The 220,479-nt window shown below is 68.5% G+C and carries 215 protein-coding genes and 1 pseudogene (2 of these 216 running past the window's edge); 83 read left to right on the forward strand and 133 right to left on the reverse strand.

Translation table 11 applies throughout. The annotated features are described in order from the left end of the window. A protein-coding gene (locus ACI2KI_RS11940; RefSeq protein WP_292085139.1) for an aspartate kinase crosses the window boundary here: on the reverse strand, positions 1-333 show its 5' portion. The gene continues 942 nt to the left of window position 1, outside the view; the window shows 333 of its 1,275 coding nt (coding positions 1-333); the start codon lies at positions 331-333; the stop codon falls past the left edge of the window. On the opposite strand from ACI2KI_RS11940, the gene ACI2KI_RS11945 reads away from it, so the two are divergent. From ACI2KI_RS11945 to ACI2KI_RS11955, 3 genes are read left to right on the forward strand one after another with little or no spacing between them, the layout of a single operon-like run. Continuing rightward, positions 281-403 (forward strand): hypothetical protein, encoded by a 123-nt coding sequence (locus ACI2KI_RS11945; protein ID WP_404620873.1) that lies wholly within the window; start codon positions 281-283, stop codon positions 401-403. The two genes, ACI2KI_RS11940 and ACI2KI_RS11945, sit on opposite strands and share 53 nt — an antisense overlap. Continuing rightward, the gene (ubiG, locus tag ACI2KI_RS11950; RefSeq protein ID WP_404620351.1) at positions 390-1,208 is read left to right on the forward strand and encodes a bifunctional 2-polyprenyl-6-hydroxyphenol methylase/3-demethylubiquinol 3-O-methyltransferase UbiG; all 819 of its coding nucleotides are present in this window, start codon (positions 390-392) and stop codon (positions 1,206-1,208) included. The genes ACI2KI_RS11945 and ubiG overlap by 14 nt, the downstream gene beginning before the upstream one ends. Continuing rightward, entirely contained in the window at positions 1,205-1,744 is a 540-nt protein-coding gene (locus tag ACI2KI_RS11955) for an AAA family ATPase (RefSeq protein WP_404620353.1), read from the forward strand. Before ubiG ends, ACI2KI_RS11955 begins: the two co-directional genes overlap by 4 nt. On the opposite strand, the gene ACI2KI_RS11960 is transcribed toward ACI2KI_RS11955, so the two are convergent. The 8 genes from ACI2KI_RS11960 to ACI2KI_RS11995 are packed head-to-tail and all read right to left on the reverse strand — an operon-like array spanning position 1,741 to position 6,510. Then, complete coding sequence (locus tag ACI2KI_RS11960; RefSeq protein ID WP_404620355.1) at positions 1,741-2,301, reverse strand: lipocalin family protein; 561 nt, start codon at positions 2,299-2,301, stop codon at positions 1,741-1,743. The genes ACI2KI_RS11955 and ACI2KI_RS11960 overlap by 4 nt on opposite strands. 37 nt (positions 2,302-2,338) lie before the next feature. Then, positions 2,339-2,872, reverse strand: coding sequence for a GNAT family N-acetyltransferase (locus ACI2KI_RS11965; protein ID WP_404620357.1), 534 nt, complete (start codon positions 2,870-2,872; stop codon positions 2,339-2,341). Continuing rightward, the gene (locus ACI2KI_RS11970) at positions 2,827-3,288 is read right to left on the reverse strand and encodes a DUF6265 family protein (protein ID WP_404620359.1); all 462 of its coding nucleotides are present in this window, start codon (positions 3,286-3,288) and stop codon (positions 2,827-2,829) included. Before ACI2KI_RS11970 ends, ACI2KI_RS11965 begins: the two co-directional genes overlap by 46 nt. Before the next feature lie 42 nt (positions 3,289-3,330). Then, positions 3,331-4,140 (reverse strand): DUF6597 domain-containing transcriptional factor, encoded by an 810-nt coding sequence (locus tag ACI2KI_RS11975; RefSeq protein ID WP_404620361.1) that lies wholly within the window; start codon positions 4,138-4,140, stop codon positions 3,331-3,333. Between the two features lie 3 nt (positions 4,141-4,143). Beyond that, positions 4,144-4,578: a DUF1178 family protein gene (locus tag ACI2KI_RS11980; RefSeq protein ID WP_404620363.1), complete on the reverse strand. Its 435-nt coding sequence runs from the start codon at positions 4,576-4,578 to the stop codon at positions 4,144-4,146. Continuing rightward, a complete protein-coding gene (locus ACI2KI_RS11985; protein ID WP_404620365.1) occupies positions 4,575-5,414 on the reverse strand; it encodes a carbon-nitrogen hydrolase family protein in 840 nt (279 codons plus the stop codon). Before ACI2KI_RS11985 ends, ACI2KI_RS11980 begins: the two co-directional genes overlap by 4 nt. Beyond that, a complete protein-coding gene (gene grxC / locus ACI2KI_RS11990) occupies positions 5,414-5,671 on the reverse strand; it encodes a glutaredoxin 3 (RefSeq protein WP_207823671.1) in 258 nt (85 codons plus the stop codon). The genes ACI2KI_RS11985 and grxC overlap by 1 nt, the downstream gene beginning before the upstream one ends. Positions 5,672-5,703: 32 nt before the next feature. Then, a complete protein-coding gene (locus tag ACI2KI_RS11995; protein ID WP_404620368.1) occupies positions 5,704-6,510 on the reverse strand; it encodes a ComF family protein in 807 nt (268 codons plus the stop codon). Between ACI2KI_RS11995 and ACI2KI_RS12000 the strand changes: the two genes are divergently transcribed. Continuing rightward, positions 6,509-7,396, forward strand: coding sequence for a methyltransferase domain-containing protein (locus tag ACI2KI_RS12000; protein ID WP_404620370.1), 888 nt, complete (start codon positions 6,509-6,511; stop codon positions 7,394-7,396). The two genes, ACI2KI_RS11995 and ACI2KI_RS12000, sit on opposite strands and share 2 nt — an antisense overlap. An 8-nt stretch (positions 7,397-7,404) precedes the next feature. On the opposite strand, the gene ACI2KI_RS12005 is transcribed toward ACI2KI_RS12000, so the two are convergent. Genes ACI2KI_RS12005 through ACI2KI_RS12020 form a run of 4 tightly spaced genes read right to left on the reverse strand, consistent with a single transcriptional unit; the run spans position 7,405 to position 10,333 of the window. Further along, positions 7,405-7,587 carry a Flp family type IVb pilin gene (locus ACI2KI_RS12005; RefSeq protein ID WP_292085127.1) on the reverse strand — a complete coding sequence of 61 codons (183 nt, stop codon included), beginning with the start codon at positions 7,585-7,587 and terminating at the stop codon, positions 7,405-7,407. Between the two features lie 24 nt (positions 7,588-7,611). Then, positions 7,612-8,028, reverse strand: coding sequence for a (deoxy)nucleoside triphosphate pyrophosphohydrolase (locus ACI2KI_RS12010; RefSeq protein WP_312065256.1), 417 nt, complete (start codon positions 8,026-8,028; stop codon positions 7,612-7,614). Beyond that, the gene (gene argJ / locus ACI2KI_RS12015; protein ID WP_404620372.1) at positions 8,025-9,398 is read right to left on the reverse strand and encodes a bifunctional glutamate N-acetyltransferase/amino-acid acetyltransferase ArgJ; all 1,374 of its coding nucleotides are present in this window, start codon (positions 9,396-9,398) and stop codon (positions 8,025-8,027) included. Before argJ ends, ACI2KI_RS12010 begins: the two co-directional genes overlap by 4 nt. Beyond that, the gene (locus ACI2KI_RS12020; RefSeq protein ID WP_404620374.1) at positions 9,395-10,333 is read right to left on the reverse strand and encodes a peptidyl-prolyl cis-trans isomerase; all 939 of its coding nucleotides are present in this window, start codon (positions 10,331-10,333) and stop codon (positions 9,395-9,397) included. The genes argJ and ACI2KI_RS12020 overlap by 4 nt, the downstream gene beginning before the upstream one ends. A gap of 260 nt (positions 10,334-10,593) precedes the next feature. On the opposite strand from ACI2KI_RS12020, the gene secA reads away from it, so the two are divergent. Both secA and ACI2KI_RS12030 read left to right on the forward strand, forming a co-directional pair. Further along, positions 10,594-13,446, forward strand: coding sequence for a preprotein translocase subunit SecA (gene secA / locus ACI2KI_RS12025; protein ID WP_404620376.1), 2,853 nt, complete (start codon positions 10,594-10,596; stop codon positions 13,444-13,446). Between the two features lie 143 nt (positions 13,447-13,589). Continuing rightward, the gene (locus tag ACI2KI_RS12030; RefSeq protein ID WP_404620378.1) at positions 13,590-14,753 is read left to right on the forward strand and encodes an aminotransferase class V-fold PLP-dependent enzyme; all 1,164 of its coding nucleotides are present in this window, start codon (positions 13,590-13,592) and stop codon (positions 14,751-14,753) included. Between the two features lie 4 nt (positions 14,754-14,757). Here the strand turns inward: ACI2KI_RS12030 and ACI2KI_RS12035 are convergent, their stop codons facing one another. The 3 genes from ACI2KI_RS12035 to ACI2KI_RS12045 are packed head-to-tail and all read right to left on the reverse strand — an operon-like array spanning position 14,758 to position 16,701. Continuing rightward, a complete protein-coding gene (locus ACI2KI_RS12035) occupies positions 14,758-15,255 on the reverse strand; it encodes a hypothetical protein (protein ID WP_404620380.1) in 498 nt (165 codons plus the stop codon). 55 nt (positions 15,256-15,310) lie between these two features. Next, positions 15,311-16,201 carry an alpha/beta fold hydrolase gene (locus ACI2KI_RS12040; RefSeq protein ID WP_404620857.1) on the reverse strand — a complete coding sequence of 297 codons (891 nt, stop codon included), beginning with the start codon at positions 16,199-16,201 and terminating at the stop codon, positions 15,311-15,313. A 5-nt stretch (positions 16,202-16,206) separates the two neighbouring features. Then, on the reverse strand, positions 16,207-16,701 hold the full coding sequence (locus ACI2KI_RS12045) for a Fur family transcriptional regulator (protein WP_292085119.1): 495 nt from the start codon (positions 16,699-16,701) through the stop codon (positions 16,207-16,209). Positions 16,702-16,860: 159 nt separating this feature from the next. Between ACI2KI_RS12045 and ACI2KI_RS12050 the strand changes: the two genes are divergently transcribed. Beyond that, positions 16,861-17,652 carry a SapC family protein gene (locus ACI2KI_RS12050; RefSeq protein WP_404620382.1) on the forward strand — a complete coding sequence of 264 codons (792 nt, stop codon included), beginning with the start codon at positions 16,861-16,863 and terminating at the stop codon, positions 17,650-17,652. 135 nt (positions 17,653-17,787) lie between these two features. Here ACI2KI_RS12050 and ACI2KI_RS12055 read toward each other — a convergent pair whose 3' ends face one another. Together ACI2KI_RS12055 and ACI2KI_RS12060 are read right to left on the reverse strand one after the other, a co-directional pair. After that, positions 17,788-18,195 (reverse strand): acyl dehydratase, encoded by a 408-nt coding sequence (locus ACI2KI_RS12055; protein ID WP_312065330.1) that lies wholly within the window; start codon positions 18,193-18,195, stop codon positions 17,788-17,790. 14 nt (positions 18,196-18,209) lie between these two features. Further along, complete coding sequence (locus ACI2KI_RS12060) at positions 18,210-19,232, reverse strand: NADP-dependent oxidoreductase (RefSeq protein ID WP_404620384.1); 1,023 nt, start codon at positions 19,230-19,232, stop codon at positions 18,210-18,212. Between the two features lie 334 nt (positions 19,233-19,566). Here ACI2KI_RS12060 and ACI2KI_RS12065 point away from each other — a divergent pair, with 334 nt between their 5' ends. Next, positions 19,567-19,821, forward strand: a complete 255-nt coding sequence (locus tag ACI2KI_RS12065; RefSeq protein WP_292085114.1) for a hypothetical protein — start codon at positions 19,567-19,569, stop codon at positions 19,819-19,821. 63 nt (positions 19,822-19,884) lie between these two features. On the opposite strand, the gene ACI2KI_RS12070 is transcribed toward ACI2KI_RS12065, so the two are convergent. After that, complete coding sequence (locus tag ACI2KI_RS12070) at positions 19,885-20,682, reverse strand: response regulator (RefSeq protein WP_404620387.1); 798 nt, start codon at positions 20,680-20,682, stop codon at positions 19,885-19,887. A 196-nt stretch (positions 20,683-20,878) separates the two neighbouring features. Between ACI2KI_RS12070 and ACI2KI_RS12075 the strand changes: the two genes are divergently transcribed. The 5 genes from ACI2KI_RS12075 (at position 20,879) to ald (ending at position 25,156) form a co-directional block, all read left to right on the forward strand. Then, entirely contained in the window at positions 20,879-21,085 is a 207-nt protein-coding gene (locus ACI2KI_RS12075; RefSeq protein ID WP_292085110.1) for a NepR family anti-sigma factor, read from the forward strand. Further along, positions 21,082-21,690, forward strand: a complete 609-nt coding sequence (locus tag ACI2KI_RS12080; protein ID WP_292085109.1) for a sigma-70 family RNA polymerase sigma factor — start codon at positions 21,082-21,084, stop codon at positions 21,688-21,690. The genes ACI2KI_RS12075 and ACI2KI_RS12080 overlap by 4 nt, the downstream gene beginning before the upstream one ends. 6 nt (positions 21,691-21,696) lie before the next feature. Next, entirely contained in the window at positions 21,697-23,418 is a 1,722-nt protein-coding gene (locus tag ACI2KI_RS12085) for a sensor histidine kinase (RefSeq protein WP_404620389.1), read from the forward strand. 91 nt (positions 23,419-23,509) lie between these two features. Continuing rightward, positions 23,510-23,647, forward strand: a complete 138-nt coding sequence (locus tag ACI2KI_RS12090) for an entericidin A/B family lipoprotein (RefSeq protein ID WP_105564547.1) — start codon at positions 23,510-23,512, stop codon at positions 23,645-23,647. A gap of 390 nt (positions 23,648-24,037) precedes the next feature. Then, positions 24,038-25,156 (forward strand): alanine dehydrogenase, encoded by a 1,119-nt coding sequence (gene ald / locus ACI2KI_RS12095; protein ID WP_404620392.1) that lies wholly within the window; start codon positions 24,038-24,040, stop codon positions 25,154-25,156. Here ald and ACI2KI_RS12100 read toward each other — a convergent pair. Next, positions 25,153-25,896 (reverse strand): hypothetical protein, encoded by a 744-nt coding sequence (locus tag ACI2KI_RS12100; RefSeq protein ID WP_404620394.1) that lies wholly within the window; start codon positions 25,894-25,896, stop codon positions 25,153-25,155. The genes ald and ACI2KI_RS12100 overlap by 4 nt on opposite strands. A gap of 96 nt (positions 25,897-25,992) precedes the next feature. On the opposite strand from ACI2KI_RS12100, the gene obgE reads away from it, so the two are divergent. From obgE to ACI2KI_RS12125, 5 genes are all read left to right on the forward strand, one after another. Then, the gene (gene obgE / locus ACI2KI_RS12105; RefSeq protein ID WP_404620396.1) at positions 25,993-27,048 is read left to right on the forward strand and encodes a GTPase ObgE; all 1,056 of its coding nucleotides are present in this window, start codon (positions 25,993-25,995) and stop codon (positions 27,046-27,048) included. Positions 27,049-27,230: 182 nt separating this feature from the next. Then, positions 27,231-30,134: a DNA polymerase I gene (gene polA, locus ACI2KI_RS12110; protein WP_404620398.1), complete on the forward strand. Its 2,904-nt coding sequence runs from the start codon at positions 27,231-27,233 to the stop codon at positions 30,132-30,134. 20 nt (positions 30,135-30,154) lie between these two features. Beyond that, positions 30,155-30,463 (forward strand): GNAT family N-acetyltransferase, encoded by a 309-nt coding sequence (locus ACI2KI_RS12115; protein WP_404620400.1) that lies wholly within the window; start codon positions 30,155-30,157, stop codon positions 30,461-30,463. A 50-nt stretch (positions 30,464-30,513) separates the two neighbouring features. Beyond that, positions 30,514-31,734 (forward strand): NAD(P)/FAD-dependent oxidoreductase, encoded by a 1,221-nt coding sequence (locus tag ACI2KI_RS12120; protein WP_404620402.1) that lies wholly within the window; start codon positions 30,514-30,516, stop codon positions 31,732-31,734. Positions 31,735-31,877: 143 nt separating this feature from the next. Beyond that, the gene (locus ACI2KI_RS12125; RefSeq protein WP_404620404.1) at positions 31,878-32,237 is read left to right on the forward strand and encodes a zf-TFIIB domain-containing protein; all 360 of its coding nucleotides are present in this window, start codon (positions 31,878-31,880) and stop codon (positions 32,235-32,237) included. Positions 32,238-32,243: 6 nt separating this feature from the next. On the opposite strand, the gene ACI2KI_RS12130 is transcribed toward ACI2KI_RS12125, so the two are convergent. Continuing rightward, positions 32,244-33,956: a hypothetical protein gene (locus tag ACI2KI_RS12130; RefSeq protein WP_404620406.1), complete on the reverse strand. Its 1,713-nt coding sequence runs from the start codon at positions 33,954-33,956 to the stop codon at positions 32,244-32,246. A 222-nt stretch (positions 33,957-34,178) separates the two neighbouring features. Between ACI2KI_RS12130 and ACI2KI_RS12135 the strand changes: the two genes are divergently transcribed. The 5 genes from ACI2KI_RS12135 (at position 34,179) to ACI2KI_RS12155 (ending at position 37,693) form a co-directional block, all read left to right on the forward strand. Next, on the forward strand, positions 34,179-34,883 hold the full coding sequence (locus ACI2KI_RS12135; protein WP_404620408.1) for a response regulator transcription factor: 705 nt from the start codon (positions 34,179-34,181) through the stop codon (positions 34,881-34,883). Further along, entirely contained in the window at positions 34,852-36,462 is a 1,611-nt protein-coding gene (locus tag ACI2KI_RS12140) for an ATP-binding protein (RefSeq protein ID WP_292085096.1), read from the forward strand. Before ACI2KI_RS12135 ends, ACI2KI_RS12140 begins: the two co-directional genes overlap by 32 nt. Next, a complete protein-coding gene (locus ACI2KI_RS12145; RefSeq protein ID WP_312065935.1) occupies positions 36,459-36,890 on the forward strand; it encodes a serine kinase in 432 nt (143 codons plus the stop codon). Before ACI2KI_RS12140 ends, ACI2KI_RS12145 begins: the two co-directional genes overlap by 4 nt. A gap of 108 nt (positions 36,891-36,998) precedes the next feature. Next, the gene (locus ACI2KI_RS12150; protein WP_292085094.1) at positions 36,999-37,403 is read left to right on the forward strand and encodes a PTS sugar transporter subunit IIA; all 405 of its coding nucleotides are present in this window, start codon (positions 36,999-37,001) and stop codon (positions 37,401-37,403) included. Then, on the forward strand, positions 37,400-37,693 hold the full coding sequence (locus ACI2KI_RS12155) for an HPr family phosphocarrier protein (RefSeq protein WP_292085092.1): 294 nt from the start codon (positions 37,400-37,402) through the stop codon (positions 37,691-37,693). The genes ACI2KI_RS12150 and ACI2KI_RS12155 overlap by 4 nt, the downstream gene beginning before the upstream one ends. 26 nt (positions 37,694-37,719) lie before the next feature. Here the strand turns inward: ACI2KI_RS12155 and ACI2KI_RS12160 are convergent, their stop codons facing one another. From ACI2KI_RS12160 to mutM, 13 genes are all read right to left on the reverse strand, one after another. Then, complete coding sequence (locus ACI2KI_RS12160; RefSeq protein WP_404620411.1) at positions 37,720-38,190, reverse strand: peptidase S1; 471 nt, start codon at positions 38,188-38,190, stop codon at positions 37,720-37,722. A 279-nt stretch (positions 38,191-38,469) separates the two neighbouring features. Beyond that, positions 38,470-38,715, reverse strand: a complete 246-nt coding sequence (locus ACI2KI_RS12165; RefSeq protein ID WP_404620413.1) for a hypothetical protein — start codon at positions 38,713-38,715, stop codon at positions 38,470-38,472. 252 nt (positions 38,716-38,967) lie between these two features. Next, positions 38,968-41,397 (reverse strand): DNA topoisomerase (ATP-hydrolyzing) subunit B, encoded by a 2,430-nt coding sequence (gene gyrB, locus ACI2KI_RS12170; protein WP_404620415.1) that lies wholly within the window; start codon positions 41,395-41,397, stop codon positions 38,968-38,970. Between the two features lie 292 nt (positions 41,398-41,689). Then, the gene (recF, locus tag ACI2KI_RS12175; protein WP_404620417.1) at positions 41,690-42,835 is read right to left on the reverse strand and encodes a DNA replication/repair protein RecF; all 1,146 of its coding nucleotides are present in this window, start codon (positions 42,833-42,835) and stop codon (positions 41,690-41,692) included. Between the two features lie 30 nt (positions 42,836-42,865). Beyond that, the gene (locus tag ACI2KI_RS12180) at positions 42,866-43,492 is read right to left on the reverse strand and encodes a DUF4145 domain-containing protein (RefSeq protein ID WP_404620859.1); all 627 of its coding nucleotides are present in this window, start codon (positions 43,490-43,492) and stop codon (positions 42,866-42,868) included. 116 nt (positions 43,493-43,608) lie between these two features. Next, positions 43,609-44,727, reverse strand: coding sequence for a DNA polymerase III subunit beta (gene dnaN, locus ACI2KI_RS12185; RefSeq protein WP_292085086.1), 1,119 nt, complete (start codon positions 44,725-44,727; stop codon positions 43,609-43,611). Between the two features lie 307 nt (positions 44,728-45,034). Next, a complete protein-coding gene (dnaA, locus tag ACI2KI_RS12190) occupies positions 45,035-46,501 on the reverse strand; it encodes a chromosomal replication initiator protein DnaA (protein ID WP_404620419.1) in 1,467 nt (488 codons plus the stop codon). A 502-nt stretch (positions 46,502-47,003) separates the two neighbouring features. Beyond that, entirely contained in the window at positions 47,004-47,273 is a 270-nt protein-coding gene (rpsT, locus tag ACI2KI_RS12195; RefSeq protein WP_292085084.1) for a 30S ribosomal protein S20, read from the reverse strand. Between the two features lie 144 nt (positions 47,274-47,417). Continuing rightward, on the reverse strand, positions 47,418-48,203 hold the full coding sequence (locus tag ACI2KI_RS12200; protein WP_404620421.1) for an enoyl-CoA hydratase: 786 nt from the start codon (positions 48,201-48,203) through the stop codon (positions 47,418-47,420). Positions 48,204-48,246: 43 nt separating this feature from the next. Continuing rightward, complete coding sequence (locus ACI2KI_RS12205) at positions 48,247-48,465, reverse strand: helix-turn-helix transcriptional regulator (RefSeq protein ID WP_292085082.1); 219 nt, start codon at positions 48,463-48,465, stop codon at positions 48,247-48,249. Further along, complete coding sequence (locus ACI2KI_RS12210) at positions 48,465-48,953, reverse strand: hypothetical protein (protein ID WP_404620423.1); 489 nt, start codon at positions 48,951-48,953, stop codon at positions 48,465-48,467. Before ACI2KI_RS12210 ends, ACI2KI_RS12205 begins: the two co-directional genes overlap by 1 nt. 25 nt (positions 48,954-48,978) lie before the next feature. Further along, entirely contained in the window at positions 48,979-49,443 is a 465-nt protein-coding gene (locus ACI2KI_RS12215) for a hypothetical protein (RefSeq protein WP_404620425.1), read from the reverse strand. 96 nt (positions 49,444-49,539) lie between these two features. After that, positions 49,540-50,403, reverse strand: coding sequence for a bifunctional DNA-formamidopyrimidine glycosylase/DNA-(apurinic or apyrimidinic site) lyase (mutM, locus tag ACI2KI_RS12220; RefSeq protein ID WP_404620427.1), 864 nt, complete (start codon positions 50,401-50,403; stop codon positions 49,540-49,542). Positions 50,404-50,522: 119 nt separating this feature from the next. Here mutM and ACI2KI_RS12225 point away from each other — a divergent pair, with 119 nt between their 5' ends. Next, positions 50,523-52,571: an OPT family oligopeptide transporter gene (locus ACI2KI_RS12225; RefSeq protein WP_404620429.1), complete on the forward strand. Its 2,049-nt coding sequence runs from the start codon at positions 50,523-50,525 to the stop codon at positions 52,569-52,571. Positions 52,572-52,576: 5 nt separating this feature from the next. On the opposite strand, the gene ACI2KI_RS12230 is transcribed toward ACI2KI_RS12225, so the two are convergent. After that, positions 52,577-53,446, reverse strand: a complete 870-nt coding sequence (locus ACI2KI_RS12230) for a LysR substrate-binding domain-containing protein (RefSeq protein WP_404620861.1) — start codon at positions 53,444-53,446, stop codon at positions 52,577-52,579. An 83-nt stretch (positions 53,447-53,529) separates the two neighbouring features. On the opposite strand from ACI2KI_RS12230, the gene ACI2KI_RS12235 reads away from it, so the two are divergent. Continuing rightward, complete coding sequence (locus ACI2KI_RS12235) at positions 53,530-54,588, forward strand: YeiH family protein (RefSeq protein WP_404620431.1); 1,059 nt, start codon at positions 53,530-53,532, stop codon at positions 54,586-54,588. Positions 54,589-54,716: 128 nt separating this feature from the next. Next, on the forward strand, positions 54,717-56,549 hold the full coding sequence (typA, locus tag ACI2KI_RS12240) for a translational GTPase TypA (protein ID WP_292085072.1): 1,833 nt from the start codon (positions 54,717-54,719) through the stop codon (positions 56,547-56,549). An 81-nt stretch (positions 56,550-56,630) separates the two neighbouring features. On the opposite strand, the gene ACI2KI_RS12245 is transcribed toward typA, so the two are convergent. After that, positions 56,631-58,295 (reverse strand): phosphatidylglycerol lysyltransferase domain-containing protein, encoded by a 1,665-nt coding sequence (locus tag ACI2KI_RS12245; protein WP_404620433.1) that lies wholly within the window; start codon positions 58,293-58,295, stop codon positions 56,631-56,633. 148 nt (positions 58,296-58,443) lie between these two features. Here ACI2KI_RS12245 and ACI2KI_RS12250 point away from each other — a divergent pair, with 148 nt between their 5' ends. Continuing rightward, on the forward strand, positions 58,444-58,896 hold the full coding sequence (locus ACI2KI_RS12250; protein WP_404620435.1) for a superoxide dismutase: 453 nt from the start codon (positions 58,444-58,446) through the stop codon (positions 58,894-58,896). Between the two features lie 66 nt (positions 58,897-58,962). Here the strand turns inward: ACI2KI_RS12250 and ACI2KI_RS12255 are convergent, their stop codons facing one another. Next, the gene (locus ACI2KI_RS12255; protein ID WP_292085068.1) at positions 58,963-59,220 is read right to left on the reverse strand and encodes a GlsB/YeaQ/YmgE family stress response membrane protein; all 258 of its coding nucleotides are present in this window, start codon (positions 59,218-59,220) and stop codon (positions 58,963-58,965) included. 180 nt (positions 59,221-59,400) lie between these two features. On the opposite strand from ACI2KI_RS12255, the pseudogene ACI2KI_RS12260 reads away from it, so the two are divergent. Both ACI2KI_RS12260 and hisN read left to right on the forward strand, forming a co-directional pair. Continuing rightward, positions 59,401-59,673: pseudogene (locus ACI2KI_RS12260) on the forward strand (helix-turn-helix domain-containing protein); the annotation flags it as partial. Positions 59,674-59,737: 64 nt separating this feature from the next. Continuing rightward, complete coding sequence (hisN, locus tag ACI2KI_RS12265) at positions 59,738-60,526, forward strand: histidinol-phosphatase (RefSeq protein ID WP_404620437.1); 789 nt, start codon at positions 59,738-59,740, stop codon at positions 60,524-60,526. Here hisN and ACI2KI_RS12270 read toward each other — a convergent pair. From ACI2KI_RS12270 to ACI2KI_RS12280, 3 genes are all read right to left on the reverse strand, one after another. After that, positions 60,523-61,548 (reverse strand): alpha/beta hydrolase, encoded by a 1,026-nt coding sequence (locus ACI2KI_RS12270; protein ID WP_313471876.1) that lies wholly within the window; start codon positions 61,546-61,548, stop codon positions 60,523-60,525. The two genes, hisN and ACI2KI_RS12270, sit on opposite strands and share 4 nt — an antisense overlap. After that, the gene (locus ACI2KI_RS12275; RefSeq protein WP_404620439.1) at positions 61,545-62,444 is read right to left on the reverse strand and encodes a class I SAM-dependent methyltransferase; all 900 of its coding nucleotides are present in this window, start codon (positions 62,442-62,444) and stop codon (positions 61,545-61,547) included. The genes ACI2KI_RS12270 and ACI2KI_RS12275 overlap by 4 nt, the downstream gene beginning before the upstream one ends. A gap of 78 nt (positions 62,445-62,522) precedes the next feature. After that, complete coding sequence (locus tag ACI2KI_RS12280; RefSeq protein WP_404620441.1) at positions 62,523-63,323, reverse strand: class I SAM-dependent methyltransferase; 801 nt, start codon at positions 63,321-63,323, stop codon at positions 62,523-62,525. A gap of 267 nt (positions 63,324-63,590) precedes the next feature. Here ACI2KI_RS12280 and ACI2KI_RS12285 point away from each other — a divergent pair, with 267 nt between their 5' ends. Beyond that, entirely contained in the window at positions 63,591-64,058 is a 468-nt protein-coding gene (locus tag ACI2KI_RS12285) for an Hsp20 family protein (RefSeq protein ID WP_404620443.1), read from the forward strand. A gap of 190 nt (positions 64,059-64,248) precedes the next feature. Here ACI2KI_RS12285 and ACI2KI_RS12290 read toward each other — a convergent pair whose 3' ends face one another. The 3 genes from ACI2KI_RS12290 to gpmA are packed head-to-tail and all read right to left on the reverse strand — an operon-like array spanning position 64,249 to position 66,941. Further along, positions 64,249-65,526, reverse strand: a complete 1,278-nt coding sequence (locus tag ACI2KI_RS12290; protein ID WP_292085059.1) for a pentapeptide repeat-containing protein — start codon at positions 65,524-65,526, stop codon at positions 64,249-64,251. A 60-nt stretch (positions 65,527-65,586) separates the two neighbouring features. Beyond that, entirely contained in the window at positions 65,587-66,219 is a 633-nt protein-coding gene (locus ACI2KI_RS12295) for a bifunctional diaminohydroxyphosphoribosylaminopyrimidine deaminase/5-amino-6-(5-phosphoribosylamino)uracil reductase RibD (protein WP_404620446.1), read from the reverse strand. Next, entirely contained in the window at positions 66,216-66,941 is a 726-nt protein-coding gene (gpmA, locus tag ACI2KI_RS12300; RefSeq protein WP_404620448.1) for a 2,3-diphosphoglycerate-dependent phosphoglycerate mutase, read from the reverse strand. Before gpmA ends, ACI2KI_RS12295 begins: the two co-directional genes overlap by 4 nt. 191 nt (positions 66,942-67,132) lie before the next feature. Between gpmA and ACI2KI_RS12305 the strand changes: the two genes are divergently transcribed. From ACI2KI_RS12305 to ACI2KI_RS12315, 3 genes are all read left to right on the forward strand, one after another. Continuing rightward, on the forward strand, positions 67,133-68,632 hold the full coding sequence (locus ACI2KI_RS12305) for a phosphomannomutase/phosphoglucomutase (protein ID WP_404620450.1): 1,500 nt from the start codon (positions 67,133-67,135) through the stop codon (positions 68,630-68,632). Between the two features lie 41 nt (positions 68,633-68,673). Further along, a complete protein-coding gene (locus ACI2KI_RS12310; protein WP_404620452.1) occupies positions 68,674-69,984 on the forward strand; it encodes an FAD/NAD(P)-binding protein in 1,311 nt (436 codons plus the stop codon). 120 nt (positions 69,985-70,104) lie between these two features. Continuing rightward, positions 70,105-71,391 carry a cystathionine gamma-synthase family protein gene (locus ACI2KI_RS12315; protein WP_404620454.1) on the forward strand — a complete coding sequence of 429 codons (1,287 nt, stop codon included), beginning with the start codon at positions 70,105-70,107 and terminating at the stop codon, positions 71,389-71,391. Between the two features lie 39 nt (positions 71,392-71,430). On the opposite strand, the gene glmM is transcribed toward ACI2KI_RS12315, so the two are convergent. Continuing rightward, positions 71,431-72,783 (reverse strand): phosphoglucosamine mutase, encoded by a 1,353-nt coding sequence (gene glmM / locus ACI2KI_RS12320; protein WP_404620456.1) that lies wholly within the window; start codon positions 72,781-72,783, stop codon positions 71,431-71,433. 191 nt (positions 72,784-72,974) lie between these two features. On the opposite strand from glmM, the gene glmS reads away from it, so the two are divergent. The 5 genes from glmS (at position 72,975) to ACI2KI_RS12345 (ending at position 78,557) form a co-directional block, all read left to right on the forward strand. Further along, on the forward strand, positions 72,975-74,789 hold the full coding sequence (gene glmS, locus ACI2KI_RS12325) for a glutamine--fructose-6-phosphate transaminase (isomerizing) (protein ID WP_404620458.1): 1,815 nt from the start codon (positions 72,975-72,977) through the stop codon (positions 74,787-74,789). Positions 74,790-74,874: 85 nt separating this feature from the next. Next, on the forward strand, positions 74,875-75,753 hold the full coding sequence (galU, locus tag ACI2KI_RS12330; RefSeq protein WP_404620460.1) for a UTP--glucose-1-phosphate uridylyltransferase GalU: 879 nt from the start codon (positions 74,875-74,877) through the stop codon (positions 75,751-75,753). A gap of 158 nt (positions 75,754-75,911) precedes the next feature. After that, positions 75,912-76,265, forward strand: a complete 354-nt coding sequence (locus ACI2KI_RS12335; RefSeq protein ID WP_404620462.1) for a UrcA family protein — start codon at positions 75,912-75,914, stop codon at positions 76,263-76,265. 138 nt (positions 76,266-76,403) lie between these two features. After that, entirely contained in the window at positions 76,404-77,639 is a 1,236-nt protein-coding gene (locus ACI2KI_RS12340; protein WP_404620464.1) for an NAD-dependent epimerase/dehydratase family protein, read from the forward strand. Between the two features lie 18 nt (positions 77,640-77,657). Next, on the forward strand, positions 77,658-78,557 hold the full coding sequence (locus ACI2KI_RS12345; protein WP_404620466.1) for an SDR family NAD(P)-dependent oxidoreductase: 900 nt from the start codon (positions 77,658-77,660) through the stop codon (positions 78,555-78,557). Positions 78,558-78,609: 52 nt separating this feature from the next. Here the strand turns inward: ACI2KI_RS12345 and ACI2KI_RS12350 are convergent, their stop codons facing one another. The 12 genes from ACI2KI_RS12350 to ACI2KI_RS12405 form a co-directional block, all read right to left on the reverse strand. Next, positions 78,610-79,233, reverse strand: a complete 624-nt coding sequence (locus tag ACI2KI_RS12350; protein ID WP_292085041.1) for an EipA family protein — start codon at positions 79,231-79,233, stop codon at positions 78,610-78,612. 242 nt (positions 79,234-79,475) lie between these two features. Next, positions 79,476-80,027: a TIGR00645 family protein gene (locus ACI2KI_RS12355; RefSeq protein WP_292085040.1), complete on the reverse strand. Its 552-nt coding sequence runs from the start codon at positions 80,025-80,027 to the stop codon at positions 79,476-79,478. Positions 80,028-80,029: 2 nt separating this feature from the next. Continuing rightward, positions 80,030-82,453 (reverse strand): phenylalanine--tRNA ligase subunit beta, encoded by a 2,424-nt coding sequence (gene pheT / locus ACI2KI_RS12360; RefSeq protein WP_404620468.1) that lies wholly within the window; start codon positions 82,451-82,453, stop codon positions 80,030-80,032. Continuing rightward, on the reverse strand, positions 82,450-82,848 hold the full coding sequence (locus tag ACI2KI_RS12365; protein ID WP_404620470.1) for a hypothetical protein: 399 nt from the start codon (positions 82,846-82,848) through the stop codon (positions 82,450-82,452). The genes pheT and ACI2KI_RS12365 overlap by 4 nt, the downstream gene beginning before the upstream one ends. Further along, complete coding sequence (locus ACI2KI_RS12370; protein WP_312064730.1) at positions 82,845-83,264, reverse strand: hypothetical protein; 420 nt, start codon at positions 83,262-83,264, stop codon at positions 82,845-82,847. Before ACI2KI_RS12370 ends, ACI2KI_RS12365 begins: the two co-directional genes overlap by 4 nt. A gap of 12 nt (positions 83,265-83,276) precedes the next feature. After that, positions 83,277-83,666, reverse strand: coding sequence for a hypothetical protein (locus ACI2KI_RS12375; RefSeq protein WP_292085034.1), 390 nt, complete (start codon positions 83,664-83,666; stop codon positions 83,277-83,279). Position 83,667: 1 nt separating this feature from the next. Next, positions 83,668-84,744, reverse strand: a complete 1,077-nt coding sequence (gene pheS / locus ACI2KI_RS12380) for a phenylalanine--tRNA ligase subunit alpha (RefSeq protein WP_312064733.1) — start codon at positions 84,742-84,744, stop codon at positions 83,668-83,670. A 58-nt stretch (positions 84,745-84,802) separates the two neighbouring features. Then, the gene (locus tag ACI2KI_RS12385; protein ID WP_292085032.1) at positions 84,803-85,006 is read right to left on the reverse strand and encodes a dodecin family protein; all 204 of its coding nucleotides are present in this window, start codon (positions 85,004-85,006) and stop codon (positions 84,803-84,805) included. A 147-nt stretch (positions 85,007-85,153) separates the two neighbouring features. After that, complete coding sequence (rplT, locus tag ACI2KI_RS12390; RefSeq protein WP_292085030.1) at positions 85,154-85,510, reverse strand: 50S ribosomal protein L20; 357 nt, start codon at positions 85,508-85,510, stop codon at positions 85,154-85,156. A 111-nt stretch (positions 85,511-85,621) separates the two neighbouring features. Then, on the reverse strand, positions 85,622-85,819 hold the full coding sequence (gene rpmI / locus ACI2KI_RS12395) for a 50S ribosomal protein L35 (protein ID WP_003166435.1): 198 nt from the start codon (positions 85,817-85,819) through the stop codon (positions 85,622-85,624). 279 nt (positions 85,820-86,098) lie between these two features. Continuing rightward, positions 86,099-86,620, reverse strand: a complete 522-nt coding sequence (gene infC, locus ACI2KI_RS12400) for a translation initiation factor IF-3 (RefSeq protein ID WP_292085029.1) — start codon at positions 86,618-86,620, stop codon at positions 86,099-86,101. A gap of 126 nt (positions 86,621-86,746) precedes the next feature. Further along, the gene (locus tag ACI2KI_RS12405) at positions 86,747-87,709 is read right to left on the reverse strand and encodes a glycosyltransferase family 9 protein (protein ID WP_404620473.1); all 963 of its coding nucleotides are present in this window, start codon (positions 87,707-87,709) and stop codon (positions 86,747-86,749) included. Positions 87,710-87,788: 79 nt separating this feature from the next. On the opposite strand from ACI2KI_RS12405, the gene ACI2KI_RS12410 reads away from it, so the two are divergent. Next, positions 87,789-88,529: an alpha/beta fold hydrolase gene (locus ACI2KI_RS12410; RefSeq protein WP_404620475.1), complete on the forward strand. Its 741-nt coding sequence runs from the start codon at positions 87,789-87,791 to the stop codon at positions 88,527-88,529. Positions 88,530-88,674: 145 nt separating this feature from the next. Here ACI2KI_RS12410 and hslU read toward each other — a convergent pair whose 3' ends face one another. Beyond that, on the reverse strand, positions 88,675-89,979 hold the full coding sequence (gene hslU, locus ACI2KI_RS12415; RefSeq protein WP_404620477.1) for an ATP-dependent protease ATPase subunit HslU: 1,305 nt from the start codon (positions 89,977-89,979) through the stop codon (positions 88,675-88,677). Between the two features lie 70 nt (positions 89,980-90,049). Then, positions 90,050-90,604 (reverse strand): ATP-dependent protease subunit HslV, encoded by a 555-nt coding sequence (hslV, locus tag ACI2KI_RS12420; RefSeq protein WP_292085021.1) that lies wholly within the window; start codon positions 90,602-90,604, stop codon positions 90,050-90,052. A gap of 130 nt (positions 90,605-90,734) precedes the next feature. Here hslV and ACI2KI_RS12425 point away from each other — a divergent pair, with 130 nt between their 5' ends. Together ACI2KI_RS12425 and ACI2KI_RS12430 are read left to right on the forward strand one after the other, a co-directional pair. Beyond that, positions 90,735-91,145 carry a BLUF domain-containing protein gene (locus ACI2KI_RS12425; RefSeq protein WP_404620480.1) on the forward strand — a complete coding sequence of 137 codons (411 nt, stop codon included), beginning with the start codon at positions 90,735-90,737 and terminating at the stop codon, positions 91,143-91,145. Between the two features lie 31 nt (positions 91,146-91,176). Next, a complete protein-coding gene (locus ACI2KI_RS12430; protein ID WP_404620482.1) occupies positions 91,177-91,950 on the forward strand; it encodes a HesA/MoeB/ThiF family protein in 774 nt (257 codons plus the stop codon). Here the strand turns inward: ACI2KI_RS12430 and ACI2KI_RS12435 are convergent. Continuing rightward, a complete protein-coding gene (locus ACI2KI_RS12435) occupies positions 91,947-92,933 on the reverse strand; it encodes a 2-hydroxyacid dehydrogenase (protein ID WP_404620484.1) in 987 nt (328 codons plus the stop codon). The two genes, ACI2KI_RS12430 and ACI2KI_RS12435, sit on opposite strands and share 4 nt — an antisense overlap. A gap of 53 nt (positions 92,934-92,986) precedes the next feature. Here ACI2KI_RS12435 and ACI2KI_RS12440 point away from each other — a divergent pair, with 53 nt between their 5' ends. From ACI2KI_RS12440 to fabB, 3 genes are all read left to right on the forward strand, one after another. Beyond that, the gene (locus tag ACI2KI_RS12440; RefSeq protein WP_404620486.1) at positions 92,987-93,556 is read left to right on the forward strand and encodes an SH3 domain-containing protein; all 570 of its coding nucleotides are present in this window, start codon (positions 92,987-92,989) and stop codon (positions 93,554-93,556) included. A 68-nt stretch (positions 93,557-93,624) separates the two neighbouring features. After that, positions 93,625-94,164 (forward strand): 3-hydroxyacyl-[acyl-carrier-protein] dehydratase FabA, encoded by a 540-nt coding sequence (gene fabA, locus ACI2KI_RS12445; protein WP_207824497.1) that lies wholly within the window; start codon positions 93,625-93,627, stop codon positions 94,162-94,164. Positions 94,165-94,224: 60 nt separating this feature from the next. After that, complete coding sequence (gene fabB / locus ACI2KI_RS12450; protein WP_404620488.1) at positions 94,225-95,454, forward strand: beta-ketoacyl-ACP synthase I; 1,230 nt, start codon at positions 94,225-94,227, stop codon at positions 95,452-95,454. A 272-nt stretch (positions 95,455-95,726) separates the two neighbouring features. Here fabB and ACI2KI_RS12455 read toward each other — a convergent pair whose 3' ends face one another. Further along, positions 95,727-97,070 carry a S1C family serine protease gene (locus ACI2KI_RS12455; RefSeq protein WP_404620490.1) on the reverse strand — a complete coding sequence of 448 codons (1,344 nt, stop codon included), beginning with the start codon at positions 97,068-97,070 and terminating at the stop codon, positions 95,727-95,729. A gap of 124 nt (positions 97,071-97,194) precedes the next feature. On the opposite strand from ACI2KI_RS12455, the gene ACI2KI_RS12460 reads away from it, so the two are divergent. Next, positions 97,195-98,001 (forward strand): DUF3313 domain-containing protein, encoded by an 807-nt coding sequence (locus tag ACI2KI_RS12460; protein WP_404620492.1) that lies wholly within the window; start codon positions 97,195-97,197, stop codon positions 97,999-98,001. Here the strand turns inward: ACI2KI_RS12460 and ACI2KI_RS12465 are convergent. After that, on the reverse strand, positions 97,998-99,188 hold the full coding sequence (locus ACI2KI_RS12465; RefSeq protein WP_404620494.1) for an acyl-CoA dehydrogenase: 1,191 nt from the start codon (positions 99,186-99,188) through the stop codon (positions 97,998-98,000). The genes ACI2KI_RS12460 and ACI2KI_RS12465 overlap by 4 nt on opposite strands. A gap of 155 nt (positions 99,189-99,343) precedes the next feature. Between ACI2KI_RS12465 and ACI2KI_RS12470 the strand changes: the two genes are divergently transcribed. After that, complete coding sequence (locus ACI2KI_RS12470) at positions 99,344-99,610, forward strand: DUF6356 family protein (protein ID WP_313101490.1); 267 nt, start codon at positions 99,344-99,346, stop codon at positions 99,608-99,610. A gap of 166 nt (positions 99,611-99,776) precedes the next feature. Next, positions 99,777-100,970: a CaiB/BaiF CoA transferase family protein gene (locus ACI2KI_RS12475; RefSeq protein WP_404620496.1), complete on the forward strand. Its 1,194-nt coding sequence runs from the start codon at positions 99,777-99,779 to the stop codon at positions 100,968-100,970. Between the two features lie 15 nt (positions 100,971-100,985). Here ACI2KI_RS12475 and ACI2KI_RS12480 read toward each other — a convergent pair whose 3' ends face one another. The 8 genes from ACI2KI_RS12480 to ACI2KI_RS12515 form a co-directional block, all read right to left on the reverse strand. Further along, complete coding sequence (locus ACI2KI_RS12480) at positions 100,986-101,393, reverse strand: hypothetical protein (RefSeq protein ID WP_404620498.1); 408 nt, start codon at positions 101,391-101,393, stop codon at positions 100,986-100,988. A 108-nt stretch (positions 101,394-101,501) separates the two neighbouring features. Then, on the reverse strand, positions 101,502-102,986 hold the full coding sequence (odhB, locus tag ACI2KI_RS12485) for a 2-oxoglutarate dehydrogenase complex dihydrolipoyllysine-residue succinyltransferase (RefSeq protein ID WP_404620500.1): 1,485 nt from the start codon (positions 102,984-102,986) through the stop codon (positions 101,502-101,504). Positions 102,987-103,042: 56 nt separating this feature from the next. After that, complete coding sequence (locus tag ACI2KI_RS12490) at positions 103,043-106,063, reverse strand: 2-oxoglutarate dehydrogenase E1 component (protein WP_404620502.1); 3,021 nt, start codon at positions 106,061-106,063, stop codon at positions 103,043-103,045. Between the two features lie 324 nt (positions 106,064-106,387). Beyond that, on the reverse strand, positions 106,388-107,290 hold the full coding sequence (gene sucD / locus ACI2KI_RS12495; protein WP_292085003.1) for a succinate--CoA ligase subunit alpha: 903 nt from the start codon (positions 107,288-107,290) through the stop codon (positions 106,388-106,390). A gap of 6 nt (positions 107,291-107,296) precedes the next feature. Next, on the reverse strand, positions 107,297-107,698 hold the full coding sequence (locus tag ACI2KI_RS12500) for a hypothetical protein (protein WP_404620504.1): 402 nt from the start codon (positions 107,696-107,698) through the stop codon (positions 107,297-107,299). A 140-nt stretch (positions 107,699-107,838) separates the two neighbouring features. Continuing rightward, positions 107,839-109,029 carry an ADP-forming succinate--CoA ligase subunit beta gene (gene sucC, locus ACI2KI_RS12505; protein WP_404620506.1) on the reverse strand — a complete coding sequence of 397 codons (1,191 nt, stop codon included), beginning with the start codon at positions 109,027-109,029 and terminating at the stop codon, positions 107,839-107,841. Between the two features lie 133 nt (positions 109,030-109,162). Beyond that, positions 109,163-110,530 carry a spinster family MFS transporter gene (locus ACI2KI_RS12510; RefSeq protein ID WP_404620508.1) on the reverse strand — a complete coding sequence of 456 codons (1,368 nt, stop codon included), beginning with the start codon at positions 110,528-110,530 and terminating at the stop codon, positions 109,163-109,165. A gap of 140 nt (positions 110,531-110,670) precedes the next feature. Continuing rightward, positions 110,671-112,878: a TonB-dependent receptor gene (locus ACI2KI_RS12515; RefSeq protein WP_404620510.1), complete on the reverse strand. Its 2,208-nt coding sequence runs from the start codon at positions 112,876-112,878 to the stop codon at positions 110,671-110,673. Positions 112,879-113,055: 177 nt separating this feature from the next. On the opposite strand from ACI2KI_RS12515, the gene ACI2KI_RS12520 reads away from it, so the two are divergent. After that, entirely contained in the window at positions 113,056-113,787 is a 732-nt protein-coding gene (locus ACI2KI_RS12520; RefSeq protein ID WP_404620512.1) for a TetR/AcrR family transcriptional regulator, read from the forward strand. Next, the gene (locus ACI2KI_RS12525; RefSeq protein WP_404620514.1) at positions 113,787-114,545 is read left to right on the forward strand and encodes a LytTR family DNA-binding domain-containing protein; all 759 of its coding nucleotides are present in this window, start codon (positions 113,787-113,789) and stop codon (positions 114,543-114,545) included. Before ACI2KI_RS12520 ends, ACI2KI_RS12525 begins: the two co-directional genes overlap by 1 nt. A gap of 43 nt (positions 114,546-114,588) precedes the next feature. On the opposite strand, the gene ACI2KI_RS12530 is transcribed toward ACI2KI_RS12525, so the two are convergent. The 3 genes from ACI2KI_RS12530 to ACI2KI_RS12540 all read right to left on the reverse strand — a co-directional run bounded on the left by ACI2KI_RS12530 (position 114,589) and on the right by ACI2KI_RS12540 (position 116,928). Further along, positions 114,589-114,945: a hypothetical protein gene (locus ACI2KI_RS12530; protein ID WP_404620516.1), complete on the reverse strand. Its 357-nt coding sequence runs from the start codon at positions 114,943-114,945 to the stop codon at positions 114,589-114,591. A gap of 78 nt (positions 114,946-115,023) precedes the next feature. Further along, entirely contained in the window at positions 115,024-116,487 is a 1,464-nt protein-coding gene (locus tag ACI2KI_RS12535; protein WP_404620518.1) for a carotenoid oxygenase family protein, read from the reverse strand. 24 nt (positions 116,488-116,511) lie between these two features. Further along, on the reverse strand, positions 116,512-116,928 hold the full coding sequence (locus tag ACI2KI_RS12540) for a DUF2141 domain-containing protein (protein ID WP_404620520.1): 417 nt from the start codon (positions 116,926-116,928) through the stop codon (positions 116,512-116,514). 221 nt (positions 116,929-117,149) lie between these two features. Between ACI2KI_RS12540 and rpe the strand changes: the two genes are divergently transcribed. After that, complete coding sequence (gene rpe, locus ACI2KI_RS12545) at positions 117,150-117,833, forward strand: ribulose-phosphate 3-epimerase (RefSeq protein WP_404620522.1); 684 nt, start codon at positions 117,150-117,152, stop codon at positions 117,831-117,833. Beyond that, positions 117,830-119,644 carry a heparinase II/III family protein gene (locus ACI2KI_RS12550; protein WP_404620524.1) on the forward strand — a complete coding sequence of 605 codons (1,815 nt, stop codon included), beginning with the start codon at positions 117,830-117,832 and terminating at the stop codon, positions 119,642-119,644. Before rpe ends, ACI2KI_RS12550 begins: the two co-directional genes overlap by 4 nt. Here ACI2KI_RS12550 and ACI2KI_RS12555 read toward each other — a convergent pair. Then, positions 119,641-119,928: a hypothetical protein gene (locus tag ACI2KI_RS12555; RefSeq protein WP_404620863.1), complete on the reverse strand. Its 288-nt coding sequence runs from the start codon at positions 119,926-119,928 to the stop codon at positions 119,641-119,643. The genes ACI2KI_RS12550 and ACI2KI_RS12555 overlap by 4 nt on opposite strands. 247 nt (positions 119,929-120,175) lie before the next feature. Here ACI2KI_RS12555 and purH point away from each other — a divergent pair, with 247 nt between their 5' ends. After that, on the forward strand, positions 120,176-121,780 hold the full coding sequence (purH, locus tag ACI2KI_RS12560; protein WP_404620526.1) for a bifunctional phosphoribosylaminoimidazolecarboxamide formyltransferase/IMP cyclohydrolase: 1,605 nt from the start codon (positions 120,176-120,178) through the stop codon (positions 121,778-121,780). Between the two features lie 111 nt (positions 121,781-121,891). Here the strand turns inward: purH and ACI2KI_RS12565 are convergent, their stop codons facing one another. Continuing rightward, positions 121,892-122,707: a siderophore-interacting protein gene (locus tag ACI2KI_RS12565; RefSeq protein ID WP_404620528.1), complete on the reverse strand. Its 816-nt coding sequence runs from the start codon at positions 122,705-122,707 to the stop codon at positions 121,892-121,894. Next, on the reverse strand, positions 122,704-123,354 hold the full coding sequence (locus ACI2KI_RS12570) for a PadR family transcriptional regulator (protein ID WP_404620530.1): 651 nt from the start codon (positions 123,352-123,354) through the stop codon (positions 122,704-122,706). The genes ACI2KI_RS12565 and ACI2KI_RS12570 overlap by 4 nt, the downstream gene beginning before the upstream one ends. Positions 123,355-123,464: 110 nt before the next feature. On the opposite strand from ACI2KI_RS12570, the gene ACI2KI_RS12575 reads away from it, so the two are divergent. The 3 genes from ACI2KI_RS12575 to ACI2KI_RS12585 are packed head-to-tail and all read left to right on the forward strand — an operon-like array spanning position 123,465 to position 125,652. Continuing rightward, the gene (locus ACI2KI_RS12575; RefSeq protein ID WP_404620532.1) at positions 123,465-124,214 is read left to right on the forward strand and encodes a dienelactone hydrolase family protein; all 750 of its coding nucleotides are present in this window, start codon (positions 123,465-123,467) and stop codon (positions 124,212-124,214) included. Positions 124,215-124,271: 57 nt separating this feature from the next. Continuing rightward, positions 124,272-124,760: an Rrf2 family transcriptional regulator gene (locus tag ACI2KI_RS12580; protein ID WP_404620534.1), complete on the forward strand. Its 489-nt coding sequence runs from the start codon at positions 124,272-124,274 to the stop codon at positions 124,758-124,760. Continuing rightward, on the forward strand, positions 124,729-125,652 hold the full coding sequence (locus ACI2KI_RS12585; RefSeq protein WP_404620536.1) for an NAD(P)/FAD-dependent oxidoreductase: 924 nt from the start codon (positions 124,729-124,731) through the stop codon (positions 125,650-125,652). Before ACI2KI_RS12580 ends, ACI2KI_RS12585 begins: the two co-directional genes overlap by 32 nt. Positions 125,653-125,656: 4 nt before the next feature. Here ACI2KI_RS12585 and ACI2KI_RS12590 read toward each other — a convergent pair whose 3' ends face one another. The 9 genes from ACI2KI_RS12590 to ACI2KI_RS12630 form a co-directional block, all read right to left on the reverse strand. After that, positions 125,657-126,121: an OsmC family protein gene (locus tag ACI2KI_RS12590; protein ID WP_404620538.1), complete on the reverse strand. Its 465-nt coding sequence runs from the start codon at positions 126,119-126,121 to the stop codon at positions 125,657-125,659. Between the two features lie 11 nt (positions 126,122-126,132). Then, the gene (locus tag ACI2KI_RS12595; RefSeq protein ID WP_404620540.1) at positions 126,133-126,840 is read right to left on the reverse strand and encodes a GNAT family N-acetyltransferase; all 708 of its coding nucleotides are present in this window, start codon (positions 126,838-126,840) and stop codon (positions 126,133-126,135) included. Between the two features lie 71 nt (positions 126,841-126,911). Then, positions 126,912-127,949 (reverse strand): tryptophan--tRNA ligase, encoded by a 1,038-nt coding sequence (trpS, locus tag ACI2KI_RS12600; RefSeq protein WP_404620542.1) that lies wholly within the window; start codon positions 127,947-127,949, stop codon positions 126,912-126,914. 962 nt (positions 127,950-128,911) lie between these two features. Next, positions 128,912-130,603: a murein biosynthesis integral membrane protein MurJ gene (gene murJ / locus ACI2KI_RS12605; protein WP_404620544.1), complete on the reverse strand. Its 1,692-nt coding sequence runs from the start codon at positions 130,601-130,603 to the stop codon at positions 128,912-128,914. A 31-nt stretch (positions 130,604-130,634) separates the two neighbouring features. Continuing rightward, the gene (glnD, locus tag ACI2KI_RS12610) at positions 130,635-133,325 is read right to left on the reverse strand and encodes a [protein-PII] uridylyltransferase (protein WP_404620546.1); all 2,691 of its coding nucleotides are present in this window, start codon (positions 133,323-133,325) and stop codon (positions 130,635-130,637) included. Further along, entirely contained in the window at positions 133,322-136,018 is a 2,697-nt protein-coding gene (mutS, locus tag ACI2KI_RS12615; protein WP_404620548.1) for a DNA mismatch repair protein MutS, read from the reverse strand. Before mutS ends, glnD begins: the two co-directional genes overlap by 4 nt. A 94-nt stretch (positions 136,019-136,112) precedes the next feature. Beyond that, positions 136,113-137,012, reverse strand: a complete 900-nt coding sequence (locus tag ACI2KI_RS12620; protein WP_292084974.1) for an aldo/keto reductase — start codon at positions 137,010-137,012, stop codon at positions 136,113-136,115. A gap of 70 nt (positions 137,013-137,082) precedes the next feature. Beyond that, entirely contained in the window at positions 137,083-137,715 is a 633-nt protein-coding gene (gene maiA / locus ACI2KI_RS12625; RefSeq protein WP_404620550.1) for a maleylacetoacetate isomerase, read from the reverse strand. Continuing rightward, positions 137,712-138,368 carry a fumarylacetoacetate hydrolase family protein gene (locus ACI2KI_RS12630; protein WP_404620552.1) on the reverse strand — a complete coding sequence of 219 codons (657 nt, stop codon included), beginning with the start codon at positions 138,366-138,368 and terminating at the stop codon, positions 137,712-137,714. Before ACI2KI_RS12630 ends, maiA begins: the two co-directional genes overlap by 4 nt. A gap of 159 nt (positions 138,369-138,527) precedes the next feature. On the opposite strand from ACI2KI_RS12630, the gene ACI2KI_RS12635 reads away from it, so the two are divergent. From ACI2KI_RS12635 to ACI2KI_RS12645, 3 genes are all read left to right on the forward strand, one after another. Further along, on the forward strand, positions 138,528-138,872 hold the full coding sequence (locus ACI2KI_RS12635) for a YqjD family protein (protein WP_292084970.1): 345 nt from the start codon (positions 138,528-138,530) through the stop codon (positions 138,870-138,872). Beyond that, complete coding sequence (locus ACI2KI_RS12640; protein WP_404620554.1) at positions 138,872-139,264, forward strand: phage holin family protein; 393 nt, start codon at positions 138,872-138,874, stop codon at positions 139,262-139,264. The genes ACI2KI_RS12635 and ACI2KI_RS12640 overlap by 1 nt, the downstream gene beginning before the upstream one ends. Positions 139,265-139,370: 106 nt before the next feature. After that, positions 139,371-139,547, forward strand: coding sequence for a DUF1328 domain-containing protein (locus ACI2KI_RS12645; RefSeq protein WP_200165181.1), 177 nt, complete (start codon positions 139,371-139,373; stop codon positions 139,545-139,547). Positions 139,548-139,612: 65 nt separating this feature from the next. Here the strand turns inward: ACI2KI_RS12645 and ACI2KI_RS12650 are convergent, their stop codons facing one another. Further along, the gene (locus ACI2KI_RS12650) at positions 139,613-140,464 is read right to left on the reverse strand and encodes a metallophosphoesterase family protein (protein WP_404620557.1); all 852 of its coding nucleotides are present in this window, start codon (positions 140,462-140,464) and stop codon (positions 139,613-139,615) included. After that, the gene (locus ACI2KI_RS12655; RefSeq protein ID WP_404620559.1) at positions 140,464-141,408 is read right to left on the reverse strand and encodes a diacylglycerol/lipid kinase family protein; all 945 of its coding nucleotides are present in this window, start codon (positions 141,406-141,408) and stop codon (positions 140,464-140,466) included. Before ACI2KI_RS12655 ends, ACI2KI_RS12650 begins: the two co-directional genes overlap by 1 nt. 154 nt (positions 141,409-141,562) lie before the next feature. Between ACI2KI_RS12655 and ACI2KI_RS12660 the strand changes: the two genes are divergently transcribed. The 4 genes from ACI2KI_RS12660 (at position 141,563) to ACI2KI_RS12675 (ending at position 145,495) form a co-directional block, all read left to right on the forward strand. Beyond that, on the forward strand, positions 141,563-141,916 hold the full coding sequence (locus ACI2KI_RS12660) for a YMGG-like glycine zipper-containing protein (protein WP_404620561.1): 354 nt from the start codon (positions 141,563-141,565) through the stop codon (positions 141,914-141,916). 126 nt (positions 141,917-142,042) lie between these two features. Beyond that, a complete protein-coding gene (locus ACI2KI_RS12665; protein ID WP_404620563.1) occupies positions 142,043-142,501 on the forward strand; it encodes an OmpA family protein in 459 nt (152 codons plus the stop codon). Between the two features lie 121 nt (positions 142,502-142,622). Next, the gene (locus tag ACI2KI_RS12670) at positions 142,623-144,803 is read left to right on the forward strand and encodes a protein-disulfide reductase DsbD family protein (protein WP_404620565.1); all 2,181 of its coding nucleotides are present in this window, start codon (positions 142,623-142,625) and stop codon (positions 144,801-144,803) included. A 23-nt stretch (positions 144,804-144,826) separates the two neighbouring features. Next, entirely contained in the window at positions 144,827-145,495 is a 669-nt protein-coding gene (locus tag ACI2KI_RS12675; protein WP_404620567.1) for a thioredoxin family protein, read from the forward strand. 85 nt (positions 145,496-145,580) lie between these two features. On the opposite strand, the gene ACI2KI_RS12680 is transcribed toward ACI2KI_RS12675, so the two are convergent. Continuing rightward, the gene (locus ACI2KI_RS12680; protein WP_404620569.1) at positions 145,581-146,057 is read right to left on the reverse strand and encodes a hypothetical protein; all 477 of its coding nucleotides are present in this window, start codon (positions 146,055-146,057) and stop codon (positions 145,581-145,583) included. Positions 146,058-146,211: 154 nt separating this feature from the next. On the opposite strand from ACI2KI_RS12680, the gene pgi reads away from it, so the two are divergent. The 3 genes from pgi to ACI2KI_RS12695 are packed head-to-tail and all read left to right on the forward strand — an operon-like array spanning position 146,212 to position 148,645. Further along, positions 146,212-147,816, forward strand: a complete 1,605-nt coding sequence (gene pgi, locus ACI2KI_RS12685) for a glucose-6-phosphate isomerase (RefSeq protein ID WP_404620571.1) — start codon at positions 146,212-146,214, stop codon at positions 147,814-147,816. Beyond that, positions 147,813-148,190 carry a DUF4260 domain-containing protein gene (locus ACI2KI_RS12690; RefSeq protein WP_404620573.1) on the forward strand — a complete coding sequence of 126 codons (378 nt, stop codon included), beginning with the start codon at positions 147,813-147,815 and terminating at the stop codon, positions 148,188-148,190. The genes pgi and ACI2KI_RS12690 overlap by 4 nt, the downstream gene beginning before the upstream one ends. A 56-nt stretch (positions 148,191-148,246) precedes the next feature. Beyond that, positions 148,247-148,645, forward strand: a complete 399-nt coding sequence (locus ACI2KI_RS12695) for a hypothetical protein (protein ID WP_404620575.1) — start codon at positions 148,247-148,249, stop codon at positions 148,643-148,645. A gap of 61 nt (positions 148,646-148,706) precedes the next feature. Here ACI2KI_RS12695 and ACI2KI_RS12700 read toward each other — a convergent pair whose 3' ends face one another. Continuing rightward, positions 148,707-149,165 (reverse strand): hypothetical protein, encoded by a 459-nt coding sequence (locus ACI2KI_RS12700; RefSeq protein WP_404620577.1) that lies wholly within the window; start codon positions 149,163-149,165, stop codon positions 148,707-148,709. Positions 149,166-149,320: 155 nt separating this feature from the next. Then, positions 149,321-149,767: a DUF2141 domain-containing protein gene (locus tag ACI2KI_RS12705; RefSeq protein WP_404620579.1), complete on the reverse strand. Its 447-nt coding sequence runs from the start codon at positions 149,765-149,767 to the stop codon at positions 149,321-149,323. Between the two features lie 265 nt (positions 149,768-150,032). On the opposite strand from ACI2KI_RS12705, the gene groES reads away from it, so the two are divergent. Together groES and groL are read left to right on the forward strand one after the other, a co-directional pair. After that, complete coding sequence (gene groES / locus ACI2KI_RS12710; protein ID WP_003167913.1) at positions 150,033-150,320, forward strand: co-chaperone GroES; 288 nt, start codon at positions 150,033-150,035, stop codon at positions 150,318-150,320. A gap of 55 nt (positions 150,321-150,375) precedes the next feature. Further along, positions 150,376-152,022, forward strand: coding sequence for a chaperonin GroEL (gene groL, locus ACI2KI_RS12715; protein WP_404620581.1), 1,647 nt, complete (start codon positions 150,376-150,378; stop codon positions 152,020-152,022). Positions 152,023-152,095: 73 nt separating this feature from the next. Here groL and ACI2KI_RS12720 read toward each other — a convergent pair whose 3' ends face one another. The 8 genes from ACI2KI_RS12720 to ACI2KI_RS12755 form a co-directional block, all read right to left on the reverse strand. After that, positions 152,096-152,887, reverse strand: a complete 792-nt coding sequence (locus tag ACI2KI_RS12720) for a kinase (protein ID WP_404620583.1) — start codon at positions 152,885-152,887, stop codon at positions 152,096-152,098. Between the two features lies 1 nt (position 152,888). Continuing rightward, the gene (locus ACI2KI_RS12725) at positions 152,889-153,209 is read right to left on the reverse strand and encodes a 2Fe-2S iron-sulfur cluster-binding protein (protein WP_300197569.1); all 321 of its coding nucleotides are present in this window, start codon (positions 153,207-153,209) and stop codon (positions 152,889-152,891) included. Between the two features lie 271 nt (positions 153,210-153,480). After that, positions 153,481-154,278: a succinate dehydrogenase iron-sulfur subunit gene (locus ACI2KI_RS12730; protein ID WP_292084944.1), complete on the reverse strand. Its 798-nt coding sequence runs from the start codon at positions 154,276-154,278 to the stop codon at positions 153,481-153,483. 14 nt (positions 154,279-154,292) lie between these two features. After that, complete coding sequence (sdhA, locus tag ACI2KI_RS12735) at positions 154,293-156,077, reverse strand: succinate dehydrogenase flavoprotein subunit (RefSeq protein ID WP_404620586.1); 1,785 nt, start codon at positions 156,075-156,077, stop codon at positions 154,293-154,295. Between the two features lie 7 nt (positions 156,078-156,084). Continuing rightward, on the reverse strand, positions 156,085-156,483 hold the full coding sequence (locus ACI2KI_RS12740) for a succinate dehydrogenase, hydrophobic membrane anchor protein (protein ID WP_404620588.1): 399 nt from the start codon (positions 156,481-156,483) through the stop codon (positions 156,085-156,087). Further along, entirely contained in the window at positions 156,480-156,857 is a 378-nt protein-coding gene (sdhC, locus tag ACI2KI_RS12745) for a succinate dehydrogenase, cytochrome b556 subunit (protein ID WP_404620865.1), read from the reverse strand. Before sdhC ends, ACI2KI_RS12740 begins: the two co-directional genes overlap by 4 nt. Before the next feature lie 200 nt (positions 156,858-157,057). Further along, a complete protein-coding gene (locus ACI2KI_RS12750) occupies positions 157,058-157,474 on the reverse strand; it encodes an HIT domain-containing protein (protein WP_404620590.1) in 417 nt (138 codons plus the stop codon). Further along, a complete protein-coding gene (locus ACI2KI_RS12755) occupies positions 157,471-158,217 on the reverse strand; it encodes an EcsC family protein (protein WP_404620592.1) in 747 nt (248 codons plus the stop codon). Before ACI2KI_RS12755 ends, ACI2KI_RS12750 begins: the two co-directional genes overlap by 4 nt. A 142-nt stretch (positions 158,218-158,359) precedes the next feature. On the opposite strand from ACI2KI_RS12755, the gene mdh reads away from it, so the two are divergent. Then, complete coding sequence (mdh, locus tag ACI2KI_RS12760) at positions 158,360-159,322, forward strand: malate dehydrogenase (protein ID WP_404620594.1); 963 nt, start codon at positions 158,360-158,362, stop codon at positions 159,320-159,322. A gap of 254 nt (positions 159,323-159,576) precedes the next feature. Here mdh and zapE read toward each other — a convergent pair whose 3' ends face one another. Then, the gene (gene zapE / locus ACI2KI_RS12765) at positions 159,577-160,710 is read right to left on the reverse strand and encodes a cell division protein ZapE (RefSeq protein ID WP_404620596.1); all 1,134 of its coding nucleotides are present in this window, start codon (positions 160,708-160,710) and stop codon (positions 159,577-159,579) included. 158 nt (positions 160,711-160,868) lie between these two features. Here zapE and ACI2KI_RS12770 point away from each other — a divergent pair, with 158 nt between their 5' ends. The 3 genes from ACI2KI_RS12770 to ACI2KI_RS12780 all read left to right on the forward strand — a co-directional run bounded on the left by ACI2KI_RS12770 (position 160,869) and on the right by ACI2KI_RS12780 (position 163,613). Beyond that, positions 160,869-161,915, forward strand: a complete 1,047-nt coding sequence (locus ACI2KI_RS12770) for an aspartate-semialdehyde dehydrogenase (protein ID WP_312064880.1) — start codon at positions 160,869-160,871, stop codon at positions 161,913-161,915. Between the two features lie 110 nt (positions 161,916-162,025). Next, the gene (rarD, locus tag ACI2KI_RS12775; protein ID WP_404620598.1) at positions 162,026-163,030 is read left to right on the forward strand and encodes an EamA family transporter RarD; all 1,005 of its coding nucleotides are present in this window, start codon (positions 162,026-162,028) and stop codon (positions 163,028-163,030) included. Between the two features lie 31 nt (positions 163,031-163,061). After that, positions 163,062-163,613: a YybH family protein gene (locus tag ACI2KI_RS12780; protein WP_404620600.1), complete on the forward strand. Its 552-nt coding sequence runs from the start codon at positions 163,062-163,064 to the stop codon at positions 163,611-163,613. Positions 163,614-163,615: 2 nt separating this feature from the next. On the opposite strand, the gene ACI2KI_RS12785 is transcribed toward ACI2KI_RS12780, so the two are convergent. The 3 genes from ACI2KI_RS12785 to ACI2KI_RS12795 form a co-directional block, all read right to left on the reverse strand. Continuing rightward, positions 163,616-164,761, reverse strand: coding sequence for a serine hydrolase domain-containing protein (locus ACI2KI_RS12785; RefSeq protein WP_404620602.1), 1,146 nt, complete (start codon positions 164,759-164,761; stop codon positions 163,616-163,618). A gap of 31 nt (positions 164,762-164,792) precedes the next feature. Then, positions 164,793-166,445, reverse strand: coding sequence for a M28 family metallopeptidase (locus tag ACI2KI_RS12790; protein ID WP_404620604.1), 1,653 nt, complete (start codon positions 166,443-166,445; stop codon positions 164,793-164,795). Positions 166,446-166,528: 83 nt separating this feature from the next. Continuing rightward, complete coding sequence (locus ACI2KI_RS12795) at positions 166,529-167,755, reverse strand: NAD(P)/FAD-dependent oxidoreductase (RefSeq protein WP_404620606.1); 1,227 nt, start codon at positions 167,753-167,755, stop codon at positions 166,529-166,531. Positions 167,756-167,804: 49 nt separating this feature from the next. Between ACI2KI_RS12795 and greA the strand changes: the two genes are divergently transcribed. Further along, the gene (gene greA / locus ACI2KI_RS12800) at positions 167,805-168,281 is read left to right on the forward strand and encodes a transcription elongation factor GreA (protein WP_404620608.1); all 477 of its coding nucleotides are present in this window, start codon (positions 167,805-167,807) and stop codon (positions 168,279-168,281) included. 10 nt (positions 168,282-168,291) lie between these two features. Here greA and ACI2KI_RS12805 read toward each other — a convergent pair whose 3' ends face one another. Both ACI2KI_RS12805 and ACI2KI_RS12810 read right to left on the reverse strand, forming a co-directional pair. Then, complete coding sequence (locus ACI2KI_RS12805; RefSeq protein WP_404620610.1) at positions 168,292-169,935, reverse strand: leucyl aminopeptidase; 1,644 nt, start codon at positions 169,933-169,935, stop codon at positions 168,292-168,294. Between the two features lie 121 nt (positions 169,936-170,056). Further along, the gene (locus ACI2KI_RS12810) at positions 170,057-170,194 is read right to left on the reverse strand and encodes a hypothetical protein (RefSeq protein WP_404620612.1); all 138 of its coding nucleotides are present in this window, start codon (positions 170,192-170,194) and stop codon (positions 170,057-170,059) included. Positions 170,195-170,283: 89 nt separating this feature from the next. Between ACI2KI_RS12810 and ACI2KI_RS12815 the strand changes: the two genes are divergently transcribed. Next, a complete protein-coding gene (locus tag ACI2KI_RS12815; RefSeq protein WP_404620614.1) occupies positions 170,284-171,228 on the forward strand; it encodes a LysR substrate-binding domain-containing protein in 945 nt (314 codons plus the stop codon). A 4-nt stretch (positions 171,229-171,232) separates the two neighbouring features. On the opposite strand, the gene ACI2KI_RS12820 is transcribed toward ACI2KI_RS12815, so the two are convergent. Together ACI2KI_RS12820 and ACI2KI_RS12825 are read right to left on the reverse strand one after the other, a co-directional pair. Beyond that, positions 171,233-172,087 (reverse strand): HAD family hydrolase, encoded by an 855-nt coding sequence (locus ACI2KI_RS12820; RefSeq protein ID WP_292084924.1) that lies wholly within the window; start codon positions 172,085-172,087, stop codon positions 171,233-171,235. Between the two features lie 53 nt (positions 172,088-172,140). Next, positions 172,141-174,453: an ATP-binding protein gene (locus tag ACI2KI_RS12825; protein WP_404620616.1), complete on the reverse strand. Its 2,313-nt coding sequence runs from the start codon at positions 174,451-174,453 to the stop codon at positions 172,141-172,143. Positions 174,454-174,598: 145 nt separating this feature from the next. On the opposite strand from ACI2KI_RS12825, the gene ACI2KI_RS12830 reads away from it, so the two are divergent. Further along, complete coding sequence (locus tag ACI2KI_RS12830) at positions 174,599-175,018, forward strand: metallopeptidase family protein (protein WP_404620618.1); 420 nt, start codon at positions 174,599-174,601, stop codon at positions 175,016-175,018. A 3-nt stretch (positions 175,019-175,021) separates the two neighbouring features. Here the strand turns inward: ACI2KI_RS12830 and ACI2KI_RS12835 are convergent, their stop codons facing one another. From ACI2KI_RS12835 to ACI2KI_RS12860, 6 genes are all read right to left on the reverse strand, one after another. Next, positions 175,022-176,365 (reverse strand): RsmB/NOP family class I SAM-dependent RNA methyltransferase, encoded by a 1,344-nt coding sequence (locus tag ACI2KI_RS12835; protein WP_404620620.1) that lies wholly within the window; start codon positions 176,363-176,365, stop codon positions 175,022-175,024. A gap of 47 nt (positions 176,366-176,412) precedes the next feature. Next, the gene (locus ACI2KI_RS12840; RefSeq protein ID WP_292084919.1) at positions 176,413-178,368 is read right to left on the reverse strand and encodes a potassium transporter Kup; all 1,956 of its coding nucleotides are present in this window, start codon (positions 178,366-178,368) and stop codon (positions 176,413-176,415) included. Between the two features lie 73 nt (positions 178,369-178,441). Further along, complete coding sequence (locus ACI2KI_RS12845) at positions 178,442-179,158, reverse strand: DUF1223 domain-containing protein (RefSeq protein WP_404620622.1); 717 nt, start codon at positions 179,156-179,158, stop codon at positions 178,442-178,444. A 256-nt stretch (positions 179,159-179,414) separates the two neighbouring features. Then, positions 179,415-181,613: a prolyl oligopeptidase family protein gene (locus ACI2KI_RS12850; protein WP_404620624.1), complete on the reverse strand. Its 2,199-nt coding sequence runs from the start codon at positions 181,611-181,613 to the stop codon at positions 179,415-179,417. Positions 181,614-181,780: 167 nt separating this feature from the next. Continuing rightward, positions 181,781-183,955, reverse strand: coding sequence for a prolyl oligopeptidase family protein (locus ACI2KI_RS12855; protein ID WP_404620626.1), 2,175 nt, complete (start codon positions 183,953-183,955; stop codon positions 181,781-181,783). A 115-nt stretch (positions 183,956-184,070) separates the two neighbouring features. Next, positions 184,071-184,874, reverse strand: coding sequence for an ion channel (locus ACI2KI_RS12860; protein WP_331033495.1), 804 nt, complete (start codon positions 184,872-184,874; stop codon positions 184,071-184,073). 49 nt (positions 184,875-184,923) lie between these two features. Between ACI2KI_RS12860 and dapF the strand changes: the two genes are divergently transcribed. Together dapF and ACI2KI_RS12870 are read left to right on the forward strand one after the other, a co-directional pair. After that, positions 184,924-185,763, forward strand: coding sequence for a diaminopimelate epimerase (gene dapF / locus ACI2KI_RS12865; protein WP_404620628.1), 840 nt, complete (start codon positions 184,924-184,926; stop codon positions 185,761-185,763). Positions 185,764-185,858: 95 nt separating this feature from the next. Beyond that, a complete protein-coding gene (locus tag ACI2KI_RS12870) occupies positions 185,859-188,138 on the forward strand; it encodes an NADP-dependent malic enzyme (RefSeq protein ID WP_404620630.1) in 2,280 nt (759 codons plus the stop codon). Positions 188,139-188,199: 61 nt separating this feature from the next. Here ACI2KI_RS12870 and ACI2KI_RS12875 read toward each other — a convergent pair whose 3' ends face one another. The 10 genes from ACI2KI_RS12875 to rdgB all read right to left on the reverse strand — a co-directional run bounded on the left by ACI2KI_RS12875 (position 188,200) and on the right by rdgB (position 198,948). Then, entirely contained in the window at positions 188,200-189,879 is a 1,680-nt protein-coding gene (locus ACI2KI_RS12875; protein WP_404620632.1) for an AmpG family muropeptide MFS transporter, read from the reverse strand. A gap of 41 nt (positions 189,880-189,920) precedes the next feature. Next, a complete protein-coding gene (locus tag ACI2KI_RS12880) occupies positions 189,921-191,471 on the reverse strand; it encodes a response regulator (protein ID WP_404620634.1) in 1,551 nt (516 codons plus the stop codon). Between the two features lie 54 nt (positions 191,472-191,525). Then, the gene (locus ACI2KI_RS12885; protein ID WP_404620636.1) at positions 191,526-193,112 is read right to left on the reverse strand and encodes a YifB family Mg chelatase-like AAA ATPase; all 1,587 of its coding nucleotides are present in this window, start codon (positions 193,110-193,112) and stop codon (positions 191,526-191,528) included. 76 nt (positions 193,113-193,188) lie between these two features. Further along, positions 193,189-193,899, reverse strand: a complete 711-nt coding sequence (locus tag ACI2KI_RS12890) for a hypothetical protein (protein ID WP_404620638.1) — start codon at positions 193,897-193,899, stop codon at positions 193,189-193,191. 26 nt (positions 193,900-193,925) lie between these two features. Then, a complete protein-coding gene (gene gshB, locus ACI2KI_RS12895) occupies positions 193,926-194,876 on the reverse strand; it encodes a glutathione synthase (protein WP_404620640.1) in 951 nt (316 codons plus the stop codon). Positions 194,877-195,043: 167 nt separating this feature from the next. Next, positions 195,044-195,856 (reverse strand): SirB1 family protein, encoded by an 813-nt coding sequence (locus tag ACI2KI_RS12900; protein WP_404620642.1) that lies wholly within the window; start codon positions 195,854-195,856, stop codon positions 195,044-195,046. After that, complete coding sequence (locus ACI2KI_RS12905; RefSeq protein ID WP_404620644.1) at positions 195,853-196,281, reverse strand: YraN family protein; 429 nt, start codon at positions 196,279-196,281, stop codon at positions 195,853-195,855. Before ACI2KI_RS12905 ends, ACI2KI_RS12900 begins: the two co-directional genes overlap by 4 nt. Continuing rightward, complete coding sequence (gene rsmI, locus ACI2KI_RS12910) at positions 196,278-197,153, reverse strand: 16S rRNA (cytidine(1402)-2'-O)-methyltransferase (RefSeq protein WP_404620646.1); 876 nt, start codon at positions 197,151-197,153, stop codon at positions 196,278-196,280. Before rsmI ends, ACI2KI_RS12905 begins: the two co-directional genes overlap by 4 nt. 45 nt (positions 197,154-197,198) lie before the next feature. Continuing rightward, complete coding sequence (gene hemW / locus ACI2KI_RS12915; protein WP_404620648.1) at positions 197,199-198,353, reverse strand: radical SAM family heme chaperone HemW; 1,155 nt, start codon at positions 198,351-198,353, stop codon at positions 197,199-197,201. Continuing rightward, on the reverse strand, positions 198,346-198,948 hold the full coding sequence (rdgB, locus tag ACI2KI_RS12920; protein ID WP_404620650.1) for an RdgB/HAM1 family non-canonical purine NTP pyrophosphatase: 603 nt from the start codon (positions 198,946-198,948) through the stop codon (positions 198,346-198,348). Before rdgB ends, hemW begins: the two co-directional genes overlap by 8 nt. Before the next feature lie 522 nt (positions 198,949-199,470). On the opposite strand from rdgB, the gene ACI2KI_RS12925 reads away from it, so the two are divergent. The 3 genes from ACI2KI_RS12925 to ACI2KI_RS12935 are packed head-to-tail and all read left to right on the forward strand — an operon-like array spanning position 199,471 to position 200,856. Next, the gene (locus ACI2KI_RS12925) at positions 199,471-200,004 is read left to right on the forward strand and encodes a DUF2975 domain-containing protein (RefSeq protein WP_404620652.1); all 534 of its coding nucleotides are present in this window, start codon (positions 199,471-199,473) and stop codon (positions 200,002-200,004) included. Between the two features lie 23 nt (positions 200,005-200,027). Then, positions 200,028-200,261 (forward strand): helix-turn-helix transcriptional regulator, encoded by a 234-nt coding sequence (locus ACI2KI_RS12930; RefSeq protein WP_292084896.1) that lies wholly within the window; start codon positions 200,028-200,030, stop codon positions 200,259-200,261. 1 nt (position 200,262) lies between these two features. Then, a complete protein-coding gene (locus tag ACI2KI_RS12935) occupies positions 200,263-200,856 on the forward strand; it encodes a Smr/MutS family protein (RefSeq protein ID WP_404620654.1) in 594 nt (197 codons plus the stop codon). Positions 200,857-201,017: 161 nt separating this feature from the next. Here ACI2KI_RS12935 and ccmB read toward each other — a convergent pair whose 3' ends face one another. Together ccmB and ccmA are read right to left on the reverse strand one after the other, a co-directional pair. Continuing rightward, positions 201,018-201,683, reverse strand: a complete 666-nt coding sequence (gene ccmB / locus ACI2KI_RS12940) for a heme exporter protein CcmB (RefSeq protein WP_404620656.1) — start codon at positions 201,681-201,683, stop codon at positions 201,018-201,020. Then, positions 201,680-202,303, reverse strand: coding sequence for a heme ABC exporter ATP-binding protein CcmA (gene ccmA, locus ACI2KI_RS12945; RefSeq protein ID WP_404620867.1), 624 nt, complete (start codon positions 202,301-202,303; stop codon positions 201,680-201,682). Before ccmA ends, ccmB begins: the two co-directional genes overlap by 4 nt. Before the next feature lie 196 nt (positions 202,304-202,499). Between ccmA and acnA the strand changes: the two genes are divergently transcribed. Then, positions 202,500-205,226, forward strand: a complete 2,727-nt coding sequence (gene acnA / locus ACI2KI_RS12950) for an aconitate hydratase AcnA (protein WP_404620658.1) — start codon at positions 202,500-202,502, stop codon at positions 205,224-205,226. Positions 205,227-205,345: 119 nt separating this feature from the next. Next, positions 205,346-206,959 (forward strand): NAD(P)/FAD-dependent oxidoreductase, encoded by a 1,614-nt coding sequence (locus tag ACI2KI_RS12955; RefSeq protein WP_404620660.1) that lies wholly within the window; start codon positions 205,346-205,348, stop codon positions 206,957-206,959. 69 nt (positions 206,960-207,028) lie between these two features. Here ACI2KI_RS12955 and acnB read toward each other — a convergent pair whose 3' ends face one another. From acnB to katG, 3 genes are all read right to left on the reverse strand, one after another. Beyond that, positions 207,029-209,611, reverse strand: a complete 2,583-nt coding sequence (gene acnB, locus ACI2KI_RS12960) for a bifunctional aconitate hydratase 2/2-methylisocitrate dehydratase (protein ID WP_404620662.1) — start codon at positions 209,609-209,611, stop codon at positions 207,029-207,031. A 316-nt stretch (positions 209,612-209,927) separates the two neighbouring features. Next, entirely contained in the window at positions 209,928-210,815 is an 888-nt protein-coding gene (locus ACI2KI_RS12965; protein WP_404620664.1) for a hydrogen peroxide-inducible genes activator, read from the reverse strand. 99 nt (positions 210,816-210,914) lie between these two features. Next, positions 210,915-213,128 (reverse strand): catalase/peroxidase HPI, encoded by a 2,214-nt coding sequence (katG, locus tag ACI2KI_RS12970; RefSeq protein ID WP_404620666.1) that lies wholly within the window; start codon positions 213,126-213,128, stop codon positions 210,915-210,917. Positions 213,129-213,400: 272 nt separating this feature from the next. On the opposite strand from katG, the gene ACI2KI_RS12975 reads away from it, so the two are divergent. Together ACI2KI_RS12975 and ACI2KI_RS12980 are read left to right on the forward strand one after the other, a co-directional pair. Further along, on the forward strand, positions 213,401-213,955 hold the full coding sequence (locus ACI2KI_RS12975) for a peroxiredoxin (protein ID WP_404620668.1): 555 nt from the start codon (positions 213,401-213,403) through the stop codon (positions 213,953-213,955). A gap of 189 nt (positions 213,956-214,144) precedes the next feature. Beyond that, complete coding sequence (locus ACI2KI_RS12980) at positions 214,145-214,678, forward strand: carboxymuconolactone decarboxylase family protein (protein WP_312063852.1); 534 nt, start codon at positions 214,145-214,147, stop codon at positions 214,676-214,678. Between the two features lie 74 nt (positions 214,679-214,752). Here ACI2KI_RS12980 and ACI2KI_RS12985 read toward each other — a convergent pair whose 3' ends face one another. The 7 genes from ACI2KI_RS12985 to ACI2KI_RS13015 form a co-directional block, all read right to left on the reverse strand. After that, entirely contained in the window at positions 214,753-215,172 is a 420-nt protein-coding gene (locus tag ACI2KI_RS12985) for a helix-turn-helix domain-containing protein (RefSeq protein WP_292084881.1), read from the reverse strand. 112 nt (positions 215,173-215,284) lie between these two features. Continuing rightward, positions 215,285-215,752, reverse strand: coding sequence for a helix-turn-helix domain-containing protein (locus tag ACI2KI_RS12990; protein ID WP_404620670.1), 468 nt, complete (start codon positions 215,750-215,752; stop codon positions 215,285-215,287). Further along, a complete protein-coding gene (lnt, locus tag ACI2KI_RS12995; protein WP_404620672.1) occupies positions 215,749-217,335 on the reverse strand; it encodes an apolipoprotein N-acyltransferase in 1,587 nt (528 codons plus the stop codon). Before lnt ends, ACI2KI_RS12990 begins: the two co-directional genes overlap by 4 nt. Then, entirely contained in the window at positions 217,332-217,787 is a 456-nt protein-coding gene (ybeY, locus tag ACI2KI_RS13000) for an rRNA maturation RNase YbeY (RefSeq protein ID WP_292084875.1), read from the reverse strand. The genes lnt and ybeY overlap by 4 nt, the downstream gene beginning before the upstream one ends. Continuing rightward, on the reverse strand, positions 217,788-218,780 hold the full coding sequence (locus ACI2KI_RS13005) for a PhoH family protein (RefSeq protein WP_292084874.1): 993 nt from the start codon (positions 218,778-218,780) through the stop codon (positions 217,788-217,790). Between the two features lie 179 nt (positions 218,781-218,959). Further along, the gene (gene miaB, locus ACI2KI_RS13010) at positions 218,960-220,378 is read right to left on the reverse strand and encodes a tRNA (N6-isopentenyl adenosine(37)-C2)-methylthiotransferase MiaB (RefSeq protein ID WP_404620675.1); all 1,419 of its coding nucleotides are present in this window, start codon (positions 220,376-220,378) and stop codon (positions 218,960-218,962) included. A gap of 52 nt (positions 220,379-220,430) precedes the next feature. Further along, a protein-coding gene (locus ACI2KI_RS13015) for a Fur family transcriptional regulator (RefSeq protein ID WP_404620677.1) crosses the window boundary here: on the reverse strand, positions 220,431-220,479 show its 3' portion. The gene runs 428 nt beyond the window's last position; the window shows 49 of its 477 coding nt (coding positions 429-477); its start codon lies off the right edge, out of view; the stop codon is at positions 220,431-220,433.

A 220,479-nucleotide genomic window follows, 5' to 3' on the forward strand; every position in this document is an offset into this window, starting at 1 on the left:
CGGAATCTGCCAGCCCATCCAACTGCGCGCGTTAAGGCCCATGTTGCGCAGGGTCAGGGCCAGAAGGCCTGACGTCACCTGCTCGCCCGAGGCGACCACCACATCGTATTCGTCGTCCGACAGGGGCAGGCCCGCAGCGGCCGGTCCCGCGCCGTCGGTCCAGGCCACCAGCTCATTGGTCTTGCCGGCCATGGCGGACACCACCACGGCGATCTGTTTGCCCTTGGCGGCCTCGGCGGCGATAATTCGCGCCGCACGACGAATACGCTCGAGGTCCCCCATGGAGGTCCCCCCGAACTTCATCACCAGTCGTGTCGTTTCGGGCCGCGTCATCGTGGCGTTTCGTCCCCTGCTTGCATGGGCGGCCGAGGCGGTTCATGCCTGCGGCCATGTCCGCTTCTAACGACAGCCTTGAGCCGCGCAAACCCCAAAGCGAAGAGGGTTTTTCACCCTTTGCAACCGATCGTGCCGAGGGGCCGAGCATCGATCCCGCCGATGTGGCGCGCTTTTCGGCCCAGGCGGCCGAGTGGTGGGACCCGAAAGGCCCGTTCGCGCCCCTGCACCGCTTCAACCCGGCGCGGCTGAAATTCGTCCGCGACCGGGCCGCCGAACACTATGGCCGCGACGTTCGGACGCGCGCGCCCTTCCACGGTCTCAGCCTGATCGACATCGGCTGCGGCGGCGGCCTGATCGCCGAACCGATGCGGCGCATGGGCTTCGAGGTCACGGCGCTGGACGCCTCGTCCGAGAACATCGGCACGGCCCGCGCCCACGCCGAACAGATGGGCCTCGACATCGCCTACCGCGCCGCCACCGTCGAGCAGATGGTGGAAGCGGGCGCCGGCCCCTTCGACGTGGTCCTGACCATGGAGGTGATCGAGCACGTCGCCGATCCCGAAGCCTTCGTCCGCGCCTGTTCCAAGCTGATCAAGCCGGGCGGGATGATGGTCGTCGCCACCTTGAACCGTACCCTGAAGGGCCTGCTGCTAGGCAAGGTCGCGGCTGAATATGTGTTGCGCTGGGTCCCCGCCGGAACCCACGACTGGCGCCAATTCCTCAGGCCCGAGGAGTTGCGCGCCATGCTGGACGGCGAGCCCCTGACCGTCACCGGCCCTTACGGGCTGGCCTATGACCCGCTCAACGACCGCTGGAGCGAGGGCGACGACGTCGGCATCAACTACATGATGATGGCGACGCGGGACGCATGACAGCGCGCCGGCGCATCGTCGTCACGGGCGGCCCGGGCTCGGGCAAGACCAGTCTGATCGAGGCTTTGGCGGCGGCGGGTCACGCCACCTCGCCCGAGGTCGGACGAGCCGTCATCCGGCGCCAGCAGGCCATCGACGGACAGGCCCTGCCATGGCGCGACCGCGCCCTGTTCGCCGAGCTGATGCTGGACTGCGAACTGGAGGCCCACGCCCGCGCCGAGGATGCAATCGGCCCGATCTTCTTTGACCGCGGAGCGCCCGACGTGGTCGGCTACCTGACCCTGTGCGGCCTGCCGGTTCCGTCCCATGTCGAACGGGCGGCACGCGAAGTCCGCTATGACCGGCGCGTCTTCATCGCCCCCGTCTGGCCAGAGATTTTCGCTCAGGACGCCGAACGCAGACAGGATCTGGACGAGGCGCAGCGCACCTTCGACGCCATGGCCAAGGTCTATCCGCGATTCGGCTACGACCTGATCGAACTGCCGAAGGCGCCCGTCGCCGAGCGGGTCGCCTTCGTCCTGTCGAGGCTCGCCTAGCCCGGCTGCTGCGTCTCGCGCAGCAGCGACAGGTCGTAACCCAGGGCCTGGACCCGGTTGCGCAAGGCCTGACGGGTTTCCGCCGCGGGGCGGGCCTCGCGGCTGAGGATCCAGAGATAGCGGCCCGAGGGCTCGCCGACGATCGACCAGCTGTAGTCGTCGGCGTGGTCCAGCACCCAGTAGTCGCCGACATAGAAGGGACCGAAGAAGGAGACCTTCAGCTTGGCGTTGTCGCTGCCCTCGACGACCTTGGCGCGGGCTTCGGCCTGCTTCACCGGGCCGTCGACCGCGCCCTGGCGGCAGCGGTTCAGCACGCCGATCAGACCGTCGTCGCGTAGGCTATAGTCGGCCGTCACCGCCTCGCAGTCCTTCTGGAAACCGGCCTCATAGCGGGCCAGCTCGTACCAGCGTCCGAGATAGCGGTTCAGGTCCACCGGCTTGGCCGGTTGCGGCACTGCGGCGTTGCCGACCGGCCCGCGTTGCAGGGTGGCGCAGGCGCCGAGGGCCAGGGCGGCGCCGGCCAGCAGGACGAGGGGAAGAGTGCGTTTGAAGCTCATGGGCTCCGAAAGACCCGAGCCCCGCCTAAGGTTCCGCTTAGAGCGTCCGGATCATGTAGCGGGCGTCGTCGCCGTAGCTGGCCAGTTTTTCGGCCATGCCGGGCGGATTCTGGACGACGAAGCCGTTGCGCTCCCAGAAGACAGTCGCCTCGTTGACGGCGACCAGGGCGATCTCGGGCCAGCCCCCCGCCTTCGCCTGTTCCGCCAGACGCTCGACGATGGGCCGCGTGTAGCCGCCGCCGCGCGTGTCGGGGTGGACGGCCAGGTCGTGCAGATAGATGACCTCGGCGTCCTCGGGCACGGCGCCGATCAGGCTGTCCAGCGGCGGGGCGGCGTTGCGCTTCCACGGATAGGCCATCAGATAGCCCATGACAGTTCCGGCGGCGTCGGACAGGACGAAGCAGCCCTCGGGCGCCAGGGCCTGACGCTCGGCGAAGCACTCGCGCGCCTCGAAATGATCGGGGAAGGACAGGCGGGCCACCGCGACGACGCCATCGACGTCGTCGGGCGTCATGGGCCGCCAGCTTAGCTGGGACAGCGAGCGTTCAGCTCCGCCTTGTTGAAGTTCCATTCCACGCTCCGGGTCTCATCGTCGTTCGCCCCTTCGATGCGGGCGGTCAGCACATCCCCCGCGCGCTGATAGAGGATGCGGTGCGGAAAGTCGTTGGCGGGATTAGCGAAAACCGCCCGCTGCGGCCCGCTTTCGATCAGGCGGAAGGGGGTCGGCGCGGCCCCGGCCGGCTGCGCGACATAGGCCATGACGCCGTCCTGCAGGCGGGTGATGCGCGCGAACTCGAAGCCGCTGCGGCCATTGCGCACAGTCACGGTATGACCGACCATCAGACCCGCGCGCGGGTCGCTCCAGGTCTCCGAAGCCTCGCGTCCTCGCGAACAGTCCAGCCAGTAGCCGGCCAGCCACGACAGGTCGGGCGCAGGCGGTGCCGCCTGTATCAGGGCGGCGGCCGAAAGCGCGGTCAGCAAGGCCATCGAAGTCTCCCTCCTCGGTTCGGAAAGAAACCTAGCCGGTTTCTAGTCGTCCCGCTTGTAGGTTTGCGACGCCAGCTGACGGGCCAGTTCCATCTGATCGCGCGCCCATTCGGTGGCGGTGCAGCCTAGGAAGCGACGAAAATCGCGGGCCATCTGAGGCTGGTCGAAATAGCCGGCGGCCAGACCCGCCTCCAGCCAGGAGGCGGCGTCGGCGTCCGGGCCCGTGGCATGGTCGAAGATGCGGCGGAAGCGGAAGACCGAGCGCAGGGTGCGCGGCGCCACGCCGACGCGGTCGCGGAAACGGCGTTGCAGGGCGCGGCGTCCGGCGGGGTTGAGCGCAAGCCCCTCGTTCTCGCGTTCGGCGGCGTCGACCTGGCCGCGCACGCCGGGATCGAGCCGCCAGTCGCCCGCCTGACGCTGAACTTCCAGCCAGTCGGCCAGAGCCGCCGCCTGGGCCGCCGGATCGCCGGACGGGGCGGTAAAGCCGCGTAGCCGCGCCGTGAGGTCCAGCCGCAGGTCCGTCGCCTCGATCAGCGGACGGGCCAGGAAGTCCCGCGCCCCGTCCGGCTCGAACTTGGCGGCGACGATCTCCACCGAGCCAACCGGACGGATGGCCATGGGCCGGGTCATCTGACCGGCGAAGATGACCGGCGGCTGGGGCCGAAAGACGCCGTCCTCGCCCGCTTCCTCGTAGGGGGCGGCCAAATCGATCACCAGTTCGGGACAGCCGTCGGGGGCGATGCGCTGCACCTCGCCGGTCGGGGTCGGCGCCGCATAGGTCCACAGCACGCGCACGAAGGGCCGCAGAGACGGCGGCGGCGCGAACTCCTGATAACGTTCCCCCTCCCCCATGCGTCAGTTCGCCTTCTTCGGGTCGGGCGGCAGGCTGGGCAGGGGAGCGCAGGGCACGCCGTCGTCCTTCAACTTCTTCACCTCGGCGGGCGTCGCCTCGCCGTAGATCTCGCGTTTTTCCGAGCGCCCCTCGTGGATGTCGCGGGCCTCGCGGACGAAGGCGTCGCCGACATAGTCGAAATTCTGCTCGACATGCTCGCGCACCTCGCGCGCCGCCTGCATCATCATGGAGCGCATCTGCTTCATGGCGTCGGGCGACGGGGCGGTCTTCTTCGTGCCCGCGACGGACGGGGCCATGATCTGCTTGCGCACGGCCGTCGAGCCGCAGAAGGGGCACTCCACCAGACCGCGCGCAGCCTGATCGTCATAGTCGCTCGAAGAGGCGAACCAGGCCTCGAAGCCGTGGTCGTGGTCGCAGGACAGGGCGTAGCGGATCATTGCGGCGGGTCGAATTCGCGGTCGTGGCGCAGGGCCGGGATCGAGCCGCGCGCCCGGTCCACGGCGCCCAGGTCCAGGGTGGCGTGCAGGACGCCGGGTTCATCGTGGTCGGTGCGGGCGATGACCTCGCCCCAGGGGCCGATGATCAGGGACCGGCCCCAGGTCTGACGGCCGTCCTCGTGCGTCCCGCCCTGGGCCGGGGCCAGGATGAAGGCGCCGGTCTCGATGGCGCGCGCCCGCAGCAGGGTCTCCCAGTGGGCCTCGCCGGTCGGTCGGGTAAAGGCGGCGGGCACGGCGATCATGGCCGCTCCGGCCTGGGCCAGTTGGCGATGCAGATGCGGGAAGCGCACGTCGTAGCAGATGGTCAGGCCCAGACCGCCCCAGGGCGTATCGGCCAAACGCGCCGCTTCGCCGGGCCGCACCGAGGCGCTCTCGCGATAGGTCTCGCCATCAGCCAGATCGACATCGAAGACGTGCAGTTTGTCATAGCGGGCCGTGATCGCCCCGGTCGGATCGATCAGCAGGGAGCGGTTGGCGGCGCGGGCGTCGCCGGGCGCGCTTGATCGCACGATGGCCGAGCCGATCAGCAGCCAGACGCCCAGTTCCACCGCCAGGGCGCGAAGGCCCAGAACCGCCGCGTCGGCCTCTTCGCTCGACAGGGCGGCGTCGCGCAGGGCCCGACGCTGTTCGAGGAAGTTGGTTCCTTCGGGCGTCAGGATCAGTTGCGCCCCGCCCGCCGCCGCCTGGCGGATCAGCGGCTCGACATGGGCCAGCCCCGCGGGCGCCGTCGCCGGCGTCCGCGTCTGGATCAGCGCGACCTCGAGCCGCTCGCCCATCAGGCCGCCAGCAGGGGATCCAGACCGCCCTTGCGGTCCAGGGCGTGGATGTCGTCCGAGCCGCCGACGTGCTGGCCGTTGATGAAGATCTGCGGGAAGGTGGCCTTGCCGCCCGAACGCGCGACCATCTCGGCCTTCTTTTCCGGGTCGTTCGAGGCGACGATCTCGGTGAACTCGGCGCCCTTGCGGGTCAGCAGACCCATGGCGGCGACGCAATAGGGGCAACCGGGCTTGGTGTAGATGACGACTTCGGCCAACTCAGGAACTCCTTGAACTGCAGGCTGGCCCCCTACTTAGGCGGTTCGCGCGCGGTTCGCACCCTCGCGATCACCGCCAGGTCCACGGCGCGGGCGCCGGCCTCCATCAAGGCCCGCGCACAGGCCTCGGCCGTGGCCCCGGTCGTCAGGACGTCATCGATCAGCAGGATGCGCCGCCCCTTGATCCGGCGACGCCCGGCCCCGGTGACGGCGAAGGCCTTCTTCACGTTCAGCCGCCGTCCGCGCGCCGACTTGCCGCCCTGGCTGGCGGTCGGGGCGCTGCGGATCAGGGCGTCGGGCAGGTAGTCGAGCCCGGCATGACGGGCCAGCGGCCGCGCCACCTCGGCGGCCTGATTGAAGCGCCGGGCCAGCAGGCGGGACCGGTGCAGGGGCACGGGAACCACGGCGTCGGCCTCGGCCACCACGTCGGCGGCCGAGCGAGCGATCCAGCGGGCGAACAGGGGCGCGAACTGCTGCTGATCGCCGTGCTTGAACTTGAGGATCAGCCCCCGCGAGGCCTCGTCATAGACGCAGGCGGCGCGAGCGCGGGCGAAGGCGTAGGGCTGGACCTGACAGGCCAGGCAGCGGTCGGAGGCGAAGTCGCCGCCGTCATATTCGAAGGCCGCGCCGCAGCCGTCGCAGACGGGGGCTTCCAGAAAGGCCACCCGGCTCCAGGCGTCGGGCGTCAGGCCCGCCGAGGCCGTGGCCTCGCGGCTGTCGTGGGCCATGGGCGGCAGCAGAATATCCAGCAGACCGCGCCCCGCATTGCGCGCGCGGGATGCTATAGGCGCGATCACGCCTTTCATTCGACCCTGCCAGCCCCCATCCTGAACCGACATGAGCGCCCCCTCCCCCGGTCCCCCGATCATCTTCGACGCCGCCCGCCGCGCCGCGCGCCTGAGCCGCGCCGCCCGACGCTTCCCCGACGCCGACTTCCTGCACGTGCGCGCCGCCGAGAACGCGGTGAACAGCCTGGAGGTGATCCTGCGCGAGTTTCAGGCCCCCGTCGACCTGTCGCCCCATCCGGGCGTCTTCGCCCGGGCGGTGGCCGACAGTTCGGCCCGCGATCGGGTTGCCGAAGTGCGCGCCGTCGGATCGATGGCCGAACGCGCCGCGCCGGGGGCCGGGCCTCTGGGGCTGGAGGACCAGTCGGCGGACCTGATCGTCAACCTGCTCGGCCTGCACTGGGCCAACGACCTGCCCGGCGCGCTCAGCCAGATCCGGCGCGCCCTGAGGCCCGACGGCCTGTTCGTGGCCAGCCTGTTCGGGGCGGCGACGCTGAAGGAGTTGCGCGGCGTGCTGACCGAGGCCGAGCTGGAGGTCAACGGCGGGGCCCAGGCCCGCGTCTCGCCCTTCGCCGACGGCTTCGACGGAGCGGGCCTGCTGCAGCGGGCGGGCTTCGCCCTGCCGGTCAGCGACGTGGACCGGGTGACGGTGCGCTATGGCGATCCCTTCGCCCTGATGCGCGACCTGCGGGCCATGGGCGAGACCAATGTGCTGGCGGGTCCCATCAAGCCGCTAGGCCGGGCGGTGCTGGCCCGCGCGGCGCAGCTCTACGCCGAGCGCCACGCCGAGGCGGACGGGCGCATCCCGGCAACCTTCGAGATGGTGCATCTCGCCGGCTGGGCCCCGCACGAGAGCCAGCAGAAGCCGGCTCGACGCGGCTCGGCCAAGACCCGTCTGGCGGACGCGCTCGGCGTCAGGGAACAGACCGGTCGGACCTGAGGCCGCCGTCAGGCGCCGCCGATGGCCGTGGAGATGGTTTCGCTGATGTAGTCGTACATGGCCCCGGTCCGCGCGGTGAAGGCGCCGATGGCGGCGATGATGGCCACAAAGATCAGGCTGGCGATCAGGCCGTACTCAATGGCCGTGGCGCCGCTGTCGTCGTGAAGGAACCGGCCGATGAAACGTCGCATCCCGGCCCCTCCCTCGGCGCCTGATCAGAGCAGATCGCGCAACCAGGCGACCAGGGGTTCGTCGGCCGGCGGCATGGGATAGTCCGACAGCTTGTTCGGCTTCACCCAGGCCAGACCCGCGTGTTCACGAGCGGTGACGACGCCGGACCACCGCCGGCACAGGTACAGTGGCATCAAGAGGTGAAAGGAATCGTAAGCGTGACTGGTAAACACGAAGGGGGCCAGGCAGGCCTCGTTCACGTCGATGTCCAGCTCTTCCTTCAGCTCACGGATCAGGGCCGCTTCGGGCCGCTCGCCCGGCTCGACCTTGCCGCCGGGAAATTCCCACAGCCCGGCCAATTGCTTGCCCTCGGGCCGCTTGGCGATCAGCACGCGGCCGTCGGGGTCGATCAGGGCGACGGCGACGACGAGAACGGTGGGGACGGCGGCGGCTTCGCTCACGAGCGATAGTCCCCGTTGATCTCGATGTAGCGCTTGGTCAAATCACAGGTCCAGACTGTGGCCGAGGCCCGTCCCGAGGCGACGTTCACGGTGATGTCGATCTCGGCGTTCTTCATATAGGCGCTCATTTTCGCCTCGTCGTAGTCGGGAGCCGGCGCGCCGTCGACGGCGGCGACATGGGGACCGAAGTTGATGGCCAGGCGGTCACGGTCCACGGCTTCTTCCGTCTTGCCGACGGCCATGACGATGCGGCCCCAGTTGGCGTCCTCGCCGGCGATGGCGGTCTTGACCAGGGGGCTGTCGGCGATCGACTTGGCCAGCTTGCGGGCCGAGGCGGGGCTGGCGGCGCCGTCCACGGTGACGCGGACGAACTTGGTCGCGCCCTCGCCGTCCTTGACCAGCTGGTGGGCCAGATCGAGCATGACCTGGTCCAGGGCGGCGGAGAAGTCCTTGAGGCGGCGGTCGCCGACCCGGCCGATGCGCGGCGCGCCCGAGGCGCCGGTGGCGAACAGAAGGGCCGTGTCGTTGGTCGAGGTGTCGCCGTCCACCGTCACGCTGTTGAAGGTGGTGCGGACATGCAGGTTCAGCAGGGCCTTCAGCACCGGCGGGGCGATGTCGGCGTCGGTGACGATGAAGGCCAGCATGGTCGCCATGTCGGGCGCGATCATGCCCGAGCCCTTGGCGATGCCAGCGATCTTCACCTTGACGCCCTCGATCTCGCACTCCGCAAAGGAGCCCTTGGGGAAGGTGTCCGTCGTCATGATGCCCAGACCCGCCTGGGCCCAGGCGTCGGCCTTCAGGCTCGCCTCGATGTCGGGCAGGCGGGCGGAGATCTTGGTATCGTCCAGCACCACGCCGATCACCCCGGTCGAGGCCAGCATGACGTCGCGCTGACGGCAGCCGAAGCGCTTGGCGACTTCCGATGCGGTGCGACGGGCCGCGTCGGCCCCGGCCTTGCCGGTGAAGGCGTTGGCGCAGCCGGCGTTGACCACCAGGGCCTTGATCCCCTCGCCGCCCTTTTCGGCGTCCAGCTGGCGCTTGCACCAGTCGACCGGCGCCGAACCCACCTTGTGGCGGGTGAAGACCCCGGCGCAGGACGCGCCCTCGGGGAAGTGGAAGACCACCAGGTCGTCGCGCTCGTGCTTGTAGAAGCCGGCGCGGGCGGTGGCGATCTCGACCCCGCCGATCGGCGGAATGGTCGGGAAGGGCACGGCCAGGGGCGAGATCATCAGGCCGGGCTTGCCGGGCGCCGCGGCCTTGGCCGGCTGGGTGGCGCGCTTGAGGGCCGAGGCCAGCGGATCCAGGGCCTTTTCGATGGCGGATTCGATCATCTGGCCGGTCGAGCCGGATTTCGCGGGCGGACGGTTCATGAGGCGACGGTTCCGGCGGGAGGAGCGGAGGAAGCAGCGGGCGAGGGCTCGATAGCCGGTTGCGCCGCCGGCTTGGCGGGATTGAGGAAGACCTCGACGGCGGCCTTGCCGCGCAGCTGCTCCAGCAACTGGCGCACGCCCTCATAGGTCAGGTAGCGGACGATCAGGGGGCGGGCCTGATCCAGGCTCGGCGGCGTCTCCAGACGACGATCCTCGATGCGCAGGACGGCCCAGCCGCCCTCGCCCTGAACCGGACCGACCACGGCGCCGGGGGCCTGACCGCGCAGGGCGGCGGCGTAGGCGTCGGGCAGGACGTCCAGCGTCGAATAGCCCAGGTCGCCGCCAGAATAGCGGGTGGCGTCATCGACCGAGCGCTGGGCGGCGACGGCCTCGAAGGCGGCGCCCTGCCCCAGGACGCCGACCACGGCGTCGGCCTGTTCCTTGGTGTGCGACAGGATCAGACGGACGCGGACCTCCTCGGTCGTCTGGGCGCGGCGCTGCTGCTCCTGATAGAGCCGCTCGACCGCCTGATCGGACACGGCTCCGCTGACGACGGATTCCACCAGCATGTCGCCGAGGATGCGTTCGTGCACGGCCTCCAGCCGACGCTGGGCGGCCGGGCTCTTGTCCAGGCCGCGACGGCGCGCCTCGGCGGCCAGCAGCTTCTGGTCGACCACCTCGTCCAGCACGCGGCGGAACAGCTCGGACTTGACGTCAAGCGGCTCGCCTTCGCCGATCAGCCCCTGGGCCACCGCCTCGCGGCGCACGTCCGAAGCCCAGACCGAACGGTCCAGCACCCGCGCCACCACCAGATCATTCTTCTCCGGCGGCGTTTCCGCATCGCCGCGCCCGCAGGCGGCCGTCAGGGTCAGGGCCAGCAGGGCCGACGCCAGCACGGGCCGCAAGGATCTGGACAGGGGGCGCGAAAGACGCATCTGGCGCTCCGTGCGGGGCGAAAAACAGGGACGGGACGGCCCGTCGCGGAAAGCCGTTGAAAGCCCCTCGCGTTGACAGGGGTTAGGGCGGTGCTTAAGTCCCGGCTGCGCCCAAGTCGAGGGGTTTTCGATCGTCTGCGCGGCCCCTGCGCACGCCTCGTATTTCGAGGGTCGTTGGGACCGAGGTCGATCTGGGCCTTTGATCACGGCGCTTCCTGTTTTCAGAGCCTCAGCCGCTCGACCGCCTTACCGGATCGCCCATGCTCGGCTTCGCCAAGAAAATCCTCGGCTCCTCCAATGACCGCAAGGTCAAGGCCTTCATGGGCCAGGTCCAGAAGATCAACGCCCTGGAATCCAAGTTCGAGGCCTTCTCGGACGACGAACTGCGCATGATGACGCAGACCTTCAAGGACCGGATCGAGGCCGGAGAAAGCCTGGAGAAGCTCCAGAACGAAGCCTTCGCCGTGGTGCGCGAGGCGTCCAAGCGGGTCATGGGCCAGCGTCAGTACGACGTGCAGATGGCCGGCGGCATGATCCTGCATGAAGGCGGCATCGCCGAGATGCGGACCGGCGAAGGCAAGACCCTGGTGGCCGTGGCCCCAGTCTATCTGAACGCCCTGGCGGGCAAGGGCGTCCACGTCATCACCGTCAACGACTATCTGGCGCGCCGCGACGCCGAGACCATGGGCAAGGTCTATCGCTTCCTCGGCCTGGAGGTCGGCGTCATCGTCAACGGTCTGAGCCAGGGCCAGCGTCAGGCGGCCTACAACGCCGACATCACCTACGGCACCAACAACGAATTCGGCTTCGACTATCTGCGCGACAACCTGGTCTATGACCGCCGCGAGATGGTGCAGCGCGGCCACCACTTCGCCATCGTCGACGAGGTCGACTCCATCCTGATCGACGAGGCGCGCACGCCGCTGATCATCTCGGGCCCGACCGAGGACCGTTCGGACCTCTACAAGATCGTCGACGGCATCGTGAAGGAACTGATCCTCGACAAAGCCACCTATGACCTCGACGAGAAGCAGCGCCAGGCCCTGCTGACCGAGCTGGGCTCGGAACGCATCGAAGAGATGCTGGAAGCCGGCGGCCATTTCGCCGAGGACACCACGGACCTCTATGACCCGGGCAACGTCAGCCTGGTCCACCACGTCAACCAGGCCCTGCGCGCCAACACCCTGTACACGCGCGACAAGGACTACATCATCAAGGGCGGCGAGATCGTCCTGATCGACGAATACACCGGCCGCATGATGACGGGCCGTCGCCTGTCCGAAGGTCTTCACCAGGCCATCGAGGCCAAGGAAGACGTCAAGATCATGCCCGAGAACCAGACCCTGGCCTCGGTGACGATCCAGAACTATTTCCGCCTCTACGAAAAGCTGTCCGGCATGACCGGTACGGCCGCGACCGAGGCCCAGGAATTCCTCGACATCTACAAGATGGACGTCCTGGAAGTGCCGACCAACCGTCCGATCCAGCGCAAGGATTATGACGACGAGGTCTATCGCACCTTCAAGGAAAAGAACGCGGCCATCGCCGCCCAGATCGCCGACTGCCATGTGCGCGGCCAGCCGATCCTGGTCGGCACCGTCTCGATCGAGAACTCGGAAGAACTGTCCAAGGTCCTCGACGCCTATGAATACAAGGTCGAGACCGGCCGCACCCTCAAGGCCGAATACGTCGGCCGCGAGAAGGACGCTCAGAAAGCCGGCGACGAGGCCTATGACATCACCTACGTCACCGGCCGGGGCATTCCGCACAACGTCCTGAACGCGCGCCAGCACGAGCAGGAAGCCTATATCGTCGCTGACGCCGGCCTGCCGGGCGCGGTGACCATCGCCACCAACATGGCCGGCCGCGGCACCGACATCCAGCTGGGCGGCAACCTGGAGATGCGCCTGCAGCGTTGGACCCAGGAACAGCGCAACATGGCCGTCGAGGTCACGCCCGAGATGCTGGCGATCGTGGAGGCCGAGTACAGGTCCGAGATCGCGGTCAACCGCGAGAAGGCCCTGGCCGCCGGCGGCCTGTTCGTCCTCGGCACCGAGCGCCACGAAAGCCGCCGCATCGACAACCAGCTGCGCGGCCGCACCGGCCGTCAGGGCGACCCCGGCACCTCGAAATTCTACCTGTCGTGCGAAGACGACCTGCTGCGCATCTTCGCCGGCGACCGTCTGGACTCGATCATGCGCAGCTTCGGCGTGGCCGAGGGCGAGGCCATCAGCCACCCCTGGCTGAACCGCGCGGTCGAAACCGCCCAGAAGCGCGTCGAAGCCCGCAACTACGACATGCGCAAGAACGTGCTGAAGTACGACGACGTCGTGAACGACCAGCGCAAGGCCGTGTTCGAACAGCGTCAGGAGTTCATGGACTCCCAGGACCTGTCGGAACTGGTCACCGACTTCCGCCTCGACGTCGTCTCCGACCTGGTCGAACGCTACATGCCGCCCAAGGCCTATGCCGAACAGTGGGACATGGACGGCCTGGACGAGAAGGTCCGCTCAACCCTGGGTCTGGAGCTGCCGCTCAAGGACTGGGCCGCCGAGGAAGGCGTCTCGAACGAAGAGATCGAGGAGCGCATCAACGCCGCCGCCGACGCCCGCGCGGCCGAGCGTCTGGAAATGATCGGCGCCGACCAGACCCGTGGTCTGGAAAAGCAGTTCATGCTGCAGATGATCGACATGCAGTGGCGCGAGCACCTGGTCCATCTGGACCACCTGCGCGGCGTCATCGGCCTGCGCGGCTACGGTCAGCGCGACCCGCTGAACGAATACAAGACCGAAGCCTTCAACCTGTTCGAGACGCTGCTGCACGACCTGCGCCACAACGTCACCCGCTGGCTGATGACGGTCGAGTTCCGCTTCGAGGCCCCGCCGGCGATGGAGATGCCCGAGTTCCAGGAAATCCACCTGAACCCCGGCACCGGCGAAAACGAAATGGCCAATCCGATGGCCCAGAATCCCGAAGGCATGCTGACCGGCGACGACCGCTCCAAGCTGCCCGTCGAGGCCCTGCCCGTGGGCTGGGAGCGCACCAGCCGCAACGCCGACTGCCCCTGCGGCTCGGGCCGCAAGTTCAAGCACTGCCACGGTAGTTTGATCTAGAATCATGAGGCGGGTTCGCGAAAGCGGCCCGCCTTTTTCTTTGGCCCTGCCCCACCGCCGTCATCCCGGGTTCCGCTACGCGGCCCCGGGATGACGGAGGAACGACAGGTGACGCCGCCCCCTCCGCCCGCTAGCTTCGCCCAATGAGCTACAAGCCCCTCTTCTCGCGCGCCCTGGGTCTGGATCCCGAGCGGCTGCATTTCGCCGCCCACAGCCATCACCTGTGGCCCGACGCCAGTTTCGACGCCCAGGTCCAGGCCTGGGCCGAGGCCAACCGCTTCGCCGACCGCAAGTGGGAGCTGGTCTTCGGCGAGGTCATCCCCGAGGCGCAGCAGCACGTGGCGAAGGAGCTGAACCTGCCCTCGCCCGACAGCCTGATCTTCACCTCCAACACCCATGACCTGCTGATCCGTCTGGTCTCGGGGGTCGAGAAGAAGCCGGTGCGCATCCTGTCGACCGACGGCGAGTTCCACTCCTTCCGCCGCCAGTCCGAGCGCTGGGAAGAGGCCGGCGAGGCCGTGGTCACGCGCGTGCCGCTGCAGCCCTTCAATACCTTCGCCGAGCGCTTCGTCGCCGCGGCGCGGGCGGGCGGGCATGATTTGATCCTGGTCAGCCAGGTCTTCTTCCGCACCGGGCAGGTGTTCGACGGCATCAATGCGTTGGCCGAACTGGCCGATCCGGCCGGGCCGTGGGTGGTGGTCGACGGCTATCACGGCTTCATGGCGACCCCGACCGACCTGTCGGCTGTGGCGGACAAGGTCTTCTATCTGGCGGGCGGCTATAAATACGCCATGGCGGGCGAAGGGGCCTGCTTCCTGCATTCCCCGCCCGGCTTCTGCCCGCATCCGGTCATCACCGGCTGGTTCGCCGAATTCGGCCATCTGGAAGGCCCGCCCGGCGGGGTCCAGTACCGCACCGACGGCGGCCGCTTCTGGGGCGCCACCTTCGACGTCAGCGCCCTCTATCGCCTCAACGCCGTGCGCCGGATGCTGGACGAGCAGGACCTGACCACCGCCGAGATCGCCGCCCATGCGCGCGGCCTGCAGGCCCGCTTCCAGGCGGCGGTGCAGAGCGGCGAGGCCGGCCCCCTGTCGCAGGCCGAGATTCTCAACCCGGTCGAAGGCGACGCCCCCCGCGCCCGCTTCCTGGCCCTGCGTGCGGACGAGGCCGCCCGCTGGAAGGCCGACCTGCAGTCCATGAACGTGGTCACCGACGTGCGCGACGACGTGATCCGCTTCGGCTTCAGCCTCTATCAGTCCGAAGAGGACGTGGAGCGGCTGATCCACGCCTGCGCCCGCCTGACCTGAGGCGTCAGAAGAAGAGGCTGTCGTCCTGGCGCTGGGCCTCCGGCGGGCGTCGGGGCGTGGCCGGACGCGGCGCGGGACGAGGGTTAGCCGCGCGCGGCGCCGCCGAAACGGGCGCGGCTGGTGCGGCGGGCGCAGCGGGTTGCCCTGTCTGGGCCTCGTCGTCGAAGATCGACCGCCAGATCGACGTCGCAGCCCGGCGCGGCGGTTCAGCCGGCGCCGTTGCGGGCGGGGGCAGGGGCGCCGGCCCTACGACGGGATAGGGCGTAGGCGAGGCCGTTGCCTCGGCGGCCGTCTCGCCCCGGACGGCGACCGGCGGCGCGGAAGCGGCCCCCGATGCCGACGCCGGCACAGGCACTGGCGCCGACGACGCCTCGCGGAGCTTCTGATCGGCCGCGTTCCACAGGATGGCCACGCCCAGCGCCAGCAGCACCAAGCCGATGGCCGCGCCGATGGCCGAGCCCAGCAGGATACGATTCAGATCATTGGCGGCGGGCGAACTCATGACCCGTCTAGGCCTAACATCGAACCGGGGACCACGACACCCCGGCGATCATGGTTCAGACGGCCGCGTCGAGCAGGGCGTCGCGCACCACGTCGGGATGGGTCATGGGGAAGAGGTGGCCGCCGCCCGCGACGGCCTCGACCTGCCGCGACGAGGCGGGGACGGAACTCGTCGGCAGGGCGCACAGGCTGCCGCTCTCGGCCTTCAGGATTCGCACGGCGCCGGGATACCGCCGCAGCGCCCGCCAGGGATTGTGCGCCTGGGCGACGTAGTTGGAAGCCTCCCAGGCCGGGCTGCAGGTCAACTCGAAGCCTTGATCGGTCTCGGTCAGTCCGTCGACCAGGTAGTCGGCCAGCATCATGTCGGACCAGCCCTTGAAGGCCCCTCGTCCGCGATAGGCCTTCAGCGCCTGCTCGCGGCTGTCGAACAGAGCCCGGCGCTTCAGCGTGCCCTGGACGATGGGAAAACGCTGCGCCAGCCGCCTGACCAGGGGCAGGCTCATCGCCAGCACCATCTCGCGGCGCCAGATCACGGGATCGAGCAGCAACAGCCGCGAGACCCGCCCGGGCCGTTCCGCCGCCGCCAGCAGGCCGCTGGTGCCGCCGATGGAGTGACCGGCCAGGGCCACGGGCGGCCCCTCGACGGCGTCCAGCAGCGCGATCAGGTCGTCGCGATGATCCTTCCAACTGCGCCGCCCCTCGGGCCGCGCCGGCAGTCGGGTCTGCCCATGCCCCCGCAGATCAGGTGCCCAGATGCGCAGGGCTCCGGACAGGGGCTGCAGCAAGGAGCGATAGGCGTAGGCGTTGAAACCGTTGGCGTGGGCGAAGATCAGATCGACGGGCCGGGCCGGATCGCCGAAGTCCAGCACCGCCATCTCGCCGCCGCCCCAGCGGTTGTCGATCGGAACGCTCAGGCGCCGCGGCGCCGAAAGGGCCAGGGCGTCCATCGGCGTCAGGCCGCCACGCGGCAGGCCGGGCACCGGCCATGCCCCTCGATGGTGGTCCGCTCGATAGCGTAACCGGCCGAGGCGGCGGCCTCGGCGAAGGCCTCGCCGCCGGCCACGGCCACCTCTTCGGTCGCCCCGCAGCAATCGCAGATCAGGAAGGCGGCGGCGTGGGCGCGCGCGTCGTCCGCCGCCGAGGCGCAGGCCACATAGGCGCTGATGGAGGCGATGCGATGCACCACCCCGCGACGTTCCAGAAACTCCAGGGCGCGATAGACGGTCGGCGGCTTGGCGGCCTGGCCGTCGGCGCCGTAGCGGGCGATCAGGTCATAGGCCTTGACCGGCTCGCCCGCCGCCAGCAGCAGCTCCAGCACCCGACGGCGCGGCGCGGTCATGCGTTCGCCCTCGGCCGCGCACTGGCCCTCGACGGCCGCCAGGGTCCGTTCGACCTCGGCCGGGCCGGGTCGGCTGTCGGAATGTTCGTGATCGCAAGCGGCGCCCATGCCCCACAGCTAAGGGGTCGCGAGCCGCGCCGCAACCGGCGCCGACGCCGCACGGCCCGGACCTTGCCGCTTCACGTTCGGCGAACACCCACGTTTGCGGCGCGCCCGGCCATGGGCTAGAAGGCTCGACCTTTCTGTTCAGAGCCGATCCGACCCATCATGACCGACACCACGTCCCAAGCGTCCGGCGCCCTGTCCGGCAACGTCCTGTTCTACACGCAGCCGGAGCCGATCTCGTTCGAAGCTCACGGCAAGCTGGGCGTGACGCCGGCCGACAAGCCCTACGCCTTCGTCGCCGAGACCAATATCGTGCCGCTGACCGTGACCGAGTTCGCGCCGGCCGCCCTGTCCTACCCGATCATCTTCGTCGGCGACCAGAAACAGCCGGTCGTGGCCATGGGCCTGCGCCAGGGCGAGAACCTGTTCGTCGACAACGGCGAGTTCCGCTCCGACGCCTATATCCCGGCCTATGTGCGCCGCTACCCCTTCGTCTTCGCCAACGACGACACCCAGAACCGCATGATCCTGTGCATCGACCGCGCCGCGCCCTTCCTCGGCGAAGCCGGCGAGGTCGCGCTGTTCGAGAACAACCAGCCCAGCGCCTACGTCAACAATGCGATGGAGTTCTGCAACAACTTCGAGCAGGAGCGCCTGCGCACGGAGTCCTTCGTCAAGCTGCTGACCGATCTGGACCTGTTCGAGACCCGCGAAGCCAACTTCACGCCGCGCAACGCCGACGGCTCGGCCGGTCCCGTCCAGAAGCTGGCCGAGTACTACGCCGTCTCGGAAGACAAGCTGAAAGCCCTGCCGGTCGAGAAGCTGGCTGAACTGCGCGACAACGGCGCCCTGGGCCAGATCTACGCCCATCTGGTGTCGCTGCTGGGCTGGGAGCGCCTGATCGCCATGGCCTTCGCCCGCGCCGCCGCCGTGCCGACCGCGGCCAACGCGTAATTCTTAGGGGCCTACCGCGCTATCGCGCTGCTTGAGGCCTTCTTTAGAGGCCTATCGCGCATTCGCGCTGCTTGAGGCCGCTAGAACGTTGAAAATGAAACGCCCCGTCGGGTAACCGGCGGGGCGTTTTTCTGTCTAGCGCCGGGCGATCAGGGCGCGGGTCAGACAGGAGAAGACCAACCTTCCGGCCTCGTCCAGCAGGTCCTGCTGGGCGACAACGATGCCCTTCTCGTCTCCTACGGGGTCCTTGCCCATGACGGTCAGCCGCCCGCGCAACAGCTCGCCTGCGGGCGGATTACGCATGAAGCGCAGGCCGTCGACCGCCAGGGTCTTGGCCCCGGCCCAATGCCCCGCCTTGTCCGCCGACAGCCGGCTCCACAGGGCGTAGATCATGGCGTCGGGCGCGCCATAGGCCACGTCCCAGCCTGGCGCGAACCGCTCGGCAAAGACGTCCAGCGCCGCCGCGTCCACCGCGCAGGCGCCCAGGGGGATGACCTGGCCGACCTCAAGGTCCTCGAAATGGACGTGCAGCGGTTCGGTCATCCCGTCAGGCCTCCTCAGGCGGCGGGCTCTTCCGACACCCGTACCAGCAGCTTGCCGTCATGGTCGCCGGTGAACAAGCGGTTCAGCGAGGTCACCGCCCATTCCAGGCCGTCATCGACGTGGACCTTCCACTTGATCTTGCCGTCGGCCAGCCAGGGCCCCATCTCGGCCACCATCTCCCTAGCCCGGTGGGCGTAGTCCAGAACCAGGAAGCCCTGGACGTTGAGGCGATGGGTGATGATCCGGCTGAAGTTCGGCGACGGCGGCATCCGCGTGGCGTTGTAGGACGAGATCAGGCCGCAGACGGCCATGCGCGCATGAACGTTCAACCGGTTCCACACCGCGATCATGATGTCGCCGCCGACGTTCTCGAAATTGAGGTCGATGCCGTTCGGGGCCAGCCGGTCCAGGGCCTCGCCGACGTCTTCGTTCTTGTAGTCGACGGCGGCGTCGAAGCCGAGCTCCTCGGTCAGCCAGCGGCACTTGTCCGGGCCGCCGGCGATGCCGATGACGCGCGCGCCGCGCTGCTTGGCGACCTGCCCGGCGATGGAGCCGACCGCGCCCGCCGCCGCCGAGATCACCAGGGTTTCGCCCGCCTTGGCCTTTAGGACGTCGGTCACGCCGAAGTATGCGGTCAGGCCGGTCATCCCCAGCACCGACAGACTGGCCGTCAGCGGCATGCCCGGCGCGCGGTGCACTGGACGCAGGCCCTGTTCATGCACCACGGCGTAATCGGCCCAGCCGCCCGACAGCGGGGTGACGATGTCGCCCTCATTGAACCGTTCGGACTTCGACTGCTCGACAACGCCCAGGGTCAGCCCGCGCATGACCTCGCCCAGACCGATCGGCGGCAGATAGCCCTGGCTGTCGTTCATCCAGGTGCGGTTGGTCGGGTCCAGCGACAGATAGATGGTGCGGACCAGGACCTCGGCGTCCTTCAGGTCCGGCACCGGGGTCTCGATCAGTTCCAGGTCGCCGTCCTGGATCAGCCCCTGAGGCCGTTGGCGAAGAACCCACTGACGGTTGCGAGGGGCCATGGCTGTCTCCGATGCGTTTTCTTTGAGAACTCATTAGGCGTGGATGCGCCGCCCCTGTCGAGGCCTTTCAAAGAAAAAGCGAACCGTTTCAGGTTCGCTTTGAGGTGGCATCATCGAGAATGAGGGCGGAAACGACGGACCGGCGAACCGGTCAGGTCGGGGGCTTTGTCGCCTCCGCATGCCGATAACGGCGGCGTCCGACGCCGGTTCCCTCCGACAGGCAAATCAGCCGCTCGCCGCGGCGCGCCGGTCGCTGATCGGAACGACGACGCCCTGCTCCGCGTTGCTAGGCCGTTAGGGAGGACCAGCCGAGAGGCCCGTACCGGAGAGCGCGATGACCCATCAGGATCCCCACTCCCATTCCGCCGACGCCGTCGAGCACCATGTGCCGATCGAAGCCCAGTACGTCCGGCAGGGTCGAGGCGGACGGCGCATTCTGTGGCTGCTGATCGTGTCGGGCGGGGCGGCGGCCGTCCTGCTACTGGGCATGTGGCTGCTCAGCAATAGCGGCTTCCAGACCGTCAATCCCGATGCGGGCGGCACGCGCGAGGACGTCGCCGCCTTCGATGCGCCGGCTCCGGCAGCCTGAACCCGGCAAGAGAAAGGCCCCGACGGCGAACCGACGGGGCCGATCAATCACGCTATCAGAAAATCAGGCGGCCTGTTTCTGACGCGACGGATGGAAGAACAGGGCCTGGCTGATCGCCGCCTTCACCGTTTCCGGCTGGAAGGGCTTGGTGATCAGGAAGGTGGGCTCCGGCCGCTCGCCGGTCAGCAGCCGTTCCGGGAAGGCCGTGATGAAGATGACCGGGACGTCAAAGCGCTTGAGGATGTCCTTGACCGCATCAATCCCCGACGAGCCGTCGGCCAGCTGGATGTCGGCCAGGACCAGACCCGGACGATGACGGCTCACGGCGTCGACGGCCTCGTCATGGGTCGTGGCGGTGCCGGTGACGCGATGGCCCAGCTCCCGGACCAGGCTCTCGATGTCGGCCGAGATGATGGCCTCGTCCTCGATGATCAGGACGTCGGTGGCCAGTTCGGCGTCGATGTCGCTCTGGGCCTCGGCGATCAGACGCTCGACCGTCCGCGGATCGACGCTAAGGATCTGCGCCGCCTCAGACGGCGTGAAGCCTTCCAGCGCCGTCAGAAGGAAGGCCTGACGCGAGCGCGGGGCGATCCGCATCAGGCGCCGGGTGGCGTCGTCGCCGCCGCCTTCCAGACCGCTGCCGTCCTCCAGCTGGGCGCCCGTGGACGACCAGATGGCGTGGAAGACATGATAGAGCGCCACTCTCGGCGTCATGTCCGTCGGCAACTGACGCTCGCCGGCCGCCAGGGCCTCGAGCGCGACGCGGACATAGTTGTCGCCCGTAAGCTGATCCCCGGTCAACGCCCGCGCATAGCGACGGACATAGGGCAGATGCGGCGCAAGCCTGGCCAATAGACTCATACAAATTCCCCGACAGTCGGCGTCCTCGATCTGAAGACGCGCCAGTCTGTCAGAACGTGATCGAGGCGCAACGGTTCCACGCCCGGTCGCCAAGCTTGAGCATTAAAACGCAGCGGCCTAGGAACTCTTGGCGGGAAGCGGCGTTTTCGGCTTCCATGAACCCTCTCTACCAGGCTTGGGCGGCGGCCGGAAATCCATGATCAACCCTAAGGAAACCACCCAGCGTCCTGACGCATCGACGTCCAGAGACAGCGGGTTGGAAGAAGTGCGTCTGCGCCAGCAAGCCATCGGGGTGAAGCTGCGCCACATGTTCGACCAGGTGGTGAACGAGCCAGTTCCCGACGAATTCCTGGACATCCTGCGCCGCGCCGACGAGCGCTCGTCGACCAAGGAGGGCCGATGAGCATCTCCAGCGCCCCTCCGAAGCCGCCTTCTGCCGACGACGCCGGCTTCAAGAAGGAGCTGGTGACGCTGATTCCTCATCTGCGCGCCTTCGCCCGCACCCTGACCGGCGACCCGACGTCCGCCGACGACCTGGCCCAGGAAGCCATGATGAAGGCCTGGGACGCCCGGGCCAGCTATCAGATGGGCACCAATATGAAGGCCTGGACCTTCATGATCCTGCGCAACCAGTTCTATTCGGAAAAGCGCCGCTCCTGGCGTCAGACCCAGCTGGATCAGGAAGCCGCCGAGCGGACCCTGGTGGCGGTCGACGATCCGGAGGCGCCGGTCGCTCTGGATGAACTGCGTCAGGCCCTCAAGACCCTGCCCGAGGAACAGCGTGAAGCTCTGATCCTGGTCGGCGCGGGGGGCTTCGCCTACGAGGAGGCCGCCGAGATCTGCCAGTGCGCGGTCGGCACGGTCAAAAGCCGTGTGTCGCGGGCCCGCAAGGCTCTGCAGGCGACGCTGGAACGCGGCGGGTACGGGCGCGACGGCCAGGCCGCAGGCGACGCCATGCGCTCCATTCTGGCCGACGCCGACAGGCTGAGCGGCGCCAGGCAGGACTGACGGCGCATGGTGCGGTTCGGCCGCGCATGGGGATTGCGGCTGACTCGCCCCAGCGTCCACGGAATCCGTTTCCGCATGGGCCTGGCCATGGCCGTCGCCCTGCTGCCCATCCTGCTGCTCAGCGCCGCCCAGACCCAGGCCGAGTTTCGACGTCAGGCCGAGGACCGCCGGCATGACCTGCAACTGGCCGCCGAGCGCAGCGCGACCGACGCCAAGGCCCGGATCGACAGCACCGTCGTCCTGCTGCAGGCCCTGGCTCCCGAAGCGACCGGCCTTTATTGCGAGCCGCGCCTGACGGCCCTGGTGTCGCGACTGGACGGGCTTTCGGCCCTGCAGCGCTACAGTCAGACCGGCGAGCCGGTCTGCGCCTCGCGCGCGGACAAGGCCTCCCCCGCCCCGCCGTCCGAAGTCCGCAGCCAGGAATGGTATCAGCGGCTCAAGAACGGCGAGGACGTGGTCATGGTCCGCGCGCCCGACGCTCCCGGCTCGCTGATCGTCGCCGTGCGCTCGGAACGCCCGCTCGGCGCCTTTCAGGGCGCGGTCGCAGCGGTGATCCCGCTCACTGCGTTGCAGCCTGACATCCACGACCCCGCCCTGCCCGCCGGCGCCCAATCCGCCCTGACCGACGCCGACGGGCGGATCCTGGTCTCCACCGATCCCGCCGCCTTCGCCATCAACGGCACGACCGCGACCTGGGTGCGCGAAGCCCGACAGGAGCAAGCCGCCCTGTTCGAGGCGCGCGACGCCCGCGGTCGCAAGCACGTCTATGCGGGCACCGCCCTGGCCGGACGCGACCTCTACGTCCTCCTGTCAGCCCCGGCGTCAGGCCTGCTGTCATGGGCCCGGCTGAACCCGATCGGCTCCTTCCTGCTGCCCCTGGCCGCCTGGCTGGTCGCCTTCCTGGCGGTCATGCTGCTGTCCGAGCGCATCGTCATCCGCTGGCTGGTCTATCTGGAACGGGTGGCCGCCATCTATGCGCGCGGCCGCTTCTCGGTGCGTCCGGTCCAGGCCGAACACGCGCCCGCCGAAATCCGCACCCTGGCCAGGACCCTGGGCTCGCTGGGCGACAGCATCACCACCCGCGACAAGGCTTTGCTCGACTCGCTGGACGAGAAGGACGCGCTCATGCGCGAGATCCATCACCGGGTGAAGAACAACCTGCAGATCATCTCCTCGCTGCTGTCGATGCAGCAGAGAGCGGTGGCCGACCCTGCGGCGCGCTCGGCCCTGGGCGACACGCGCCAACGGATCACCGCCCTGGCCCTGATCTACCGGACCCTCTACCAGAGCGAGGACATTCGCGAGGCGGATTCCCGCGTCTTCCTGACGGAACTGGTCGGACAACTGATCGCCGGCGAAGCCATGCGCGGCCCCCTCGTCACCACTTCGGTCGACGCCGACGCCATCATCATCGACCCGGATCGGCTGGCTCCGGTGGCCCTGTGGCTGGTCGAGGCCGTATCCAACGCCCAGAAGCACGCCTTCGCCGGACGCGGGGGCGATCTCAGCGTCCGCTTCAAGGTGACGGGCGAGACCAGCGTTCTGGAGGTGCAGGACGACGGCCCCGGCCTGACCGAAGGCGACACGGCCGGCGTGGGCCGCACCCTGATGAGCGCCTTCGCCAAACAGTTGCGCGGCCAGGCCGAAATGATCGAGGCGCCCGGCGGCGGCTCCGTCGCCCGATTGACCTTCCCCACGCCCGTGGCCGCCGCACCCGGCGCACACTAGCGACAGCTTGACAGGAACCCGGCCCGCGCCCTCGCGTTGGTGTTGCGAGGGGCGGTCATTGGACCCCCTGCCCATTTCACAGGAGCCGACCATGCGCAAACTGTTCGTACTCGCCGCCGCCGCCGCCCTTCTGACCACCGCCGCCTGCAACACCATCGCGGGCGTCGGCAAGGACACCCAGGCCGCGGGCTCGGCCGTCGAGGGCGCCGCCCGCGACGCCAAGAACTAGTCCCGACTTCAGAACCGATCGTCCCCGTCGCCTGACCAGGCGGCGGGGATTTTTCATGTCCGCCTGCTTTCAGGCGAGGGTCGGGCTCCATGCCGCCCATCCGTCGTCAGCAACAGACGACGAGCGGCTCGAACGACGGCGCAGGCCGACCCTTCGCGCACGCGCCGCGGGGCGTCGCCAGACGCCTGTCGCCACGCTCGCAACGCCTGCGCGGACGAAACGCGTGACGCGGGCTTTGAACAGGGGCCAGCGCGCCTGCCCGGCGAGGTGGGCGGCGCGCGATCCGGGCGCAAGGCCGAATTCCGGCGTTACGGCCTAGCCGTTCCCCAAGGTCAGGTTTAGCCTTCGCCTCGCCCCGCGCGATGGGGCGCGAACTCAGGGACGGAACCCATGCGCGTCGGCGTGCCCCGCGAGATCAAGACCAATGAACATCGGGTCGGCCTGACCCCGACCGCTGTGCGCGAGTATGTCGCCCACGGCCATGAGGTCCGCATCGAGACCGGCGCCGGGCTGGGCGCGGGGTTCACCGACGCCGACTACAAGAAGGCGGGCGCGACCATCGTCGCCGACGCCGAAACCGTCTTCAACGACAGCGACATGATCGTGAAGGTCAAGGAGCCGCAACCCGTCGAATGGGCGAGGCTGCGCGAGGACCATATCCTCTTCACCTACCTGCATCTGGCGCCCGATCCCGAGCAGACCAAGGGCCTGCTGGCCTCGAAATGCGCCGCCATCGCCTATGAGACGGTGACCGACAAAAACGGCGGTCTGCCCCTGCTGGCGCCTATGTCCGAGGTGGCCGGGCGCATCGCCGTCTTCTCCGCCGCCGAGACCTTGCTGAAGCACAACGGCGGCATGGGCCTGCTGTTCTGCGGCGTGCCGGGCGTGGCGCCGGCGCGGGTCCTGGTGCTGGGCGGCGGAGTCGTCGGGCTGAACGCCGCGCGCATGGCCATGGGCCTGGGCGCCGAGGTGGTGGTGCTGGAACGCTCCATCCCCCGGATGCGCGAGATCGACGAACTGACCGGCGGTCGGGTCATCACCCGCTATTCCTCAATCGGCGCCATCGAGGAGGAACTGGTCAAGGCCGACGTGGTGATCGGGGCCGTCCTGGTCCCCGGCGCCGAGGCCCCCACCCTGGTCCGCCGCAACCAGCTGAAGTCGATGAAGCCGGGCAGCGTCCTGATCGACGTGGCCATCGATCAGGGGGGCTGTTTCGAGACCTCGAAGCCGACCACCCACGAAGACCCGACCTATGTCGTCGACGGCGTGGTCCACTATTGCGTCGCCAACATGCCGGGGGCCGCGCCCCGCACCAGTTCCGAAGCCCTGACCAACGCCACCCTGCCCTTCGGCCTGGCCCTGGCGGACAGGGGACTGGAGGCGCTGAAGCAGGATCCGCATCTGGCGCGCGGCCTGAATGCGCTGAACGGCGAAATCACCTATCCCGCCGTGGCCGAGGCCCTGGACCTGCCGTGGAGCGACCCCTTCGGCGTCTGGGCGCGCGGCTAGACCGTCAGGGCGACCCCGACGTCGGGCATGGCCCGTAGAGCCGCCTGGACCTCGCGGTCCATGCCCACCACGGCCCGCTCGGCCTCGTCGCCCTCCGGCGTGTCCTTGGCCCTCTGCGCCATGGCCTTTATCCAGGCGGCCAGGCGTTTGACCTCGTCCATGGTGTCGCGGTCGGCCTGACGTTCGCCGCTGCGGCGCGCCTGTTCGTTCATCCGGGCCTGGGACGCGTCAATGGCCTGCTGATAGGGGTTGGACGCCCTGGCGGCCTCGGCCTCCTCGACCGGCGTCTCGGCGGGCGACGCCTCCGCCGAAACCTCCCCGGCCCCCGCCTCCGGCGCGGCTTCCGCTCCGCCCGTCCCGGATGCGCCTGTCGCCGGTGCGCCGCTCGCCGCGCCGAGACCGGCGGTCGAGCCTCCGGCAGCAGCATAGGCCTTGACCGCCGCGCCCAGTTCCCGCGCCAGGGCCGCCGCCATGCGGGCCGCGCCCTTGGGATCGCCGATCATGGCCATCTGCAGCATCTGCAGCCGCGCCTTGATCTCCTCGATCTTCTTCTTGGCCGCCGCCTTCTTCTCTTCGGAAGCGTTGCTGGTGCGCTGCTTCAGGCTCTCGACCGCCGCGCGGGCGTCGCTCAGTTTTGCATCGGCCAGGGCCTGCCGACGCTCCTCGCGCGCAGCGATGGCCTCGGATCGCGCCTCCGGCTTGGCCGTCTGGAGCGCAGGAAACAGGGAGCCGATGTTCATGGCCGGGCAGGGTCGTCCGCGTCGCCTAACGGCGAGTAAACGCCGCCGAACCGCGTGACCCTCGCCCTTTGGCTCGAGTTTTGGCATAAGCCCGCGATGAAGTTCCTCGACCAGGCCAAGATCTACATTCGCTCGGGCGCGGGCGGCGCCGGCGCCGTCTCGTTCCGACGCGAGAAATTCATTCCCAACGGCGGGCCTGACGGCGGCGACGGCGGCAAGGGCGGCGACGTCTGGATCGAGGCGGTGGAAGGGCTGAACACCCTGATCGACTATCGCTACCAGCAGCATTTCAAGGCCCAGACCGGCCACCACGGCCAGGGCCGCCAGATGCACGGCGGCAAGGGCGACGACGTGGTCCTGCGCGTGCCGGTCGGCACCCAGGTGCTGGACGAGGACAAGGAAACCGTCCTGGTCGACATGGACAAGGCGGGCCAGAAGGTGAAGCTGCTCTCGGGCGGCAACGGCGGCTGGGGCAACACCCGCTTCAAGGGACCGACCAACCAGGCCCCAGCCTACGCCAACCCCGGCCAGGAGTTCCAGGAGCGCTGGGTCTGGCTGCGACTGAAGCTGATCGCCGACATCGGTCTGGCGGGCCTGCCCAACGCCGGCAAGTCGACCTTCCTGGCGGCGGTCTCGGCGGCCAAGCCCAAGGTGGCCGACTATCCCTTCACCACCCTGACGCCCAATCTGGGCGTGGTCGACCTCAGCCCCTCGGAACGCTTCGTCATCGCCGACATCCCCGGTCTGATCGAAGGCGCGCACGAGGGCGCGGGTCTGGGCACCCGCTTCCTGGGGCACGTCGAGCGTTCGGCCAGCCTGATCCACCTGATCGACGGCACGCAGGAAGACGTGGCCGAGGCCTATCGCATCATTCGCGGCGAGCTGGACGCCTATGGCGAAGGCCTGGCCGACAAGGTCGAACTGCTGGCTTTGAACAAGATCGACGCCCTGTCGCCCGAGGAACGCGAAGAGAAGATCGAGGCGCTGAAGACCGCGTCGGGCAAGACGCCCTACCTGGTGTCGGGCGTGTCCGGCGAAGGCGTGACCGAACTGCTGCGCGCCGCCTGGGCCGAGGTCCGTCAGACCCGCGGCGAGATCGCCGTCGAGGGTGACGACATCGTCCCCGAGACGCCGGGCGGCTGGCAGCCGTAGAGCGCCGCCCTGCTCTCCTCCCCATTTCATGGGGAGGTGGCGCGGACGCACAGCGTCCGTGACGGAGGGGCCGCTTGGTTCGCCGCCGCCCCTCCACCGCTACGCGGTCCCCCTCCCCACACAGTGGGGAGGAAAATGGAAGCGCAGATGACGCGACCGTCGCCGCCCCCTATGTTCGCGCCATGACCGACGCGCCCATCGAATCCGCCGCCCGCCCCCTGAGCCAGGACGGACCGCCGCCCCGGCTGTGGCTGATCGACGCCTCGGCCTATATCTTCCGCGCCTATCACGCCCTGCCGCCGTTGACGCGCAAGTCGGACGGCCTGCCCGTCGGCGCGGTCCAGGGCTACTGCAACATGTTGTGGAAGCTCATCCGCGACATGAAGGGCGAGGACGGCCCGACCCATCTGGTCGCCGTCTTCGACCACTCGGAAAAGACCTTCCGCAACACCCTCTACGATCAGTACAAGGCCCACCGCCCGCCGGCGCCCGAGGACCTGGTGCCGCAGTTTCCGCTGGTCCGCGAGGCGACCGCCGCCTTCGGCGTGCACGGCGTCGAACTGCCCGGCTATGAGGCGGACGACCTGATCGCCACCTATGCCTGCAAGGTCCGCGACATGGGCGGCGAGGCCGTCATCGTCTCGTCCGACAAGGACCTGATGCAGCTGATCGGGAACGGCGTCGTCATGTACGACCCGATGAAGGACCGCCGCCTTGAAGAAGAGGCTGTGTTCGAGAAGTTCGGCGTCACGCCCGACAAGGTGGTCGAGGTTCAGGCCCTGATCGGCGACAGCGTCGACAATGTCCCCGGCGCCCCCGGCATCGGCCCCAAGACGGCGGCCCAGCTGATCCACGAATACGGCGACCTCGACACGCTTCTGGCCCGCGCGGGCGAGATCAAGCAACCCAAGCGCCGCGAGACCCTGATCGCCTTCGCCGACCAGATCCGTCTGTCGCGCGAGCTGGTCAAGCTGACCTGCGACGCCCCCGCGCCCGAGCCGGTCGACGACTTCCTGATCCGCGATCCCGACCCGGCGGTGCTGTCGGAGTTTCTGGAGCGGATGGAGTTCCGCTCGCTGCTGCGCCGCGTGGGCGACGGCAAGGCCCCGGCCAAGGAAGGCTCGGCCTTCGCCCGCCAGCCCTCGGCTCCGGTCGCCACGCCGCGCTACGGCCAGACCGAGCTCGCGACGCCCGACGCCGTCCACGACTTCGACCGCGACAAGTATGAGTGCGTGCAGACCCTGGACGATCTGGACCGCTGGATCGCCCGCGCCCGCGCCGCCGGGGTCATCGGCTTCGACACCGAGACCGACGCCCTGTCGGCCACCCACGCCGGTCTGTGCGGCGTCTCCATCGCGGTCGGGCCGAACGAGGCCTGCTACATCCCCCTGACCCACGACCATGAGCCGACGGGAGACGGCGGGCTGGACTTCGGCCTCGACCTCGGCGGCGGCGCCCCGCGCGAGCCGCTGACGCAGATCCACAAGCCGACCGCCCTGGAGCGCCTCAAGACCCTGCTGGAAGATCCGGCGGTGCTGAAGGTCGGTCAGAACATCAAGTACGACCTCGCCGTCATGGCGCGGCGCGGCATCCGCGTGGCCCCGATCGAGGACACCATGCTGATCAGCTACGTCCTCGAAGGCGGGCTGCACGGCCACGGTATGGACGAGCTGGCGCGCCTGCACCTCGGCCACGAACCCATTCCGTTCAAGAGCGTGGCGGGCACGGGCAAAGCCCAGAAAAGCTTCAAGCACGTCGAGCTGAAGCCGGCGACCTGCTACGCCGCCGAGGACGCGGACGTCACCCTGCGCCTCTACAAGCTGCTGAAGCCCCGCCTGGCGACCGAGCGCCTGACCACCGTCTATGAGACGCTGGAACGCGGCATGCCCGCCGTTCTGGCCGACATGGAGCTGAACGGGGTGCGGGTCGATCCCGACCGTCTGCGCTCCCTGTCCTCGACCTTCGGCCAGCGCATGGCCGAGCTGGAAGAGCAGGCGCACAAGCTGGCGGGCCGCCCCTTCAACGTCGGCAGCCCGCGCCAGATCGGCGAGATTCTGTTCGGCGAGATGAACCTGCCCGGCGGCAAGAAGACCGCGTCGGGCCAATGGGGCACCGAGGCCAGCGTGCTGGAAGAGCTGGCGCTGACGCATGACCTGCCACGCGCCATCCTCGACTGGCGCCAGCTGTCCAAGCTGAAGGGGACCTATACCGACGCCCTGGTCGCGGCCTCGGACCCGACGACGCACCGGGTGCATACCTCCTATCAGCTGGCGGCGGCGACGACGGGGCGTCTGGCCTCGTCTGATCCCAATCTGCAGAACATCCCGATCCGCACCGAGACCGGTCGCCTGATCCGTCAGGCCTTCATCGCCTCGCCCGGCCATGTGCTGATCAGCGCCGACTACAGCCAGATCGAGCTGCGCCTGCTGGCCCATATCGGCGACATCCCCGAACTGAAGCGGGCCTTCAAGGCCGGGCTCGACATTCACGCCGCCACCGCCTCGGAAATGTTCGGCGTGCCGGTCGAGGGCATGCCGTCCGAGACGCGCCGCCGCGCCAAGGCCATCAATTTCGGCATCGTCTACGGCATCTCGGCCTTCGGTCTGGCGGCCCAGCTGGGCATCGATCAGGGCGAGGCGGCGGCCTACATCAAGACCTATTTCGAGCGTTTCCCCGGCATCCGCGCCTACATGGATCGCACCAAGGCCTTCGTGAAGGAGCACGGCTTCGTCACCACCGTCTTCGGTCGCCGCATCCACATTCCGGCCATCCATTCCAAGTCGGGCGCCGAGCGTCAGTTCGGCGAGCGCGCCGCCATCAACGCCCCGATCCAGGGCGCCGCCGCCGACATCATCCGTCGCGCCATGATCCGCATGCCGGACGCCCTGCTGGATGCGGGGCTCAAGACCCGCATGCTGCTGCAGGTCCACGATGAACTGATCTTCGAGGCCCCCGAGGCCGAGGCCGAACGTGCCCTGGTCGTGGTCCGCAAGGTCATGGAAGGCGCCGCCGACCCCGCCGTGTCCCTGAGCGTGCCCCTGGTGGTCGAAGCCAAGGCCGCCGCCAACTGGGACGACGCCCACTAATCTCCCGAAAGGACCCCGGCATGAGCCTGGACCCCGAGATCCGCGACAACACCGAAGCCAAGCGTTACGAGCTGACCATCGACGGCCAGACGGCGGTGGTCATCTACAACCCCGTCGCGGGCGGGCTGCTGATCACCGAGACCATCGTGCCGATCCCGCTGGAAGGGCGCGGCATCGCCAGCCGCTTGGCCAGGCACGTTCTCGCCGACCTGAAGGAACGCGGCCTGGTCATCCTGCCGACCTGCCCCTTCTTCGCCGGCTACCTGAAGAAACATCCGGAATACGCCGGCCTGGTGCATTCGGGCTATCGGGCGGCGCTGGGCCTGTAAGAAAGACCTGCGAGGTCGCTTCATCGCCTCGCGCCTGCTAGGGCGAGGCGATGAAGTCTTCAGATCTCGACGTCCTGGTCGTCGGCGCCGGCGCGGCCGGCATGATGTGCGCCATCGAGGCGGGCAAGCGCGGCCGCCGGGTGCGGGTGATCGACCACGCCCGCGCACCCGGCGAAAAGATCCGCATCTCGGGCGGCGGGCGCTGCAACTTCACCAATACGAGAACCAGCGGGGCTGAGTTCCTGAGCGAGAACCCGCGCTTCGCCCTGTCGGCGCTGAAGCGGTTCACCCAGCACGACTTCCTCAAGATGGTCGAGCGCCACGGCATCGCCTGGCACGAGAAGACCCTGGGCCAGCTGTTCTGCGACGACAGCGCCAAGCAGATCATCCGTATGCTGACTGACGAGATGAAGGCGGCGGGCGCAGCCCTGTCGATGGGCCTCGGCGTCAAGGCGATCACCCGCGACGGCGAGCGCTTCACGGTCGATCTGGACGATGGGACGCGCGTCTCGGCGGCCTCGCTGGTGGTGGCGACCGGCGGCAAATCCATCCCCAAGATGGGCGCCACCGGCTGGGGCTATGAGGTCGCCCGCCAGTTCGGCCTGCGCGTGACGGAGACCCGCCCGGCCCTGGTTCCCCTGACCTTCGAGCCCGGCCTGCTGGAACAGCTGAAACCGCTGGCGGGCGTGGCCGTCGACGCCGTGGTCAAAGCCGTCCCGAACCCGGCCTCAAGCAGCCCGAAGGGCGATAGGCCCCAGTTCAAAGAAGCGATGTTGTTCACCCATCGGGGTCTGTCCGGGCCGTCGATCCTGCAGATCAGCTCCTACTGGCGCGAGGGCGAGGCGATCACCGTCGACATGGCCCCCGGCGAGGACGTCGCCGCGCGATTGCTGGCGGCCAAGACCGAGAACGGCAAGCAGGCGGTGCATACCGCGCTGGGCCACATCATCCCCCGCCGTCTGGCCGAGGTCGTCTGCGCCCGCGAGGGCCTGGCCGGCAAGCTGGCCGAGGTCGGGGGCAAGAAGCTGCGGGCCATGGCCGAGACGGTCAACGCCTGGACCGTCAAGCCGGTCGGGTCCGAGGGCTATCGCACCGCCGAGGTGACCCTGGGCGGGGTCGATACCGCCGCCCTGGACCAGCAGACCATGGAGGCGAAGTCCGTGCCCGGCCTCTTCTTCATCGGCGAGGTGGTGGATGTAACCGGCTGGCTGGGCGGCTACAACTTCCAATGGGCCTGGTCGTCGGGCTGGGCCGCCGGCCAGAGCTGCTGACCTCAGGCTGCTGACGCCTGCGGCGTCTGCGCACGTTGTCGCAGGCCCGGCGCGCCCCTAATTCTGTCCTCAGCGGGACGGGCCCCTCTGGCGGCGCTTCGGCGGCGTGATGTCGGACCGCATCATTCGATGACGAGGACCCCATGCCCCTGTTGATGTGCCCCAACGACAACGCCGCCATGCAGACCCTGGACCGCAACGGCGTCCAGTTCGACATGTGCCCGACCTGCCGGGGCGTCTGGCTGGATCGCGGCGAGCTGGAAAAGCTGATGGCCGTCGCGACCGAGGAAGGCCGCGCCGCCGCCCCGCAGGTCGCGCCCTCGCCGACCTATCAGCAGCCCGCGCCGCAACAACCCATGCAGCAACCCCTGCAGCAACCCTGGGGCGGCCAGCCTCAGGGTTATCGCGAGCCGCCCCGCTACAAGGATGATCGGCGGCGCGACGACGACTACCACTACCGCAAGAAGAAGAAGCGGATGGACATCTTCGACATCTTCGATTGACGCGGGCTAGGCGGCCAGGCCGACAGCCTTCATCAGGGGGCGCAGGGTCTGCACCGTCTCAGGCGCCGCGCCCAGGGCTGTGCGCACCTCGGGCGCGCGAAACAGCTTGATCGCCTCGGCCTTGGCCCGGTCCGCCACTGGGCCGGTCGGGCCGGTCTCGCCCGCCGCCAGCCGCAGCAGGGCCGCCAGCTTCTGCGGCGCGGGCGCCGGCGCGCGAACGATCTGGGCGGTCAGCCGGGCGTCCGCCTCGACCGATCCCCCGACCGCGCCCAGGGCGGCCGCCACCGCCTCGCAGTCGCGCTCGGACAGGGCCGCGTTGCGCACGGCGCGTTGCAGTTCCGCCAGGGCCAGCAGCTTCTGCCCCGGCGTCTGGCCCGAGGCCCGCATCTCGGTCTCGAAGCGCAGGGAGGTGACGCAGGCGTCCAGCCAGCGCGCCGCGGCCCGCTTGTTGGCCCCGCCCGTGACGTTCTCGCACAGCCGCGCCAGCCGCTCGACCTCGCACAGGATGTTGGGGCAGGTGCGCACATAGGCGGCGACGAAGTCGGCGGTGACCAGGCTCTTGGAGCGCTCGACGAAGGCGTTCTGAACCTCCTCCAGCGTCAGCAGCCGCCCCGCCGTGGCCGTCAGCGTCATGGCCAGGGCGCGCAGGATGTCGATCTCGCCCTCGGGATCGCCGGGCCGCAGACGGCGCTGGCTCATCAGTTCGCGCAGGACGGTTCGGGCCAGCGCCGCCGCCAATATGGGAAACTCGCCCGCCGCCAGGCGCTCGCCGAGACGGGCCGGGCCGCCCTCGACCGCCGGGATCAGCAACGCCAGCCGGGGGTCATGCGCCACAAGGGCCGCGATCTCGCGCGGGGCCACCATCCGCACCACCGCCGCCAGGCTGGAGCCCTGATCCAGAGCCGGACCAACGATCTGCGCCAGGCTGGCCCGCGACGTCAGCAGCTCGCACAGGATCTGCTCGACCGGCACCAGCACCAGGGCGCGGGGCTGGCCGTCGGCGGGCGCCCGGTCGCAAAGGTCCATCAGCCGGTCCAGCCGCGCCCGCGCCCCGACCAGGCCCTTCAAAGCCCCGGCGACCACCCCGCCCATGATGAAGGCGCGGTCAGGCGAGCCGTTCAGCCGGTGCGCCACATCGGCGACCGAGCGCTCGGCCAGACTGGGAAACTGCTTGCGACGGCCGGCCTGCAGCAGGCGCTCGATCGCCTGTTCGGCCAACCGCTGATAGTGACGCACCAAATCATGCACCGGCTGGCCGGTGTGCTGGCTTTCCGGCACGGCCACCTTCTGGATGGCGTGCTGCAGCTCGACGCCCGAAGCCTCCAGCCGCTCGGCCAGGTCTGGACGGTGCAGCAGCTCGAAGGCCGTCGCCCCCTGGCGATTCAGCCAGTCCTCCAGCACCCGGCCCAAAAGGTCGCGGGCGTGCGGGGCGTAGAGGTCCTGAACGCCGCGGCAGCTGGGCCCGCGGCTATCCTCGCGCACCGGGGTCTTGCGCTTCACCTCGGGCGCGCCGCGCGTCAGGACAACGACGCTGGCGAACTCCATGGTGTCGGGGTCCAGCGTCTCCTTGGTCACGCGCACTGCGCAGGCCTGGCCGTCGCGCAGCAGGTCCTCGGCCGTCTCGATCGCCGTCTTGCGGTCCTCGGTCGCCATCGACAGCGACCAGGACGCCGGCGGCGTCTTGCGGATGTAGATTTCGTAGTGAACCGGACCGGCCATGGCGTCTTTCGCGCGTATCAGCCCGTCACCCTGCGCCCGGAGGCTTTAAGGCGAGGTTTCGCCTTTTCCCCGCCAAGGTTGAAAGACAGGCTCTGGCGAACCATTTGCTGTGGCCGTAATGTCACCACGATGGAATAGAACGGTTACGCTTGTCGCGCGTTGAGCCAACAACACGCGACGGATGATCGAACGACCGCCGCCGCCCGCACTCAGGAGAAGCCTTTGGCCAACATCACTCTGGTCGACGACGACGAGAACATCGTCGCCTCCGTGTCCCTGGCCCTCGAAAGCCACGGCCACAAGGTCACGGCCTATCATGACGGCGCCTCGGGCCTTGAGGCCCTGGAGACCACGCCCCCGGATCTAGCGATCCTGGACGTGAAGATGCCGCGCATGGACGGGATGGAGGTGCTGCGTCGACTGCGCCAGACCTCGCAATTGCCGGTCATCATGCTGACGTCCAAGGACGAGGAAATCGATGAAATCCTCGGCTTCAACCTCGGCGCCGACGACTACATCCACAAGCCCTTCAGCCAGCGCCTTCTGATCGAGCGGGTCAAGGCCCTGCTGCGCCGCACCGGCGCCGACGGCGGCGAGAGCGAGACCGCGGCCGAAGCCGCCGGCAAGGCCATCAAGCGCGGCAAGCTGTCGATGGACCCGGCGCGCCACGAAAGCACCTGGGACGGCAAGCCGGTCAAGCTGACCGTCACCGAGTTCCTGCTGCTTCAGGCCCTGGCCCAGCGGCCCGGCTTCGTGAAGAGCCGCGACAGCCTGATGGACGCCGCCTACGACGATCAGGTCTATGTCGACGACCGCACCATCGACAGCCACGTCAAGCGCATGCGCAAGAAGTTCCGGGTCGTCGATCCCGAGTTCGACGCGATCGAGACCCTGTATGGCGTCGGCTACCGCTACCGCGAAAGCTGAGGCCGAGGACGGCCGGCTGCGGCGTCGATTCCGCTTCGGCGGGTCGCGCCTCGGCGGGTTCATTCTTGCGCTCAACCTGCTCAGCCTGCTGATCCTCTTCGGCGGCGCCCTGGCGCTGAACGAATGGCGGCGCGGCCTGATCGAGGCCCGCCAGGAATCCCTCTCGGTTCAAGCGGAACTGCTGGCCAATGTGTTGGGCGAGCTGGGCATCACCCGGGGCGAGCCCTATCCGGCGCTGGACCCCGGCGCGGCCGGGCTGTGGCTGCGCGACAACTTCATTCCCGAAGGACAGCGCGCGCGCCTTTATGATCAGGACGGCCTCCTGGTCTCGGACAGCTTCGCCGTGACCGACGCCATTCCGGGCGAGACCCTGCCCCCTGCCAATCCCGCCGGCACCGCCCTGGCGCCCAGCGGGCCCTCGCCGCGCGAGGAGGCCCGCCTGACCCGCGCCAACGCCGACCTGTCGGCCGAGGTCGAGCGCGCCCTGCAAGGCGCGCCCCAGGCCGACATCCGCCGCAACGAAAACGGAGACCGGGTCGTCTCCGTCTCCCTGCCCGTGCGCCATGTCCAGCAGGTGCTGGGCGTGCTGACGCTGGAAGCCGGCGACGTCGACGAAACCCTGGCCGCCCAGCGCCGCGCCCTGACTCCCTTCGCCCTGGTGGCCCTGGCGGTGAACCTGCTGTCCGCCCTGGTGCTGCACCTGTTCGTGGCGCGGCCCGTCATGCGCCTGTCGGCCGCGGCGGACCAGGTGCGCCTGCAACGCGCCCGCGCCATCTCCCTGCCCGACCTTGAGGACCGCAAGGACGAGATCGGCGACCTGGCCCGAGCTCTGGAGTCCATGACCGACACCCTGTCGACGCGCATGGACGCCATCGAACGCTTCGCCGCCGACGTCAGCCACGAGATCAAGAATCCCCTCACCTCGATCCGCTCGGCGCTGGAGACCCTGCCCCTGGTCAAGACGGACGAGCAGCGTCAGCGCCTGACCAATCTGCTGCAGCAGGACGTGCGGCGCCTGGACCGGCTGATCACCGACATCTCCAACGCCTCGCGCCTGGACGCCGAGCTGTCGCGCGACCGGCCGCGCCTGATCGACCTGAACGAGCTGCTGGGCGACATCATCGCCGTCTATGAGGGCGGCCAGAAGCCCGGCGAGGCGCGTGTGCGCTTCGCCTCAACCGCCGAGGCGGCGCGCGTTCTGGGGCGCGACATCCCCCTGGGTCAGGTGTTCCGAAACCTGATCGACAACGCCCGCTCCTTTAGCCCCGCCGACGGCGAGGTCCGCGTCCGGCTTGAGCGCGACGACAGCCGCCCGGACCTGCCCCTGCGCATCCGCGTCGAAGACGACGGGCCCGGCATCCCGCCGGAAAACCTCGAGACGGTGTTCGAGCGCTTCTACACCTCGCGGCCCAAGGGCACGGCCTTCGGCGCCAACTCGGGCCTGGGCCTGTCCATCGTGCGCCAGATCGTCGACGCCCACGGCGGCCGCGTCCACGCCGAGAACCGCACCGGCGAGAACGGCGCCGTCGTCGGCGCCCGCTTCGAAGTCCTTCTGCCCCTGGCCGGACGACGCCCATGACCGCACCCATGCAACCCCTCCACGCCACCGCCGTGGCCCGCCACACGCCTCAAGGCTGGCGCGGCGTCCTGATCCAGGGACCGTCCGGCGTCGGCAAGAGCGATCTGGCCCTGCGGCTGATCGGTCACGGCTGGCGGCTGATCGCCGACGACTGGACCCATGTCTGGGCCTCGGACAGCGCCCTCTACGCCGCCGCCCCGGCGGCGATCGCCGGCCGGATCGAGGTGCGCGGCCTGGGCATCCTCGGCGCCCGGGCCCATCCGCTGGCCCGCATCGTTCTGGCCGTTCAGGGCGCCCATGAGGCGATCGAGCGCCTGCCAGAGCCCGCCTTCTGGACCTGGGAGGGCGTGACGATTCCGCGCCTGCGGCTCGACCCGCGCCCCGCCTCGGCGGGTCAGGTGGTCGCAACCGCGCTGGCCGCTCTTTGAACCGGCGCGCGATTGGCCTATGAAGGCCGGCTTGCAGATCAGTCCGGGCGCCCCAGGGGCGTTCGCTGAGAGCAGAAGCGCGGGGCGTATTGTCTTGGTGAAGCCTTCATGATCGGGCTGGTGATCGTCACCCACGGGGGCCTGGCCTCCGAATTCCTGGCGGCGATGGAGCACGTGGTCGGCCCGCAACGGGGCGTGGCCGCGATCTGCATCGGCCCCGAAGACGACATGGAGCGGCGCCGCCGCGACATCGTCGACGCCGCCGCGGCCGTCAACGACGGCGACGGCGTCATCCTGCTGACCGACATGTTCGGCGGCACGCCCTCCAACCTGGCCATTTCGGTGATGGAGCAGACCCATGCCGAGGTCATCGCCGGGCTGAACCTGCCCATGCTGATCAAGCTGGCCAGCGTGCGCGGGCGCGAGGACCTTGAGACCTGCGTCGCCCATGCGCAGGACGCCGGGCGCAAATACATCTCGGTGGCGTCCTGGGTCCTGGCGGGGGAAAAATGAGCGACGCTTCCACCTCGGGTCCCATGCAGGTCACCGTCGGCATCTGCAATCAGCGCGGCCTGCACGCCCGCGCCTCGGCCAAGTTCGTCAAGCTGGCCTCCAGCTTCGAATCCGAAATCCGCGTCACCCGCGACGGCGTCACCGTGGACGCCCGCTCGATCATGGGCCTGCTGATGCTGGGCGCCGGCATTGGCTGCGGCGTCGAGATCGAGGCCGAGGGCGTCGACGCGGCTGAAGCCCTCGAGGCCCTCAGCGACCTGGTCGCCCGCAAGTTCGACGAGGACCAGTAGGCCCTCGCCGCTTCACCTCGGCCTGCTCAGGGCGTCTCGGTGATCAGCAGGGTGGCGTTGGCCGTGCCGCCGCCGAAGGTGCCGATCCAGACATCGTAGGCGCCGCTGCGCGGCTTGTCGAAGCGCACCTGGGCGTCGCCGTCGCCATAGCTGTCGTCGTCGCACGACCAACTGCCGTCCGGCCCATTGATGATCAGGGTCGTGTCCACCGAGGACAGGGTGCGGAACACCAAAGGCAGGCGACCGGCCTCGTAGGTCACCTCGAAATCGGGAGCGTCAGCGACATTGCCGACGCAGGCCGCCGGCAGGGGCGTGTCCTTGTAGGCGTCGATCGCGCCGCCCGCCGTCACCGACACCCGATAGGGATCCGGCGTGAAACCGGCCCGCAGGACGATCTCGCCATAGGTGGCCGTCTTGCTGGAATCCTGCGCCACGGCACCCGGCGAAGCCGATACAAGCGCCAGCGCCGCCGCGCCCGCGAACACCATGTTTCTCATCAGCCTCTCCCGCCCCAGCCCGGGGCATTCATCGAACCCCGTTAGGGATGCGCCGCACCCCGCTGTGCGTCAAGACGCCGCAAACACAACACGAAAAAGTCACAATTTAGCCACGATGAGCTTACGCTGGCAGCGCCGCCCCGATGCAAAAACGGGCCGCCCCGAAAGGGACGACCCGTCAAGCCGATCCGAATGAACCCGTCGTCAGTGGTCCGAGTCATAAATGGTGCGAATGCTCTCACTGAAATGACTCGGCTTGGGGACGAAGTGACGGACAGGTCAGTCAGTCAGATCCTTTTTTCCAGACTGCTTCTTCTTGGCATACGCGGCCATGACGCCACCCAGGATAGCCGTAAAGGAGCCCATGAAAACGACGCCTAGCGCAATCCATAGTCCCTTGTCATTTGCTTCCTCAGCGGCCGCCAGCGCAGGCGTAGCAATCGCGGTCAACGCGAGCACAGGAAGGCAATTTAACAATCTCACAAGTGGGTCCCCCAAAGCGATCAGGAGACGCTTCTCCTGCACGGCGCTACTTTATGCGCTGCGACGCCGTTGCAAAAGGAGACTTCTCACCATAGCGCGGCTTGCAACGCGCGGACCGCGAGCGTTTCTCTGAAGGCGAGTTTCAGACGGACTGCCAATGACTGGTCTTGGCGCTTGTGAGCCTCTGAGGGCACAGACCTTCAATCGCGCTTCGGGACTGCTTTGACGCAGGAAGGCCAGCATAGGCTGGCCTTCGGTTGTGGCTCAGTTCTCATTAATTGAGACCCGGACCAGTCAGACGTCGACGGCGGCGTCCAGGGCGTTGTCCTGGATGAACTCGCGGCGGGGTTCGACCACGTCGCCCATCAGCTTGGCGAACAGGTCGTCGGCGTCGTCGCCGTGCTCGACCTTGACCTGCAGCAGGGTGCGGGCGTTGACGTCGAGCGTCGTCTCCCACAGCTGCTCGGGGTTCATCTCGCCCAGACCCTTGTAGCGCTGGATGGCCATGCCCTTCTTGCCGGCGTCCAGCACGGCGTTCAGCAGGTCCAGGGGCCCGCGGATCGTCGTGGTCTTGTCCTTGCGGCGATAGACGGCGGGCTGGTCGAACAGGCCCTCGAAGGTCGCGGCGCGTTCGGCCAGACGACGGGCGTCCAGCGAGCGGCCCAGTTGCTCGTCCAGGACGATGGTCTCGCTGACGGCGCGACGGACGCGACTGAACACCACCCCGCCCTGTTCGGCGCGATCGCCCGACCACGGGCCGTCGCCTTCTTCGGCATAGAGGTTCAGACGCGTCGCGGCGTTGGCGGCGCGCGTCTCCAGTTCGCCGGCGCTCTCGGTGAACAGGCCGGCCAGGGCGCCCTGCTCGATGGCGAAGGCGGGCGCGCGGGCGGCCAGACGATCGACCAGGGCCTTGAAGGCCTTGGCCTCGCGCACCAGGGCCTGCAGGTCCAGACCCATGCGGCGCTCGCCGGTCGACAGGTCCAGCTCGGCGTCGGCGCAGCCTTCCTCGATCAGGTAGGCGTCCATCTCCGCCTGGTCCTTGACGTAGCGGTGCTGCTTGCCCTTGGAGACCTTATAGAGCGGCGGCTGGGCGATGTAGACGTGGCCGCGTTCGATCAGCTCCGGCATCTGACGATAGAAGAAGGTCAGCAGCAGGGTGCGGATGTGGGCGCCGTCGACGTCGGCGTCGGCCATCAGGATGATCTTGTGATAGCGCAGCTTGTCGGCGTTGAAGTCGTCGCGGCCGATGCCGGTGCCCAGCGCCAGGATCAGGGTGCCGATCAGATCCGACGACAGCATCCGGTCGAAGCGCGCGCGCTCGACGTTCAGGATCTTGCCGCGCAGGGGCAGGACAGCCTGGTTCTCGCGGTTGCGGGCCTGCTTGGCCGAGCCGCCTGCGGAATCGCCCTCGACGATGAAGAGTTCGGACTTGGCCGGATCGCGTTCCTGACAGTCGGCCAGCTTGCCGGGCAGGCTGCTGATTTCCAGCGCCGACTTGCGACGGGTCAGGTCGCGCGCCTTGCGGGCGGCTTCGCGGGCCGAGGCGGCCTCGATGATCTTGGACACGATCATCTTGGCTTCGACCGGGTGTTCCTCGAACCAGGTCGACAGGCCTTCCGAGCACAGGCTCTCGACCGCCGGACGCACCTCGGACGAAACCAGCTTGTCCTTGGTCTGCGAGCTGAACTTGGGATCCGGCACCTTGACCGACAGGACGCAGGTCAGGCCTTCACGGGCGTCCTCGCCGGTCGGGGCGACCTTCTCCTTCTTGGCCAGGCCCGAGCTCTCGATATAGCTGCCCATGACGCGGGTCAGGCTGGCGCGGAAGGCCGACAGGTGGGTGCCCCCATCCCGCTGCGGGATGTTGTTGGTGAAGCACAGCATGGTCTCGTGGTAGCTGTCGTTCCACCACAGGGCCAGGTCCAGCTCGATGCCGTCCTTCTGGCCGCGAATGACGATGACGTCCTTCAGGATCGGGGTCTTGGACTTGTCGAGGTGGCGCACGAAGGCTTCGACGCCGCCCTCATAGTGCAGCATGATCTCGACCGGCTCGGCGCCGCGATGATCCGACAGCTTGATGACCACGCCCGAGTTCAGGAAGGCCAGCTCGCGCAGGCGGTGCTCCAGCGTCTTCAGGTCGAAGTCGATGTGGCTGAAGGTGGTGACCGACGGATAGAAGGTGACCTCGGTGCCGGTCAGCAGACGGCCCTTGTCCTCGCGCATCGGCGCGTCGCCGATGACCGCCAGCGCGCGCACGGTCTCGCCGCGCTCGAAGCGGACGCTGTGCTTCTTGCCCTCGCGATAGATGACCAGCTCCAGCCAGTCGGACAGGGCGTTGACCACGGAGACGCCCACGCCGTGCAGACCGCCGGACACCTTGTAGGAGTTCTGGTCGAACTTACCGCCGGCGTGCAGCTGGGTCATGATGACCTCGGCAGCGGAAACGCCTTCCTCGGCGTGAATGGCGGTCGGGATGCCCCGCCCGTTGTCGGTCACGGTGACCGAGCCGTCCTCGTTCAGGGTGACCGTCACCAGATCGGCGTGGCCGGCCAGGGCCTCGTCGATGGCGTTGTCGACCACCTCATAGACCATGTGGTGCAGGCCGGAGCCGTCGTCGGTGTCGCCGATATACATGCCGGGGCGCTTGCGCACCGCGTCCAGGCCTTTGAGAACCTTGATGGAATCGGCGCCGTATTCCGGCGAAGTCTCGGTCTGGTCGGTCATGAAAACGTCGGCTCAGGGTCCGCGGACGGACAGGGAAAAGACGGCCATCCGGCCATCCGCGTCAGGTCGCAATTCACCACGCCCCGACGCCGATAACATATAGGAAATTTGACGGGAAAAGCGAGCCTTTAGCCCCCCTCTCCCTCCCCTTCATGGGGAGGGTGGTCGCGCAGCGACCGGGTGGGGAGGGCGTGGCTCATTGTGCGCAGCACCCGAACGACCAAAGCGCCCCCACCCGACCTCGGCTGCGCCTCGGCCACCCTCCCCATGAAGGGGAGGGAGAAGACGCGCCTCAGCCCGCCAGCAGCGCCCCGCCCTCCACCGAAACGAACTGCGCCCGCCCCTCCAGCGCGGCGAACAGGCTGCGCTCGGTGCCGGTCATGAAGGGCTGCAGTTGCAAGGCCTCGATCTCGTCGAACAGGGCGGCGCGACGGGCCTCGTCGAGATGGGCCGGAGCCTCGTCCAGCAGCAGGACAGGTTGTGCTCGCTGACCCGCCAGCCGCCCCACCTGGGCCAGGATCAGGTTCAGCACCAGGGCCTTCTGCTCGCCCGACGACCCCTCGGCGGCCGGCCGGTTCTTCTCGCGATGAAGCGCCGTCAGGTCCGAGCGGTGCGGCCCGAACAGCGAGCGCCCGGCGGCGGCGTCGCGCCCCCGCGCCCGCATGAAGCCCTCGCCCAGCATGGCCAGGATGTCCGCCTCGTCCGCCCCCGTCGCCGCCATTTCTTCCGCCGGGCCGGTCAGGCCCAGGTCGGCCTGGGGGAAGGGCCGGTCGTCGCGGGCGTCGATGCCCGCCTGCAGCGCCGCCAGCGCCCGCGTCCGCGCCACCGCCGCCCGCGCCCCGACCTCGGACAGCCGCGCCTCCAGGGCGTCCAGCCACAAGGGATCGGCGGGCCGCCCTCCCTCAGAAGAATGGGCCGCCCCGTCGGTCAGCAGCTTCAACCGCTCGCGCAGGGCCTTTTCATAGGTCGAGACCGTGGCCGCATGGTCGGGATCAGCGGCGAAGACCAGCCGGTCGAAGAAGCGCAGCCGCCCCGCCCGCGCGTCGGAAAACAGCCGGTCCTGCTCGGGTGTGGCCCAGACAGGGCGCAGGTGATCCAGAAGCCGTCCCGGCGGGGCCGTCTCGCCGTCGATGCGGACGATGCGCCGCGCCGCGCCCGGCGTCTGCACCCCCGTGCCCAGACGCACCTCTTCGCCGTCTTCATCCAACGTCACCATGACGGCCCAGGCCCGGCCCACGGCCTCGCCCGGCTCGCGACGTCCCATCTCCTGCGCCGTCGCCCCGCGCAGCCCCTTGCCGGGGGTCAGCAGGCTGATCGCCTCCAGCAGATTGGTCTTGCCCGCCCCGTTCGGCCCATGCAGCACCACGGCACCGCCGGAAACCGGCAGGCTGGCGCTCGCATAGGAACGGAAGTCGGTGAGGGCGAGGGAGGTGATCATCGGCGCGTTACTTAAACGCGCTCCAATCTATCACGACCCTGTTTCCGAGGCTTTGGCAAAAGCCTTTTCAGCCGCAATCAACCTAACTCGCGCAAGCTTCTCTTGTCTTGAATGGCGCGCAACATACCACTCTTCAAAGAGAAGCTCGATCAACTCGATCAGCGCTTGAGCCTCACCAGGCTCGACCGGAACGATTACGTCTATGTCCTTTTCCATATGGGCACCGATATTGCCAATGGAGCGGACATGATCGATCGCTTCTACGGTCTCAGCGGTGACACCAGGAGGAGCCGTGCCAGCTTCGACCACTTTGTTGAGCGCCTCGATCTCCTTGAGAAGAGTCGGCTTAGCGATGCCGCAAAAATCACGGATCATCCCCTGCAGGCACCTGCGAGCTAGCGTCGCAGATGCCTTTGGACTCAAATCTCTAATCCGACAGGCTTCTACGTAGTCCTCCACAAGCGGGGCGGGTACGATGGCTGGCTGAGGCTTTTCGTTGGACCGTGGTCGAAGGGACCAACGGTCCAACTCTACCTCCGGATTGAATCTAGGATTGCCAGCGAGATAGGTGACGGTACCGGCGATCAGCGCTCCACTCAGCTCCAACTCGCCACAATCAACGTTGGCGCAAGATGTCGCGGAGATGGAAAGCAACATCTTGTCATGGCGACTAAATGCCGGGCGTATACTCAAGTTGCCCGAAAAGCTTTGCTTCTCTGTAACCACCTGCGCGTGTCCGCAAAAAGGACAAACCCAATTTTGAGACACCCCGCTTACACCCGCAGCGGCATCAGCACGTACTGCACGCCCACGTCGGCCGGATCGAGCACCAGGGTCGGCGACGCCGGGTCCGCGAATTTGAAGTGGGCGGTCTCGCCGGTGATCTGGCCGGCGACGTCCAGCAGATAGCGGGCGTTGAAGCCGATTTCGAAGGGCTCTTCGGAATAGCCGATCTCGACCTCTTCCTCGGCCTGACCGGCTTCCATGTTGCGGACGGTCAGCTTCACCCGGTCGTTGTCGAAGGCCAGCTTCACCGAGCGGCTCTTCTCGGCCGAGATGGTGGCCACACGGTCGACGGCCTTGGCGAACAGGGCGTTGTCGATGTCGGCCTGCTTGTCGTTGCCCTTGGGAATGACGCGCAGATAGTCGGGGAAGGCGCCGTCGATGACCTTCGAGGTCAGGCTGGCGTGGCCGAACTCGAAGCGGATCTTCTGGGCCGAGACCTGGATCTCGACGGAACCGGCGCCGTCGTCCAGCAGGCGACGGACCTGATCGACCGTCTTGCGCGGCACGATGACGCCTGGGCCGCCCGCCGCGCCTTCCGGCGCCGGGGTCTCGGCCAGGGCCAGGCGATGGCCGTCGGTGGCCACGGCGCGCAGCAGGGGAATGCCGCCGTCCGACACCGTGTGCAGATAGAGGCCGTTCAGATAATAGCGCGTCTCTTCGGTCGAGACGGCGAAACGGGTCTTGTCGATCAGACGCGCCAGATCTTCCTTGGGCAGGCTGTAGCGCGCGCCCGAGGTTTCCGTGGACATGACCGGGAAGTCGCCCGCCGGCAGGACCGGCAGATTGAAGCGCGAACGTCCGGCCGAGATCACCAGACGCGGATCATCGCCCGAGTAGGTCAGAGAGACCTCGGCGCCGTCCGGCAGCTTCTTGACGATTTCATACAGGGTGTGAGCCGGGGCCGTGATCTGGCCCTCGACGTTCACCTGGGCCTCGGCCTCGTCCACCATCTCCATGTCGAGGTCGGTGGCGGCGAAGGACAGGCGGTCGCGCCCGGCGCTCAGCAGCACGTTCGACAGGATCGGAATGGTGTTGCGGCGCTCGACCACGCTCTGAACGTGCCCGAGGGCTTTCAGGAGCGCGGAACGTTCGATGGTCAGCTGCATGTGGTCTCGCCCGGGCCGCGACGCCGTTTGCAGCGTCGCCGTAAGGATGGGCTGGAACACTAGCGCATTGAGCGAAAGGGGCAACGGGGGCCTGACATCCTGCGACGTCTGCCCCCGCTATCCACAGGCCTGATCCCCAAACCGCTCATCCCGGCGAAGGCCGGGATCCAGATGCAGACGCCGCGGTTCAGTTCGAGCCAAGCGACGCTCAATGCCGAAACGGCGTAGCCCTACAATCTGGGCCCCGGCCTTCGCCGGGGTGAGCGGAAGAAGGAATTAACCGCGCAGCTTGCGGGGCACTTCCCTTTTATCCGCGCAGCTTGCGCGTCAGGGCTTCCACGTCGCGGGCGATCTGCTCTTCCTTGGGCATCAGCTCCTCGATCTTGCGCACGCCGTGCAGGACGGTCGTGTGATCGCGTCCGCCGAAGCGACGGCCGATGTCGGGATAGGAGCGGGTCGTGTGCTGCTTGCACAGATACATGGCGATCTGGCGCGGGCGGGCGATGGCGCGCGTGCGGCGCTCGCTCAGCAGATCAGCCTGCTTCAGGTTGAAGTGGTCGGCGACCGTCTTCTGGATTTCGTCCACCGTAATGCGGCGCTCGGGCCCGCCGCGCAGGGCGACGCCCAGCAGGCTCTGGGCCTCGTCGACCGTCAGGGCCGACAGGCGGGCGCCGGCGACGGCGGCCAGGGTGTTCACCGCGCCTTCAAGCTCGCGCATCGAGCCGGGGGTGCGGTCCACCAGATGTTCAAGAACATCGGCGCGGGCCTCGCCCGAGACGACGCCCAGCTTGGCGAGGGCGCTGAGACGCGACTGGGCCACGGCGACCTTCAGGCTGCGATCGGCGGCCTCGACCGGGCAGGTCAGGCCGGCGGCCAGGTGGCTGCGCAGACGCGGCTCGACGTCGGTCAGGGCGGTCGGGGCGCGGTCGGCCGACAGGACGATGCGTTTGCCGTCCTCGATCAGCGAGGTCAGGGTGTTGAGCAGTTCCTCTTGCGTCGAGGTCTTGCCGCCGACGAACTGGACGTCGTCCAGCAGCAGCATGTCGGCCGAGCGCAGGCTTTCCTTGAAGGCCGCGGTCGAGCGGTCCTGCATGGCGCGCACGAAGGTCGACAAGAAGCGCTCGGCGGTCAGATAGACCACCTTGGCGTCGGGGCGCAGGCGCTGCGCCTCCCAGGCGATGGCGTTCAGCAGATGGGTCTTGCCGTAGCCGTAGGGGCCGCAGAAGAAGACCGGGTTGAAGTGGCCGTCGGCCCAGCTGGCGACCTGCCTGGCGATGGCCAGCGCAAAGGCGTTGCCCTGGCCCTCGACGAAGCTGTCGAACGTCAGGCGCTCTTGCAGACCGGCGGCGCGCACGGCGCGAGCGCCGTCGGTCGAGGGCGCGAAGGCGGAGGCGGCCATGGCCGAAGCCGCGACCGAAGGGGCGACCACGCCGCCGACCGAAGCCAGGCGCGGGGCCTCGCCGGCGGGGAAGGCGGTCGCCGGGGCGGGCGAACCCACCTCGGCGCGGCATCGCACGTCCAGACGGCGCGACAGGCCGTCCAGGCCCAGCCACAGCTCGTTCATGCGACGCAGGGCGTTCTTGCGCACCCAGTCCCGCGCATAGGCGGTCGGCGTCACCAGGATCAGATTGCCCGAAGCGTCCAGCCTCACGGCCGAGGGCGCGATGTAGCTGCTGAAGGGCCCATCGCCGATCTCGGCCTTCAGGCGACCCGCCGCCTCGGTCCAGATACGGTCAGGATCCGTCATGCCCGTCATTAGTGCGCCCCCGATCATTCTCAGACACCCGCCAGAGTTAAGTTAGTCCACCGAACGAACGCCCTTCGAAGCAGCCAAATCCGGGACGACTTCTCCTGTCCCGCGAAGCCAGGCTTCGCGAGTGGGGTCGTACTCACAGACAGACATCTCCCGCCGAGGGAAACCTTTGATTTCCCTCGCCTTCATCCAGATTGGATGGAAGTGCGTTACCCCTCGAACTTACGCACAGCGGAGCGGAGATCAACGCTGATTCGAGTCGAGATTCGCACTTAAATTGTTTGACTCCGGCAAACCTCGGCCACGCTTGGGAAAATGGCGATTTCGCCCCATTTCCGAACGTCGGATTCTGCCGGATTCCATCGGGCACTTAGCGCCGCACAGCAAGACGGCGAGGGAGCTTGCGCTTCCTCGCCGTTGAAATCGTTAGATTTTCTTGCGACAACCCTGTTACGGGTGGTCCGGACCCATCAAATGACGCCGTTTGACAAAGGCGTGAAAGCCCGTCCCGACGCCACCTAAATCAGGCGGCCGACAGCTTCTTCAGCTGGGCGGCCAGGCGCGAAACCTTGCGCGAGCCGGTGTTCTTGTGAACCACGCCCTTCGACACGGCGCGCATCAGTTCCGACTGGGCCGTGATGAAGGCGCCCTTGGCGGCTTCGACGTCGCCGCCGGCCAGAGCTTCCTGGAACTTGCGGAGGTAGGTGCGAACGCGCGTACGGCGGGCCTTGTTCACTTCGGTCCGCGCTTCGATCTTGCGGATCGCCTTGCGGGCGCCTGCATTGTTGGCCATCGGGTAAAAACCTTCGAACGAAAACGCCGCGAACCCACGTCCACGGCGAGGAAATCTCAAGAGCGGGCGGCTATAGCGGAAAGGCTCCGGCCGGTCAACGCGACACGGCCGGAATTGAATCAGGGCCTGGGTTTGAGGCTGGGCTCAACGGCCGGTGAAGGCGGGTTTGCGCTTCTCGACGAAGGCCGCCATCCCCTCCTTCTGGTCCTCGAAGGCGAACAGGGAGTGGAACAGGCGGCGCTCGAACACCACCCCTTGCGCCAGGGTCGTCTCGAAGGCGGCGTTGACCAGCTCCTTGTTGGCCATGACGGCCAGGATCGACTGGCCGGCGATCTTGGCCGCCGCCGCCCGCGCCTCGTCCAGCAGGACGTCGGACGCCACCACGCGCGAGACCAGTCCGGCGCGTTCAGCCTCGGCGGCGTCCATCATCCGGCCGGTCAGGCACATGTCCATGGCCTTGGCCTTGCCCACAGCGCGGGTCAGGCGCTGCGAGCCGCCGATGCCCGGCGCCACGCCCAGATTGATCTCGGGCTGGCCGAACTTGGCCGTCTCCGAGGCGATGATGAAGTCGCACAGCATGGCCAGTTCGCAGCCGCCGCCGAGCGCATAGCCCGACACCGCCGCGATGATCGGCTTCCTGAACCCTGACACCCTGTCATGGGCGCGGGCGAAGAAGTTGCCGCGATACATGTCGGCATAGGCCTGATCCGCCATCTCCTTGATGTCGGCGCCGGCCGCAAAGGCCTTCACCGAGCCGGTCAGGACCACGCAGCGCACGCTGTCGTCGTCGGCCACGCTCTCGAGGAAGTCGCCCAGCTCGCCGGTCAGGGTGGTGTTCAGCGCGTTCAGCGCCTCGGGCCGGTTCAAGGTGACGACCGCATAGCCGTCGGCGTGGCGTTCGATCAGCAGGGTGGAATAGGCGTCGGCCATCAGGCGCTCCTCACTATATCTGTTCGGGAGGAGGTCTAGCGCCTCAGCCCTCCCACTGGAACACCTCGCCGATCTCGACGCCGAAGACCTGGGCGATGCGGAAGGCGGCCTCAAGGCTGGGCGAGTACTTGCCCTGCTCCATGGCCACGATGGTCTGACGCGTCATGCCGATGCGCGCGGCCAGATCGGCCTGGGTCATCTCGCTGGCGTGAAAGCGCAGCTCGCGGATGCGGTTCTTTATAGGCGGCGGCGTCTTGCCCATCACCGCCCCCGCTTCAGCAGGGCCAGGGACAGGGCCCAGCGCGCCAGTTCCGACAGCATGATGCAGCCCAGCACCGCATTGGCGACCAGCACCAGACCGTTGCCGGGGATCATCCACCGCGCCAGCCGCTCAGGCTTCACGCTCCCCCAGAAGCCGACGCCGTAGGCGACCGCCGAGACCGTCACCAGCAAACCGATCAGCAGCATCAGCGAGACATGGCTGGCCTGCAGCGTCGCCAGCCCTTCGCGCTCGTCGCGCGCCCGGCGCTCGGCCCTGGACGTGGTCAGCATGGCCAGGCCCGTCAACCCGGCCTCCAGCACCACCACGGCAACCAGGCCCAGGACGAACAGCCCGCCCATGTCGGCGGCGAAGTCGGCCTGCTTCAGCCCACCGGCCAGCACCCGTTCAAAAAACTTCCAGCCATAGGCGCCCCAGACCGCCAGCCCGGCGATGATGGCGACCCCCAGATGCTTCTCGCGAAAGCTCATGTCGCGCTCCTTATCCGTCGCGGCCTCAGCCGACCCGGCGCAGCAGGGTGATCAGGGTCGCGTGGCGCACCACCTCCGACAGGGCCAGGGCGAAGATCACCCCGTTGGCCGCCAGCAGCATGGCCGCCGCAAGGGGCTCCGCCCCCAACAGATCGGGATGCTTGCGCGCATAGACATAGGCGAAGGCCGCCAGACCGCCGAGCACGGCGCTCATCGTCAGAAACGCCGCCTGACTAGCCTTCAGGGCCACGCCCTGCTCGCGCTCATCGACCACGGACCGCTCCGCCTTCGAGCTGCTGACCGCCGCCAGAATGCAAAAGCCCACATGGGCCGCCACGCTGAAGCCGATGCAGACCCCCATGGTCCACAGCACCAGATCCTGCGTCAGCAGGCCGTCGGCCGCCCTCAGCCCCAGCCGCACAAAATAGAAGCTCCACACGGCCGAGGTGGTCAGCAGCACGCCCCACGACAGTTTTTCCCTGAACGACATTGCGCCCTCTCCTTGATCCCAAGCGATGAGGCGATGTCGCACGATGCAGACATAATGTCTATTATTTTTTACATTACGTCGGATTTTTCAGACACGTCACCGCTTCTGGCAGACCGGACAGAAGAAGGTCGACCGCCCGCCCTGGACCACGCGCGCCACCACGCCGGAACAGCCCTCGGTCCGGCACGGCGCGCCCTCGCGGCCATAGACATCGAAGCGATGCTGGAAATAGCCCTGCCCGCCCTCGACATTGGCGAAGTCCTTCAAGGTCGAGCCGCCGGCCGTGATGGCGTCGGCCAGCACCTGACGCACCTCGGTCGCCAGCCGCTCCAGCCGGGGCCGACTGACCTTGCCCGCCGCCGTCAGCGGCGAGATGCGCGCCCGGTACAGGGCCTCGCAGACATAGATATTGCCCAGCCCCGCCACGATCCTCTGATCCAGCAGCGAGACCTTGATGTTCTGCGCCTTGCCCGCGAAGGCCTCGGCCAGATGCGCGGCCGAAAAGGCGTTGCCCAGAGGCTCCGGACCCAGACCCGCGAACCAGGCGTGCCCCTCGACCGTCTCGGTCGGAATCAGGCCCATGAAGCCGAAGCGCCGCGCGTCGGCGTAGCCCAGCCGGGTCAGCACCCCGGCCCGCTCCGCCGTCAGACTCATATGCTCGTGCTTGCCCGCCACCGGCGCGTCCGTCTCGAACACGCCCGGCGCCACGCCCTCCAGGGTGAAACGCCCGGTCATGCCCAGATGCGTCACCCAGGTCTCGCCGGACGACAGAGGAAACAGCAGATACTTGGCCCGCCGATCCAGCCGCAGCACCGTCGCCCCGTCCAGCCGCTCAACGAAGCGCTCGGGAAAGGGAAAGCGCAGGTCCGGCCGGTTCTGACGCGTCATGGTCAACCGCGCCCCCTCCAGCACTGGCTCCAGACCACGCCGCACGGTTTCGACTTCAGGCAATTCAGGCATGGCGGAAGAGGTAGAGCCTGACGCCACACAAGAGAAGAGGCCGACCCCAAGCCCCGCGACCCGTTGTCACGGCCGCGCTTTCGGGCTTACCTCCGGCGCGACAACGGAAAGAACCCCGCATGACAGACAGACCCGCCGGAACCGGCAAACGCATCGAACTGACCATCCGCGCCCTGATCCTGGGCTGTTTGCTGGCGGCGGTCTTCACGGCGGCCAACACCTATCTGGGCCTGAAGGTCGGCTTGACCTTCGCCTCGGCCATCCCGGCGGCGGTCATCTCCATGGCCCTGCTGCGCGCCTTCAAGGGTTCGACCATCTGGGAGAACATGACGGTGCAGACCGTCGCCTCGGTCGGCGGCGCCATGAGCTCCATCATCTTCGTTCTGCCCGGTCTGGTCATGATCGGCTGGTGGATGAACTTCCCCTTCTGGGAGTCGGTGGCCATCTGCGTGCTCGGCGGCGTCCTGGGCGTGACCTTCTCCATTCCGCTGCGCCGGACGCTGGTGGTTCAGGGCGGCCTGCCCTACCCCGAGGGCGTCGCCGCCGCCGAGGTGCTCAAGGTCGGCTCGCCCGGCGCCGATGAATCAGCCGAGGCCGTGCGCGAAAACCGTTCGGGCCTGTTCGTGGTGATCGGCAGCGCCATCGCCTCGGCCTTCTTCGCCTTCCTGGCCTCGGCCCGCGTCTTCGCCGCCGAAACCACCGCCTTCGCGCGCCTGCCTGCGGCTCTGGGCGGCGGCGCGACCGGCGTAGGCTTCTCCATGCAGTTCGCTCTTCTGGGCGCCGGTCACCTGATCGGTCTGGCCGTCGGCCTGACCCAGCTGTTCGGCCTGGTCCTGGCCTGGCTGATCTTCGTCCCCGTCCTGACCTCACCCGAGTTCGTGGCCTGGGCCGCCGCCCACGGCGTGCCCTCGATCGCCGCCGGCCTGCCCGCCGGCGCCCCGGCCGAGGAACTGGCCATGACCGTCTGGGCCAAGGAAGTCCGCTTCATCGGCGCCGGCGTCATCGGCGTGGCCGCCCTGTGGACCCTGGCCAAGCTGGCCGCCCCCCTGGTCGCCGGCCTGACCTCGGCCATCGCCGCCCAGACCAAGCGCGCCCACGGCGAGGTTCTGGACCGCACCGAGCAGGACATCCCGATCAAGATCGTCGGCCTGCTGTCGGTCGCCGCCCTGGTCGGCATCGCCGTCCTGCTGGCCGTCTTCGCCCAGGGCACCGCCCTGGCCGGTTCGACACCCCTGCTGGTCGTCGGCGGCCTGATCTATGTCGTGGTCATCGGCTTCGCCGTGGCCGCCATCTGCGGCTATATGGCCGGCCTGATCGGCTCGTCGAACAGCCCCGTCTCCGGCGTCGGCATCCTGGCCATCATCATCGCCTCCCTGCTGATGCTGGGGGTCATGGCCGTGGCCGGCGTGCCCGCCGATCCCTCGATCATCGCCTTCGCCCTGATCGTCACGGCCGTGGTTTTCGCCGTGGCCGTCATCTCCAACGACAACCTGCAGGACCTCAAGACCGGCCAGCTGGTCGAGGCCACCCCCTGGCGTCAGCAGACGGCCCTGCTGGTCGGCGTCGTCGCCGGCGCCCTGGTCATCCCCTTCGTCCTGGACATGATGAACCAGGCCTTCGGCTTCGAGGGCGGACCGCCCGCCATCGTCGAGGGCTCGCAGACCCTGGCCGCCCCGCAGGCCACCCTGATCTCGGCCCTGGCCAAGGGCGTCATCAGCGGCGAGCTGCGCTGGGACCTGATCGGCATCGGCGCCGTCGTCGGCGTTCTGGTCATCATCCTCGACGTCGTCCTGCGCGGCGCCACCAAGGACAAGGTCAAGCTGCCGCCTCTGGCCGCGGGCATCGGCGTCTATCTGCCGGCCGCCGTCACCACCATGCTGGTCGTCGGGGCCGTCTGCGGCTGGGCCTATGAAAAGTGGATCGCCACGACCCGCTTCGCCGACGTGGGCCGCCGCATGGGCGTCCTGCTGGCCTCGGGCCTGATCGTGGGCGAGAGCCTGTTTGGCGTCTTCACCGCCGCCGTCATCGTCAGCACCCGGAACGAAGCGCCCTTCGCCCTTCTGCCCAAGGATACGATGTGGCCCGCCATGTGGGCCGGTCTGGTCGCCTTCGCGGTCCTGACCTTCGCCCTCTACGCCTGGATCCGCAGCCGCTCGGCCAAGGTCTAAAACTCCTACAAGGCGGAGGCGAAAGCCTCCGCCGCCCGGCTGGGCCGCCGTTCGCGGTGGCGCAGCAGATGAAACGGCCGCTCGGGCAGATCGAGCGGCAGACGAACCAGCCGCCCCGCCTCGATCAGAGGTTGGGCGGCCAGTTCCGAAATCGCCGTGACCAGCCCCCCCGCCGCCACCGCCGACAGGATGGCCTCGTTGGACGGCAGGGTCAGAACGGCCCGCAAGCCCGCCGCGACGCCGCGCGGCAAGGCCGCCTCGAACTCGCTGCGCGTCCCCGATCCCTCCTCGCGCAAGGCCCAGTCCAGGCCCTTCAGCTCCGCCGCCGACAGCGCCTCGGCCCGCCCCGCAAGCGGATGCCCCGGCGCCGCGACCACGACCAGCCGGTCGGCGTCCATCCGCGCCTTCTCGACCCGCGGCGCCTCGAACGCCCCCTCGATCAGGCCCAGCTCTGCCTCGCCCGCCAGCACCGCCTCGACCACCCGGTGCGTGTTGCCGATCGACAGGTGCAGCTGGATCTCGGGGTGGACCCGCGCAAACGCCGCCATCCTCGGCGGCAGCCAGTAGGCGGCGATGGTCTGGCTGGCGAACAGCCGCACCGAGCCGCGCTTCAGCCCCGCCAGATCGTCCAGCACCCGCTCCGCCGCCTCGGCCTGAGCCAGCACCCCCCGCGCCTCCGGCAGGAAGGCCGCGCCGGTCGCGTTCAGAGCCAGGCCCCGCCCGACCCGGTCGAACAGCCGGACCCCGTACCGGGCCTCGAGCGCCGCCACCGCCGCGCTGACCGCCGATTGGGTCAGATGCAGGGCCTCAGCCGCCCGCGTCATGTGCAGGCGCTCGGCCACGGCGACGAAGATGCGGAGCTGTTCCAGCGTCATGGACAATCAATCGCTTCTATCGATCATTAAATCCACAACTATCCGTTGGATCGATCAGATAACGGAGCAGATGATGCGGCGTCATGACGACCGCCCACCATTCCGCCCACGCCCCCTCTCATCAGGCCGCTCCCCTGCGCGGCCTGACGCGCCTGCTGCCCGGCGTCTTGCTGAGCGCGGGCGTCGGCGCGGTCGCCTTCGGCCTGCAACTGATCGAGACCTCGCTGTTCGGCCATCCCTGGGTCGAGGGGCTGGTCATCGCCATCCTGATGGGCGCGGGGATCCGGCTGTTCTGGACCCCGTCGAACGTCTGGACGCCCGGCGTGCAGTTCAGCGCCAAGACCCTGCTGGAAGTCGCCGTCGCCCTGCTGGGCGCGACCGTCTCCGGCGCCGCCGTCATGGCGCTCGGCCCTGTCCTGCTGCTGGCCATCGTCGGCGTGGTCGTTCTGGCCATTATCGGCGGCTATGCCCTGGGCCGCGCCTTCGGCCTGCCGCCCGCCATGGCGCTTCTGGTGGCCTGCGGCAACGCCATCTGCGGCAACTCGGCCATCGCCGCCGTCGCCCCGGTCATCGCGGCCGAGGGCGAGGACGTGGCCGCCGCCATCGGCTTCACCGCCGTTCTGGGCATAGCCGTGGTCCTGCTGGTCCCCGTCGTCGGGGCGCTGATGGGCTTTGACGCCACCAGGGTCGGCGTTCTGGCCGGTCTGACCGTCTATGCCGTGCCCCAGGTCCTGGCCGCCGCCGCCCCCGCCGGCATGCTGGCGGTTCAGACCGGCGCCGTGGTCAAGCTGGTCCGCGTCCTCATGCTGGGACCGATCTGCCTGGTCCTGGGCCTGCTGCGCTCTGGAAAAGTCGAAGGCGCCAAGCGGCCCAGGCTGCAGCACATGGCGCCCTGGTTCATCATCGTCTTCCTGATCCTGATGGGTCTTCGCTCGGCGGGCCTGATCCCCGAGATCGTCCTGCCCCCGCTGCAGGCCGGCGTGACCTCAATGACCCTGATCGCCATGGCGGCGCTGGGCCTGATGGTCGACCCGCGCGCCGTGGTCCGGGCCGGGCCGCGCGTGGCCGCCGTGGCCGCCCTGTCGGCCCTGCTGATCGGCGGCCTTGCACTGGTCACGATCGTGCTCATTTTGCCCGGCTGACGCACAATCGAACCGTCCCGCTGGTCTTTCAGACGATAGGGCTGTAAGAGGCGCCGCTTCCTTCCCGCTTTCCGCATCTTGCAGCGGCCCGGACTTCCGTGGCCGAACACAGTCCGCCCGAGCCCGAAATGAACCTTCGTAACGTCGCTATCATCGCCCACGTTGACCACGGCAAGACCACCATGGTTGACCAGCTGCTGGCTCAGTCCGGCGTCTTCCGAGCCAACGAGGCGACCACCGAGCGCGCCATGGACTCCGGCGACCAGGAAAAAGAGCGCGGCATCACCATCCTGGCCAAGTGCACCTCGGTCCTGTGGAACGGCAAGGCCGGCGAAACCCGCATCAACATCATTGACACCCCCGGCCACGCCGACTTCGGCGGCGAAGTCGAGCGCATCCTGGGCATGGTGGACGGCTGTGTCATCCTGGTCGACGCCGAAGAGGGCGTCATGCCCCAGACCAAGTTCGTGCTGACCAAGGCGCTGAAGATGGGCCTGCGCCCGATCCTCTGCATCAACAAGGTCGACCGCGCCCACGCCGACCCGGACCGCGTCCACAACGAAACCTTCGACCTGTTCGCCGCCATCGGCGCCACGGACGAGCAACTGGACTTCCCGCACATCTACGCCTCGGGCCGTTCGGGCTGGGCGACGCTGGACCTGAACCAGCCCAACGACAACCTGGCCCCCCTGTTCGACCTGATCGTCGACCACGTGCCGGCGCCCAAGGTTCAGGAAAACCGCGACAAGCCGTTCCAGATGCTGAACGTCCTGATCGAAAGCGACCCCTTCCTGGGCCGTCTGCTGACTGGCCGCATCCAGAGCGGCAAGGCCGTCCCCGGCATGGCCATCCACGCCCTGGACCGCGACGGCAAGGAAATCGAGCGCGGCCGCATCACCAAGGTTCTGGCCTTCCGCGGCCTGAAGCGTCAGCCCCTGGACGAGGGTTCGGAAGCGGGCGACATCGTCGCCATCGCCGGCATGTCCAAGGCCACCGTGGCCGACACCCTGTGCGCCATGGAAGTCGTGGACGCCCTGCCGGCCCAACCGATCGACCCGCCGACCATCTCGATGACCGTCTCGGTCAACGACAGCCCCCTGGCCGGCCGCGAAGGCGACAAGGTCCAGTCGCGCGTCATCCGCGACCGCCTGCTGAAGGAAGCCGAAGCCAACGTCGCCATCCGCGTCACCACGACCGAAGGCGGCGACGCCTATGAGGTCGCCGGCCGCGGCGAACTGCAGCTGGGCGTTCTGATCGAGAACATGCGCCGCGAAGGCTTCGAGGTCTCGATCTCGCGTCCCCGCGTGGTCTTCCAGACCGGCCCGAACGGCGAGAAGATGGAACCGATCGAAGACGTCATGGTCGACGTCGACGACGAGTTCTCGGGCATCGTCATCGAGAAGCTGTCGGCGCGTAAGGCGGAAATGACCGACATGGGCCCCTCGGGCGCCGGCAAGACCCGCATCCAGCTGAAGTGCCCGTCGCGCTCGCTGATCGGCTATCAGGGCGAGTTCCTGACCGACACGCGCGGTTCGGGCGTGCTGAACCGCGTCTTCTCGCACTACGAGCCGCACAAGGGCGCCATCGAGGGTCGTCTGAAGGGCGTGCTGATCTCGAACTCGGACGGTGAAACCGCCGCCTTCGCCCTGTGGAACCTGGAAGACCGCGGCGTCATGTTCGTCGGCGCCGGCGAAAAAACCTATCAGGGCATGATCATCGGCGAGAACAGCCGCTGGGACGACCTGGACGTCAACCCGATCAAGGGCAAGCAACTGACCAACGTTCGCGCCGCCGGCAAGGACGAGTCGGTTCGCCTGACGCCGCCGCGCCAGATGTCGCTGGAGCAGGCCATCGCCTACATCGAGGAAGACGAACTGGTCGAGGTCACGCCCAAGTCGATCCGCCTGCGCAAGCAGGTGCTGAACCCCTCGTTCCGCAAGAAGCGCGTCAAGCCTGAGTAAGACAAAGGGGCGGACCATACGGTCCGCCCCTTTTTTTGTTTGTGGCGCCTATCGCTCCTCGGGCTGCTCGAGGCCGTTGAGCTACTTCCTGAACCCCAGCAGCCCCAGCCAGCCGCCGCTGGTCAGCAAGGCCACGTCCAGCAAGGCCAGGGCCAGAGGCGTCGAGGTCGAGGCGGCGATGAACTTGGGCCGCCACGCCGGGCCGAACTTGCCCTTGTAGGCGCGCAGGCCCTGGAAGCCGTAGACCGCCCCGCCCTCCTCGAACACCAGGGCGCCGACCCGGGCGAAAACAGGCGCCAGACGCCGGTCCTCCAGCCCCGACAAGGGCGCCATGCCCAGGTCCAGGCGCTCAAACCCCTCGGCGCGCGCCCACTGCGCGGTGCGGGTGAAGAGATAGTCCATGATCCCGTGCGGCCCCTCCGGATCATGCCGCATCAGGTCGATCATCGCCTCTTCGCCGCGCGCCCCGACCAGCAGGTTGGCGAAGGCGACGATGCGTCCCCCCTCGCGCGCGACGGCGACCGGCGAGCGATCCAGATAGTCGATATCGAACCGCCCCAGGGAGAAGGCCTTTTCCGACCCGTTATGGTGATTCAGCCAGGCGTCTGACACCGCTCGCAGTTCGGCCTCCAGCGGCCGGACGGCGCCGGGCGCCAGGACCTCGAACGTCGCCCCCTCACGCTCGGCCCGGTTCACGGCGGTGCGCAGGTTCTGCTTGCCCTTGCCCTCGGTCGAGAAATGCGCGGCGTCGATCACCGCCGCCTCGCCCACCTTCCGGACCGCCAGCCCCAGGGTCGCCAGGTCCGCCAGCATGCCCTCGCCCACCGAATAGAAGACCGGCGCCCCGCCGTAGCTGTCGGCCATCTCGGCGAAGGCCCACAGAAGCTCCAGCCGTTCGGCCTTCAGGCCCGCCGCCTCGCCCATGGCGATCCAGCGCCGTCCTTGCACGCGGTAGGCGATGAAGCTGCGCCCCGACGGGCTGAACAACAGCGCCTTGTCGCCCAGAAGGGCCAGGCTGGCTTCAGGCGCCGCCGTATCGGCCTGATCCAGCGCGAGTCGAGCACGCGCGATATCGGCGGGACCGGCGGGGCCATGGCTCCGGGCGCCCGGGGCCGTCAGCAGCGAGCGCACCGCCACCGCCAGGGTCAGCACCGCCAGAACGGCCCCTGCGCGCAGGAAGCCTGAGGCCTGCTTGTCGGTCAGGAAGGTCCACCACAACTCGTCGGTATAGGCCGTGTCGCGATAGGCGAAGAAGCCCAGCCACAGCATGGCGGCGACGGCGGCGGCCAGCATCAGCAGCCAGCCCGGCCGAAGCGGCTCGCCCAGACGCGAGCGTCGGTTGAACGCGGCCCGGCACGGCAGCAGCAGGGCGGCCGCCAGGGTCAGTTCCGCCGCCTCTTCCCAGTCCAGCCCCTTCATCAAGGAGAAGACCGCACCCAACATCAGTCCGAACAAGGCGGCGTAGTAGGCCCCTCGGCGGCGACGCCACAGGCCCGCCGACACCAGCAACAGCAAGAAGCCGGTCACGCTGGCCGCGAAATGCGACAGGTCGATCAGGATGGGAGCCGAAATCCGGTCCAGCGCCTGCAGTCGCCCGCTAAAGGCCGGCGTGGCCGCCGACAGCAGCATGACCGCGCCCAGACCGAACGAGGCCACGGCGAAGACCTGCGGCGTCAGTTCATAGGCCAGCCCCCCCAGCCGCTGAAGGATCCGCCCGAGTCCGCCTGGCCGTTTCGTCGTCGTCATTCATCCTCGCGGGGCGTTGCGCCCCTCATAAAGCAGGAATCGGCCGTTTGCGGCGCTGAAAAGGTCATTTCTAGGCGTCTGAAACAATCCGAAACGCAGCGAGTTCACCTTTTCGCGAGCGCCAGACTCGCCCAACCGGAGTGACCTCATGATCCGCAAAACCGCCCTGCTGACCGGCATCGCCGGCGCCTTCCTCATCGCCGCCCCTGTGCTCGCCCAGGACGCCACGACGCCGCAGACGCCCGAACCGGCTACCGCTGAGGCGGCCGCGGCTCAACCCCAAAGCCTGACCCTGACGCCCGGAACTGTGGTCAAAAGCGCAGACGGATCGGAACTCGGCCGACTGGTCGGCGCCCAGAACGGCGCCTCCGGCCAGGAACTGACCGTGCGTGGCGCTGACGGCTCGGTCCGCCCCGTGCCGGTGGCCGGCATCCGTCAGGATGGCGACGCCATCGTCGTCAACGCCAGCCTGTCGGACTTCCAGGCCGCAAGCCCGATCGCCGGCGAAGCCCCGGCCGCGGCCACGCCCCCGGTCGATACGCCCGACACGCCTCCGACCGAACCCGTCGAGCCGCCCGCGGCTGACGAACCGACCGCCTGATCACCGGGCGAAATGCAAAGGGGCGGCCCGTCGGGCCGCCCCTCTTCATGTCCGCCTGACCAGCCGTCAGGCTCGCTTCTTCACCAGACCGAGCAGGAACAGCAAGACCACCGCGCCCAGGGTGGCGACGATGATGCCGACGATCCAGTTGCCCGAGGCGTCGATCCCCAACAGGTTGTTGGCCAGGAAGCCGCCGATCAACGCGCCGATGACCCCGACGATCAGGTTGGTCAGCAGGCCGTGGCTGCGCTTCATGATCTTTTCCGCCAGCCATCCGGCCACGATGCCGATGATGATCCAGGCGATGAATCCAAATCCGCTCATTCAGTCCCTCCCATGACAAGGCGTGACGCCTTGACCGTAAATGCGTCTCGCCCGCTCAGGTTGCCTCCTGTCGAAAGCTTCGCCGTTCGCGTCCCAGGCGAACTCGGCACGCGCCTTGCGACGGCGGGCCTGAGCCGTGCCGATCCGGTACAGCACAGATTGTCAGAAGGAGGGGCCGTCATGGCCGCCGATATCGATCTTCATCTGGGCCGCCGCCTGCGTCGCCGCCGTCGCCTTCTGGGCATGACCCAGCAGCAGTTGGCCGTTCAGGTCGGCGTCCGTTTCCAGCAGGTCCAGAAGTACGAGTGCGGCGCCAACCGCATCTCGGCCGCCCGCCTGTGGGAACTGGCCGAAGCCCTGTCGACCCCGGTCAGCTACTTCTACGACGGCCTCGGCGAGGCGAGCGAACGCCCTCCCGCTACGACCGGCGTCGAACCCTTCACACGCGACGAAGCCGCCTGAGGTCATCCTGACAAGCCCCCTCGCCCCTGGGCGGCGGGCGGTGTATCAGCCCGGCATGACCGCACTGGAAGCCTTCGCCGTCGAACTGTCGCATGAGGCCGCGCGCACGGCCCTGCCCTATTTCCGCGGCGACAACGCCGAGGAGAACAAGGCCGGCCCCGGCGCCTTCGACCCCGTCACCGAGGCCGACCGCGCCGCCGAGGCGGCCATCCGTCGCCTGATCGCCGCCCGCTATCCCGAGCATGGCGTCATCGGCGAGGAATACGGCGAAGACCGTCCGGACGCCGAGCACGTCTGGGTGCTGGACCCCATCGACGGCACCCGCGCCTTCATCGCCGGCCTGCCCTTGTGGACCACCCTGATCGCCCTGCGCCACGAAGGCGCGCCGGTGATCGGCGCCATAGGTCAGCCCTATCTCGACGAGATCTTCCTGGGCGGGCCGTCCGGCGCGCGCCTGTTGCGTAACGGCGACGAGACCCCGTTGAAAACCCGCGCCTGTCCGGCCCTGTCCGACGCCCTGATCGCCACCACGGACCCCGACATCTTCGTCGGCGACGACCGCGAAGCCTGGGCGCGCTTGCGCGCCTCGGCCCGGCTGGCCCGTCTGGGCTGCGACGCCTACGCCTACGCCATGCTTGCGGCGGGACGCATCGATCTGGTGGCCGAAACCGAACTGAAGGTCTGGGACTGGTCGGCGCTGAAGCCGGTCATCGAGGCGGCGGGCGGCCAGGTCACCAGCTGGACCGGACAGGCCCCGGACGGCGACGGCCGCATCCTTGCGGTGGGCGACGCCGCCCTGACCGCTCAGGCCCTGGCCGTTCTGAACGCCCAGACGGCGCCCTAGGTAGATCCTGTGGCCGGAGCCGGCGTCGCCGCCTCGCCTTCGGCCGGGGCGACATAGCCGGCCAAGGCGTCGAACTCATCGAGGAAGACGCCGCGCAGCGGGTCCGCCTCCATGATCACCTCATGCAGGGCGCCCGGCACCTCGACATAGCGCCCCCGGCCCAGACGGCGCGCCGCCCAGCGATTGGTCTGCTTCCAGACCTTGTCGTCCTCGGATGCCTGAACCACGCAGACCGGAATTTTGACCGACTTGAGCGCCCGCGGCTTCAGCGCCCGCTCGCCGGCGTCCAGGGCGAAGGCCAGCCACCCCCAGGTGGGGCCGCCGATGGCCAGATGCGGGCAGGCGTAGAGCTGCTGACGCCACAGGTCGTAGCGCGCCTGGTCCGAAGTCAGGCCGTCCTTCTCGAAGGTGTGGTCGAAAGGATCGTCGGGGTCGTCCAGCACATAGTCGCCCGCCTTGCCGTGGCGCAGGTTCCACCGCACCGCCAGCTTGACCGACCACATCGACCGCTTGCCGGTCTTGATGCGCAGCATGGGGCTGGAAAGGACCGCCCCGGCGAAGCGGTCCTCACCGTCCTCCAGAGACAGCAGGTTCAGCGCCCCGCCCATGGAATGGCCCACCATGATCCAGGGCTTGGGCGCGCGCGCCTCATAGGCGTCCAGAAGGCGGGCGTAATCGTCCAGGAACTCCTCCACCGCCCGGGCGTGGCCGCGCAGCCGGTCGGGCAGAAGCCGCGCCGACAGACCCTGGCCGCGCCAGTCGTGGGCCAGGACGCAGAAGCCGCGCGCCAGAAAGTTGCCGATGACCTCGAAGTATTTCTCGATCGGCTCCGTGCGGCCGGGACTGAGGACCACCGTGCCGCGCGGCGTCCTGGCCTGCATGGCCGACGGCGTCCAAAGAGCGGCGCGCAGACGAAGCCCGCCCGCGCCGCGATACCAGTCGCCCTCTCCGCCGGGGGGCGAGGCGGCGCCGGGAACCCCCATCAGGGGCGCGTGGGCGGCGAAGGCGTTGGCGCGGGTCACTCGGGCTTCCTGAACTTCAAGGTCATGCGATCGCTTTCGCCGATCGCGTCGTATTTGGTGCGGTCGAACTCGGGATTGGCCGGCTGGCCCATGGGCGCCGTCAGGCGAATGGGCGCCAGGGTGTCGGCCCCGAACGGGTGATCCTTGGTGTCCTTGGGATTGGCGTTGATCTCGGACGCCTCGACGAAGACGAAGCCGGCCTCGGCGGCCAGTTGCTTGACAAAGGCCTCCTGCACATAGCCGTTGGCCGCCGCCGGGTCCTGATCCTCATCGGGTTGAAGCCGGTGTTGCTCGATACCGAGGACCCCGCCCGGACGCAGAGCAGCGAAGGCGTCGGCGAAAGCCTTCTCGGCGATGCCCGCCGCCATCCAGGCGTGGATGTAGCGCATGAAGAGGACCAGATCGGCAGTCCCGGCGGGCGCCACCGGCCCAGTGCCCGCGCCGAAGGCGCTGAACTGGACTTCGCCGTAAAGCTTCTTGTCCGCCTCCAGCCGCGCCTTGAGCGCGGCGTTCAGCGCCACCTGTGCGGGGTCGGCCGCCGGTCCTTCGGCGAAGCCGGCGAGATATAGCGCGCCGCCGCCCTTGTTCAGATAGGGGGCCAGGATCTCGATGTACCAGCCGCTGCCTGGCCAAAAATCGATGACCGTCATCTTCGGTTGCAGACCGAAGAAGCGCAGGGTCTCGACCGGATGCCGCGAGGCGTCGCGCGCCTTATCCGCAGCGGACCGCCAGGGACCGGCGACCGCCCATTCCAGCGAGCCTTCCGGCGGCCCCGCCGGAGCGGCGGGCGCCTCAGGCGTCGCCTTGTCTTCCTTCTTGCCGCAGGCGGCCGGGCCGGCGAAGGCGGCCATGCAGGCGCCCGCCAGAACCGCGCGTCGCGTCGAACGCTCAGCCATGCGCGCCTCCCTGGGTCAGGATCATCATGACTTCGGGCTTAAGACGCTTCTCCGCCGGGGTCAAAACCGCAGACGGCATCAGTTCGCGGCCTCGGGCTTGCGGAAACGCAAGGTCATGCGATCGCTTTCGCCGATCGCGTCAAAGCCGGCGCGTTCCTCGGCGGTCAGGGTGCGGCCGTTGCGCTCAGAGGTCCGCGTAGGCGGCAGGGTCCAGACGCCGAACGGGTGATCGCGGTCGTCCTTGGCGTTGGCGTTCAGTTCGCTGCGGGCTTCCAGCTCGAACCCGGCGCTGCGGGCCGCATGAATGACGTAGCTCTCGGGCACATAGCCCGTCGTGGCGACGTCGGCGACGTTCAGACCGTCGACGCTGCGGTGCTGCTCCACCGCAAGGACGCCGCCCGGCTTCAACGCCTTGAAGAAGGCCGCCAGGTATGGCTCGGCGCGACCGTCGCGCGACCAGTTGTGGAAGGCGCGCGCCACCACCACCATGTCGGCGGTTCCGTCCTCGACGCCCATGCTCTCGGTGGGCTTGCCGACAGCGACGTAGCGGCCGCCGGTGGCCGCCGCATAGGGCTCCAGAATGTTGCGCCACCAGCCGGCGCGGCCGGGCTCGATCTCGACCACGGTCAGGCCGGGTTGAAGGCCCCAGAAGGTCAGGGTTTCGAACGGATGGCGCTGGCTGTCGCGGGCGCGGTCGGCCTCCGGACGGGTCGTCGAGGCGACGGCTGCCTGAAGGGCGGCGTCCTCGCCCATGGTCGGCATTTCCATCGACAGGCCCTGACGATGCGGCAGAGGCGCAGACTCGGGCGGAGCGGTTTGCGCCAGGGCCGGCGCGGCGAGGGCGGACGCCAGAAGGGCGGCGAGGACGAGGGGTCGCATGGGGGGCTCCGGTCAGTCCTGGAAGAAACAATCCGTAACCCTTACGGCGCTTCGCGGTCTCGGCAAGGCGCGGATTGGGCCAAGCGACGATTTCGCACGCCCCTTGCGCGATGGAAAACGCCGCCTACCTCTTCATTCGAGAGCGCCGATCCCGGGCTCTCCAGACCTTGCGGGGCCGAATGCGGACCGTTGGGCCTGAATCCCCTCCGCCGTCCGGGGCAAAATCGCCGGGCGGTTCAACCTTGCTGAATGTCAGAAGGATGACCCATGCGTACCTATGATTTCTCGCCGCTGTACCGTTCCGCCGTCGGCTTCGACCGTCTGGCCCGCCAGCTGGAAAGCGCCGCGCGCTCCAGCCAGGAAAACGGCTGGCCCCCCTATAATATCGAGACGACCGGCGAGAACGCCTATCGCATCGAGATCGCCGTCGCCGGCTTCTCGCCCGATGAACTGAACATCGAGGCGAAGGAAAACCAGCTGACCGTCACCGGCAAGAAGGCCGCCAACGACGATACGGCGCCCCAGAAGACCTATCTGCATCGCGGCCTGGCCGAGCGCGACTTCGAGCGCCGCTTCCAACTGGCCGACTATGTGGTGGTCAAGGGCGCCGACCTGTCGAACGGCCTGCTGACCATCGACCTGCAGCGCGAGCTGCCCGAGGCCCTGAAGCCGCGCCGCATCGAGATCGCGACCGGCAAGGCCCTGATCGAAGGCCAGGCGGACAAGGCCGCATAAGCGCAGCTCACTTCTGAAACAGCGAGAAGGGGCGGCGTTCGCGTCGCCCCTTTTTCGTGCGCCCTGTCCCGTCATCCCGGGAACGGCGCAGCCGTTATCCGGGACCGCTCAGGACGCCGACGTCGAGCGTGTGGTGGTCCCGGCTCTCCGCCTGGCGGCTCCGGCCGGGATGACGAACGCGTGGCGCGTCTTAGGCGGCGAAGGCCTTGGTGTCCGCCGGATCCAGGCCGCGTGCGCCACCGATCTGGGCGTCGGTGAAATCAGCCTGCTTGGTCTGGGCGCCGTGCATGACCGCCCGGCTGAGGTCCGCGCCCTTGAGCACCGCGCGACGAAGATCAGCCCCCGACAGATCCGCTCCGCGCAGGATGGCGCCCGACAGATCCGCCGGCAGCAACCGGTCGGCTCCCAACATCAACGGCCCCAACTGTGCTTCGCGCAGGTCCGATCCGTTCAGCTTGGCCCGTCCCAACCGCGCCCCGCGCAAGTCGGCTCGACGCAGATTGGCCGAGCGCAGGTCCGCACCCTCTAGTTGTGCGCCCTGAAGCTGCACCCCCTCCATGTCCAGGCCGTAGAAGACCGCGCCCTTGGCCGACAGGGCCGTCAGGTTCAGGCCTCGGATGGATTCCAGCGGACGCAGGTCGACCCCGTCGAAGACCGAGGGCTGGCCCTCGGCCCCGCCCGTCTCGCACCATTGGGCGTGGTCGCGCAGCATCTCGGCGGCGGGCATCCGGCTGACGGACTCGCCGGCCGGGCGATTGTCGGTCAGGGCCCCTTCCATATTGGCCCCGTCGGTGCGCCACATGGCGGCCTTCACCCCCACCAAAATGGCGTCGGTCAGGTCAGCGCCCGACAGGTCCGCGCCCGACAGGTCGGCCCCGGCCAGATCGGCGCCGGTGAAATTGGCCTGCTTCAGGTTGGCCCGGACCAGCTTGCAGTCCTTCATGACGGCGTCGGTGAAGTCGGCGGCGATGGCCACCATGCCCGTCATGCGCGAGCGCTGCAGGTTGGCCCCGACCAGGCTGGCGCCCTGGGCCTGGGTGTCGCCGCGCTTCTGGGCCTCGATGACGCGAAAGCCCAGCTTGCCGTCGGCGGCCGCGATGGTGCCTTCGCGCAGGTCGGCCTCGAACAGGTCGGCGCCCGACAGGTCGGCGCCGCGCAGGCAGGCGCCGCGCAGGTCGGCCCGGCGCAGGCTGGCGTCGGTCAGGTTGATGTCCTGCATGTCCGCGCCGAAGAAGTTGGCGTTATCCAGCTTTGCCCCGGACAGATCGCAGCCATGCAGGCGAGCGGCGGCGAAGTCGGCGTCGGCCAGATTGCGTCCGCGCAGCGTCAGCCCCGACAGGTCCATCCAGGCGAAGACCGCGCGCGCGCCGCCGGGCTTGGCCTGCCACAGGCGGTCATGCTTGGCGCAGATCAGGTCGACCTCGGCCTGGGTCGGTTTCTTGCGGACAGGATCGGCGACATCGCTCATGGCGCCAACATGGCTTACGGCCATTAAGGAAGCTTTGCGGAAACAGCCGTTTCCGTCTGCCTAGTCGGTCAGCAGACCCTGTTCGCGCAAGGCGTCGGCAAGTTCGCCCTCATGGGTCCACAGCCGGGTGTAGCCCGCTTCTCCCAGCCGGTTCAGCTCGGTCGTCAGATCGGCGCGCGGCGCGGCGACGAAGCGGCCGTCGAAGCCCTTGCCCTCCTCGCTGATGCGGACCATGGGCCGCCCGGTCTCCAGCCGATGCAGGAAACCTTCGCTCAGGACGGCGGCGTCCTCGGCGAGCAGGCCCGTCTCGACCGTCAGGCCCGACTGACGCAGGCGTTCGGTGCCCCGGCCCGAGGCGAAGGGCGAAGGATCAAGCGCGGCGATGACCACCCGCTCGACCCCGGCCTCGGCCAGGAAGTGGGCGCAGGACTTGCGGCCGGACGAGCGCGCGCCGCAGGGCTCCAGCGTGACATAGGCGGTCGCGCCCTTCACGGCCTCGCCGGCGGCGGGCACGGCCTGTTCCTCGGCGTGGGGACGTCCGCCCGGCGCCGTGGCGGCCTCGGCCAGCACGACCCCGTCCTTGACCAGGACGCAGCCGACCGCCGGGTTGGGCCAGGTCTCGCCCATCCGCGCCAGCGCCAGATCAATGGCGCGGCGCATGTGGACGGCGTCGTCCTTTGAAGACGTGCTCACGCGCCCACGCTCGCAATGGGCGGCAGGGCTTGCGCCCGGCCCTGGTCCAGATAGCGGGCGGCGACCGGCTTCAGGTCGGCGTTCAGGTCGATCTCCAGCGGATTGCCGGTGGGGATTTCCACGCCGACGATCTGGTCGTCCGGCACGGCGAACAGCAGCTTGACGATGGCCCGCAGCGAGTTGCCGTGGGCGGCGATCAACACGTCCTCGCCCGCCTTCAGGCGCGGGGCGATCTCGGCGTCCCAATAGGGCTGGACCCGGTCCAGGGTGGTCTTCAGGCTCTCGGTGTCGGGGATGGGCTTGCCCGCGTAGCGGGGGTCGGCGTCGAAATCGAACTCGCCGCCCGGCGCCAGCGGCGGCGGCGGCACGTCATAGCTGCGGCGCCAAATCTTGACCTGATCCTCGCCGTGCTTGGCCGCCGTCTCGGCCTTGTCCAGACCGGTCAACCCGCCATAGTGGCGCTCGTTCAGGCGCCAGTCCTCGACGACCGGCACGTCCTTCAGTCCGGCCGAATCCAGCGCCAGGGCGCCGGTGCGTTTGGCGCGCGTCAGGACCGAGGTGAACATGACGGCGGGCTTGAAGCCGGCCTCGGCGATCAACTCGCCGCCGCGCCGCGCCTGGGCTTCGCCTTCGGCGGTCAGATCGACGTCCACCCAGCCGGTGAAGCGGTTTTCCAGGTTCCACTGGCTCTGGCCGTGGCGGAGCAGGATCAGGCGGGGCATGGGCGTCTCCAAAACTTCCCCTTCGCGTAGGCCGTGGATGCGGGGGCGGTCAAGGTTTCACGATGCGGGACAGGATGCAGCCGGAACCGCCGACGCGCGTTGTTGGCCTCTCGGGGGACGACCGCTATACCGCGACGCTAGGGTTGCGGGCGGATCACGCCCCGCCCATTCGCCGACCCTCAGGAAGACCCATGTTGAAACCGCGCCAGGACATCCGCCCCAATACGGCGGCGTACGAAACCCTTCCGCTGGTCAAGCCGACGGGCTTCCGCGAGTACGACGCGCGCTGGATTCTGGAAAAGGAGATCAACCTTCTGGGCATTCAGGCCCTGGGTCTCGGCCTGGCCACCTATGCCCATGAGATCGGCGTGCGTCCGCGCATCGCCGTCGGCCACGACTTCCGCTCCTATTCCCTGTCGGTGAAGCAGGCCCTGATCCTCGGTCTGCTGGAAGGCGGCATGGAGGTGGTCGACATCGGCCTGGCCCTGTCGCCCATGGCCTATTACGCCCAGTTCGCCCTGGACTGCCCCTGCGTGGCCATGGTCACGGCCAGCCACAACGAAAACGGCTGGACGGGCGTGAAGATGGGCGCCCAGGCGCCGCTCACCTTCGGCCCCGACGAGATGACCCGGCTCAAGGAAATCGTCCTGAACGGCGAGGGCGTCGCCCGCCCCGGCAGCCGCGTCGAGCGCGTCGAGGGCTTCCGCGAGCAATATATCAAGGACGTGGCCTCCAAGGTGAAGCTGACCCGCCCGCTGAAGGTCGTCGCCGCCTGCGGCAACGGCACCGCCGGCGCCTTCGCCCCCGAAGCCCTGCGCCTGATGGGCTGTGAAGTGATCGAGATGGACACCCACCTCGACTGGACCTTCCCCAAGTACAATCCGAACCCGGAAGACCACGTCATGCTGGTCGCCATGGCCGAGAAGGTGAAGGAGACGGGCGCCGACCTGGCCCTGGGCTTCGACGGCGACGGCGACCGCTGCGGCGTGGTGGACGACACCGGCGAGGAGATCTTCGCCGACAAGATCGGCCTGATGTTGGCCCGCGACCTGTCGGCCATCCATCCGAACGCGACCTTCGTCGTCGATGTGAAGTCGACCGGCCTCTACAAGACCGACGAAGTGCTCAAGGCCAATGGCGCCGAGACCGTGTATTGGAAGACCGGTCACTCCTACATCAAGCGCAAGACCGCCGAACTGGGCGCCCTGGCCGGGTTCGAGAAGTCGGGCCACTTCTTCCTGTCGGGCGACCTCGGGCACGGCTATGACGACGGCCTGGTCGCCGCCGGCGCCGTCCTGGCCATGCTGGACCGCAACCCCGGCAAGTCGCTGTCGGAACTGAAGTCGGCCTTGCCCGACGCCTGGACTTCGCTGACCATGTCGCCCCACTGCGACGACGAGCTGAAGTACGACATCCTGGCCAAGATCGTGAAGGAGTACGAGGACCTCGCTGCCTCCGGCGGCGAAATCCTCGGCCGCAGGATCGTCGAGGCCATCACCGTCAATGGCGTGCGCGTTCACCTCGAGGACGGCTCCTGGGTCCTGGTCCGCGCCTCCAGCAACAAGCCGGAACTGGTGGTGGTGGTCGAGAGCATGCGCTCGGCCGACGACATGCGCGACCTGTTCAGGAAAGAGGTCAAACCGCGTCTGGCCGCCCACCCGGAGATCGGCGCCTTCAATCAGGAAATCTGAATCCCTTTGACGCGGCGTGACGGCTCTGGCGTGGTGATCCGATGAACGACGCCGCCTCCTCCCTGCCCGTGGTCATCGTCGGCGGCGGTTTTTCGGGCACCATGCTGGCCGCCCGGCTGGCCGAGCGCGGCCAGGCCTCGGTCCTGATCGAGCGCGGCGAGGCTTTCGGCCCCGGCGTGGCCTATTCGGCGACGCTGGACGTCCATCGCCTGAACGTGCGCGCCGAAAGGATGAGCGCCCTGGCCGATCAACCGGGCGACTTCGTCGACTGGCTGAGGGCAAGCCAGCCCGACCACGCCGATCCGAACGGCTTTCCGCCGCGCCGGCTCTACGGCCTTTACGTTCGCGACCGGCTGGACGCGGTCGCGGCCTCGCACCCCGGCCTGATCCGGCGCGTAACGGGGCAGGCGGTCGCCGTTAAGGGCAAGGCTGTCGGCCTGTCGGACGGGCGCCACATCGACGGCAGGGCGATCGCGCTGGCCACCGGCAATCCCGCCCCGCGCAATACGCCGACGGCGTCCAGCCCGCGCATCCTGTCCAATCCCTGGGCGCCGGGCGTTCTGGACCGCATCCAGCCCGAAGACGCCGTCCTGATCCTCGGCTCTGGCCTGACCATGGTCGACGTGGTTCTGGCGCTGCAGGCCCAGGGCTGGCGCGGCCGGGCGACAGCGGTATCGCGTCGCGGTCTTCTGCCCCGCGCCCACGGCGCGCATCACGACGCCCCGGTCGTCCTGCCGCCCCAGGCCCTGGCCGGGGCCCTGTCGCAAAGGCTGGCTTCGGCCCGGCGGCTGGCGCGCGAACACGGCTGGCGCCGGGTCATGGAGGGTTATCGTCCGATCACCGCCGATCTGTGGCGCGCCGCGACGACGGCCGAACGCGCCCGATTCCTGCGCCATCTGCGGCCCTGGTGGGATGTTCATCGCCACCGCATCGCGCCCGAGATCGCCGCGGCGCTGGACGCCCTGATTGCAGAGGGCCGGTTGAGCGTCCGCGCCGGCCGCGTCCGCGCCACCGAAGTCTCCGGCGACGCCGCAACCCTGACCGTCAACGCTCCCGGCGGCGCGGTTCAGACCTTAACGGCCCAATGGCTGATCGACTGCACCGGCCCCGGCCATAGCGCGGCCACGACGCCCCTGACCGCCGCCCTGATCGCCGAAGGACGCGCCCGACTGGACCCGCTGAAACTGGGCCTCGACCTGGACGAGACGGGCCGCATCCTGCACGCCGACGGGACAGTCGACCCCGACCTCTACGTCCTTGGCCCTCCCGCCCGCGCCGCCCTGTGGGAGACCATCGCCGTGCCGGACCTCCGCCAGAGGATCGAGCAGTTGAGCCAGGCGCTGGCGACCTGACCCCGCTTGCGGAGCGCTGGTCGAAACGTCCAACAAACTGCAGCTTCCCCTCAAGTCCATGGCGGCTGGCGGCCCCTTCCTGGGTCGGCTATCACCCGCTCAGGAGAGGAAACATAAAAAATGAACCGTCACCGCACCCGCGTTCTTGGGGATCGCACCCTCGCGCCTGAAACCCTGATGATGGGCTATGGCTATGACCCCGCCCTGTCGGAGGGGGCCATCAAGGCGCCCCTGTTCCAGTCGTCCACCTTCGTCTTCAAGTCGGCCGAGGACGGCAAGCGCTTCTTCGAGGTCGCCTACGGTCTGCGTCAGCGCGACCCGGACGAGGCCCTCGGCCTGATCTATTCGCGCATCAACAACCCCAACCTGGAAATCCTTGAGGACCGCCTCGCAGTCTGGGACAAGGCCGACAAGGCCCTGGTCTTCTCGACCGGCATGGCCGCCATCTCGACCGCCATGCTGGCGATGGTGCGCCCCGGCGACGTCATCCTCTATACGGCCCCGGCCTATGGCGGCACCGAATACCTGTTCGACCGCATCCTGCCCCGCTACGGCGTCAATGCGATCAGCGTCCCCGCCGCCGAGGGCGCCGACGCCCTCGACGCCGCCATGACAGCCGCCGCCGCCGAGGCCAAGACGACGGGCGGACGTCTGGCCGCCGTCTATCTGGAAACCCCGGCCAACCCGACCAACCAACTGGTCGACATCGCCCGCGCCGTGGCCGGCGCCAAGGCCGTGGATCAGATCGAGCGCCCGATCGTGGCGGTGGACAACACCTTCCTCGGGCCCCTGTGGCAGAGCCCGCTGGAGCTGGGGGCGGACCTCGTCCTCTACTCCCTGACCAAGTATGTCGGCGGCCACTCCGACCTGATCGCGGGCGGCTGCATGGGCGCCGCCGACCTGATGGCGCGGGTCGGCGAAATGCGCACCATCTGCGGCACCAACACCGATCCGCACACGGCCTGGCTGCTGCTGCGCAGTCTGGAGACCCTGCATATCCGCATGGAGCGGGCGCAGGAGAACGCCCTGATCCTGGCCGAGCGCCTGCGCGCCGATCCGCGCGTCAGCGCCGTCCTGACCGCCGGCGGGCCGGACGCCTCGCCGGACCAGCAGGCCATCTTCGAGGCCCAATGCAAGGGCTCGGGCTCGACCTTCTCGCTGGAGCTTCCGGGCGGCGAGGCCGAGGCCTTCCGCATGCTGAACGCCCTGCGGCTGTTCAAGCTGGCCGTCAGCCTGGGCGGCGCCGAGAGCCTGGCCTCGCACCCGTCCAGCATGACCCACTCGGACTATACGCCCGAAGCCAAGGCCCGCAGCGGCATCGGCGACAACCTGGTGCGGCTGTCGGTCGGCATCGAGAACGTTGAGGACCTGTGGGCCGACCTGCAACAGGCCCTGGCTTCGATCTGAGGCGGCAGGCGGACGCCGTTCGCGGCGCCCGCCGAACCCTTACTGACCCGCCGCCTTCACCGCCGCCGACACCTCGGCGACGACCCGCTTGACCAGCGCCTCGTCGTCGCCCTCGGCCATGACGCGGATCAGTTTTTCCGTGCCGGACGGACGCACCAGCAGGCGGCCCGACCCGTTCAGGGCGGCCTCGGCCTCGGCCATCGCCGCCTTGACCTTGGCGTCTTCCAACGGCTTGCCGGCGGTGTAGCGCACGTTCTGCAGCAGTTGCGGCACCGGCTCGAACTGGCGCGCCAGTTCGCTCATCGGCACGCCCTGCTCGACCAGAACGGCCAGCACCTGCAGCGCCGCCATCAGGCCGTCGCCGGTCGTGGCGTGGTCCTTCAGGATAATGTGACCCGACTGCTCGCCGCCGATGTTGAAGCCGCCGGCGCGCATCCGCTCCATGACGTAACGGTCGCCCACCTTGGTCCGCTCCAGCGTCAGGCCCTCGGCTTGCAGCTTCCGCTCCAGCCCCAGGTTGGACATGACGGTGGCGACCACCCCCTTGCCGTTCAGTCGCCCGCGTTTGGCCCAGTCCAGACCGATCAGGGCCATGATCTGGTCGCCGTCGACCACATGGCCCTTTTCGTCGCAAATGATGACCCGGTCGGCGTCGCCGTCGAGGGCGATGCCGATGTCGCAGCGGTAGCGCTTGACCGCCTCGGACACGGCCTCGGGATGGGTCGAACCGCAGTCGGCGTTGATGTTCAGGCCGTTCGGCTCGACGCCGACGGGAAAGACCTCGGCCCCCAGCTCATAGAGGGTGGTCGGCGCCACGCGGTAACCGGCGCCATTGGCGCAGTCGATGGCGATGCGCAGGCCCTTGAGGCTGAGCCGCTTGGGGAAGGCCGACTTGGCGATCTCGATATAGCGCGGCGGGGCGTCGTCGATGCGCTTGACCCGGCCCAGCTTGTTGGCCGGGGCCAGATCCTGATCCAGCCCCTCGTCCATCATGGCCTCGATCTTCAGTTCGATCTCGTCCGACAGCTTGTAGCCGTCCGGGCCGAACAGCTTGATGCCGTTGTCGGCGTAGTCGTTGTGCGAGGCCGAGATCATGATGCCCAGATCGGCGCGCATCGACCGCGTCATCATGGCCACGCCCGGCGTCGGCAGGGGACCGAAGGTGCGCACGTCCATGCCCACGCTGGCCAGGCCCGCGACGAGCGCCGGCTCGATCATGTAGCCGGACAGACGCGTGTCCTTGCCGATCACCACCAGGTGGCGACGGTCGTCGTCGGTGCGGAACAGCTTGCCCGCCGCCAGACCCACCCGCAGCGCGACCTCGGCCGTCATCGGATGGGTGTTGGCGCGACCGCGAATGCCGTCGGTGCCGAAGTATTTTCTCTCGCCCAAGGGCGTCGTCCTTCGCTGGCGGCCCGGACGGTTTGCAAAGAAACCTTCCGAAACCCATTTTTTGATGTCGCCGGCCTTGGCTTCCCCTAGACGAAAATCAAAGGGCGAGACGGGCTGAACCCTCTCGCTTACCTCCTATGGCGGCCTCGCGCAAAGCGTGACCGCCCGGCCCCTTCACCGGAGCAGACCTCATGTGCGGCATCATCGGCATCACGGGCGCAGGCGCCGTCGTTCCCCGTCTGATCGACAGCCTGAAGCGGCTGGAATACCGCGGCTATGATTCCGCCGGCATCGCCGCCGTCGTCGACGGCCGCATCGAACGCCGCCGCGCCAAGGGCAAGATCCGCGAACTGGAGGCCGTCCTGGCCGCCGATCCCCTGGCCGGGACCATCGGCATCGGCCACACCCGCTGGGCCACCCACGGCGCCCCGACCACGGCCAACGCCCACCCGCACAAGGCTGGCCGCGTCTGCCTGGTCCACAACGGCATCATCGAGAACTTCGCCGAGCTGAAGGCCGAACTGGAAGCCGAGGGCCGCGTCTTCGAGAGCCAAACCGACACCGAGGTCGTCGCCCATCTGCTGGATCACAAGCTGGCGGCGGGCCTGGCCCCGCTGGACGCCTTCAAGGCGACCCTGGATCGGCTGACCGGCGCCTACGCCTTGGCCGTCCTGATCGAGGGCGAGGACGAGCTGATTATGGGCGCGCGTCGCGGCAGTCCTCTGGTCGTCGGCTGGGGCGAGGGCGAGATGTACCTGGGCTCGGACGCCCTGGCCGTCGGCCCCTTCACCCAGAAGATCAGCTACCTTGAGGAAGGCGACTACGTCGCCATGACCCGGTCGGGCGCGCGCATGTTCGACGCCTCGGGCCATCCCGCCGACCGCGCGATCGTGCAGGTCTCGGCTTCGTCGGCCATGGTTGAAAAGGGCGCCTATCGCCACTTCATGGAGAAGGAAGTCCACGAGCAGCCCGACAGCGTCCAGCACACCCTGTCGGAGTACCTCGACCTGGTGACGGGTACGGCCAAGCCCCAGGCCATCGACTTCGCCGCCGTCGACCGCATCCAGATCATCGCCTGCGGCACCGCCTTCTACGCCGGCCAGATCGGCAAGTACGCCTTCGAGAAGTATGCCGGCCTGCCCTGCGACGTCGAGATCGCCTCGGAATTCCGCTACCGCTCCCCCGCCCTGACGCCGGGCACGGTGGCCGTGGCCGTCAGCCAGTCGGGCGAGACCGCTGACACCCTGGCCAGCCTGACCTGGTGCAAGGCGCAGGGGCTCAAGACCGCCGCCGTCGTCAACGTCCACACCTCCTCCATGGCGCGCGAGGCCGAGGTCCTGTGGCCGACCCACGCCGGGCCGGAAATCGGCGTCGCCTCGACCAAGGCCTTCACCGCCCAGGTTTCGGCCCTGCTGGCGCTCGCCGTCGCCGCCGGCGTGGCGCGCGGCAAGATCGACGCAACGCGTGAGGCCGAACTGGTCAAGGCCCTGTTCGAGGCCCCGCGCCTGATCGCCGAAGCCCTGCAGATGGACGGCCAGATTCGCGCTGTCTCCCACGATCTGGCCAAGGCGACCGACGTCCTCTTCCTGGGCCGGGGCGCCATGTTCCCCCTGGCTATGGAGGGGGCGCTGAAGCTGAAGGAGATCAGCTACATCCACGCCGAGGGCTACGCCGCCGGCGAACTCAAGCACGGCCCCATCGCCCTGGTGGACGAAAAGACCCCGATCATCGCCCTGGCCCCGCTGGACGAGGTCTATGAGAAGACCGCCTCCAACCTGCAGGAGGTCGCCGCGCGCGGCGGCCCGGTGGTCATGATCGCTCCAGCGAGCGCGCCCGCCCCGCACGGCGCCGGCATCCGTCGCGTCGACGCCCCGGACTGCCACCCCCTGATCGCCCCCCTGGTCTATGCCGTCCCCGTGCAGCTGCTGGCCTATTACACCGCCGTTCAGAAGGGCACGGACGTCGACCAACCCCGCAACCTGGCCAAGTCGGTGACGGTGGAGTGAGGGGAACCTGAACCCTCAGGCGCCGTTTGGAACGGTCACGGTTTGCGCCTATGACAGGCGCCTAACGGCTGTTTCAGGACGACTGATGACGACTTCCCCCGCGCGCCTTCGCAAGGCGGTTCTCCCCGTGGCCGGCCTGGGCACCCGCGTCCTGCCCGGCACCAAGACCACGCCCAAGGAGCTGCTGAACGTCGTCGACCGGCCGATCCTGTCCTACATCGTCGAAGAGGCGCGCGAGGCGGGGATCGAGCACATCGTCTTCGTGACTGGCCGCGCCAAACAGGCCATCGAGGACTATTTCGACCACCAGATCGAGCTAGAGGCCCAGCTGGCGGCCAAGGGCAAGACCGAGATCCTGGCGGCCATGAACGCCGAACTGGCCACCGCCGGCGAGATGAGCTTCACCCGCCAGATGCAGCCCAAGGGCCTGGGCCACGCCGTCTGGTGCGCCCGCGACATCATCGGCCAGGAGCCCTTCGCGGTCATCCTGCCCGACGTCATCGTCGATTCGCAGCTCGGCGCCCTGAAGCAGCTGGCGGACCTCTACGCCGAGGTCGGCGGCAATGTCATCGGCGTCGAAGCCGTGCCGGAATCCGAGACCCACAAGTACGGCATCGTCGATCCGTCGAGCCGCGACGGCCGCCGCTTCGCCATGAAGGGCATGGTCGAGAAGCCCAAGCAGGGCACCGCCCCGTCCAATATGTCGATCTCGGGCCGCTATATCCTGCAGCCGGAAATCTTCGACCTGCTCGAGACTCAGGAAAGCGGCGCGGGCGGCGAGATCCAGCTGACCGACGCCATGGACCGGTTGATGAAGACCCAGACCTTCACCGCCTACGAGTACGAGGGCGTGACCCACGACTGCGGCGACAAGATCGGCCTGCTGCGCGCCAACGTTGCCCTGGCCCTGAAGCGTCCCGACCTGGGCGAGGCGGCGCGGGCGGCGATCACCGCCCTGCTCTGATACTTGTCCGCCCCCGAGAACGCGCTTTTGACATTCGCCGGGCGGAACGGCGCGTTTCAATGAGAACAAAAGGCGCGCAGGCCTGTTGTCAGACATCAGTCGGTCGCTGGTCTTGAGAAGGGACAAGCGCAGCGGAAGGGCGATCAGGAGATCGCAAGATGCAATCGACGATCATTGGAGCAGTCCTGCTTCTGGCTGCAACCGCCCCGAACGGCGCTCAGAGCCAAATCCAAACCACTCGCCCCATCGAAGGCGCCGAAGCCGTCATGGTTTCCTATGCCGACCTCGACCTGAACCAGCCGACACAGGCTGGAATTCTCGACCGCCGGCTCAAGGCGGCGGCACGGCGGATATGCGACACGGCCAAGCTGCCCATGGACCATTATCTGGTCCGCCACTGGTGCATCAGGGACGCCGTGGCGGACGGCTGGGCCCAGGTCGCCGCCCATCGCGCGGACGGCTACGCCGCCAAGCCCACGGTGATCCTCGCGGCGCTGAGAACCCATCCCTAGCCCATAACGCCGCGCGGGTTCCCGAGGCCCCAGCCGCCGGCGCGGTTCCGCCACAGGGGTCCTGCATCGCCGCCGCTTTCGCCTGCCCGCGCCATCGGCTAGGCAGGAGGGAGTGATGGACGACACAGGGTTCTACCGATGCGCGTGATGATCCTCGGCGGCGACGGTTTCTGCGGCTGGCCGACGGCCCTGCACCTCTCGGCGCGCGGCTGGGAGGTGCTGATCGTCGACAACCTCAGCCGTCGCAACATCGACAACGAGCTGGAGGTCCAGTCCCTGACCCCCATCCGCACCATGGGCGAACGCATCAAGGCGTGGAAGGAAGTCTCGGGCCGGTCCATCGACTTCGTCAATCTGACGGTCGGCAAGGAGTTCGACCGACTGGTCGCCCTGATCAAGGACTGGGCGCCCGACAGCGTCGTCCACTTCGCCGAACAACGGGCCGCCCCCTATTCGATGAAGTCGGCGCGGCACAAGCTCTACACCGTCGACAACAACCTGAACGCCACCAACCATCTGCTGGCGGCCATCATCGAGAGCGGACGGGACGTCCACCTGGCCCACCTCGGGACCATGGGGGTCTATGGCTACACCACGGCCGGCCTGCGCATTCCCGAGGGCTATCTGAAGGTCACGGTCGACACCGACCACGGCCCGACCGAGCAGGAAATCCTGTTCCCGCCGAACCCCGGCTCCATCTATCACATGACCAAGACCCAGGACGCCCTGCTGTTCCAGTTCTACGCCAAGAACGACGGCCTGCGGATCACCGACCTGCACCAGGGCATCGTCTGGGGCGCCCAGACCGAGGAGACGAAGCAGGACGAACGCCTGATCAACCGCTTCGACTATGACGGCGATTACGGCACGGTGCTGAACCGCTTCCTGATGCAGGCGGCGGTCGGATATCCGCTGACGGTCCACGGCTCTGGCGGCCAGACGCGGGCCTTTATCCATATCCAGGACACGGTGCGTTGCGTCGAGCTGGCGCTGAACAACCCGCCGAAGTCCGGCGACCGGGTCAAGATCCTCAACCAGATGACCGAGAGCCGCCGCGTACGCGATCTGGCCCGGATGGTGGCCGACATGACCGGCGCCGAAGTCCACAACGTCGCCAACCCGCGTCAGGAAGCCGACGAGAACGAACTGGTTGTCGCCAATGACCAGTTCCGCGACCTGGGCCTGAAGCCCATCACCCTGGCCGAGGGCCTGATGGCCGACGTGACCGACATCGCCCGCCGCTACGCCGACCGCGCCGACCGATCGAAGATCGCCTGCGTCTCGGCCTGGAACGACAAGCGCGCCGAAGCGCTGCAGTCTCAGGGGGCGGACCCAGCCCCCGCCGCCGCCCCCGTCGTCGTCAAGACCGCCTGATCGCCTGACCGGACCGCCATGACCCAGCCTGCCCCCGCCGCCCCTTCGCTTCTGGTCTTCGGCGGCGGCTATCTGGGGCTTGAGGCGGCGCGCGAGGCGATCCGCAGGGACGGCCGCGCCATGGCCACCTCGCGCGATCCGGTGCGGCGCAAAGAGCTGACAGGCGCCGGCGTCGTCGCGGTCGATCCCGCTGACGTCCACGCCTTGCAGGCCGCCGTCGCCGAGGCCTCGGCCATCCTGATCACCGCCGCGCCCGACGGCGCCGGCTGCCCGGGCCTGAAGGCCCTGATCCCGGCCATCAGCGCCGTCCAGGCCTATCCCGACTGGATCGGCTATGTCTCATCGACCGCCGTCTATGGCGACCGGGCGGGCGGCTGGGCCTTCGAGGACGACGAGTTGAACGCCGCCAGCCTGGAGGGCGCGCGCCGGGTGCGCGCCGAGCAGGACTGGCTGGACGCCGGGCGCGGCATGGGGCTGACGGTGCAGATCTTCCGCCTGCCCGCCATCTATGGGCCCGGCCGCTCGCCGATCGACCGCCTGCGCGACGGGACGGCGCGGCTGGTGAAGAAGCCCGGTCAGGTCTTCAACCGCATCCATGTCGAGGACGCCGTCGCCGGCTTCTTCGCCTCCATGGCCCGTCCCCATCCGGGCCGCGCCTACACCCTGTCCGACGACGAACCGGCCCCGGCGGACGTGGTGATGGCGGGGGCGGCGGCACGCCTGGGCCTGCCCCTGCCGCCCGAGGTGTCGCTGGACGACCCGTCGGTGTCGGACGCCATGCGCCGCTTCTACAACGACTCCAAGCGCCTCTCGAACGCCCGCGCCAAGGCCGAACTGGGCTGGCGCCCCCAATACCCGACCTGGCGCGAGGGGCTAGAAAGCATCCTCACGGCGCCTTCGCCGCAAGCGCACCCCTAAGGGCGCTCAAGCAGCGAGCGACCGCGTCGCGAGCGCTAGCGCCCCTTCTTCCTTAGAAAGGAAGAATGTTCCGCTGACGGCTGTAGCTCATGGTGCCGACATTGGCGCCCAGGCGCAGGCCGACGCCGGTGCGGATCGGGGCCAGAACGATGCCGTCGGCGCGCTGATAGTTCACGCCCAGACCCGCGACCAGATAGGCTGAGCCCTCGACGCCCGGATAGCGGCGATAAAGCATGTCGGGGTGATAAAGGCCGTAGACCAGGGTAAAGACCCGGCTGGCGTTGCCGCCGACGTCCCAGCCGACCGAGGCCCCCTGCCAGAAGACCTCCTGCGAGGCCGAAAGGTCCTTCATGTGCAGGGCGCCGCGGCCGTAGCGCACGCCCACCACGGCGGCCCCGGCGGCTTCCTCGCCGGCGATATAGGCGGTCGGGCGGTCGCCCTGTTCGGCGAAGATGCGCTCGATGGCCGAACCCATGGCCTCGGCGGCGATGCCCATTTCACGCGAGCCGGCGGCGACCAGTTCCTCGAAGGTATAGGCCTGGGCCGTCTGATCCGAGGCGATCGGATAGTTGGGGTCGGTCGGCTGGCGCGTCGAGGCGCAGGCGCCGAGGCCAGCGGGCAGGGCGCCGGCGGCGGCGAGACCAAGGCTGGTGCGGATCAGTTGGCGGCGATGCATGTCGAGGCTCCTGACAGGGGACGGGTCGCCCATCGTCGCGGGCTTGGCCCACCGTCCGTGTCTTTTGCGGCAGCCTTGGGGCTTTAAGGTTAACCGAACCTTGCTTGACCGTATTCGACGCCGCCTGACCCGATCAAGGCTTTGTCAGAAGCCCCCGGACGCCGCTAGAAGCCCCAATATCGCGGGCCTCAAGCAGCGCGTAAGCGCGATAGGCCCCAAAAAGAAAACACTAGGGCGGAGCCCTAGTGCTTGTCGGTCTTGGCGGCGACCCAGTCCATGACCGCGAGCAGGACGCCCGAGGCCACGAAGGTCAGGTGAATGATCACCGCCCACATCAACCCGGCCTCGTCCAGGGGATGGCCCGGCTTGCCGATGTTCATGAAGCTCTTGAGCAGATAGATGGCCGAGATCGCCACGATGGAGGCGATCAGCTTCATCTTCAGACCCGAGAAGTCGACCGAGCCCATCCACGGCGGCCGGTCGACATGGTTCTCGTCCAGATCCAGCTTGGACACGAAGTTCTCATAGCCCGAATAAAGAACGATCAGCAGCAGATTGCCCGCCAGCGACAGGTCCACGAGACTGAGGATGGCCAGGATGGCGCCGTCCGACCCCATATGGCCTTCGCCGACGATGAAGGCCTGCGGCACGTAGTAGATCAGCTCGCGCACGAAGACGACGAGCAGCATCACCAGGGCCGCCACCAGGCCTAGATAAAAGGGCGCCATCAGCCAGCGGGCGCGGAACAGGTTGCGCTCGAAGGTGGTCTCCGCCCAGGGTTTCTTGTCCGCCATGCTCAGCTCCGCAGCGTGCCGCCGGCCTTGCCGGCGGCCGCGACGATCTTGGCCGTCAGGGCCTCGATCTCCGCTTCGGTCAGGGTCGCGGCGCGCGGCTGGATCTCGACCTCGATCGCCACCGACTTCTGGCCTTCCGGCACGCCCTGGCCGCGATAGACGTCAAAGACGCGCACCTCGGCGATCAGGGTCTTGTCGGCCCCGACGACGGCGCGAGTCAGGTCGCCCACGGCCTTGGCCTCGTCCATCAGGAAGGCGAAGTCGCGCGACAGCGGCATCAGGTTCGGCAGATCCGCCGCGCCCCGGGCCTTGCCGCCTTTTCCACGCGGTTCGGGCACGGAATCGAGGATGATCTCGAAGGCCAGCATGGGGCCGTCGGCGTCCAAGGCCTTGAGAACGCGGGGATGCAGGGCGCCGAACTCGACGATGACGTTCTTGGGCCCCAGTTGCAGGCGGGCCGAACGGCCAGGGTGCCACCAGTTCTGGTTCGAGCCCTGCGCCAGCTGCAGCGAGGCGACCGGCGCGCCGATCTCTTCCAGCAGGGCGAGCAGGTCGCCCTTGAGGCCGAACAGGGCGTCCTCGCCCGCACCGCCCCAGTGACGATCGGGATGGGGCGCGATCAGGCCTGCAATGGCCGTGCGCTGACCGGTCGGCTGGTCGTTCAGATAGATCGGGCCGATCTCGAACAGAGCGGCGTCGGCGTGGCCGCGCGCGGCGTTGCGCGCCGCCGCCTGAATCAGGTTGGGCAGGATCGACGGCCGCATGCAGTCGAGGTCCGCCGCGATGGGGTTTTCCAGCACCAGGCGATCATCGCCGCCGCCGAACAGGGCGGCCGTCGACTGCTTGGTGAAGGACCAGGTCACGGCCTCGGCATAGCCCAGGCTGGCCAGGGCCCGACGCGCGACGCGGACGCGGGCCTGACGCGGGTTGAGCACGCCGCCGGGGGCGCGGGCGACCTCGGGCAGGGGCGTATTCGGCAGGGCGGCGAAGCCCTCGATGCGCGCCACCTCCTCGACCAGGTCGGCACGGCCTTCGACGTCGCGACGCCACGACGGCGGCGTCACGGTCCAGGGTTCGGCCTGATCGGAACCGCCGGCGGTGACCAGGAAGCCGAGCTGGCCCAGGATGGTGCCGATGCGGTCGTCGGCCAGTTCCATGCCGGTCAGGCGCTTCACATAGGCGGGGTCGAAGGCGAAGGGCGCCGGGCTGGCCGGCGGCTCCCCGACGAAGACGATCTCGGACGGCTCGCCGCCGCACAGGTCGAGGATCAGGCGCGTGGCCAGCTCCAGACCCGGCGTCACCGAAACCGGATCGACGCCGCGCGCAAAGCGATACTGGGCGTCGGAGTGAATGCCCAGGGTGCGGCCCGTCTGGGCGATGACGATAGGCTCGAACCAGGCGCTTTCCAGGAAGACGTCGGTCGTGTCGTCGCTGCAGCCGGTGCTCTCGCCGCCCATGACGCCGCCCAGGCCGATGGGGCGCTCGCCCGCAGCATCGGCGATGACGCAGTCGCTCGGCGCAGCGGCGTAGGTCTTGCCGTCCAGGGCGATCAGGTGCTCGTGCTCGCCCGTCTCGGCCGAGGTCAGACCCCCGCGCACGACGATCTCGGTCCCCGACAGCTTGGCCATGTCATAGACGTGCAAGGGCCGTGCGCGGTCGTAGGCGATCAGGTTGGTGACATCGACCAGGCGGTTGATCGGGCGCAGGCCGATGGCGGTCAGGCGTTTCTGCAGCCAGGCCGGCGACGGGCCGTTCTTGACGCCGCGAATGACGCGACCGGCGAAGACCGGGCACATCTCGGGCGCGTCCAGCCGCACCGAGATCGGCGAGGGGAAGGCGCCGCGTACCACGGCGATGTCGAAATGCTTCAGCTTGCCGACGCTGGCGGCGGCCAGGTCGCGAGCGATGCCGGCGACGCCCAGCCAGTCGGGACGGTTCGGCGTCACTTCGAAGTCGATGACCGGCTCGGCGCCGAACAGACCGGCGACCGGGGTCCCGACAGGAATCTCCGGCGGCAGTTCCTGAATGCCGTCGCTCTCGTCGGCCAGCTGCAGTTCCGAGGCCGAGCACAGCATGCCGTGCGAGACGACGCCGCGCACCGGCTTTTCGACCAGGGTCACGCCCAGGCCGGGCACATAGGCGCCGATGGGCGCGTAGATGGTGGTCAGGCCCGGACGCGCATTGGGCGCGCCGCAGACGATTTCCTTCATGCCGTCGACGGTGTCGACCTGGCAGACCTGCAGGCGATCGGCGTCGGGATGTCGCGCGGTCGAGATGATCTTGGCCACGGTGAAGGGGGCCAGGGCGGCGACGGGGTCGTGAACGTCCTCGACCTCCAGCCCGGCCATGGTCATGGCCTCGGCGATCTGGTGGGCGTCGGCCTCGGTCTCGAGGTGGTCCTTCAGCCAGGAAAGCGTGAACTTCATTGGGCGGCTCCGCCGCTGATCGCCTCGGCCATCGAATCGAGGAAGGCCGGCGTGCCGGTGAAGCCGACGCCGACGAAGCGGCAATTGATGAACTGGCAGTTCCGGAACGGGATCGGGCCGACGACGCGGCTCAGGCTCTGCGGCGCCAGCATCAGGCTGCGCGGATCGCCCTTGGTCTCCCCCAGGTCACAGCCTTCGAACTCGCACCCCTCGATCGGCAGGACCACTGCGGGCCCCTCGAACAGGCAGCCCTCGAAACGACGGTTCTCGATCGCCGGCGCGCCAGCCCGCATGACCTCAAGGAGAAGTTGCGGCAACCAGATGCTGATGCGGGTGTAGGTCGGCCCTGGGCCGATCGGTTCAAGCGTGAGGGGAGCGTTGGCGACTTCGGTCATGCCTGAACCGCCGTTCCCCATGCGCTCGCGAGATCCTTCTCCATCTCATCCAGCATCTCACGCGCCCCCGTGAAGGCCACCTGCACGAAGCGGCAGCGAACAAACCGGCAGTTCGACATGCCAACGGCGCCAGCGATCATGTCGCCGCGCGGGTCCATAAGCAGGGTGCGCGGATTTTGGGCCACGCCCATGTGGCAGGTGTCGAAGGTGGTGCCGTTCATGACGGCGATCACCGCCGGGCCTTCAATCAGACACTCGGTGAAGGTCTTGCCCTCGATGAAGGTCTGGCCGGCATTCATGTGATGAACCGCCAGAGAGGGGAGCCAGACGGCTTCCTTCTCGAAGGTGGTGCGCGCCACCAGTTCGCGGCCGAACTTTTCTTCTGCGGACATCGGGGTCTGTGTCGTGTCGGTCATGTCTGTTTCGATCTAGAGAGAGTTCGGCAGGGCGACGATCTGGGCGACGAACTCATCGGTCCCGGTAAAGCCTACGCCGTAGAATTCGCAGCCGATGAAGGCGCAGTCACGCATCGGTATGGTCCCGATCGCCTTGTCGCCGACGGGCTTGAGCACCAGGTTGCGGATGTCGCCGCGGCTGTCGCCGAAATTGGTTTCGTCGAACGTCACGCCGTTGGAGACAAGAATAATCGCGGGCCCCTGGATGCGGCAGCCCTTGAAGGTGCGGCCCTGGATCAGGCCAGGCCCGTTCCTCGCAGCATGGGCGAAAACCTCAAAGAGGGTCAGATCGACATTCTCGAAGACCGCGGCTCCGAAGTCCTCGACCAGGGCGACGGGGCGGTTGATCGGCAGCAGGCTCATGTCAGGACAGTCCGCTGGCGGGGTTCGGCGCGGCAAAGGCCGAGAAGCCGTAGTGGGCCAGCCAGCGCGTATCGGCCTCGAACATGGGGCGCAGGTCGGAGACGCCGTATTTCAGCATGGCCAGGCGGTCGACGCCCATGCCGAAGGCGAAGCCCTGATACTCGTCCGGGTCGATGCCGGCGTTACGCAGCACGTTCGGATGCACCATCCCGCAACCCAGGATCTCCAGCCAGTCCTCGCCCTCGTTCAGGGTCAGCTTGCCGCCCGAGCGGTCGCAGCGGATGTCCATCTCGGCCGAGGGCTCGGTGAAGGGGAAGTGGTGCGGGCGGAAACGGGCGTTGACGTCGTCCAGCTCGAAGAAGCGGGCGATAAAGGTCTCCAGAGTCGTCTTCAGATGACCCATGTGGATATCGCGGTCGATCACCAGACCTTCGATCTGGTGGAACATCGGCGTGTGTGTCGCGTCGGAATCCTTACGGAAGGTGCGGCCCGGCGCGATGATGCGGATCGGCGGCTTTTGCGACATCATGGTCCGCACCTGCACCGGGCTGGTGTGGGTGCGCAGAACCTTGCGCTCGCCCGTTTCCGGGTCGGGCTTCAGGAAGAAGGTGTCGTGCATTTCCCGCGCAGGGTGCTTGGGCGGGAAGTTCAGGGCGGTGAAGTTGTGGAAGTCGTCCTCGATGTCCGGGCCTTCGGCCACGGCGAAGCCCATCTCCGCGAAGAGGGCGATCATCTCGTCCATCACCTGCATGGTCGGGTGCACCCCGCCCTTGCGGCGCGGGCGGCTGGGCAGGGTCAGGTCGACGCGCTCGGCCAGCAGGCGGGCGTCCAGCTCGGCGGCCTCCAGCTCGGCCTTTCTGGCGGCGATGCCGGCGCTGACGCGATCGCGCAGACCGTTGATGATCGGCCCCTGCTCGCGGCGTTCGTCGGGGCTGAGCGCGCCCATCCCCTTGAGCAGGGCCGAGATGGTCCCGGTCTTGCCGAGGGCGGCGACCCGCACCTCCTCGATCGCAGCGACGCTTGGCGCCGCCCCGATGGCGTTGATCAGGTCGAGTTCTAGCTGGGCGAGATCGGTCATGGTCCGCAGCGTCTAGCCCGACATGGCCGTCACGCAAAGCCTTCAGCGTCGATCAGACTCAGTCCGCAAGGACGAATGTGACCTTCATGTTGACGCGGTATTCGGCGATCTCGCCGTTGCGGACCACCACCTTCTGGTCCTGAATCCAGGCCCCTTCGACGTGACGCAGGGTCTTGTCGGCCCGGGCAATCCCCTGGGCGACGGCGTCATCGAAGCTGACGGTGGACGATGCGGTGATCTCGGTGACGCGGGCGACGGACATGGGCAAAGCCTCCTCAACCGCCGGCTCGCCTGTCGAACCGGCTGCCGAACCCAACGCCCGATCCGCCCAAAAGTCCGACTTGGCCATGAAAAACGCCCGCCCCGGAAACCGGGACGGGCGTTTTCAGCACCAATGATGCGGTATCGCTTAGGCGGCCAGAGCGGCGCGGACCTTGTCGGCGATGGCCTTGAAACCGGCTTCGTCGGCGGCGATCGTCGACAGAACCTTGCGGTCCAGCACGATGCCGGCCTTGTCCAGGCCGTGGATGAACTGCGAGTAGGTGAAGCCTTCCAGACGGGCGGCGGCGTTGATGCGCTGGATCCACAGGGCGCGGAACGAACGCTTCTTGTTGCGACGGTCGCGGTAGGCGTACTGGCCGGCGCGGTCGACGGCGGCCTTGGCCGTGCGGATCGTATTCTTGCGGCGGCCGTAGAAGCCCTTGGCCTGCTTCAGAACCTTCTTGTGCTTGGCGTGGGACGTAACGCCCCGTTTGACGCGTGCCATGTTTTTATTCCCTTCGGGAAGTCCCTAGCGCTCGACCCGCGGGGTCTCGCTGCTTGAGGGACTGTCGTTCAAATTCAGTGTGACAGGATGATCAGGTATGCAGCGCGCCGATCAGGCGTACGGCATGTAGGACTTGATCTTCTTGGCGTCGGCGTCGGCCATGACCGAAGTGCCGCGGTTTTGGCGGATGTACTTCGAGTTGTGGCTGATCAGACGGTGGCGCTTGCCGGCGACGCCAGCTTTCACCTTGCCCGTGGCCGTGAATTTGAAGCGCTTCTTGGCGCCAGACTTCGTCTTCAGTTTCGGCATTTTCACTCTCTCTAATTTTAGTGGGCTACCGCTCTGCGAGCTACATGAGCCCGTAGTGCGGAGCTGAAACGAACGGCCCAGGCATGCCTGTTAGCCCGGCTGTTCGGTACGCGAAGGGGCGGCTTTTACGGCGCCGCCCCCCCAAAAGCAAGGCGCCCGGCGCCAGAACAGAGCGTCTGGGCCGGGCGTTTGAACCGGATCCGAGATCCTCGCTCAAGTCGCGAACCGCCGCGCGGCGAGCATAGCGACCCGAAAAGCCTCGCCAGGAGGCCCTGCCTCTTAGCGCGGCGCCAGGATCATGATCATCTGGCGGCCTTCCATACGCGGGGCGTATTCTACCTTGGCGACTTCGTCGAAGTCGGCCTGCACCTTGTTGAGCAGCTTCATGCCCAGTTCCGGGTGCGCCATTTCACGGCCGCGGAAGCGCAGGGTCACCTTGACCTTGTCGCCCTCCTCGAAGAAACGATGCATCGACTTGGCCTTGACCTCATAGTCATGGGTGTCGATGTTCGGGCGCAGCTTGATTTCCTTGAGCTCGACGATCTTCTGACGCTTACGCGCCTCGGCCTTCTTCTTCTGCTCCTGGAAACGATGCTTGCCGTAATCCAGGATCTTGCAGACCGGCGTCTCGGCGTTGCCGACGATCTGGACCAGATCCAGGCCGGCCTCTTCGGCGGCTTCCAGGGCGGCGGACAGCGGCATGACGCCCTGTTTCTCACCGTTCTGATCGATCAGCAGCACGCGGGTGGCGCGGATTTCCTGGTTGATGGGCGGCCCGTCCTTGACGGGCGGCGCTTGCATGGGACGGCGAATGGGCGTCGTTTCCTTATGTGGTCAGAAGACAGGCTGTAATCTCTCGCGAGGATCAGCGCGCGACAGAGCGGCGCGTTCCCAGCGGGCGGAATATGACGACAGAAGCCCCGAAATTCAAGGCTGGTCGGGGTTTGCGCCGATGTAGGCGTCGTGCAGCGCCAATACGCCCTCGAAGACGTGGTCGACCGTCAGATCCTCGATTGGCGCGAACTGACCACGCGTCTCGTTGGAAGCGACGGTGCGGGTCTTCGGACCCCACGGCCCGTAAAGCCACCACTCTGTCGGTCCGAACAGACCCAGTGTCGGACGGCCCAGCGCGGCCGAGACATGCATCAAACCGCTGTCGTTGCCGACGAACAGGGCCGCCCGATCGATAGCGGCGGCCGAACACAGGATGTCGCCCTTGCCCACGCCGTCGATGGCGCGGTCGCCCGCTGCCTCCAGCGCCGGGGTCGCCGGCGGGCGGTCGCCGGGTCCGCCGACGGGCATGAAGCGCCAGCCGTCGAAGCGCGGCTCGGCCTTCAGCTTCTCGACCAGTTGGCCCCAGCGATCGGCGGGCCAGGACTTGCCCGGCTGGTGGGCGATGGGCGCCAGGGCGATGATCGGGCCTTCGCCCAGCCCTGCCTGAAGCTGAGGATCGATGACGGCGGCGGCCTCGGCGCGGGCCTGGGCGTCGAGGAAGATCTCCGGATCCAGCGGCGCGGCCGAACCCATCAGGCGCGACACCATCTCGACCTTGCGCAGGCCGGTCTCCCAGCGGCGATTATAGACGATCCGGCGTTTGGTCGGGATCAGCCAAGCCAGGGCCGAGCCGCGGATGTCGACGACCAGATCCCATTTCGTGCCCGCTACCTGTTTCCACAGATCGACCCAGTGTCCGGCGGCCTTCTTCTTGTCGAGGATGATGACGCGCTCGACGTTCGGCGCCGAACGGAAGAAGGGCGCCGGCGGGCGGCCGCAGGCGACGGTGATCTGCACGCCCGGAATCTGACGGGCGATCTCGCGGATCACCCCCGAGGAGATGACGCAGTCGCCGATCCGGTTCGAACTGACAAAGAGGGCTTTGGGTGCGGACAAGCGGGGCTCTCGCGGCCTGTGAAGAAACGCCGTCTCTGCTAAAGCCATTCCGCGCCGAATGACAGTCCGAGGAGTTTTCATGTCCGACATCCGATCGCTGAAACGCCCCGACGGCGAGACCCTGGCCTTCGAGGCGGTGCAGGGCGCCGGCCCCACGGTCGTCTGGATCGGCGGCTTCCGCTCGGACATGGAGGGAACCAAGGCCCTGGCGCTGGAAGCGGCGGCCCGCGAGCGCGGCTGGAATTATGTGCGCTACGACCATTTCGCCCATGGCCAATCGTCCGGCGACTGGAAACAGGCCACCATCGGCCGCTGGCGCGAGGACGCGATCGCCCTGATCGACAGCCTTGAAGGCCCCGTCATCCCGGTGGGGTCCTCGATGGGCGGCTGGGTGGCCCTGCTGGCGACCCTGGCGCGGCCCGAACGGATCAAGGGGCTGGTCCTGGTCAATCCGGCCCAGGACTTCACCGAAAAGCTGATGTGGCCCGGCCTGGCCGACCACGAGCGTCAGGCCATCCTGCGCGAAGGCGAGACCGTCATCACCGAGGAAGGGCTCGGGTCCTACGTCCTGACCCGGCGCATGTTCGAGGAGGCGCGCGACTGGCTCTTGCTGGACGGAGTGATCGAGATCACGGCGCCGGTCCATGTCCTGCAGGGCCGCGCCGACGACGTTGTGCCGTGGCGCCATCAGGTCGAACTGGCCGAGCGCCTGACCGGCGGCGACCTGCGTCTGGACCTGATCGAGGGCGGCGACCACCGCCTGTCGAACCCCGCCGATCTGGCGCGGTTGGTGGAGGCGGTGGAGGCGATGCGGGGCTGACCCCGCACCGCACCCGCCTCTCTCACGCCGTCATCCTCGGGCTTGACCCGAGGATCGGATTGTCCGCCTGCGCGACGCTGGCTTGGTCGAGTGCTCCGCCACGCTCGATCCTCGGGTCAAGCCCGAGGATGACGGTGGAGCTGGATCACAGGATGAAACGGCTCAGGTCGATGTTCCTGGCCAGGTCGCCGACCTTTTCGCGCACCTTGTCGCCGTCGAAGGTCAGGGTCTGGCCCGACAGGTCCGAGGCCTTGAAGCTGGTCTCTTCCAGCACCCGCTCCAGCACGGTCTGAAGCCGGCGCGCGCCGATGTTCTCGACCGTGGAATTGGCCGCCACGGCGGCGTCGGCCATGGCCTCGACCGCATCGTCAGTGAAGACCAGGGTCACGCCTTCGGTTTCCAGCAGGGCCTGGTTCTGACGGATCAGATTGGCTTCCGGCTCGGTCAGGATGCGCTTGAAGTCGTCGCGGGTCAGGGCCTTCAGCTCGACCCGAATCGGCAGGCGGCCCTGCAACTCGGGCAGCAGGTCCGACGGCTTGGCCACATGGAAGGCGCCCGAGGCGATGAACAGGACATGGTCGGTCTTCACCGGCCCATACTTGGTCGACACCGTCGTGCCCTCGATGAGGGGGAGAAGGTCGCGCTGCACGCCTTCGCGTGAAACATCGGCCCCGGAGGCCCCCTGTCGCGCCGCCACCTTGTCGATCTCGTCGAGGAAGACGATGCCCTCGTTCTCGGCCAGCAGCAGGGCCTCCTTGGTCAGGCTTTCCTGATCCAGCAGCTTGTCGCTTTCCTCGGTGACGAGCGGGGGAACAGCTTCGGCCACAGTCAGCTTGACCGTCTTGGTGCGCCCGCCGCCCATCTTGCCCAGCAGGTCCGACAGGTTCAGCAAGCCGACGTTGCCGCCGCCCCCGCCCATGTCCAGCCCCTGCAGAGGCGAGGTCGTGTCGGCCAGGGCGATCTCGATTTCCTTGTCGTCCAGTTCGCCGGCGCGCAGCTTCTTGCGGAAGGCGTCCCGGGTCGCGGGCTGCGAGCCCGGCCCGACCAGGGCGTCCAGGATGCGCTCCTCGGCCTGGCCCTCGGCGCGGGCCTTGACCCCCGCCCGGCGCTTCTCGCGCACCATGACCAGGGCGCTCTCGACCAGATCGCGCATGATCTGGTCCACGTCGCGCCCGACGTAGCCGACCTCGGTGAACTTGGTCGCCTCGACCTTGAGGAAGGGCGAACCCGCCAGCCTGGCCAGGCGCCGGGCGATCTCGGTCTTGCCCACGCCCGTGGGGCCGATCATCAGGATGTTCTTGGGCGTGACCTCGTCGCGCAGATCCTCGGGCACGCGCTTGCGGCGCCAGCGGTTCCTCAGGGCCACGGCCACGGCGCGCTTGGCGTCGTCCTGGCCTACGATGAAGCGATCCAGTTCGGAGACGATTTCACGGGGGGATAGGTCGGTCATGGGTCAGACGGTTCAGAAATAATCGGATAGGCGCTCAGGCAGCGAGCCGCCGCGCGGCGAGCGTAGCGCCCTACAGACTCTCGATGGTCAGATTGCCGTTGGTGTAGACGCAGATTTCGGCGGCTATCTTCATGGCCTTGCGGGCGATCTGCTCGGCATCCTGTTCGCTGCTTTCGTCGATCAGGGCGCGGGCGGCGGCCAGCGCATAGTTGCCGCCCGAGCCGACGGCGGCCACGCCGTACTCCGGCTCCAGCACGTCGCCGACGCCGGTGACTGTCAGAATGGTGTCCTTGTCGGCGACCAGGAGCATGGCTTCCAGCCGACGCAGGTAGCGGTCGGTGCGCCAGTCCTTGGCCAGTTCGACGCAGGCGCGCGCCAGTTGGTCGGGATACTGCTCCAGCTTGGCTTCCAGCCGCTCGATCAGGGTCAGGGCGTCGGCCGTGGCCCCGGCGAAGCCCGCCAGCACCTTGCCGCCGGCGAGCGTCCGCACCTTGCGCGCCGCGCCCTTGACGATGGTCGGCCCCATCGAGACCTGGCCGTCGCCGGCGATGACGGTGCGGCCGTTCTTGCGCACCGCCAGAATGGTGGTGCCGTGCCAGTCGGGGAAGCTTGAGGTCTGGGTCATGGTCGCTCAGATGGCGAGGAAAGATCGCGCTCGCAAGACGCCGCCGCGCCGCAGGGACTTCCGTTTTGTTAACCCTGGCGTGACAGGGGAGCCTTCCCCAGTCGCCTCGCCTAGCGTTCGAGTACCCGCCTTGCCTCTGCACCGCGCCATCTATGTCAGCGACGCCGTCGGCGAGGCCGCGACCAGCCTGCTGGTTCTCGCCGAAATCCTCGGAGCCTCGGAACGCAACAATCGTCGCGACGGCCTGACCGGGGCTTTGATGCGCCACGGCGGCAGCTTCATGCAGGCCATCGAGGGGCGCCGCGCCGACGTGGATCGGCTGATGGACCGACTGCGCGCCGATCCCCGTCACCAGAACATCCGCCTGCTGTCCGACCAGGACGTCGCCGGCCGCCTCTTTCCCGAGTGGCCGATGACCCTGGCCCAGATGACGCCCGCCGCCGCGCGCGTGCTGAACGGCGCCGGGTTGGACCAGTTGAGCCCTGATCGCGCCGAAACCTTGCTGAGCACGGCGACGCAGGCCCTGACTGTTCCGGCCTGACGGGCCGCCGCGACTGCGCTAGACAGGGTGCGTGATCCAGCCTGCCGCCCCCGCCCCTGTCCGTTTTTCCGACGAGGAAGTCGATCGCTACGCGCGCCAGCTGGTGCTGTCCGAGATCGGCGGCCCCGGCCAGCAGGCCCTGAAGCGCGCCCGGGTGCTGATCGTCGGCCTGGGCGGGGTCGGGGCGCCCGCCGCCCTCTATCTGGCCGCCGCCGGGGTCGGGACCCTGGGTCTGATCGACCATGACGCGGTCGCCCTGTCCAACCTGCAGCGGCAGATCATCTTCACCACCGCCGACGCCGGACGTCCCAAGGTCGAGGCGGGCGCCGCGCATCTGGCCGCCCTCAACCCCCATGTGTCCGTGGAGTCCTTCATCGAGCGGCTGACGCCCGATAACGCCCGCGACATCATCGAGCGCTTCGATCTGGTGCTGGACGGCACCGACGATTTCGACACCCGTTTCGCCGTCAACGCCGCCTGCGTGGCGACGGGAACGCCTTTGGTTTCAGGGGCTCTGGGGCGCTGGAACGGTCAGGTCGGCGTCTTCACCGGCGAGCCCTGCTATCAGTGTCTGGTGCCGGAAGCCCCGCCCGACGCCGAGACCTGCGCCCGTGTCGGCGTGGTCGGCGCCCTGGCCGGGGTCATCGGCGCCATGACGGCGCTGGAGGCGATCAAGCTGATCACAGGCGCGGGCCAGCCCCTGACCGGCCGGCTGATGCTCTATGACGGTCTGGCCGGAAGCAGCCGGGTGGTGAAAATCGCCGCCGACCCGGCCTGCCCGGTCTGCGGATCAGCCCACGCCTAGAGCATGGCCGGGATGACCCGGTCGGGCGGCCGGTGGCCGTTCTGATAGGTCATGATGTTGGCGATGACCCGGTCCCCCATGTCCTGACGCGCCTCGATCGTGGCCGAACCGAGATGGGGCAGCAGGACCACGTTGGCGCGGCCCATCAGGCCCGGATGCACCGCCGGTTCGTGCTCGAACACGTCCAGACCCACGCCGAACAGGGCGCGACGATCCAGAGCCTCGACCAGCGCCGCCTCGTCGATCAGTTCGCCGCGCGCGGTGTTGACCAGAATGGCGTGGGGCTGCAGCCGCGCGATGCGCTCGGCAGACAGGATGTGGCGGGTGTCTTTCGTGGCCGGACAGTTCAGCGTGATGACGTCCATCCGCGCCACCATCTGATCCAGATCATCCCACCAGGTCGCGCCCAGTTCCTCGGCGATCATGTCCGAGACGGGTTTGCGGTTGTGATAGTGGACCTGCATGCCGAAAGCCCTGGCCCGGCGCGCCAGGGCCTGGCCGATGCGGCCCATGCCGACGATGCCCAGGCGCTTGCCCCACAGCTTGCGGCCGCACATCCAGGTTGGGCTCCAGCCCTGGAACTGGCCCGCCGCCACGACATTGGCGCCTTCGACGATGCGGCGGCTGACGGCCATGATCAGGCTCATGGTCAGGTCGGCGGTGTCCTCGGTCAGGACGCCAGGGGTGTTGGTGACGATGATCCCGCGCCCCACGGCGGCGTCGATGTCGATGTGGTCCACGCCCGCGCCGAAGTTGGCGATCATCTTCAACTGCTCGCCCGCCCCCGCGATCAGCTCGGCGTCCAGATGGTCGGTGATGGTCGGGATCAGGACCTCGGCGCGCTGCAGGGCGGCGGCCAGGTCGTCGCGCGACATGGGCCGGTCGGTCAGATTCAACTCGGCGTCGAACAGCTCGCGCAGGCGCGTTTCCACCGTATCGGGCAGGCGTCTGGTTAATACGACCTTAAGCTTGCGAGCGGACATAGGAAGCCTGGGTTTCGACGGGCGGTAACGCCCGAACGGGACGTGTCGATCCGGTGTCTAGCAAAGCTGTGGTCAGGTTCAAAAGTTTCCGGCGTATCGCCGTCATCGCCGCCGTCCTCGGATCGGGCGTCTTCGGGGGCGCCAGCGCCCGTATGCCTGACGGCCGGCCGACCCCGACCGGACTGGAAGTGCCGCGCTGGGTCACGCTGAAATCCTCCCAGGTCCGCGCCCGTCAGGGGCCGGGCCTCGATTACCAGATCCTGTGGGAATACCGCGCCGCGGGCCTGCCCGTGCAGGTGATCGCCGAGACCAAGGAGTGGCGCAAGATCTGCGACCCGGACGGTTCGGTTGCGTGGATCCACCGCACCGTAGCCTCGGGCCGTCGCAGCGTCTTCAACCGCTCGGCCGAAGAGATCCTGATCCATTCCGGCCGCTCCGCGACCTCTTCGGTGCGGGCCCGCCTGTCGCCGCGCTCCATCGTCTCGCTGGACGAATGCGAAGACGGCTGGTGCCGGGTCCGGGCCCGCAAGATCCGGGGCTGGGTGCCGGAACGCGCTGTGTTCGGAACCCAGGAACGCGCCCTGTGCAACGCCGCACGGCCTGCCGGCGCAGGCAGAAGCTAGACTTCACAACAGTTGAGCGGGCGCGCAGGGTCGTGTAACCCGCCCGCAACACTTCCGGAGCGTCATCCTTGAGCCAGTCCCAATATCCGTCGTCGTTCGATCATGAAGGCCTGCTGGCCTCGGGCCGCGGCGAGCTGTTCGGTCCGGGCAACGCCCAGCTGCCGGCCCCGCCGATGCTGATGTTTGATCGCATCAAGACCATCACCGCCGACGGCGGCGACTACGGCAAGGGCTATGTCGAGGCGGAACTCGACATCAATCCGGACCTCTGGTTCTTCCAGTGCCACTTCATCGGCGATCCGGTCATGCCGGGCTGCCTGGGCCTGGACGCCATGTGGCAGTTGGTCGGCTTCTACCTCGGCTGGATCGGCGGCCCCGGCAAGGGCCGCGCCCTGGGCGTCGGCGAGGTCAAGTTCACCGGTCAGGTGACCCCGGACGTCAAGAAGGTGGTCTATAAGGTCCACCTGAAGCGCGTCATCAACCGCAAGCTGGTCATGGGCATCGCCGACGGCGTGCTCGAGGCCGACGGCGAGGTCATCTACACCTGCGCCGACATGCGCGTCGGCCTGTTCGGCGGCGCGGCCACGGTAGCGTCCACGGACGCCTGACCCCATTTGATGCAGACCGCGGTCAACGCGGCGCCTGAAGACTGAATGTTAGGAAACACCATGCGGCGTGTCGTCGTCACCGGATTGGGCATCGTCTCCTCCATCGGCACCGGCCAGGACGAGGTCACAGCCTCCCTGCGCGAGGCCAAGTCGGGCGTCCAGCACGCCGCCGACCACGCCAAGTACGGCTTCCGCTCGCAGGTCTGGGCCCCGCCGGCCCTGGGCGTCACCGCCGAGGACTGGGCGCCGTTGGTGGACCGTCGCGCCGCCCGCTTCCTGGCCAACGGCACGGCCTGGGTGCACATCGCCTTTGAAGAGGCCCTGAAGGACAGCGGCCTGAGCGCCGACGAAATCAAGGACGAGCGCATCGGCCTGATCGTCGGCGAGGGCGGTCCCTCGACCCAGGTCATCCTGCAGGCCGCCGCCACCACCGTCGAAAAGGGCTCGCCCAAGCGTGTCGGCCCCTTCGCCGTGCCCAAGGCCATGGCCAGCGGCCCGTCGGCCGTTCTCGCCACCTGGTTCGAGCTGAAGGGGATCAACTATTCGATCTCCTCGGCCTGCGCGACCTCGGCTCACTGCATCGGCGCCGCCGCCGAGCAGATCGCCTGGGGCAAGCAGGACGTGGTCTTCGCCGGCGGCTGCGAGGACATCGACTGGTCCATGTCGAACATGTTCGACGCCATGGGCGCCATGTCCTCCAACTTCAACGAGACGCCCTCGGTCGCCTCGCGCGCCTATGACAAGGATCGCGACGGCTTCGTCATCGCCGGCGGCGCCGGCATCGTGGTGCTGGAAGAATACGAACGCGCCGTGGCGCGCGGCGCGACCATCTACGCCGAGGTCACCGGCTACGCCGCCAACTCGGACGGCTATGACATGGTGGCCCCCTCGGGCGAGGGCGCCGAGCGCTGCATGAAGCTGGCGCTGAAGATGGCGGGCGATCCGAAGATCGACTACCTGAACCCGCACGGCACCTCGACCCCGGTCGGCGACGCCAAGGAGATGGGCGCGGTGCGCAACGTCTTCGGCGACGACCTGCCGATGATCTCCTCGACCAAGTCGCTGACGGGCCATTCGCTCGGCGCGGCGGGCGCGCAGGAAGCCATCTACTGCCTGTTGATGATGAAGCACGGCTTCGCCGCCGAGAGCGCCCACATCGAGAACCTGGACCCCGAGTTCGAAGGCATGCCGATCCTGCGTCAGCGCCACGACGGTGAGCTGAAGCACGTCATGTCCAACAGCTTCGGCTTCGGCGGCACTAACGGGACCCTGATCCTGTCCAAGGTCTGATGTCAGCTTGGCGGCGGGAATTGTCGCCTCGGACACGAAAATAACGCCATTCGGCCCTTCGTCCGCCCGGATGGACGTTCAAAAAGGCACCATCGGCCTGTCGGAGTTCGGAAAAGTCCCGGATCCTGAACAGCCCCCCCAGCCCCCCCAGGATTTTTCCGCTAAAGGGCTTCGACGGGCCGATGCTTCCTCCAAGCAGAGACGCCCGCGACCGCCCTCCTCCCCCTCCTGGCGACGCGGGCGTTTTGCTGTCTGGACCTCAGTGAGACGGATCAGCCGGGCAGACTTATCGTTGTCCGCTCGCCGTCTCGCATCACCGTCAGTTCGACCCCGCCGTCTTGCAGAGCCCCTGCCAGGGCGGCCATGTCGGCCACGCCCGCGCCGCCGACCTCGATCACCACGTCGCCCGCCTGAACCCCCGCCGCTGCTGCGACTGAGCCGCCCTCAACCACGGTGACCTGCGCCCCTGCGCCCTCTCCTGAATTACGGAAAGTCAGGCCGCGCGCCATCGCCGCGCTGTGCCCAAGGCGCACGGCGGGCAGGTCGGCGGACTGCACCATCAGGCTCGCCGTGGCCTCGCGCCCGTCGCGTAGATAGACCACCGGCAGGGTCGCGCCGGGCCGGGCGATGCCGACAGTGGCCTGGACCGAACCCGCGTTGGCCACGGGACGGTTCTGCAGGCGCGTGATGACGTCGCCGGGACGCAGGCCCGCCTGCTCTGCCGCCGAGCCCGGCGCCGCGTCATAGACCACCGCGCCGCGCACGATGTTCAGGCCCATCTCCCGCGCGCGCTCGGCCGTCAGCGAACCCAGGGCCACGCCGATCTGGCCCCGCTTGACCTCGCCGGTGGCGCGCAGCTGATCGACCACGAACATCATGATCCGGGTCGGCACGGCGAAGGCGATGCCGTCGTTGCCGCCGCCCATGCCGCCGGACAGGATGGCGGTATTGATGCCGATCAGCCGCCCCCGACTATCCAGCAGCGGTCCGCCCGAGTTGCCCGAGTTCACCGCCGCGTCGGTCTGGATATAGTCCTCGATGGCGTCGCCCATGCCCGAGCGGTTCAGGCCCGAGATGACCCCCATGGTCAGGGTCTGGTCCAGGCCCAGGGGATAGCCGACCGCGAAGGCCAGATCGCCGGTGCGCAGGGTGTCGGAATCCACCGTCTGGACCTGGGACAGGCCGGACGCCTCGATCTTCAGCACGGCGATATCGGTGGCCTTGTCGGCGCCGATCAGCGTGGCGTCGAAGAGGCGGCCGTCGATCAGGTCGACGGTAAACTTCTGGCCGTTCTCGATGACGTGGTGGTTGGTGACGATGATGCCGCTCGCGGCGTCGATGATAACGCCCGAGCCGCCCTGCGAGGGCTTGGGATCGCCTTCCGAACGCGGGCCGCGCGACTGGCCCAGGGTGGTCACCTGGACCACGGCGGGCAGGGAGGCGTCGAGGCCCGAGGCGAAGGTGAAAACCCCGCGCCGCGCATCATAGGGCAGACCCTGGACCGCAGACGTCTGGGCCGAAGCAGCCGCCGGAGCCGCCGTCGCCGCAACCGGCGCAGCGCTCAGGGTCAGGACAAAGGCGGCGCCGGTCGAGGCCAGCAGGGTGTGTCGCATCATGGTCGGTCCCTTCGCAGACCCACAGCCTAGCGCGGGAAGTCGCTCGTGACGACCGCCTATGAACCAAAGCCGATGCTGGAGCGTACTCAGAAAAATCGTCGGTTCTCGACGATGGAGGGATCTTATGAGCAGAACGTTCCCAGGCGCGGTCTCGACAGCCTGCCTGGCGCTGTGCGCCGCCGCTTGCGCCACCGCCCCGGAGCCGACATCCGGTTTCCTCTCCAGCTATGAAGGACTTGCAGCCCGCTCGGACACGGTGCGCGCCTCTGTGCGACAGCGGCGGGACGAGCAGGCGGCCCGCGCCGTGGAAAAGGTTCATATCGAACGCGCCGTGCTGACGTCGGACGCGGCCCCGGCCCTGCGCGCCGAAGACTGGAGCCTGGTGCTGGGCGAGATGGATCGTCAGGTCTGCTACGAATTGAGCGAACGCTTCACGGTCCTGGACGCCCCTGCGCCGGATGCCGCCAGGGTTCGTCTGGCCGCGACGCGCATCAGCCCCACCGGCCAGGCGGGATCGGCCGCCTCAGCCGTCGCCAGCTACTTCATCCCCGGCCCGATCGGACTGCGGGCGCCGGGCACCACTGGCGGCCTGGCCGCCGAAGCCGAGCTGCTGGACCCCGACGGCCGTCAGGTCGCGGCCATCGTCTGGGCCCGCAACGCCACCGTCGTCGGCACGGACGACCCGTCCCTGTCGCGCGTCGGCGACGCTCATCAGTTGGCCGAGGTCTTTGGCGACATGGTCGGCGACGCCTTCGCCCCCGCCGACCGCAAGCCGCGCCCAATCGCCGAGCCCGACCCCTGCTCACGCTTCGGCCCGCGCGTCCGGCCCGAGGGCTTCGTCGTGCGCGCCGTCACGGGCCTGTATCAACCCGAGGTCAGCGGGGGCAGGAGACAGCAAGAAACGGCGCCGGCCGACGCCGACCGCCCCTAGAAGGCGCTTTCGCCCGTGATGGCCCGGCCCAGGATGAGGGCATGGACGTCGTGGGCGCCTTCATAGGTGTTGACCGTTTCCAGGTTCATGGCGTGGCGCATGACGTGCAGTTCGCCGGTGATGCCGGCGCCGCCGTGCATGTCGCGGGCTTCGCGGGCCACGGCCAGGGCCTTGCCGCAGTTGTTGCGCTTCATCAGACTGATGGCCTCCGGCACCCAGGCGCCGGTATCCAGCAGACGACCCAGGGCATAGGCGCCCTCGAAGCCGAGGAAGATCTCGGTCTGCATGTCGGCCAGCTTCTTCTGCACCAGTTGGCGTGACGACAGCGGGCGCCCGAACAGCATCCGCTCGGCCACATAGTCGCGGCTGGCGTGGAAGCAGAACTCGGCGGCGCCCATGGCGCCCCAGGCGATGCCGAAGCGCGCCTTGTTCAGGCAGCTGAACGGCCCGCGCAGACCCTGGACGCCCGGCAGGATGTTGGCCTCCGGCACAAAGACGTCGTTCAGGCCGATGTCGCCGGTGATCGAGGCGCGAAGCGACAGCTTGTCGCCGATCTTGTCCGTGGTGAAGCCGTCGAAGTCGCGCTCGACGATGAAGCCCCGGATCTTGTCATCGAGCTTGGCCCAGACGATGGCCAGGTCGCTGATGGGCGAGTTGGTGATCCAGTATTTGGCGCCGTTCAGGCGATAGCCGCCGTCGACCTTGACCGCCTTGGTCTTCATCGAGGCCGGGTCCGACCCGCCGTCGGCCTCGGTCAGGCCGAAGCAGCCGACCAGTTCGCCCGCCGCCATTTTAGGAAGGAATTTAAGTTTCTGTTCTTCCGAACCGAAGGCGTAGATCGGGTACATGGCCAGCGACGACTGGACGCTCATGGCCGAGCGATAGCCGCTGTCGACCGCCTCGACCTCGCGCGCGATCAGGCCATAGGCGACGTGGCTGGCTTCCGAGCCGCCGTACTGTTCCGGCAGCATGGCGCCGAGGAAGCCCATCTCGCCCATCTCGGTCATGATGGCGCGATCAAAGGTCTCGTCGCGGAAGGCCTCGACCACGCGCGGCAGCAGGGCTTCGCGGGCATAGGACCGCGCCGCGTCCTGGATCATCCGCTCGTCGTCCGTCAGGCGGCCGCGCAGGTCGAAGGGATCGTCCCAACGGAAGGTCTGTTGCGAAGCGTGCGAGCCGTCGGCCATGGATGTTTCCTGAGCAGTTCAGTGTGCGGGGTTCTCTGGGCCGTCACGCGCGGGTCATCAGAGCGTGACGATGCGACCCCTGTTCCGAGGGCCGGTTTAGGCGATAATGACGGGGCCGGGTAGAGGGAGGCGGGGAACCGCGTTAGGCTGGGATCATGTCGAGCACGTTTTCACGTCTGTTCCGCGATCACCCGCGTGAGGTCAGCGAGACCTATCTGGAGCATATGGCCGCCTCATCGCGTTTCGGCTTCAAGCTGATCCGCCTGGCCGCCTGCGCCTTCACTCATGCGGTCGTGCCGGGCGTACACAAGAGCACGGTGTCCGACGCCATTCGCGGCATGGCCCGCGACATGGGCGGCCGCGCCGAGGAAGCCCGCGAGTGCCGGATGCGCGACGCCGGGGTCTGGGACGTGGGGCTCTAGGACAGGAATTCTCCCTCCCCTGCATGGGGAGGGTGGCTGGCGCGCAGCGTCAGACGGGTGGGGGCGCTGGGCTGTTTCAAGCGCACCGCACGTTCGTCGCGCCCTCCCCACCCGGTCGCTCCGCGACCACCCTCCCCATGAAGGGGAGGGAGAGGTAAGAAACGTGATGACCCAAGCTCAAGGCCCCCTCGCTGGCGTTCGCGTCCTCGATCTGTCCCGCGTTCTGGCCGGCCCCTGGGCGACGCAGACCCTGGCCGACCTCGGCGCCGAGGTCATCAAGATCGAGCGCCCCGGCGAGGGCGACGACACCCGCCACTGGGGGCCGCCCTTCACCACCGCGACTGACGGATCAAAGGGCGACGCCGCCTATTTCCTGTGCGCCAACCGGGGCAAGAAGTCGGTCGAACTGGACATCGCCAGCCCAGAAGGCGCCGAGGCCGTGCGTCGACTGGCCGCGACCTGCGACGTGGTGGTCGAGAACTTCAAGACCGGCGGGCTGGCCAAGTACGGCCTCGACTACGCCGGTCTGTCGGCGGGCAATCCCAAGCTGGTCTATTGCTCCATCACCGGCTTCGGTCAGGACGGGCCGGACGCGCACCGGGCCGGCTACGACTACATGATCCAGGCCATGGGCGGGCTGATGTCGATCACCGGCCAGCCGGACGGGGCGCCCGGCGCCGAGCCGATGAAGGTGGGGGTGGCGGTCGTGGACCTGTTCACCGGCCTCTACGCCTCCAACGCCATCCTGGCCGCCCTGTGGCATGCGCGAGCGACCGGCGAGGGTCAGCACGTGGATGTCGCCCTGTTCGACGTCCAGGCGGCCATGCTGGCCAATCAGGCGACCAACTGGTTCGTCTCGGGGACCGCGCCGACGCGGATGGGCAACGCCCACCCCAACCTGGCCCCCTATCAGCCCTTCCCCTGTTCGGACGGCATGGTGGTCATCGCCGTCGGAAACGACGGCCAGTTCAGAGCCCTGGCCAAAGCCCTCGGCGTCGAGGCCATGGGCGCCGATCCGCGCTTCGCCACCAATGCGCTCAGGGTCCAGCACCGCGCCGAGCTGTCGCCCACCCTCTCGGCTCTGACGGCGGCTTTCACCATGAAGGGGCTGATGGCGGCGCTGGAGGCGGCCAGCGTGCCCTGCGGCCCGGTCAACACCATCGATCAGGTGTTCGAAGAGCCCCAGGCCCTCCATCGCGGTCTGACCGTCGAACAGTCGCGCCCCGACCTGGCCACGCCGATCCGCACCGTCGCCTCGCCCATCCGCCTGTCGAAGACCCCCGTCCGCTACGACGCCCCGCCGCCCAAGCTGGGGCAGGACACGGAGGCGGTTCTGGCTTCGATCACTCGAGGCGACTGACCCCGTGGCGGGAGCCTAGAAGGCCAGGACCTGCGACAGCCAGCCGATCCCGCACAGACCAAGGATCGTGATCGCCACATAGCGGACGACGGTTTTCATCGAACCGATCGCCCCATAGACCTCGTCTTCGCGAAGTTCGCCAATCATGCCCGGCGTCGCGTCCAGTCGCCATTCTTCGGACTCTGCGCCGCCGAGATCGCCGAACTCGCCGCGCCGGGCTCGCGCGATCAGATCCCGCGCCTGGACGATCTGAAAGTCGGGCGCGGTTACCCGGAGCCCGCCAAACGCCACCTGCAAATGCGCCATGTTGGTCGCGGCGTCCCGGTCAGGCACGCGGGCATCGACGCCATGACGCTTGAGCAGAGCCGCCGCCAGCTCGGCTTCGGGCAGGGTCGTGAAACGCGCCACTTCCAGCCGATCCATCCTGCCCTCCTGTCCTGACCGCGTAACGGTCAGGCTAACACAGATCGCTCAATTGAAAACAGCGGCTCCCGAAAGAGCCGCCGTCGTCAATTCTGGATCGCGCGGACCTTACAGGTCCAGCAGGGCGCGGGCCGGGTCTTCCAGCAGTTCCTTGATGCGGACCAGGAAGGTCACGGCTTCCTTGCCGTCGACGATGCGGTGATCGTAGCTGAGGGCCAGGTACATCATCGGACGGATCTTGACCTCGCCGTTGATGGCCATCGGACGCTGCACGATATTGTGCATGCCCAGGATGCCCGACTGCGGCGCGTTCAGGATCGGCGTCGACATCAGCGAACCATAGGTGCCGCCGTTGGTGATGGTGAAGGTGCCGCCCTGCATCTGATCCATGGTCAGGGCGCCGTCACGGGCGGCCTTGCCCAGTGCGCCGATGCCCTTTTCGATGCCCGCCAGCGACAGCGCATCGGCGTCGCGCAGGACCGGAACCACCAGACCCTTGTCGGTGCCGACGGCCACGCCGATGTCGTAGTGGTTCTTGTAGATGATGTCCGTGCCGTCGATCTCGGCGTTGACGGCCGGGATTTCCTTCAGAGCCTGAACCACGGCCTTGGTGAAGAAGGACATGAAGCCCAGCTTCACGCCGTGGCGCTTCTCGAAGACTTCCTTGTACTGGGCGCGCAGGGCCATGACGTTGGTCATGTCCACCTCGTTGAAGGTGGTCAGCTGGGCGGCCGTGTTCTGGGATTCCTTCAGGCGACGGGCGATGGTCTGACGCAGGCGCGTCATCTTCACCCGCTCTTCGCGCGGCTGGTCGGCGCGCGGGGCGACCGGAGCGGCGGCCTTGGGCGCAACCGGAGCGGCGGCGCCGATGGCGGCGATGGCGTCAGCCTTGGTGATGTTGCCCTTCGGACCCGTGGCCGACAGCGAGGCCGGGTTGATGTTGTTTTCCGACACGACGCGCTGGACGGCGGGCGACAGGTGGGCCGAGGCCGGGGCCTGGGCTGAGCCGGTGTTGGCCGGAGCAGCGGCGGCAGGCGCAGCCGCCGGGGCCGCAGCGGCGCCCGAGGCCGAGATGGAGCCGATGATCTGACCGGGGGTCACGGTCGCGCCGTTGTCAGCGGCGATGGTCAGGACGCCGGCGGCCGGGGCCGAGACTTCCACCGCGACCTTGTCGGTTTCGATTTCGACCAGAAGCTCGTCCTTGGCGACGGTGTCGCCCGACTTCTTCAGCCAGGTGCCGATCGAACCTTCGGCGACGCTCTCGCCCATGGTCGGGACGGCGATCTCGACCGAGGCGCCGCCCGAAGCGGCCGGAGCGGCGGCGGGCGCAGCAGCGGCGGCCGGAGCCGAGGCGGCGGCGCCTTCGCTCACCGAACCCAGGACCGTGCCGGGCACCACGGTGTCGCCCTCGGCGGCGTTGATGGCGGCCAGGACGCCGTCGGCCGGGGCCACGACTTCCAGCGAAACCTTGTCGGTTTCCAGCTCGACCAGGACTTCGTCCTTACGGACGGAGTCGCCGACCTTCTTGGTCCACTTGGCGATGGAGGCTTCGCTGACGGATTCACCGAGGGCGGGGGTGAGGATATCGGCCATGGTTCGGTCCAGTGTCTTTTCGTGTCTTGGCGTATCTATAGGTCAGGCGAGGCCGATCAGGCCATGGCCTCGGCGAGGAAGGTCTCGAGTTCCTTCAGGTGGCGGCTCATCAGGCCGGCCGCCGTGGAGGCGGAGGCCGGACGCCCGACGTAACGCGCGCGCTTGGCCTTGATATCCATCTTCTCGAGGGTCAGTTCGATCCACGGATCGACGAAGGTCCAGCCGCCCATGTTCTTGGGCTCTTCCTGACACCAGACCAGGTCGGCGTTGGGGAAGCGGGCCAGCTCGGTCGAGATCGACTTGATCGGCCACGGATAGAACTGTTCCAGGCGCAGGATGTAGATGTCGTTGACCCCGGCCTTCTCGCGCGCGTCCAGCAGGTCGTAATAGACCTTGCCCGAGCAGACGATGACCTTGCGGATGTCCTTGTCCGCCTTGAGCGAAACGCCGGCCACGTCCGGACGCAGCTGGGCGTCGTCGCGCAGAACGCGGTGGAAGGACGAGCCCTCCGCCATGTCGGCCAGGGTCGACACCGCCTTCTTGTGACGCAGCAGCGACTTGGGCGTCATCAGGATCAGCGGCTTGCGATAGTCCCGGTGCATCTGGCGACGCAGGATGTGGAAGTAGTTGGCCGGGGTCGTGCAGTTGGCGACCTGCATGTTGTTCTCGGCGCACTGCTGCAGGAAGCGCTCGAGGCGGGCCGAGGAGTGCTCGGGACCCTGGCCCTCATAGCCGTGCGGCAGCAGCATGGTCAGGCCGCTCATGCGCAGCCACTTGCGTTCGCCCGAGGAGATGAACTGGTCGATGACCACCTGGGCGCCGTTGACGAAGTCGCCGAACTGGCCTTCCCACAGGGTCAGGGTGTTCGGGTCGGCCAGCGAGTAGCCGTACTCGAAGCCCAGCACCGCCTCTTCCGACAGGGCCGAGTCGATGACCTCGAAGTGGGCCTGACCGTCGCGCAGGTGGTTCAGCGGGAAGTAGCGCTGCTCGGTCGTCTGGTCGGTGATGCCCGAGTGACGCTGCGAGAAGGTGCCGCGCACCGAGTCCTGACCCGACAGGCGGATGTTGTAGCCCTCGTCCAGCAGCGAGGCGAAGGCCAGGCTTTCGGCGGTGGCCCAGTCGATGTTCTGGCCTGTGTCGACAGCTTCACGACGACCGTCGATGACCCGCTTCAGCGTCTTGTGCACGTCGACGCTGTTGGGGATCTGGGTCAGGCGGTGGCCGTAGCCCTTGAGCTTGTCCGTGGAGACGGCCGTGTCGCCACGCTGGGCGGCGTCGTCGGTCTTCTCGGCGCCCAGGCCCTGCCACTGGCCGTCCAGCCAGTCGGCCTTGTCGGCCTTGAAGGTCTTGCCCGCTTCGAACTCGGCGTCGAGGAAGGCTTCGAAGCGCGCCAGCTCGGCGTCGACCTCGGCCTGGGTGATCACGCCCTCGGCCACCAGACGCTTGGAGTAGATCTCGCGCGTCGACGGCTGGTTCCTGATCTTGGCGTACATCAGCGGCTGAGTGAAGGTCGGGTCGTCGCCTTCGTTGTGGCCGAAGCGGCGGTAGCAGAACATGTCCACCACCACGTCCTTGTGGAACTTCTGACGGTATTCCGTCGCCACCTTGGCGGCGAAGACGACCGCTTCGGGATCATCGCCGTTGACGTGGAAGATCGGCGCCTGAACCATCAGGGCCACGTCCGACGGATAGGGCGACGAGCGCGAGTTGCGCGGCGCCGTGGTGAAGCCGATCTGGTTGTTGATGACGAAGTGCAGGGTGCCGCCGGTGCGGTAGCCCTTCAGCCCCATCAGGGCGAAGCATTCGGCCACCACGCCCTGACCGGCGAAGGCGGCGTCGCCGTGGATCAGCAGGGGGGCGACCTTGGAGCGGTCCAGCACCCATTCGGCGTCCGACTTGCCCTGGTTGACCTCGGCCTCGCGGATATCGAAGGCCTGCTTGGCGCGCGACTTGCCCAAGACGACCGGGTTGACGATTTCAAGGTGCGACGGGTTGGCCGTCAGCGACAGGTGGACCTTCTTGCCGTCGAACTCGCGGTCCGACGAGGCGCCCATGTGATACTTGACGTCGCCCGAGCCCTCGATGTCCGACGGCACCGACGAACCGCCCTGGAACTCGTGGAAGATGGTCTTGTAAGGCTTGCCCATGACGGCGGCGAGCACGTTCAGGCGGCCGCGGTGGGCCATGCCAAGAACGATCTCGTCCACGCCCAGGGCGCCGCCGCGCTTGATCACCTGCTCCAGGGCCGGGACCATGGCCTCGCCGCCGTCCAGGCCGAAGCGCTTGGTGCCGGGGAAGCGCTTGTGCAGGAAGCGCTCGAAGCCCTCGGCCTCGATCAGCTTGTTCAGGATGGCCAGCTTGCCTTCCTTGGTGAAGGCGTTCTGCTCGAACTTGTCGGCGCCTTCAAAGCGCTGCTGCAGCCAGGACTTCTCTTCCGGCTCGGCGATGTGCATGAACTGCACGCCGATGTTGCCGCAGTAGGTGCGCTTGAGGATGTCCAGCACCTGACGGATCGAACCCGTCTGCAGACCCAGGACGCCGTCCAGGAAGATCGGGCGGTCCATGTCGGCGGCGGTGAAGCCGTAGAATTCGGGGGTCAGCTCGGCGTTCTCGACCGGCTGCTCGATGCCCAGCGGGTCCAGCTTGGCCTGCAGGTGGCCGCGCACGCGGTAGCTGCGGATCAGCATCAGGGCGCGGATCGAGTCATGGGCGGCGGCGCGCACGTCGGCGGCGGTCAGCGCGCCCGAGGCGTCGGCAGCGGGAGCGGCGGGGCGCGGGCCGGGCTTGCCGGCGGCCTTGGGATCGACCTTGGGGGCGGGCCAGCGACCGTCGAAGACAGCGGTGTCCTCGGTCGGCTCGGCCGGACCCGAACGGCCCCACGAACCGGCGGCGGCCGACTGCTTCACCAGGTCGGCGTTGTCCTTCAACTGGTCGAAGAAGGCGCGCCATTCCCCCGGCACCGAGCCGGGGTCCGCAGCCCATTTTTCGTGCAGGTCCTCAATGAAGGCGGCGTTCGCGCCATAGAGGAAACTGGTCTCGGCAAAGACCTGGTTCAGCTGACCTGCATCGTCCGCCATTTTGCTCTCGTCGTCCTACATTCCAGCCGCGCGCGCACGCCTGCGCGGTGAGCGGCGCCGCTCATATAGGCCGTGTTTCCTTACTGGTCATGACCGAAGGGAGGCGATGCGGGTGGAAATTGGTCGAATCCGCAAGAAAAAACGCCCCCGGACGATTCCGAGGGCGTTTCAAAGGGTCGCAGGGCGCGAAATTTCGCCCCGGAACATCGTTCGGTCGCGCTCCCTACCCCAAAACCAAGGATCCCACGGTTGAGGGTGACACGGTCAACTCGCTCAAGCAGCGAGCGACCGCGTCGCGAGCGTTAGCGACCTTGCTGAAGGGCTTTAGCCCTTCAGCACTTCGAGCAAGGTGTGACCCAGGCGCGCCGGCGACGGCGAGACGCGGATGCCCGCGGCCTCCATGGCGGCGATCTTGGATTCCGCGTCGCCCTTGCCGCCCGAGACGATGGCGCCGGCGTGGCCCATGGTGCGGCCGGCCGGGGCCGTACGACCAGCGATAAAGCCGGCCATCGGCTTCTTGCGGCCCTTCTTGGCTTCGTCGATCAGGAACTGGGCGGCGTCTTCTTCGGCGCCGCCGCCGATTTCACCGATCATGATGATCGACTCGGTGGCGTCGTCGGCCAGGAACATTTCCAGGACGTCGATGAACTCGGTGCCCTTGACCGGGTCGCCGCCGATGCCGACGGCCGTGGTCTGGCCCAGGCCCGCGTTCGTGGTCTGGAACACGGCTTCATAGGTCAGGGTGCCCGAGCGCGAGACGACGCCGACCGAGCCCTTGGAGAAGATGCTGCCCGGCATGATGCCGATCTTGCACTGTTCCGGGGTCAGGATGCCCGGGCAGTTCGGGCCCAGCAGGCGCGACTTGGACTTCTCCAGGCGAGCCTTGACGCGCACCATGTCCAGCACCGGGATGCCCTCGGTGATGCAGGTGATGAAGGGGATCTCGGCCTCAATGGCTTCGATGATGGCGTCGGCGGCGCCTGCCGGCGGGACGTAGATGACCGAGGCGTCAGCGCCGGTGCGCTCCTTGGCTTCGGCGACCGAGGCGTAGATCGGCAGGGTTTCGCCGTGCGAGCCGGTCCAGTTGGTGCCGCCCTTGGTCGGGTGCACGCCGGCGACCATCTGGGTGCCGTGATAGGCCAGGGCCTGTTCGGTGTGGAAGCCGCCGGTCTTGCCGGTCAGGCCTTGCACGATGATCTTGGTGTTCTTGTCGACGAGAATGGACATGGCGCTCTATTCGTTGGTCGTGTTCAGGAGACGGATGCTGGCATCCGCAATGCGGTAAACGGTGATATTCAAAATGTCGGTGGCGGGACTGTAGGTCGAATGCAGCAACTCCTTGCCGCCTTTTGACCACTCACGCCCCTCGCCCTCGGCAGAGGAAGGTGCAAAGCCGTCTTCAGCGGCCAAGCTCTCGATCTCATGACGCCACTCAGCGCCCGGCCCCGTAATCAAGACGGAGCACGTGCGATGAGCAGGCTTGGCGATCTGCTTGCCGCCTCGAGTTTCCGACGCCGTGGCGTCAGACCCGGTCAGCATGATTTTTACGTTCCCCTTGGCGAAACCTGTTCCCCAGTCAGAAACCCCAGGCGGCGGGTTGAACCGCAGGGGCTCCCAACCGTCAGCTTGGGCCATGGCTTCGAACGCATCCCGTTCCATGGCGCCGGTAAAACAGGCTTGGCGCACAACGCTCGCCACAGTCACGGGAGCCGGGCGAGCCTCTGCGCACGCAGAGGTCGCCAGACCAGCCAGAAACAGGGCGAGCGCCGCTCGCATCAGCCGACCGCCGCGACGATCTTCTGGGCGGCGTCGTCGAGGTCGTCCGCAGCCGTGATGGCCAGGCCGGACTCGTTCAGGATCCTCTTGCCCAGGTCGACGTTGGTGCCTTCCAGGCGGACCACCAGCGGCACCTTCAGGCCCACTTCCTTGACGGCCGCGACCACGCCTTCGGCGATGACGTCGCACTTCATGATGCCGCCGAAGATGTTGACCAGGATGCCCTGGACGTTCGGGTCAGCAGTGATGATCTTGAAGGCCGCCGCGACCTTCTCCTTGCCGGCGCCGCCGCCGACGTCGCAGAAGTTGGCCGGCTCTTTGCCGTACAGCTTGATGATGTCCATGGTCGCCATGGCCAGACCGGCGCCGTTGACCATGCAGCCGATGTTGCCGTCCAGGGCGACGTAAGCCAGGTCCCACTCCGAGGCTTCGATTTCCTTGGCGTCTTCCTCGGTCTCGTCGCGCAGTTCCTTGATGTCGGGGTGACGGAACAGGGCGTTGCCGTCGAACGACACCTTGGCGTCCAGAACGCGCAGGCGGCCGTTTTCCATGACGATCAGCGGGTTCACTTCCAGCATGGCCATGTCCTTCTCGACGAAGGCCTTGTACAGGGCCGGGAACAGCGACTTGCCGTCTTCACGGGCGTCGCCTTCCAGCTTCAGCGCGTCCGACAGGGTGGCGCAGTCGGCTTCGGTCACGCCGGTCGTCGGGTCGATGACGACGGTGATGATCTTTTCCGGGGTGTCGTGGGCGACGGTTTCGATGTCCATGCCGCCTTCGGTCGAGACGACGAAGGAGACGCGGCCATAGGCGCGGTCGACCAGGATCGACAGGTAGAGTTCGCGCGAGATGTCGGCGCCGTCTTCGATGTACAGGCGGTTGACCTGCTTGCCGGCGTCCGTGGTCTGAGCGGTGACCAGGGTGTTGCCGAGCATTTCCTTGGCGTTCTTGACCACGTCCTCGATCGAGAAGGCCAGGCGCACGCCGCCCTTGGCGTCAGCCGGCAGTTCCTTGAACTTGCCCTTGCCGCGGCCGCCCGCGTGGATTTGCGACTTCACCACATAGAGCGGGCCAGGCAGTTGCTTGGCGGCGGCTTCGGCCTGGTCGGCCGAGGTGATGGCGACGCCTTCGGCGACCGGAGCGCCAAAGGCCTTGAGAACCTGCTTGGCCTGATACTCGTGAATGTTCATGTCTGATCCGCGCCGTTGGGAGGAGGGTTGTGGAAACTTTGGTCGCGCTTATAGGCGTCGCGCCTTCGCCTGCGCAACCGCCCCCCTCCTTATGGCCGTCAGAGCCTTTTCCTATGGCCCAAGCTGGGCTGGATCAGTCGACCCAGTCCTTCTTGAGGGTGCGCGAGGCGCCGAACAGCAGGGCCGAGGACAGCAGGTAGAAGCCCATCCCCGTATAGATGGCCCAGCGCAGGCTCTCCTCGCCGAAGGTCGGGCGCAGCAGATCCGACATCCAGCCGAAGTAGTAGATGCCGACGGCGATCCCCAGCAGGTTGTTGATCAGCAGGAAGAGGGCCGAGGCCGTGGTGCGCATGGCCGGGGTCCCCAGATGCTGCACCGCCGCCGTGATCGGTCCCAGCCAGGTCAGGTTCAGCCCCGTCGGGATCAGGAAGATCAGGAAGGCCAGGGTCAGCGCCGCCGCCCCGTTCGGATTGGCGCCCGGCATCACCGCCCCGACCAGGGCGCCGGAGTTCATCGCCAGCAGGAAGCAGGGCACCGAAATCAGGAAGGCGATCGCGGGCGTCAGCGGATAGGCGCCCTTGGACTTCTTGCCCAGGCGGTCGGCCATGACCCCGCCCAGCCAGATGCCGGCCACGCCGCCGACCATGACGATGGCCGAATAATACCAGGCGGTCTGCGACAGGGTCAGGCCGAAGCTGCGCATGAAGAAGCTGGGCAGCCAGGCGGCGACGCCGTAACCGCACACGGATGACGATGCGGCGCCGAAGGCCAGCAGCCAGAAGCTCGGCTTGGGCGCCAGGGTGCGCACCACCTCGCCGAACGGCGGGGCCTTCTGCACGACCGGCGCGGCAGCGGGCGCGACGGCGGCCGGGGCGTCCAGACCCCCGCGCTTGGGGTCCTTGACCGTCAGGCGCAGGATCGGCGCGACCAGGACGCCCAGAACGCCCACGACGATGAAGGCCGTACGCCAGCCATAGGTCGCCGCCAGCAGACCCCCGACCAGGGTGCCCGCGGCCATGCCGAGCGGAATGCCGAAGGCATAGGCGGCGAGCGCCCGCGCACGCTGCGACTTGGGGAAGTAGTCGGCGATCAGCGAATAGGCCGGAGCCACGCCGCCCGCCTCGCCGATGCCCACCCCCATCCGGCACAGGAACAGCTGGCCGAAGCTGCCCGCCACCCCGCACAGGGCGGTGAAACCCGACCAGATGGTCAGGGCGGCGGTCATGATCCACACCCGGCTGACCCGGTCCGCCAGCCAGGCGATCGGGATGGCCAGGGTCGAATAGAGCAGGGCGAAAGCCAGACCGCCCAGCAGGCCGAACTGGCTGTCGGACAGCCCGAACTCGGCCTTCAGCGGCGCCGCCAGGATGCCGATGATCTGCCGGTCCAGGAAGTTCAGCATGTAGATGAGGATCAGGATCCCCAGCACATAATAGCGATAGCCGGGGGAGACGGCCTTATCGCCGGCCTCCTCGGGCGCTGCAGCCTCGGACGTGGTCATGGCGTGCCCCCCTCGGGCTTGTTCTGTTTGAACGGACGGTAGCGGCGTCGTTCGAGGACGCCAAAAGAAAAAGGGCGGCGGCTCTAGTCGGAACCGCCGCCCGCGATCAGATGATCAGGCGCTCAGGAGAGAAGTCCCGATCAGAACTTGTACTGCAGCGAGGCCGTGACCGTGCGCGGCGGGCCGTAGTAGCCGATCAGCGAGTTGTTGTAGGCGGCGCCGGCGAAGTTGTAGCCGCCGACGCGATATTCCTCGTCCGTCAGGTTCTTGCCGTAGACGCCGACAGTCCAGGTGCGGCTCGGATCCGTCCAGACCACCGACAGGTCGACCAGGGCGAAGGCGTCCTGGTCCAGCACGGGGTTGGGGAACTCGAACTGGCTGTAGTCGTCGCGGTAGCTGACCGACGGGGTCACCGCCAGAGAACCGCCGGCCACGTCGCCGCGCCAGGTCAGGCCCAGATAGCCCGTCCACTTCGGCGCGTTCTGCAGCACCACCAGGCTCGAGATGTCCTCGTACTTCTGCGTCGTCAGATTGTAGCGCAGGAACTCCTCGAACTTGGAGTCGAGGTAGCCCACGGCGAAGTTGGCCGTCAGGCTGTCCGTCAGGATCAGAGCGCCCTCCACTTCGGCGCCGAAGAACTTGGACGAGCCGACGTTGTCGACGAAGCTGGCGATGCCGCCCACGGCCGGAACCTGGGTGGTGACCTGCTGGTCCTGATACTCGTTGTAGAAGATGGCCGAGGCGAAGCTCAGGCGGCGGTCGAAGGCCGAACCCTTCAGGCCGATTTCATAGGAGTCGACCGTTTCGGGCTGATAGCCGTTGACCGTGTTCGGCGTCAGGATGGCGTCGCCGCGCATGTCGAAGCCGCCCGACTTGAAGCCCTTCGAATAGGAGGCGTAGCCGGTCAGGCGGTCCGAGAAGTCATAGGACAGCGAGGCCTTGGGCGTGAACTGGTCGAAGGTGTTCGAGCGCGTGTAGTCGGTGCGCAGCAGGATGGGGTTGCGCGCCGTGCCGCCCAGCAGCGGGCTGCGGGTCGCGCCCAGATAGTTGGCGCGGAAGACGTGACCGGTCTTGTCGTCCATCGTGTAGCGGGCGCCCAGACCCAGGTGCAGACGGTCCGTCAGGTCCAGGTTCACATCGGTGAACAGGGCGATGCTGGTCGTCTCGACATAGCCGGCGGTGCCGATGACGATGCCGAAGTTCTGGGCGATGGTGTCGAAGGCTCCCGAGGCGGTGCCGTCCAGATAGAAGAGGCCGGCGACGCCCTGGATCCGGTCCGTGCTGAACAGGGCCTGGAATTCCTGGGTGAACTGGCGGTCGCCGTAGACGGCCGGCACGTCCAGCGTCGGCGCGGGCGTATTGTCGAAATCGATCAGGGTGTCGGTGTCGCCGGTGCGATAGGCGGTGATCGACTTGAACGACCAGACGTCGTTGAGATCGACCTGGGCGGTCAGCGACACGCCTTCGGTCGTCACCTTGTTCCGGTCGCCGAGGCCGGCGTAGGTGTCATAGACGCTGCCGGGGACGCCGGAGCCCGGGCCGACGCCGGCCAGTTCGCGGTGGCCGTGACGCGGGTTCGACTTGTCCTCGACCCGGTCGTAGGCCAGGCGGAAGAAGGCGTTGTCGTAGGGCTGGAATTCGACGCTGACGCGACCGGCCAGAACGTCCTTGTTGTAGTGCTCGGCGCCCGTGTTCAGGTTCTCGCCGTAGCCGTCGCGGTTGTAGCTGGCGATAGCGCCGCCGATGCGCAGCTTGTCGGTGACGGGCATCGAGCCCTGGGCCAGCAGGTCAACCTGGTTGTAGCTGCCGTAGGCGCCGCGCAGGGTCAGTTCCGGCGAATCCGGGTCCAGACGCGAGGTGACGTACTTGATGGCGCCGCCGACGGTGTTGCGCCCGTACAGCGAACCTTGCGGGCCGCGCAGCACCTCGATGCGCTGGATGTCGAAGATGTCCAGCACCGCGCCCTGGGGACGGGCCACATAGACGTCGTCCACATAGAGGCCGACGCCGGGCTCGAAGCCCCACAGCGGGTCCTGCTGGCCGATGCCGCGGATGAAGGAGATCAGGGTCGAGTTCGAGCCGCGCGCAACCTGAACCGTGGCGTTCGGGGTCTGCTGCTGCAGGGCGGTGATGTCGGTCGCGCCGGTTTCTTCCAGACGCTCGGCGCCCAGGGCCGAGACCGAGACCGGCACGTCCTTCAGGGTTTCCTCGCGACGGCGCGCGGTGACGACGACGTCGTCGATGCTGGAGACCTGGGTCTCGGTCGAGGCTTCCTGCGCCACGGCCGAGGCCGAGAGCGCGCCCCAGGCGGCGCCCGCCAGCAAGACGGTCTTCACGAGTCTGTTCATTTGGATCCCAATCCTGATTTCCAGCCCAATCGACGCTTTTATTCAGCGTTCAATGATTTTCACGGAAGGTGCCGATCTTTCACCGGTCTGTCAAACGGCCACGCTGAAGGCCGCCGCAAATCCGCCGCCCCTGTGGCGCCGTTGCACTCAGGGTCGAAGCACGACTAGCTTGCGCGCATGAAATCCGACGACGACCTCGCCCCGGCCCTTCCGCCCGTCACCGCCGCCCCGGCGCGACGCGGTCGCCCCAAGAAGACGAAGACCGCCGCGGCGGGCGAGACCCGCGACGCCATTCTGAACGCCGCCGAGGATCTGTTCTCCAAGCACGGCTTCTATGGCGTCACCATCCGCGAGGTGGCGCGCGAGGCGGGCGTGGATACGGCCCTGGTCCACTACTACTTCGGGGCCAAGAAAGAGCTGTTCGACGCCGTCTTCATCCGTCGCGCCGAGGTCTGGAACAACGAGCGGGTCGCCGCCGTCGACCGCTACGCCGAGGCCGCGGGCGAGGCCATGACCCTGGAGGGCCTGTTCGAAGCCTTCCTGCGACCGCCCTTCCAGTGGTCGCTCAAGGGCGGACCGGGGTGGAAACACTACGCCGCCCTGGTGGCCCAGACCAACGCCAACCCGGCCTTCGGCGGCGAGACCATGGCCCGCTATTTCGACCCGGCCATTCGCCGCCTGCTGGAACTGGTCAAGCGCATCCATCCCGAAGCGCGCGACGAGGACCTCTACTGGGCCTGGCACAACCTTTCGGGCGCCCTGACCCTGACGCTGGGCGAGACCGGGCGTCTGGACCGCCTGTCCGGCGGCCTGTGCAAGTCCGGCGACCTGGACAGCGCCTGCGACTACATGGTGCGCTTCGCCGCCGCCGGCTTCCGCGCCGTCTGCGGTTCGAAAACGAGCGCCTGATGCCCAGCCTGCTTGAGGGCAAGGCGCGCGACATCGCGCGCGGCCTGATCGTCGCCGTCGTCGCCGGCGCCTTCCTGGCCTTCAGCGGCGCGTTCGGCTCGGGCGGAACCCCGCTGGGCCAGCGCCTGGTCTACTGGATCGCCATGCTGGTGCTGGGCGGCCTGTGGGGTCACGCCTGCGGCGCCCTGGTCACGCGTTTCATCGATCCAGACGCCCGGCCGTGGATGACGGCGGCGATCCTCACGGCGGTAATCACCGGTCCCTTGACCCTGGGCGTCTGGGCCGCGACGGGCCTGTTCTTCTATCAGCGCCTGCTGCCGATCGGGGTGTTGGTCAACTTCCTGCCGGCGGTGCTGCTGATCACCGCCGTGCTCAGCGTCCTCAACGTCTTTCTGGGCCGTGAGCGCCCGGTCGAGACCCACGCCTCGGCCCCCGGCGCCGCGCCCGCCCGCTTTCTCGAGCGCCTGCCGCCAAAACTGCGCGGCGCCCGCCTGATCGCGGTTCAGGCCGAGGACCACTACCTGCGCCTGCACACGGATCGGGGGTCTGACCTGATCCTGATGCGCCTGTCCGACGCCCTCACCGAACTGGAAGGTCTGGAAGGCGCCCAGACCCACCGCAGCTGGTGGGTGGCCAAGGACGCCGTCGCCTCCGTCGCCCGCGGCGACGGCCGCGCCGCCCTGACCCTGGACGGCGGCGCCGTCGCTCCGGTCAGCCGTCGCTACGCCAAGGCCCTGCGCGAGGCGGGGTGGTGGTGATTGCACCCCGAGGTCTGCCGTGGGAGGTTGGCGGGCCCAATGGTCAGCCAGAAACCAAGCGATAAGTGGCGTGACTTTCGATCCATTCACCCTGACGCCGATCTTTCCAGACCTTCGGCTCGGGAGTGACATCGCACAGTTCGACGTGTACGGTCTCGGTCGGCTCCCATTTCGCATCGACATACCGAAGCTGAAGCACGACCGTCGAACCAGACAGGCTTTTGCCACTGATTGGTTCGTCGAGCTGGACCACGACGGCACGCGATCCATTCTGACCGGGTATGAACTGGCTCACCGTGCCAAGAACCGATGTCCGACCGGACAGCCAAGCGGGATCGGGTTCATAGCCGCCACCAAGCCGCACACGGTCCCCTATAGTCAGGCTATCTTGGGTCGACATCGAGCGAATTTGGATTGCTGTGTTCCCGTCCGCAATAGGTCGTGAACCGAAGTTCCCCCGCAAAGCCGCCCTCGCCCCTCACACCCAGTTCCCATGAAACGCCGCCGGCAGGGCCACGTCGGCGCGCCAGGTGGCGACGGGGCCGTCCTCGACGTGCATCAGATCCAGGACGTGCAGTTCGCTGACCCCCGCCTTCAGGTTGATGGTCGGCCCGACCAGCCAGGCCTCGGCCTCGTGCACGCCGCCGGGCTTGGGCACATAGACCATCTCGTCGGTCACATGGCCGGGGCCGAAGTCGAACGATCGCGTGCGGCCCGAGCGCCAGTCGGTGACGGCCACGGCCGAGGCCAGGGGCCGGTCGGCGCGCTCGCCCGTGGTGTGCAGGCTGAAACGACGCGCCAGACCGGCGCGACGCGGGTCACTCCGCGGGAACTCCCCCACCACCCCGGTCCGCTCCAGCCGCCCGCGCCCGTTCGGCTCCAGCACCACCATGGCCAGTTCGGCGGGGTCATGACCGAGGGGCACGCCGTTCAGCACCTCATGGGCGCCGCGCGCGGCGAAATCCATGTCCTTGTGGGCCCACAGATCGAGGCGGATCGTGCCGTCCGCCTCCTCCCAGGCGTCACCCGCGTGGAAGAAGCCGAAGGGCGGCAGCTCATAGATCCGCCGCTGCGTCAGGTCGGCCTTGTCGATCACCAGAATCTGCGTCCCGGCCTGCGGCGTCCACTCGAAGGCGGCCGAAACGGGCATGACGTTGCGCGAATGGACCCAGGGCTGCAGGACGATGACCAGATGCCTGGCCGTGGCGCTGAAGTCGTGGATATAGCTGGCGCGCGGCAGGGCGATGAGCTCGGCCGCCTCCAGGGCGCCGCTCGCCGCCAGTCGCCAGACCATGGCCTGGCGTCCGCTCACGCCCAGGTTCCAGATACGCCCGTCCGGCTCGATGCGCGGGTGGGCCAGGAAGGGCATGTTCTTCAGGTCGGGACGCAGGGCGACAAAGCCCTCGGTTTCAAGCGTCTCCGGGTCCATGGCCAGGGGCGAGCCCGCCTCCCACAGGGCCCACAGCTTGCCGCCGACCTTGTGCACCGAGGTGTTGGCCGGGCTGGCGTCGTCAGCCGAGCCGATCCGGGCGCGCGGATCGGCCACCGTGCCGAAGCCCGGCATCAGCATGGCCCCGACCTCGGCCTCCTGACGGCGCTTGGGCGTGTCGGCGAAGCGGGCGGCCAAGGTCGCCTGCCCGTCCTGCACCCGCCAGCGGCGGATCAGGCCGTCGCCGTCGAACCAGTGCTGTGACGAGCCGCCGGGCCGCCGGAACTTGGCCGGACCGTTGCGATAGAGGCTGCCCGACAGGCCGGCGGGCGCCCGGCCGTGCACCAGACGCAGGGCGCGCGGCGCCACGTCGCTCTCGACGTCGGCGGTGGCCAGCGACCAGTCGGCGGTCGCGCTCATCGCCTGCGCGGCATAGGCCCGGTCGGGGGTCAGGACGCGGGCGGCCGCGAGCGCGGCGGCGCCCATGAACAGGGTGCGACGGGTCGGGGTCATGGCGGTCTCTCCGAACATCAAGACTTAGCGGATGCGGATGGTCTGGGCCGTGACGCCGGAGACCTCGAAGCGGGCGCGGTCCCACTTGGCCGGACCCATGTTGCCGACAGCATTGTTGGAGAAGGCGAAGGGTTCGCTGGGCATGCCGAACGGATTGACGTCCATCTTGCCGTTGCCGTTGACGTCGTGGACGGCCTTCATGCCGTAGGTCCCGGCGGGCAGGTCGAACACGGCCTCGCGTTGGCCCGCCGCCACATCGACCTGGGCCACGCGCGCCGGCTGTCCGCCCTCATAGGCGGCCTCGCTGTCGTAGAGGGCGACCAGAACCGCGCCGGTCTCCGCGCCCGTCTCGAAGGTCAGGGTCAGACGATTGTCGGCGTTCTGCGCCAGGGCGGGAGATGCAAGAGCCAGAACGGCGGCGACGGCGAGGGAGCGGATCATGGCGGATGTCCTTGAGGGCATGGCGAAGAAGTCGCCCCCTTCCTCCCCCGCCCCGCCGCACCCCGCCAGCGGCCTTGCGTCCCTGACCGCTTCGCCTTCGCCAACAACCACCGCCGACCGTTCGCGAAGCGCCAATGAACACCCGTCGCCGTCGCGTGTCCCATCCCTGCGTCAGCGGCCCGGCTTGCCCCCCGCGCCTCATGGCCGTAAGTCGCAGAACCATGACCCAGACCGCCGCCGCAAGCGCCCCGCTGATCTGCCCCTCCATCCTCGCCAGCGACTTCGCCAGGCTGGGCGAAGAGGTCCGCGCGCTGGAGGCCGCGGGCGCCGACTGGATCCATGTCGATGTGATGGACGGCCACTTTGTGCCCAACCTGACCATCGGCCCGGATGTGGTGAAGGCCCTGCGTCCCCACACCCGCCTGCCGTTCGACGTCCACCTGATGGTGGCCCCCGTCGACAACTGGCTGGAGGCCTATCGCGCTGCCGGCGCCGACATCATGAGCGTCCACCCCGAAAGCGGTCCTCACGTCCACCGGACGCTCGGCCATATCCGCCAGCTGGGCGCCAAGGCCGGTCTGGTCTTCAACCCGGCCACGCCGCTGAGCGTGCTGGAAGAGGCCGTCGACCTGGTCGACCTGGTGCTGATCATGTCGGTGAACCCCGGCTTCGGCGGTCAGAAATTCATCGAGTCCTCGCTGAAGAAGATCGAGCGCGCCCGCGCCATTCTCGAGCGCGCCGGATCCAGGGCCCATCTGCAGGTCGACGGCGGCGTGGTCGCCGCCAACGCCGGGGCCTGCCTCTCCGCCGGGGCCGACGCCCTGGTCGCGGGCTCCTTCGTCTTCAAGGGCGGGCCGGACGCCTACGCCGCCAACATCCAGGCCCTGAAAGCCGCCGCCGCGTGAGCCCCCTCGGCCCCTTCGCCCCGCGCGAAACAGAAGGCGGCCTGACCGAGGGCCACATCCCCGGCCTCAAGGGCGCGCCGGTCCGCACCCCGGTGCGCGCCGCCGGGGGGCCCAAGGCCGACCCCGCCCTGTGGGCCGCCGTCGCCGGACAACTGGCCGCGCGCCAGCTGTGGATCGAGCTCTACGGTCTGCCCGGCTACACCTGGACCCTGAAGGGCGCCCGCGCCGACGGTTTCGCAGTCAGCCCGCGCGACTTCCGCCCCCTGCGCGAAGAGGCCCCGCGCCCCCTGCTGTCGGGCCGCTTCACCCTGGCCGGGCTCAGCCTCGACGCCGAGGGGCCCGCCGACCTGTGGAACCGCCCCACCCCCAGCCGCGCCTTCGCCGTCGAACTGCACGCCTTCGTCTGGATGCCCGAGATGATGGCCCACGGCGATCGCGGCGCGCGCGAGGCCCTGGCCCTGACCCTGGCCTGGGACGACCTGTTCAACCGCTGGTCGCCCTTCTCCTGGGATCCCGACATTCTGGCGCGGCGCACCTACCATCTGGCCTGCGCCGGGCGGCGTCTGGCCGGGGTGGCGACCGAGCCTGAGCGTCTGCGTCTGACCGACATTCTGGCGCGTCAGGCGCGTCAGTTGCTCCGCCCTCCCGGCGGCCTGATGGGCCGGGCCGAGCGCCTGACCGCCGCCGCCGTAGCCGGCTGCGCCCTGGCCGGCAAGGCCGGCGCCGGCATCCGTCGCACCGCCCTGAAGCGCCTGCCCGCCGCGCTGGAGGCCGCCGTCGCCGCCGACGGCCATCACGCCGCCCGCGCCCCGGAAATGGGTCTGGAGCTGCTGCTTGACCTTCTGACCTTGGACGACGCCCTGGCCCAGTTGTCCGAGCCGACGCCTGAGCCGGTCGCCGCCGCCATCTCGCGCCTGACGACCAGCCTTCGCGTCCTGGCCCTGCCCGACGGTCGCCTGGCCGCCTTCCAGGGCGGCGGGCCTTCGACGCCCGAGCGTGTCGCCGCCGCCCGCGCCCATGACGACACGCCCGCTCCGCCCGCCAGCGGCGCCGTCGGCGGTCTGGTGCGCGTCTCCAGCCCCCTGCTGACCGTCATGGTCGATGTCGAGGCCCCGGCGCGCGGCGCCTGGTCGGCCGCCGCCTGCGGTCAACCGGCCGCGCTGGAAGTCGTCTGCGGTCGCGACCGCCTGTTCACCTCGGCGGGATGGACCCCGCGCGCGCTCGACCGTCAGGCCCTGCGCCTGACGCCGGGCGCCTCGACCCTGACGCTGGGCGAACAGCCTCTGGGCGAGCCCCTGTCAGGCTGGAAGGCCGAACTGCTCGGCCCGCGCCTGATCGGCCCGGCCCTGCACGTCACCCGCGACCACCGCGAAGGCGACGGCGCCGTCTGGCTCGAGGTCGAGCACGACGGCTGGATGGCTCAGTACGGCCTGATGCATCAGCGCCGCCTCTATCTGGATCAGCGCCTTGACGAACTGCGCGCCGAGGAGCGGCTGCATCCGCCGGAAGGCCGCCCCGAAGTGACCCGCGCCATCGCCGCCCCCTACGCCCTGCGCTTCCAGCTGGAGCCGGGCGTTCAGGCCTCCTTGGCCCGCGACCGCCGCTCCATCCTGCTGCGCGGCCATTCGGGACGCGGCTGGTGGTTCCGCAGCGACGGCCCCGACGTCGCCATCGAACCCGCCGTCCACGTCGACGAGGGCCTGACGCGGCGCTCTCTGCAGATCGTCGTCCGCGGCTCCGCCCGCACCGACGCCGACACCAAGATCCGCTGGAAGCTGAGCCCGGCGGGCGCGGCGGGCGATCCGCACTAGATTTCGTCGAGTCCCTTCAGGAATGCCTCGACATCTCCCCCTCCGTCATCCTCGGGCTTGACCCGAGGATCGGGCCCCAGTCCGAACAGGCTGGTATAGAGATCCTGCCACGCCGGGTTGGTTTTCTCGACCAGCTCCAGCTTCCATGTGCGGTTCCAGCGCTTCAGCGCCTTCTCGCGCCGGATCGCCTCGGCGACGAAGCTGTGCGTCTCGTACCAGACCAGGGTCTTGCAGCCGTAGCGTTGAGCGAAGCCTTCGACCCTGTCCTCGCGATGCTGGCGGATGCGTTCGTAATGTTCGACGTCATGCCGACGTAGAGGACGCCGAGCGGACGGCTGGCCAGGATGTAGGTCGCAATGAAGGGGCGGCGCTCGTTCATGGAACGTCGAGTGATGGACAACGCGATCCTCGGGTCAAGCCCGAGGATGACGGAAGGGTTGGGCCTTGAGTCGGGGCAAGGGCTGACGCCGCGCCTCGATGGTGCTAGAGGCCGCGCCATCTCCCCGCCCCAGCTGTTAACGGACGCCGCCCATGCCCGCCGCTCCCGACTTTCCGCCCGCCCCGGACGCGATCAAACCTGTCCGCGCCCTGATTTCATTGTCGGACAAGGCGGGGCTGGAAGACGCGGCGCGCACCCTCGCCGGCCTCGGCGTCGAGCTGGTCTCGACCGGCGGCACCAAGGCGGCGATCGCCGGCTTCGGCCTGCCGGTCAAGGACGTGGCCGATCTGACCGGCTTCCCGGAAATGATGGACGGCCGGGTCAAGACCCTGCACCCCGTCGTCCACGGCGGCCTGCTGGGCGTGCGTAACGCCCCGACCCACGCCGCCGCCATGACCGAGCACAATATCGGCGCCATCGATATCGTCTGGATCGACCTCTATCCGTTCGAGAAGACGGTCGAGGGCGGCGGCGGCTTTGAAGCGGCCATCGAGAACATCGACATCGGCGGCCCGGCCATGATCCGCTCGGGCTCCAAGAACCACGGCCACGTCGCCGTCGCCGTCGACGGCGAGAGCATCGGCCTGATCGTCGAGGCCCTGAAGGCCGAGGGTTCGACCACGCTGGCCCTGCGCAAGCAACTGGCCGCCCGCGCCTTCGCCCGCACCGCCGCCTATGACGCCGCCGTTTCCGGCTGGTTCGCCGCTCAGCTGAACGACGCCGCCCCGGCCCGCAAGTCGATCGCCGGCTCCCTGGCCCAGACCCTGCGCTACGGCGAGAACCCGCATCAGACCGGCGCCTTCTACCGCACCGGCGAGAAGCGTCCGGGCGTGGCCTATGCCGAACAGGTCCAGGGCAAGGAGCTGGGCTACAACAACATCGCCGACGCCGACGCCGCCTATGAGCTGGTGGCCGAGTTCGAGGCCCCGGCCTGCGTCATCGTCAAGCACGCCAACCCCTGCGGCGTGGCCGTGGGCCACACCCTGGCGGAAGCCTATGCCCGCGCGCTGGAATGCGATGCGGTCTCCGCTTTTGGGGGAGTCATCGCCGTCAACCGCCCGCTGAACGGCGAGGACGCCCGCGCCATCACCGGCATCTTCACCGAGGTGGTCATCGCCCCCGGCGCCGACGACGAGGCCAAGGCCGTCTTCGCCGCCAAGAAGAACCTGCGCCTGCTGATCACCGACGGCCTGCCCGACCCGCACGGCGCGGGCGAGGTCTTCCGCTCGGTGGCCGGCGGCTTCCTGGTCCAGTCGCGCGACCGCAGCCTGATCAAGCCCGAAGACCTGAAGATCGTCACCCGTCGTCAGCCGACGCCGACCGAGATCCAGGACATGCTGTTCGCCTTCACCGTGGCCAAGCACGTCAAGTCCAACGCCATCGTCTACGCCAAGGACGGCCAGACGGCGGGCATCGGCGCCGGCCAGATGAACCGTCGCGACAGCGCCCGCATCGCCGCCATCCGCGCCAAGGAAGCCGGCGAGGCCAAGGGTCTGGCCCATTCGCTGGCCGAGGGTTCGGCCTGCGCCTCCGAAGCCTTCTTCCCCTTCGCCGACGGCCTGCTGGAAGCTGTCGCCGCCGGCGCCACGGCGGTGATCCAGCCGGGCGGTTCGATCCGCGACGAGGAAGTCATCGCCGCCGCCGACGAACGCGGCATCGCCGTGGCCTTTACCGGCGTGCGCGTCTTCCGGCACTAGGTTGGAAGGGCGCTAAAGCGAGCCGCGCGGCGGCTCCTACATGAGCGCAAGAAGAAGGGCGCTGCCGGTCGTCGGCAGCGCCCTTTTCTTTGGCCAAGGCCCGGTCGGGCCTCAGTCCTCGATCACTTCATGCGACCCCGCACGGCCCAGACGCCAGTAACCGGCCACCTTCATCCACTTCGGATTGAACGGCCGAGCGGCCAGCAGGGCCGAACGCATCGACCGCGCCACCGTGGACTCGCAGGCGACCCAGACATAGGCGTCGGCCGGATCGATGCGCCGCGCCGCCGCGACCGCCGCCGCCGTCAGGGCGTCGGCCCGACCCCGCGGCCCGCCCTTGCGATGCACCCAGACGATCTCAACGTCGGCGGCGCTGGGCAGATCCAGCTCGCCCGCCGCGTCGTTGACCTCGATGCAGGCGACGGCCCTGGCCCCGGCGGGCAGTTCCTCCAGCCGCCGGGCGATGGCGGGTATGGCCGCCTCGTCACCGACCAGCAGGTGCTGCGAAAAACTGGTCGGGATCAGGAAGGAGCCGCGCGGCCCGCCCAGACCCAGTTCGTCACCGACCCGGGCGTCCTCGGCCCAGGCCGTGGCCGGGCCGCCGTGACCGACCGCGAAGTCGATGGTCAACCGCCGGCTCGCGGCGTCAAAGGCGCGCGGGGTGTAGTCGCGCGCTGTCGGCCTGGGCTCAGCGAAGACCGGACCGTCCGGACCGACAGTCGGCAGGACCACAGCCTGTCCACGCAGCGTCGGAAAGATCTTCACATGGTCGTCGAAGCCGGGACTGAAGAAGCCCTCCAGTTCCTCGCCGGTCAGGACGATGCGCTTCAGCACCGGCGTCAGTTGCTCGACCGCCTCGACGCGGGCGCGGCGGAACTTCAGCTCGTGTCGCACCCGGCGCGGCTGGCGCAGAAGGGCCTCGCTCATGCCTGACGCACCTTTTCGGCGGCGGCCTCCAGCAGGTCGGCGATGGCCTCGACCTCGGCCTCGCTCAGCGGCGGCTCCTGGGTCAGGCGCAGATGCGTGGCGGTGCGCAGGGCCTCGATGGCCTGGGCGATGCGGGCGGGCCGATCGGGGCGTCCGCGCAGGGCCTTCATCTTCATGTCGATGTGGGCCAGGGCCTCGGCGTTCTCGTCCAGCAGGCGACGGCCTTCGTCGGTGATGGCATAGCGCTTCTTGCCGCCCTCGGCGGCGACGCTGACCGCCCCCATGTCTTCGAGCAGCGACAGGCTGGGATAGATGACGCCGGGGCTGGGGGCGTAGGTCCCGCCCATGCGGCTTTCGATGCCCTTGATCAGCTCATAGCCGTGGCTCGGCTTGTCGGCGATCATCGACAGCAGCACCCAGCGCAGGGCGCCGTGCTCGAACATGCGCCCGCCGCCGCGTCGCCCGTGGCGCTCGCCGCGCATCCGGCCTTCGCCGTCCGCCCTCGGGCCGCGCCCGCCCTCCGGCCGCATGTGACGGCCGTGGCCGCCCCGTCCAAAGCCGTGGCCGAAGCCGAAGCCGCCGTGGGCGCCGTGACGGCCGCGCCCGAAGCCTTGGCCCGTATTTTCGATCCCCTTGGATCCTCTCATATCGCTCTCTCGTCTTTCACTTAGATATATCGAACTGACGCAGATATATATCGATATATCGAAACTGCAAGACCCCTTTCTTCGAAATCGCGAACCTCTAAGCTGGACTGATGGATACGCTCGACGCCCGCTGGGCCATGCTGGAACCGCACACGACCGTGGTCGGGCCCGACGACGACCGGCCGCGCCCGGCGGTGCTGCTGTTCCACGGCTGCGGCGGCCTGCGCGACCACCTGCCGCGCTACGCCGAGGCCGCCAAGGCGGCGGGCTGGCGCGCCTTCATCGTCGATTCCTACGGCCCGAGGGGCTGGAACCGCGCCTTCACCCTGACCACGGTCTGCACCGGCCTGGTGCTGCGCGGCTATGAGCGGGCGGGCGATCTGCTGGCCGCCATCAAGGGGATTTCACAACGGCCCGACGTCGATCCCGACATGCTGTCGCTGGCGGGCTGGAGCCACGGCGGCTGGTCGATCATGGAGATGATGAGCGAAGACCCGCAACCGGGCCGCATGGGCGTGGCCGATCCCGGCGACTGCGACCTGTCGGGGGTCAAGGCGGTCTGGCTGGCCTACCCCTATGTCGGCTTCTGGGCCTTCAACCGGATGAAGCCGTGGCGGCACTGCCCGCGCGTCCTGGCCATGACGGCCAAACGCGACCACCTGACCACGGTCTCGAACGCCGAACGGGTCAACGCCATGATCCGCGACTGCGGCTCCGAGGTCGAAAGCTGGGTCGCCGACGGCACCCACGCCTTCGACGAACCGACCAGCAACGGCCCGATGCGCCACCACCCCGAGCTGACGCTGGAGGCCCTGCGCCGCTTCACCGCCTTCCTCAAGGACGTGGCGCCCGACGCTTGAAAACAAATTCCGCCGCCTGTCTTGACGCGCGACGCATCACGTAACAATTGAAGTTACATGAAACGCGACTCCCGCCTGTCCAACATCCTCCACGCCCTGCTGCACATGGCCGAGCACGAACAGCGTCATGGCCAACCCATGACCTCGGACATGCTGGCCGCCTGCCTGTCGACCAATCCCGTCGTCGTCCGCCGCACCATGGCGGGCCTGCGCCACCAGGGGCTGGTCGTCTCGGAAAAGGGACATGGCGGCGGCTGGCGGCTGGCCCGACCGCTGGACGGCGTCACCCTGGGTCAGGTCCACGCCGCGCTCGGCGAACCCGGCCTGCTGCCCGAGACCCCGCCGGTCGAGGCCGAGGGCTGCCTGATCGAGGCCGCCGTCAACGAGGCCCTGTCCGACACCTACGCCGCCGCCCGCGCCCTGCTGGCCGCCCGGCTGGACTCCATCACCCTGGCCGATCTGGCGGCGGACTTCTCGCGCCGGCTGGCCGCCCACCCCAAGAGAGACCTTCTACATGCGCACCAGCGAAAATCCGATGCCCCATGACGCCGTCGTCATCGGCGGCTCCTACGCCGGTCTGTCCGCCGCCCTGCAACTGGTGCGGGCGCGCCGCCGGGTTCTGGTCATCGACGACGCCCGGCCGAGAAACCGCTTCGCCGCCCGCGCCCACGGCGTCCTGAGCAACGACGGCCGTCCGGGGACCGAGATCGCCGCCGCCGCCCGCGCCCAGGTCGCGGCCTATCCCACCGCCGCCTTCCGCATGGCCGAGGCGGTGGACGTCGAACGCATCGGCGGCGGCTTCGCGGTCGCCTTCGCGGACGGCACGTGCACCAGGGGCCGCCGCCTGATCCTGGCCCACGGGGTCGAGGACGTCCTGCCCGACCTTCCGGGCGTGAAGGAACGCTGGGGCCGAACCGCCCTGCACTGCCCCTGGTGCCACGGCTATGAGATCGGCGGCGGACCGATCGGCGTCCTCGGGCGCGGCGACCATGCGGTCCAGTATGCGATGATCGTCGCCGAATGGGGCCAGGCGGTTCTGTTCATCGACCCGGCGCGGCTGGGTGAAGACGACGCCCGCCTGCTGGCCCGCCGCGGCGTCACGATCGAGCCCACGCCCCTCGAGCGGCTGGAGGGCGAAGCCCCCACCCTGACCGGCGCGCGGCTGGCGGACGGCCGTTTCATACCCCTGAAGGCCATTTTCGTCGGCGCCCAGGTGCGTCAGGCCAACGGCTTCGCCGAACGTCTGGGCTGCGAGATGACCGACAGCCCCATGGGCCGCATCGTCAAGGTGGACGCCCAGCAGCAGACCAGTCAGCCAGGCGTCTTCGCCGCCGGCGATCTGGCGCGGCCGGCGGGCAATATCACCCTGGCGACGACGGACGGCATGACCGCCGCCCACGCCGCCTTCCGCTCCCTGATCGAGGAGGAGACGGCCTGAGCCTTCAGCCGATGCGGGCCGTGACGGTGATCTCGGACCGCACCGAATGGGCCATGTCGCAATGCTCGTGCGCGGCGTGGTGCAGGGCGTCCAGTTCGGCCTGATCGGGCTGGCGGCCGGTGAAGGTCGTCACCGGGTTGAGGGCGACGCGGGCCAGATAGCGCTTGCCCGCCTCGTTTTTGTCCAGCTCGCCCGAGGCCTCGTCCAGATAGCGGTCGACCACCAGACCGGCGTTGGCGGCGAAGGCCAGGAACCACAGCATGTGGCAGCTGGACAGGGAGGCGATCATGGCCTCCTCCGGGTCCACGCCCGCCGGGTCCGACATCGGAACCGGCACGCCCGCCGGCGACGAAGACCCCGGCACCACGGCCCCGCCGTCGAAACGCCAGACATGGGCGCGGCTGTATCGCTTGTCGACGAAGGCCTGCTCGCCCCGCGTCCATTCCACCGTTGCGCCGTGACCGCTCATGCTCGCCTCCTTCAGACCTCGCCCAGCGAACTATAGGTCATGCGCGCCCGCGTCTGAAATCCCAGACCGCGATAGAAGGCGATGGTCGTCTCATGGTCGGCGAAGGCGTGCAGGAAGGCCGTCTCTCCCGTCGCCAGAATTTCACTGACCACGGCACGGGACAGGGCGGCGGCATAGCCCATGCCGCGATGATCCGGGTGGGTGCAGACCCCGCTCAGCTCGGTGAAGCCGTCGACGCGCAGCCGCCGTCCGGCCATGGCGACCAGTTCGCCGTCTCGCTTGATGCCGACGAAGGGACCCAGTTCGCGCGTCCTGGAGCGGAAGGGGCCGGGCCGTGTCAGGGTCGCCAGCGCCAGCATGGCGGGGGCGTCCGCCTCGCCCAGTTCCTCGATCACGCCGTCCAGCGGCGCGGTCGGCCCGACCGGAGTCAGGGCCGTGGCCGTCATCTGCACCAGGGCGACCTGGGCCGCGATGGGCACGCCCTCGGGCAGGACCCCGGCCATCGGTCCGTCCTCGCGTTCGACCAGTCCCGCGCCGCGATAGCGCCGGGCCAGGACGCCGAGCGCCTCGCGGCTGGCCGCGCTGTCGTCCGCCGCCGCCAGAAAGACGCCGACCTCGGGATCGAGGCGCACGGCCAAGGCCCCGGAATCGGGCGTCGTGAAGCGGGACAGGCGCGTCGTCAGGGCATTGAAGACAGCGCGATCGAGAGGATGGGTCATGGCCGATGATCTAGGCGCGAAGGCCCCGCCGCGAAACCCGCCGCGAGGCCGTCATGTCCGAAAACGGCCGATCAACCCTGCCAGAAGCCGACGATCTTCTTGACCTCGTCCACCACCGGCTGGGCCACCTCACGGGCGCGTTCGGCGCCGACGGCCAGGGCGCGGTCGATCTCGGCCGGGTCGGCCATCAGACGGCGCATCTCGGCCGTGACCGGGGCCATGGAGGTGACGGCCAGCTCGGCCAGCTTCGGCTTGAACGCGCCGAAGCCCTGACCGCCGAACTCGGCCAGAACGGCCTCGCGCGTCGTGTCCGACAGGGCGGCGTAGATGGCCACTAGGTTCTTGGCCTCGGGCCGACCGTCCAGACCCTCGACGGTGTCGGGCAGGACATCCATGTCCGACTTGGCCTTCTTGATCTTGGCTGCGATGGTGTCGGCGTCGTCGGTCAGGTTGATGCGCGACAGGTCCGACGGATCGGACTTCGACATCTTGGCCGAACCGTCGCGCAGGCTCATGACCCGCGTGCCCGGTCCCTGGATCAGGGGTTCCGGCTGCGGGAAGAAGCCCGGCACGCCGAAGTCGTTGTTGAACTTGGCGGCGATGTCGCGGGTCAGCTCCAGATGCTGTTTCTGGTCCTCGCCGACCGGCACCTCGGTCGCCTTGTAGAGCAGGATGTCCGCCGCCTGCAGCACCGGATAGGTGTAGAGGCCGACGCTGGAGCGTTCCTTGTGCTTGCCCGACTTCTCCTTGAACTGGGTCATCCGGTCCAGCCAGCCAAGGCGGGCGACGCAGTTGAAGATCCAGGCCAGTTCGGCATGGGCCGGCACCGCCGACTGCGGGAAGATGGTCGCCTTGGCCGGGTCGAGGCCCGCCGCCAGATAGGCCGCCGCGATCTCGCGCGTCTGGGCCGTCAGCTTCTCGGGCTCCTGCCAGACGGTGATGGCGTGCATGTCGGCGACGAAGACGAACAGGGGCGCGCCCGTTTCCTGCAACTCGGTGAAGCGCTTCAGGGCGCCCAGATAGTTGCCCAGGTGCAGGGCGCCGGAGGCCTGAATGCCGGACAGGATGCGGCGCGGACCGGTGTAGGGGGCCGGGGTCTGGTCAGTCATGGGAGGGTTCTCGGAACTCGAAGAGGCTGGATTCGGCGCACGCGCAAGCGTGCGGGGTCGTGCGGTGAACAGTCAGCCGCGCCATCGCCGGGCGACGAAGATGTATCCCGAATGAGCCATGCCTTCGCGCTTATCGCCTCAAGGCGCGAAGGGCAAGGCGAGAGCGGCCCGGTGCAACCGTTGACCGGGCTGGACGAGCTCGCATAGCGTCGATCCATGAAGAATGCTCACGCCTACGCCGCGCTGATCCTCACGACAGCCTTCTTGGCCAGTTGCGCGACGCGGCCGCCCGCGGCCCAGAAGCCCTATATAGTCCAGTTGTCCGTCAGCTACAGTGAGGCCGCTTGCGACTGGAGCCTGATGCAGGACTTGAACATCAGGCCAACGGGCAGCGGTCCCTTGGGCGGCGCCTGGTGGCCACATGTTGTGCCGGTAGCCCGAAAATCCTGGCGCACTCAAGAGGCTCCTCTTATGGCCTTCGGCGCAACCGCAGGGTCGTTGATATTCAAAGCAGGCGAGACTGTCTGCCTCCCGCTCTACAAGCGCGCCGTAGTGAGGCAGGAAGGCGTCCTCCCGCCGGTTCTCGGCCTCTCATTGACACCCGATGGTGCGCACACTCGCGTACTCGGCCAGAGCTTCCACCCTGGCCTGGCGGGGGTGAGCATCATGATCCACCCATACAAGCCCCGAGGCGACTTCCCGCCCCAGAGGCTGGATCTCCAGTTCCACGACGGCCAAGCCGAGGGGCACCTCCCGCCCCTTCCGCTCGGTCAATCGGCTTTGATCACAGTCGTCGCCACGATGGCCGATGGCGAGACTCAAACGGACAGGGCTGTGGACGTGCTCGTGCAGGGAGGCCTCCGGCCTCAATCTATCGAGCGCGAAGGATCACGCCTCGTCGCCCGGCCGTGGTGATGACGCCAGCTCGATAGGCGTCGCCGCGGCCCTGACCTGCCGACCGGCTACCGCGCCTTGCGGATCAGGCCCTTGATCTCGGCGACGGTGACCGCGCGGGTCATGAAGGCCAGGACCACATAGGTCAGACCGCCCGCCGCCACGACGGCCAGCAGGGTCAGCTCCTTCGCGCCGTGATCCGAGCCGATCGCGCCCAGCAGGGCCTCGATCGGGCCCTGCAGCATCGGCCGCGCCCAGGAGGCGAGGCCGACGACCAGGCCCAGACCGATGCTGGCCAGAAGGATGCGCGCCAGCCGCGAGGCCGCCACCGGGCTGGGCCGGTAATGGCCGCGCCGCCACAGGGTCGCGCCGAGCAGGAGGGCGTTGGTCCAGGCCGCCGCGCTGACCGCCGCAGCGATGCCGGAAATCCCCATGCCCAGGTTGAACAGGCCGATGGCCAGGGCGGCGTTGACCGCCACCGAGACCAGGGCGAAGGCCATGGGCCGGCGCGTATCGCCGCGCGCGAAGAAGGCGGGGGCCAGGATGCGGATCAGGACGAAGGCCGGCACGCCCCAGCCGAACTGGAACAGGGCCTGGGCCGTGTTGACGGCGTCCACCTGCAGGAAGGCGCCGCGCGTGAACAGGGCGTCGATCAGGAAGTAGGGCATGGCCAACAGCGCCGCCGCCGCCGGCAGGGTCAGGGCCATGGACAGGGCCAGGGCCTCGTCCATCGAGGCCTGCTGCTGGCCATGATCCTTGGACGCCACCGCCGCCGACAGCTTGGGCAGCAGGGCGATGCCGATGGCCACCCCGACCAGGCCGAGCGGCAGCTGATACAGCCGGTCCGCCGTGGCCAGCCAGGTTCGTCCGCCCGCGACGAAGCTGGAAAGGTTGCCCGAAATGAAAACGTTGATCTGGGTCGCCGAATTGCCGATGGCGGCGGGAATGGCGGTGATAATGATGGCCTTCACCGCCGGGGTCAGCCTGGGCATGGTCAGGCGGATATTGGCGCCCGCCTTGCGCGCCGCCCACCAGCACAGGCCCGCCTGGGCCACGCCCGCCACGGCTACGCCCCACGACGCGGCGTAGGCGGCGCCCACCTGATCGCCCTGGGCCGGAATGACGGCGGCCAGCATGATCAGGTTCAGCAGGATGGGATAGGCGCCCGAGACGATGAAGCGCCCGCGCGCGTTCAGCACCCCGCTGAGCAGCGAGGCGATGGCCATGCAGGGCAGATAGGGCATGGTGATCTGGGTCAGGATCACCGCCAGCTTGAAGCGCGCGGGATCGTCGAGGAAGCCGATGTTGATGACCGTCATCAGCCACGGCATCGTCAGCTGGGCGACGATGGTCAGGACCACGGTGACGGCGGCCACGGCGGCCAGGGCGTCGGTGGCGACCTGATCGGCTGTGGCCTCGCCCTCGGTCTTCAGCGTCTTGGCGTAGGCCGGCACGAAGGCGGCGGCGAAGGCCCCTTCGGCGAAGATGCGGCGGAACAGGTTGGGGAAGTTCAAGGCGGTGTTGTAGGCGTCCGCCGCCGGTCCCGCCGAGGCCCCCAGCGCCGCCGAAATGACCACGTCGCGCGCAAACCCGGCCAGGCGGCTCAGCAGGGTCATGGCGCTGAAGATGGCCGAGGAGCGCATGACGCCGCCCCCCTTCACCGTCGTCGAGGCGGCGGGCGGCTGAATGACAGGCTCCACCGTGGCGTTGGCGGCCGAGATAGGCGCGGCCGGTTCGATGGGATCGGTCTTGTCGTTCACGGCTGGTCTCTATGCTCGCCCGACAAACGCCTTAGCGCGCCCGCGACCCGCTGGATACGGGCTTGCGTCCGATCTCGCCCTCCAGATCCGAGACGTCGCGCACGCTGGCCCGCACCGGCGTGATGCGCCGCCCCGCCGGACCTTGCGGCGCCCGGTCCAGAACCTCCAGCAGGCCGGCCTTCAAGCCCTCCAGCCGCCCCGCGTCGGTCGGCTTCGCCCCGTCGGCGTCGGTGATGTAGAAGCCGTCCACCGCCCGCTCGCCGAAGCTGGCGATATGGGCCGACCGGGTCGAATAGCCATGGGCCGAGATGGTCCGCGCCAGGTCGGCCAGCAGGCCGGGCCGGTCGGCGCCCGAGACCTCGACCACCACGGCGCTGGTCCCCGCCTCCATGTCGATGCGCACCACCGGGCGGACCTCGAACACGGCGCGACGGGCGCTGACGCGCGGCGTCTCGACCGCCGAGGCCCGCGCCCCCTTCTGCGCCGCCCGCTCCAGGGCCTTGACCAGAATGGCCAGACGACGTGGCTCGCGCCGGCCATAGGCCTCGCCCGCCCCGTCCTGGATTTCGAAGACGTCCAGGGCCGCGCCGTCCTCGGCGGTGGCCAGACGCGCCCCGACCACGTCGGCCCCGGCCAGGGCCAGGGTCGCGGCCAGGTCGGCGAACAGGCCGGGCCGGTCCAGCGCCGCCACCGCCACGCGGGCCGTGGATTCCAGCGGCCCCTCGGCGGGCAGGGCCTCGACCGCCGCCCCCTCGCGCCGCGCCCGCTCGACCAGGGCCGGATGGTCGACCAGCGGGTCCTCGCGCGTCACGGCGTCGCCGCGGAACAGGGCCTCGGTCGCCTCGAACAGGGCGCGCATCAGCTGACCCTTCCAGCCGTTCCACACCCCCGGCCCCACGGCGCGGATATCGGCCACGGTCAGGACCATCAGCATCCTCAGACGCTCCGGGTCGCCCACAGCCTCGGCGAAGGCCCGCACGGTCGAGGGGTCGGAGACGTCGCGCTTCTGCGCATAGTCGCTCATCAGCAAATGATGGCGCACCAGCCAGACCACCAGCTCGATCCGGCGCGGGTCGACGCCCAGCCGCTCGCAGGCCCGACGCGCGGCGATGGCGCCATCCTCCAGCTGGCCCCGATCGCCGCCCTTGCCCACGTCGTGCAGCAGCATGGCCAGCATCAGGGCCTCAATGTCGGCGATGCGGTGGATGATGGCGGTCGAGGCCGGGTGATCCGCCTCCAGCTTGCCGCGCGCGATGTCGTTGATGATCCCCACGGCCTGCAACGTGTGCTCGTCCACCGTATAGGCGTGATACATGTTGAACTGGGTCTGGCCGACGATCCGCCCCCATTCGGGGAGGAAACGGCCCAACAGCCCCGTCTCATTCATGATCGACAGGACGCGATAGGGCCTCTGCCCATGCGCCAGCACCGTCAGGAAGGCCTCGGCCGCGCGCGGGTCGCGCCGCAGCGCCGGGGTCACCAGAGACAGGGCCCGGATCACGGCGGCGAAGGCGTCGGGATGCAGGTCCAGATCCAGCCGGTCGGCCTCGACGAACAGCAGCAGCAGCCGCACAGGATCATGAGCGAAGACCGAGCCGCTGGTCACCGTCAGGCGCCCGCCCTCGACGGCCAGACCGTCGAAGGCCAGCTTGGCCCGGCGTCGGGGGATCAGCCGCGACAGGCCGCGGGCCAGGCCTTGCGCCTTCTTCTGCTGGCGCGCCTCCAGCTGGGCCGAGACGGCGCGGGTCAGGGCGCCGACCTCGCGCGCCACCTGGAAATAGCGGCGCATGAACCGCTCGACCGCCAGTTCGTCGCCGCGCCCGCGCCAGCCCATGCGCCGGGCGATCTCGGGCTGGAAATCGAAGGTCAGTTTCTCCTCGGCCCGCCCCGCCGCCAGATGCAGATGGATGCGCACGCTCCACAGAAAGCCGATGGCCTCGCGGAAGCTGCGGAGCTCGCGCGCGCTGAGCAGGCCCTCCAGCGCCGCCTGCCCGCGTTCGCTGTCCGGCGCCAGCGAACGGGCGATCCAGAACAGGGTGTTCAGGTCGCGCAAGCCGCCCTTGCCGTCCTTGATATTGGGCTCGACGCGATAGCGCACCGCACCGGTCTTCTGCAGACGAACGTCGCGCTCCTCCATCTTGGCGGCGATGAAGGGGCGGGGATCGGCCTTGGCGACCTCGGCGCGGAACCGCCGCAAAAGGTTGGCGCCGAGAGCGGCGTCCCCCGCCAGCACCCTGGCCTCGAGAAGGGTGGTGCGCACCGTCATGTCGCTGCGCGCCAGGTCCAGGGTCTCGCCGACCGAGCGCGAGGCCGAACCGACCTTCAGCCCCAGATCCCACAGGACATAGTGGACAAACTCGATCACCGCCTCGGCGCGAGCGCTGGCTATCTGGCCGGGCCGCAGGAACAGCAGGTCGAGATCGGAAAAGGGCGCCAGGACGCCCCGCCCGTAGCCGCCGACCGCCAGCAGGCTGAGGCGATCCTGCGGCGCCGGATGCAGGACCTCAGTCGCGACCCGCCACAGATTGATCAGCATGACATCGGCGGCGGCGGCGTAGAGGCGCGCCGCCTCGGCCCCGTCGATCCCGCCCTCCAGCCGCCGGGCGACGCGGGCGCGGTCGATGGCGAAACTCTCGCGCAACAAGGCCGTCACAGCGACGCGGGCGTCGGGGCCCGAGGCGGCCTGAACCAGACGCGGATCCAGGACCGCCGCGCCGGTCACGAGCGCGCCAGCCCCTTCAGCCGATAGAGCGCCTCCAGCGCCTCGCGCGGGGTCAGCTCATCGGGATCGATGGCCGCGACCGCCTCGTCCAGCGCCGAGCTGATCGGCGCCGACGCAGGCTCGGCCACGGCGGCGAACAAGGGCAGGTCGTCCAGACGCGCCGCCGCCGCCTTTTCGCTCTCCAGCCGCTCCAGCACCTCGCGGGCGCGGCCGACCACGGCCGTCGGCACGCCGGCCAGCTTGGCCACCTGCACGCCGTAGGAGCGGTCCGCCGCGCCGGGCGCCGCCTCGTGCAGGAAGACCAGGTCGCCGTTCCACTCGCGCGCCTTCATCGACAGGTTGCAGACGTGGTCCAGCCTTTCCTCCAGCCGCGCCAGCTCATGATAGTGGGTGGCGAACAGGGTGCGGGCGCGATTGGTCTCGTGCAGGGCCTCGGCGGTGGCCCAGGCGATGGCCAGGCCGTCATAGGTAGCGGTGCCGCGTCCGATCTCGTCCAGCACGACAAAGCTGTGCGGCGTGGCTTGCGTCAGGATGGCGGCGGTCTCGACCATCTCCATCATGAAGGTGGAGCGGCCGCGGGCCAGATCGTCGCCGGCGCCGACCCGGCTGAACAGCCGGTCCACCACGCCCAGCCGCATGGCCAGCGCCGGGACAAAGGCCCCGGCCTGGGCCAGGACCACCAGCAGGGCGTTCTGGCGCAGGAAGGTCGACTTGCCGGCCATGTTCGGCCCGGTGACGATCGACAGGCGCGAGGCCCCGGCGCCGTCGCCGGCCAGGCGGCAGTTGTTCGGGGTATAGGGGTCGCCCTGGGCCGTCACCGCCGCCTCGACCACCGGGTGACGCCCGGCCTCGACATCGAAGCAGAGACTGTCATCGACCACGGGGCGGACGGCGCCGACCTCCTCGGCCCATTCGGCGAGGGCGGCGTGGGCGTCCAGCTCGGCCAGGGCCTCGGCCACGCCCTGCAACGGCCCTGCCAGCCGCGCCACTTCGCGCCGCCAGGCCTCGAAGGTCTCGCCTTCCATGGCCAGGGCGCGGTGCCCGGCCTGGCTGATCCTGGCGTCCAGTTCCGACAATTCGACCGTGGTGAAGCGGACCTGATTGGCCAGGGTCTGACGGTGGATGAAGGGACTGTCGGGACCGGCGCGCAGCAGGTTTTCCGCCGCCTTGGCCGAGGCCTCGAGGAAGTAGCCCAGCACGGCGTTGTGGCGCACCTTGAACGCCACGCCGCTCTCGGCCACGGCGCGGGCCTCCAGATCGGCGACCACGCGGCGGCTGTCGTCGCGCAGGGTGCGGGCGGCGTCCAGTTCGGGCCGGTGGCCGGGGTTTACGAAGCCGCCGTCGCGCGCCAGATGCGGCGGCTCCTCCATCAGGCCGTCGACCAGATCGGCCAGCAGGTGCGACAGCTCGGCGTCCAGCGTCAGCCGGTCGAGGCAGGCCAGAACCCGTGCGGGCGGCCCCGCCAGAGGATCATGGGTCGAGGCGGCGAACAGGCCGGCCAGAGCCTGCGCCGTCGTCAGGCCCGAACGGATCGCCGCCAGGTCGCGCGGCCCGCCGCGCCCCAAGGCCAGACGCGAGGTGGCCCGCGCCACGTCGGCCGACGAGCGCAAGCCGTCCCTCAGATCGCGCCGCAGGTCGCGTCGCTCCAGCAGCCACTCCACCGCGTCCAGTCCGGCGTTGATCGCCGCCGGATCGCGCAGGGGTCGCGACACGCGTTCGGCCAGGGCCCGCGCCCCGCCCGAGGTGACGCTGCGGTCGATGCAGTGCAGCAGGGAGCCATCCCGCTCGCCGCGCTGGGTGCGGTCGATCTCGAGGCTGAGGCGCGTCGCCGGATCGATGGCCAGAAAACCGCTTTCGCCCGAGCGGCGCGGCGGGGCCAGGGCGGGGATCTTGCCGGCCTGGGTCGTCTCCAGATAGGCGGCGATCAGGCCGAGCGCCGAAACCTCGGCCTCCTCGAAGGCCCCGAAACCGTCCAGCGCCGAGACGCCATAGAGGCGCTGCACCCGATCGCGTGCCCCGACCGGCTCGGCCAGAGCCTGCGGCATGGCCTGAACCACGCCGCCGGAACCGTCCAGCGCCCCCTTCAAGCCCTCGTCAGAAAACAGGCGGTCGGGCACCAGCACTTCGGACGGTCGAAACGCCGCCAGCGCCGCGCCCAGATCGCTCAGGTCGCAGGCCACCGAGTCCACCGCCCCGGCGGACAGCTCGACCACGGCCACCGCCGCGCGCCCCTTGCGGATCGCCACGGCGGCCAGACGGTTGGCGCCGCGCGCGTCCAGCAGGCTGTCCTCGGTCAGGGTGCCGGGCGTCACCACCCGCACCACGCCGCGATGCACCACCGCCTTGGAGCCGCGCTTCTTGGCCTCGGCCGGGTTCTCCAGCTGCTCGCAGATGGCGACCTTGAAGCCCATGCGGATCAGCCGCGCCAGATAGCCGTCCAACGCATGGACCGGCACCCCGGCCATGGGAATGTCCTCGCCCTGATGCTTGCCGCGCTTGGTCAGGGTGATGCCCAACGCCGCCGCCGCCTTCACCGCGTCGTCGAAGAACAGCTCGTAGAAGTCGCCCATGCGGAAGAAGAGGATGGCGTCCGGCTGATCGGCCTTGGCCGCCAGGAATTGCGCCATGACCGGCGTCGTGCCGGCGTCGGGCTTCAGATCGACTTGCGGGGGATGGGACAGGGGCGCGTTCATACGCCGCGCAGGGTGACGGATCGGCGCCCCCGCCTCAAGCAGGATCGGCGGCGGTCATGCACAGGGCGGCGATGAAAACCGCCGCAGCTGTGGATCAGGCGGCGTTGCTGACGTGCAGGCGCAGGCGTGAGGCGACGGCGGCGGGGGCCTCGTCCAGGGCCAGGGCGTCCCAGTCGATGTCGGGCTTGGCCGCGTGCGAGGCGGCGACGATGGCGCGCAGCTCGGCGGCCGAGGCCACGCTGGCGATCACCGAGGCCACGCCGGGCAGGTTCAGGGCATAGGCCAGGGCCGCCTGCATCGGATCGACCCGCGCCTCGGCCAGGCGCCGACGCGTGCGTGACAGGGCCATGCCGTGGGCCGCCAGTTCAGGCGGCAGGCTCTCGCGATTGGCGAACAGCAGGCCCTGGGCGAAGACCGAGGCCAGATGCACCTCGACGCCCTGAGCGGCCAGGGTCTCGATGACCCCGCCGCGCGCGGCGCGTTGATCCAGAATATTGCAGGCGACCTGCACCACGTCGGGCTGGAAGCGGCGGGCGATCAGGGCCGGACCGTCCTCGACGGTGGCGACGAAGCCGATCTTGCGGAAGACGCCGCGTTCCTTGAGCGCCTGCAGCCGAGCCCACAGGGCGCGGCCCTCGGCCCCGGCCAGATCGGAGGCGTTCTGCACCAGAACGGCGTCGCCGCGCGGCAGACCCATGCGCTCCAGCGAGCGGCGGGCGCGGGCCTCGACCCGGTCCAGACCGTCGGCCAGGGGCACGGTGCGCACGGTGACGCGGAAGGGGGAAGGGAAGGGCCAGGCCTGACCCAGAAGGCGCTCGACGTCGCCTTCGGGCCGGGTCGCCACCAGACCGACGCCCGCGTCGCCCGCCGTCTGCAGCAGATGGCGCATGGCGTCCTCCCGCTGGCCGGGCGGCAGCGGTCGGGACCGTTCGGGCTCTGTCACCACCGCGATGGCGAGCCGGTCGGCCGGAGAGGGCGGAAGGGCGAATCTCACGACGCTGATCTTCAGCGCCAAAGCTTAAGGGAGATTGACCGAAATCAAGGCTGTTGGTGAACGAACAGGCTTAATCCGCGTCCGGTTGATTGTCCGGATGCGCCGCAATGAAGGCCGGATGGACTTCGGCCCGCATCTCGATCTCCAGCAGATGCGGAAACGCCGTCAGATCCACGTTGAACCGGCGCGCCGAATAGATCTGCGGAATCAGGTAGCAGTCGGCCAGGCTCGGCGCCCCGCCGAAGCACCAGCCCTCGCCATGACGCACCACCTGGGCCTCCAGCGCCGCGAAGCCGTCGAGAATCCAGCGCCCGGCCCAGGCGTCCACCCCCGTCTGATCGGCGCCCAGCTCGCGCACCGCCTTCAGCACCCGCAGATTGTTCAGCGGATGGATATCGCAGCCGATCAGGGCCGCCATGGCCCGCACCAGGGCGCGGTCGGCGGCGTTCGACGGCAGCAGGGCCGGGGTCGGATGGGTTTCCTCCAGCCACTCCAGAATGGCCGGGCTCTGGGTCAGAACCTGGCCGTCGCCGGTCTCCAGCGCCGGAACAAGACCCTGCGGGTTCATGACGAGGTAGGAGTCGGATTTCTGCGCCCCCGTCCGCAGATCGACCGGCGCCGTCTGATAGGCCAGCCCCTTGAGACTGAGGGCGATACGGGTGCGATAGCTGGTGCCCGAGCGCCAGTAGCCGTGCAGGATCATGATTTCACCGTGAAGCGAAGCGCGGCCAGACCGTCGATACGCGCCTCGACCCGGTCGCCGGGAACCAGAGGTCCGACGCCCTCGGGCGTGCCGGTGAAGATCAGGTCGCCGGGTTGCAACGACCACAGCTCCGAGGCCTTGGCCAGGATGCCCGCCGGATCCCAGATCATGTCCGACAGACGGCCCGTCTGGCGCGTCTCGCCGTTGACCTTCAGTTCAATCACCGCGTCGGCCTCGGGCAGGGCGCCCAGCGTCAGGGCGCCGCAGGGCGCCGACTGGTCGAAGGCCTTGCCCGCCTCCCAGGGTCGTCCCTTGGCCTTGGCTTCCGATTGCAGATCGCGCCGCGTCAGATCGACGCCGACGGCCCAGCCCGCGATGGTCCCGCCTTCACCGACGGCGACGACCAGCTCGACCTCGTGGTGCAGGTTGGCGGTGGCCGAGGGATAGGCCGGATCGGCACCGTCGACGACCAGGGCGTCGGCGGGCTTGGCGAAGAAGAAGGGCGCGGGCTTGTTCGGGTCCGCCCCCATTTCACGGGCGTGGGCGGCGTAGTTCTGACCGACGCACAGGATGCGCCGGACGGGAAAACGTCGCGGTTCGCCGACGATCGGAAGCGAGGGCGTGGGCGCGGGCGGGAACAGCCATTGGGTCATGGCGTTGGTTCTAGAACGACGGTTCGAACGACGCCAGAAGGCGGCTTGCGCGACGGACAGGGTCTTGCTGCAGTGCAGGAACCTTGGTCGTCGGTGTGGCGTTCGGGGCGGGGGTTCTCTATTTAATCGTCAAGCTTACACAGAAGCGGAGCGCGCATCATGGCCACGACCAAGGCTCGGGAAGACATCAAGAACGATCTCAAGACCCTCAAGGAGGATCTGAAGACCGGCGCGCGCGAGGAAACGCAGCGCCTGAAGGAAAAGGCCGCCGCCGCCGAGGCCCGCCTGCGCGAGCAGGGCGACGAGCTGCGCGAGAAGGCCCGCGGCTACTATGACGACGCCCGCGTGCGCGGCCGGGAGTATTACGACGAAGCCGCCGAGCGCTTCGAGGAAGCCCAGCGCTATGTCGTCGAACGCGTGCAGGAGCGTCCGGTGCAGTCGACCGCCATCGCCCTCGGCGTCGGCTTCGTCCTGGGCCTGCTCATCGCCGGTCGTCGCCGCTGATGATCGGGCGGGGGCTGATCAACCGCGCGGTGGCGACCTTTGTCGCCGCCGGCGCGGGCTTCGTGGCCATGGTCGCCCTGGGCGCCACGGTCTATTATCTGCTGGCGCTGGTCGTCGTGCCTCTGGCGGCGGCGGCCATCACAGCGGCTCTGTTCGCGGTCGTCGCCCTGATCATCGCCCTGGTCTTCGTGCGCCGCGCACAGGGCGAGGACGATGAAGAGGAACAGGAGCCCGAGAGTCTGGGCGTGCGCGCCTTCCACCTGTTCCAGGAACGACCCATTCTGGGCGTAGCCGCGGCCTTGGCCGGCGGCTTCATCTTCCTGCGGAACCCGGCCCTGGCCACCATGGTGGCGGCGGCCTTTACTGAAAAAAGCCGGCCGCGGCGCCGATAAAAGATCGGAACGGCCAAGCCTCCGAGGCGTTGTTAAGTCAGGCGGAACGGTCGACGGGAGGGGTCGATGGTTTTGCTCTCTTCAACACTGTTTCGGAGGGTCGTCCATGCTTCGCTGGGCCATCATTTTCTTCATCATCGCCCTGGTCGCTGCTGTTCTCGGCTTCGGCGGAATCTCGGGCATGTCGTTCGAGATCGCCAAATTCATCGCCATCATCGCCGTGATCCTGTTCGTGGTCTCGCTGGTGGTGGGCGGCATGCGCGGACGCGGCCCGCGCATCTGACGTCGCGTTTCACGTGAAAAAACAAAAGGCCCCGACGATCCGTCGGGGCCTTTTCGTATCTGTTCTCAAAGAGCGGCGGCTTCCATTTCGCCAGGCGTCGCCGGATCGGGCGCGGTCTCGACCCGACGCGTGTCCTGACGGCGCGGCAGACGCCAGGTCTGATGATCCTCGAACCGTTTGCCGGTCCAGACCACAGCCGTGACCACGATCTCCTTCGCGTCCCACTCGATCCGGTTGAAGCTGGGCGGCGCTCCGCGCTCGCGATGCGACAGGGTCCCGCAACCGATGGCGTAGGAACAGCGATCCGACAGATCGATGCCGAGAGCGAACGGCACATGGACATGGCCCGTGGCGATCAGGTCCACCCCCGCCTCGGCGAAGATCAGCGCCGCCTTGTCGCCGCGCTTGACCTCACCCGTCATCGGCGCGCCGATCATCTCGATCAGGGGATGGTGGCAGGCGAGGATCCGCAGCGCCCCGATCGGCGCGTGGCGCAAGGCCTCGGCCGCCCGACGCGTCTGGTCCAGGTCGATGACGCCCTTGGACCAGTTGGGCCGGGCCTGCCAGCCGCGCGCCGTGGTCACGCCGCGCACCATCAGATCAGGACTCTTGAACTCATGATCATGGGCCGGATGGCCGGTCGCCTTCTCGAACGCTCGCCACGGCCAGAACAACCGCGCCATCACGTCCCAGTAGGGCACGTCGTGATTGCCCACGGTGACGAAGACCGGCTGGGGCATGGCCCGCACCCAGTCGCCCGCCGCCGCGAACTCGGCCGGCAGCCCGCGCTGGGTGATGTCCCCGGTGATCAGGACCAGGTCGTGGGGCGTGGCGTGCGCATACTCCAGGGCGGCGGCGACGGCGTGTTGATGCTCGCAACCAAAATGCACGTCCGAGAACTGCAGCACCCGCCCCATCAGACGCTGTCCTCGGCCGCCGGGGGTCGGGGCGCCAGGGCCATGAAGGCTCGCGGCAGGAAGCTGATGCTGGCGTCGCGGCCCAGCAGCATGGGTTCGCCGTCGATCACCGCCGGAATCTTCGAACGCGCCGCAACGCTGATCCGGCGCGCCGGCTGGGTCGTTACGTTGGGATCATGGCGCCAGTCGTCGAACAGGGCTCGCGCCGCCAGGCCGAAAGCCTGGGCCGCGTCGGAGGTGGTCATCGCCGCCGCCTCCAGCCCCACCGGCTCGTCCATGGCCTTGGAAATCATCGGGCTGATCAGAACCAGGGCCTCGGCCCGACGCCGGGCGCCCCCGTCAAGGCTGAAACGGATATGGCCGCTGAAGGCGCGCTTCAGCGCCCGACGCCCGTGCATCCAGGCCTGTTTCAGCTTGCCGGTCCGGATCGCCTCGCGCGCGGGCGCCCACAGGGCCGGCGCCCCCAGAATGGCCGCACAGTAAAAGGCCTCGCCCTCCACCACCCCGCCGGAGACCGCCAGGGGGGCGCCCTCCTCCAGCGCGCGTCGCAGGGCCAGCTTCCAGTCGCCCGTGCCGTATAGCGCCTTGGGCAGCATGTTCATCGTCCCGCCCGGCAGGGGCGCCACCAGCGGCCCCTTGGCCCCGGCCCGCGTCGCCACCGAGCGCGCCGTGCCGTCTCCGGCCAGGACGAACAGGACGTCGGGTCGGGCCTCCAGCGCCGCGGCGATCTGGTCAGGGATCCGGGCGCCTTCCAGAACGACCACGGTCGCCTCGAAATCATAGACCGACAGAATAGCCTCGGCTTCGTCCGCGGCTTGCGGTCCGACCCCGCCGGACAGGGGATTGACCAGTATGGTCACCCTCTTCATCGGGACATGAGGCGTAAGACGGGGCGTCTCGGGCGCATCTAGCGGCGCGCCCGTTTCAGAGGAAACGTCGATCATGGTCGGCGAACGCCTCGTTTCCCGGCACGGTTCCGCCAAACCGCGGGCGGCGAACAAAATAATGTGAAGCTTGTCGCCGTCGCCCCGGAACCGCCCCGTTTCACCTGCGTTCTTCAGGCTTCAGGGGAGCCCCCTTGGCATGAAGGACAGATCCATGAACAAGGCGATCATCGCCATCGCCATCGCCGGCGCCGGCCTCCTGGTCACCGCCTGCGCCAGCGACCCGTATTACGGCGGCGGCAGCAACGAAACCGTGCGTCAAGGCGCGATCGGAGCCGGCATCGGCGCCGTCGCCGGCGCCATCATCGGCAACAACGTCGGCGGCGGCAATGCGGCCACCGGCGCGGCCATCGGCGCCCTCGCCGGCGGCGCGGCCGGCGCCATCCGCGGCTCCAGCCAGGACCGCAACAACCAGCAGCGCTATCGCGACAACCAAGGCCGTTATTACTACTGCTACGATAACCGCCAGACCGAGTGCTATTGGGAAAACGGCCAGCGTCGCTACTAAGACGACACTGGCGCCCGACGGCTTTTCGGGTCAGGTTCAAGGGGCGGTCCGTTGGTGCGGGCCGCCCTTTTTGCTGACGTGAAATGTGCGCGCCCGGGGCTGGGCGCCTTGTCGAGGGGCTGAATGATGAAACCGATCCTCCCGATCATCGCGGCGGGACTGACCCTGGTGCTGCTGGCGGGCTGTTCCACGCCCGGCGTCTTCAAGAAGCGCAGCGATCTGGTCAGCAATCCCGCCGCCTGCGGCGCCAAGCGGTTCGAAGTCTATTTCGATCAGGACCAGGCCCGTCTCACCACCGCCGCACGCGAGGCCATCAGCCTGACGGCCACCCAGCTTCAGGGCTGCGACGTGACCAAGGTCCAGGTTCTGGGTCTGGCCGACGCCCGCACCGGCACCCCCGCCTCCAACCAGTCGCTGTCGGAGCGCCGCGCCCGTTCGGTGGCCGAGGCCCTGGCCGTCGCCGGCCTGCCCGCCCCCGCCTTCGAGATCGCCGCCGTCGGCGCCGAGGGCGCGGTGGTCAACGGCGTCAACGACCCCCTGCGCCGCCGCACCGAGGTGCTGATCCAGGCCCAGCCGCGGCGCTAGGCGTCCAGGGCTTTCGCGAGGCTGCGTCAGCGCGTCCCTCTTCTTGCGGCGCGGCAAGGTGGCTGTCGGGCGCTTCGGCGGTTAAGGTCGCCGCCTGTTCTTCGTCGACCGGTGTCGCCCCTTGCGTCTTCTCGCCGCCCTTCTCGTCTGGCTGACCTTCACCGCCTCCGCCGTCGCCGCCCCGGCTCAGACGGCGCTGGAGCAGGCGTTGAAGGCCGGGGCCGCCCCCATGGCTTCCGGGACGCAGCGCACCGAACGGATCGAGGCCGAGCTGGTCCCCATGAGCGCCTGGGCCACGCCCGGCGCGACGGCGATCGTCGCCGTGCGTCAGAAGATCAAGCCCGGTTGGCATACCTACTGGCGCAATCAGGGGGATTCCGGCGGCCCGACGACGCTCAGCTGGAACCTGCCCGACGGCGTGATCCCCGGCGACATCCTCTGGCCCCTGCCCGAGCGCCAGCGGCTGCAGAGCCTGATGAACTACGGCTATTCGGACGCGGTCCTCCTGCCCGTTCCGCTTCAGGTCCCGGTCTCGGTGCAGCCGGGCCAGACCCTGTCCTTGCGCGTCGCCGCCCACTTCTACGTCTGCAGCGACGAGATGTGCGTGCCCGAGGACCTCGATCTGGCCCTCAGCCTGCCGGTGCGCGACAGCGCGGCTCCGCTGGACCCGCGCTACGGCCAGGCCATTCAGGCCGTGGTCGCCTCGGCCCCCCGTCCCGCCGGGATCGAGGCCCGCGCCGCCTTCGCCGACGGCCGGCTGACCCTCAGCGCGGTCGGCGGGCCGCTGGCGGGCGCCGCGCCGAAATGGGCCTATTTCTTCCCCTTCCAGGGCGGGATCACCGACCACGCAGCCATCCAGACCGGCCAGCGCGGCGCGCAGGGCCTGACCCTGACCCTGGCTCCGGGGCGCGGCCTCGCCGCCAACGGTCTGAAGCCGCCGCTGGCGGGGGTTCTGTCGACCGATCTCGGCGCCTGGGAGATTTCGGCGGATCAGGGCGCCGCCCTGCCCGGCGCCTCGGGCGAGGGCGTGCTCGGCGACGGCGAAGCGGCGCAAGCCTCCGCCTCGGCCACGACGCCGGTCGCCTTTCTTCAGGCCGCCCTCTTCGCCCTTCTGGGCGGACTGATCCTTAACCTCATGCCCTGCGTCTTCCCCATCCTGGCGATGAAGGCGGCGGCGCTCAGTCGTTCAGCCCACGAACCGGCCGAGGCCCGCCGCGACGGCCTGGCCTTCCTCGCCGGCGTGCTGGCCACCTTCCTGATCCTGGCCGGGGTCCTTCTGGCCCTGCGCGCGGGCGGCCAAGCGCTCGGCTGGGGCTTCCAACTGCAATCGCCGAGCGTGGTCGCCGCCCTGGCCCTGCTGATGCTGGCTGTGGCCCTGAACCTGTCGGGCGTCTTCCACGTGGGCGCGGGCCTGCAAGGCGCAGGGCACGGTCCGCTGGCCCGCCTGCCGGGCGCCGCCGGCGCCTTCTTCACCGGCGTTTTGGCCGTGGTCGTGGCCGCCCCCTGCACTGCCCCCTTCATGGCCTTCGCCCTGGGCGCCGCCCTGCTGATGCCCTGGCCGATGGCGCTCGCGGTCTTCCTGATGCTCGGCCTCGGCCTGGCCCTGCCCTATGTCCTGATCAGCCTCAGCCCGCGTCTTCTGTCGCGCCTGCCCAGGCCCGGTCCGTGGATGGAGACGCTTCGGAACCTCCTGGCCTTCCCCATGTACGGCGCCGCCCTGTGGCTGGCCTGGGTCTATGGCCGCCAGACGTCTGACGCGCTCGCCTTGCTGTTCGGCGCGGGCCTGATGCTGGCCCTGGCCCTGTGGCTCTGGGGCCGTTCGCAGGCCGCGCCCGGCAAGGGCCGCCTCGCCGCCATCGCCGCCGCCCTGTCCCTGCTCGCGGCGCTCGGCCTCGGCGTTCTGGCCGCCCGCGCCGCGCCGGCCTCGACCGACGGTGCCGCCTCCTCCGCCCATCTGCCGTCGCAGCCCTGGTCGGAACAGGCCGTGCAAGCCGCCCTGGCCGAAGGCCGCCCGGTTCTGGTCAACTTCACCGCCGACTGGTGCGTCACCTGCAAGATCAACGAGGGCGCGGCCCTGTCCTCGCCCCGCACCGCAGAGGCGATGCAGGCGGCGAAAGCGGTCTATCTGGTCGGCGACTGGACCCGTCGTGACGACGCCATCACCGCCGAGCTGCAACGTCACGGCCGCTCGGGGGTGCCGCTCTATCTGCTCTATGCGCCCGGCCGAACCGCGCCGCGCATCCTGCCGCAGCTTCTGACCGAGGGGACCGTCGTCGACGCTCTGAAAGACGCCGCCCGCTGACATCCACCGAAGGAGACCATCCGATGATCCGTATGCTGACCGTCGCTTCCGCCTCGCTTCTCCTGCTCGCCGCCTGCCAGCAGCAGCCCGCCGCCGAGCCCGACAAGGCCGCGCCCGCCGCAACCGAAACCGCCGCCGTCGCTGGGCCGGGCGACATGGCTCCGGCCTTCACCCTGGTCGACGCCGAGGGCGTGCAGCGCTCGCTGGCCGACTTCAAGGGCAAGACGGTGGTGCTGGAATGGACCAACGAGGGCTGCCCCTTCGTGAAGAAGCACTACAGCGGCGCCATGCAGGCCCTGCAGCGCGATGCGACCGCCGACGGCGTGGTCTGGCTGACCATCATCTCCTCCGCTCCCGGAACCCAGGGCTTCGTCGAGGGCGAAGAGGCGAAGGCCTGGAAGACCAGGCACAAGGCCGCCTTCACCCATCTGCTGCTGGATCCGACCGGCGAGGTCGGCAAGCGCTATGACGCCAAGACCACGCCGGACATGCGCATCATCGATCCCGAAGGCCGCCTGATCTTCGTCGGCGGCATCGACGACCGGCCCACCAACAAGGTCGAGGATCTGGAAGGCGCGAACAACTTCGTCCGCGCCGCCCTGGCCGACGCCAAGGCCGGCCGCCCCGTCCAGACCGCCTTCGCCCAGCCCTACGGCTGCGCGATCAAGTATCCGGAGACCGTGGAGAGCTGAGGCGGCGCCTCAAACTCATATCTGTCAGGGCCTCAAGCAGCCCAAGGGGCGGTAGGCCCCAAAAAAAGAAACCCTCGCCGGGCGGCTACGCCGCCGGGCGAGGCGGCGAGGTGATGACCTCGACGTTGTCGTTCAGCAGATAGGCCAGTTCTTCCAGCGCGACCTTGCGCTCGGCGGCGTTCGGGGCGGTCTCTACGGCGGCCACCTTCTTGGGCATGTCTTCCGAGATGCCGCGCAGGATGCATTTCAGATCATTATCCGTGCCGCGTTCCTTCAGCACCAGATGGCCCTGCATGTCGCGCTCAGCCAGTTCGACCGTCTGCGCCTTGAAGCCGGTGAAGGCGGCGCCGGCGAAGAAGCCCTGACCGTCAGCCTCGCCGGAGGCGATCCAGCCGTCGACGATGGCTTTCAGCGACCCCGAGCGCGTGACCAGATCAGCGAACAGGGGCTCGTGCGCCACCGAAACCGGCGCGTCCGCAGCGACAGGCGGCTGGGCCGCGGCTTCAGCCACGGACGGATCGCTGAGCATCAGCACGGCGGCGAGGATCAGTCCGCAGGACATGGGCATCCCTTCTCACTGGCGGCCGGGTCGAGAGAATTTCCACACGGAAACCCATGTTGACCGGGCCATTGATTGAACTCTTCTAGGCCTGAGCCATAAACAAAGACTTGCAAACGCCGTACCAGACCACGGGACGGCGATGGGGGAGCCGTCGATGCCGCACGCCGCCTGGACCGAACTGGAAGCCGTGGCGCGCCGCGACGCCGACGCCCGCATCAGTGATCAGTTCGCCGCCGACCCCGCCCGCCTGTCGCGGCTGACCGTGGACGCCGCCGGCCTGCATCTCGACCTGTCCAAGCAGAGCTGGACCGGCGCAGGCTTCGAGACGGCCCTGGCCCTGGCCCGCGCCGCCGACGTCGAAGGCCGTCGCGCCGCCCTGTTCGAGGGCCAGGCCATCAACGTCACTGAAAGCCGCGCGGTCCTGCACCCCGCCCTGCGGGCGCCCGTCGGGGCGGCCTTCCACGCCCTGGGCGAGCCGGTCTCGGCCGAGGTCGACGCCGTGCGCGGCCAGATGCGCGACTACGCCCACGCCGTCCGGTCCGGCATCGAGACGGGCGCCACCGGCCGCCCCTTCAAGGCCGTGGTCCATATCGGGATCGGCGGCTCGGACTTGGGGCCGCGCCTGATCTGGGACGCCCTGCGCCCGCTCGATCCGGCCATCAAGGTGCGTTTCGTCGCCAACGTCGACTCGCGCGACATGGCCGAGGCCCTGTCCGGGCTCGATCCGGCCTCGACCCTGGTCGTGGTCGTCTCCAAGACCTTCACCACCCAGGAGACCCTGGCCAACGCCGAGGTCGCCCGGGCCTGGCTGGCCGCCGCCCTGCCCGCCGAAGGCATGGACAGGCATTTCATCGGCGTCACCGCCGCGCCGGAAAAGGCCGCCGCCTTCGGTTGCGGCCGCACCTTCGCCTTCCGGGACTGGGTCGGCGGGCGCTATTCCCTGTGGTCGGCGGTCAGCCTGTCGTGCGTCATCGGTCTGGGCTGGGACGTCTTCCAGGGCTTCCTCGACGGCGCCGCCGAACTGGACCGGCACTTCCTCGAGGCCCCGCTGGAGGCCAACGCCCCGGTCCTTCTGGCCCTGGCCCAGATTTACAATGTCGACGGCCTGCATCGGCCTGCGCGCACCGTGGCCCCCTACGCCCACGGCCTGCGCCGCCTGCCGGCCTTCCTGCAGCAGCTGGAGATGGAGTCGAACGGCAAGCGGGTACGCTGCGACGGCTCGCCTGTCGGCCGCCAGACCTGCCCCGTCGTCTTCGGCGAGCCGGGCACCAACGGCCAGCACGCCTTCTTCCAGCAGATCCATCAGGGGCCGCAGGTGGTCCCGGCCGAGTTCATCATCGTCGCCTCGACCGATGGTGCGACCTCGGAGGCCCCGCTCTGGGCCAACGCCCTGGCCCAGGGCCAGGCCCTGATGCAGGGCAAGACCGAGACCCACGCCCGCGCCGAACTGATCGCCTCGGGCGCGTCCGAAGCCGAGGCCGACCGTTTGGCCCCGCACAAGACCTTCCCCGGCAACCGGCCCTCGACCGCCATCCTCATGGACCGCCTGACGCCGCAGACCCTGGGCGCCCTGATCGCGCTTTACGAGCACAAGACCTTCGTCGAGGGGGTGATCTGGGACATCAACAGCTTCGACCAGTGGGGCGTCGAACTGGGCAAGGTTCTGGCCAAGGCTGTGCTCAAGGACGTGGCGGCGGGAGCCCCCTCGCCCGAGCTCGACCCCTCGACCGCGGCCTTGCTGACCCGGCTGCTGAAGTGACCGTCGTCGCGCCGCTCTGGCAGAGGCTGGAAGGTCTGGCCCTGCTGGCCGTCTCGGTGCTGGCCTATGCCCGGTTCGGCGAGGGCTGGCTGCTGTTCGCCGTCCTCTTCCTCACCCCCGACCTGTCCTTTGTCGGCTACCTGGCGGGGCCGCGGGTCGGCGCCTGGGCCTATAATCTGGCGCACAGCCTGATCGGGCCGCTGTTGCTGGCGGCGACGGGCGGGCTGACCGGCGGGGGACTGCCCGTCGCCCTCGCCCTGATCTGGCTGGCCCACGTGGGCTTCGACCGCGCCCTCGGCTACGGCCTCAAGTCGCCGGACAGCTTCGGGATCACCCACCTGGGCCTGATCGGCAAGGCGCGGGCCGCGGCTTAGCGACGGGAACCCCGGCGTCGGCGTCGTCGTTCCTCGGACTCAATCAGGAAGCCCCTATGTTCAAGCCCTTCTTTATCACCGCCCTTGTCGGCGCGCTGGCCCTGCCCGCCGTGGCCCAGGACCATTCACGCACCGAGCGGGTGCAGTTCGCGCGCGGCGCCTCGTCCGCCACCCTGCACGGCAATATCCACGGCTATGACATGGTGGACTATGTACTCGGCGCGCGCGCGGGCCAGACGTTGAACGTCCGGCTGCAGCCCACCAACGCCTCGGCCTATTTCAACGTCACGAAACAGGGCGCGGACGAGGCCCTGTTCGTCGGCTCGACCTCGGGCAATCAGTTCACGGGCCGCCTTCCGGCCAACGGCGACTACGTCGTGCGGGTCTATCTGATGCGCAACGCCGCCCGCCGGGACGAGCACGCCAACTACACCTTGAGCATCGGCGTCCGCTGACGCCGGGCACGAAAAAGGCCCGGCGTCGCCGCCGGGCCTTCCTTAGTTTCAACGCCAGAACCTACCAGCGGCGGTCGTAGCGGTAGTCGCGGTCGCGGCGGTTCTGGTGGCTGCGCCACTCGCCGTGGTTCCGCCAGTAGCGGCCGTCGCGGTAGTAGCGGCCGTCATTCCGCTCATAGCGGCCGTTGTAGTAGCCGTCGCGGCTGTTGATGCCGTGGTCGCGCTCCCAGTGGCCCTGGTTCCGGTAGCAGCGGCCGCCGCGATAATAGTTGCAGCCGTCGCGGTCGCTGTCAGAAGCCGCCGCGCCCAGACCGGCGCCCGCCAGGGCGCCGCCGGCGATGTAGCGACCGTCGCCCTGGCCGATGATGGCCCCGGCGACGCCGCCGACGACGGCGCCCAGCACGGCGTCACGGCCGGTGTTGTCGCGATCTCGGTCGCGATAGGACTGGGCGGCGGCGGGGGTCGTGGCCAGCATCGTCAGAGCGATCGCGCCGACGCCGATCTTGGAAATGGTCTTCATGGCGGGGCTCCTTTCGAAAGCCGGTTGATCCGTTGTCTCCCTTTTAGGCGGCCTCCGCTGAACGACCCCAAGGGGTCCCGTTCATATTCAAGTCATCTTTGAGCATCGCCAACCGGGCTCCCGACCCACAGGTCGAGAGCCTCGACGGCGCGGCGTTAGCGTCCCGCGGGATACTGCATGGCCACGCTGACCCGCGCGTCGCCGGTCGACGGCACGGTGAACTTGACCCGGTCAAAGGTCGGGGCCGCCCTCAGGGTCTCGCCGCGGAACATGGCCCAGCCCTCGGCGGGCATGCCGTTCGCCAGGGCCATTTGCTGATCGCCGTTCATGTCGTGTAGGACCGAGACGGAATAGTCGCCCGGCGGCACGTCCTTCAGGGTCACAACCCGGGTTCCGGCAACCGGCGCCTTGATGATCTCGCCGTGGTCGCCCTCGTGCTTCAGGAACTGGGCCGAGGTCTGCAGCCCGACCAGCAGGTCGCCGCCGCGCGCCTGAACGCCGGTGACGGTGATGACGACATCCCCGGCCAGGGCCGAACCGGCCCCCGCCAGCACCAAGGACGACAGGGCGGCGGCCAGGGCCGCCTTTTGAACCGCTTGCATTTTTCTCTCCTCCTCTCGTGACCGGAGCCCGGGCGGCCCCTTGGGTTTCACGAAGACAATGAACTTTGTAGTTTAAAGCTCTTGGAGTCAACGGGCCAAAATCGGGCGTTGTTTCGCCGCCCTCGCCTTGACGCCCCGCAGCGGCCCTCCTACTTGCCCGATGCGTTAGCACTCTTGACGGTCGGCTGCCAAAGCGGCGACCGCCAGGGGGGCCGCCCACCATTTCAGAACGCCCCGCTTCGGGGGTTTAAGAGGGAGAAGTCCGATGGCGTTTCGTCCGCTCGGCGATCGCGTGCTGGTCAAGCGCGTGGAAGAAGAATCCAAGACCAAGGGCGGGATCATCATCCCCGACACGGCCAAGGAAAAGCCCCAGGAAGGCGAAGTCGTCGCCGTGGGCCCGGGCGTCCGTGACGAAGACGGCAAGCACGTCGCTCTGGAACTGAAGGCCGGAGACCGCATCCTGTTCGGCAAGTGGTCGGGCACGGAAGTGAAGATCGACGGCGAAGACCTGATCATCATGAAGGAATCCGACGTCCTGGGCGTGCTGTCGTAAGACGCGCCCCGGTTTCCGGACTCTCGTTTAAAACCAGTTAGATAGGAGCTGCCCGATGGCTGCTAAGATCGTAAAATTCAACACCGACGCTCGCGACAAGATGCTGAAGGGCGTCAACGTCCTGGCTGACGCCGTCAAGGTGACCCTCGGGCCGAAGGGCCGCAACGTCGTGATCCAGAAGTCCTTCGGGGCCCCGCGCTCGACCAAGGACGGCGTCTCGGTCGCCAAGGAAATCGAGCTGGAAGACGCCTTCGAGAACATGGGCGCCCAGATGATCCGCGAAGTCGCCTCCAAGGCGAACGACAACGCGGGCGACGGCACCACCACCGCCACCGTCCTGGCTCAGGCCATCGTGCAAGAGGGCCTCAAGGCCGTCGCCGCCGGCATGAACCCGATGGACCTGAAGCGCGGCATCGACCAGGCCGTCGCCGTGGCCCTGGACGAAGTGAAGACCATCTCCAAGCCGGTCTCGAACAACTCGGAAATCGCCCAGGTCGGCACCATCTCGGCCAACGGCGATGCTGAAATCGGCGAACTGATCGCCCTGGCCATGGCCAAGGTCGGCAACGAAGGCGTCATCACCGTCGAGGAAGCCAAGACGGCTGAAACCACCGTCGACATCGTCGAAGGCATGCAGTTCGACCGCGGCTACCTGTCGCCCTACTTCATCACCAACGCCGACAAGATGGAGGTCGCCCTCGAAGAGCCCCTCATCCTGCTCCACGAGAAGAAGCTGACCTCGCTGCAGCCCATGCTGCCGGTGCTGGAAGCCGTGGTTCAGTCGGGCCGTCCCCTGCTGATCATCGCCGAGGACATCGAAGGCGAAGCCCTGGCCACCCTGGTGGTCAACAAGCTGCGCGGCGGCCTGCGCGTCGCCGCCGTCAAGGCTCCGGGCTTCGGCGACCGCCGCAAGGCCATGCTGGAAGACATCGCCATCCTGACGGGCGGCCAGGTCATCTCGGAAGACCTCGGCATCAAGCTTGAGACCGTCACGCTCGACATGCTCGGCAAGGCCAAGAAGGTCCAGATCACCAAGGACGACACCACCATCGTCGAAGGCGCTGGCGAGAAAGACGGCATCGAAGCCCGCGTCGGCCAGATCAAGCGTCAGATCGAGGACACCACCTCGGACTACGACAAGGAAAAACTGCAAGAACGTCTGGCCAAGCTGGCCGGCGGCGTCGCCGTCCTGCGCGTCGGCGGTTCGACCGAAGTCGAAGTGAAGGAAAAGAAGGACCGCGTCGACGACGCCCTGAACGCAACCCGCGCCGCTGCCGATGAAGGCATCGTCCCGGGCGGCGGCGTGGCCCTGCTGCAAGCCTCCAAGAAGCTGGTCGACCTGAAGGGCGCCAACGCCGATCAGAACGCCGGCATCGCCATCGTCCGCCGCGCCCTGCAGGCTCCGATCCGTCAGATCTCGGAAAACTCGGGCGTCGAAGGCTCGATCGTGGTCGGCAAGGTCATGGACTCGACCGACGCTTCGTTCGGCTTCAACGCCCAGACCGAAGAGTACGGCGACCTCGTCCAGATGGGCGTGATCGATCCGGCCAAGGTCGTCCGTTCGGCTCTGAAGTCGGCCGCCTCGGTCGCCGGCATCATGATCACCACGGAAGCCGCCATCGCTGACGCGCCCAAGAAGGGCGGCGCCGGCGGCGCCCCCGACATGGGCGGCATGGGCGGCATGGGCGGCATGGACTTCTAAGTCCAAGCCAACCAACGCTAAGACTGCAGAAGGGCGGGATCGAAAGGTCCCGCCCTTTTTTCTTGCCTTCTGATCAGGAAAAGAAAGGGCGCCGATCCTTGTCCAGCGCGATGGCCACATCCGCTCGCACCCCGCCCGCCAGCATATGGCGGGTGATGCGCTCGAAGGCCTGGATGAAGACGGCCAGTTCGGCGCGACGTTCGGGCGGCAAGTCGTCCGGATGCATGCCCAGCAACTCCGCCTCCTGTTCGCAACGCCAGTCCAGCACGGCATCAAACGATGGCGCCTTCAGGAACAGGACGGCGTCGAAGCCGGCGAACAGGGCGGCATAGGCCCCGGCCAGTTCGGTGTTGACCGCACAGCGCCAGACGCCCTGTCCGTCCCTCTCACGTTCCAGGGTATTGATGGGTTCGGCCAGTTCCGCCTCCGCCTGAGCCGTCGCCCCCAGACACCAGCCGTCGACCAGAACCGCCGTCGGGCGACCCGTGAACACCGGCCATTGCGCCTCGGGGCGCCGATCATCGGCCAGCTTGTCGAAGGATGGCATGGGCGTGCGCCTGTCAGGCCCGGAAGCGCGCAGGGCGGCGACGGTCGTTTCCAGCAGAACCAGATCGTGCGTCCCCGGCGGACCGCGCACGGCGAACAGGGGGTGGATCGCCCTGCCTTTGGCCTCGCGCTCGGCCTGGGTCAGATAGACGTCGTCCAGCGACAGATGCGCCGCACCGAACCGTTCGGCGGCGGCGCGGGCCAGAGTGGTCTTGCCGCTGCCTTGCGCCCCGGCGATCCCGATCAGCGGGACATGCCCGGACCGCGCATGGGCGTTGATCAAGGCCCCGACCGCGTCCAGCAGCCGGGCGTCGACCATGTCAGTGCTGGCTTTGCGGCAGGCGCACGATCAGGCCGTCCAGATCGTCGCTGACGCGGATCTGGCAGGACAGGCGGCTGTTCGGCTCGACGTTCTCGGCGAAGTCGAGCATCGACTCCTCCATGGCCGAGGGTCGGCCCGTCTCCGAGGCGAAATTCTCGTCCACATAGACGTGGCAGGTGGCGCAGGCGCAGGCCCCGCCGCAGTCGGCGTCGATGCCCGGCACATTGTTGCGGATCGCGCCTTCCATGACGCTAAGGCCGTTCTTGACCTCGACCGTGTGCTCGGTCCCGTCGTGCTCGATGTAGGTGATCTTGGCCATGCAGGCGTCTTAGCCCAGGCCGCGCGGGAGGCAAGCCCAGACGGCGATGAAAAAGCGGTCGAGCGGTCCGCCTCCTCCTGCCGTCATTCCGGGGCGCGAAGCGGACCCGGAACCCAGGCGCCTGCTGCGGTCACGCCTCGGCCAGATGCAACGCCTGGGCCCCGGATCGCCCCTGCGGGGCGTCCGGGGTGACGGCAACATGAAACGGGCCATGAAAAACCCCCGGAGCCTGTCGGCGCCGGGGGCTGTTCGGGTCGATAAGCCTGAAGCCTCAGGCCGCCGCGCGCTTGCGGCTGGGGGCCACCATCAGCTTCTTGGTCTCGGCGATCGCCTTGGCCGGGTTCAGCCCCTTGGGGCAGACCTGGGCGCAGTTCATGATCGTGTGGCAGCGATACAGCTTGAAGGGGTCCTCGAGGTCGTCGAGGCGCTTCTGGGTCGCGTCATCGCGGCTGTCCGAGATCCAGCGGTAGGACTGCAGCAGGGCCGCAGGGCCGAGGTATTCTTCCTGGTTCCACCAGTAGCTGGGGCAGGAGGTCGAGCAGCAGGCGCAAAGGATGCACTCGTACAGACCGTCCAGCTTCTCGCGGTCGGCGGGCGACTGCAGGCGCTCCGTCTCCGGGTCCGGCTGGTCGGACTGGAGGTAGGGCTGGATCGAGTCGTACTGGGCGTAGAACAGCGACAGGTCCGTCACCAGGTCCTTGACCACCGGCTGGTGGGGCAGGGGGGCGATGGTGATGTTGTGCGACGAGCACTCGTCCATGCCCTTGGTGCAGGCCAGGGTGTTGCGACCGTCGATGTTCATCGAGCACGAGCCGCAGATGCCTTCACGGCACGAGCGACGGAAGGACAGGGTCGGGTCGATCTCGTTCTTGATGTGGATCAGGGCGTCCAGAAGCATGGGGCCGTGATCGTCGGACGAGACCTCGTAAACGTCCCAGCGCGGATCGGAATCCGTTTCGGGGTCGTAGCGATAGACCTTGTAGGTCTTGACGTTCTTGGCGCCGGCCGGGGCCTTGTGGACCTTGCCGGTCGTGGGCTTGGAGCCGCGCGGGAGGGTGAGTTGAACCATCTGTCTGCTCTCCCTTAGTAAACCCGAGCCTTGGGCTCGATGTACGAAACGTCGTCGGTCATCGTGTATTTGTGGACCGGGCGGTAGTCGATCTGGACGCCTTCGCCCGGACGCTTCCAGGCCAGGGTGTGCTTCATCCAGTTGACGTCGTCGCGATCCGGGAAGTCCTCGCGAGCGTGGGCGCCGCGCGATTCCGTGCGGTTGGCCGCGCCTTCGATGGTGACCAAAGCCTGAGCGATCAGGTTGTCGTACTCCAGCGTCTCCATCAGATCCGTGTTCCAGATCAGGCCGCGGTCCGTGGTCTTGATGTCGGCGCCGGCGGCGTCGATCGAGCGCAGCTTGGCGACGCCTTCGTCCAGGGTCTTGCCGGTGCGGAAGACGGCGGCGTCCGACTGCATGGCGCGCTGCATCTCGAGGCGCAGCTTGGCGGTAGGGGTCGAACCCGAGGCGTTGCGGAAGCGGTCCAGGCGAGCCAGGTGGGCATCGGTCGTCGCCTTGGGCGCAGCCGGCACGGCCGAGGCCTTATCCACCACTTCACCGCAGCGCAGGCCGACGGCGCGGCCGAACACCACCAGATCGGTCAGGGAGTTGGAGCCCAGACGGTTGGCGCCGTGCACCGAGACGCAGGCGGCTTCGCCCACGGCCATCAGGCCCGGAACCACGCTGTCGGGGTTGCCGTCGCGCAGGGTCAGCACCTCGCCGTGATAGTTCGTCGGGATGCCGCCCATGTTGTAGTGGACGGTCGGCAGGACCGGGATCGGCTCCTTGGTCACGTCGACGCCGGCGAAGATCTTGGCCGATTCCGAGATGCCCGGCAGGCGCGCGTGCAGGATCTTGGGATCCAGGTGGTCCAGGTGCAGGAAGATGTGGTCCTTGTTCGGACCCACGCCGCGGCCTTCGCGGATTTCGATGGTCATGGAGCGCGAAACCATGTCGCGCGGGGCCAGATCCTTCACGGTCGGCGCATAGCGCTCCATGAAGCGCTCGCCTTCCGAGTTGGTCAGATAGCCGCCTTCACCGCGGGCGCCCTCGGTGATCAGGCAGCCGGCGCCATAGATGCCGGTCGGGTGGAACTGCACGAACTCCATGTCCTGCAGCGGCAGGCCGGCGCGCAGCACCATGGCGTTGCCGTCGCCGGTGCAGGTGTGGGCCGAGGTGGCCGAGAAGTAGGCGCGGCCGTAACCGCCGGTCGCCAGCACCACCATCTTGGCGCGGAACTGGTGCATCTGGCCGGTGTCGAGCTGCAGGGCGGTGACGCCGGTGCAGGCCCCGTCCTGCATGATCAGGTCCAGGGCGAAGTATTCGACAAAGAACTTCACTTCGCGACGAACCGACTGGCCGTAGAGGGTGTGCAGGATGGCGTGACCGGTGCGGTCGGCGGCGGCGCAGGTGCGCTGCACCGGACCTTCGCCGAAGTTGCGGGTCATGCCGCCGAAGGCGCGCTGGTAGATCTTGCCTTCTTCGGTGCGCGAGAAGGGCACGCCCCAGTGTTCCAGCTCGTAAACGGCCTTGGGCGCGTTACGGACCAGGTATTCGATGGCGTCCTGGTCGCCCAGCCAGTCCGACCCCTTGACGGTGTCGTACATGTGCCACTGCCAGCTGTCCTCGCCCATGTTGCCGAGCGAGGCGGAGATGCCGCCCTGCGCCGCGACCGTGTGCGAGCGGGTGGGAAAGACCTTGGTGACGCAGGCGACCTTCAGGCCCTGCTGGGCGGCGCCGAGCGCCGCGCGCAGGCCCGAACCGCCCGCGCCGACGACGACGACGTCGTATTCGTGATCGATAAGCTCGTAAGCAGCCATGACGGGATCAGACTCCGGCGGGCAGCGGGGCGGAGCCCATCGCCACACGCACGATGAAGAAGATGCTGGCGGCGGCCAGCACGAGGAAGACGAGGTTCGACAGGTTGATCAGGGTCGTCCGGGCCGAGGGCGTCGGGACGTAGTCCTCGATGATCACCTTCCAGGCCAGGCTGGCGAACAGGAAGAAGACGATGGCCGTCACGGCCAGCAGGCCGGTGTTCAGGGCGTTGCCGAACCAGGCGACCACGGCCTCATAGCCGGCGCCGGCCAGGGTGAAGCCCGACCACAGGACCCACAGGCCCAGCGGCATCAGGGCCAGAAGGGCCAGCTTCTCGATCTTCCACTCGCCGGCGCCGTGGCGCTCGGAGATCTTCACATGGTTCTTGAACTTGGGGGCGGCGCTCACAGCGAAACCTTTCCGGCGGCGAACAGGACGACCCAGAACAGCACGGTCAGGACCAGGGGGCCCCAGACGGCGATGTTGGCCATCAGATTGGCGGACTTCAGATCAAGGCCCTTGCCGGCGTCGTTGATCAGGTGGCGGGCGCCGTTCAGCAGGAATGAGAAGACCACCAGCGACAGGCCGAACCAGATGAAGAGGCCGAACGGCGAGGCCGAGCAGGCCAGAACCTTGGCGTAGGCCTCGGGGCCGGCGGCGACGGCCGCGATCCAGGCCAGCAGCAGGACGGCGCCGACGGTGGCCGCGCCGATGGTGACGCGGAACAGGATGGAGGCCGTCATGGTCACGTGCCACCGCCAGACGTCGGTGAAGGGCGACATCGGCGCCACATGGCCATTGGGATGGCGGACGTAGCGGCCAGTCGGGTCGCCCGCACCCTGGGGAAGGTTCGACATGCGAATGATTCTCAAAAAACCTGTGGAAAAACAGGTCCGGTTGCAGTGCGATAGGCTTTAGTGACCGCAAAGGCCGGGTGTCAACGAACCGGGCCGGATAAGCGCTGCGGATCGCGATTTCCTGATCATGCCTCGCGAATTGCTCGCAACAAGGTCGCCCGATCGTCCTCGGACAGGCGCACGGCGCCCGGGCGGCCCCAGATCGGGTCAGGCCACAGGCCATCGTCGCGGCGGCGCCCCACGACATGGACGTGCAGCTGGCGGGTGACATTACCCAGCGCCGCCGTATTCAGCTTGTCGACGGGGCGGCCCGCTGCCTCAGCCAGATCGCGCACCAGGTCGCCGGCCCGAACAACCTCCTCCATCAGGACAGCGCGCTGCTCGGGCGTCAGGTCGCCCATCTCGACCGCGCCCTCGACGCGGGGCAGCAGGATCAGCCAGACAAAGCGGGCGTCGTCCTGCAGCCGCACCTGACACAGGGGCCAGTCAACGGCGAAGACGGACCCGGCCTCGAAGGCGGGATCGGCTGTGAATTCAGTCATGTCAGATGTTCGTCCTCGAACCAGCGCAGGCGATAGGCGTTCATCGCCGTCGTCGCCAGCCGCGTCGTCAGCCGCCAGTTGACCACCGCCCCCACCGGCGCGCCGATGACGGGGATCAGCTGGGCCAGCTTGGCCAGATCGATGTAGTCGCGGTACTCCAACTGGAACTTGCGCCAGTCGAAGTCCTGGATGCGTTCGGGCTGATGCAGGCCGCGTCCCGCCGCCTCCAGCGCGGACAGGGCCTCGGGCCGATGCCGGGCGCTGGAAAAGGCCAACTGGAATATCCGCAATAGATAGAGCCGCTCCGCCAGGCTCTTGCCCGAATGGCCATAGAGGGCGCCGATCTCGGCCAGCAGCTTGATCTTGATGGCCAGCAGGGCGGGAAAGTCCGCCGCCGCCAGCAGGAAGCCCCCGGCCCCCGCCACCCCGCCCTCGACGCTGGCCGTGGTGCGATAGAAATCCACGCGGGTCTGGATCAGCTCTTCGCGCTTGCGAAGGCTGCCGTGCAGCAACGGTTTGGCTGTGGTCCAGTCGGCCCCGGTCAGGATGCCTCGCGTGGTCAGCTCGACGCCCGAGGTGACGATCTGGTGCACCCGCTCGGGAATGATCCGGTTGATCCGGTCCTGGGTCGCCCGCGTGGTCATGTCCCACAGACCCGGGCGGCGCAGCTGGCGTTCGCGCCAGACCTCGGCTTCCGTGAGGACGCGAGCCTCATACTGTCGATCGTCTTCCGCAGGGGTCATCATGCTTCTCTGGATCAGCGTGACCCTCGCAGGGGCCGACCAAAGGCGCAACGCCCGACGCTTGCTCCCGCTCCGCTGCGGGTCTAGACCGCCCGACATCGAGTACCGTTTCGCACACGCAACATCGACTGGAGAGACCTGTATGGCTCGCGCGAAGATCGCCCTTATCGGCGCCGGAATGATCGGCGGAACCCTGGCCCACGTGGCCGCGCGCGAAGCGCTGGGCGACGTCATCCTGTTCGACATCGCCGAAGGCACGCCGCAAGGCAAAGCCCTGGACATCGCCGAGGCCTCGGCCGTCTTCGGTCAGGACGTGGCCCTGAAGGGCGCCAACGACTACGCCGACATCGCGGGCGCCGACGTCTGCATCGTCACCGCCGGCGTGCCGCGCAAGCCGGGCATGAGCCGCGACGACCTGATAGGCATCAACCTGAAGGTCATGAAGGCCGTCGGCGAGGGCATCAAGCAGCACGCCCCCAACGCCTTCGTCATCTGCATCACCAACCCCCTCGACGCCATGGTCTGGGCCCTGCAGAAGTTCTCGGGCCTGCCCAAGGAGAAGGTCGTCGGCATGGCCGGCGTGCTGGACTCGGCGCGCTTCGCCTACTTCCTGGCTGAAAAGACCGGCGTCTCGGTGCAGGACATCCACGCCTGGACCCTGGGCGGTCACGGCGACGACATGGTGCCGATGGTGCGCCACTCGACCGTCGGCGGCCTGCCGCTGCCGGACGCCGTCGCCGCCGGCTTCCTGTCGCAAGCCGATCTGGACGCCATCGTCGAGCGCACCCGCAAGGGCGGCGGCGAGATCGTGGCCCTGCTGAAGACCGGCTCGGCCTTCTACGCCCCGGCTGAATCGGCGATCGCCATGGCCAAGTCCTACCTGCTGGACCAGAAGCGCGTCCTGCCCTGCGCCGTCTGGCTGTCGGGCGAGTACGGCCTGTCCGACCTCTACGTCGGCGTCCCGGCCCTGATCGGCGCGAACGGCGTCGAGAAGATCGTCGAGTTCACCACCAACGACGAAGAAAAGGCCATGTTCGCCAAGTCGGTCGAGTCGGTGAACGGCCTGATCCAGGCCTGTAAGGACATCGATAGCTCCCTCGCTTAAGAGCGCTATCGTTCGCGACGCGGTCGCTCACTGCTTGAGCGCCCGTCGCTAGTTTGAAGAAAGGGTCGTGCCGGAAGGCGCGGCCCTTTTTCGTGCGGCATCCTTTGAACCCGCTCATCCCGGCGGACGCCGGGATCCAGCGCTTTGGCTACAGGCGCTGGCCAGGATCAAGGCACCCGTTTCCACCGGCACATTTCAGGCTCTAACTGGATCCCCGCGTCCGCCGGGATGAGCAGGCAAGGGAACGGGCCGCCTCAGGCGTGAACCGCCGTCTCTTCCGCCTCGTCGTCATCGCCCCTCTGCTCCAGCCATGAGGCGCTGCGCATCTCGTTCAGGCGCGACACCGTGCGCTCGAACTCGAAGGCGCCGACCCCCTCGGCGTAGAGGGCCTCCGGCTCGGCATCGGCCAGAACCACCAGCCGGGTCTTGGCCTCGTAGAGGGCGTCGATCAGGGTCACCAGACGGCGCGCCTCGTGGTGGTTGGCCGGGCTGAGGGTCGGTACGTCGGACAGGAAGAGGGTGTGGAAGCGCCGGGCGACGGCCAGATAGTCCTGCGGACCCAGCGGCGATCCGCACAGCTCGCTGAAACTGGCCCGCGCCATGCCGCCGACGGTGCGCTGAACCCGGACCTGACGCCCTAGCACCGGCAGGGCGACCGGCTCTTCCGGCTCCCCGCCCTTGAGATCCGACCACAGGGTCTCGAAACCGGCTCGCGCCGTCTCGTCCAGCGGCGAGAACCAGACCTGGGCCCCCGCCATGCGGTCCAGGCGGAAGTCGCGGGCGCCCGCCGTCTCCACCACCTCGCAGCGCTCGCGGAGGATGTCGATAAAGGGCAGGAAGAGCTGGCGGTTGATGCCGTTCTTGTAGAGGTCCTCCGGCGCGCGGTTCGAGGTGACGGCCAGGACCACCCGCTTTTCGAACAGGGCCTCGAACAACCGGCCGAGGATCATGGCGTCGGCGATGTCCGTGACCTGCAGTTCGTCAAAGCACAGCAGCCGCGCCTCCGAGGCGATCAGGGCCGCGATCGGGGGGATGGGATCGTCGCCCTTGCTGGTCCCGAACACGGCCTTGCGGGTGCGGCTGTCGCCCTCGCGCCACTGCTTCACCAGATCGTGGATGCGGGCCATGAAGGCGTGGAAGTGGGCGCGCACCTTCTTCTGCTCCGGCGTGGCCGAATAGAAGAGGTCCATCAACATGGACTTGCCGCGTCCCGGCGGGCCCCAGATGTAGATGCCTTTCACTTCGGGCGGGCGGCCGAATAGGCCCTTCTTCGACAGGTCCGCCTCCAGACGTTCCAGCGCGGCCAGCAGCTCCAGCTGCTGCGGGTCGGGGGCGATGACGCCCTCTTCGACGCGGATGTCGTAGGCGTTTCGGATACGGGAGGTCATGCCCAGCGGCATAGCCCCAAGGGGCGGATCAGGGAAGGCGGAGCGGTTTCATGCCTTCTGAAGCGGCAATTTGGCGAAAACCGGTTGCTTCGCGCCTGCGAAAGACCCAAATGCAGAACCGCTTTTCTCCCCAACGCCCTTACAAGGATATTTTCATCATGGGCTATCGCGTCGCCATCGTTGGCGCCACCGGCAATGTCGGCCGGGAAATGCTGAACATCATCGAGGAGCTGAACTTCCCGGTTGATAAAATGCATGCGATCGCCTCGCGAAAATCCAAGGGCGTCGAGGTGGCCTTCGGCGACAAGACGCTGAAGTGCGAGGACCTGGAGCAGTTCGACTTCTCGACCGTGGACGTCGTTCTGATGAGCGCCGGCGGCACGGTGTCCAAGGCCTGGTCGGAAAAGATCGGCAAGGCCGGTCCCATCGTCATCGACAACTCCTCGGCCTTCCGCATGGACCCCGACGTGCCGCTGATCGTGCCGGAAGTGAACCCGGACGCGGTCAAGCTGGCGCGCAAGAAGAACATCGTCGCCAACCCCAACTGCTCGACGGCCCAGCTGGTCGTGGCGCTCAAGCCCCTGCATGACGCGGCCAAGGCCAAGCGCGTCGTCGTCTCGACCTATCAATCCGTGTCGGGCGCCGGCAAGGAAGGCATGGACGAGCTGTGGAACCAGACCAAGGCCATCTACGGCCTGGGCGACGCCACGCCCAAGAAGTTCCCCAAGCAGATCGCCTTCAACGTCATCCCCTACATCGGCTCCTTCCGCGACGACGGCTACACCGACGAGGAGGCCAAGATGTGGGACGAGACGCACAAGATGATCGACCCCTCGATCAAGCTGACCGTGACCTGCGTCCGCGTGCCGGTCTTCGTCGGCCACTCCGAAGCCGTGACGGTCGAGTTCGATCGCCCGATCGAGCCGGACGAGGCCCGCGAGATCCTGCGCGAGGCCCCGGGCGTCCTGGTCATCGATAAGCTGGAGCACGACGGCTACATCACCCCCGTCGACGCCGCCGGCGAGCACGCCGTCTATGTCAGCCGCATCCGCAAGGACCCGACCGTCGAGAACGGCCTGTCGTTCTGGGTGGTGTCCGACAACCTGCGCAAGGGCGCGGCCCTCAACGCCGTCCAGATCGCTCAGTTGCTGGACGAAACCGGCGTCATCACCCCGTCGAGCGGCTATCGCAGCCTGACGGTCTAAGTGAAGGGGGCCTAACGCCCCGCGCGCGGCGCGAGGCTGCTTGAGGCCCGTTTCGTATCCTCTTGAAGCCTCCGCCGCGTTCGCGCGGCGGAGGCCGAAAGGTCCGCCCAGTGACCGCGTCCCCCTCTGCGAACTCGTCCGAAGCCCGCGCCGCCCTGATGGCGGGGGTGGGCTGCTATCTGCTGTGGGGTTTCATCCCTCTGGTCTTCCAGCAGATGGCGCATCAGGGCGCCGACGCCTGGGAGATCATGGGCCACCGCGCCGTCTGGGGCGTGCTGTGGGCCCTGCTGCTGGTGCTGATCGCTCGCCAGTGGACCCAGGTCCTCGCGGTCTTGCGTCAACCCAAGGTGCTGGGCTGGCTGGCCCTGTCGGCGGTGCTGATCGCCACCAACTGGACCACCTATGTCGTGGCGGTGAACAACGGGCGGACCCTGGACGCCTCGCTCGGCTACTATCTCAATCCCCTGCTCAACATGGCCGCGGGGGCCTGGCTGTTCCGGGAACGGATCGACCGCTTCGGCGCCGCCGCCATCGGCCTGGCCGCCGTCGGCGTGGTGCTGCAGACCCTGGCGCTTGGCCACGCGCCCTGGGTGTCCCTGCTGCTGGCCTTCAGCTTCGCGGCCTACGGCATCATCCGCAAGCGCGTCTCGGTCGAGGCCCAGACCGGGCTCTTCATGGAGTGCCTGCTGCTGGCCGCGCCGGGCCTGGCCTGGGTGATCTTCATCGAGGCGACGGGGCAGGGGCATTTCACCGCCTCGCCGGCCGCCACCTTCTGGCTGCTGTTCGCCGGCCCCGCGACCGTCATTCCGCTGGCCCTGTTCGCCTGGGCGGCCCGGCGGATGCCCCTGTCCAGCATGGGCTTCCTGCAGTTCCTGGCCCCGACCATCGTCTTCTTCATCGGCATGATCCAGGGCGAAGCGCTGGGGGCGTTGCGTATCGCCTCCTTCGCCTTCATCTGGCTGGGCGCCGTGGTCTTCGCCGTCGGCGCTGTGCTCAAGGTGCGCCGCGCCAGCCGCACCGCCGAGACCATTGTCGCGCCCGAACCCGGTCTGCTGGACGACCCGGCCGAGGATCGCATGGCGGCTCTGGACGAGGAAGCGCGTCCTTCGCGTTGAGGTCCGAGGCGGTTCCGTCCTAGAAGAGGCGATGATCCGCGCCCGCTCCCTCGCCGTCCTCGCCATGACCTTCGCCCTGGCGACCGGCTCCTCCGCCTGCGCCCAGAGCGTCGGCATGCAGGGCGGCGGCGACGAAGTCATCCGCACGGCGCGCAGCGAGGCGCCGGTCTCCAGCGCGCCGCCGGTCGTCGTGCCGACCACGGCTGAGACCTTCGACGCGGTCAGCAACACCCTGGACGCCGCCGCCGAGGCCTGGTCCTCGGGCGACGTCGAAGCGGTCATGGCCACCTATGTCCAGGACGAGCCCCTGCTGGTCTTCCTCGGCGACACCCCGGTGAAGGGACCCGACGCCGTGCGCGCCGCCCTTGAGACCCGCGCCGCCCAGCCGGGCGGCCTGGGTCAGATGACCTATGAGTGGTTCGAGACCCTGCAGTTCGACGTCAACACCACCGTGGTTTCGGGCCGGGTGCTCATGCGCCGCGAAGGCAAGACCCATCGCGGCCTGTTCACCCGCGTGCTGCGCCGCACCGAGGACGGATGGCGTATCGTCCACGACCAGTTGGCCTGGGGCGCGGAAGGCTGAATTTACAGTGCGGCGTAAAGCGCCTCGACCAAACGCGTGGCGCGCGGATCGCCGATCAGGTGCGGCGACTGGCGCGTCATGACATAGGCGGCCGAAACCCCCGTCGCCTGATCAGCGAAGGCCATGGATCCGCCCCAGCCGCAATGGCCCACGGCCTCCGGATTGGGTCCGAAGACGTTCAGACCCGCGTTGCGTGTGAAGCCCGCCCCCCAGCTCATGACATAGGGCAGGACCTTGTCCTGACCGTGGATGCGTTCACGCGTCGCCTGGGTCAGTGTGTCCTGCGACAGGACGGGCAGGTCGTCCAGGGCGCCGCCCGTGGCGATGATCGACATCATCCGCGCCAGATCCTTCGCCGTGGCGTGCAGATTGGCCGAGGGGATTTCCGCCATGCGCCACTCGGTCGAGCCGCGCCCGCCGGGCGCCGAGCCCCGGTCGAGGAAGGCGGCCTTCTTGATCGCGTCGATGGGACCCAGGTCCGGCGCCGCCGCGGGTTTGCGCAGCTGGGCCACGCGGCCGTGCTCGCTCTCGGGCAGGCCGATCCACAGGTCCAAATCGAAGGGCCGGGCGAAGTCCTCGCGCAGGGCCGCGCCCATGCTGCGCCCGTCGACAAGGCGGAACAGCTCGCCCGCCAGATAGCCGATGGTGATGGGGTGATAGCCCGAGGCCGTGCCCGGCTCCCAAAGGGGCGTCTGGGCCGCCAGCCTGTCCAGCACCGCCTGGCGGTCGAACCAGATCTCGGGCTCGGCCCCGCCGTCGAAGCCCGGCAGACCCGACTGGTGGCTCATCAATTGGCCGACGGTCAGCCGGTCCTTGCCCGCCGCCCCGAAGGCCGGCCAGTGGTCGGCGACGCGATCTTCGTAGGAGAGCAGGCCCTTGTCGACGCAGCGCGCGATCATCAGGGCCATGACCGCCTTGCCGGTCGAGAAGACCGGAACCAGCGTCTCCTCGGTGAAGGGCGTGCGCCCCGCCACATCCGCCGACCCGGCCCAGAGGTCCACGGCCACCTCGCCGTCGACGGTGACGGAAAAGCGCGCGGCCAGTTCATTCAGCCCTTCGGGCGCGTCGGTGAAGTTGGCGGCGAAGGCGTCCTTCACCGCATTGAAGCGGGCAGGGCAGAGGCCGTGGATTTCGGGCTGAGCGGTCATGGCGGGGGTCTAGCGTGTCGCGCGCTTCAGGTCACGGCTTGCGGGCGGCGGCCGAAGCATTGCGCGCCGCCTCGAACTCGTCGCCCGGCTTCCAGGCCGGCCAGTCGCGCGAGTTGGCCAGGGCCGAGCCGACCTCATAGAGCAGCTGAACATCGGCGGCGGCGGCGTCCATCTTCCACTCGGGCGTCCATTCGTCCGTAGGCTGATGATAACGGTTCGCCACATAGTCACGGCTGGCGGCGTTATGCCCGGTGAAACCGGCGGCGGCGAACAGGGCGGGCACGCCCTTCCGCGCCAGCGGGAAGTGGTCGGAACGATAGAAGGCCCCGGCCTGAGGCGCCGGATCGGGGATCAGGCGGCGCCCTTCGCGCCCGGCGAAGACGGCCAACCGGTCATCCAGATCATTCTTGCCCGCGCCGATGACAACGATGTTCGGGTCGATCTCGGTGCCCGGCAGCAGGCTGTCCATGTTGATGTTGGCCACCGTCGTCTCCAGCGGCCAGACCGGGTTGGCGGCGTAGTATTCGGCCCCCAGCAGGCCTGTCTCTTCCGCCGCCCAGCTGACGAAGACGGTCGAGCGTTGGGGGCGCGGCCCCTCGGCGAACAGGCGGGCCAGTTCCAGCACCGCCGCCACCCCGGTCGCATTGTCCACGGCGCCGTTATAGATGTCGTCGCCGTTCTTGGGCGTGGCGCGGCCATAGGCGTCCCAGTGGGCGCCGAACATGACCGTCTCGTCCGGGTGGGTCGTACCCGGCAGGCGGGCCATGACGTTGCGGGTCTGCACCCGGTCAGCCTTCTGACCGAAGTCGATGGACATGGTCACGCCGTCCAGCGCCACCGGCTGGAAGTCGGGCGTCCGCGCCTGCGCCTTCAGCGCCGCGAAGTCGAGCCCGGCGTCCTGGAACAGCTTTTCGGCCACCGCGCCCTGGATCCAGCCCTGGGCCGCCACCCGCTCCTTGTCCGGGTCGGCGCGGACGATGTCGAACTTGGGCGCGGTCGAGGAGTTCTGCAGCGTCGACCAGGGATAGCCCGCGCCCGGCGTGTCATGGATGACCAGAACGCCCGCCGCGCCATGCGCCGCCGCCACCTGGAACTTGTAGGTCCAGCGGCCGTAGAAGGTCATGGCCTGACCGTCGAACTTGCCGGCGACGGGATGGCCTTCCGGCGCGCCGAAGTCGGGGTCGTTGACCAGGACCAGCATGATCTTGCCGGTCAGGTCGATCCCCTTGTAGTCGTCCCAGCCGCGTTCGGGCGCGTCCACGCCATAGCCGACGAAGACCAGCGGCGCGTCCTTGAGCGCGATGTGGCTGACCGGCCTATCCGAGGAGACGATGACGTCGGTCGCCCGTTGCAGGGCGGTGGTCTGTCCCTTGGCCGTGACGTTGATGGTCGCCGGTCCGTCCTGACTGGTGCGGCTGACCTGAGCGACCTGAACCCATGACCCGTCGGGGCCTCCGGGCTCCAGCCCAAGCGCCTGGAACTGCTGCGTCAGCCATGCGATGATCTTGTCCTCGCCAGGCGTGACCGGGGCGCGGCCCTCGAATTCATCCGAGGCCAGAACCCGCGTCGCCTCGCTGAGCCGCAGGGGGTCGACACGGCCAAGCGGGGCCGTCTGGGCGAGGACCGAAGTCGAGGTTATCAGGACGGCGATCAGGCCGAAGGCGGCGGAACGGGGCATCGACATCAGGCGCGCTCGAACGACAGCGAAAGGGAAGGAGACAGGCTGCGCCCCCCGGCCGTCCGTGTCGAGCCCCCGCCCTTGGTCGATCAGCGCGTCTTCAACCAGTCCAGCACGCCGTCCGCCGCGACCACGCCGGAAGCGAAGGAGGCCTGCAGCAGATAGCCGCCAGTCGGCGCCTCCCAGTCCAGCATCTCGCCCGCCAGAAAGACGCCTGGGCGCGACTTGAGCATCAGGCGCTCGTCCACGGCGTCCAGCGTGACGCCCCCGGCCGAGGAGATGGCCCGGCTGAGGCCCTGCACCCCGGTCAGGGTCAGGGGCACGCCCTTGATCCGCGCCGCCAGCAGAGCGGGTTCGGTCGGAATCGTCCCGGCCTCGCGCAGCAGGGCGAGGGCCAGATGATCGAGATGAACGGCCTTCCTCAGCCAGTTGGACAGGCTGTCCTTGCCGCGCGGCCTCGACAGGCGCCGCGTCAGGGCCTCCTGCGACTGGTCGGGGCGCAGGTCGAGGGTCAGCGCGGCCGATCCATCGCGCGCGACAGCGTCACGCAGGTCCGCCGACAGGGCGTAGATCGCCCCGCCCTCTATCCCATAGGCGGCGATCATGGCCTCGCCGCGCACCGCGCGCCCGGCGTGGCTCAGGGCGATCACCTTCAGCGGCTGGCCTGCGAAACGGTCGCGGAACAGGGGAGACCAGGCGAGGTCGAAGCCGACATTGGCGGGACGGAAGGGGGCCACGACAGCGCCCGCCTCTTCCAGCGCCGGAACCCAGGCGGCGTCGGAACCCAGCCTGGCCCAGCTGGCCCCGCCGAGCGCCAACACCACGGCGTCGGGCCGTTCCAGCCGCTCGCTTTCGGGGGTGTCGAAGCTGAGCGCCCCGTCTTTCCAACCGGTCCAGCGCGAACGGGTGCGGATCTCGACGCCCAGCCCCTCCAGCCGCGCCAGCCAGGCGCGCAGCAAGGGCGAGGCCTTCATGGCCTTGGGGAAGACCCGGCCCGACGAACCGACAAAGGTCGCCGACCCCAGATCCTCGGCCCAGGCGGTCAGGTCGGCGGAAGAGAAGGCGTCCAGCCAGCCGCTGATCCGCGCCCGCGCCGGGGCGTCGTAGCGGTTCAGGAAGGGCTTCAGCGCCTCCGAATGGGTCAGGTTCAACCCACCCCGCCCGGCCATCAGGAACTTGCGCGCCACCGAAGGCATCCGCTCATGCACCGTGATGCGCAGGCCCGCCTGGGCCAGACGCTCGGCCGCCATCAGGCCGGCGGGACCGGCGCCGATCACGGCGACAGTGAGAGGTGTGGAGGAAGGGGCGTCGGTCATCACGCCTTCCTAGACCGGAACGTCCGCGAACGGCATACGCTCTGTCCTCATGAGCGTCGCCTTCACCCGAGAAGAAGATCTGGAAGCCACGGCCGCCGACCTGGTGGACCGCCCGATCTCGCCCCACCCCAACCACGTCACGCCCGAGGGGCTGGCCCAGATCGAAGCCGAACTGGCCTCGGCCCGCGCGGCCTATACGAAGGCCCAGACGGAAGGCTCGATCGAGGCCGACCGCACCGCCATGGCGCGGGCCACGCGCGACCTGCGCTACTGGTCGGCGCGGCGGGCCTCAGCCCAGTTGCTGGAGACGACGCCGGACGGCCGGGTGCGCTTTGGCGGCGCCGTCACCATCGAGCGCGAGGACGGCCGTACCCAGACCTGGCGCATCGTCGGCGAGGACGAGGCCGATCCGGCCAAGGGCTCGGTCAGCCACGTCTCGCCCCTGGCCCGCGCCCTGATGGGCAAACGGGTCGGCGACGAGGCCAGCGTGGCGGGCCAGTCGGTCGAGATCGTCGCCGTCGATTGAAGGCGACGGCCTAGAAGCCGCCGGTCCCCTTCTCCTTCGCGACCGGCTGGAAGTCGCGCACGAAGCGTTCCAGCAGGCGGACGCTGAAGCCGGCCGACCCGGCGGGTTTGACGTCGCTGGCGCCGCCATAGGCCATGTTGGCGATGTCCAGGTGGGCCCAGGGCGTCTCGGGCCGGGCGAAGTAGCCGATGAAGTGGGCGCCCGTGCCCGCCCCCGCGCCGCCCTCGCCCGAGTTCTTGATGTCGGCGATGGTCGAGCTGGTGGCCCCGACATAGGAGGGATGCAACGGCAGGCGCCACAGGCGCTCGCCGGTCGCGTCGCCTGCGACCCGAAGTTGGTCAGCCAGGGCGTCGTGACGGCTGAACAGACCCGCATAGTCATTGCCCAGGGCGCCGCCGACCGAGCCGGTCAGGGTGGCAACGTCGACGATGGCGGCGGGGTTCAGCCGGGTGTCGGCCCAGACCATGGCGTCGGCCAGGACCAGACGACCCTCGGCGTCGGTCGAGATGACCTCGATGGTCTTGCCGTTCATGGCGGTCAGGACGTCGCCGGGGCGGATGGCGTTCCCGTCCGGCATGTTCTCGGCCAGGGCCGCGACGGCGGCCACATCGACCGGCGCGCCCGCCTTGGCCAGGGCCAGGACGGCGCCGACGACGCTGGCGGCGCCCGACATGTCCATCTTCATACTGCCCATATTGGCGCCCGGCTTGATCGAGATGCCGCCGGAATCGAAGGTGATGCCCTTGCCCAGCAGGGCGACGGGTCCGGCGTCGGGTGCGCCCGCCCCCTTGTAGCGCACCACCATCAGGCGCGGCGCGCGCGCGGAGCCCTGGCCGACGCCCAGCAGCGAGCCCATGCCGAGGCGCTGCATGGCGGGCACGTCCAGCACCTCGATCTCGACGCCGGGCACGCCGGCGAAGGCGGCGCGGGCGCGCTCCACAAAGCTCTCGGGATAGATGACGTTGGCGGGCTCGTTGGAGATGTCGCGGGTCCAGGCCATGGCCTCGACCAGAGCCGCGCCACGGCGGTAGGCTGCCTGAGCAGCAGCAGGGTCGGCGGCGATCAGCGTAATCCCGCCCGGCGCGGCCGCGTCGCGGCCGGTGGTGCGGTGCAGGTCGGACCGGTACTGGCCGAGGCCGAGGCCCGCAGCCAGTTCGGCGGCGCTGTCGGCGGACAGGCCGCCGGTCAGGACGGTCATAGCGCCGGGCTGGGCCATCAGGGCGCGACCAGCGACGGTTCCGGCGGTCTGGACCTCGGCGGTCCTGGCGTCGACGGGCAGGCCCACGACCAGGATGCGGTCCCAGCCTCCGACGCCGTGCAGGCTGAGCGTCTGACGGGCCTTGTAGTCGAAGCGGGCGGCGGTCAGGGCGGCGGCGATCGCCTGACGCACGGCGGGCGTCAGGGCCGCGCCGCGCGTGGCCAGGTCACCCTCGGCGCCGAGCGGCAGAACCAGGGCGCCCGAGGGCTCGCCCGGCGCGGCCGCGAAGGTCACGGCGCGCTGCACAGCCGGGGCGGCGCGCGGCGTCAGGGCGGCGGGCGTTTCCGTCGCGGCGGCCCGGCGCGACTGCGCCTCGGCTGGCATGGCGACGGTCAGGCTGACGGCCGCCAGAGCAGCAGCGGCGGCGAAGGTCGAAAAATTGGCAGTGCGGCGCATCGGTCGGAGCCCCCTCGGTGTCGATGAAGAGGCTCTTATGGCCAGGGTCGCTGGAGCGCTGCAAACCGTTCCGGCGAGGGAGCGGCTGTCCGCGACGCCGTGTCGCGGCGCGGACAAGGGCTCAGCAGGCGGCGCGGCGAGGGCGCAGCGTCGCTGCGGGCTTGGCGGCGAGCTGGGTCGCTGCAGACTTGCGGGCCTCCAGCAGGGCGCCGATCCAGCCCCACGCGGGTTCCTTATGAGTGCGGTACATTTCTTCCATCGGTCGTCCTCCTTTCGTGATGCCTGAATATGCAGTTGACGAACAGGGTTCACAAACGAGACCATGAGGCTCACACATAAGGCTTGCTTATGATCGACATCCTGGCCCGCATTCCCGTCGACGCCCTGAGGGTGTTCGAAGCCGCCGCGCGCCTGCTCAGCTTCACCCGCGCCGCCGAGGCTTTGGGCATGACGCAGGCGGCGGTCAGCTGGCGCATTCGCGATCTGGAGCAGAGGCTGGACCGGCCCCTGTTCGTGCGCGGCACGCGGCAGGTGTCGCTGACGCCGGAGGGGGAGCGACTGGCCACGGCGGCGATCGAGGCCATGACCCTGTTGCGTCGCGCCGTCGCCGATGTGGTCGAGGCCGATCAGGGCGTTCTGGCCATCACCACGCTGCAGACCCTGGCGACCCAGTGGCTGGCGACGCGGCTGGGGTCCTTCCAGCTCGACAACCCCGATCTGGCGGTGCGGGTGGACACCAGTCCGACCCTGTCCATGCTGGGCGCCGACGGCCTGGACGTGGCCCTGCGGTTTGGTTCAGGCCAGTGGGCCGGGCTGGAGAGCCGCTTTCTGATGCCGGCCGTCTTCACTCCCCTGTGCAGCCCCGCCATGCGCGACCGGCTGGACCTGCAGACCCCCGCCGATCTGAAGCGGGCCCATCTGGTCGGCGAGCCGCGCGAATGGGCCGCCTGGTTCGCCGCCGCCGAGGTCTCGCCCGCCGACACGGCCCCGCCGCCGCGTCTGACCGCCGACAATCAGGCCATGGAGGTGGCGGCGGCTCTGGGCGATCAGGGCGTGGCCCTGGGCTCGCCCATCCTCTATGCGCGCGAGATCGAACGCGGCCTGCTGGTCCGGCCCTTCGAGCAGACGGTGGCCTTGGCCGAGGGCTACTGGATCTGCTACCCGCCCGCGCGCCGTCTGACCCCCAAGGTCGCCCGCTTCCGCGACTGGCTGCTGGACACCGCCCGCGCCGACCCGGCGGTGGTCGCGGGCGCGCGACTGGCCGGACGCGAAGTCGGGCAGGTCTGCGGATAGGTCCTCAGTCCGCCGGCATCCGCCCGTAGTTGACGGCGATGCGGCCGATCAGACCCTTGACGATCAGGTCGACGGGCGTGCCCTCGCGATAGTCGCCCTCGGCGACGAAGTTGACCCGGTCTTCCGAGATCAGGCGGTGGATCTTGTTATGGTCGCGCGGGGTGTTGTCGGGATCATAGACGGCGATGGAGAAGCCGCCCTTGGTGTGCATCATCTTCATCGTGGGCACGTCGGTGTCGCCGTCGCCGAGGAAGATCATCCGGTCGAACGGAATCGGGCGTTCCTCGTCGGGGATGAAGCGGTTGATGCGCTCATCATCCCAGTGGTTGTGCACGCCCTTGTTGATGCGGAACAGATACTGGGTCTTGGTGGTGTAGTTGACGCCGACGGCGGGCCAGACGGCGACCTCGTTTTCGTCATAGGCGTATTTCGAGGCGAAGACGTGGGTGAAGGCCTCGGCGATGGGGCAGCCCTGGATCATCTCCTCCAACCCCGCCGAGATGATGTAGTGCTCGATCTCCAGACCGTACTGGGCGCCGAATTCGTTCATCCGGTCGAACCAGCTGCGGTCCCGCAGACCCTCGAACAGGGCCACGTCGCGGCCGTGATCCTGCAGCGTCTGGCGTGTGACGGGATTGCCCTGTTCGCGCGCCGCCAGCAGCATCATCTGCATGTACATCAGGATGCCGTCGCCGTCGGAGGCGATGGTCCGGGGACGGACGGTCTCGTTCCAGAACTGGGCCGGCGTCATCCCGATCGAGGGAATGAAGCTGACCTCCTGCATATTGCCCCGCGCCAGGGTCCCGTCGAAATCATAGATGATGGCGGTCTTGAGCAGGGGACGGGTCGTGTCGGCCATGGGGGCGTCCTAGAGGGCTTGGACAGGCCCTCTAGCACGACATGGACGAAACATCAGCCCAACAGCAGTTCCGGGGCCGCCGTGGGAGCCGTGGCCTCGACCGGCAGATGCAGGATGAAGGCCGCGCCCTTGCCCGGCTCGGACTGGACCTCGGCCCAGCCCCCGTGCAGCTCGACGAGGGCCTTGACCAGGGCCAGGGCCACGCCCGGCCCGCCGCGCTCACGCCGCACAAAGCGGTCGAAGACGTGGGCCTGCAGGTGATAGGGAATGCCGCGACCGGTGTCCTCGACGCGGATGCGGACCTCGCCCGATCCGACCTCGGCCGTCAGGGTCACGGCCCCGCCTTCGGAGACGGCGCGACAGGCGTTCTCCAGCAGGTGATCGACGGCCTGGGCGATGCGACGGGCGTCGGCGCGGATCGGCTTGAGGCGGGGCGGGCAGGCGACGGTCAGGACGGCGCCTCGGCCCTCGACCTTGCCGCGCACCTTTTCGGCGCAGGCTTCCAGCAGGTCGCAGACGCGCATGTCGCCCAGCGCCAGCTCCATCTCGCCGGCGTCGATTTGGGCCATGTCCAGAACGTCGTCGATGGAGCGGGCCAGATGGCTGGCGGCGACGCGGATAGCCCCGGCGTGCTGGCGGCTGCGCTCAGGCAGGTCGCCCATGGCCTCCAGCAGCTCGGAATAGCCGACGATGGTGGTCAGCGGGGTGCGCAGTTCATAGGAGACGCTGCCGACGAATTCGCGCTTCAGGGCCTGGCTTTCGGCGAGCGCCGCTTCCTTGGCGGCCAGGGCCTGTTCCAGTTCGCGCCGGGCGGTGACGTCGGAGAAGGCCACCAGGGTGGCGCCGTCGGGCAGGGGACGGGTCTGCCAGGCCACCACCCGGCCGTCGTCGGTGCGGGCCTCGCCCGAGATCGGCACGCGGCTTTCGGGGTCAGGATCGGCCACCCGCGCCTTGAGCCCCAGCCACAGGGCGGCGTCGTCCAGGACCGGCCGACACAAGGCGGCCACGGCGTCGAACTCTCCGGCCTCGGCCAGCTTCTCGGCCGAGACGCCCCAGAAGATCTCGAAGGCGTCGTTGTGCAGCCGCAGCCTTCCGTCCGAACCGAAGACCGCCACCGCGTCGTTCAGCTTGTCCAGGGTGGCCGTCTGGACCTGGATCTGGGCGTTGTAGCGACTGCGCAGTTGCAGCTCGTCAGTGATGTCCGAAAAGATCAGCAGGATGCCGCCCAAGGGGTGAGGCTGACGAACGACCCGCAGCGTCCGCCCATCGGGCAGGGACCAACTGTCGTCCGGCGCGGCCTGGGCGGCGCCGTAGAACTCCAGCTCCTGAGCCTTCCACCCGGCGTAGTCGATGACCTCGGGCAGCTGGCGCTTCTGGCGCAGGCGGTCCAGCAGCTCGGCATGGGTCGGGCGCTCGTCCAGCCAGGCCGGGTCGATGTTGAACAGTTGCTGGAAGGCGGTGTTGTGGAAGGCCAGCCGCTTGGCCGGGCCGAAGATGGCCACGGCGTCGGCCAGGTGGTTCAGGGTCTCGTCATGGGCCTCGACGTGACGACGCAGGTTGTCGCGTGTTTCCTCGGCCTCGGTCATGTCTATCGCGAAGGCGATGACGGCGCCGCGCCCGCCCGCCAAAGGCTCGGCCAGGATGCGCCAGGCCTTGCGGCGGCCGTCCGAAGACACCCAGCGGAAGCCTTCCTGCCGCGCGTTCAGGCGCGACGCCTCGGCCACCACGACATCGGCGCCTCGGTCGAAGCTGAGGCCAGCCTCGTGCGCCTCGGCCAGGGTTTCGGCCCGGACTTCCGTCAGCCAGGCCTTGTTGGCCCAGATCAGCTGTCCCGCCCCGTCGACCACCCAGGTCGGGGCGGGCGAGGCCTCGGCCAGGGCGCCCAGACCGGCGTCAGCCGCCGTCTCGGCCCCGCCCAGCTTCGACAGCCGCAGCCAGGCCGACCCGCCCAGAGCGCGGCCCTCGACCGCCCAGGCGCCATCGGCGGATTCCAGCAGGGTCTCGAACGGCTCGCCGCGATGGACCAGCCCCTCCATGTGCCCCGTGTGGGTCTCCGTCAGTGCACGAACGATGACTTCAGCCGCCTCGACTCCCCGACGGCCTGGGGCGAGAACCGCCAGGGCTTCGGGGGCGCCGAACACCGACTGGGCCGCGCCCTCGGGCGTCAGGGCCAGTCGCACGTCGTCGAAGACGTTGAGGGCGCCCTCGCAGGCGGCGGCGTGGGCGCGCTCGCTCGCCAGCCAGACCTCGACCTCCGCCTCGCGCGCGCCCAGGCGCTTGCGCAGCCGCCAGGCCCAGGCGCTGATCGCCAGCGCCAGGCCCGCCGCGCCCGCAGTGGCCACATAGGCGATGTCGGCCTCGGCCATCCTGTCCCCGGAAAATTCGTCGAACGAAGCAGCAGCGCCCTCGAAGGCGCCGACCGATTCGCGTTTACCATACCCTGATTGCGCGATTTGCGATGCGGCGAGACGACGGATTGCAGCCTGCCCCGGCGCGGGCGATATCCGAACCATGACCCAGACCCCGAACCCGGCGTGGAACGATCAGTCCGCCCCCTCACTCGACGACTTCGCGCGCCTGGCCGAGGCCGCCTTCGCCGCACTGCCCGAAATGTTCCGCCAGGCGGCGGGCGAGGTGGTCATCCGCGTCGATGACTTCGCCGACGAAGGCGTCTTGGCGGATCTTGAGATCGAGGACCCGTTCGAGCTGACCGGCCTCTATTCCGGGGTCCACATCGGCGAGCGCGACGCCATGGGTCCGGCGGCCGAACCATCGCGCATCTTTCTCTATCGCCGCCCCATCCTCGACGAATGGTGCGAGCGCGGCGACGTCGGCCTGGCCGAGATCATCGCCCACGTCCTGATCCACGAAATCGGCCATCACCTCGGCCTCGACGACGACCAGATCCACGCCATCGAGGACGAGGACTGAGGCCTAGTCGGCGGTCCGCTCCAGGCGGGCGGCGAAGAAGCCGTCCACGCCGCCGCGTTCTGCCCATTGCGAGGGCAGGATGCGCAGCCAGCCTTCGGCCGTCAGGGCCTCGTCGGGGGCGCCGATCTCAGCCGGAACGGCGGCGACCGTGCGGAAGGCCGGGTTGCGGCGCAGGAAGGCGATGACCTGGGTCTCGCCCTCCTCGCGTTCCAGCGAGCAGACGCAGTAAACCAGACGGCCGCCGGGCTTCACCTTCTCGGCGGCGACGTCGAGCAGGCGGTGCTGCACGTCGGCCAGCTTGGCGACCTCGGCGGGACGGGTGGCGCGCAGCACTTCCGGGTTGCGACGATAGGTGCCGGTGGCGGTGCAGGGCGCGTCCAGCAGGACGGCGTCGAAGGTGCGGTCGTCCTCCCAGTCCTCGACCGGAACGGCCACGACCTCGACCGGCAGGCCCGTGCGGTCGAAGTTCTGTTTCAGGCGCTTCAGGCGGGCGGGCGAGCGGTCCACCGCCACGACCTCGGCGCCGGCGGCGGCCAGCTGCAGGGTCTTGCCGCCGGGGGCGGCGCACATGTCCAGGACCGTCTCGCCGGCCTTGACGGCCAGCAGGCGGGCGGGGACGGCGGCGGCGGCGTCCTGGACCCACCAGTCGCCGGCCTCGAAGCCGGGCCAGCCGGCCACGTCGCCGCGCTTGCCGGTGCGCACCGTGCCGCCGGGCAGGACCTCGCCCTCGACGTCCTGGGCCAGGGCGGCCAGATCGACCGAAGGCTTGGCGCTGAGGTCGGTGGCGGGCTCCTCGCGGGTGGCCAGGGCCAGGCCGATCAGGTTGGCCTCGCCATAAGTCGCCTTCCAGCGGGCGGCCAGCCAGTCGGGCAGGTTGGATTCCGCTGTAGTCAGGCCGGGACCGTCGCGGTCGACGCCGCGCAGGACGGCGTTGACCAGGTTCTTGTAGGGGCGGGTCTTGGCGTCGCGCTCGGCCAGTTTCACGGCGGTCGAGACGGCGGCGAAGGCAGGGGTGCCCAGGACCAGGGTCTGGGCCAGGGCGACGCGCAGGATGGTGCGCACCGGGGCCGGAGGCGCCTTCTGCAGGCGGCGGTCCAGTATCTGGTCGATCTCGCCCAGACGGCGCAGGGCGGCCATGGCCACGGCGCGGGCAAAGGCGCGGTCGGGACCGGCCAGGTCCTTGGCCGGGGACTGGCTGAGGGCCTCATCCAGACCCGTGCGCTTCTCCAGCGCGGCGTTCAGCAGGATGCCGGCTACGAGACGGGCCTCCACGCCGATGTCGGCGTGGGGATCATCGGCGACCACCTCGGGCTTGGCCTCACGACGCGGGCGCGATTTTTCAGCCATGCGACGACCGCGCGCGGCCGAACTTTTGCCCTTGGGCGTACCACCACTCATACGGAAACCTGCGTGCCCAGTTCGACCACGCGGCCGGGCGGAATATGGAAGAAGTCGGTCGGATTGGCGGCGTTGCGCATCAGGAAGATGAACAGCTTGTCCTGCCACAAAGGCATGCCCTGACGCGCCGACGGCACAACCGAGCGACGACCCAGGAAGAAGCTGGTCGACATGATGTCGAACTTCAGACCCTGCTTGCGGCACAGGCCCAGGGCGCGCGGCACGTTCGGCGTCTCCATGAAGCCGTAGGTGATGGTCAGCCGTTTGAAGTCGTCGCTGATCGGCTCCATCGTCACCCGCTGGCTGTCGGCCACGCGGGGCCGGTCGGCGGTGTGGACCGTCAGGATGACGTTCTTCTCGTGCAGCACCTTGTTGTGCTTGAGGTTGTGCATCAGGGCCACCGGCGCGACCTCGGGGTCCGAGGTCAGGAAGATGGCGGTGCCAGGCGCGCGATGCGGCGGCCGCGCCTTCAGCATCTCGATCAGGTCATGCAGGGGCAGGCTGTCCTTGCGGGTCTTCTCGGTCAGAATCTGGGTGCCGCGCACCCAGGTCCACATGATCAGCACCAGGCCGCCGCCCAGCACCAGAGGCATCCAGGCGCCGTCGGGGATCTTCAGCAGGTTGGAGGTCAGGAAAACGCCGTCAATGATGCCGAACGGCACAAGGGTGCCCAGCACCGCCCACATCGGCCACTTCCACTTCTTGGTCACCACCGACCATGACATCAGGGTGTTGACCAGCATGGTGCCGGTGACGGCCACGCCATAGGCCGCCGTCAGATTGTGCGACGACTGGAAGGTCAGCAGCAGGAAGAGCACGCCGATCATCAGCAGGCTGTTGACCGCCGGAACGTAGATCTGGCCGGCCAGGGTCTCGGAGGTGTTGCGGATGTCGATGCGAGGCAGGAGACCCAGCTGGACCGCCTGTTGGGTCACCGAGAAGGCGCCGGTGATCACCGCCTGGCTGGCGATGACCGTAGCCGCCGTGGCCAGGATCAGCATGGGCCAGTAGATCATCTGCGGCACCATGTTCCAGAACGGGTTGTCCGCCGCGCCGGGGTTGTCCAGCAGGAAGGCGCCCTGGCCCAGATAGTTGAGCGTCAGGCAGGGCAGGACCACGAACAGCCAGCCCTGACGGATCGGCGCCTTGCCGAAGTGGCCCATGTCCGCATAGAGGGCCTCGGCCCCCGTAACGGCCAGAAAGACGCTGCCGAGGATGACGAAGCCGAGGAAGCCATCCTTGAGCAGGAGCTCGACGCCATAGGTCGGCGACAGGGCGCGCAGGATCGAGATGTCGTCGAAGATGTGCGTCAGACCCAGCACGCCCAGGCTGAGGAACCAGACGGCGGTGATGGGGCCGAAGAACCTGGCCAGGCCGGCGGTGCCGCGCGACTGGACCAGGAAGAGGGCGATCAGGATGCCCGCCGAGATCGGCAGGATGAAGGGATCCAGTTCGCCGTTCAGGCCGGGGGCGTCCTTCAGCCCCTCGACCGCCGACAGCACCGAGATGGCCGGCGTGATGACGCCGTCGCTGTAGAAAAGCGCCGCGCCGCAGACGCCGAGGATGAACAGCCAGGCGCTGCGCCGGCCGACCGCGTGCTGGGCCAGGGCCATCAGCGACAGGGTGCCGCCCTCGCCCTTGTTGTCGGCCCGCATCAGGAACATGACGTATTTGAACGTCACCACCACCATCAGGGCCCAGAAGGCCAGCGACACCACGCCGATGATGGCCAGCTCGCCGCCGACCCCCTTCTGGGCGTGGCCGATGGCCTCGCGCAGGGCGTAGATCGGGCTGGTGCCGATGTCGCCGAAGACCACGCCGATGGCGCCCAGGATCAGGGCGCGATGCGTCGCCTTGCCGTGCCCCTGCGGAGAGGGAGTCCCGGCGTTCGGTTGTTCGGAAGCGTTTGCGGCGGACGTTGTCGCGTCGCCGCGGGGCGTATCCCCAGCCATGCATGACCTCCGGGCCGCGCGGAGGGCGCGCCCATTAACAGCGGCGGGCCTTTAGACCCTTTCCGTCAGCGGTTCAATCGGGCCTCGGTTCCGCCCGTCGCGCCGCCGACAGAATGCGCCGGTCGGCCTTGGCCTGGACCAGAACTACGACGTTGTCTTCAGACGAAGAATCGCCGGGAAGGGCGAAAAGGACGGGGCGGCCCGTCCAGTCGCCCAAACGATGCACCTGGCGCACCACATTGACGTGGCGCACGGCCTGACCGCGATTGTCGCCCTGGCGCACCTCGACGGTCTGAAGGCCCGGCTGATAGACGACGGCCAGGATCTCGGCCCCACCGCGCGGCGGGCGGCCCGAACCGACCCCGACCCGGTCGCCGGTCTCGCGGAACTCGATCTCGGGCGGATGCAGGCGCGCGGCGGCCTCGGCGTCGATCGCGGCCTGAAGCTCGGGCGGGCGGGCGCCCGACAGCTGACGCCGACCGTCGACCACCACCTGGGGCGTCGAGACGTTTCTGAGCTTCAAGGCCTGACGATAGGCCTGCTGGCGGGCGGTGAACTCCGGCTTGGCGAAGGTGTCGGACCAGCCGAGGTAGTCCCAGTAGCCGACGCCGTAGGTCAGGGCGATGACCCCCGGCGCGTTCGCCACCGCCTCCAGAGTGCGGTTGGCCTCAGGACAGCCGGAACAGCCCTGGGCCGTGAACAGCTCGACCACCACCGGCTGGACCGCGGCGTCGCGTTCGCGCGGCGGCGCGGCAGCGGCGGTCAACAGGCAAAGGCCTGCCGCCGCCATCACCCCGATCCTGATCAAGCCCTTTGCCGTCATCCGACGATCCTAGCCGCTCGGCCCATCCGCGCCGCTCATAAAACCGTGAAGGGTGAAACCTCACAGACTTCCCTGGCCTATCGCGCTTCGCGCTGCCTGAGGCCGAGCCCGTTATCCCGGCCGGAGAGCCAGAACCGCCCAAGACGCGGACGTCAGCGCCCTGGCGGTCCCGGATAGCGGCGAAACCGCTTCCGGGATGACAAACAGGTCGGGACGCCGAGGGTCAGTCCATCAGCTGCTGGGCCAGATAGACGTAATGCCTTGCCCAGCGGCGGGCGTTGGCCACCGGATCGGCGTCGTTGGAGTGACCGCCGGCCGTGTCCTCGAAATAGAGGTGATCGTGGCCTTGGTCGCCCAAGCGCGCCGCGAACTTGCGGGCGTGGCCGGGGTGGACCCGGTCGTCGCGCGTATTGGTGGTGATGTAGACGCGCGGGTATTTCACCTCGGGCCTCAGCTGCTGATAGGCCGAGTAGCGGGCGATGAACTCGGCGTCGCCGGGGATGCGCGGGTCGCCGTATTCACCGATCCACGAGGCGCCGGCGGGCAGGTCCTGATAGCGCAGCATGTCGATCAGCGGGCTTTCGATCACCGCCGCATTGAACAGCTCCGGGTGCTGGGTGATCGACACCGAGGTCAGGACCCCCCCGTTGGACCGGCCATAGATGCCCAGATGGCGCGGGCTGGTGATCTTGCGCTGTTCCAGATCGCGGGCCACGGCGGCGAAGTCGTCGAAGGCGCGCTGGCGGTTCTCGCGCAGGGCCGCCTGGTGCCAGCCGGGTCCGAACTCGCCGCCGCCGCGGATATTGGCCTGGACGAAGACGCCGCCGTTCTCGAGCCAGAGCTTGCCCATCTCCGGCTTGTAGGCGGGCGGGAAGCTGGCCTGGAAGCCGCCGTAGCCGAACAGGATGGTCGGACCGGTCCCGTCCATCGCCAGATCCTTAGGCCGGGTGACGAAGTAGGGGATCTTCGTCCCGTCGGTCGAGGTCGCCTCGAACTGCTCGACCACATGGGTCGAGGCGTCGAACTTGGCCGGGGCCGACTTCAGCTCGGTCAGCGCGCCGGTGGCGACCTCGGCCAGGCTGAGCGTCGGCGGCGTCAGGAAGCCCTGGGTCGAGACGAAGACCCGACCCTTGGACTTCGAGCTGTCGCCCAGGCCCACGGCGCTGTTGGCGGGAACGGCGATGTCGGTCACGGTCCAGCCGTTCGGCGTCGAGGTGAAGCGCTTCAGCGTGCCCACGACATTGTCGGCGATAACGGCGACGATGCTGTCGGACATGACCGTGACGTTCTGCAGAGACTGGCGCGGCGTCGGCGTGAAGACGGTCGCCCGGTCAGCGCCGATGGCGATATCGAGCCGAACCGGACCCAGAACACCGATCGGCAACGACAGCAGCGAACCCGCCTTGTAGTCCTGACCGTCAAAGGTCCAGGGCTGATCGGGCGAGAAGATCAGATTGCCGCCCATGACGCCCTCGATAGCGACCCGTTCAGGCAGGTTCAGCTTGACCGGCTTACCGTCAGCCAGACGCCAGATCTCCGAGCGGAAAGTGTCCAGCGGGCGGCTGAACAGGACGGCCTCGACCGCCCCGGCCTTGTCGCGGAAGACCATGGGCGAGACGCCGTAGCCGCCGTCGGACTGCTGGCCGCGATAGACCTCGGTCGCATGGCCCAGCGGATGGCCGCGCTGCAGGGATTTGACGATAAAGGGATAGCCCGACTCGGTCATCGTGCCCGGGCCGAAGTCGGTGGCGATCAGCAGGGTGTCGCGGTCCAGCCAGGTCAGGCGGTGCTTGCCCTCGGGGATGACGAAGCCGCCCTCAACGAAGGTCTTGGTGGTCAGGTCGAACTCGCGGACGGTCACGGCGTCCTTGCCGCCGTCCGACAGGTTGATCAGGCAGCGGGTCTCGTCCGGCGCCAGGCAGTTGGCGCCCTTGAACACCCAGTCACGGCCTTCGGCCTTGGCCAGGGCGTCGATGTCCAGCAGGGTCTCCCACTGGGGCTGGTTGCTGCGATAGCTGTTCAGGGTCGTGCGGCGCCAGACACCCTTGGGATTGGCGGCGTCCTGCCAGAAATTGCCCAGGCCTTCGCCCAGGAAGCTGACGCCGGGAATGCGGTCGGTCGCCGTCAGGGTGGCCTCGGCCTGCTGACGGAAGGGCTCGTAGCGGTGGTCGCCGGTCAGGGCGGCCAAGGCCTCCTCATTCGAGGCGGCGACGAAGGCGCGGGCCTCGGCCCCGTCCACCTCTTCCAGCGCCAGATGATCGTCGGCGGCCTTGACCCCCTCGGGCGACAGATCGCGCGGGAAGTGCGGCGGCGGGTTGGTCGCAGAGGCGGCGGCGGGATCGACCGGCGCGCCCTCGGCCAAGGCCGGACCGGCGGCGAGGATCAGCACCGGCAGGGCGGCGGACAGGAACAGGGACTTCATGGTTTTCTCCGCTTGCGAAATCCTCCCCTGCTTCAGCGGGGGAGGGGGACCGCCGCCAGGCGGTGGAGGGGGCGGAACCAACCTCGGCGTTCGGGGTCGCCCCCTCCACCACTTCGTGGTCCCCCTCCCCCGTTCGCCAAGGCTCACAGGGGAGGATCAGATACCGCTTACTGCTGCGCCGGTTCGTCCATCAGGCGACGCGTCAGATAGGTGTATTCCAGCGCGATGCGGCGAGCCGTTTCGCGCAGGTTGGCGCCGGCCGCGTGGCCGCCGTCGACGTTTTCATAGAAGAGGACCGGGTAGCCCAATTCCTCCATCCGCGCCGCCGCCTTGCGGGCGTGGCCGGGGTGGACGCGGTCGTCCTTGGTCGAGGTGTGGATGAAGACCTCGGGGTAGGGCTGCCCCGCCGCCAGACGCTGATAGGGCGAATATTCCTCGATCCAGGCGCGCTGTTCGGGGATATCCGGGTTGCCGTATTCGCCGATCCACGAGGCCCCGGCCAGCAGCTTGTGGAAGCGCAGCATGTCGAACAGGGGCACCTGGATGACCGCCGCATTGATCAGGTCGGGGCGCTGGGTCAGCATGGCCCCCATGAACAGGCCGCCCTGTGAGCCGCCCATGATCCCCAGGTGCGGCTGAGAGGTGATCCCGCGCGTGATCAGGTCCTGGGCCACGGCCTGGAAGTCCTCGTGGGCGCGCTGACGGTTTTCCTGCTGAGCCGCCTGGTGCCATTTCGGACCGAACTCGCCGCCGCCGCGCGTATTGGCGATGACATAGACGCCGCCGCGCTCCAGCCACAGCTTGCCGACCGTCGGCGAATAGCCGGGCAGCAGCGACGACTGGAAGCCGCCATAGCCGTAGAGCAGGGTCGGGTTCGACCCGTCCATGGCCATGGCGTCCTTATGGACGACGAAATAGGGGATCATCGTGCCGTCGGCGCTGCGCGCCTCGAACTGATCCACCCGCATGCCCGTGGCGTCGAACTTGGCGGGCAGGGACTTGGTCAGGGCGACCGCGCCGGTCGCCGCGTCCGCCAGATAGAGGCTGGACGGGTTCAGATAGCCGGCGACGCTGACGAAGATCTTGTCGTCGCGTTCCGAGGCCGAGCCGACGCCGACGGTGACGTTCTGCGGCAGGTCCAGACGGGTGCGCGCCCATTCGCCGGACGGGTTCGGACGGTAGACATAGACCGAACCGCGCACGTTTTCATAAAGGGCCACGACCAGGGTGTTGCGGGTGGCGCTGATGCCCTCGATGGCCTCGCGCTCGCCGGGGCGGATGATCAGTTGCGCCGGGGTCTTGGGATCTGCCAGCCAGGCCTTCAGGTTCCAGGCGATGACGTCGCCGGTCTTGAATTCCTGCCCCGAGGGCGCGGTCCAGTCCTGATCCGTCGTCACCACCATCTGGCCGGCGACCAGGGCGTTGATGTTGCCCTTGAGCGGCAACTCCAGCTTCGTCGTCGTGCCGTCGGCGTTCAGGCGCCAGGTTTCGCTTTCATAGAAGTTGATCCCCCGGTTCAGCAACACGGCCTGCACCGCGCCGTCAGCGTCGCGCAGGGTGTAGCCCGAGACCGAGACGTCGGTCTTCTGGCCGGCGAAGACCTCGACGGCCTGATCCACGGTCTGACCGCGCTTCAGAAGGCGCACGGTGCGCGGATAGCCCGAGTCCGTCAGCGAACCTTCGCCGAAGTCGCGCGAGATCAGCAGGGTGTCCTTGTCGATCCAGCTGGCGCCGCCCTTGGATTCCGGCAGGCTGATGCCGCCCTCGACGAAGGTCTTCGTCACGCTGTCGAACTCGCGGATGGTGACCGCGTCCTTGCCGCCGTTCGACAGGGAGACCAGGCAGTAACGCTCTTCGGGCGGCAGGCAGCTGGCGCCCTTGTAGACCCAGTTGGCGCCCTCGGCGGCCGACAGGGCGTCGATGTCGAGGATGGTTTCCCAGGTCGGCGTCGCGGTGCGGTAGCTGTCCAGCGTCGTGCGACGCCAGATGCCGCGCACATGGGTCGCGTCCTGCCAGAAGTTGTCGATGTGGCCGTCGTGGGTGAAGCCGGGCGAGGGAATGCGGTCGCGCGACTGGACGATGTCCAGCGCCTGCTGGTGCAGGGTCTCGTAGCGCGGGTCGCCCTGCAGCGTGCCGAGGGAATGCTCATTGTGGGTCTTGACCCAGGCCATGGCGCGCTCGCCCTCGACCTCTTCCAGCCAGATGTAGGGATCGGTCGCGTCGCTGGTCGCGAAACCCGGCGTGGATGCGGCGGCGGGCGTGTCGGTCGAATGGGCCATGGCGACGGGAGCGGCTCCGGCGGCGAGAAGAAGGGCGGCGGCGGACGCCAGAGTGCGGATCATGTTTTCATTCCCCAACAGAAATTGGGCGGCACCTTGGCGAGACACGAGGACCGCGGCAAGCGGCGGAAATCTTACAAGCCTGTCATCTTTCGTCGCAGCGACGGCGGAACGGGCGTCAATCGCCCTCATCCGGGATGCACAGGATCTGGCCGCAGGCCTTGCAGTGGACGGCGTCGGGATCGTGCTTCTGCAGACCGCAGGTCGGGCAGGGAAACTTGACCTTGTGCGGCCGGATCAGGGTCTGGGCCAGGCGGATGAAGAGGGTGATGCCCACCAGCATGACGATGATGGAGATGACCCGGCCCCCGTTGCCCGGCAGGGTGATGTCGCCGAACCCCGTCGTCGTCAGGGTGGCGACGGTGAAATAGAGGGCGTCCAGATAGCCGTTGATGTGCTCGGCCTTGCCCCGGAAATAGGCATAGACGAAGCCGGTCACGACGAAGACGAAGGTGATCAGAGCGGCCAGGGCCCGAGTGATTTCCTCGACCCGCGTGTCGTCGAAGCGGCGGCCGATGGTGCGCCAGAACAGGTCGCTGTTCAGCAGGCTCCACAGCCGCAGCAGCCTCAGGAAGCCGAGGTTGGCCAGCCAGACCGGGAACAGCAGGGTCGCCAGCACGAACAGATCGACCCAGACGATCGGCCGTTTCAGCCAGTCGCGGATGTCGGAATAGGCATAGGCCCGCGCCGCCAGATCCAGCCCCAGAACGGCGGCGATCAGATAGTCCATCACATAGAAGACCCAGCCCGCCTCCTTGAGGATCGGCGTGGCCAGGAAGAAGGCGATGATGGCCAGGTCGATGACGATGACCATCAGGCGGAACTTCACCGCCGCCGGCTGGGAGCCGTGATAGAGGTAGCGCAGCCGCGCCCTCAGCCGCAGACCTTCGGATTTGCCGGTTTCGCTATGATCTGACGCCATCGCCGCCAGCGATACATGAACCGGCGAAAAATCCTATATGAAGGCGGACATGACCCAGGCTGCTCGCCCCTATATCCGCATGAACGGCGCCGGAAACGCCTTCATCGTCGTCCAGGCCTTCGAGGAAGGCTTCCATCCGACCGAGGATCAGGTGCGCGCCCTGGCGAGCCCTGAGGCGGGTCTGGGCGGCTTCGACCAGTTGATCGGGATCGAACCGTCCGAGACGGCGGACGCCTTCATGCGCGTGTGGAACGCCGACGGCTCGATGGTCGAGACCTGCGGCAACGCCCTGCGCTGCGTCGGCTGGCTGCTGCTGGAAGCGACCGGCAAGGAACAGGTGATCATCGACACCCTCGGCGGGCCCACCACCGCGCGTCGGGCGGGGGATCATCTGGTGACCGTCGACATGGGTCACCCCCGTCTCGACTGGTCCCAGGTGCCGCTCGCCGAGGAGATGGACACGCGCGGCATCGAACTTCAGGTCGGGCCGATCGACGCTCCGGTCCTGCACACGCCGGGCGCGGTCTCGATGGGCAATCCCCACGTGGTCTTCTTCACCGATCAGCAGGACGACGCCTTCGTGCGCGGCTCGGGCTCCCTGGTCGAGCATCACCCGCTCTTCCCCGAGGGCGTCAATGTCGGCTTCGCCAAGGTCATAGACCACGATCATATCCGTCTGCGGGTGTGGGAGCGCGGGGCGGGTCTGACCCTGGCCTGCGGCACGGGCGCCTGCGCGGCCCTGGTGGCCACCGCCCGGCGCGGCCTGACCGCTCGCAAGGCGACCGTGATCGTCGACGGCGGCGAGCTGATCATCGACTGGGATGAAGCCACCGATCACGTCTTCATGACCGGCCCGGTCGAGATCGAGCGCACCGGGCTCTTGTCATAAAGCTCAGCAATCCGCCGCCTGACGTTGCGTCAACGGTTGTCCCCACCCGTCCCACGATCTAGGAACGAGAGGCGCCTGCCCTTCCCGAGATCGAAATGCCCGAATTGACCGACAAACAGACCTTCTCCGACGACGACGCCCTGGAGTTCCACAGCGCGCCGACCCCGGGCAAGATCTCCATGGCCCCGACCAAGCCGATGGCGACCCAGCGCGACCTGTCGCTGGCCTATTCGCCGGGCGTGGCCGTGCCGGTCCTGGCCATCGCCGAGGACGTGGACAAGGCCTACGACTATACGTCCAAGGGCAATATGGTCGCGGTCATTTCGAACGGCACCGCCATCCTGGGCCTGGGCAACCTCGGTCACATGGCCTCCAAGCCGGTGATGGAGGGCAAGTCGGTCCTGTTCAAACGCTTCGCCGACGTCGACAGCTTCGACGTCGAGGTGAAGACCACCGACCCCGACGAGTTCGTCACCGTGGTCAAGAACATCGGCGACACCTGGGGCGGCATCAACCTTGAGGACATCAAGTCCCCGGAATGCTTCGAGATCGAGGCCCAGCTGCAGGACCTGCTGGACATCCCGGTCTTCCACGACGACCAGCACGGCACGGCCATCATCTCGACCGCCGGCCTGATCAACGCCGCCCATATCGTCGGCAAGAAGCTGGAAGACCTCAAGGTCGTCCTGTCGGGCGCCGGGGCCGCGGGCCTGTCGTCCATCGCCCTGATGAAGGCCGCCGGCGTCAAGGCCGAGAACACCGTCATCTGCGACCGTCAGGGCGTCATCTACAAGGGCCGCGACAACGTCTCGCAATGGCAGGCGGCGCACGCCACCGACACGCCCCTGCGCACCCTGGCCGAAGCCATGGTCGGCGCCGACGTGGTGCTGGGCCTGTCGGCCAAGGGCGCGATCAGCAAGGAAATGGTCGCCTCCATGGCGCCCAATCCGATCATCTTCGCCATGGCCAACCCCGACCCGGAGATCACCCCGGAAGACGTCAAGTTGGTGCGGTCGGACGCCATCATCGCCACCGGCCGCTCGGACTATGTGAACCAGGTCAACAACGTCCTGGCCTTCCCCTACCTGTTCCGCGGCGCCCTGGATGTGCGCGCGCGTCAGATCAACCACGAGATGAAGATCGCCTGCGCCCACGCCCTGGCGGCGCTGGCCCGCGAGGACGTGCCGGACGAGGTCGCCGCCGCCTATCGCGGCCGCAAGCTGAAGTTCGGCCCGGAATACATCATCCCGACCCCGTTCGATCCGCGTCTGATCTGGTACATTCCGCCCTTCATCGCCCAGACGGCGATGGACACCGGCGTGGCCCGCAAGCCGATCGAGGACATGGAGGCCTATCGTATCGCCCTGCGTCAGCGGGTCGATCCCTCCGCCGCCCTGATGCAGAAGATCTCCTCGGCCGTGCGCTCGGGACCCAAGCAGCGGGTCGTCTTCGCCGAGGGCGAGGAGCAGTCGGTCATCCGCGCCGCCTGGGCCTTCAAGCAGGGCGACCTGGGCACGCCCATCCTGGTCGGTCGCGAGGACCTGATCCGTCAGAACGCCGCCGAGGCGGGGCTGAATTTCGACGACCTGGGCATCGAGGTAATGAACGCCCGCGTTTCGGAGCGGAACGCCGAATACGTCGAGTGGCTTTACAACCGCCTGCAGCGCCGGGGCTATCTGCGCCGCGACGTGCAGCGGATGATCAACCAGGACCGCAACTACTTCGGCGCCGCCATGATCGCGCGCGGCCAGGCCGACTGCATGGTCACCGGTGTGACCCGCAACTTCAACATGGCCCTGAAGGAGGTCCGCCGGGTCCTTGACGTCAAGGACCGCATGATCGGCCTGTCGATACTGCTGGCCAAGGGCCGCACCCTGTTCGTGGCCGACACCTCGATCCACGAATTGCCCAACGCCGCCGAACTGGCCGAGATCGCCGTCAAGGCCGCCGCCACGGTCAAGAAGCTGGGGCGCAAGCCGCGCGTCGCCTTCCTCAGCTACTCGACCTTCGGCGATCCGCCCGGCGATCGCGGCGAGAAGGTGCGCGAGGCCATTCGCATCCTGGACGCCATGGACGTCGACTTCGAATACGAAGGCGAAATGCCGCCCGAGCTGGCGCTGAACCCCGAAGCCCGCGCCAACTATCCCTTCATGCGCCTGACCGGCGACGCCAACGTCCTGGTCATGCCGGCTATCCACTCGGCGGCCATCTCGACCCGCCTGGTGCAGTCGCTGGGCGGCGCCACGGTGATCGGCCCTCTGCTGGTCGGTCTGGAGAAGTCGGTGCAGATCGTCCCGCTGGGCGCCTCGGTCAGCGAGATCATCACCGCCGCCACCTTCGCCGCCTACGCCGAGGGCGCCGAGGTCGAGGACTAGGCGCTTTCCATCGCTGGAATGTCGAGAGGCGGCCTTCGGGCCGCCTCTTTGCGTTTGGGCTTCAGGCTTCGCGCTTCAGGCGGCGCAGTTCGAACGTCTGGCGCACCCATTCGGCGGCGCAGAAGACCACCGCGATCAGGCCCAGCCAGGCGGCCACCACGAACATGGCGGCGTAGCCCTGACGCTCGATCAGTTCGCCAAGGGCCCCGCGCCCCAGGGTGCCGATCAGCAAGGCCAGGGAGGTGAAGACGGCGAACTGGACCGCGCCGAACATCTTGTTGGACAGGGCCGACAGATAGGCGACGAAGGCGGCGCCCGCGAAACCGCCGGCGATGTTCTCTCCGGCGATGGCCAGCATCAGCCGCGCCATCGGTTCGCCCAGGTGGAACAGGCCGAACAGCTTGTAGAGGCCGCTGACCTGCATGAAGCCGTGGATGAAAGGCGCGCCGAGCGCCAGGTCCATCATCAGCAGATTGGTCGCCGCCGACAGCACCGCGCCCAGCAGTAGGCTGGCCATCCGCCCGATGACCAGAAGCGCCCAGCCGCCCAGGCCGATGCCCAGGATGGTCATGACCACGCCGAACGTCTTGGATGCCAGGGCGATCTCGGTCTTGGTGTGGCCCAGGGCTCCGCCGGTGTCGCCCATGTAGAAGGGGAAGGCGAACGGCCCCCAGACCCCGTCGGTGATGCGATAGGTCAGGATCAGGCCCAGGACGATGACCGCGCCCCAGCCCAGACGCCCCATCAGTTCGACCAGAGGCGCCAGGATGGCGTCATAGAGGGTATTCAGCAGAGCCGGAGCGTCGCGCTCGACGGGCGCCGACCCGGTCTTGCCGCCGCGCCAGACGATCAGTCCGGCCAGAAGCGCGGGCAGGATGACGGCCCCGCCGACGATCCAGGGTCCCCAGGTGGCGGTGAACTCGCCCGCGCTGGGCGCCGGCGTGACGCTCAGCGCGGTGACCATGAAGCGGATCAGCATGAAGGCGGCCCAGACCCAGGCGGCCAGGGTGACGACCAGAGCCGTCATGCGCAGGCGCGGCGAGCCGATGCGCTCGCGGGCGATGGCCTGTTTCGGCGCGGGCTTGGGCTCCGGCGCGATCAGGGTGCCCAGCAAACCCAGACCCATCAGGCCCGCGCCGATGACGAAGGTCGAGGACCAGCCGAGATGATCGGCCAGCACCAGGGCGCCCGCGCCGCCGACCAGGGCGGCCGTGCGGAAACCCAGCTGATAGACGGTGGACAACAGATCGACCGGGACCCGCTCGTCGGCGACCTCGATCCGCCAGGTGTCGATGACGATGTCCTGGGTCGCCGAGGCGAAGGCGCCCAGCGCCGCCGCCCCCGCCAGCATGGCGATGGCGCCCGTGCCCGGGTGCGACAGGGCGATGGTCAAAAGGGCGCCGACCAGAACGACCTGGCACAGGATCAGCCAGGACCGGCGCCGTCCCATCTTGCCGATGATCGGCGGGGTCAGGCCGACCGAGGGAGACCACAGGAACTTGAACGCTCCGAACAGACCCACCCAGGACAGGACGCCGATGGTGGCCACCGAGACGCCCGCGTCCGACAGCCAGGCGTTCAGGGTGCCGAACAGCATGGCGAAGGGCAGACCGGCCGAGAAGCCCAGCAGCAGCATGGCCAGGGTGCGGCGCTCACGAAAGGCCGCCTTCAGCACGCCCAGACCTTTCGGCGACGGCTGCAGGGCCGCGACCTCGGAAGCGGGCGTCTTCGTGTCGGTCATGCGGGTCTCCGGCGGACGCCGCCGGACACGGGCGGTCGTGGTTACTGGGCGCCGACCTTGGCGCGGTTGCCGACGTTCGTCCAGCGGGTCAGGGCGGCGCGCAGGGCGTCGGCCTCCAGCGGCTTGGTCAGATGGTCGTTCATGCCCGCTTCCAGACAGGCGATGCGGTCCTCGGCGAAGGCATTGGCGGTCAGGGCCACGATCGGCGTGCGCTCGCCGCGTTCGCGCAGCGCCCGCGCCGCCGCCGGACCGTCCATGCGCGGCATCCGCATGTCCATGAAGATCAGGTCGAAGCGGGCTTCCTTCAGCGTCAGCAAGGCCTCGTGGCCGTCAGCCGCCGTCTGGACCACGCAGCCCTCGCGGCGCAGCAGGGTCTTGGCCAGAAGGGCGCCGACCGGATTGTCCTCGACGAGCAGGACGCGCAGCCCTTTGAAGGCGACGGGCGTGACGCGATCGTCATCCTGGGCGCGCGCCGTGGGAGCCGCCAGGCCCTTGCGGCGCCCCGCCGCCGCCAACACGCGCTCGGCCAGCGAGGCCCGACGCAGCGGCTTGATCAGATAGCCGTGGAAGCCCGCCGCCCGGTAGCGGTCGATCAGATCGCGTTCGCCGGCTTTCAGCAGGATGATGGCCTCGCCCTGCGACGGCTTGACCATCAGGGCGCCGTCCTCAGCCATGGCGTGGTCGATCAGGGTCACGCCCGCCTGACGCGCGACTCGCCCGCCCGAAGCTTCGATCTGGGCCGTCGCCGCCTGGCGCACGAAGGGGTCGGGGCTGCGCACCGCCACCGCCACGCCGTCCAGAGGACGAGGGCGAGCCGCAGCGCCCGCCGCCACGGCGAAGGGGGCCTCGAAGCGGAAGCGGGCGCCGGGTCCGTCAGGCCTGTCGCTCACGGCGACCGTGCCGCCCATGGCCTGGGCCAGACGCCGGACCACGGCCAGGCCAAGACCCGCGCCGTCGAAGCGGGCGGCGTCCGAGGCGTCGGCGTGACCGAACTCGTCGAAGATGCGACCGCGCGCCTCTTCGGGCACGCCCGGGCCGGTGTCATCGACGACGAAGGCCAGGCGGGGACGGGCGGCGGTTCCGCCCGCGCGCTCGACCGTCAGGCGGACCCCGCCCCGGTCGGTGAATTTCACGGCGTTGCCGGCCAGATTGAACAGGACCTGCCGCAGGCGCCCCTCGTCGGCGATCACATCGGGCGCGTCGGCGGAGACGGACCAGACGAGCTCCAACCCCTTGTCGTGGGCCTTGGGGCTGAGCAGTTCGGCCACGCCGCGCGTCAGGCCTTCCAGATCGACGGGAGAGGCGTCGAACTCCAGCGCCCCGGCCTCCAGCCGAGCGAAGTCCAGCAGGTCGTTGACCAAGCCCAGCAGATGTTCCGCCGACTTCTGCGCCGCCTCGGCATAGGCGCGCTGGGCGCCGTCCAGCTTGGTCCGCGACAGCAGGCCCAGCATGCCGATCACCCCGTTCAGGGGCGTTCGCATCTCATGACTCATCAGCCGCAGAAACTGCTGTTCCGGCGCGTCTGAGGGCGCTCCGGGGCGGGCGGCGGGCGTGATCTCGGTCGGTGCGTGCGTTCTGCGTGCCTGGGCCATAGCGATCACTGTAGCGCCCAAGGGTTAAGCGTGGCCGAACGAGGATTTCAGACCTCAGAAGGCTGGCGTCTCGCTGCGGTGCGCCGTCTGACGGTCGCAATCGCCCTGCGCCCCGACGGTCGTGCGGCGATACATCAGGGCCTCGGCGACGTGGCGACGCAGCACCCCGGTCGAGCCGTCCAGATCGGCGATGGTGCGCGCCAGCCGCAGGGTCCGGGTCCAGCCACGCGCGGTCAGCCCGCCGGCCTCGCCGGCCCGCATCAGCAGGGCGCGTCCTGCGTCGTCGGGTGTGGCGAAGCGATCCAGTGTCTCGCCCGAGGCGCGGGCGTTGATCGCCTGATCGCGCGCCTTGTCGGGGTCAAAGCCCGCCGCACGAACGCGTTCCTCCTGCTGGGCGCGAGCCGTCGCCACGCGAGCAGCGGCCTCGGCCGTGCCCTCGGCGGGCGCGGGCAGGGCCATGTCGGCGGCGGTCACCGGCGGGGTCTCGACCGTCAGGTCGATACGATCGAACATGGGACCCGAGATGCGGTTCTGATAGTCCCTCTGGCAGCGCGGGGCCTTGCCGCAGGCGCCGCGCCCGACGCCGCCGAGACCGCAGCGGCAGGGGTTCATCGCCGCCACCAGCTGGAAGCGGGCCGGATAGCGGACATGGGCGTTGGCCCGCGCCACCACGATCTCGCCCGTCTCCAGCGGTTGCCGCAGGCTGTCGAGCGCCTGGGCGGAATATTCCGGCAGTTCATCCAGGAAGAGCACGCCGTTGTGGGCCAGCGAGGCCTCGCCCGGCTTGGCCCGCAAGCCGCCGCCGGTCAGGGCGGCCATGGAGGCGGAGTGGTGCGGAGAACGAAAGGGCCGGTCCCGGGTCAGGGCCCCGCGCTGGATCAGGCCCGCCACCGACCAGACCATCGAAGTCTCCAGCAGTTCCTGCGGCGTCAGCGGCGGCAGGAGGCCCGGCAGACGCTGGGCCATCATCGACTTGCCCGAGCCCGGCGGGCCGACGAACAGCAGGTTGTGGCCGCCCGCCGCCGCGATCTCCAGCGCCCGCTTGGCGCTCTCCTGGCCCTTGACCTCGCGCAGGTCGGGAACCGCCCCGCCCGCCGTCACCGGACCCGGCTCAGGCGCGCGCAACACCTGCGTGCCCCGGAAATGATTGATCAGGCCGATCAGGGATCGGGGCGCCAGGATGGCGGTCTCGCCTGCCCAGGCGGCTTCGGGTCCATTGGCCTCGGGACAGATGAGGCCCAATCCCATGGCCCCAACGGCCATGGCCGCCGGAAGCGTGCCGCCCACGGCCGCGATCTGACCGTCCAGCCCCAGTTCGCCGACCGCCGCCCAGCCGTCCAGGGCGTCCGGCGCGATCACCCCCATGGAGGCCAGAAGCGCCAGGGCGATGGGCAGGTCGAAATGGCTGCCCTCCTTGGGCAGGTCGGCGGGCGCCAGGTTGGCGATGACCTTCTTGGGCGGCAGGGCCAGGCCGATGCCCGCAAAGGCCCCGCGCACCCGTTCGCGGCTCTCGGCCACCGCCTTGTCCGGCAGGCCGACGATGGCGAAGGCCCCGGCGGGCGTCGCCACCTGCTGCACCTCGACGTCGACCCGTCGCGCCTCGACCCCGTCGAAGGCGACCGTCACCACCCGCGCGACCATGGGCTCCCTCCCGCTGACCGGAAGAGAACAAATCACGAACCTGGACGAACCGCAAGAGCGCCGTTACGTCACTCGATCAGGGCAGGTCGGCTTCCGGCGCCAAGGTATGGATCACCTCGCCTGCGGCATTGAGGAACTGGATGGCGCCATACCCCTCCTCCGTCACCGTCATACGAACGCGCGGCCTGTCGTTCCTGTCGGACAGGGCGACGGCCGGCGTGCCGTCGGCGGCGACCGACAGACGCATCCGTGTCGGCGTCTGCACGCCCGGCACCAGGGCGTCGCCGAGACCCGGCTCACGGATCAGAGGCGGGGCCTGGTTGATGACGAAGCTGACGGCGCCGTCCGGCGACACGCGCCAGCCGATCGCGTCCATGGCCGGATGATCCAGGGCCAGCACCGCCATGCCGCCCTCGACATCGGCCGTACCGAAGCCGCCACGCTCGCTGCCCTTGTCGTCATAGAGGATCAGGCCGGCGACGTTGAAGGCGCGCTTGTACTGGATACCGTCGATGATCGGCGCGGGCGTGGCCCCTGACAGGGTCATGCGGATAGTCCCGTCGGCGTCGACGATGTCGATGCGGCGAGCCGTGATTCGATCGTGATCCGGCGTCTCGACGCGGGTCCGCGGCGTGCGCGTTTCGATGATCCGCTCCAGCACCTCCATCGACGGACGCTTCGGCGCCGCGTCCGGCACTGTGTTCTGGGCCGCCTCCTGGGCCGATGCGGGCGCCGCGATCAGCAGCGCCAGACCGGCCAGAGATCCGGCCTTCATCATCCTGGTCATGGGCTCCCCTCCCGTTGCAGGCAATCTCAGACGGTCGCGTGCTTCTTCTTCTCGATCACGTCCCACATCAGGGCCGTGGCGTCGACGCCGCTGAACTTCAGTAGCTGCTGGGCGCCGGTGGGGGAGGTGACGTTGATCTCGGTCAGGTAGTCGCCGATCACGTCGATGCCGACGAAGATCAGGCCGCGCTCCCTCAGATAGGGGCCGATGGCGGCGCAGATTTCCAGGTCGCGCGGGGTCAGCTCGACCGGCGCCGCCGTGCCGCCGACGCGCAGGTTGGAGCGCACCTGATCCTTGGCCGGAATGCGGTTGATGGCGCCGACCGGCTCGCCGTCGATCAGGATGATGCGCTTGTCGCCCCTGGACACCGCCGGGATGAATTTCTGGATCACCAGAGGATCGCGCGACCCGGCGGCGTGAATCTCGATCAGGGCTTCCAGGTTCGGGTCGTCGGCCTTGAGCCGCACCACGCCCGAACCGGCGGCGCCGTGCAGGGGCTTGAGCACCACGTCGCCGTGACGGCGGTGGAAGTCGACCAGGGCGACCGGGTCTGACGACACCAGAGTCGGCGGCTGCAGGCCGGGGAAGAGGGTGGCGATCAGCTTCTCGGGCGCCGAGCGCACCTCGGCCGGATTGTTGACCACCAGGGTCTTCGGGTGCACCCGTTCCAGCATATAGGTGGCGGTGACATAGGCCATGTCGAAAGGCGGGTCCTGACGCATCAGGATGACGTCTACGTCCTCGGCCAGGTCGAGGATCACCTCGGGCCCGAAGTCGGCGTGCTCGCCCTGCACCGTGTTCACCGTCACAGGACGGGCGCGGCAGAACAGACGGCCCTCGTCCAGCGCCAGGGTGCGGAAGTCGTAGACCCACAGCCTGTGTCCCCGCGCCTGGCCCGACAGGGCCATGAGGAAGGTGGTGTCGGACTCAACGTTCACCGCCTCGAGCGGATCCATCTGGATGGCGACTTTGAGCATGGGAGAGAAGTCCTTGGTAGAAGAGGGCGCTATCGCTCGCGCCGCGGGCGCTTGCTGTTTGAGCTAGTTTTAGTTCGCTATGCTCGCGTCGCGGACGCTCGCGGCTTGAGCGCCGCCTGTGACGCTCAAGCTCCTACTTGATGGCGCCGGGCATGCACCGCAAGGCTTCAGTTCAGGCGCATCCGCACCCGGTCCATGCTGGCGCGGTGAGCGTCGGCGGGGCCGTCGACGGCGCGGGCGCGCGACAGGGCCTGCAAGGCCCCGGTCAGGGCCCCCTGCTTCTCGCGCGCGGCTGCGACGTCCAGCCAGGGGCGGTGGTCTTCGGGGGCCAGCAGGGCGCGACGCAGGGCCGAGCGCTCGGCGCCCTCATAGTCCTCGACCACCAAGGCGCGGGCGAACAGAACATTCTGCAGCCGGATCAGGGCATGGCGGTCGCTGACCGGCGCCATCAGCAGGTCCAGCCGGTCGGCGACGTGCGGCGTCAACCCCGCCAGAAGGGCGCGCCGCGTCAGTTCGCTGGGCAAAACCAGACGACCCTGACTGAAAGGGTCCAGCGCCACAGGCCCGTCGGGCGTCTCGACCCGCAACAGGACGTGGCCGGGAAAGTCCACCGCCGCCGCCTTCAGTCCGGCACGTCGCGCCGCGTCGAGGTAGAATATCACCAGGGCCGCCGACAGGCCGCGCCGCCGTTCGGCCACGTCGATGATGTCGGTGTTGCCGGGATGGTCGTAGCTCAGCAAGTCGCCGTTCAGCCGCAGGTCTGCGGCCATGGTCTCGGCCAGGGCGTCGTCGGGACTTTCATGGGCGGCGCGCTCTCTGACCCTTTGCGCGGCCTGATCGGCCAGCAGACGCACCGCCTCCGGGTCGCGGAAGGGATAGTCGTGGATGGCGCAGGCGATGGCGCAGTCGAGCAGGGGAAAGCCCTCGTCCCCGGCGCTTCCCGCCTGGGTCAGAATGGTTTCCGCCTCGTCCCGGGTCACCGGATGTCCGCTCCTGTCGAGATCACCCCGCGAAGATGACGCGGAAATCGTCCGGGAGCCAGCGCCACCATATCAATCCGCAGAATCAGCCCGCGCAGCGAAGGCCGGCTGCGGGCCACGGCCGCGCCGGCCGAAACCAGTCGACCGTGCTGCTCCGGCCCCAGGGCCAGGAGGGCGGCCTCGATCGTGCGCCGCCTTTTGACCTCGACCACCGCCAGGGTGCGGCCGCGTCTGGCCAGTATGTCGATCTCGCCGCCGCGCCCCTTCAGGCGAAAGGCCAGGATCTGATAGCCCTTGAGCATCAGCCAAAGGGCGGCGATCCACTCGGCGCCGTGGCCTTCCCGATGCGACCGCCCGCCCAGCGCCTGACGCCAGCCCGACTTGGGCCGACGTGGCGACGAACGGGGCCGCAGGCGGGGCTTCACCCCCGCCCCTGCATTTCCAGCGCCCGCTTGTAGAGGGGCTTGCGGGGCAGGTTCAGCGCCCTGGACACCTCGGCGGCGGCCTCGCCCGGGGGCAGGCGGGTCAGGGCCTCGGCCAGGGCCGCATCAGCGTCGGCCGCGCTGGCGACCTCGGCCTCGCCGGGACCGATGACGACGACGATCTCGCCCTTGGGCGCGTCGCAGCGTGGATCGGCGGCCAGTTCCGAAAGCGTCCCGCGCACCGCCTCTTCATAGAGCTTGGTCAGTTCGCGGGTGACGGCGGCCGGGCGGTCGCCCAGCACCACCGCCATGTCGGTCAGGCTGTCCTTCAGGCGCGGGCCGCTCTCGAAGAAGACCAGGGTCTGACGCCCGACGCGCAGTTCCTCCAGCATGGTTTTCCGCGCCCCCGACTTGGGCGGCAGGAAGCCGGCGAACAGCACCCGGTCGGCGGGTTGCCCCGCCAGGCACAGGGCGGCCAGCAGGCTGGAGGCTCCGGGAACGGGATGGACCGGCAGGCCCGCGTTGATGGCGGCGCGGGCCACGACATAGCCGGGGTCCGACACCAGAGGCGTGCCCGCGTCCGACACCAGGGCCACGACCTCGCCCGCCTTCAGACGCTCGACGGCGATCTCGGCGGCGCGCGCCGAGGCGTGATCGTCGCAGCGTTCCAGCCTGGCCCGCAGGCCATAGGCGGTCAGCAGTTTGGCGGTGACGCGTGTGTCCTCGGCCAGCACCAGATCCGCGGCGGCCAGAACGTCCAGCGCCCTCAGGGTCATGTCGCGCAGGTTGCCGATGGGCGTCGCCACCAGATAGAGGCCCGGCGCGACGGAGCGGGCGGGCGGAGCGGTAGGCGGGAACAGCGAGGCGTCTGACATCGGCGCGACCCTGCCAGCCCGGACCGTCCGGGTCTAGGGCGAGGGCTAGGTCAGCAGGGCTTTCAAGACCGCGTCGAGCAGGGGCCGCCCCCGCGCGGTGGCGGCCGCCCGGTCGTCTTGCAGGCTGAGGAAGCCGTCGGCGACCAGGTCGGCCAGCGGTCCGGTCGTCTCCGAGAGGCTCAGGGTCTGCAGCAGCGACAACGGCACGCCCTCGACGGTGCGCAGACCCAGCAGCACCAGCTCCTCGGCGGCGCCCGGCGCATCCAGCGTCTCGCGCTCGGCCCAGGGCGTGCCGGCGGCGACGCCAGCCACATAGTCGGCGATGCGGCGATGGGCGACAGTGGCCGTCCGCTCGCCCCCCAGGGTCAGCCGCCCATGGGCGCCGGGGCCGAGACCCAGATAGTCCCCGCCGCGCCAGACGTGCAGGTTGTGGCTCGACCGCGCCGCCACATCGCGGGCGTGGTTGGACACCTCATAGGCTTCGAAGCCTGCGCCCTCGAGCACGGCCTGGGTGGCCTCGTACAGTTCGGCGGCCAGGTCCTCGTCCGGCGGGGTCAGCGTCCCGCGCGCAAAGGCCCGACCGAAGGCCGTCGTCGGCTCGATGGTCAGCTGATAGGGCGAGACGTGCTCGAAGCCGAGGTCCAGCGCCGTGGTCAGTTCCGCCGTCCAGTCGGCCACGGATTGCCCCGGACGGGCGTAGATAAGGTCGATGGAGAGGCGTGGGAAGGCCTTGGCCGCCGTCTCGACCGCCCGCCGGGCCTCGGCCGCCGAATGGTCGCGGCCGAGAAATTTGAGCGCCGCGTCATCGAACGACTGCACCCCCATGGACAGGCGGTTGATCCCGGCCTCGGCCAGAGCGGCGTAGCGGCCCGACTCGGCGTCGGTGGGGTTGGCCTCCAGTGTGATTTCGATGTCCCCGATAGGTGGGAACAGCGCCTCGGCCCGATCGATCACCGCCGCCACGGCCTCGGGCGGCATCAATGAAGGCGTGCCGCCGCCGAAGAAGATCGAGGCCAGACGCCGCGGGCCCGCCAGACGGCTCTGCGCCTCCATGTCCTTCAGGATGGCCTGCACCAGCGCGGCCTGCTCCTCGACCCGCCCCCGGTCGCGCACGACGTTGAAGTCGCAATAGGGGCAGATGCGGCCGCAGTAGGGCCAGTGGATATATAGAGCCAGCGCCCCTGACAGCGTGTCAGTCAATCAGCGCCGCCTTGAGCCGGGCGAAGGCGCGGGCGCGGTGGCTGATGGCGTCCTTTTCAACCGGGTCCATTTCGCCGAAGGTCAGCGCCGAGCCTTCGGGCCGGAAGATGGGATCATAGCCGAAGCCCCGGTCGCCGCGCGGCGGGAAGACCAGGTCGCCGTCGATGCGGCCCTCGACCACCACGCAGGGGCCGTCGGGCCAGGCCACGGCCAGAGCCGAGGTGAACCAGGCCCGGCGATCCGTGGCGCCGACCTCTTCCAGCCGCGCCTCGACCTTCTTCATGGCCAGGGCGAAATCCTTGCCCGGCCCGGCCCAGCGCGCCGAGAAGATGCCCGGCGCCCCGTCCAGCGCCGCAACCGAAAGGCCGGAGTCGTCGGCCAGGGCCGCCTCGCCCGAGGCCTCGGCGGCGTGACGCGCCTTCAGCATGGCGTTGCCGACGAAGGTGCTCTCGGTCTCGTCCGGTTCAGGCAGGTTGAGGCTGCCGGCCGTGACGATCCTGTAATTTCCATCCAGCAGCGCTTCGATCTCGCGCGCCTTGCCCGGATTGTGGGTCGCGGCCACCAGCCGCATCCCCTTGATCAGCTTGAGATTCATGACGCGACCCTAGTCCTGTCCGATGCATTGCGGAAGTTTAACATCGTTAAACGATATGTAACGTGCTTTTCGACGGGGTCGCCCCTATCTTCAATCTCAAGAACGGGGGTCGCACCGTTCGGACGAAGCGAGAAAGACGCAAAGTTCACCCAGCGACACAACAGAAACGCACGAAAATCGTGCAAATCACGGAGAGATACGATGCAAGCGATGAAAACCTCGATCTGGATGGACCGCGTCGGCCACGGCTTCTTCAACGCCCTTCTGCTGGCTGCCCTGCCCACCGCCGCCATCGCCATGGTCGTCCAGAGCCTGTGATCCGGCTCTGGATCGTACCGGGGGCTTTGACGATCAGCATGAACACCGCGAAGAATAGCGCCGCGTGAGGGTTCGCCGGACCCCGCGCGGCGATCGCCGCCCGAACCACCCGGCCTGAGATCTGACTTCATGCGCTTCCCGAAACTGCCTACTATCGGGATAAGAGCGCCGCGCCTGACCGGCGCGAACCTGCGGACACCCAATTTGAAAACCATAGGCCCCGGCTCTGTCTCCAGCCTGCTGAAGATCGCCCTGGACGTCGCCTATGTCCTGCTGACCCTGATCACCGGCGTGCTGCTGCTGCTCTGGGTCGCCTCTATCTTCATTCCGCTCGACAACCTCAACGTCACTGTCACCGACGGCGACAACGGCCGTCAGATTCCGCTGACCCGCCCGCTACTGCTGTTCGGCGTGGGGGCCATGACCGCCTACTTCGGCGGCTTCCTGATGATCCTGCGCGGTCTGCGGAAGATCTTCCGCACCCTGACGCTCGGCGATCCCTTCCAGCCCGACAATGTGCGCCGCCTGCGCCAGATCGGTCTGATCCTGGCCATCGTGACCGGCGGCGTCTGGGTGGCCCAGGGGCTGGTGGCCGCCCGCCTGGCTCCCGGCGTCATGGAGCCCCAGGGCGTCAGCGACCTGCTCACTCCCGTCTTCTCCATCCTCGTCGTCTTCGTCCTGGCGGAGGTCTTCCGCGAAGGCGCCCGTCTGCGCCGCGAATCCGAACTGACGATCTGATCTGGAAACGCTAAGCTCTGCCCATGGCCATTCGCGTCCAACTTGACCGCATTCTCGCCGAACGACGCATGTCGCTGACGGAGCTCGCCGACCGCGTCGGCGTGACGGTCGCCAACCTGTCGATCCTCAAGACCGGCAAGGCGCGCGCCGTGCGCTTCTCGACGCTGGACGCCCTGTGCCGCGAACTGGACTGCCAGCCCGGCGACCTGCTGGCCCACGAGCCCGGTCCCGGAGACGTCTTCGACGGCGAGGACTGAGGTGGCCCGCAAAGGCCCTTCGGACCCCACCGACGATGACAAACGCATCTGGGCCCGGGTGACCGGGACGGTGACCCCGCCCGCGCGCCGCAAGGCCGCCCGCGTCACCCCCGGCGCGGTCGTGCCTGATCCTGAAACTCCGCTCGTTGCCGCGAAGCCCGCGCGCGGCGTCGCCGGCAAGAAGCGCAAGGCGCCCAATCAGACGCCGAGTTTCGAGGCCCTGGGCCTCGTCGCTCCCGCCAAGTCGGCGACGAGTCGCGCCCGTCCGACGCCCGAGGAGCTGGAGCCGCGCCGCCAGCGTCGCCTGTCGCGCGAACGCGATCCGATCGAGGCGCGCATCGACCTGCACGGCTTCGGCCGCTTCGAGGCCGAGGACCAGCTGCGCGGCTTTCTCATCAGCTGCCAGATGCGCGGCCTGCGCTCGGTTCTGGTCATCACCGGGCAGGGACGACGCGGCGGCGGGATCATCCGCGGCTCCGTACACGACTGGCTGACCGGGCCGCACCTGCGCGGCGTGGTGTCCGGCTTCGCCTCGGCCCACCGCCGCCACGGCGGCGACGGCGCCCTTTACGTCACGCTGAAGCCGCGCGGCTGACGCTTCTCCGTCACCCCGGACGGCCGTCAGGTCGATCCGGGGCCCAGGCGGCGGCCCTGGACGGCTCCGCGACATCTTGGAACTCCGCCGTCTGGATCCCGGATCGTCGGCTCGCGAGCGAGCCTTGTCCGGGATGACGGAAGAAGAAGTTAGCCCAGCTCCTAGCCTTGGGCGTTTCGGATCGCCGCCGCCCCGGCCACCGGGGCGACGACCACCGCGAACAGGACATAGGCGCCCAGCAGGGCCAGGGCCGACATCGGATCGCCGCCGCCCGCCGCCCGCGTCAGGGCGCCCGCCCCAAACACCACCGGCGGAATGAAGAGCGGCAGGACCACCACCGCGATCAGCAGACCCCCGCGCCTGGCCCCCAGAGCCAGAGCCGCGCCGAGCGTCCCGGTGAAGGCGAAACCCAGACCGCCGAGCGCCGCCGCCAGCGCCGTCAGGCCGATCAGGTGGGCCGGCTGGCCCAGGGCCAGAGCCGCCACCGGGGCGGCGAGGGCCAGCGGCAAGCCGGTCGCCAGCCACTGGGCCAGGGCCTTGACCGCCACCGTCGCCTCCAGCGGCAGGGGGCCGAGGGCCAGAAGGTCCAGCGCCCCGTCCTCCAGATCGCGCTCGAACAACCGCTCCAGCGACAACAGGGAGGCCAGGGCCAGGGCCATCCAGCTGGCGCCCGAGGCCGCCGGGGCCAGAACGCGCGGATCGCCGCCCGCCGCCAGCGGCAGGATGGCGGTCAGGCACAGCATGAAGCCGCACGCCAGCAGCGGCCCGCCGCCGCCGCCCCAGGCCAGCGACAGCTCGCGGCCGAACAGGACCCGCACGGCCCTCACGCCAGCCCTCCCAGATCCAGATTGCGCGCCGGAACGGGCAGGGGGTCGTGCACCGCCGCCAGGATCATGCCTCCCGACGCCAGATGCCCCGCCATCAGCTCTGCGGCGACCGCCCGCCAGCGCTCGTCCAGCGGGGCCAGGGGTTCGTCGAGCAGCCACAGGGCGCGCGGCGCGGCGATCAACCGGGCCAGCGACAGGCGGCGCTTCTGCCCCGCCGACAGCTTGCGGGTCTCCAGATCGAGCAGGGGCGCCAACGACAACCGCGTGACGGCGGCCTCGCGCGCGGCCTCGCTTCCGCCCAGCCAGGCGGTCTGGAAGTCGAACTCCTGACGCGCCGTCCGCGTCGGCTTCAGCCCTTCGAGGTGGCCCAGCAGATGGACGCCGCCCTGCCGCGCGACCTCCGAATCCAGCGCCTCACCGTCCGCGCCGCCAAAAGTGATCGCCCCCGAATCCGGTCGGATGAAACCCGCCACGGCGCGCAAGAGGCTTGTCTTGCCGGCGCCGTTGGCCCCGGTCAGGGCCACGGCCTCGCCTGCCGAAAGGCGCAGCGACAGGCCCCGAAACAGAATCCGCTCGCCGCGCGAGAGGCTCAGGGCCTTAATATCGACCGTCTTCAGCATGGCGCCGCCAAGTTGCGAACCGTTCTCGATGTCCATGACGCCGGTGTGGATACATGGACGGCTTCCCCGCACAGGACTATATCCGCAAGCGCCGCAGCAGGCTTTCGCCGCGCGCGCCTGGGACCTGTGCGCCCCGGCGTCCAGCGCGCGAAGGCGCAACCGAATTGTCGGGCGGCGTTAGTCAGAGGACTTCTCCATGCCGTCGATTGACAGCCTCAAGACCCGTCAGGACCTTTCGGTCGGGCGCAAGAAATACGCCTATTACAGCCTTCCGGCCGCCGAGGAAGCCGGTCTGGCCGGGATTTCCCGCCTGCCGCGCTCGATGAAGGTGCTTCTAGAGAACCTGCTGCGCAACGAAGACGGCGTCTCGGTCACCGAGGACGACCTGAAGGCCGTCGCCGCCTGGATCGAGAACAAGGGCGCCGTCGAGCACGAGATCGCCTTCCGTCCGGCCCGCGTCCTGATGCAGGACTTCACCGGCGTGCCCGCCGTGGTCGACCTGGCCGCGATGCGCGACGCCATGGCCAAGCTGGGCGCCGACGCGGCCAAGATCAATCCGCTGGTCCCGGTCGACCTGGTCATCGACCACTCGGTCATGGTCGACCACTTCGGCAACGCCAAGGCCTTCGGCCAGAACGTCGAGCGCGAGTATGAGCGCAACATCGAGCGCTACAACTTCCTGCGCTGGGGCTCCTCGGCCTTCAACAACTTCCGCGTCGTGCCCCCCGGCACCGGCATCTGCCACCAGGTCAACCTGGAGAATCTGGCCCAGACCGTCTGGACCCTGGACGAAGGCAAGAAGACCGTCGCCTATCCCGACACCGTCGTCGGCACCGACAGCCACACCACCATGATCAACGGCCTGGCCGTCCTGGGCTGGGGCGTCGGCGGCATCGAGGCCGAGGCCGCCATGCTGGGCCAGCCGATCCCGATGCTGATCCCGGAAGTCGTCGGCTTCAAGCTGACCGGCAAGCTGCCGGAAGGCGCCACCGCCACCGACCTGGTGCTGACCGTCACCCAGATGCTGCGCAAGAAGGGCGTGGTCGGCAAGTTCGTGGAATTCTTCGGCGACGCCATCGCCGGGATGACCATCGAGGATCAGGCCACCATCGCCAACATGGCCCCGGAATACGGCGCCACCTGCGGCTTCTTCCCCGTGTCGCGCGCGACCATCGACTATCTGACGGCCACCGGCCGCGACAAGGCGCGCGTCGCCCTGGTCGAAGCCTACGCCAAGGCGCAAGGCCTGTGGATCGACGAGACCTCGGAAGACCCGGTCTTCACCGACGTTCTGGAGCTGGACATCTCGACGGTCGTGCCGTCCCTGGCCGGTCCCAAGCGTCCGCAGGACCGCGTTGAACTGACCGTCGCCGCCCCCTCGTTCGAGACCGCCCTGGCCGAGGTCTTCGGCCGCCCGACCGACGCCGAGCGCGCCGCCGTCGACGGCGAGAAGTTCACCGTCGGCGACGGCGACGTGGTCATCGCCGCCATCACCTCCTGCACCAACACCTCGAACCCCAGCGTCCTGATCGCCGCCGGTCTGGTGGCGCGCAAGGCCCACGCCCTGGGTCTGAAGGTCAAACCCTGGGTCAAGACCTCGCTGGCCCCCGGCTCGCAGGTCGTCACCGACTATCTGACCGACGCCGGCCTGCAAAAAGACCTGGACGCCATGGGCTTCAACCTGGTCGGCTACGGCTGCACCACCTGCATCGGCAACTCGGGCCCGCTGGACCCGGCCATCTCGAAGGCGATCAACGACAACGGCCTGGTCGCGACCTCGGTCCTGTCGGGCAACCGCAACTTCGAAGGCCGCGTGAACCCCGACGTCCAGGCCAACTACCTGGCCTCGCCGCCGCTGGTCGTGGCCTACGCCATCGCCGGTTCGATGCGCATCGACATCACCAAGGATGCGATCGGTCAGGACAAGAAGGGCAAGGACGTCTTCCTGAAGGACATCTGGCCGACCTCGCAGGAGATCGCCGACATCCAGAAGAAGTCGGTCACCCCGGCCATGTTCGCCAAGCGCTACAAGGACGTCTTCAAGGGCGACAAGCACTGGCAGGCCATCAAGGTCACCGGCGGCCAGACCTATGAGTGGGAAGACACCTCCACCTACGTCCAGAACCCGCCCTACTTCGAAGGCCTGTCGATGGAGCCGGCCCCGGTCAGCGACATCGTGGAAGCCCGCATCCTGGGCATCTTCGGCGACTCGATCACCACCGACCACATCAGCCCGGCAGGTTCGATCAAGAAGGCCTCGCCCGCCGGGGTCTATCTGACCAACCACGGCGTCGACGCCCTGGACTTCAACAGCTACGGCGCCCGCCGCGGCAACCACGAAGTCATGATGCGCGGCACCTTCGCCAACATCCGCATCCGCAACAAGATCACCCCGGACATCGAGGGCGGCGTCACCAAGCACTTCCCGTCGGGCGACACCATGTCGATCTATGACGCGGCCATGCGCTACCAGTCGGAAGGCCGTCCCCTGGTCGTCTTCGCCGGCAAGGAATACGGCACGGGCTCGTCGCGCGACTGGGCGGCCAAGGGCACGCGCCTGCTGGGCGTCCGCGCCGTCATCGCCGAAAGCTACGAGCGCATCCACCGCTCGAACCTGGTCGGCATGGGCGTGGTGCCGCTGCAGTTCAAGCAGGACGGCTGGCAGAAGCTGGGCCTGACCGGCGAGGAGATCGTCACCATCCGTGGCCTGACCGACGCCAACATCGGCAAGCTGAAGCCGCGTCAGGACCTCTGGGTCGAGATGTTCCGCCCGTCGGACGGCAAGATGGCCCGCTTCCCGGTCCGCTGCCGCATCGATAACCAGACCGAGCTGGACTACCTGCTGGCCGGCGGCGTCATGCCCTACGTCCTGCGCAACCTGGCCGGCGGCCCGCAAGCCGAGGCGCCCGCAGCCGCCGAATAAGGCGGGGCTTCAGGCTAAGGACTGGAAAGGCCGGTGGAGCGATCCACCGGCCTTTTTCTTCGACCATCCGCCGCCTCTTGCCTCATGCGTTTGGCGTCACGAACGGCTACAAGACACCGATGTTGCGCCTGTCAGAACTCAAGCTGCCCCTCGATCACCCGCAGGAGGCCTTGCCCGCCGCGATCGCTACCCGCCTGGGCGTGCCGCCGGGTGATGTCATTTCCTGGTCGGTCTGGAAACGAGCGCACGACGCGCGTCGGAAGTCTGCGATCCTGAAGGTCTATATTGTCGACGTCGAGGTCAGGGACGAGGCCATGTTGCTGGCCCGCTTCAAGGACGACGTGCACGTTCAGCCCGCACCGGACGTCACCTATCGTCCGGTTGCGGTCGCGCCCAAGGATCAGCGCCTGAGGCCCGTCGTGATCGGAGCCGGGCCCTGCGGCCTGTTCGCTGGGCTGATCCTGGCCGAAATGGGCTTCAAGCCCATAATCCTCGACCGCGGCAAGGTAGTGCGGGAACGCACCAAGGATACCTGGGAGCTGTGGCGCAAGAGCAAGCTGCACCCGGAATCCAACGTACAGTTCGGCGAGGGCGGCGCCGGCACCTTCTCCGACGGCAAACTCTACAGCCAGATCAAGGACCCGCGCTTCCTGGCCCGCAAGGTCCTGACCGAGTTCGTCGCGGCGGGCGCGCCGGAAGAGATCCTGACCGAGGCGCATCCGCACATCGGCACCTTCCGTCTGGTGACCATGGTCGAGGCCATGCGCGAGAAGATCGAGGCCCTGGGCGGCGAGTACCGGTTCGAGCACCGGGTGGTCGATGTCGAGCTCGACAAGGGCAAGCTGCGGGGCGTGCATCTGCACACCGGGGAGTTCCTAGAGGCCGACCATGTGGTCTTCGCCATCGGCCATTCGTCGCGCGACACCTTCCAGACCCTTTACGACCGGGGCGTCCATATCGAGGCCAAGCCCTTCTCGATCGGCTTCCGCATCGAGCATCCGCAATCGTGGATCGACCGGGCCCTGTTCGGGCCCTGCGCCGGACACCCCGATCTGGGGGCGGCCGCCTATTCGCTTTCGCACCACTGTTCGAACGGGCGGACCGTCTACAGCTTCTGCATGTGCCCGGGCGGCACGGTGGTGGCGGCGACCAGCGAGCCGGGCCGCGTCGTCACCAACGGCATGAGCCAGTATTCGCGCAACGAGCGGAACGCCAACTCCGGATTCGTGGTCGGCATCTCGCCCGAGGACTATCCCAGCGACCACCCGCTGGCGGGGATCGAGCTGCAACGGGATTTGGAGACGCGCGCCTATGCGGCGGGCGGCGGCGACTATTTCGCGCCGGGCCAGCTGGTCGGCGACTTCCTGGCGGGACGGCCCTCGACCGCACTGGGCGAGGTCGTGCCCAGCTATAGACCAGGTGTGCGCCCGACCGATCTGGCCCCGCTTATGCCGGACTATGTGATCGCGGCGATGCGCGAGGCCCTGCCCGTCTTCGGCCGCAAGATCCCTCGCTATGACGACGCCCAGGCGGTGCTGACGGGGGTGGAGACGCGCAGTTCCTCGCCCATCCGCATGACGCGCGGCGCGGACTTCCAGAGCCTGAACGTGCGCGGTCTGTTTCCCGCCGGCGAAGGCGCGGGCTATGCCGGGGGCATCCTGTCGGCCGCCGTCGACGGCATCAAGGTCGCCGAGGCCGTCGCCCGATCAATGATCGGACAGACGGCGACCTAGACGCGCCGCCCATGAAAACGGCCGATGGATCGCTCCACCGGCCGTTTGTCTCTCAAACTGTCGTCCGCCTTATTCGGCCGCGATGCGATCCGCGTATTCGGGGATCTGGTCGAAGTTCATGTAGCGGTAGACCTCGTCGCGGTCGGCGTCGATGACGCCCATCTCGGCCATGTATTCGGCCACGGTGGGGATGCGGCCCATCTTGGAGGCGACGGCCGCCAGTTCGGCCGAGGCCAGATAGACGTTCGAGCCCTTGCCCAGACGGTTGGGGAAGTTGCGGGTCGAGGTCGAGACCACGGTCGCGCCCTCCTTCACCTGGGCCTGGTTGCCCATGCACAGCGAGCAGCCCGGCATCTCCATGCGGGCGCCGGCGCCGCCGAGGGTCGAGTAGTGGCCCTCCTTGGTCAGTTCCGAGGCGTCCATCTTGGTCGGCGGGGCCACCCACAGACGGGTCGGGATGTCCTTCTTGCCCTTGAGCAGCAGGGAGGCCGCGCGGAAGTGGCCGATATTGGTCATGCACGAACCGATGAAGACCTCGTCGATCGGGGTCTCCTGCACCGCCGACAGCAGGCGCGCGTCGTCGGGGTCGTTGGGGGCGCACAGGATGGGCTCCTTCACGTCCGCCAGGTCGATCTCGATGACGTGGGCGTATTCGGCGTCGGCGTCGGCCTCCAGCAGGTTCGGCGCGGCCAGCCAGGCCTCCATGGCGTCGATGCGGCGCTGCAGGGTGCGGGCGTCGGCGTAGCCGTCGGCGATCATGTTCTTCATGAGCACGATGTTCGAGGTCATGTACTCGATGATCGGCTCCTTGTTCAGCTTGACGGTGCAACCCGCCGCCGAACGTTCGGCCGAGGCGTCGGTCAGTTCGAACGCCTGTTCCACCTTCAGGTCCGGCAGGCCCTCGATCTCGAGGATGCGGCCCGAGAACTCGTTGACCTTGCCGGCCTTGGCGACCGTCAGCAGGCCCTGCTGGATGGCGTAGTAGGGGATGGCGTGGACCAGATCGCGAAGCGTGATGCCCGGCTGCATCTCGCCCTTGAAGCGGACCAGGATGGATTCCGGCATGTCCAGCGGCATGACGCCGGTGGCGGCGCCGAAAGCCACCAGGCCCGAACCGGCCGGGAAGGAGATGCCGATGGGGAAGCGGGTGTGGCTGTCGCCGCCGGTGCCGACGGTGTCGGGCAGCAGCAGGCGGTTCAGCCAGGAGTGGATCACGCCGTCGCCCGGGCGCAGAGCCACGCCGCCGCGGTTGGAGATGAACTGCGGCAGTTCGCGGTGGGTCTTGACGTCGACCGGCTTGGGATAGGCGGCGGTGTGGCAGAAGGACTGCATCACCATGTCAGCCGAGAAGCCGAGGCAGGCCAGGTCCTTCAGCTCGTCGCGCGTCATCGGGCCGGTCGTATCCTGCGAGCCGACCGTGGTCATGCGCGGTTCGCAATAGGTGCCCGGACGGATGCCTTGGCCTTCCGGCAGACCGCAGGCGCGGCCGACCATCTTCTGGGCCACGGTGAAGCCCTTGCCGCTGTCTTCGGGGGTCACAGGCAGGCGGAACTCGGTGGAGGCGGCCAGCCCCAGGGCCTCGCGGGCGCGGGCGGTCAGCGACCGTCCAATGATCAGGTTGATGCGGCCGCCGGCCTGGACCTCGTCCAGCAGGACCTGCGACTTCAGCTCGAAGTCGGCGACCTTTTCGCCGTTCTTCTCGATCTTGCCCTCGTAGGGATAGATGTCGATGACGTCGCCCATGTTCAGGCCGGTGACGTCGACCTCGATCGGCAGGGCGCCGCTGTCTTCCTGGGTGTTGAAGAAGATGGGGGCGATCTTGCCGCCCAGGGTCACGCCGCCGAAACGCTTGTTCGGCACGAAGGGAATGTCCTGGCCGGTGGCCCAGATGACGCTGTTGGTCGCCGACTTGCGCGACGAGCCGGTGCCGACCACGTCGCCGACATAGGCGACCAGATGACCCTTGGCCTTCAGGTCCTCGATGAACTGCATCGGGCCGCGCACGCCGTCCTGTTCCGGCGTGATGCCCGGACGCGCGTTTTTCAGCATGGCCAGGTAGTGCAGCGGAATGTCGGGGCGCGACCAGGCGTCGGGCGCCGGCGACAGGTCGTCGGTGTTGGTCTCGCCGGTCACCTTGAAGACGGTGACGGTGATCTTGTCGGCGACCTTGTCGCGCGAGGTGAACCACTCGGCCTCGGCCCAGGACTGCAGCACGGCCTGGGCGTTGGCGTTGCCGCCCTTGGCCAGCTCGGCGACGTCGTGGAAGAAGTCGAACATCAGCAGGGTCTTCTTCAGACCCTCGGCGGCGACGGCGCCGACCACGACGTCGTTCAGCAGGTCGATCAGCGGCTTGACGTTATAGCCGCCGACCATGGTGCCCAGCAGTTCGGTCGCGCGCTCGCGCGACAGCGACGGCACGGCGAAGTCGCCATGGGCCACGGCGGACAGGAAGGAGGCCTTGACCTTGGCCGCGTCGTCCACGCCGGGCGGCACGCGATGGGTCAGCAGGTCCAGCAGTTCCTGCTCGGCGACACCGGCGGGCGGCGCCTTGATCAGCTCGATCAGGTCGGCGGTCTGCTCGGCCGACAGCGGCAGCGGCGGAATGCCCAGGGCCGCGCGTTCGGCGACGTGAAGACGATAGGTTTCGAGCATGAGCGGCCTTCCTTGGTCCAGTCGCGACATGACTGGCCCGCCGGCCCGCCAAAACCGCGCGTGGCCTTTCCCACATAAGGATCAGGGTCGCAAGGGAAGGGGGCCCGTTCGGCCTTCGACCTCCGTCGTAGAGGGGCCTCATCCCTCAATCGTCATCCTCGGGCTTGACCCGAGGATCGAGCGGAGCGGCGCGCTCGACCTTTTAGGCGTCGCGCAGGCGGATAATCCGATCCTCGGGTCAAGCCCGAGGATGACGGCGGACATGGAGGTAGGCATGTGAAAGGCATGGAGGCTCAAGGGCGGCGGCGACTCGCCGTCAGTCCAGCTTGAGCGCCTCGGCCAGCAGACGGGCTTCGGCGGCGCGGCTGGAGCCGGCGCGCCAGGCGACGACGATCTCGCGGCGGGGGGCGTCGGCGGAGATGGGCCGGACCACGACGCCGGGGTTGTCGGCCAGACCGGCCTGCACCGCCATCTGCGGCAGGAAGCTGACGCCCAGACCCGAGGACACCATCTGGACGAGGGTGTGCAGGGAGGTGGCGGCGAAGACGTCCTCCCCGCGCGGGGCTTCGATGTTGACGGCGGCCAGAGCCTGATCGCGCAGGCAGTGGCCGTCTTCCAGCAGGATCAGGTCGTCGGCCTTGAGCATCCCCTCGGGGATGGGACCGGCGCCCGCCAGCGGATGGCCGACCGGGGCGGCGGCCAGGATTTCGTCGTCGCCGATGCGGGCGTGGTCGATGCCCGGCGCCTCATAGGGCAGGGCGATGACCGCGGCGTCCAGCTGGCCCGCCTTCAACCCCGCGATCAGTCGCGGAGTCAGGTCCTCGCGGATAAAGAGACGCAGGGCCGGATAGCGTTCGCGCAGACCCGGCAGGGCGCGGGGCAGCAGGAAGGGGGCGACGGTGGGAATGATCCCCAGACGGAACCGGCCCGACAGGGGCTTGCCCGCATTGCGCGCCGCCTCGACCAGATCCTCGGTGCGGGCCAGGACGTCCTCGGCGCGCTTGACCGCCTCGGCGCCGACGGCGGTCAGCTGGACCGCGCCGCGCGTGCGTTCGACCACCGGCGCGCCCAGGATCTTCTCCAGCTCCTGCACTCCCGCCGACAGGGCCGGCTGGCTGACGTGGGCCGCCTCGGCCGCGCGGCTGAAGGAGGCGTGCTCGGCCAGGAGCTTGAGATAGTGGAGCTGTCGCAGGGTGGGGAGCATCCGCCCCACATAGGCGCGCCCTATGGTGTTTTCAAAGACAATCGAAACCATTGATGAGCAGGACGCCGCGAGCCGATCAGCCCGCGGCGCCCCCCGCCTCTAGTTCAGGTCGAACCGGTCGGCGTTCATCACCTTGGTCCAGGCCGCCACGAAGTCGCGGATGAACTTCTCGCCGGCGTCGGCCGAGGCGTAGACCTCGGACAGGGCGCGTAGCTGGGAGTTGGAGCCGAACACCAGATCGGTGCGGGTGGCGGTCCACAGCTCCTCGCCGCTGGCGCGGTCATTACCGGTGAAGACCTCGTCGGCGCTGTCGTCGACCTGTTTCCAGCCGGTCTTCATGTCCAGCAGGTTGACGAAGAAGTCGTTGGACAACACGCCCGGCCGGTTGGTCAGTACGCCGTGGGTCGAGCCGCCATGGTTGGCGCCCATCACCCGCAGACCGCCGACCAGGACCGTCATTTCCGGCGCGGTCAGACCCAGAAGTTGCGCCCTGTCAATCAGCATTTCTTCGGTCGGGACATTGAAGCGGACCTGCAGATAGTTGCGGAAGCCGTCGGCGCGAGGCTCCAGCACCTTGAAGCCGTCCACGTCGGTCTGGTCCTGCGAGGCATCGGTGCGGCCGGGCGTGAAGGGGACGGCGACATCATAACCCCCGGCCTTCGCCGCCTGCTCGACCCCGACCACGCCGCCCAGCACGATCAGGTCGGCCATGGAGACGTTCAGGCCCGAGGCCGCCTGGATGTCCTCATAGACCTTGAGGACGCGGGCCAGCTTCGTCGGTTCGTTGACGTCCCAGTCCTTCTGCGGGGCCAGACGCAGGCGTCCGCCGTTGGCGCCGCCGCGATAGTCCGAACCGCGGAAGGTCACGGCCGAGGCCCAGGCCGTCGACACCAGCTCAGCGACCGACAGGCCCGAGGCCGCAATGCGGTCCTTCAGAGTCTTGACGTCGGCGTCCGACAGTTTCGGTCCCGTGTGCGACGGGATCGGGTCCTGCCAGATCAGGTCCTCGGCGGGGACGTCCGGCCCCAGGTAGCGGGCCTTGGGCCCCATGTCGCGGTGGCACAGCTTGAACCAGGCGCGGGCGAACTGGTCGCCGAAATAGGCCGGATCGGCGCGGAACCGCTCCATGATCGGCCGATAGATCGGATCGATCTTGAAGGCCATGTCGGCGGTCGTCATCATCGTCGGCACGCGCTTGCCCGGCGTATGCGCGGCCGGGGCCAGGGTTTCCGGCGGATTGCCCACCGGCTGCCACTGCTTTGCGCCCGCCGGGCTGCGGACCAGCTCGTAGTCGTGGTCCAGCAGCATGTCGAAATAGGTCATGTCCCAGGTGATCGGCGTAGGGGTCCAGGCGCCCTCGATGCCCGAGGTGATCGTGTGGTCGCCGATGCCGCTCTCGTGGCCCGAGATCCAGCCCAGGCCCTGCTGGGCGATGTCGGCGCCCTCGGGGCTGACGCCCACCTTGGAGGCATCGCCGGCGCCGTGGGCCTTGCCGAAGGTGTGCCCCCCGGCGGTCAGGGCGGCCGTCTCCTCGTCGTTCATGCCCATGCGGGCGAAGGTCTCGCGAATGTCGCGCGCCGAAGCCAGGGCTTCAGGCACGCCGCCGGGACCTTCCGGATTCACATAGATCAGGCCCATCTGGATGGCGGCCAGGGGCTCTTCCAGCGCCATGTCCTTGTCTGGCTGGATGCGGGTCTGGTTGCCCTCGTCGCCGACCCAGTTCTCTTCGGTGCCCCAATAGACGTCCTTCTCCGGCTCCCAGACGTCGGCGCGGCCGCCGCCGAAGCCGAAGACCGGCCCGCCCATGCTCTCGATGGCGACATTGCCGGCCAGGATCATCAGGTCGGCCCAGCTGAGCTTGGCGCCGTACTTCTGCTTGATCGGCCACAGCAGGCGGCGCGCCTTGTCCAGGTTGCCGTTGTCCGGCCAGGAGTTGAGCGGGGCGAAACGCTGCTGGCCCGCGCCGGCGCCGCCGCGCCCGTCCCCGGTGCGATAGGTGCCCGCCGAGTGCCAGGCCATGCGGATGAAGAAGGGGCCATAGTGGCCGTAGTCCGCCGGCCACCAGGGCTGACTGTCGGTCATCAGGGCGGTCAGGTCGCGCTTCACCGCCGCCAGGTCCAGCGACTTGAAGGCGGCGGCGTAGTCGAAGTCGTCGCCCATCGGGTCGCCCGACTTGCCCTGCTGATGCAGGATGTCCATCGACAGCTGATTGGGCCACCAGTCGCGGTTGGTGCGCCCCAGAAGCGAACGCAGGGCGCCCGGTTCCTTGCGGGGATCGTGGAGAGGGGTGGGGCCGCCTGCTTGTCCGTCCATGACTTTCCTCCTGGTCAGCAGATTAGGCCCGGAGCCTACGCCCGGTTCCGCGCTGAAGGAAAATCGATAAACTTTCTCGCCACCAGCAGGAAAACTTATGGTCGAGATGGATAGGCGCGTTTGCGCATTGCCCTGGACCCATAACTAAAATCTATTCGGCTGTGTGAAATCATCGATTTGACTTCCGAGGCCCCACGTCCCATCTGAGGCCCATCGGCGATGCACCTCCCTGCGACGCCGGAAGTCTTACATTGTCAGAATGGAGCTCCACTATGCTGGGCGTCGGTCAAAAACTGCCTGAATTCAAGATCACTGGCGTGAAGCCGGGCTTCAACAGCCACGAAGAAAACGGCGTTTCGGCCTTCGAAACCGTCACCCAGGACAGCTTCGAGGGCAAGTGGAAGGTCATCTTCTTCTACCCGAAGGACTTCACCTTCGTCTGCCCGACCGAAATCGCCGCCTTCGCCAAGCTGAACAAGGAATTCGAAGACCGCGACACCGTGATCCTCGGCGGTTCGACCGACAACGAGTTCACCAAGCTGGCCTGGCGTCGTGACCACGACGACCTGAACAAGCTGCCGATGTGGCAGTTCGCCGACTGCGGCGGCAAGCTGGCCCGCGAGCTGGGCGTCCTGGACGAGGAAAACGGCGTCGCCCTGCGCGCCACCTTCGTTGTGGACCCGCACAACGTGGTCCAGCACGTCTACGTCACCAACCTGAACGTCGGCCGTTCGCCGGAAGACACGCTGCGCGTGGTCGATGCTCTGCAGACCGACGAACTGTGCGCCTGCAACCGCCCGGTCGGCGGCGAGACCCTGGCCGCTTAAGTACTGGCCAAGGAAGGCCCGGACCGCGTTCGTAATGGTCCGGGCCGCCCCTCTCGAAGAGGCGGCGGCGGGCGACTGTCGCCGCCTTTTTCATGCCTGACGCCCCCGAATCCGGCCCTGACGGGGCGCGTCGGCAGTCCCTATATCGTATCCGGCGCAAGCGGCGCCGTTGAGCAGAAGGAAGTCCCCATGTCCATCGACGCCCTGCGCGACCTCATCCCGGCCTACGGCAAGGACATCTCGCTGAACCTGTCCTCGCTGGCCAGCGAGACCGTGCTGAACGACCAGCAGAAGTGGGGCTGCTTCCTGGCCTCGGCCCACGCCATCGGCGTCGCCCCCGCGGTCAAGGCCATCGAGGCCGCCGCCGCCGCCGTCATGACCCCCGAAGCGATGAACGCCGCCAAGGCCGCCGCCGCCATCATGGGCATGAACAACATCTACTACCGCTCGCTGCACCTGATGAAGAACAACGAGTACACGACCTTGCCGGCCAAGCTGCGCATGAACGTGATCGCCAACCCGGGCGTCGACAAGCTGGACTTCGAACTGTGGTCGACCGCCGTCTCGGCCATCAACGGCTGCGGCGCCTGCCTGGACGCCCACGAAGGCGAACTGCGCAAGCACGGCGTGCCCAACGTCCAGGTCCAGGCCGCCCTGCGCATCGGCGCCGTGGTCCACGCCGCCAGCCGCATCCTCGCCTCGGAAGCCGCCCTGGCCGGTTGATCCGCAGGCGCCGCCAGACAGCAGAAAGGCGCGGAGCGATCCGCGCCTTTTTCAATTCTGGCCTGGGACCAAGCTCAGCCCTTGTCGGCCGGCGCCTCGTGCCCGGCCATCTCGCGCATCATGTCCAGGATCAGCTTCTGCTGACGCACCGACAACTGCGGGGCCAGACGACCGATCTCGATGCTTTGACGGGTGGTGGGGAAATCGTGGACGAAGGGCTCGACCTCTCCCTCGGCCATGCCCGGCTGAGGCGTCGTCAGTCCCTCGAAGAAGTAGCCGATATCGACCTTGAAGAAGCGGGCGATGTCCCACAGCTTGGACGCCGAGATGCGGTTGGCGCCCTTCTCGTACTTCTGGATCTGCTGAAAGGTCAGGCCCAGCGCCCGGCCCAGATCGCTCTGATTGTAACCGAGCGCGATGCGCTTGTCGCAGACCCGCCGACCGACATGACGGTCCACGGGATGAGGGCCGTCCTCTGCAGAGCCTCTGACCATCACGCGTTCTCGCTGAAATCTACGCCCGAACTCAATTGTCTCGAAATGCGACGGATAGCCAGCGGTGTCACGACAATTCGCGTTGTGCGCGTGTCCTTGCAGCCTGACCCGGCTAGCGGTCGCCCTCATCCTTCAAGGCTCGGATGACCGCCAAGGCCGTGCGCTGGCGCGCTTCCGGCAGGTCTCTCGCCGCAGCGCCGATCCTCTGCACCAGGCCGCCGTGTTCCAGCGGCGCCTCTGCCTGCCCCCCGGCGTCGTGGGCGCCGAAAAGACTTTGAGGCTCTGGAAGCCTCTCGAAGGTCGCAGTAGGGACGGCGCCCGAAAAGGGCTGCCCCCTGAAAACGCTGGTGATGTCGATCTTCAACGCCTCACAGAACTGCCACAAGCGAGCAGCGGGAAGGCGATTGGCGCCGCTCTCGTGGCGGCCCCACTGGTTCGTCGAGATATCCAATTTGCGGGCCATGTCCGCCTGAGTCAGACCATGGTTCTCCCGGATAAAACGGACGCGCGCGCCGAGATGCTCATCAATATGACGCGTCCGCCTGCGGTCCTGCTCGTCCTCGTCGCCCGCCTTGCTCATGCCCGCCCCTTGCGCCTTCCCCACGACAGGCCACCCGCCAGCATCAGGACCAGCAGGACGCCGAACAGGCCGTCGCCCCAACGGCCGTAGAGGGTCGGCGCCGCGGGTTCCGGCAGGCGCACGTCGATGACGCCGGCATGGCCGGGGTCCAGCCGCTTGCCGTCCACGACCCGGCCCCAGGGATCGATCATGGCCGAGACCCCGGTCGGGGTGGCCCGCGCGATCGGCAGTCCGGTCTCGATGGCGCGATAGCTGGCCAGGTTCAGGTGCTGGCGCGGGCCCGAGGTGGCGCCGAACCAGGCGTCGTTGGAGACATTGACGATCCAGGCCGGACGGTCGGCGTCCTTGGCCGGGGTGAAGCCCGGATAGAGGCTTTCGTAGCAGATCAGCGGCTGGACGTTCGGCGCATTGACCAGGCTGATCGGCGCGGGCTTCGGCCCGGGGCTGAAGTCGGCGGGAACGTGAACCAGGCTGCGCACGCCGATCCGGCTCATCAGGCGGCCCAGCGGCAGATATTCGCCGAATGGCACCAGACGGTGCTTGTCGTAGATGGCGCCGATACGCAGGCCCGACGCGCCCTCGTCGTGCAGGGCGAACAGGCTGTTGAAGTAGCGCGCGCCGCCCTCGGCGCTCGGGTCGGCCTCGCCGCGGCTGATGCCCATCAGCAGGGTCTGACCGGGCTGCAGGGCCTCGGCGATGGCCTGGGCGTCGGCCGAGTTGAAGACGTCGTTGGCGGTGGCGGGCAGGGCGCCTTCGGGCCAGACCACCACGTCGGGAACCGCCGCCCCCTTTTGGGCGGTGAGCGCCACATAGCGATCGACGATGGCCTGATAGGCCTCGGGCGACCATTTGGATTCCTGAGGGATGTCGGCCTGAACCAGGCGGATCAGGGTCGGGCCGTCCACGCGCTCGGCCGACGACAGGCGCAGGGCGCCGAAGCCGAACAGGCCCGCCAGCACCGCGACGCCCAGACCGGCGGCGATCCAGCGCGGACGACGCGCACCGCCGCTCGCCAGCAAGCCCAGGACCGAAACGGCCGCCAGCGTCACCAGCCCCAAACCATAGACGCCCGCGACCGAGGCGAACTGCGACATGGCCGAACCCGCCTGCCAGCTGGCCCCGGTCGGGTTCCAGGGGAAGCCGGTCAGGACATGGCCCCGCAGCCATTCCAGCAGGGCGAACAGGGCCGCAAACAGCAGGACGCGGCGCGCGCCCTGCGGGGCGAAGCGACGATAGAGAGCCGTCGCCGCGCCGAAGAAGAGCCCCAGCCCCATGGGCAGCAGGCTGGCGGCGAAGGGCGCCATCCAGGCCTGGTCCTTGTTGACCAGGAAGGCCTCGGCCACCCACCAGCAGCCGATGAAGAAGTAAGAAAATCCGGCCAGCCAGCCGACCCAGAAGCCGCCCTTCACCGTCCGCGAGCGCTCGGCCAGCAGCATCAACAAAGGATAGCCCAGCAGGCCCGGCAGGATCCCGAACGGCGGATGCGCCAGAGCCGCGCCGGCGCCCGCCAGAAGAGCCAGGGCGATACGGCCCCAGCGGTTCGTCAGCACGCCCCCCCAAAGGGCCGACAAACGCTGGTTCATGCAGTCGCCTCATGTTCAGCGGCATAGGGATCGGCGACGCCGAGCGACGCCAGGATTTCGCGCTCCTCGGCCTCCATCTCCTCGGCCTCGGCATCATCTTCGTGGTCGCGGCCCAGCAGGTGCAGCACGCCGTGGACGACCAGATGGCTCAGATGGTTCGACAGGGTCTTGCCCTGCACCTCAGCTTCAGCGGCGCAATAGGCGAAGCCCAGCACCACGTCGCCCAGATGCGGAAATGCGCTCTCGGCCGCCGGGAAGGACAGGACGTTGGTCGGCCGATCCTTGTCGCGGAAGCGGGCGTTCAGATCCTGAACCCCGGCGTCATCGGTCAGCAGCACGACCACATCGCCCTCGACCGTTCCCAGCGCCGCAGTCGCCGCGTGCAAGACGACGGCTTCGACGTCAGACAGCGCAGCCGTCCAGGCCGCGTCCTCGACTTCGATCTCGATCATTCAGTCTTCGTCCTCGAGGTCCGGCGTCGGACGGTTCCGCGCCGCGTCGGCGTCATAGGCGCGCACGATGCGCTCGACCATGGCGTGGCGCACCACGTCCTCGGCCTTGAAGGCCTGAACCCCGACCCCCTTCACGTCCTTCAGGATGCGCAGGGCGTGGGCGAGGCCGGAATCGCGCGGGTTCAGCAGGTCGATCTGCGACGGGTCGCCGGTCACCACCATGCGGGCGCCCTCGCCCAGACGGGTCAGGACCATCTTCATCTGCAGGCGCGAGGTGTTCTGGGCCTCGTCGACGATGATGAAGGCGTGGCTGAGGGTGCGCCCGCGCATGAAGGCGATGGGGGCGGCTTCGATCTCACCCTTCTCGCGGCGACGACGCACGTCCTCGACGCCGAGGATGTCGTTCAGCGCCTCCCAGATCGGAGCCAGATAAGGGTCGACCTTCTCATTCAGGTCGCCCGGCAGGAAGCCCAGCTTCTCGCCCGCCTCAACGGCCGGACGGGTGATGACCAGGCGGTCCACCTGGCCGCGCCGCAGCAGACTGGCGCCATAGGCCGCCGCCAGGAAGGTCTTGCCTGTGCCCGCCGGACCGACGCCGAAGGTCAGCTCGCAGCGGCTGAGAAGGTCCAGATAGCGCGCCTGGGCCGCCGTCTTGGGCGCGATGGCCCCGCGCCGCCCGACCGGCAGGGCCACGGCGTCCGGCACCACCCGGCCCTGATCTGCGCGCGGCTGCGTCACCGCGGCGCCGAGCGCCATCCGCACATCGGCCTCGGTGATCTCGGCGCCTGCGTCGGCCCGTTTGGCCAGGGTTTCGACCACGCGTTTCGCCTGGGCCCGATCCCGCGCCGAGCCGTTGATCGACACGCCCCCGCCAGGCGCCTCGACCAACACCTTGAAGGCGTCCTCAATCAGGGCGACGTGGCGGCTGTTGGGGCCGATCACGGCTCGCAGCGCCTGATCGCTCAGGGACAGGAATTCGGACTCTCGCGCCATTAAGGCTCCATCTTTGTTGCTCTAGCGCCCCGCTCGCGGAGCGGGGCTGCTTGAGAGCGTTTTAGGACCCCTATCGCCTTGCTCGCGGAGCGAGGCTGCTTGAGGGACCATTCTCTTGTGTCCCTAACGCCTCGTCCAGCGGGACGAGGCTGCTTGAGGGACGTCGCTGCAGTACCGATCTAGATAGTGCTTGGGTCGGCCAACCGCCCGTTCAGACTGTTCTGGGCGCCGCTGATGATCTGTACCGGAACGATCTGGCCCAGCAGATGATCCGCGTCCTCGACGTGAACGGCCTGCAGATAGGGCGAACGACCGATGGCCTGACCCGCATAACGTCCCTTCTTTTCAAACAGGACGTTCAACGTCTTGCCCGCCTGGGCCGCGTTGAAGGCGGTCTGCTGCTCGAACAAAAGGGCTTGAAGCCGCTGCAGGCGTTCCAGCCCGACCTTCTCCTCGATCTGACCCGGCATGGTGGCGGCGGGCGTGCCGGGACGCGGCGAATAGACGAAGCTGAAGGCCCCCGCATAGGTGACCTGACGCACCAGATCGAGGGTCTCCTCGAAGTCGCGATCCGTCTCGCCGGGGAAGCCGACGATGAAGTCGCCGGCGATGGCCATGTCGGGCCGCGCGTCGCGGATGCGGGCGATCAGGTCGATGTATTTCTGGCGGCCATGCTTGCGGTTCATCAGCCGCAACACCCGGTCGGACCCGGCCTGAACCGGCAGGTGCAGATAGGGCATCAGGGCGTCCAGATCGGCGTGGGCGGCGATCAGGTCGTCGCTCATGTCGTTGGCGTGGCTGGTCGTGTAGCGAATGCGATCCAGACCCGGGATCTCGGCCAGGGCATAGGCCAGCCGGGCCAGGGTGAAGGGCTTTCCATCCGGCCCCTCGCCGTCATAGGCGTTGACGTTCTGACCCAGCAGCGTGACCTCGCGCACGCCCCGGTCGGCCAGGGCGCGGGCCTCGGCCAGCACCGCCGCAACCGGGCGCGACCACTCGGCGCCGCGCGTATAGGGCACGACGCAGAAGGTGCAGAACTTGTCGCAGCCCTCCTGCACGGTCAGGAAGGCGGTCGGGCCGTCGCCGCCGCGTGTGGCGATCATCTCGGGCGTCAGGGCGTCGAACTTCTCATGCGGGGCGAAGTCGGCGCCGATGCGCTCGCCGCGCGCCCGCGCCGTGCGGGTCAGCAGTTCCGGCAGCTGGTGGTAGGCCTGGGGTCCGACCACCAGGTCGACCGCCGGTTGGCGCTTCATGATCTCTTCGCCCTCGGCCTGGGCGACGCAGCCGGCGACCGCGATGGTCATGCCGCCGTCGCCGCGCGCGACCTTGCGTTCGCGCATCTGCTTCAGCTTGCCCAGTTCCGAATAGACCTTTTCGGCGGCCCGTTCACGGATATGGCAGGTGTTGAGGATGACGAAGTCGGCCCCTTCGGGCGCGTCGGTCGTGGCATAGCCCAGCGGGCGCAGGACGTCGGCCATGCGCTCACTGTCATAGACGTTCATCTGACAGCCGTAGGTCTTGATGAAGAGGCGTTTGGGCGCAGCCGAAGCAGCCCCGCCGTCCGCCGTTTCCACGGGCTTTTCGAGCGTATCGGTCATGCCCGGCTTATGATCGCCGAAGGCGGCGACGGCAAGACGAGCGGACGCAGCCTCAGCTGTCGGTGGGCTCCACGCGTGCGGCGTGGCGCTTGTAGATCAGG

It is taken from the genome of Brevundimonas sp. NPDC046655, assembly GCF_044901625.1.
Lineage (GTDB): Bacteria > Pseudomonadota > Alphaproteobacteria > Caulobacterales > Caulobacteraceae > Brevundimonas.

Excerpts from the sequence above, each read along its gene's own strand:
- ACI2KI_RS12835 (WP_404620620.1), bottom strand. The coding sequence starts at position 176,365 with ATGGCTGAAAAATCGCGCCCGCGTCGTGAGGCCAAGCCCGAGGTGGTC.
- ACI2KI_RS12285 (WP_404620443.1), top strand. The coding sequence starts at position 63,591 with ATGCGTACCTATGATTTCTCGCCGCTGTACCGTTCCGCCGTCGGCTTC.
- gyrB (WP_404620415.1), bottom strand. The coding sequence starts at position 41,397 with ATGACCGACCAGACCGAGACTTCGCCGGAATACGGCGCCGATTCCATC.
- ACI2KI_RS12645 (WP_200165181.1), top strand. The coding sequence starts at position 139,371 with ATGCTTCGCTGGGCCATCATTTTCTTCATCATCGCCCTGGTCGCTGCT.
- ACI2KI_RS12070 (WP_404620387.1), bottom strand. The coding sequence starts at position 20,682 with ATGAGTCTATTGGCCAGGCTTGCGCCGCATCTGCCCTATGTCCGTCGC.
- ACI2KI_RS12340 (WP_404620464.1), top strand. The coding sequence starts at position 76,404 with ATGCGCGTGATGATCCTCGGCGGCGACGGTTTCTGCGGCTGGCCGACG.
- ACI2KI_RS12590 (WP_404620538.1), bottom strand. The coding sequence starts at position 126,121 with ATGAGCGGTCACGGCGCAACGGTGGAATGGACGCGGGGCGAGCAGGCC.
- greA (WP_404620608.1), top strand. The coding sequence starts at position 167,805 with ATGAGCGTCGCCTTCACCCGAGAAGAAGATCTGGAAGCCACGGCCGCC.
- ACI2KI_RS11985 (WP_404620365.1), bottom strand. The coding sequence starts at position 5,414 with ATGGGCGAGCGGCTCGAGGTCGCGCTGATCCAGACGCGGACGCCGGCG.
- ACI2KI_RS12825 (WP_404620616.1), bottom strand. The coding sequence starts at position 174,453 with ATGGCCGAGGCCGACATCGCCTATGTGGCCACTGCGGGCGCGGCGGGC.
- ACI2KI_RS12035 (WP_404620380.1), bottom strand. The coding sequence starts at position 15,255 with ATGAGTTCGCCCGCCGCCAATGATCTGAATCGTATCCTGCTGGGCTCG.
- ACI2KI_RS12480 (WP_404620498.1), bottom strand. The coding sequence starts at position 101,393 with ATGGATCGGCTGGAAGTGGCGCGTTTCACGACCCTGCCCGAAGCCGAG.
- ACI2KI_RS12085 (WP_404620389.1), top strand. The coding sequence starts at position 21,697 with ATGGTGCGGTTCGGCCGCGCATGGGGATTGCGGCTGACTCGCCCCAGC.
- ACI2KI_RS12520 (WP_404620512.1), top strand. The coding sequence starts at position 113,056 with ATGAAATCCGACGACGACCTCGCCCCGGCCCTTCCGCCCGTCACCGCC.
- ACI2KI_RS12180 (WP_404620859.1), bottom strand. The coding sequence starts at position 43,492 with ATGTTGCTTTCCATCTCCGCGACATCTTGCGCCAACGTTGATTGTGGC.
- gshB (WP_404620640.1), bottom strand. The coding sequence starts at position 194,876 with ATGCTCAAAGTCGCCATCCAGATGGATCCGCTCGAGGCGGTGAACGTT.
- ACI2KI_RS12700 (WP_404620577.1), bottom strand. The coding sequence starts at position 149,165 with ATGAAGACCATTTCCAAGATCGGCGTCGGCGCGATCGCTCTGACGATG.
- ACI2KI_RS12695 (WP_404620575.1), top strand. The coding sequence starts at position 148,247 with ATGTTCAAGCCCTTCTTTATCACCGCCCTTGTCGGCGCGCTGGCCCTG.
- ACI2KI_RS12375 (WP_292085034.1), bottom strand. The coding sequence starts at position 83,666 with ATGAGCCTGCTGCCGATCAACCGCCCCGTCGCCCTGGTCGAGGACTTC.
- ACI2KI_RS12115 (WP_404620400.1), top strand. The coding sequence starts at position 30,155 with ATGAGCCTGGACCCCGAGATCCGCGACAACACCGAAGCCAAGCGTTAC.
- ACI2KI_RS12385 (WP_292085032.1), bottom strand. The coding sequence starts at position 85,006 with ATGTCCGTCGCCCGCGTCACCGAGATCACCGCATCGTCCACCGTCAGC.
- ACI2KI_RS12680 (WP_404620569.1), bottom strand. The coding sequence starts at position 146,057 with ATGTCCTGCGGACTGATCCTCGCCGCCGTGCTGATGCTCAGCGATCCG.
- ACI2KI_RS12720 (WP_404620583.1), bottom strand. The coding sequence starts at position 152,887 with ATGGTCGACGCCCGGCTGCTGGACGCGGTCGGGGCCTTGATCAACGCC.
- ACI2KI_RS12955 (WP_404620660.1), top strand. The coding sequence starts at position 205,346 with ATGTTGCGCCTGTCAGAACTCAAGCTGCCCCTCGATCACCCGCAGGAG.
- rplT (WP_292085030.1), bottom strand. The coding sequence starts at position 85,510 with ATGGCACGCGTCAAACGGGGCGTTACGTCCCACGCCAAGCACAAGAAG.
- ACI2KI_RS11965 (WP_404620357.1), bottom strand. The coding sequence starts at position 2,872 with ATGGAACTTCAACAAGGCGGAGCTGAACGCTCGCTGTCCCAGCTAAGC.
- ACI2KI_RS12460 (WP_404620492.1), top strand. The coding sequence starts at position 97,195 with ATGAGCAGAACGTTCCCAGGCGCGGTCTCGACAGCCTGCCTGGCGCTG.
- ACI2KI_RS12305 (WP_404620450.1), top strand. The coding sequence starts at position 67,133 with ATGTTGAAACCGCGCCAGGACATCCGCCCCAATACGGCGGCGTACGAA.
- dnaA (WP_404620419.1), bottom strand. The coding sequence starts at position 46,501 with ATGATCGGGGGCGCACTAATGACGGGCATGACGGATCCTGACCGTATC.
- ACI2KI_RS12235 (WP_404620431.1), top strand. The coding sequence starts at position 53,530 with ATGACGACCGCCCACCATTCCGCCCACGCCCCCTCTCATCAGGCCGCT.
- ACI2KI_RS12475 (WP_404620496.1), top strand. The coding sequence starts at position 99,777 with ATGACCCAAGCTCAAGGCCCCCTCGCTGGCGTTCGCGTCCTCGATCTG.
- ACI2KI_RS12045 (WP_292085119.1), bottom strand. The coding sequence starts at position 16,701 with ATGGGCGCCGCTTGCGATCACGAACATTCCGACAGCCGACCCGGCCCG.
- ACI2KI_RS12435 (WP_404620484.1), bottom strand. The coding sequence starts at position 92,933 with ATGTCCGCTCGCAAGCTTAAGGTCGTATTAACCAGACGCCTGCCCGAT.
- ACI2KI_RS12500 (WP_404620504.1), bottom strand. The coding sequence starts at position 107,698 with ATGGCCCAAGCTGACGGTTGGGAGCCCCTGCGGTTCAACCCGCCGCCT.
- ACI2KI_RS12315 (WP_404620454.1), top strand. The coding sequence starts at position 70,105 with ATGAACCGTCACCGCACCCGCGTTCTTGGGGATCGCACCCTCGCGCCT.
- ACI2KI_RS12770 (WP_312064880.1), top strand. The coding sequence starts at position 160,869 with ATGGGCTATCGCGTCGCCATCGTTGGCGCCACCGGCAATGTCGGCCGG.
- hslV (WP_292085021.1), bottom strand. The coding sequence starts at position 90,604 with ATGACCCAGACCTCAAGCTTCCCCGACTGGCACGGCACCACCATTCTG.
- ACI2KI_RS11970 (WP_404620359.1), bottom strand. The coding sequence starts at position 3,288 with ATGGCCTTGCTGACCGCGCTTTCGGCCGCCGCCCTGATACAGGCGGCA.
- ACI2KI_RS12660 (WP_404620561.1), top strand. The coding sequence starts at position 141,563 with ATGAACAAGGCGATCATCGCCATCGCCATCGCCGGCGCCGGCCTCCTG.
- obgE (WP_404620396.1), top strand. The coding sequence starts at position 25,993 with ATGAAGTTCCTCGACCAGGCCAAGATCTACATTCGCTCGGGCGCGGGC.
- ACI2KI_RS12785 (WP_404620602.1), bottom strand. The coding sequence starts at position 164,761 with ATGACCGCTCAGCCCGAAATCCACGGCCTCTGCCCTGCCCGCTTCAAT.
- ACI2KI_RS12345 (WP_404620466.1), top strand. The coding sequence starts at position 77,658 with ATGACCCAGCCTGCCCCCGCCGCCCCTTCGCTTCTGGTCTTCGGCGGC.
- ACI2KI_RS12515 (WP_404620510.1), bottom strand. The coding sequence starts at position 112,878 with ATGAACAGACTCGTGAAGACCGTCTTGCTGGCGGGCGCCGCCTGGGGC.
- ACI2KI_RS12365 (WP_404620470.1), bottom strand. The coding sequence starts at position 82,848 with ATGACCGAAGTCGCCAACGCTCCCCTCACGCTTGAACCGATCGGCCCA.
- ACI2KI_RS12125 (WP_404620404.1), top strand. The coding sequence starts at position 31,878 with ATGCCCCTGTTGATGTGCCCCAACGACAACGCCGCCATGCAGACCCTG.
- ACI2KI_RS12880 (WP_404620634.1), bottom strand. The coding sequence starts at position 191,471 with ATGGCCCAGGCACGCAGAACGCACGCACCGACCGAGATCACGCCCGCC.
- rdgB (WP_404620650.1), bottom strand. The coding sequence starts at position 198,948 with ATGAATCTCAAGCTGATCAAGGGGATGCGGCTGGTGGCCGCGACCCAC.
- ACI2KI_RS12075 (WP_292085110.1), top strand. The coding sequence starts at position 20,879 with ATGATCAACCCTAAGGAAACCACCCAGCGTCCTGACGCATCGACGTCC.
- ACI2KI_RS12205 (WP_292085082.1), bottom strand. The coding sequence starts at position 48,465 with ATGGGCAAGACGCCGCCGCCTATAAAGAACCGCATCCGCGAGCTGCGC.
- ACI2KI_RS12005 (WP_292085127.1), bottom strand. The coding sequence starts at position 7,587 with ATGCGACGTTTCATCGGCCGGTTCCTTCACGACGACAGCGGCGCCACG.
- ACI2KI_RS12150 (WP_292085094.1), top strand. The coding sequence starts at position 36,999 with ATGATCGGGCTGGTGATCGTCACCCACGGGGGCCTGGCCTCCGAATTC.
- ACI2KI_RS12335 (WP_404620462.1), top strand. The coding sequence starts at position 75,912 with ATGCAATCGACGATCATTGGAGCAGTCCTGCTTCTGGCTGCAACCGCC.
- ACI2KI_RS12885 (WP_404620636.1), bottom strand. The coding sequence starts at position 193,112 with ATGGTCGCGCGGGTGGTGACGGTCGCCTTCGACGGGGTCGAGGCGCGA.
- typA (WP_292085072.1), top strand. The coding sequence starts at position 54,717 with ATGAACCTTCGTAACGTCGCTATCATCGCCCACGTTGACCACGGCAAG.
- fabB (WP_404620488.1), top strand. The coding sequence starts at position 94,225 with ATGCGGCGTGTCGTCGTCACCGGATTGGGCATCGTCTCCTCCATCGGC.
- ACI2KI_RS12310 (WP_404620452.1), top strand. The coding sequence starts at position 68,674 with ATGAACGACGCCGCCTCCTCCCTGCCCGTGGTCATCGTCGGCGGCGGT.
- ACI2KI_RS12090 (WP_105564547.1), top strand. The coding sequence starts at position 23,510 with ATGCGCAAACTGTTCGTACTCGCCGCCGCCGCCGCCCTTCTGACCACC.
- ACI2KI_RS12855 (WP_404620626.1), bottom strand. The coding sequence starts at position 183,955 with ATGATCCGCACTCTGGCGTCCGCCGCCGCCCTTCTTCTCGCCGCCGGA.
- ACI2KI_RS13005 (WP_292084874.1), bottom strand. The coding sequence starts at position 218,780 with ATGGCGCGAGAGTCCGAATTCCTGTCCCTGAGCGATCAGGCGCTGCGA.
- miaB (WP_404620675.1), bottom strand. The coding sequence starts at position 220,378 with ATGACCGATACGCTCGAAAAGCCCGTGGAAACGGCGGACGGCGGGGCT.
- acnA (WP_404620658.1), top strand. The coding sequence starts at position 202,500 with ATGCCGTCGATTGACAGCCTCAAGACCCGTCAGGACCTTTCGGTCGGG.
- ACI2KI_RS11975 (WP_404620361.1), bottom strand. The coding sequence starts at position 4,140 with ATGGGGGAGGGGGAACGTTATCAGGAGTTCGCGCCGCCGCCGTCTCTG.
- ACI2KI_RS12580 (WP_404620534.1), top strand. The coding sequence starts at position 124,272 with ATGAAACGCGACTCCCGCCTGTCCAACATCCTCCACGCCCTGCTGCAC.
- ACI2KI_RS12650 (WP_404620557.1), bottom strand. The coding sequence starts at position 140,464 with ATGGGGCGGGTGCTGCAGTTCTCGGACGTGCATTTTGGTTGCGAGCAT.
- ACI2KI_RS12595 (WP_404620540.1), bottom strand. The coding sequence starts at position 126,840 with ATGACCCATCCTCTCGATCGCGCTGTCTTCAATGCCCTGACGACGCGC.
- ACI2KI_RS12050 (WP_404620382.1), top strand. The coding sequence starts at position 16,861 with ATGACCGACACCACGTCCCAAGCGTCCGGCGCCCTGTCCGGCAACGTC.
- ACI2KI_RS12510 (WP_404620508.1), bottom strand. The coding sequence starts at position 110,530 with ATGACCACGTCCGAGGCTGCAGCGCCCGAGGAGGCCGGCGATAAGGCC.
- ACI2KI_RS12040 (WP_404620857.1), bottom strand. The coding sequence starts at position 16,201 with ATGGACGCCCTGGCCCTTTCGGCGCCGCGGCGCCTGAGCGTTCCGATC.
- sucD (WP_292085003.1), bottom strand. The coding sequence starts at position 107,290 with ATGTCCATTCTCGTCGACAAGAACACCAAGATCATCGTGCAAGGCCTG.
- odhB (WP_404620500.1), bottom strand. The coding sequence starts at position 102,986 with ATGGCCGATATCCTCACCCCCGCCCTCGGTGAATCCGTCAGCGAAGCC.
- ACI2KI_RS12985 (WP_292084881.1), bottom strand. The coding sequence starts at position 215,172 with ATGGTCAGAGGCTCTGCAGAGGACGGCCCTCATCCCGTGGACCGTCAT.
- ald (WP_404620392.1), top strand. The coding sequence starts at position 24,038 with ATGCGCGTCGGCGTGCCCCGCGAGATCAAGACCAATGAACATCGGGTC.
- ACI2KI_RS12730 (WP_292084944.1), bottom strand. The coding sequence starts at position 154,278 with ATGGTTCAACTCACCCTCCCGCGCGGCTCCAAGCCCACGACCGGCAAG.
- ACI2KI_RS12930 (WP_292084896.1), top strand. The coding sequence starts at position 200,028 with ATGGCCATTCGCGTCCAACTTGACCGCATTCTCGCCGAACGACGCATG.
- ACI2KI_RS12210 (WP_404620423.1), bottom strand. The coding sequence starts at position 48,953 with ATGAGCTTTCGCGAGAAGCATCTGGGGGTCGCCATCATCGCCGGGCTG.
- ACI2KI_RS12990 (WP_404620670.1), bottom strand. The coding sequence starts at position 215,752 with ATGAGCAAGGCGGGCGACGAGGACGAGCAGGACCGCAGGCGGACGCGT.
- ACI2KI_RS12155 (WP_292085092.1), top strand. The coding sequence starts at position 37,400 with ATGAGCGACGCTTCCACCTCGGGTCCCATGCAGGTCACCGTCGGCATC.
- lnt (WP_404620672.1), bottom strand. The coding sequence starts at position 217,335 with ATGAACCAGCGTTTGTCGGCCCTTTGGGGGGGCGTGCTGACGAACCGC.
- ACI2KI_RS12845 (WP_404620622.1), bottom strand. The coding sequence starts at position 179,158 with ATGGCGGCGGCAGGCCTTTGCCTGTTGACCGCCGCTGCCGCGCCGCCG.
- ACI2KI_RS12000 (WP_404620370.1), top strand. The coding sequence starts at position 6,509 with ATGAGCGCCCCCTCCCCCGGTCCCCCGATCATCTTCGACGCCGCCCGC.
- pheS (WP_312064733.1), bottom strand. The coding sequence starts at position 84,744 with ATGACCGATCTCGCCCAGCTAGAACTCGACCTGATCAACGCCATCGGG.
- secA (WP_404620376.1), top strand. The coding sequence starts at position 10,594 with ATGCTCGGCTTCGCCAAGAAAATCCTCGGCTCCTCCAATGACCGCAAG.
- ACI2KI_RS12890 (WP_404620638.1), bottom strand. The coding sequence starts at position 193,899 with ATGACCAGGATGATGAAGGCCGGATCTCTGGCCGGTCTGGCGCTGCTG.
- ACI2KI_RS12585 (WP_404620536.1), top strand. The coding sequence starts at position 124,729 with ATGCGCACCAGCGAAAATCCGATGCCCCATGACGCCGTCGTCATCGGC.
- sucC (WP_404620506.1), bottom strand. The coding sequence starts at position 109,029 with ATGAACATTCACGAGTATCAGGCCAAGCAGGTTCTCAAGGCCTTTGGC.
- ACI2KI_RS12215 (WP_404620425.1), bottom strand. The coding sequence starts at position 49,443 with ATGTCGTTCAGGGAAAAACTGTCGTGGGGCGTGCTGCTGACCACCTCG.
- ACI2KI_RS12665 (WP_404620563.1), top strand. The coding sequence starts at position 142,043 with ATGAAACCGATCCTCCCGATCATCGCGGCGGGACTGACCCTGGTGCTG.
- ubiG (WP_404620351.1), top strand. The coding sequence starts at position 390 with ATGTCCGCTTCTAACGACAGCCTTGAGCCGCGCAAACCCCAAAGCGAA.
- argJ (WP_404620372.1), bottom strand. The coding sequence starts at position 9,398 with ATGAACCGTCCGCCCGCGAAATCCGGCTCGACCGGCCAGATGATCGAA.
- hslU (WP_404620477.1), bottom strand. The coding sequence starts at position 89,979 with ATGACCGACCTATCCCCCCGTGAAATCGTCTCCGAACTGGATCGCTTC.
- ACI2KI_RS12795 (WP_404620606.1), bottom strand. The coding sequence starts at position 167,755 with ATGACCGACGCCCCTTCCTCCACACCTCTCACTGTCGCCGTGATCGGC.
- ACI2KI_RS12860 (WP_331033495.1), bottom strand. The coding sequence starts at position 184,874 with ATGGCGTCAGATCATAGCGAAACCGGCAAATCCGAAGGTCTGCGGCTG.
- ACI2KI_RS12290 (WP_292085059.1), bottom strand. The coding sequence starts at position 65,526 with ATGAGCGATGTCGCCGATCCTGTCCGCAAGAAACCGACCCAGGCCGAG.
- sdhA (WP_404620586.1), bottom strand. The coding sequence starts at position 156,077 with ATGGCTGCTTACGAGCTTATCGATCACGAATACGACGTCGTCGTCGTC.
- maiA (WP_404620550.1), bottom strand. The coding sequence starts at position 137,715 with ATGATCCTGCACGGCTACTGGCGCTCGGGCACCAGCTATCGCACCCGT.
- ACI2KI_RS12965 (WP_404620664.1), bottom strand. The coding sequence starts at position 210,815 with ATGCTCCCCACCCTGCGACAGCTCCACTATCTCAAGCTCCTGGCCGAG.
- ACI2KI_RS12750 (WP_404620590.1), bottom strand. The coding sequence starts at position 157,474 with ATGACTGAATTCACAGCCGATCCCGCCTTCGAGGCCGGGTCCGTCTTC.
- rpe (WP_404620522.1), top strand. The coding sequence starts at position 117,150 with ATGACCCAGACCGCCGCCGCAAGCGCCCCGCTGATCTGCCCCTCCATC.
- ACI2KI_RS12850 (WP_404620624.1), bottom strand. The coding sequence starts at position 181,613 with ATGAAGTCCCTGTTCCTGTCCGCCGCCCTGCCGGTGCTGATCCTCGCC.
- ACI2KI_RS12980 (WP_312063852.1), top strand. The coding sequence starts at position 214,145 with ATGTCCATCGACGCCCTGCGCGACCTCATCCCGGCCTACGGCAAGGAC.
- gpmA (WP_404620448.1), bottom strand. The coding sequence starts at position 66,941 with ATGCCCCGCCTGATCCTGCTCCGCCACGGCCAGAGCCAGTGGAACCTG.
- ACI2KI_RS12230 (WP_404620861.1), bottom strand. The coding sequence starts at position 53,446 with ATGACGCTGGAACAGCTCCGCATCTTCGTCGCCGTGGCCGAGCGCCTG.
- ACI2KI_RS12630 (WP_404620552.1), bottom strand. The coding sequence starts at position 138,368 with ATGACCCAATGGCTGTTCCCGCCCGCGCCCACGCCCTCGCTTCCGATC.
- ACI2KI_RS12455 (WP_404620490.1), bottom strand. The coding sequence starts at position 97,070 with ATGATGCGACACACCCTGCTGGCCTCGACCGGCGCCGCCTTTGTCCTG.
- ybeY (WP_292084875.1), bottom strand. The coding sequence starts at position 217,787 with ATGATCGAGATCGAAGTCGAGGACGCGGCCTGGACGGCTGCGCTGTCT.
- ccmA (WP_404620867.1), bottom strand. The coding sequence starts at position 202,303 with ATGCTGAAGACGGTCGATATTAAGGCCCTGAGCCTCTCGCGCGGCGAG.
- ACI2KI_RS12565 (WP_404620528.1), bottom strand. The coding sequence starts at position 122,707 with ATGAGCGAGGCCCTTCTGCGCCAGCCGCGCCGGGTGCGACACGAGCTG.
- ACI2KI_RS12780 (WP_404620600.1), top strand. The coding sequence starts at position 163,062 with ATGATCCGCGCCCGCTCCCTCGCCGTCCTCGCCATGACCTTCGCCCTG.
- acnB (WP_404620662.1), bottom strand. The coding sequence starts at position 209,611 with ATGCTCGAAACCTATCGTCTTCACGTCGCCGAACGCGCGGCCCTGGGC.
- ACI2KI_RS12200 (WP_404620421.1), bottom strand. The coding sequence starts at position 48,203 with ATGGCCGACGCCTATTCCACCCTGCTGATCGAACGCCACGCCGACGGC.
- ACI2KI_RS12875 (WP_404620632.1), bottom strand. The coding sequence starts at position 189,879 with ATGACCGACACGAAGACGCCCGCTTCCGAGGTCGCGGCCCTGCAGCCG.
- dapF (WP_404620628.1), top strand. The coding sequence starts at position 184,924 with ATGACCCAGGCTGCTCGCCCCTATATCCGCATGAACGGCGCCGGAAAC.
- ACI2KI_RS12810 (WP_404620612.1), bottom strand. The coding sequence starts at position 170,194 with ATGGAAGAAATGTACCGCACTCATAAGGAACCCGCGTGGGGCTGGATC.
- recF (WP_404620417.1), bottom strand. The coding sequence starts at position 42,835 with ATGATCACCTCCCTCGCCCTCACCGACTTCCGTTCCTATGCGAGCGCC.
- ACI2KI_RS12030 (WP_404620378.1), top strand. The coding sequence starts at position 13,590 with ATGAGCTACAAGCCCCTCTTCTCGCGCGCCCTGGGTCTGGATCCCGAG.
- ACI2KI_RS12575 (WP_404620532.1), top strand. The coding sequence starts at position 123,465 with ATGGATACGCTCGACGCCCGCTGGGCCATGCTGGAACCGCACACGACC.
- ACI2KI_RS12655 (WP_404620559.1), bottom strand. The coding sequence starts at position 141,408 with ATGATCGACGTTTCCTCTGAAACGGGCGCGCCGCTAGATGCGCCCGAG.
- ACI2KI_RS11960 (WP_404620355.1), bottom strand. The coding sequence starts at position 2,301 with ATGAGCTTCAAACGCACTCTTCCCCTCGTCCTGCTGGCCGGCGCCGCC.
- katG (WP_404620666.1), bottom strand. The coding sequence starts at position 213,128 with ATGGACGGACAAGCAGGCGGCCCCACCCCTCTCCACGATCCCCGCAAG.
- hisN (WP_404620437.1), top strand. The coding sequence starts at position 59,738 with ATGACCGCACTGGAAGCCTTCGCCGTCGAACTGTCGCATGAGGCCGCG.
- ACI2KI_RS12280 (WP_404620441.1), bottom strand. The coding sequence starts at position 63,323 with ATGCGACCCCTCGTCCTCGCCGCCCTTCTGGCGTCCGCCCTCGCCGCG.
- ACI2KI_RS12635 (WP_292084970.1), top strand. The coding sequence starts at position 138,528 with ATGGCCACGACCAAGGCTCGGGAAGACATCAAGAACGATCTCAAGACC.
- ACI2KI_RS11955 (WP_404620353.1), top strand. The coding sequence starts at position 1,205 with ATGACAGCGCGCCGGCGCATCGTCGTCACGGGCGGCCCGGGCTCGGGC.
- ACI2KI_RS12815 (WP_404620614.1), top strand. The coding sequence starts at position 170,284 with ATGATCGACATCCTGGCCCGCATTCCCGTCGACGCCCTGAGGGTGTTC.
- ACI2KI_RS12470 (WP_313101490.1), top strand. The coding sequence starts at position 99,344 with ATGTCGAGCACGTTTTCACGTCTGTTCCGCGATCACCCGCGTGAGGTC.
- ACI2KI_RS12530 (WP_404620516.1), bottom strand. The coding sequence starts at position 114,945 with ATGTCGACCCAAGATAGCCTGACTATAGGGGACCGTGTGCGGCTTGGT.
- ACI2KI_RS12675 (WP_404620567.1), top strand. The coding sequence starts at position 144,827 with ATGATCCGTATGCTGACCGTCGCTTCCGCCTCGCTTCTCCTGCTCGCC.
- ACI2KI_RS12350 (WP_292085041.1), bottom strand. The coding sequence starts at position 79,233 with ATGCATCGCCGCCAACTGATCCGCACCAGCCTTGGTCTCGCCGCCGCC.
- ACI2KI_RS12410 (WP_404620475.1), top strand. The coding sequence starts at position 87,789 with ATGTCCGACATCCGATCGCTGAAACGCCCCGACGGCGAGACCCTGGCC.
- rpmI (WP_003166435.1), bottom strand. The coding sequence starts at position 85,819 with ATGCCGAAACTGAAGACGAAGTCTGGCGCCAAGAAGCGCTTCAAATTC.
- ACI2KI_RS12140 (WP_292085096.1), top strand. The coding sequence starts at position 34,852 with ATGGCGTCGGCTACCGCTACCGCGAAAGCTGAGGCCGAGGACGGCCGG.
- ACI2KI_RS12525 (WP_404620514.1), top strand. The coding sequence starts at position 113,787 with ATGCCCAGCCTGCTTGAGGGCAAGGCGCGCGACATCGCGCGCGGCCTG.
- polA (WP_404620398.1), top strand. The coding sequence starts at position 27,231 with ATGACCGACGCGCCCATCGAATCCGCCGCCCGCCCCCTGAGCCAGGAC.
- ACI2KI_RS12975 (WP_404620668.1), top strand. The coding sequence starts at position 213,401 with ATGCTGGGCGTCGGTCAAAAACTGCCTGAATTCAAGATCACTGGCGTG.
- rpsT (WP_292085084.1), bottom strand. The coding sequence starts at position 47,273 with ATGGCCAACAATGCAGGCGCCCGCAAGGCGATCCGCAAGATCGAAGCG.
- trpS (WP_404620542.1), bottom strand. The coding sequence starts at position 127,949 with ATGACTGACCAGACCCCGGCCCCCTACACCGGTCCGCGCCGCATCCTG.
- ACI2KI_RS12060 (WP_404620384.1), bottom strand. The coding sequence starts at position 19,232 with ATGGCCCCTCGCAACCGTCAGTGGGTTCTTCGCCAACGGCCTCAGGGG.
- ACI2KI_RS12535 (WP_404620518.1), bottom strand. The coding sequence starts at position 116,487 with ATGACCCCGACCCGTCGCACCCTGTTCATGGGCGCCGCCGCGCTCGCG.
- ACI2KI_RS12130 (WP_404620406.1), bottom strand. The coding sequence starts at position 33,956 with ATGGCCGGTCCGGTTCACTACGAAATCTACATCCGCAAGACGCCGCCG.
- purH (WP_404620526.1), top strand. The coding sequence starts at position 120,176 with ATGCCCGCCGCTCCCGACTTTCCGCCCGCCCCGGACGCGATCAAACCT.
- ACI2KI_RS12250 (WP_404620435.1), top strand. The coding sequence starts at position 58,444 with ATGATCCGCAAAACCGCCCTGCTGACCGGCATCGCCGGCGCCTTCCTC.
- ACI2KI_RS11945 (WP_404620873.1), top strand. The coding sequence starts at position 281 with ATGGAGGTCCCCCCGAACTTCATCACCAGTCGTGTCGTTTCGGGCCGC.
- ACI2KI_RS12540 (WP_404620520.1), bottom strand. The coding sequence starts at position 116,928 with ATGATCCGCTCCCTCGCCGTCGCCGCCGTTCTGGCTCTTGCATCTCCC.
- ACI2KI_RS12830 (WP_404620618.1), top strand. The coding sequence starts at position 174,599 with ATGACCCAGACCCCGAACCCGGCGTGGAACGATCAGTCCGCCCCCTCA.
- ACI2KI_RS11995 (WP_404620368.1), bottom strand. The coding sequence starts at position 6,510 with ATGTCGGTTCAGGATGGGGGCTGGCAGGGTCGAATGAAAGGCGTGATC.
- ACI2KI_RS12160 (WP_404620411.1), bottom strand. The coding sequence starts at position 38,190 with ATGAGAAACATGGTGTTCGCGGGCGCGGCGGCGCTGGCGCTTGTATCG.
- ACI2KI_RS12355 (WP_292085040.1), bottom strand. The coding sequence starts at position 80,027 with ATGGCGGACAAGAAACCCTGGGCGGAGACCACCTTCGAGCGCAACCTG.
- ACI2KI_RS12255 (WP_292085068.1), bottom strand. The coding sequence starts at position 59,220 with ATGAGCGGATTTGGATTCATCGCCTGGATCATCATCGGCATCGTGGCC.
- pheT (WP_404620468.1), bottom strand. The coding sequence starts at position 82,453 with ATGAAGTTCACGCTTTCCTGGCTGAAGGACCACCTCGAGACCGAGGCC.
- ACI2KI_RS12870 (WP_404620630.1), top strand. The coding sequence starts at position 185,859 with ATGCCCGAATTGACCGACAAACAGACCTTCTCCGACGACGACGCCCTG.
- ACI2KI_RS12840 (WP_292084919.1), bottom strand. The coding sequence starts at position 178,368 with ATGGCTGGGGATACGCCCCGCGGCGACGCGACAACGTCCGCCGCAAAC.
- ACI2KI_RS12225 (WP_404620429.1), top strand. The coding sequence starts at position 50,523 with ATGACAGACAGACCCGCCGGAACCGGCAAACGCATCGAACTGACCATC.
- dnaN (WP_292085086.1), bottom strand. The coding sequence starts at position 44,727 with ATGCAGCTGACCATCGAACGTTCCGCGCTCCTGAAAGCCCTCGGGCAC.
- pgi (WP_404620571.1), top strand. The coding sequence starts at position 146,212 with ATGCCGCACGCCGCCTGGACCGAACTGGAAGCCGTGGCGCGCCGCGAC.
- ACI2KI_RS12370 (WP_312064730.1), bottom strand. The coding sequence starts at position 83,264 with ATGACCGACACGACACAGACCCCGATGTCCGCAGAAGAAAAGTTCGGC.
- glmS (WP_404620458.1), top strand. The coding sequence starts at position 72,975 with ATGTGCGGCATCATCGGCATCACGGGCGCAGGCGCCGTCGTTCCCCGT.
- ACI2KI_RS12465 (WP_404620494.1), bottom strand. The coding sequence starts at position 99,188 with ATGGCCGACGGCTCGCACGCTTCGCAACAGACCTTCCGTTGGGACGAT.
- ACI2KI_RS12725 (WP_300197569.1), bottom strand. The coding sequence starts at position 153,209 with ATGGCCAAGATCACCTACATCGAGCACGACGGGACCGAGCACACGGTC.
- ACI2KI_RS12755 (WP_404620592.1), bottom strand. The coding sequence starts at position 158,217 with ATGACCCCTGCGGAAGACGATCGACAGTATGAGGCTCGCGTCCTCACG.
- mutM (WP_404620427.1), bottom strand. The coding sequence starts at position 50,403 with ATGCCTGAATTGCCTGAAGTCGAAACCGTGCGGCGTGGTCTGGAGCCA.
- ACI2KI_RS12020 (WP_404620374.1), bottom strand. The coding sequence starts at position 10,333 with ATGCGTCTTTCGCGCCCCCTGTCCAGATCCTTGCGGCCCGTGCTGGCG.
- ACI2KI_RS12245 (WP_404620433.1), bottom strand. The coding sequence starts at position 58,295 with ATGACGACGACGAAACGGCCAGGCGGACTCGGGCGGATCCTTCAGCGG.
- mutS (WP_404620548.1), bottom strand. The coding sequence starts at position 136,018 with ATGAACGCGCCCCTGTCCCATCCCCCGCAAGTCGATCTGAAGCCCGAC.
- ACI2KI_RS12820 (WP_292084924.1), bottom strand. The coding sequence starts at position 172,087 with ATGGCCGACACGACCCGTCCCCTGCTCAAGACCGCCATCATCTATGAT.
- ACI2KI_RS12145 (WP_312065935.1), top strand. The coding sequence starts at position 36,459 with ATGACCGCACCCATGCAACCCCTCCACGCCACCGCCGTGGCCCGCCAC.
- ACI2KI_RS12065 (WP_292085114.1), top strand. The coding sequence starts at position 19,567 with ATGACCCATCAGGATCCCCACTCCCATTCCGCCGACGCCGTCGAGCAC.
- groL (WP_404620581.1), top strand. The coding sequence starts at position 150,376 with ATGGCTGCTAAGATCGTAAAATTCAACACCGACGCTCGCGACAAGATG.
- infC (WP_292085029.1), bottom strand. The coding sequence starts at position 86,620 with ATGCAAGCGCCGCCCGTCAAGGACGGGCCGCCCATCAACCAGGAAATC.
- zapE (WP_404620596.1), bottom strand. The coding sequence starts at position 160,710 with ATGACCTCCCGTATCCGAAACGCCTACGACATCCGCGTCGAAGAGGGC.
- galU (WP_404620460.1), top strand. The coding sequence starts at position 74,875 with ATGACGACTTCCCCCGCGCGCCTTCGCAAGGCGGTTCTCCCCGTGGCC.
- rsmI (WP_404620646.1), bottom strand. The coding sequence starts at position 197,153 with ATGTCAGACGCCTCGCTGTTCCCGCCTACCGCTCCGCCCGCCCGCTCC.
- ACI2KI_RS12805 (WP_404620610.1), bottom strand. The coding sequence starts at position 169,935 with ATGCGCCGCACTGCCAATTTTTCGACCTTCGCCGCCGCTGCTGCTCTG.
- ACI2KI_RS12275 (WP_404620439.1), bottom strand. The coding sequence starts at position 62,444 with ATGGCTGAGCGTTCGACGCGACGCGCGGTTCTGGCGGGCGCCTGCATG.
- ACI2KI_RS12790 (WP_404620604.1), bottom strand. The coding sequence starts at position 166,445 with ATGTCGATGCCCCGTTCCGCCGCCTTCGGCCTGATCGCCGTCCTGATA.
- ACI2KI_RS12100 (WP_404620394.1), bottom strand. The coding sequence starts at position 25,896 with ATGAACATCGGCTCCCTGTTTCCTGCGCTCCAGACGGCCAAGCCGGAG.
- ACI2KI_RS12080 (WP_292085109.1), top strand. The coding sequence starts at position 21,082 with ATGAGCATCTCCAGCGCCCCTCCGAAGCCGCCTTCTGCCGACGACGCC.
- ACI2KI_RS12490 (WP_404620502.1), bottom strand. The coding sequence starts at position 106,063 with ATGGCGGACGATGCAGGTCAGCTGAACCAGGTCTTTGCCGAGACCAGT.
- ACI2KI_RS12705 (WP_404620579.1), bottom strand. The coding sequence starts at position 149,767 with ATGCAAGCGGTTCAAAAGGCGGCCCTGGCCGCCGCCCTGTCGTCCTTG.
- ACI2KI_RS12570 (WP_404620530.1), bottom strand. The coding sequence starts at position 123,354 with ATGAGAGGATCCAAGGGGATCGAAAATACGGGCCAAGGCTTCGGGCGC.
- sdhC (WP_404620865.1), bottom strand. The coding sequence starts at position 156,857 with ATGTCGCCCTTCACCGACGTCTGGCGGTGGCACGTGACCATGACGGCC.
- ACI2KI_RS12120 (WP_404620402.1), top strand. The coding sequence starts at position 30,514 with ATGAAGTCTTCAGATCTCGACGTCCTGGTCGTCGGCGCCGGCGCGGCC.
- ACI2KI_RS12055 (WP_312065330.1), bottom strand. The coding sequence starts at position 18,195 with ATGACCGAACCGCTGCACGTCCATTTCGAGGACCTTGAGGTCGGCCAG.
- ACI2KI_RS12640 (WP_404620554.1), top strand. The coding sequence starts at position 138,872 with ATGATCGGGCGGGGGCTGATCAACCGCGCGGTGGCGACCTTTGTCGCC.
- mdh (WP_404620594.1), top strand. The coding sequence starts at position 158,360 with ATGGCTCGCGCGAAGATCGCCCTTATCGGCGCCGGAATGATCGGCGGA.
- groES (WP_003167913.1), top strand. The coding sequence starts at position 150,033 with ATGGCGTTTCGTCCGCTCGGCGATCGCGTGCTGGTCAAGCGCGTGGAA.
- ACI2KI_RS11980 (WP_404620363.1), bottom strand. The coding sequence starts at position 4,578 with ATGATCCGCTACGCCCTGTCCTGCGACCACGACCACGGCTTCGAGGCC.